The organism is Allokutzneria multivorans, from assembly GCF_039537405.1.
Classification (GTDB): Bacteria; Actinomycetota; Actinomycetes; order Mycobacteriales; family Pseudonocardiaceae; genus Allokutzneria; species Allokutzneria multivorans.
The window spans coordinates 173,015-374,534 of record NZ_BAABAL010000003.1; the positions used below are offsets into that span (position 1 = coordinate 173,015).

Below are 201,520 nucleotides of genomic sequence, written 5' to 3' on the forward strand. Positions count from 1 at the left end.
GCGCGACTGGTTCAGGACGCCGTCACCGGCCGCTACCTCCGCGCGCTCGCCGGTTAGCGGGCGTCCAGCTCAGCCGCTTCCTCCGGCGTCGGCGCGGAGCCGCCGAGGTGCGCGGGCTGCCACCACGTCTCGTCGGGAGCGGGGCTCTCCGGGTACGAGCGCTGCGCCTTGTCGAGCAGTTCGGTCATGCGCTCGCGCAGCTCGGCGGTGACCTCGTTCGGGTCCTGCTCGGGAGTCGGGTGCAGCGGCTCGCCGATCAGGATGGTGATCGGCAGGTGCCGCGTGCCGAGCGCGCGCGGACGGCCCTTGGTCCACATCCGCTGCGTGCCCCAGACGGCCATCGGCAGTAGCGGCGCGCCTGCGGCGGCTGCCATGCGGGCGGCCCCGGACTTGATGTCCTTCACGGTGAACGAGCGGCTGATCGTGGCCTCGGGGAACACCCCGATCACCTCGCCGCCGCGCAGCGCCGCCAGCGCTTCGTCGTAGGCGGCCTCCCCGGCCTTGCGGTCGACCGGGATGTGGTGCATCCCGCGCATCAGCGGCCCCGCGACGACGTTGTCGAAGACCTCCTTCTTCGCCATGAAGCGCACCAGCCGGTTCGCCGGCTGCGCGCCGAGGCCGCAGAAGATGAAGTCCAGGTAGCTCACGTGGTTGCTCGCCAGCACCGCTGCGCCCTCGTTGGGGACGTGCTCTGCGCCTTCGACCCTGATCCGCATGTCCAGAACGCGGAACATCGTCTTCGCGAGCGCGATCACCGGGGGGTAGACGATCTCAGCCATGAGTGTTCATCGACCGATCTGGGGCAGGGGAAACCGGACATCTCGAAGTTAGGGCGTGCTGAGCGGCCCGCGCTATGTCGTGGGTCACGTCGCCGCCAACCCTAGGCGGCCGACGGCGTCCACTGTTCGTGGGATCAAAGGTCCGCAAGGTGGTCGTCGTGCTCTGCGCCGTGGCGCTCGGTGCCGTGTTCGTGCTGGTGGTGGTGCGTCTGGTCGGGCTCGACGCGGGTACGCCGTTCGCGCTGCCGATCTCCGGGCTGCCCTTCGCGGCGGTCGGAACCGTGATCGTTCTTCCGGCGTTGCTGGCACTGCGTGCCAAGTGGCTCTCCGTCGCAGCGGCGGCTCTCGTGGCGTTGCAGGTGTTGTGGCTCGCGCCGCGCTTCGTCGCCGACGGAGCGGAGGTCGCCGCCGACGCGCCGAGGCTGCGGGTCGCGACCAGCAACTCCCTGCACAGCAACGTGGACCCGAGAGCACTGGTGGAGCTGGTTCGTTCGCAGCGCGTCGACGTGCTCGCGGTGCAGGAGCTGGGCCCGAACGGCGTGCGACTGCTGGACGAGGCGGGCATGCGCGAGCTGATGCCGCACCGCGAACTCCACCCGGAGATCGACACCTCGATCTACTCGCGGCTGCCGCTGAGCGCGGGCGGACTCGTGAACCAGCCGACGACCTGGCCGCAGACCACCGCGACGGTCGTGGTCGGCGGGCATCCGGTGCGCATCATCGGCGTGCACACGCTCTGGCCGGTGGAGAAGCCCGCCGCGTGGACGGCCGACCTCCGCGCACTGCGGGCCGAGGCCGGGCCGAACGTGGTGATGCTGGGCGATTTCAACGCCACCTTGGACCACACGCCCATGCGCGAGCTGCTCGCAGCGGGTCTGGCCGACGTGCACGCGGAGCTCGGGCGCGGGTGGGCGCCGACGTGGCCCGCCGACCGCCCGGTGATCCAGATCGACCACGTGCTGCACGGCCGGTCGCTGCGCGCGGTCTCGGCCTCCGAGCACACGCTGCCCGGGACCGACCACCGCGCCGTGGTCGCGGAGCTGGCCTACCAGGCCGAGGGCGCGTAGTCCTTCATGAAGCAGCCGAAGATGTCCTCGCCCGCCTCACCGCGCACGATGGGGTCGTAGACCCGCGCGGCGCCGTCCACCAGGTCCAGCGGGGCGTGGAAGCCCTCCGTGGCCAGGCGGATCTTGGTCGGGTGCGGGCGCTCGTCGGTGATCCAGCCGGTGTCCACCGCCGTCATCAGGATGCCGTCGTTGTCCAGCATCTCCTGGGCGCTGGTCCTGGTGAGCATGTTCAGCGCGGCCTTGGCCATGTTCGTGTGCGGGTGGCCCGGCCCCTTGTAGGCGCGGCTGAACTGGCCCTCCATCGCGGAGACGTTCACGACGTACTTGCGGCGCGCGGTCGAGGCGGCCATCGCCGGGCGCAGCCTGCTGACCAGGATGAACGGCGCGGTGGCGTTGCACAGCTGGACCTCCAGCATCTCCAGCGGCTCGACCTCCTCGACCTTCTGCGTCCAGCTGTTGATGTCGTGCAGGTCGGGGACGAGCCCGCCCGCGTCGATCGCGGTGTTGTCGGCGATGCGCTCCAGCGAGGCCGAGCCCGCGCGCAGCGCCAGGCTGGTCACGTCCAGGTGGTTCTTGCTGGTCAGCTCGGTCAGCGCCAGCGGGTGCGCGTCGCTGATGTGGCCGAAGGCGATCATCTCCGGCAGTTCGCCCGCGGGCAGCGGGTCGGACTCGGCGGCCACGAGCGGGGCGTAGGAGCCGGGGGAGCGGCGCACCGTCTGCGCGGCGTTGTTGATCAGGATGTCCAGCGGCCCCTGCTCGGCGACCGAGTCGGCCAGCGCCACCACCTGCGCGGGGTCGCGGAGGTCGATGCCGACGATGCGCAGCCGGTGCAGCCAGTCCGCGCTGTCCGGCATCGCGGCGAAGCGGCGGACGGCGTCGTTGGGGAAGCGCGTGGTGATCGTGGTGTGCGCGCCGTCGCGCAGCAGCCGCAGCGCGATGTACATGCCGATCTTCGCCCGCCCACCGGTGAGCAGCGCGCGGCGCCCGGTGAGGTCGGTGCGCGCGTCGCGGCGGTCGCGGTTGAGCTTCGCGCACGGCGGGCAGAGCTGGTGGTAGAAGGCGTCGACCTCGTGGTAGCGGTTCTTGCAGGTGTAGCAAGCGCGGGCGCGCAGCAGGGTGCCCGCCGTGGCTCCGGTGACGTTGGAGACCAGCGGGATGCCCTCGGTCTCGTCGTCGATGCGCGTGGGCGAGCCGGTCGCCGTCGCGGCGGTCACCGCGTTGTCGGCGGCCGTCACGGCGTCGCGCCGGATCGTGCGCTTGCGCTTCTTGACGCCCTTGTACAGCCGCGATGTCGCGCGCTGGAGCCGGACGACGTCCGGGTGCTCCGGCGGCAGCTCGTCCGCCTCCGCCAGGACCTTGAGGCATTCCTCAAGCCTCGCCGGGTCGATGCCCACCGTGTCCACGTCCGCCGTCGCCATAACCACTTACCGTCGTCTCGAACCCCGTACCTGCCGGAAAGACTGTACGGGGTCCGAGACGACACCCAGGTCAGCCGGTGTGCAACCGAAGCCCGTAGGCGTTGAGCACCTCGGTCAGCGGCTGGAACCAGGTCTCACCACCGGAGTTGCAGTCGCCCCAGCCGCCGGAGGTCATGCCCTGGGCCTGGTCGCCGGTGACGAACGAGCCGCCGGAGTCGCCGCCCTGCGCGCACGCGCTGGTCTTGATCAGCTGGTGCACGAGCTGGCCGTTGCCGTAGTTGACCGTTTCGTTCTTGGCCAGCACCTGGCCGCAACGCCAGTGCGTCGTGGAGCCGGAACGGCAGATCGAGCTGCCCACCGGCGCCTCCCACTGGCCGCGCACGAGCACGTCGGAGACCGCGCCCCAGCCCAGCACGACCGGAACCGTCCACCAACCGTTGCCCGTGCGGACGAACGCGTAGTCGTTGCCGGGGAAGGAAGATCCGGCGAACTGGCCCTGCGCCGACCAGTCCCAGCCCTGTGTGTTGGCGCCCGTGCCCGCGCAGTGGCCCGCCGTCACGAAGCCGCCGTGCACGGAGAACCCGATCGAACAGCGGACGTAGCCGCCCGACACCGGCACGTAGTACGGATCGCCGCCCACCGTGCCCGCCGCGTAGGTCTTCGGCTGCGCGGCGTTCTTGCGCACCGTGACGGGTCCGGCTTTGCGAGCTTCGGCGAGGAACGCCTCGACATCAGGCGTTTCCGCGCCCACGGTCACGACGACGCTGCCCGACTTGGGGTCCGGGTGCCAGCTGTGCACCGCGTCGGGCGCCTTCGTCGTTTTCGCGACGCCGTCGATCCGGCTCTGCGCCGCGTCCAGCTCGGCGGCGGTCCGGCTCACCCTGGCGACCTCTGCCCCGGTCGCACGCACGGCGGCGGCAGCCTTGTCGTCGGTCACGCCGACGACGAGCCTGCCCTTTTCCGGGTCGAACCAGGAACCGCCGAACGCCTTTCCCGCTGCTTGTTCGGCGGAGGTTTCGATCTTGCGGATCTCCGCTTCCTGGCGGATGCGCTGCTGCGCCTGCGATTCGGTCATGCCGAGATCGCGCTGCATCGCTGAGACGAGGCCCGGAGATAGTTCTTGGGCGGTCGCCGGGACCGTTAAGAAAGCGGTCATGGCTAACACGGACATGCTGAGGATGACGTGCCGCTTCATGGTGCTCCTCATACGTGGCAGGGAGATGAGGGGCGCATACCCGGCGCGGCGGCATCACGTCGGGGCTGGCTCGTGCACTGGGAAGATTAACTGCCGACAGTTGCCAGTGGCTACCGAACCAACGACCGAACAATCGCGAGTGCTTCGGTCACCCTGGACGGTTCGGTTCGGTGGCTCAGCACGCACATCCGCAGCAGATAGTCGCCGCGCAAACGTGTGCTGGACAGGAAAACCCTTTCCGTCGCGTTGATGCTCTCCAGTAAGCGTCTGTTCTCCGCATCGCCTGCTCCGTTCAGCCGAAAGACGTTCACCGTGAGGTCCGGCTTCAGCGGAACGTCCACTTCGGGCAGGGCGCTCAGCTCGCGGTGCACGTCCTCGGCGAGGTCCAGCTTCTGGTCGAGGGCGTGGCGGAACGCGGCGACTCCGTGCAGGTGCAGCGGCAGCCACATGCGCAGGCCCCGGAACTCCCTCGTCAACTCCGGCCCGAAGTCGCAGTAGTCCGGCGGCCACGGGTCGCGTTGGAGATCTTGGAGGTAGGTCGCGTCGACCGTGTGCGCCGTGCGCAGCGTCGCCGGGTCGCGCACGAGCAGGACTCCCGTGCCGTAGGCCAGGAACATCGTCTTGTGCGGGTCGATCGTGATCGAGTCCGCGCGCTCGACGCCGCGCAGCTTCGCCCGCCCGCGCTCCGTCAACTGGAACCCGCCGCCGTACGCGCCGTCGACGTGGAACCACAACCCGTGCCGCTCCGCGATCCCCGCGAGCGCGTCCAGCGGGTCGATCGTGCCCGTGCTCGTGCTGCCCGCCGTGCCGACGATGAGGAACGGCTCGCGTCCCGCCGCGCGGTCGGCCGTGATCAGCTCCTCGGCGACGTCCGCGTCCATGCGCTGGTCCTCCGTCACCGGCACCATCCGCAGCTGGTCCGCTCGGAGCCCCGCGATCCGCGCGGCCTTCGCGACGCTGAGGTGCGTGTGCTCCGTGACGTAGATCGTCCCGTTCTCGGGCGTTCTGCTCTCCCGGGCCGCGACCACCGCCGCGAGCGTCGCCAGCGAGCCGCCCGTGGTGATCACTCCACCCGCGCCGTCCGGCAACCCGAACTCGCGGCAGAGCCACCGGATGACGCTGTCCTCCATCGCCACCAGGTCCGGCGCCATGGACGCCACGCCCGTGAACCTGTTGACCAGCAATGACAAGAACTCGCCCAGCGCCGAGGACACCAACCCGCCCGCCGGGAAGTACGCCAGGTACCCCGGCCCCGCCGTCTCCACCGCGTTCCGCGCCGCACTCTTGAACGTCTCCAGCAGCTCCGCGAAGTCCCCTGGTGTTTCCTCCGGCCCGTCGTACTTGACAGCCGCCGTCACGCGGGACGCGGGCGCCGTCGGCAGCCCCTCCAGGAACTCCGCCGCGAAGTCCCGCGTCGCCGCCATCATGCTCGCCAGCTGGTCCCGTTCAGGATCGAAGATCATGTCTGCCAGGCTAGAAATCCCAGGTGGACCCCGTCTTGTACGTTATTGCACCCTGCATTGTGAGTTCATGCAGGCGTGAATCCGTCGATCGGGTTCCAATGGTCCGCTTGCGCAATTGTGATTCGAGTCGGGTGTTAGGTTATTCCGTATTGCGCGTCGATTCGCGCGCAAATACGTTTCACATTCTGGAGTAGTTGATGATCACGCTTTTCGCGCGTCCCCTCGCCGCAGCCGTCGTCGGTGTGGCGGTCGCTTCTCTGAGCCTCGTCGTGCCCTCCGCGCAGGCCGCCCCGACCGTGACTGCTGACTGCGCGGCGACTCACACCACCTACGGCCCGGCCAAGGCCAGCCACGACGTGAAGATCAGGCCGAACCCGGTCAAGAGCGACGCGAACAGCCTCGGAACGATCACGAAGGGCCAGACCGTCACCCTGGTGAACGGGCATTGGGACAAGCAGCTCGGCCAGTGCACGTACTTCGTTCGCGACGGCGAGAACCACCGCGCATGCTCCAACGAGGACAACACCTGGTACCAGACCGTGTGGGTTGCCGAGAAGAACAGGATCGGCTACATCCCCGCGCCCTGCCTGCGCGGCTGATTCTTTTCTGCGCTCACCGGCCGCGGAGGTAGGCGCCGGGGGCGACGCCGAGGATGCGGCGGAAGTGGCGGGAGAGGTGGGCCTGGTCGACGAAGCCGACTTCAGTGGCGGCGTCGGCCGGGCGGGTGCCGGAGTCGAGCAGGGCGCGGGTGCGGCGGACGCGTTCCTGGTTGAGGTAGGCGTGCGGGGGCAGGCCGAAGCGCTCGCGGAAGCCTCGGAGCAGGGTGAAGCGGCCCAGGCCGACTTCGGCGGCCAGTTCGTCCAGGCTCGGGGGCGCGCTCATCCGGTCGAGGAGCACGTGACGGGCGCGGTCAAGTGCTCGGTCGCCCGCCCTCCGCTGGACGGGTTCGCGAGCCTGAGTGCCGCGCGTCTGCCACAGGAGCTGAACTGCCTGGTACAGAAGCGTTTCTGAGGCCAGGTGCTCGGAGTGCTCGGCGGAGCGGTGTGCGGCGAGGACCGCTGAAGCGACGGCGCGGTCGTAGCTGGTCTCGGCGGTGAAAGCGGGAGTTCCGGTCGGACCGCCGAGTTCGCGCACGACGTCGGACACCAGCGAGACGGTCGGGTAGAGCACGCGGTAAGCCCACCCGGCGGAGTCGGCGGCGTGGCCGCTGTGCACCTCGCCGGGGTTGATGCACGCGATGCCGCCCGCACCGATCGTCCGCGCGTCGGAGCGCACGAGCAGCAGCTCCGCGCCGCTCACCACGACGCCGACCGCGTAGGTCTCGTGGCTGTGCCGGGTGAACGCGTGCCGGACGAACCGAGCCGCCAACAGGTCGAGCTCGGGCACGCTCGGATGCCGCCAGTACCGCGCGGGCTCGGCCACCGCCATGAGCCCACAGTACGTTCGGCGGCCACCGAACAGTTCCCGCTCTACCGTCTACGCATGCTCGTTCTTCGGACGTACGACCAGGTCAGCGCCGCGCTGGCGGACCCGGACCTGAGCGTTGTGCCGCCCCCGGAGCGCGATTCCGCGCTCGGCTGGCTGCGCTCAGCCGTGTGCCGCTTCAGCTCCGGTGCCGCGCACGCGCGCCGCCGCGCCCTGGTCGAGGCGCCGCTCCGCGCGCTCTCCCCGGACGCGCTGCGGCGCCGAGCGAGCGGGCGCTCGCCGGAGACCGCCGCCGTGGAGGTGCTGGCCGAAGCCCTGGGCATCGCGGTCGAACCGGCAGTGGTGCTCGCGGCGGCGCGCGCCTACCTGCCGCCGGTGGAGCCGACTCCCGCCGACGACGCGGCGGTCGACAGCCTCATCGCGGCGCTGGGCGGGACGCGTGACGAGCCCACGGCTGCGCGCGCCTGCGTGCTGCTCCAAGCCGCCGCATCGACGGCCGCGCTCATCAGGAACGCCTTGCCGTACAAAGACTTCGGGACACCCGAGGCCGTGCTGACCGAGACGCTGAGGCACTCGCCGCCGATCCCCGTGATGCGCAGGCAACACCTGGACGGCACGCTGGTCGAGCTGGATCTCGTTGCGGCGAACCGCGATCCGGCGGTGTTCACCGACCCGGAGACCTTCGACGTGAGCCGGCCGAACAACCACGTGCACCTGATCTTCGGCGCGGGGCTGCGGCCCTGCCCCGGTGACAACCACGCGCTGGCGATCGCCGCCGGTGTCCTGGAAGGGAGTCCTCGATGACCGCCTTCGCCGATCTCCACCGACCCGGAGCACCGCTGCTGCTGCCGAACGCGTGGGACCACGCGTCAGCCGCCGCGCTGTTCGACGCCGGGTTCCCGGCGGTGGGCACCACGAGCCTCGGCGTGGCTGCCGCGCACGGCCTGCCCGACGCGACCGGTGCGGCGCGCGCCGAGACGATCGCGCTGACGAAACTGATCGCGAAGCTGCCCGGCATGGTCACCGTGGACATCGAATCCGGCTTCAGCGCCGATCCCGCCGAGGTCGCCGACCTGGCCGCGCAGTTGTCCGACGCAGGCGCGGTCGGGGTCAACCTTGAGGACGCCATGATCGATCCCCAGGTCCTGTGCGGGCTGATCGAGGCCATCAAGCGCAGAGTCCCCGGGCTGTTCGTCAACGCGCGCACCGACACGTACTGGCTCGGCGACTCCTCGCTGGAGGAGACCCTTGTCCGGACTGAGGCCTATGTGGACTCCGGTGCCGACGGGGTCTTCGTACCGGGCATGGCGAAACCTGAGGAGATCGCCACCGTGGTCGAGCAGGTCAACGCGCCACTGAACCTGCTCTTCCTTCCCGGCAAGCACACCGTCACCGAGTTGGCCGGGCTCGGTGTGAGCCGGATCAGCACCGGTTCGCTGCTCTTCCGCGCCGCCGTGCACGCGACCGTCGCCACCGCGCTGGCCGTGCGCGACGAGCACCCAGTACCTCCCGGCATCCCCGGATACGACGAGACCGTGAACATGCTGGGACTATGACCGCCGTGGGACCGGAACTCGCCGCGCTGGCCGGGCTGCTCGCCGACGAGACGCGGGCGGCCATGTGCCTCGCCCTGCTCGACAAGCGTGCGTGGACCGCCGGTGAGCTGGCCACACTGTGCGGAGTCGCCCGGTCCACCGCGAGCGAGCACATCTCCAAACTCGTCCAGGGCGGGCTCCTTGACGAGCGCCGTCAAGGGCGCCACCGCTACGTCCGCCTCGCCGACGACGACGTCGCGAGCCTGATCGAGACGATGTCCGCCCACGTGCGGCCCGCCCCCGTCTCCGGGCTGCGCCAGCACCGCGCGAGCGCCGCCCTCGCCAGGGGTCGCACCTGCTACGACCACCTCGCGGGCAGGCTCGGCGTGGCCATCACCGACGCCATGACCACGCGCGGCCTGCTCCGCCGCGACACCGGCTTCGCGCTCACCGACACCGGGGTCGACTGGTTCTCCGAGCTGGAGATCTCCTTGCCCAGCAGCGAGAAGCGACCGCTGGTGAAGCCGTGCCTGGACTGGACCGAGCGCCGCGACCACCTCGCCGGACCCGCTGCGGCGCAGTTGTGCCTGCTCGTTCTGGAGCGCGGGTGGGCCGTGCGGATCGGCTCGCAGCGCGCCGTGCGCGTGACCCCGCTGGGCCTGGCCGAACTGCGCGATCACCTCGGCATCGAGCCCGCTGAGCTGAACGAGGACGCCCCAACCTGACAAAGTTCGTGAAATCCGCGGCTCTACCGTGCACGATCGGGTCATGTCACCGAGTCGGTCAGCTGAGTCCTCCCTGCGTGGTCTTGCGCTGGGCGATGCCTTCGGGCAGACGTGGTTCGCGAGGGAGGGCGACCTGAGGAGGCGGCGGGTGGCGCCGGGGCACTGGCGGTGGACCGACGACACGGCGATGGCGCTCGCGCTGTTCCGGGTGCTGAGCGCGCACGGCAAGGTCGACCAGGACGCGCTCGCGGCGGAGTTCGGCGCGACGTACACGGCGGACCCGTACCGCGACTACGGCGCGACGATGCACGAGGTCCTCGCGGCTATCCACAGTGGACAGTCGTGGCGGGACGTGGCGCGGAGGCAGTTCGACGGGCAGGGCTCGTGGGGCAACGGAGCGGCGATGCGGGTGGCTCCGCTGGGCGCGTGGTTCGCCGACGACCTTGACGAACTCCTTGTGCAGGCCGGGAAATCGGCGGGCGTGACGCACGCTCACCCGGAAGCGATCACCGGCGCGGTCGCGGTGGCACTCGCGACGGCGCTGAGCGTGCGCGGGGTCGACAACGCGGACCTGCTCGGCGAAGTGGCGCAGCGGCTGCCGGAGAGCGAGGTGCGCACGGGGGTGCTCCGAGCGACAAAGATCGCCTTCGGCACGGACTCGCGCAACGCGGGCGCAACGCTGGGCACGGGGCGCCGGATCTCAGCGGTGGACACGGTGCCGTTCGCATTGTGGTGCGCGGCGCGGCACCTCGACGACCTCGTGGAAGCCTTGTGGGCCACGGCAGCCGCGGGCGGCGACGTCGACACGACGTGCGCGATCGTCGGCGGGGTCGTGGCGGCTCGCACGGGCCTGGACGGCGTGCCGCCGGAGTGGCTGGCCGCGTGCGAGCCGATCGACTGAACCTCAGGACCCCAGCGCCTCGCGAACGGCCTCTGGCGTGCGCGCGACACGGGCGGTGCCGTCCTCGGCGGTGATGATCGGCCGCTGGATCAGCTTGGGGTTGGCGGACATCGCCTCGATCCACTGAGCGCGCGACTCGGCCGTCCTCTCCCACGACTTCAAGCCCAGCTCGGCCGCGACGGGCTCACCGAGGCGCGCGATGTCCCACGGCTCCAGGCCGAGCCGCTCCAGCACGCGCTCCAGCTCCGCCACGCTCGGCGGGTCCTGGAGGTAGTGGCGGATCGTGTAGTCCGCGCCCTCGGCGTCCAGCAGGGACAGCGCTGACCGGCACTTGGAACACGCCGGGTTGATCCAGATCTCCATGCTCACGCGGAGATACTACGAGCCAGCTCGCCGCCGAAGCGCCAGGTCCGCTCCCGCGCGGCTTCCCCGCCGAGCGCGGTCTGCGACAGCACGACCTCCGTGGCCCCGGCGTCGAAGTACCCGCGGATCGCGGCGGCCACGCTGACCTCGTCGCCGATGAGGGCCAGATCGACGGCCTTCTCCACGCCGGAGCGCTCGATCACCTTCTGGTAGGAGGGAATCCCGTCGTAGAAGGCCAAGTTCTCCGCCAACCGCGAACGGGCCTCGTCGACCTCGTCGGTGATGATCGTCGGCACGAGGGCCACGATGCGCGGTGCGGTGGACGACGCCGCGGTGATCGTCGGCACGATGTGCTCGCCCAGCGCGCGCGGCCCGGCGAGGAACGGCAACGTCCCGTCGGCCAGCTCGCCGGTGGCGCGCAACGCCTGCGGACCCATCGCGGCGACGAGGATCTGCGGAGCGGGCTGGGCTCCCGCGACCGGGGAGGGCCACGGGGTGACCGCGGTCAGCGTCTCGCCGCGAACCTCGGCGGAGCCGGTCTCCAGGGCTTGGCGCGTGGCGGTGAGGAACTCCCGCAGCTGCGCGATGGGCCGGTCGTAGCCGATCCCGAAGGTCGGCTCGACGAGCCCCTTCGCACCGAGCCCGACGCCGAGCGAGAACCGGCCGTGCGTCGCGGCCTGCGCGGTCGCCGCCTGCGAGGCCACGAGGATCGGGTGCCTGGCGAAGATCGGGACCGCCGACGTGCCCACCCGCAGGCCCGGCACCTCGCGGCCGATCAGCCCGGCGACACCGATCGCGTCCACGTCGAAGCGCTGCGCGAACCAGGCGGAGCCCAGCCCGTAGTCCTTCGCCGCCCGGCCCTGCGCGACCAGGTCGTCCACCGCGTTGGGCCCGGCCGCGTCGAGGATCACACCAATCGTCATGAGACGGGAAACCGGCGCTGGCTCAGCGCGATTCCCCGTCTCACATCGTGGACGCTCAGAACGGCCATTCGGCCCGCTCACCCCGCTCCAGCAGCGGAATCATCGCGAAGCACTGGTCGCTCAGCCCGCCGAACACGTGCCGGTTCGGCACACCCCCGCGCGCGTGGCCGAGGCGGTGACCCGCCAGGTTCCACGTGTACAGCGGCGTCGACGCAGGCAGCGCGCGCTCGACATCGCCGCTGGTCGCCTGCTCGTCGGTCAGGATGACCACGCGGTCGTGCCCTGCGAAGTGCGCGCGCACCGCGTCCTCGGTGTTCGTGCCGCCACCGATGAAGTAGCCGCCGGTCATCCACCGCTCGACGGCGCGCAGCACCGATTCGCCGCTGGACAGCCGGAACGGCAGCCACCCCTGCGGATACCGGCTCAGCGGAGCCGAGAACGACACGATGTCGGCGTCAGCGCACCGGGACGCGAGCGCGATCCCGAAGACGGCCGCCGCGTCCCAGCGCAGCAGGTCGCTGTGCTGGGAGAGACGGACGTTCATCGAGCCCGAGGTGTCGACCAGGACGAGCGTGCGTCCCGGCAGCGCGGGCACTCCGGCGAGGGAGTGCTGCAACGCCTTCTCCAACGCCCACGCCCAACGCAGCGACGGCGCCGCGCGATGGGCGGACAGGAACCGCATCGGCAGCATCCGCGACCGCGCGACCTCGTCGGGATCAGCCAGCCGCGCCGCGACGCGCTCGGCGACCTCGTCGGAAACCCCTGCGGCGTCGAAGTTCCGCAGGTTCCGCGTGAGCGCCATCAGGCCCATCGACGGGATGACGGCCTCCCAGGCGCGCGCGTCCATCGGAGCCTGCAACCACCCCGACAACGCCTCCCAGGTGATTCCGGCCGCGCGCAACGCTTCCGGGTCCTCCAACAGCGCGGCGCGCTCGGCGACGGGCAGCGCCATCAGCTCCGCGCGCTTGGCCAACACCGGCAGGGACGCCGGGATCGGCAGATCGGGCTGGTGCGGCGCCTTGACGATGTAGCCGAACAGCTCGCGCTGAGCACGGGGGTGGGTGAGGTTCAGGACGTCCGCGAAGCGGTAGCCGCGCTCCGGCGAGTCCCACTTCAGGTAGCTGCGCTCGGTGACCAGGCGCAGCATCGCGTCGCCGATCCCGCGCTTGACCGGCATCGGCAGCGACCGCCCGAAGCGGGAAACCCAGTACGCCAACAGCTCTCCGGGCTCGTCGGCCCGCTGGAGCACCGAAGCGATCACCGCGCGGTTGCTGACGCCCTCGGTCACCGCGCCGGAGTCGAGGCGAGCCTTGACGAACTCCGCCGCGCCGACGATGGCCGCCGTGCGCATGTTCGCCGCGCTCCGCAACCACGCCAGGAACCGGGCCGTCCACTGTGGATCGATGAGTCCGACGGTGCGGACCAGTTCCGCGTAACGGGAATCGCGCTCGTCGGCGCTCTCGTAGAACGTGTACTGGCCGACCATGTTGCTGACGGCCAGCAGGAACAGCTCGGTCCTCGCGTCGCGCGCGTACAGCGAGCTGCCCTCGTGGGCGCGCACGCCGGACGTGTTGAACCTGGACATGGCACCCCCTACAAAGATGGACGAACGAGGCCCGAGATCAAGTCGGTGAAGGTAGAAGTCCTGTGCTCTACCAGTTGAGCTACCAGGCCGAAGCCTGAACGGGATTCGAACCCGCAACCTCAAGATCCGAAGTAACCCTCGCCTGCGCAACGGGCCTCGTTCGCGTTCATCCTGACCGAGGAGTCGTTGGGGCGCAAATCTATTTGTGTTCCTCCGCCGCGGCCTGGATGCGCGCGACGTAGTCCTTCCACCAGTTCTCGTCGCCGAGCTCGTTCTGCCCGCCGCCGCCCCGTCCGTCGATCATCTCGCGGATCACGTCCGCGTGCCCCGCGTGCTGCGCCGTTTCCGCCACGGTCCGGATGAGCACGTGCCCGAACGTGGTCTTCCTTCGCTTCTCCGGCCACCACGACACGCTCGCCGGAGCGTCCAGCCCGAGCGTGGCGATCGACTCGTCGGAGTGCCGCCATGCCGTCCGGTACAGCTCCACCAGGTACTCGCGGCTCTCGTCGGCCTTCGCCCACATGTCGCCGTTCTGCCACACCGAATCGTCCTCGATCCACGGCAGCACAACCGGGGCGGGGCGGCCGACCGAGTCGCCGAGGTAGCCGAACTCGATGCCGATGAGGTGCTTGACCAGCCCGAGCAAGTTGGTGCCACTGGGCGTCATCGGCCGCCGGACGTCGTACTCGGAGAGCCCGTCGAGGGAGCGGAGCAGGCTCTCGCGCGATTCCTGGAAGTAGCGCCGAAGATCGGCCGCGATGGCAGTCATGTCTCGCAGGTTAGAGGGTGGTGGCTGGTTCCGTGCGCCGGTTCCAGCGTGGGTTCGGCTTGACCTGGGGCCCCTTGCGCGTGCCCCTGGGCCTTGCAGGGGCACGGGATGAAACCCCGGCCCTCGCGAGAGCGTATGGCACGCGCACCCCAGGTAAAGCCTCGGTTGTGTTGTGCGGCTTGCGGTTTGGTGGGGCTTGCGTTCCTGAGGCTGTGGTGGGTGGCAGGGGTTTGCCAGTCTTCAAGTACGCCGAACCCCCGTCGCGGATGTCGTTAACTGCCGCAAACCCTTGGGCTACTTCGGTTGCGTTCTGGCCTGCCGGTTGAGGAGTTCGGCGAACGGGGTGACGTCGGCGTAGGGGTCGGGCTTGGGGGTGGGGGCACGGTGCGCGAGCAGGTCGGCAAGTTCCTTGCCCGCCAATGCGATCCGGCTCTCCAGGCCGCTCTCCGCGCCCCAGTCCGAGGTTGCCGCGTAGACGGCGGTGGGCACGGTGACGGCCCTGAGGTAGGCGAACATGGGCCGCAACGCGTGCTCCAACGCCAGCGAGTGCCGCTCGGTGCCACCGGTCGCGCCCATCAGAACGGGTTTGCCCACAAGGGAATCCGGCTCGATCACATCGAAGAACGACTTGAACAGGCCGCTGTAGGAGGCGTTGAAGATCGGCGTGACCGCGATCAGCGCGTCCGCGTCGGCGACCGCGCGCACCAAGCCGCCGAGCGCGCCGGTCGGCACTCCGGTGAGCAGGGCGTTGGTCACGTCGTGGGCGTGCTCGCGCAGGTTGATCACCTGCGAGGAAGCTTTGTGCGGCAACGAGTCGAGCGTGGCCGAGGCGAGCTTGGCGGCGAGCAGCCGCGTTGACGACTGCTCGCTCAGCCCTGCCGAGACGACGGCGATGGTGGTCATCGGGTGGGACCCGCCGGGACGTGCGCGGGGCGCAGCGCGGCGAACTCCTTGCGCAGCACGGGAACGACCTCCTCGCCGAGGATGTCCAGCTGCTCCAGCACGGTCTTCAGGGGCAGGCCCGCGTGGTCCATCAGGAACAGCTGGCGCTGGTAGTCGCCGAAAGACTCGCGGAAGGTCAGCGTCTTGTCGATGACCTCCTGCGGGCTGCCGACCGTCAACGGCGTCTGCTCGGTGAACTCCTCCAGCGACGGCCCGTGCCCGTACACCGGCGCGTTGTCGAAGTACGGCCGGAACTCCCGCACTGCGTCCTGGGAGTTCTTGCGCATGAACACCTGCCCGCCGAGCCCGACGACGGCCTGGTCGGCGCTGCCGTGACCGTAGTGCTCGAAGCGCTGGCGGTACAGGCCGATCAGCTGCTGGAAGTGCTCCTTGGGCCAGAAGATGTTGTTGGCGAAGAAACCGTCACCGTAGTAGGCGGCCTGCTCGGCGATCTCCGGGCTGCGGATGGAGCCGTGCCACACGAACGGCGGCTTTCCGTCCAGCGGGCGCGGCGTGGAGGTGAAGGAGTGCAGCGGCGTGCGGAAGCGACCCTCCCAGTTCACCGACTCCTCGCGCCACAACCGGTGCAGCAGGTGGTAGTTCTCGATCGCGAGGTCGATGCCGTCGCGGATGTCCTTGCCGAACCAGGGGTAGACCGGGCCGGTGTTGCCGCGCCCCAGCATCAGGTCCACGCGCCCGTCCGCGAGGTGCTGGAGCATCGCGAAGTCCTCGGCGATCTTCACCGGGTCGTTGGTCGTGATCAACGTGGTCGCGGTGGAGAGCACGATCCGCTCGGTGCGCGCGGCGACGTAACCCAGCAGCGTGGTCGGCGAGGACGGCACGAACGGGGGGTTGTGGTGCTCGCCGGTGGCGAAGACGTCGAGCCCGACCTCCTCGGCCTTGAGCGCGATGGCGACCATCGACTTGATCCGCTCGGCCTCGGACGGGGTCCTGCCGGTGGTGGGGTCGGTGGTGACGTCGCCGACGGTGAAGACGCCGAACTGCATGTCAGCTCCCAGGGCTCGACCAAGTAGTAGAACTTTCAACTACCCGTGCTCAACCCTACTCCTCCGCTCGTTGTTCCCGAAGCCCGGGCTGGCTCTCGGTGTTCTAGGACTCGGCCTCTTCGGCGGCGCGGGCCTTGGCACGGCGCTTGCCCTCGTGCATGGCCTGCACGCGGGCGACGGGGATGGTGCGGCCCTCCGCGACGAGGTCGGCGGGCAGGCGTTGCGGCAGGGGGAGCTCGTCGGTCCACGGGTCCGGATCGCCGAGCGAGTCGAGCACGGTCCGCATGGTGAAGTCGGCGGGCGTGACGCGGTCGAGGTCGTTCCAGGACAAGGGGAACGACACCGTGGTGCCGGGACGCAGGCGCGGGCTGTACGCGGCGACGACGGTGGCTCCACCGGCCCTGGTGGAGTCGAGGAACACCTTGCCCTCGCGGTCCTCGCGGATGAACGCCGTGGTCGCGAGCACCGGGTCGATGCGCTCCGCCCGCGCGGCCACGGCCCTGGTCGCGGCGGCCACGTCGTCGACCGGGGAGTGGTCGTCGACCGGCACGAAGATGTGCACGCCCTTCGACCCGCTGGTCTTGACGGCGCCCGTCAAGCCCGAGTCGGCGAGCGCCTGCTTGATCAACCGCGCGGCCTCGACCACGAGCCGGAAGTCACCGCCCTCCGGCGGGTCCAGGTCGAGCACGAGGTGCGTCGGCCGGTAGATGTCGACGGAGTGGCCCAGCGTCGGGTGGTACTCGACGGCGCGTTGGTTGGCGAACCACAGCAGCGTGCGCCGGTCGTCGCACAGTGCGTAGGAGATCCGCCGCTTCGACGCTTCGGCCCACATCGAGGTGGTGCGCACCCACTCCGGCGTGTACTTCGGGACGTTCTTCTGCATGAACGGTTTCTGGCCGCGCAGCACGCGCATCACCGACAGCGGTCGATCGCTCAAGTGCGGCAGCAGGCGCTCGCGCACCCCGTCGAGGTAGTCGACGAGATCACGCTTGGTCGCATCCGCTCCGTCGAACAGCGGCTGGTCCAGATTGGTCAGCTTGACCTCGTCGCGCACCTCTTCAGCGGCCATCGGCACACCATGCCCACCGAGCCCGCTGGAGGCAACCGCAACTTCAGCGCGGCGAGCGCGCGAGCAGCACGATCAGGCCCAGCACCACGCGCACGCCCAACTCGGGATCGTGGATGTGCACGAGGTGGCAGGAGGCCTCCGGCGCGGCGTTCACGTTGGGTCCGTCGGTGAACATGCCCAGCACACTGCCCACACCGGGGCCGTCCGACATGGCTGTCGCACCGATCTCGTGCGTCCACCCAGAGCCTGGCTTGCCGGTTCCCGGGTCCGCCTCGTCGACGGGTTCGCTCTCCACCGTCAACGCGAGCGTGCCGCCGACGTGGAAGTCGTAGTCGACGAACCGTTCGTCGTACTCGACGAAGGGGATGTTGGCGAGCAGCTTGCGCCACAAGCGTTTCCCCCGTCGGCGCTCGCGGCCGACGTAGCGGCGCCCGTCCTGCTCGACGACCTGGTGATCCCGGAACGTGCGCGTCCAGTAGACGCCGAGCAGCTCGTCCGCGGGGCCGCGCGCCTCTTGCTTGGACAGCGACTTGCCGTGGGTCTCCCTGAGCCGGAACAGCAGGCCGTTCTCGTCGCTGAAGGACGTGATGGGCGTGGTCTCGTCGCTGCCGTCCGACCGGGCGACATCAGCGCCGTCCGCGCCGGACTCGTCCACCTCGACGACCTGGAAGTGCCCCTCGGCCGAGCGAACTCGCAAGCGCCGCACCGTGATCACGACGCAAGCCTAGCGAGCTTCGCGGTCGCGCACGTGGCATTCGCGACATCAGCGCGGAGAGCGCGCGAGCAGCACGATCTGGCCCAGCACGACGCGCACGTCCAGCTCGGGGTCGTGGATCCGCACGAGATGACAGGAGAAGTCGGGCACACCGTAGAAGTTCCCGCCGCCGCTGAAGGTGTCCAGCGCGATGTCCAGGCCGACGCCGTCCGACATGGCAGCCGAGCCGATGTCGTGCGTCCAGCCGGGCCTGGGACTGCCGCCCTCGTCCTCCTGCGCTTCCTCCGGCTCGGCAATCGCTTCGTGCTCCACCGTGAACGCCAGCTCGCCGCCGATGCGGAAGTCGTAGTCGAGGAACCGCGACTCGTAGGAGAAGAGCGGGAGGACGGCGAGCAGTTTGCGCCCCACCCGCCTCCACCGTCGTCGCTCGCGGCCCACGTAGCGGCGCTCACCCTGCTGGATGACGCGCAGGCCCCGGATCGCGCGCGACCAGTAGAGCGCGAGCAGCTCCTCCGCCGGGCCGCGAGCCTCGTTGCTGAACACAGCCTTGCCGAGGACGCTCTCCTTGAGCCGGAAGAGCGGGCCGTCCTCGTCGCGGAAGGACACTGCGGGCGAGATCCGATCGGGGTGTGTGACCGATCGGGCGATCTCGGCGCCGTCCGCGCCGGAGTCGTCCACGTCAACGGCGTGAACTTGTCCCTCTAACGAGCGAACTCGTAGGCGCCGCACCACGTTCACGACGGCAGCTTAGTGCGCCGCGCTCGAACGGCGTGGCACTTCGCCGATCGTCGAAGGGCTTGCACCCGCCGCTAAGTTGTGGGGCGACTCGTGGGGAGGACAAGGTGGCGGACGGCGGTGCGGCCGCGAAGCGCGCGGCGATGTACGGGGAAGTGGATCTCGGCTCGTTCGAGCTGTTCTCGGGCAACTTCATCAACTACGGCTACTGGGAGTCGGTCCCGCTCGGCCGCGAGATCACCTTGGAGGAGCGCACGCGGAGCCAGGCCGCGCTCTACCGCAAGGTGGTCAGCGGGCTGGAGGTGAAGAAGTCCGACGCGGTGCTGGAGGTCGGCTGCGGCATCGCCGTCGGCACCGAGCTGACGCTGCGCGAGTTCCGTCCGGCCTCGCTGGTCGGGCTGGACTTCTCCGACGCGCAGCTCGCCCGCGCCCGCGCGGTGCACGGCGACCTGCTGGACCTGCGCGAGGGCGACGCGCTGAAGATGCCCTTCGAGGACAACAGCTTCGACAAGCTCTACAGCGTCGAGGCGGCCCAGCACTTCGAGGACCTCGGGGCCTTCGCGGCCGAGGCGCACCGCGTGCTGCGCCCCGGGGGACGGCTCAGCCTGGCGACGTTCTTCGCCACCACCGAGGAGTCCCCGCGCGAGCTGGCGAAGCTGATCGAGACCATCGACGACGAGATCGACTTCGCGGTGCCCATCAAGCGGTTCTGCGCGGATCTCTGTGACGCGGGCTTCGCTGAGGTCAACGTGGAGAGCATCGGCGACAGCGTGTGGCTCGGCTTCGATACGTGGGTCGCGCAGACGCGGTACCACGACTCCTGGGGCCGCAATTGGCTTGAGGCGTACCGCCGCGGCCTCGCCGACTACTTCGTCGTGACCGCGAGCGCCAAGAACTGATCCAGCAACGGGTTCTCGTCGGCTGAGCGCCAGCACACCGCGACGACGGTGCGCGCGGTGCCGGGGTCGAGCTTGCGGTAGACCACGCCGCTGAGCCGCATCCGCCGCACGCACTCCGGCACGACGGCGACTCCCATGCCCGCCGCGACGAAGGCGCACGCGGTCTGCCACTCCACCGCCCGCTGGCCGATCCTGGGCTCGACACCGTTGTCGCGGAACAGGTTCACGATGCGGTCGTGCACGCCCGCACCGGCCTCGCGCGGCAGCAGCACGAGTTCTTCCTCCGCCAGCGCGGAGATCGGCACGGCGCGGAGCTCGGCCAACGGGTGGCCGGTCGGCAGCACGGCGACGAAACCCTCTGACAGCATCGGTTCGCACGCGAGGCCGGGCTCGGCGGCGACCTCGACGACCTCGCGGACGAAGCCGACGTCGATCACCCGCTCGCGCAGCGCGGTGACCTGAGGCGTCGTGGTCATCTCGTGGATCTCGGTCCGCACAAGGGGAAACCGCTCGCGATAGGCGCGGACGAGGCCGGGCAGAATGGTCAGCGCGAGCGATGCGGCGAAGCCGATGCGCAGTCGCCCCACCTCGCCCGCGCCCGCGCGTCGCGCCGCGGTCAGGCCGGATTCGGCCGCGTCGAGCGCGCGCCGTGCGGCGGGCAGCAGTTCCGCTCCGGCCGGGGTCAGCTCGATCCGCCCGGGATTCCTGGTGAACAGCGGGAAACCGACGCGTTCCTCCAGCCTGCGGATCTGCTGGCTCAGCGGTGGTTGCGCGATGCCCAGTCGCTGCGCCGCGTGGCCGAAGTGACGCAGTTCGGCGAGCACCACGAACGCGTGCAGCTGGTGCAGCGCCAGCTCGGGGCGAGTCATACTTCCAGAGATATCACGCGTGGCAAGTGATGGTATTGGACGTATAAGTGCTGCTCACCTAGCGTGCTGCGGGTGACGAACCGACGAGTGGTCCGCAGTGCATCGCGCTTCGAGGACGAGATCGGCTACGCCCGCGCCGTGGTCGTGGACGGCTGGGTGCACGTCTCCGGCACCACCGGCTTCGACTACGCGACGATGACGATCTCCGAGGACGTCGTGGAGCAGGCCGAGCAGTGCCTGCACAACATCGGGGCCGCGCTCGCCGAGGCGGGGTGTTCCTTCTCCGACGTGGTCCGCGTGCGCTACCTGCTGCCCGACCGCGCCGACTTCGAACCGTGCTGGCCCGTGCTGCGCGGCCGTTTCGCGGCGGTCCGGCCCGCGGCGACCATGCTCGTGTGCGGGCTCGCCGACCCCCGCATGAAGATCGAGATCGAGGTGGACGCGCGCGTTCCGGCCGCGTGAGGGCTACCGTCGAGGCATGAGCTGGCGTGAGATGCCGTCGCCGGCCACGCCCCAGGTGTGGTTGGCCGTGGAGGACCGGGGCGTGGTGCGCGCCGACCTGGTGATGGCCGTGCGCGTGGACAAGGAGCACCCGCCCGCCGGGACCACGGTCCTGGCCGCGCACCGGTTCGTGGTGCTGGCGCGGCTGCTCGGCGATCCCGGCGAGGAGTACGTCATCGGCCGCGCGGAGAGCCACGAGGCCGCCGAGCAGCTGATGACCGCGCTCCTGGCGGAGATCTCCTCCGCGCTCGGCGGCCCCAAGGACGGCCTGATCGAGGTCGGCCCCACCGGCCCCAAGCTCGTCCGCTTGGCCAAATCCCGCCCCTGACCCGCGCTCGCCCGAGTACCCGAATGACTCATTCAGTGCGTTGAGGTAGCTGAATGACTCATTGAGGGCGCTCAAGTACCTCAATGAGTCATTCAGGGATCAAGGGACGTTGAGCAGGCCGCGGCGGCGGTGTCGAGGGGTGCGGTGTTGGGGGCACCGCGTACCGCCGCCGCGGCGGGGTTCAGGGCTTGCTGGCGGTGATGTAGTAGGTGCCGCCCCACTCGCTGTCGTCGTTGGTGTAGCCGACGCCCATCGCGCGGTCGGTGCCCGGGACGTGGGCGACGCTGAGGACCTGGCCGTCCTTGCCCGCGAGCACGGCGGGCTGCTCGTGGCTGGTCCACGCCCTGCCGTCGAAGCTCGCGTACTGGCTGATGTTGCTGCCCTGGCTCGGCCAACCGCCCGCGACCATGGCGCTGCCGTCCGCGCTCACCGACAGGTCGTTGATCTCGGCGAGGCCGCGGTCGGTCCACTCCGTCCACGCCTTGCCGTCGTAGCGGTAGCCGGTGGTCAGCGTGCCGTCGGTGTAGAGCGAGCGGCCGGAGACGTAGACGGTGCCGCCCATCGTGGTGATCTGGTCGGCGTTCCAGCCGTTGGGGAACTCAGCGGTGACCGGCAGCTCGCTGAGCGTCCACGCCTTGCCGTCCCAGTGCGCCGCGTAGGGCGTGTCCTTCTCCGGAGCGAGGAAGGCGCCGGAGATCCACACGTCGTCGGCGTTCTTGCCGGTCACGCTGAACACCGCGCTGGGCTTGGCGGTCAGCTGCGCGGGCAGCTCCAGTCGCTGCACCTTGCCCCCGGCGTAGCGGTCCAGGAACGGCGTCTGCTCCGACGGCGCGCCGGTCTCCGGATCGGCCTTCTGCTCGAAACCCGCCGCCAGCGCGTGATCGCCGATCCGCTCCAGATCCGTGACGAGCGCGCTCTTGTCCGCGCCGGGCTCAGGCGCCGCGACCGAGGTCCACTGCTGCCCGTCCCAGTGCGTGAGCACGTACGGCGTTCCCGCAGCCACCGCCTTGCCCGCTTGGAACCGGCGCTGTTCGTCACGGTACGGCAGCGGGGAGTGCGGCCGGGGTGAGCGCGTGGCCTTGCGTGCTTCCGGCGCGGCGACGGGGACTCCGGTCGCCCACGCGTCAGTCCCGCTGACGGCGGCGACCTGGCTCAGCGACGCGCTCTTGCCCGCGAGGTCGCCGATGGCGGAATCGGCCCACTTCGCGCCGTCCCACCGCCGGATGTGCGCGGTCGTCTTGCCGCTGCCGTGGTCGGTGTGGTCGCCGACCGCCCAGCCGCTGTTCGGCGCGTCGAAGTCGACTCCGGTGAGGAACTTCCCGAACTCCTTGGACTGGTTGTCGAGTGCCACCCACGGGTCCCCGGGGGTGGCGAACACCGCCCCGGCGAGTGCGACGACGGACAGCAGTTTCGAGATGCGCGGCAGGGGCACGGCGCGGTCCTTTCACTCCGGGAACCGAGATCCGCGACGCTAAACGCCTGCCATACTCGCTTTATACAATCTGATTGGAGCCGAGCAGCATTAGGCTTGAGCCGTGGGGACATGGACTCATCCGCCGCGGTACCGGTTGCTGGGAACGCTCGAAGTGCGCGCGGAGGACGGCTGGCGGGTGTTGCGCTCCGGGCGGCAGCGCACCGTGCTGGCGCTGCTGATCGTGCACGCCAACCGATTCGTCTCGTCGAGCAGGCTCATCGACGAACTGTGGGCTCAGCGCCCGCCGAACTCCGCGGCCAACGCGTTGCAAGTCTTCGTGCACCAACTGCGTCAGTTCCTTGGGGACGGGGCACTGGCGACCAAGCCCGGCGGCTACCTGCTCAGCGTCGCCGACGGGGACGCGGACACGATGCGCTTCGAGTCACTGGTGCTCGCCGCGCGCGCCGCCGTTGATCGCGGTGAGCACCGCAAGGCGCTGGCCCTGGTGGACGACGCGGTCGCGCTGTGGCGGTCGCAGCCCTTCTCCGATGTGCCTGAGGGCGAGGAGTTGGCGGCCGAGCACGTCCGGCTCGACGAGCTGAGCTGGTCGGCTCGGCAGTACCGGGCGGATGCGTTGCTCGGCACGGGGAAGTTCGCCGAAGCTGTCGGCGAACTGCGCGCGCTGACCACGGAACAGCCGCTCAACGAAGGACATTGGGTGCGGTTGATGGCCGCGCTGTACGGGGCCGGGCGGCAGGCCGACGCGCTGGAGGCCTACCGCGCGGCGCGGGAGATCCTGGTGTCCTCGCTCGGGGTCGAGCCCGGGGAGGCGTTGCGCGAGCGGCACGCCCAGATCCTCGCTGCCGTGCCCATCGGCGAGATCGTCAGCGTTCAGTCCACTTCGGACGGTCCGGCGGAGCTGCCTGCCGGGACGACCGTGCTGACCGGTCGCGAGCGCGAGCTGGAGCGGCTCGCCGAGGTCTTCTCCGGCCCCGCGCCGCTCGCCGTCGTCTCCGGGCAGGCCGGGATCGGCAAGACCGCGCTCGCCGTCCACTTCGGACACTCCATTGCGGACAGGTTCCCGGACGGTCAGCTGTTCGTGGACCTGCGCGGCCACGGAGAACTGCCGCCGATGGCTCCCGCGGAGGCGATGGGCCGGTTCCTGCGCGCGCTCGGTGTGGAGCCGGAGTCGGTGCCCGCCGACCCCGACGAGGCGTCGGCGGCGTTGCGCAGCAGGCTCAAGGGCAGGCGCGTGCTGCTGGTGCTGGACAACGCGGGCGACGCCGAGCAGGTCCGGCCCGTGCTGCCCGGCGAGACCGGCTGCGGCGTGCTCGTGACCAGTCGCAGCAGCCTCGGCGGACTGGTCGCGCTCAACGAAGCGCGTCCGATCGCGGCCGGAGTGCTCGACGCCGAGCAGTCGGTTCTGCTCGTGCGCCGCATCGTCGGCTCCGCGCTGATCGACGCCGATCCCGTTGCGGCACGGGAACTCGCTGAGCAGTGCGCCGGCCTGCCGCTGGCGCTGCGAGTGGTCAGCGCGCACCTGCTGCTGCACCCCGGCCTCGACGTCGCGGGCATGGTGGCCAGGCTGCGCGCGGGCCGGCTCTCCGAGCTGGCCATTCCCGGGGACCCGCGAGCCGCCGTGCGATCGGCGTTCGCGCTGTCCTACTACGCGTTGCCCGAAGCGGCGCGGGTGTTGTTCCGCCGCCTCAGCGTGATCCCCGGGCCGACGTTCGGCACCGATGCCGCCGCGTGCCTCGTCGAGTCCGATGTGGACGGTGTGCTCGCGGTGCTGGTGGAGGCGCACCTCGTCGAGGAACCCCGGCCCGGCCGGTACCGGATGCACGACCTGCTCCGCGAGTTCGCCGCCGAGCTGGCCGCTCAGGTCGACGACACCGGAGCGCTCCGGGAGACGCTGTCGCTGTGGTACCTGCACGCCGTGTGCGCGGCGGTGTCGGCGGCCATGCCCGGACAGCTGGCGGCCATCGAACTGCCCTCCTTGACGGCAGCCGTCAAGGAGCCGGAGTTCGCCGACGCGGCGAGCGCCAACGCCTGGCTCGGCACGGAGGAGGAGAACGCGGTCGCGGTCGCCCTCGCCGCCGGGGCCAGCGAGCTGACGTGGAAGATCGCGCTCGCGCTCGTGCCGCACCTCGACCGCGCCAAGCACTTCAGGGCCCGGCTCGAGGTCGCCGAGGCCGGGCTCGCCGCCGCCCGCGCACTCGGGGACGCGCACGCGGAGAGCCGCATGCTGAGCAACCTGGGCCTCGCCCACCACGGCGCCAGCCGCTACGACGAAGCCACGCGCTACCAACGGGAATCGCTCGCGGTCGCCGAGGCCGCCGCCGACGAGCGCGGGCAGCTCGTCGCGCTCGGCAACCTCGCGATGGCGCTGGAGGAGACCGGGACGCTGGAGGAGGCCGAGGGGTGCTACCGGCGCTCCCTCGCCATCGCCGAGCGGCGCGACGAGCCGGGCATCACCGCGCTGGTGCTGCACAACCTGGGCATCCTGCTGAAGCTCGCCAAGCGCTACGAGGAGTCGATCGAGGTGCTGGAGCGTGCCATCGGCACCTGGCGGGAGCTGGGCAACGACTGGGCCGAGGCGATGGCGCAGAGCATCGTCGGCGACTCCCTCGACGGGCTGGAGCGGCACGAGGAGGCCATGCGCGCCTTCGCCCTCGCCGAACCCACGATCCGGGAAGCCGGTGATCCGCGCGGGGCGGCGCGCTGCGTGCGGGGCGTCGGGACCGCGCTGCGCAGGCTCGGCAGGTACGAGGAATCGCTCGAGCACCTGCTGCGCGCGCTCGCCGAGTTCGAGGAGAGCGGCGAGGAGTACGGCATCGCCTCCACGAACGTCGAGATCGGCCACACGCTCGCCGAGCTGGGCAGGCGCGCGGAAGCGATCACTCGGTGGCGTGCGGCGCTGGCGTGGCTGGAGGAACGCGGGATGCCTGAGACCGAGTCCGTCCGGGAGCTGCTCGGCGCGTGAGATCTCCTTGCCATCGCCGGTTCCTAGCTTGGCGGCATGGGGGACAACCGGACAGTTGACGAGTTCGTCAGAGCGTTGGGCGGCAGCGTGCTCAGGGCGCGTGAGCTTCCCGGCAAGGGGCGTTTCGACGTCGTGCTGCTGGCGCAGGGCATCTGCGGTGCGGCCAGCACGCAGAACCGGATCGAGGTGCTGCGCCAGGCGCGGGCCCGGCTCGCCGACGGTGGGCGCGTCGTGCTGGAGACCTTCGACCACGCCGAGCACCACGTCGCCGTGCTCGACGTGATCGCCCGCATGGCCGGGCTGCGGCTGCTCGACCGCTGGGCGGCTCCCGGTCCGAGCCTGGTGTCCGTCTACGGCCTCGCCGCACACGGTGCACGACGGCGCCGCCGGTTCTGGGGCTTCTCCGGCAAGTACCCGCAGGTGCAGCCGTTGGAGCTGCGCTGACGGATCGATGCCCAGCTCCTCCGCGAGCGCCGCCCGCAGCTCCGCGTACACCGCGAGCGCTTCCGCCTGCTCGCCGTTCGCGTGCAGCGCCGCGATGAGCCGCCCGTGCAGCCGCTCGCGGAACGGATGCGCCCGCGCCAGCTCGCGCAGCTCCGGCAGCAGGGCTTCGTCGGAGTTCTCCACCGCCACCAGCCGCATTTCTTCCAGCAGCGCCGCTTCGGCCTCGATCCGCCGCCCCGCCGCGCCCGCCAGCGCCGGTCCCGACCACAGCTCCAGCGCACGCCGCACCGCGCGCTCTCCGGTGAGGCGGCGGAACTCGTCGAGGTCCAGTTCTCCTTGCCCCACAACGATTCGGTACCCGGACGCTTCGGTGACGAGCCGTTGCGCGCCTCCTTCTTCGGCGCTCGCGAGGCTCCGCCGCAGCCGCCACGCGTAGGTCCGGACCGTCGCCACCGCCGTCGGCGGCACGTCCTCGCCCCACAGCGCTTCGATCAGCGACTCCACCCTGACCAGCCGGTTCGCCCGCAGCAGCAGTGCCGCCAGCACCGTCGCCTGCTTCGGCCCACCCAGCCCCGGCCGCCCCGCCGACCCCTCGACCCCGATCGCACCCAGAACGCGAAAACGCATGGTCAGAGCCTCGAAGAGCGGCCTTAACCGCCACTTAACCGGCTGCGTCCCACGCACGTCCGGGCGAACGTGTCGGCAAGTGCCCGTTGCCCAGGCAGAAGCGCTGTGAGTTTCGCGCTGCTCGGCGGCAGGATGTGCCGCGACGAGCTACAGGAGGATGGGATGACGGGCGAGAAGCACGTGGAGGTGGCGAAGACCGGCCCGGCGGTCTGGGCGGCGCTCAGCGGTGAGACGCGCACGGCCTTCGAGGACGAGTTCCGTGCGGCGCTGGAGAAGACTGCCGAGGACTACGACGTCGAGCGACTCTCGGCGGTCGTCATGGCGTGGTGGCCCGCCGCTTGGGGCGTCAGCAACCCGGACCCGGAGGTGGACGCCGCGATCGCGCGCTACCGCGCGGGAGACGAGTCCAGTCTGAGCCCGGCTCCGATCTACGACGAAGGTGAGCCGTCGTGACCTACGAGGTGATCATTGCCGAGGTCGCCAAGGCGACGTTGACAGCGCGCCAGCCGCTGCGAAGGCCGCCTTCGAACGGAAGCGTCGGCAGTTGGTGAACGATCCGCATAGAGCGGGGCGCTACATGCCGAAGGAAGATCTCTACTACGGCGACGTAGGAAGCCACGGAGTCGTCTGCTACACGGTTCACGACTGCGTGGTGCGAGTGGTCGTCTGGCGGGTTCAGTTCTACTGAGCCCTTGAGCCGCAAGGGAAAGGGCTCGCGGTCGACCCCTGGGGGTAGGTCGGACCGCGAGCCCTATCCGTGGAGACCGGGTGCTCACGCCCCCGGCAGGACCTGGATCTTGCGGCCCTCGCCGCGCTTGAAGGCGTCGAGGGCGGAGACGTAGTCGCCCAGCGGCAACCGGTGGCTGATGAAGATCTCCGGGTCGAGCGCGCCCGCCGCGAACAGGTCGGCGGCGCGTTCGAAGGAGTGGAGCACGGCCATCGAGCCGGTGATCGTGATCTCCTGGTTGTAGATCTTGTACGGCTCGATGGTGGCGCGCGCGGAGTAGTCGGACACGCCGAACTGGAGGAAGGTCCCGCCCTTGGCGACGCGGCCGAGGCCGTCCTGGATGGCCTTCTCGTTGCCGGTCGCGTCGATCACCACGTCCCAGCCCTCCGGCCGGTCCAGCTCGTCGGCGCTGGCGGCGGCGGCGGTGCAGCCGAGGCGCCGCGCGGTCTCCAGGCGCTCGGGGTTGACGTCGATCATCTCGATGCTGGCCGCGCCGGTGAGCTTGCCGAGCTCCAGCATCATCAGCCCCATGGTGCCGGAGCCGTAGATCACCACGCGGCTGGCCAGCTGCGAACGCAGGATGTCGTAGCCGCGCACGGCGCAGGACAGCGGCTCGATCAGCGCTGCGTCCTCGGTGCGCACGTGATCGGGGAGCTTGACGCAGTTGGCCACCGGAGCCACGGCGTACTCGGCGGCGCCGCCCGCGGTGGTGACGCCGATCGCCGCCCACCGCTCGCACAGGTTGTTGCGGCCGACGCGGCAGTAGCGGCACTCGTGGCAGTACAGCGACGGGTCCACCGCGACGCGGTCGCCGATGGCCAGCTCGGTGACCGCGCTGCCGATCTCCACGATCTCGCCCGCGAACTCGTGGCCGGGCACCACGGGCAGCGTCGGCGCGAACTCCCCTTGCAGGATGTGGAGATCGGTGCCGCACAGCCCGCAGGCCGAGACCTTCACGACGACCTGGCGCGCACCCGGAGCGGGGTCGGGCACCTCGGTGACCTCGACCTCGCCGGGCGCGGTGATGACGGCGGCTCTCACTACTTCACGGCTCCTAGCGAAAGGCCCTGGACGAGCTTGTCCTGGGCGGCGAATCCGGCGATCAGCACGGGCAGCGACACGATCGTCGCCGCCGCGCACATCTTGGCCAGGAACAGGCCCTGGCTCGTGACGAAGCCGGTGAGGAACACCGGCGCGGTCCCGGCGACGACACCGGTCAGCACGCGGGCGAACAACAGCTCGTTCCAGCTGAAGATGAAGCAGATCAACGCGGTCGCGGCGATGCCGGGGACGGCGACCGGCGCGACGACCCGGCGCAGTGTGGTGATCAGCCCGGCGCCGTCGAGCGCGGCGGCCTCCAGCATCTCCTTCGGGATCTCCGCGAGGAAGGAGCGCATCAGCCACACCGCGATCGGCAGGTTCATCGACGTGTAGAGCACCACCAGGAACGAGATGTTGTCCAGCAGGCCGCTGTACTGGGCGATCAGGTAGATCGGCAGCAGACCGGCCACCATGGGCAGCATCTTGGTGGTGAGGAAGAAGAACAGCACGTCGGAGGTCTTCTGCACGGGCCGGATCGACAGCGCGTAGGCGGCGGGAACGGCCAGCAGCAGCACGAGCACGGTGGAGCCCACGCTCGCGCTGACAGAGTTGATCAGCGGTGGCCACGGGCTCTGGCCGGTGCTGGCGCCGAAGAACTCCTCGTAGCCCTGCAACGACAGGCCCGCGAACAGCGACGGCGGGTTGGTGGCCGCGTCGGACTCGGTGTGCAGCGAGGTCAGCACCATCCACAACACCGGCAGCACGAACAGGATGCCGGAAAGCCAAGCCAGTGCGCCCCAAGGCTTCCAGGACCGCTTCATCAGCGTCGTGTTCATCACTTGGCCTCGTCTCGGAGCAGGGAGGACACCGCGCGCAGGGCGAAGCTGGCGATCAGGATGGAGCCGATCACCACGACGACACCCGCTGCGGACGCCTGGCCGTAGTCGTGCGCCTGGTAGAAGGTCTGGTAGATCGTGTACGGCAGGTTCGCCGTGCCGAGCCCGCCCGAGGTGATCGTGAAGACCGCGTCGAAGTTCTGCACGATGTAGATCGAGCCGAGCAGCCCGCCCAGCTCCAGGTACTGGCGCAGGTGCGGCAGCGTCAGGTAGCGGAAGACCTGGAAGCCGCTGGCGCCGTCGATGAAGGCCGCCTCGACCGCGTCCTGCGGGCGGCTTTGCAGTCCTGCCAACAGGATCAGCATCATGAACGGCGTCCACTGCCAGACGAGCGCGGCGATCACCGCGGTCAGCGGCATCGTGCTGATCCAGTCCGGCTGCGCGGCGCCCTCACCGAAGATCCACTTGAGCACGCCGTTGAACAGCCCGTACTCCGGGTTGTAGAGCGCGTGCTTCCACAGCAGCGCCGCGGCGACCGGGACCACCAGGAACGGCGCGATCATCATGGTGCGCACCAGGCCCCGGCCGCGGAACTTGCGGTCCAGCAGCAGCGCGATGCCGAGGCCGAGCACCAGGCTGATCAGCACGACGCTCGCGGTCAGCAGCACCGTGGTCAGCACCGAGGACCGCAGGTTCGGGTCGGTGATCACCGCGATGTAGTTGTCCAGCCCGGCGAAACCGCGGTTCTCCGGAGCCAGTGAGTTCCACTGGGTGAAGGAGATGATCAGCGTCGCCACGAACGGCAGCTGGGTCACGGCGATGGTGAAGATCAGCGCGGGCAGCAGCGGCGCGCGCCTTGCCCAGCGCGCGGCCGAGCTGAGCCCCCTCGGCGGCTTCGGGGGCGCTTTCTTCGGCGGCGTCTGCACGGAGGAGACGGTGGTGACCATGGGAACTCCTACCCCTTCCGGTATTTCGCCGCGACCTTGTCGGCCAGCCGCTGTGCCGCGCGCAGTGCGTCCTCGACGGAGCCGCGCCCGGCGATGGCGGCGCTGACCTCCTGGGAGACCTGCGTGCCGAGGTTGGTGAACTCGGGGATGCCGACGAACTGGATCCCGTTGGCGGGCCTGGGTTGCAGCCCGGGGTCGCGCGGGTTGGCCGAGGAGATCGCGATCTTGGTCTGCTCCGCGAAGGACCCGGTCTCCTTGAGGTACTCCGGCCGCTCGTAGGTGGAGGCGCGCTTGCCGTCCGGAATGCTCGACCAGCCCTTGGCCAGGCCGACGACGCGCTCGTAGTCCTTGCCGGAGGCCCAGGACAGGAACTTCCACGCCGCCTGGTGCTTCTTGCTGGCCTTCTGCACGGCGAAGGCCCACGTGTAGAGCCAGCCGGAGCTCTTGGTCTTGACCACCGGCGCCTGCGCGAAGCCGAGCTTGCCCTTGACGGGGGAGTCGGCCGCCTCCAGCAGCCCCGCCGCCGAGGTGGCGTCGTACCACATGGCGACCTTGCCCTGGGTCATGTTGTTGAGGCACTCGGCGAACCCGGCCTGCGGGGCACCGGCCTCACCGTGCTCGCGCACGAGGTCCACGTAGAACTTGGTGGCCTCGACGAACTCCGGCGAGTCGACCTTCGCCTGCCAGTCCTTGGTGAACCAGGTGCCGCCGAAGGTGTTCACCACGGTGGTCAGCGGCGCCATCAGCTGGCCCCAGCCGGGCTGGCCGCGCAGGCAGATCCCCTTCATGCCGGGCTCGGCGCCGTCGGCCCTCGCCGCGGCCTCCGCGACCTGCTGCCAGGTCGGGCGCTCCGGCATCGTGATGCCCTTCGCGGCGAAGATGTCCTTGCGGTACATGAGAAAGGAGGACTCGCCGTAGAACGGCTGCGCGTAGACCTTGCCGTCGGCGGCGGTCAGCGACTGCCGGATCGGCTCCAGCACGTCCTGCTGGTCGAAGCCGGGATCGGCGGCGATGTGGGAGTCCAGCGGCTCCAGCCAGTTGTTCTTGGCGTAGATCGGGACCTCGTAGTTGCTCAGCGTCGCCACGTCGTACTGGCCCGCCTGGCTGGTGAAGTCCTGGCTGATCTTGTCCCGGACGTCGTTCTCCGGCAGCACCGTGTAGTTCACCTTCACGCCGGTGCGCTTGGTGAAGTGCTCGGCGGTCAGCTTCTGGATGTCCAGCATCTGCGGGTTGTTGACCATGAGCACGTTGATCGACTCGGGGTCGTCCGGGTCGCCGATGCCCCCGGCCCCCGCGCAGGCCGTCGTGCTCACCGCGATGGCGAGTCCGACGGCGGCCAGCCGCGTGAATGACGTCATTGTCTTTCCTTCCGGGCAGGGCGGAGCGAGGGCCGTCCGCGCGCGGCGGCCCCGTGTGCGTGCGGTTCCTAGGTCCTGATCACCTTCGGCCCGAGCGCGGCGTAGCGGTGCGCCTCCGCCGGGGTGAGCGTGCTGTCGGTGATGATCGCCTCGAAGTCGGGGACGGCGGCGAAGCGGCTGAAGCTGGCGACGCCGAACTTGGTGTGCACGCCGACGAAGATCCGCCGCCGCGACACCTGGGCCGCCTGCGCCTTCACCGCGCTGACCACCGGGTCCGGCGTGGTCAGCCCGTGTTCCCGCGAGATGCCGTTGGCGCCGAGGTAGGCCAGGTCGATGACCATGTCGGCGAGCATCCGCAGCGCCCAGTGGTCGACCGTGGCCAGGGTGCGTCCCCTGACCCGGCCGCCGAGCAGCAGCACCGTGGTGGACGGTGAGGTGGACAGCGCCGCCGCGGTCGGCAGCGACGCGGTGATCACGGTCAGCGGCCGGGACGTCGGCAGCGCCTCCGCGATCAGCTGCGGGGTGAAGCCCTCGTCGATGAAGACCGTCTCGGCGTCGTCGAGCCGCTCGGCCGCCGCGCGGGCGATCCTGCGCTTCTCCGGGACCATCGACGCGGAGCGGAACTCCAGCCCGGTCTCGAAGCCCGCGCTCTCCACCGGGAACGCGCCGCCGTGGGTGCGGCGGACCAGGCCGTGCTCGCCGAGCGCGCGCAGGTCCCTGCGCACGGTCTCGGGGGCCACCGCCAGCTCGGAGGCGATCTCCATGACGTCGACCTTGCCGTCGGCACGGGCCTTGGCCAGGATCCGGCGCTTGCGCTCCTCGGCTTGCATCTGCACGATCCCTCCGCCCCCGTGACCGTTCGGACTTCGGCACTGCCCGTTCGGGCTGGGGATAGGTCTAACACCGGGTGCGGTGTGTGGCCAGTGCCACACCCGCTTCGGTGACGCCCGAATTCTGCCCGGTTCGTGAGAGCGCTACCAGGCTTGATCAGGCATCTGATGCCGCGGGTGGCGACCGCGCTGCCCGTACCGCGCCGGTGCTCCGCCCGTTCCGCCCGATTCCTGGTCGTTTTCGCCCCACCCAGGCAAGCCCCGGCGCCACGATCGGGCCGTCCCGGTCACCCTCCGTCCGTTCCCGCCACTCGTTCGGCGGCACCGCACAGCGTCGTGAGGTGGGAAATAACCGGTCGTCGCACCTGGGCGACCGGGCGGCGTGCTCACCCGCCCGGGTTACGCCGATCTCGCTATGGTTTGCCGACCCCGCAAGAGAGGTGTCCGTGATGCAGCAACCGCCGCCGCAGCAGCTGGCGACGACGCACCCGGCCGAGAGCCAGCCCCGGCCGTTGCACGTGCTCGTCGCCGGTGGTGGGATCGGCGGGTTGTGCCTGGCCCAGGGCCTTGCCAAGGCCGGTATCGGCGTCACCGTCTTCGAGCGCCACGCCAGCGTGCGCGACGGCGACCAGGGCTACCGGATGGTCGTCAACGCCGACGGCGAGCGCGCGCTGCGCGACTGCCTCCCCGGCGCGCTCATCGAGCTGTGCGAGCGCTCCTCGATCGCTCCGGCCACGCTGATGACCTTCCTGACCACCGATCTGGAGCCCAAGTTCGCCAAACCGCTGCCGAGGGCGGACTCCGGCTACGTGCTGAACCGGCTGACGCTGCGCGAGATCCTGCTCGCCGGGCTCGGCGACCGCGTCCAGTTCGGCCGGACGCTCACCGGCTTCGACCAGGTCAGCGGCGGTCGCGTGCGCGCGCAGTTCGCCGACGGCCTCACCATGATCGGTGACCTGCTCGTCGGCGCCGACGGCACCGACTCGATCGTGCGCCCCCAGGTGGTGCCCGACGCGGAGTTCGACGTCGTCGGCTACTCGCTGCGCGGCCGGACCGTCCTGCGCCCCGACTCCGCGTCGTGGCTGCCCGACATCCTGGTCGACACCGTCTCCAGGGTGCTCGGTCCCGACGGCGCGTCCATGTCCGTCGCCACCTGCCGCGTGCGCCGCGTCCCCGGCCTGACCGCCGTCCCGGACTACCTGTCGTGGTCGATCTCGTTGCACGGCAACCCCGGCGGGCTGTCCCCGCACTGGGCCGCGCGCGACCTCGTCGCCGACTGGCACCCCGCGCTCCAGCGGATCATCGCCGAGGGCGATCCCGCCGAGACCGTCGGCATGCCGATGCGCATGGCCCGCCCCGTCGAGCGGTGGAGCGCCACCAACGTCACCCTCCTCGGCGACGCCGTGCACACCGTCCCGCCCGGTCGCGGCGAGGGCGCCAACATCGCCCTCCGCGACGCCGCCGTCCTGCGCCACCGCCTCATCGACGTGGCCCGCCGCCGCATCCCCCTCGCGCGCGCCAAGGCCGAGTACGAGAACGAGATGCTCGCCTACGCGTTCGCCTCCGCCTCGACCACCCGCACCACCAAGCCCTACGCCCCCCGAGCCAACCCCTGACGTTCGTACCCAATGTGACACATGTTGCGTCTGACGAAACAAATGCCACATTGGGTACACGACAACTGGGCGCACGTGGTCGCGGACTGAAACGAATTCCGCCCAGCCCACGATTCGGGCTCGCCTCCTCATGTGCGGCTGAGCGATGGTTGAAGTGGGGGTTCCCCCGGCGTGCGAAAGCCACCCTCGCCCGCTCAGGAGCGCCTGGCCTGACCGGCGTTTCCGCTCGTTGAGTCCCTGTGGCGCTGAGCCTGCTGGTGAACGGACGCGGTCCGGTCACGTCGGTGGAGCGGGTGTCTTCAAGACCGGCGAACCCCGCTCTTGATCATCGCTAACCGCCACCTACTTCTGCGCCCCAGGGGTTTGCTGTAGTTGGAGACCGCCAAGGTGGGGGTTTGGGGGTCTTGAAGACTGGCGAACCCGGTTCCGTTCGCCGGGCTGTTCCGTGCGTTGAAGCATCCCCGGGGTGCGCGCGAAGGGTGCGCGATGGGAAACGCTATCGCGATTCATTTTTCGGGCCATCCCGAACGTGTGCGCACCATGTCCGGCATTCACCGAATGGTGTGGCGGAGTGTGCTGAACTGCTGAAACGGGATGTGTGAGCGTGGGCCGCGGGCCGTCTACCTGCGTCTTCCGGCTGGCTGCGATTGGTTGAGTCGAAACTCGATCGAATTGGGTGCCGTGCTGGTGTGCATTCGTGTGGCTTCATTGTGACGTCGGATCACGGGGCTATCTCGGTCCCGGCATCACAGTGAGAGGGAAGTTATGCGCATCATGAAGGTCTCCCTGGCCGTTGGCGGCCTCATCGCCTCGGCGCTCATCGTCGGTGGCACCGCCGTCGCCAGCCCCTCGAACGCGGTGACCACCGAACTCGCGGCCAAGGCCGAGTGCTCCATCAAGGTCAAGGAGGGGCACTCCGCCCCGATCGTCGACGACCACGGTTACCCCGTCGGCCACGGTGTCCACCCGAAGCTCGCCGCGGGCACGACGGTGAAGTCCTCGTGCTCGAAGCTGACGATGCTGAACGGGCCGGGCAGGTACTGCGGTGGCAGCACCGACAAGCTGATCAAGCTCGCTGCGGGCGATTACTCGGGTCGGTACGTCCCGAGCGTCTGCGTCACGCACCGCACCTGAGTCGAGACGACGAGAGCGGGGCATCGGTCGCGGACCGGTTCCCCGCTCTTGTCGCGGCGCCGAAACGCTGTTACGGTTCATTCAAAACAGCGTTATGGAGGACGGCGATGACCCTCGCACCAGTGGAGAACCCCTACCTGACCGGGAACCAGGGGCCCGCCGACGTGGAGACGACGGCGTACGACCTGGAGATCACCGGAGCGCTGCCGCACGAACTGGACGGCCGCTACCTGCGGATCGGGCCCAACGCGATCGGCGACATGGACCCGGTGCACTACCACCCCTTCATGGCCTCGGGCATGGTGCACGGGCTGCGCCTGCGCGACGGGCAGGCGCAGTGGTACCGCAACCGCTGGGTCCGCGTGCCGAGCGTCAGCGGACAGCTGGGCGAGGTCCCGGTGCTCGGCGCGACGACGGCGGCGCACGACACGGCGAACACCCACGTGATCCGGCACGCGGGCAAGCTGATGGCGGTCTCGGAGGCGGGAGCGCTGCCGGTGGTGCTCGACGAGCAGCTGGCGACGGTGTCCTACAACGACTTCGAGGGCAAGCTGCCGCACGGGTACGCCGCGCACAGCAAGCGCGACCCGAACACGGGGGAGCTGTTCGCGGTCACCTACTCGGCGGCGGAGAACGGTGGGCAGCTCGTCGTGGTCGGCGCGGACGGCGCCGTGACCGGTGTCGAACGCATCGAGATCGACGACAAGCCGATGATCCACGACACGGCGCTCACCGCGAACCACGTGGTGATCTACGACCTGCCGGTGACCTTCAACCCGGACGCGGCGAAGCTGGGGTTCTACCCGTACGTCTGGCAGCAGGGCCGCCGCTCGCGGATTGGCCTGATGCCGCGCTACGGCACGAACGCGGACATCCGCTGGTTCGAGATCGAGCCGTGCTTCGTCTACCACACGGCCAACGCCTACGAGGACGGCGATCGCGTTGTCCTGGAAGCGTTCCGGCACGAGCGCGTGTTCGACTCGGCGTGGTGGAAGCCGCTTGAGGTGGCGCCCGCGCTGTGGCGCTGGACGTTCGACCTCAAGGCCGGAACCGTCCACAGTGAACAGATCGACGATCTCGCGGGCGAGTTCCCGAGGATCGACGAGCGCAGGATCGGCGCCGAGCACCGCTACAGCTACGGGGTCGCGCTGCACCACGGCGAGGTCGGCAACCTCGCCGGGCGCGGGATCGCCAAGCACGACCGCGTCGCCAAGACCACGCAGGTGCACGACTTCGGCCCGTCGCGCTTCGCGGGTGAAGCCGTTTTCATCCCGCGCGCCAACGATTCCGCCGAGGACGACGGCTGGCTGATGAGCCTGGTGCACGACGGCGAGCGCGACCGCACGGACCTGGTCGTGCTCGACGCGGGAACGCTCAGCGCGGAGCCGGTTGCCGTTGTGCACCTTCCGGTTCGGGTGCCCGCGGGCTTTCACGGCGAGTGGTTCCCGACGCAGGACTGAAGCGCCCCAAGGCCCCCAGCAGCCGGTCGCGCTGCGAGACCTGGGTGCTGATCCGCTGCTCCAGCACGTCGAGGCGCCGCCGAACCACGTCCAGCGCGGCGGGGGACGGCGGCGCCGCCAGCAGATCGCCGTCCAGGCAGCCGACGAAGAACTCCACGTCCTCCAGGGTGAGCCCGAAGTCCACCAGCAACCGGATGTTGCGCACTCGGTCCACAGTGGACTCCGGGTAGTCCCGGTAGCCGTTGGCGAGCCTGCGCGAGCTGATCAGTCCGGCCTCCTCGTAGTGCCGCAGCGCGCGGGGCGTGACCCCGGTCGCCTCGGCCAGCTCGCCGATCCGCATCGCCCCTCCAGCACGCTCACGCCACGACGGCACCGCCGTCCACCGGCAGCACGACGCCGGTCACGAAGCTCGCGTTCGGCGAGGCCAGCCCGGCGATCGCCCACGCTACTTCCTCGGCGGTGCCGACGCGCTTCAGCGGCGTGTGCTCCATCTGCCAGGCCCGCGTCGCCGCGCGCTGCTCGGGGGACAGGCCCTGGTGCTCGGCGATCGGCGTGTCGATCGCGCCGGGCGCCACGCCGACCACGCGGATGCCCTGCGGAGCCAGCTCGACCGCCCAGCTCCGGGTGAACGTGTCCACGGCCGCTTTCGTTGCCGCGTATACAGAACTCGTCGGCCAGCCGCGCAGCGCTACTGCGGTGGACACGTTGACCACGACCCCGTTGTCGCGGCGCAGGTGCGGCACGGCGGCCTGTGTCAGCAGGACCGGGGCGACGAAGTTCGTGGCCAGCTGCGCGGCGACGGCTTCCGGCGTGATCGAGCCCATCAGTTCGTTGCGGACGATCCCCGCGTTGTTCACCAGCACGTCGAGCCCGCCGAAACGCGCAACTGCCTCCGCCACGATCCGCTCCGGCGCGCCGGGGTCGGTGATGTCGGCGGAGACGGGGTGGATCGAGCCGTTGTGCGCGGCGACCTCGGCGAGCGGTTCGGCCCGCCTGCCGACGATCACGACGTTCGCGCCGTGCTCGGCGAAGTGCAACGCGGTGGCTCGGCCGATACCCGTTCCGGCCCCGGTGACCAGGACTGTTCTGCTCATGCCGACGATCGTCCAACCCTGCCGCCAACGACAAGGTCAAGCGCGATCAAGCACGGTCGAGCCGGAATGTCGCGAGATCGAGTCCGGGCGCCGGGCTGAAGGTGCCGGTGCGCACGAAACCCTTGCGCTCGTAGAGGGTGATCGCGGGCGCGTTGGCCGCCCCGGTCGACACGACGACCGGCCCGTCCTCGCGCAGCACCTCGTCGACGAGCGCGCTGGCCAGGCCCTTGCGGAACCAGTCCGGATCGACGCACAGCCGGTCGATGTCGACTTCTCCTTCGGCCGTGCGCTGCCAGGCCAGGAACGCGATCGGCGCACCGTCGGCAGTGACTGCGCCGAGCCAGCGCAGCGGTTCGGCGCGCATCTCCTCCAGCGTTTCGTGCAGCGCGGGAATCCCGTCGAAACCGATCAGCTCCGCCTCGACGCGGTAGGCGCGCAGCCCGATCCGGTGCACGGCCTCAGCCACTCGGCCGTCCGCCAGGTCCACCGCGCGCATTGTCCAGCTCACCGGAAAGTTCTACCAGCACAGAGCATGAAATTGCCAAAGATTCACGTTTGGGAGAGCATTCTCGTCACCACTTCACGCAGGAGGTCCCATGCGCACCCGGCAGATCTTGAGCGTCCTCGTGGCCACCCTCGCGGTCGGCGCGGCAACGACCCCGGCCGCCTCCGCCGCGACGCCGGTCAAGGTCCTCCAGCTCAACCTCTGCCACGGCGGCTCCGCCTCGTGCTTCACCGGCGACCGGGTGATGGCCAAGGCGAAGGAGGTGATCGCCTCGGTCAAGCCGCAGGTGTTGTCCCTCAACGAGAGCTGCTCCGGCGACCTCGCCCCGCTGGGCGCCGCGATGGGCGCGGTGAAGTCGCTGTTCGTCGCCGCCCGCCGCGACGGCAACCCGGTGAAGTGCAAGAACGGCCAGGACTACGGCAACGCGATCCTCGTGGTGAGCGCGCTCGCGGGCTCGTCGGCCGGGCAGAGCGGAGTCTTCACCCAGCAGGACAGCCGCTCGGAGAAGCGCAGCTGGGGGTGCCTGCCAGCCGGGCGGATCAGCGCGTGCACCACGCACCTGTCGGCGTGGGACGGCCCGGTCGCGCTCGCGCAGTGCAAGGAGCTGATGGGGCGCGTCGAGGGCTACGCGCGCACCGCGCCCGCGCTGTTCTCCGGCGACATGAACTTGCGCCACAAGGGAAATCCGGACGCGCAGGCCTGCAACCGCGCAGGCTTCTACCGCAAGGGCGACGGCGGCCTGCAACACGTGTTCGCCTCGACGAAGTTCACCTTCGTCAAGAGCTCCACGATGGGGATGGGCGGCACGACCGACCACCCAGCCCTCATCGTCGAACTCAGTTTCTAGGCGCTGTCCTGCAAGTCGTCAGGTTTGCAGGTCTTCAAGACCACCCAACCCCCGCCCCAGCCGTCTTCAACGACGGCAAACCCCGCACGGCCGCAGGGTTTGCGGCGGTTAGCGATGATCAGCAGCGGGGTTTGGTGGTCTTGAAGACACCCCAACCCCTGGCGGCACCGTGACCGGAACACGCAGCGCAACCACTTACAGGACAGGCGCTAGTGGGCCCACCTCGCCGAGCCGGGGGTCTGCACGGCCGCGTGGCCCGCCGAGCCGGTGAAGGTGGCCCGGTAGCCGTCGCTGGACTGGATGCTGACGAGGGTCCGCTCGTCGGTGATCTCGGCGGAGCAGCTCGCGATGCCCGACGCGGTGGTGACGGCCTCGCAGAGCGCGCCGTTGTCCCACGTGCTGGTGAAGGTGATCTTCTCGCCCGCCACCCGCTTGGTGGTGCCCTTCTCGGCGAGCGTCGAGGTCAGCGTGACCGTTGCCGCCCACAGTGGCTGAGAGCTGTCCCTGCTGAGGAAACCCTTGGTGGACAAGGAGGTCGGGACCGCTGCTGCGGCGGCGGGGGCGAGCACGGCGGTGGCGGCGAGGGTGAGACCGGTCAGGACGGCGGCGGCGGCGGAACGCACGGGGACTCCCTGGGAAAGTGCGACAATTCGGACATCCCTCAGCAAAGCGGTCCCCGCCGCGCGCCGCACGTCAAGATCAAAAACGTCGATCCGGTCAGGACTCGCGGAAGGCCGAGGTGTTCGCGTTCAGCCAGGTCGAGAAGTCCTTGAGCCGGGGGTTCAGCGCGCGCACGGCGGCCAGGTCGCGGGCGCCGGTGAACTCGGCGTCGAAGTCGCCGTAGTACTGGAACATGTTGGCGATCTCCACTGCGCCCGGGAACTCGAAGGTGCGAAAGGTGTCGTAGGGGATCGACTGGAACCGCACCGGCTCGCCGAGCGCCTGCGCGAACTTCTCCGCGTACTGCGCGCCGGTCAGGTGCTCGCCGGCGATGCTGACCGTGCGGCCGACGAACTCCTTGCCGCGCTTGAGGATCTCCCAGGCGGTGCGCCCGATGTCCTCGGAGTCCACCCCGGCGAGCAGCTTGCCGTCCTCCAGCGGCAGGGCCAGCGTGATCACGCCGTCCTCGCCGCGCTTGGGCGGGAAGTACTCCACGAAGCCCTGGAAGTAGTAGGTGGTGTTGAGGAAGGTCGTCGGGACGCCCGCCTCGGTGAACAGCTTGTTGGCCTCGCCCTTCACGTCGAAGTGCGGCACGTTGTAGTGCTCCTGGAGCACCGGCATCCGCGCGTCGCTCACCGGCAGCAGCTCGCGCGTGTCCTCCAGCGTCGACCAGACCACGTGCTGGAGGTCGGCCGCCTTCGCCGCGCGGACCAGGACCTCGACCTCCGCGCGCTCCCTGTCGGCCGAGCCGTGCGCCCAGAAGTTCGTCACCAGGTAGGCGCCGTACGCGTCCTCGAAGGCCTCGCGCACGCTGGCCTCGTCGGTGAAGTCCGCGCGCACGACCTCGGCGCCCAGTGTGGCCAGTTCCTTGGCGGCGGCCGAATCGGGGTCCCTGGTCAGCGCCCGCACGGTGAAGCCGGACTCCGGCTCGGCCAGGATCGCCCTCGCGATGCCGCCGCCCTGCGCGCCCGTGGCGCCGGTGACCGCGATGATCTTCTGCTCGCCCATGACCCCGCTCCTTCGGATTGACGTATCAACCTGAACGTAGCTCCGCCAGGGTGACACGTCAATCTGAGGGGTAGGCTGGACGGGTGAGCGGACCCGAGTGGTTGACCGAGGAGCAGCAACGCGCGTGGCGCGCCTTCAAGGCGATGGAGACGATGCTCAACTCCCGCCTCGGCGCGAGCCTCCAGCGCGAGGCCGGGCTGTCCCCGGCCGACTACCGCATCCTCGTCGAGCTCTCCGAGTCATCGCACGGGCGGATGCGCGCCTACGAGCTGGGCGAGGCGACGCAGTGGGAGAAGAGCCGCATCTCCCACCAGCTCAGCAGAATGGCGCAGCGCGGCCTCGTCGAGCGGCAGCAGTGCTCCAAGGACACGCGTTACTCCGACGTCGTGCTCACCGAAACCGGCCGCGCCGCGATCGAGGCCGCCGCCCCGCTGCACGTCGCCAACGTCCGCGAAGCCTTCGTGGACGCCCTTACCTCCCAACAGCTCCAGGCGTTCGGCGAGGCCTGCGAAGCCATTCTCGCGCGCATCAAATCCCTCCCCACCTGACCCTCACAGGGCCGCGGCAAGGAGGGCGTGGATGTCAGGCTCGGGGACAGGGGACTGGGCGGCGACGAGCGCGGCGGCCTCGGCGAGCTTCGCAGGAGGGAAGCCGAGGGAAGCCAACGATGTGGGGGCGTCCACGCGGTGCGCCAACTCGCGCAGGCCTGACGCGGCGGTGGAAGCGTTGAGCGCGGCGGCGATCGGGGCGAGCGCGGGGCCGTCCATGTACTCGGCGACGTGCGGCAGTACGACGGAGTGCGTCGCCGCGTGCGGCAGGTCGTACGCGCCGCCGAGCACGTGGCAGATCTTGTGGTGCAGCCCCGATCCCGTCACCGCGAACACCGCGCCCGCGAGGTAGGCCCCGTACAGCAGCGACTCCGCCGAGGAATCCGCCAAGCCTGCCGCCAGAGCGCGGACGCTCTCCGCCGCCATCAGCGAACTGATCGGATTGGCCCCCGCCGCGTAGACGCCTTCGACGCTGTGCGCCATCGCGTTCATCGCACTGGTCACGGTCAGCGCGCGAGGCAGGCTCGCGGTCAGCGCGGGGTCGTAGATCACCACCGACGGCAGCACGTCCAGGCTCCGCCCGGTCTGCTTGCCCTCCGAGGACGTCATGCCCCACACGGGTGTCATCTCCGAGCCCGCGTACGTGGTCGGCACCGCGACGATGGGAAGCCGCAGCTCCAACGAGATCGCCTTCGCGGTGCCCACGGTGGACCCTCCGCCGACCGCGAGCAGGCAGTCCGCGCGCAGCTCCCGCGCCCGCGAGCGCGCGTGCAGCGCGACGGCGACCGGAACGTGCTCGCGCACCTCGGTGAACTCGCCGACCACGCGGTCTCCGAGCGGTTCGGCGATGCGGCGAGCCAGCGGGAGTCCGCGCGGCGTGGCCAGCACGAGCACGCGCTGCCCGCTGATCTCCTCCGCCACGGTCTCCGCGCTGCCCTCGCCGAACACGACACGACCGGGCAGGGACTCGTAGCGGAACGCGCGCATGAACCCACCATATTCTTCGCGTATGGAACTGCGGCACCTGCGGTACTTCGTCGTGGTCGCTGAGGAGCTGAACCTGACCAGGGCGGCGGAGCGGCTGCGCATGGCCCAACCCCCGCTCAGCGTGCAGCTGCGCAAGCTGGAGAAGGAGCTGGGCGTGCGCCTGCTCGACCGCTCCTCGCGCGGGGTCCGGCTCACCGACGCGGGCGCCCTGCTCTACGACGAGGCCCGCCGCATCCTCGGCTCGGTCGACCAGGCCGGCCAGCTCGTGCGCTCCGTCGGCACGGGCACCGTCGGCAGGCTGGCCCTGGGCTTCGTGCCCTCCGCCGCGCTGGAGGTGCTGCCGCCGATCCTGCGCGATTTCAAGGCGAGCCACCCCGAGATCACCTTGTACCTCAACGAGATGCGGCCCGACGAGGTGCTGGACTCCTTGCACGAGCACCGCATCGACATCGGCCTGTGCTACCTCGCGCGCGGCTTCGCCGATCCCGCGCTCAGCACCCGTTGCCTCGCCGAGGACCCGTTGGTGCTCGCCGTCCCGCAGGCGCACCGCCTGGCGGGGGAGTCCACTGTGGACATGAAGGAGCTGGCGGAGGAGAACTTCGTCCTGCCGACCCGCCACCGCATGCCCGGACTGCACGCGATCATCACGGAATCGTGCTCCGCCAACGGTTTCACGCCGCGAGTGGTGCAGCGCGAGGTGTGGCTGATGCAGACGGTGGTCGGCTTGGTCGCCGGTGGGATCGGTGTGGCGGTGGTCCCGGCCTCCGCGCAACGCCTGCGCTCGGAGGACGTCCGCTTCCTCGGCCTGACCGGCACCACCGCCCCGGCCCTCATGTCGGCCGCCTGGCGCCCCGACCGAGTTTCCCCGGTGCTGGAGGCCTTCCTCCGCCTGGTGACCTAGCTCACACGGGGTGGATGTCCGGTCTCGGCGCGCGGTCCCGTTCTCCCTGCGAACAGACTGGCACAGGGAGGCTGAAGATGAAGTACATGATCCTGGTCTACGGCTCGCAGCCGGACTACGACTCGATGGCTGGACCGGCCACCTCCGCCGAGGAGCTGAACGCGATCGGCGAGTTCCTGGCCGAGTTCACCGGCGAGCTGGCCGCCTCCGGCGAACTCCTCGATACGCAGGGTCTGGCCACGCCGGTGCTCGCGCGCAGGGTCCGCCTCCGCGACGGCGTGCCCGTGGTCACCGACGGTCCGTTCGCCGAGACGGAGGAGGTCATCGCCGGGTACTGGATCGTGGACTGCGTGAGCTTCGACCGCGCCACCGAGCTGGCCGTCCGGCTCAACAAGGCGCCGGGCCGGATCGCCGACGCCGGCGTGGTGATCCGCCCGGTCATGGGCGCTGACTACGACACCGACTGATCCGCGATGGGCAACGACTCGTTCGAGGACCTGGTGCGGCGGCTCGCCCCACAGGTCCTCGGCGCGCTCGTGCGGCGATACGGCCGTTTCGACGCCGCTGAGGACGCCGTCCAGGAAGCACTCCTGGTCGCGATGCGGCAGTGGCGCGAGCACGGCGTCCCGGAGCACCCGCACGCCTGGCTGCTGCGGGTCGCCTCGCGCAAGCTGATCGATCTGCTGCGCGCAGAGCAGGCCCGCCGTCGACGTGAGGACGTGGCCGCGAGCCGCGAGTTGCCCAGCGAGTGGAACAGCCCATCCGACGACGCGGACGACACGCTGATCCTGCTGACCCTGTGCTGCCACCCGTCGCTGACACCCTCATCGCAGATCGCGTTGACGCTGCGCGCGGTCGGCGGACTGACCACCGCCGAGATCGCCAGGAGCTTCCTCACCTCGGAAGCGAGCATGGTCCGGCGGATCTCCCGTGCGAAGCGCACCATCGAGGACAGCGGTGTGCCGTTCCGGATGCCGTCGGAAACCGAGCGCCCCCAACGGATCGACGCGGTGCTGCGCGTGCTGTACCTGATCTTCACCGAGGGCTACTCGGCGACATCGGGGCCGCAGCTGCACCGAGCCTGTCTGGCTGAGGAGGCGATCCGGCTCGCCGAGATCACCGCAGTGCTCCTGCCGGAGGACGGCGAGGTTGCCGGTCTGCTGGCCCTGATGCTGCTGACCGACGCCCGCGCTCCGGCCCGCCTCAACGAGCACGGCGAGCTGGTTCCCTTGCACGAGCAGGACCGCAGGCTGTGGAAGGCCGAGTCGATCCGGCGCGGCGTGGACCTGATCACCCGGGCGCTGCCCCGGGGTGAGGTCGGCCAGTACCAGTTGCAGGCCGCCATCGCCGCGATCCACGACGAGGCGCCGAGCTCCGAAGCCACCGACTGGCGGCAGATCGTCGCCCTCTACCGACTCCTGCGGAAGGTCTCGCCCAGCCCTGTCGTGGAGCTGAACCACGCCGTCGCCGTGGCCATGGCCGATGGGCCGACGGCGGGGCTGGCGCTGCTCGATGCCTTGGACGACCCGCGTCTTGCCCGAGATCGGCGACTGCACGCGGCCCGGGCCCACCTCCTGGAACTGGCTGGCGAGCCCGACACCGCGCGGGCTGCCTACCTGCGAGCCGCTGAACTCGCGACCAACATCCACCACGTGCGCTACCTGAACGCCCGCGCCCACAGCCTCGGCAAGGACACGACATGAAGCCGTACAAGATCGAGATCTCCGACGAGGCCCTGGCCGACCTGCGTTACCGACTCGACCGCGCTCGGTGGGCACCCGGGCTTGAGGACGCGAGCTACGGTGTGCCCGTCGCCAGGGTGCGCGAGCTGGTCGAGCACTGGCGGCACCACTACGACTGGCGCGCATGGGAATCCCGGTTCAACGAGCACCCGCAGTACACGACGACCATCGACGGCGCGAACGTCCACTTTCTGCACGTGCGTTCGCCGGAGCCGGACGCGCTGCTGTTGGTGCTCAGCCACGGCTGGCCCGGCTCGATCGCGGAGTACCTCGACGTGATCGGCCCGCTCAGCGACCCGCGCCGGCACGGCCTCGACCCGTCGATCGCCTTCGAGGTCGTGGTGCCGTCGCTGCCGGGCTCCGGGTTCTCCGGCCCGGCCAGCGGCTGGGGACCGAGGCGGATCGCCACGGCGTGGGCGGAGCTGATGCGGCGACTCGGCCACGAGCGCTACGGCGCGGCCGGAAACGACTGGGGCTCAGGCATTTCCGTCGAGCTGGGCCGCATCGCCCCGGAGCACGTTGTCGGCGCGCACGTGACGCAGACCTGGGACCCGCCGCCGAGCGATGACCCGAAGTGGGTGGCGGAGCTGGGGCCGAAGGACAAGGCGGCCTGGGAGGCCTTCCAGGACTACGCCAGCAACGAAGCCGCCTACGGAGTCGTTCAGGCCCAGCAGCCGCAGACCCTCGCGCACGCGCTGGCCGACTCACCCGTCGGACTGCTGGGCTGGAACGCGCAGGCCATGCACAACCACGGCTTGGACAACGACGCGATCCTCACCCACGTCATGATCCACTGGCTCACCGGCACCGCGGGCTCGGCCATCCGGATCTACGCCGACTACGCGCGCGAAACGCCGTCTCCCGGCCCCACCACCGTCCCGGTGGGAGTCGCCCAGTTCCCGGGCGACCTCCCCTCGATCCGGGTCTTCTCCGAGCACCACCACGACATCCTGTCCTGGAACGAGTACGACCGCGGCGGTCACTACGCCGCCCAGGACGCTCCGGACCTGCTGGTGCACGACATCCGCGAGTTCTTCACGGCGGCGCGGTCAGTCCCACGCGACCGGGAGTGAGCGGACGCCGTACACCAACGCGTCGTGCTTGAACTTGATCTCTTCGAACGGCACGGCGAGGCGCAGGCCGGGGATGCGCGAGTAGAGCCGGGTGAAGACCTCCTGGAGCTCGACGCGGGCCAGCTGCTGACCGAGGCACTGGTGCACGCCGTGCCCGAAAGCCAAGTGGCTGCGGGCGTTGCGGGTCAGGTCGAGGGTGTCGGAGTCGGGGAAAACTGACTCCTCGCGGTTGCCCGCCGACAGCGCCGCGACGAGCCATTCGCCCGCGCGGATGGTCTCCTCGCCGATCTCCACGTCCTCGGTCGCGTACCTGAACAGTCCGAAGTGGACGATCGACAGGTAGCGCAGCAGCTCCTCGGCCGCGCCCGGCGCGAGGTCGGGGTCCGAGCGCAGCGAGGCGAGCTGTTCCGGCCTGCGCAGCAGGGTCAGCGTGCTCAGCGCGATCATGTTCGCGGTGGTCTCGTGGCCCGCGACGAGCAGGGTGATGCCGAGCGAGACCAGCTCCTCGACGGTCAGGTTCGCCCCGGCCTCCGCGCCGCGCTGGATGAGCCTGCCGAGCAGGTCGTCCGTCGGACTCTCCATTTTGGACAGCACGAGCTGCGCCATGAACTGCTGCACCTGCATCGCGGCTCCTGCGAAGGCCTCCGGGTCGCCGTCGACGCCGACCAGCAGCGCGCTCTGCTTCTCGAAGGAATCCCGGTCCGCGTAAGGAACTCCGAGCAGTTCGCAGATCACCAGCGAGGGCACGGGAAGCGCGAAGTCGCGGTACAGGTCGACCGGCTCGGTGCTGGCAAGCATCGCGTCGATGTGCTCGTCGACCAGGCGCGCGATCGCCGGGCGCAGGGCCTCGACCCGGCGCACGGTGAACTCGGGGATCAGCAGTTTGCGCAGCCGCGAGTGCTCGGCACCGTCCAGCCGCAGCAGCACGCCGGGCGCGACCGGCTCGTTCGGGTCGGCGCCCGCGACGACGTGGTTGGACGGCGCGCCGCGCGAGCTGAGCCTGCGGTCGGCGAGCGCGGCCCTGATGTCCTCGTGCTTGGTGAGCACCCACGCGTCCACGCCGATCGGGCAGGACACCGAGGACACGCGCTCCGGCAGCTCGCGGTACCCGGGCGCCGGGTCGAGCGGACAGGCCGGGTCGCGCTCGACGGGGAAGGTTCCCCTGGTCGCGGTCATCGCCGACTCCCTTCGCAAAGTGGCAGCCACTGCCACGTGACCTACACTGCCATCGTCATCGGCGCCGTGGCAACGCTGATAGCCTTCGCGCCCCTGGAAACACCGGTGAACGCCGGAGGAGGAGGTGGCAGCCGTGGGGCTTCGCGAGACCAAGATGGAGCGCACCCGGCAGCTGCTCGCCGACACCGCCTTCGAGCTGTTCACCGCCAACGGCTTCGCCGCGACCACGATGGAGCAGATCGCCGCCGCCGCCGAGGTCGGGCCGCGCACCCTCTACCGCTACTACGCGACCAAGGAAGCGCTGCTGCTGACCTTCGTCGAGCAGCGGCTGGACGACGCGCTGGAGGTCTTCCGCGCCCAGCCCGAGGACGCGCCGGTGCCGAGGGCGCTGCACGAGCTGATCGACTACGTCCTGCGCACGGTCGCCGAATCCGGTGACCGCATTATCGCCGTCTACGAGCTGGCGTGGCGGACGCCGTCGGCCCGCGCTCGGCTCAACGACAAGACCACGCGCTGGCGCGGTGAATTGGCGACGGAAATCGCGCGGAGAATGGGCGGGCGAAGCGCGGAGCTGGCCGCGACTTTGGCATCCGCCAATACGATGACCGTGATCGAGGTGTCGGTGCGGACCTGGGTGGAGAGCGGGGGGCGTTCGAACATGCGGCGAATCACCCACCGCGCGCTGGACCTGCTCAGGGGCTCCGGGGTTCCGGTAGCCACCCCGTGACCGCTCGTCCCCCACTCGGACCAGCGGTTACCCGCTCGGCGGAGTGGGCAGGCACCCGTCGGTCCACCCGCATGTCCTAACGTCCCGGTCGCTGTCCGTGATACCCCCAGGAACGGGCGGCGGCGGGGCCAGTCGAACGAGTGGTTGTGCTCGGGACAGCCGTATTGTGACGTGCGTTCACGAGTCACTGACACGGGTGACTGTACGGATTTGAAAGTCCGATGCTAGCTTCGGACCCGTTGGTACATCGTATTTCGCACGCAATTCCTGGCGTGCCGATATCCGTTTTCTTCTGCCTTGCCGGATTTCCCGGTTTCTTAGACGTGTTCCAGTGACTGAGATTGGTGGTGTCGGTTGTGACCGAGTCGGTGCAGGCGGAGCGCGAGGTCAACGGCGCGAGCCCGCAGCAGAGCCTCGCGACGGCCGCCGCGCGCAACCTCGCGACGACGACCAAGTCGGTCCCGCAGATGCAGGGCATCTCCTCGCGCTGGCTGCTCAAGGTGCTGCCGTGGGTGCGGGCCGCCGGTGGTGCCTACCGGGTCAACCGCAGGCTCAGCTACGCCGTCGGCGACGGCCGGGTCACCTTCACCAACACCGGGGCGACCATCCGGGTCATCCCGCCGGAGCTGTGCGAGCTGCCGCTGCTGCGCGGGTTCGAGGACGAGGAGGTGCTGATCGCCCTCGCCGACCGCTTCGAACAGCGCGAGTACCAGCCCGGCGATGTGATCGTGGAGTTCGGCAACCGCTCCGACCAGGCCTTCCTGATCGCGCACGGCAAGGTGGCCAAGATCGGCGCCGGCGCCTACGGCGATGAGACCGTGCTGGACACCCTCGCCGACGGCGACCACTTCGGCGACGAGACCCTGGCCGCCGACGGTGACATCTGGGAGTACACGGTCAAGGCGAAGACCGCCTGCACCGTGCTGATGCTCCAGCAGAGCGCCTTCGACGCCATCGTCGAGCAGTCCGAGGCGTTGCAGGCCCACGTCGCGGAGTTCCGCGCCAAGCTCGGCCAGCCGCACAACGACCACGGCGAGGCGGCGATAGACCTCGCGTCGGGCCAGGACGGCGAGTACGACCTGCCCAGCACGTTCGTGGACTACGAGCTGAAGCCGCGCGAGTACGAGCTGAGCGTGGCGCAGACGGTGCTGCGCGTGCACTCGCGCGTGGCGGATCTCTACAACGAGCCGATGAACCAGACCGAGCAGCAGTTGCGGCTCACCGTCGAGGCGCTGCGCGAGCGCCAGGAGCACGAGCTGGTCAACAACCGCGACTTCGGTCTGCTGCACAACGCCGACCTCAAGCAGCGGCTGCACACGCACTCCGGTCCGCCGACGCCCGACGACATGGACGAACTGCTGTCCTCGGTGTGGAAGGACCCGAGCGCGTTCCTGGCCCACCCCAAGGCGATCGCGGCCTTCGCCAGGGAGTGCAACAGCCGCGGCATCTACCCGCACGCCGTGGACATCGGCGGCAACAAGGTGCCGTCCTGGCGCGGCATCCCGATCCTGCCGTGCAACAAGATCCCGGTCAGCCAGAACGGCACGTCCTCGATCATGCTGATGCGCACCGGTGAGGAGAACCAGGGCGTCATCGGCCTGCACCAGACCGAGATCCCCGACGAGTACGAGCCCGGCCTGTCCGTGCGGTTCATGGGCGTCAACGAGAAGGCGATCATCTCCTACCTGGTGAGCACCTACTACTCGGCGGCGGTCCTGGTGCCGGACGCGCTCGGCATCCTGGAGAACGTCGAGCTGGGTCGCTACAGCTGAGACCGCGTCCCCGTCGCTTCCCCCAGGGCGGCGGGGACGCCCCTTCCCTTGCGACAGCTCATCCGGCCCTTGCGACAGCTCATCCGGCGCGGACAGAAAACGGTGGTGTTTTTCAGTGACACAGACGGACATCGGCGGCACACCGCAGGCCAAGCAGCTCAGCCTCGGCACGGCGGCGGCGCGCAACCTCGCGACGACGACCAAGTCGGTCCCGCAGATGCAGGGCATCACGCCGAGGTGGCTGCTGCGCGTGCTGCCGTGGGTGGAGGCCGGTGGCGGCGCCTACCGCGTCAACCGCAGGCTCACCTACGCCGTCGGCGACGGCCGGTTGTCTTTCAGCAACATCGGTTCCGACATCCGCGTGGTCCCGCCGGAGTTGTGCGAACTGCCGCTGCTGCGCGGTTTCGAGGACGAGGAGGTGCTCGGCGCGATCGCCGACCGCTTCCAGCAGCGCGAGTTCGCCGCCGGGGACACGATCGTCCGCGACGGCGAGGCAGCCGACGAGATCTTCCTGGTGGCGCACGGAAAGGTGAACCAGGTCGCCTCCGGCAAGTACGGCGACCCGATCGTCATCGGCACCCTCGTCGACGGCGACCACTTCGGCGACCAGGTGCTCACCGGGGACAGCTCGCCGTGGTCCTACACGGTGAAGGCCGCGACCGCGTGCACCGTGCTCACCCTGTCCGCACAGGAGTTCCAGCGCCTGATGGCGCAGTCGGAGGCGTTGCGCGAGCAGGTCGAGCGCTACGTCACCACACCCAAGCGCTCGCAGAACAAGAAGGGCGAAGCCGCGATCGACGTCGCCGCGGGCGAGTCCGGCGAGTACGAGCTGCCCGGCACGTTCGTGGACTACGAGCTGAAGCCGCGCGAGTACGAGCTGAGCGTGGCGCAGACGGTGCTGCGCGTGCACTCGCGCGTGGCGGATCTCTACAACGAGCCGATGAACCAGACCGAGCAGCAGTTGCGGCTCACCGTCGAGGCGCTCAAGGAGCTCCAGGAACACGAGCTGATCAACAACCGCGAGTTCGGCCTGCTGCACAACGCCGATCTCAAGCAGCGCATCACCACCCACAGCGGCCCTCCGACCCCGGACGACCTCGACGAGCTGCTCTGCCGCAGGCGCAAGTCGCGCTACTTCCTGGCCCACCCCAAGACGATCGCGGCCTTCGGCAGGGAGTGCAACAAGCGCGGCCTCTACCCGGAGGGCACCGTCGTCGACGGCAAGCAGGTCATGGCGTGGCGCGGGGTTCCGCTGCTGCCGTGCGACAAGATCCCGATCACCGAGTCGCGCACGTCCTCGATCCTGGTGCTGCGCACGGGGGAGGAGGACCAGGGCGTGATCGGCCTGCGCCAGACCGGGCTGCCGGACGAGTACGAGCCCGGGTTGTCCGTGCGGTTCATGGGCGTCAACGAGAAGGCGATCATCTCCTACCTCGTCAGCGCGTACTACTCGGCGGCGGTGCTCGTCCCGGACGCCCTCGGTGTCCTGGAGAACGTCGAGATCGGCCGCTGAGGGCCGGGGCGAGGGCGACGGACATGGCCACGGTCGAGGCGATGACCGCGGGCAGGTCGGCACGTGACGTGCTTGCCTGGAGCCGCAACATGGTTGACCCCGCCCTGCGCGCGGTGGTCGAGGCGATGCCGCCGTCGATGGCGCTCATCGCGGGCTACCACTTCGGCTGGTGGGACGAGCACGGCAGGCCCACGAGCGCGGACGGCGGGAAGGCACTGCGCCCGGCGCTGGTGCTGCTGTCGGCGGCGGCGGTCACCAGCGACACCTTCGACGAGTACGACTGCGTCGAAGCGGCGCTCCCGGCGGCGGCGGCGGTGGAGCTGGTGCACAACTTCTCGCTGCTGCACGACGACGTGCTCGACGGGGACCTGACCAGGAGGCACCGGCCGACGGCGAACCGGGTTTTCGGCTCCAACGCGGCGATCCTGGCCGGGGACGCGATGCTGACGGCGGCCTTCGCCGTGCTGGCCAAGAGCGAGCACGGTGCGACGCAGCAGGCGCTCGGCGTGCTCTCCACGGCGGTCATGGACCTGGTCGACGGGCAGAGCAAGGACCTCTCCTTCGAGGACCGCGCCGACGTCGAGCTGGCGGAGTGCATGGCCATGGCGGAGCGCAAGACCGGCGCGCTGCTCGGCTGCTCCGCCCAGCTGGGCGCGCTCTTCGGCGGTGGCACACCGGAGCAGACGCGGTCGCTGCGCGGCTTCGGCGACCATCTCGGGCTGGCCTTCCAGCTCGCCGACGACCTGCTCGGCATCTGGGGAGATCCCAGGCGCACCGGCAAACCCGTGCACTCCGACCTCGCCAACGGCAAGAAGTCCTTGCCCGTGGTGGCGGCGCTGAGCTCGGGCACCCCGGCCGCGCGCGAGCTGGCCGTGCTCTACCTCAGGGAACAACCGCTCTCCGAGGTCGAACGGGCCCGCGCCGCCGAGCTGATCGAGCTGGCCGGTGGGCGGGGCTGGGCGCGGGATCAGGCCGAGCAGCTGACCAACCGCGCGTTCGCCGAACTCGCCGCGGTCACTCCTGCGGCGCGTCCCGCGGCGGAACTGCGTGCTTTGGGCACACTGGTGGTCACCCGCGACCACTGACCGAACAACGCGTTCGACGGGCAGTCCCCCGCCAGCCGGTGGGGGACTGCCCCGTTCGCTTCAGCTGTGAGGAGTTCGTGTGTCCCACCGCGGCAGGATCGGCGTCGTCCTGGCCCGGACCGGCAGGCTCACCCTGCTCGGCGATCCGCTCGACCACGTCGTGCACCGCTTCCGCGCCCGGTTCCCCTCGCTGGACTTCGTCACGGCGGACAGCCGGTCCACTGTGGAGGGAGCGCGCGCCGCGACGCGCAGGCTGATCGAGCGCGAGGGCGTCCGCCTCGTGGTGTGCCTCGGCGGGACCAGTGTTCTGCCCGCGATCACCGAGACCTGCGAGCGGTTGCGGACCCCGTGCGTGTCCACCGCCCTGCCCTGGCAGGTCTACCGCTACGGCCGCGATCGGGACTTCGACTGGACCTTCCACTTCTGCTGGGGCCTCGACGACATCGCCGCGACCTTCGCTGACCTGTGGCGTCACGCGGGCGACTCCGTCGGTCTGCTGTGGAACGACGGGCCCCAAGGACGAGCGCTGCGCGACCCTTCTTTCGGCTTCCTGCCGGTGAAATCCCACGCCGTGGTGGACGCGGGCGCCTACCGGGAGTCCGAGTCCGACTTCGCCGTTCAGGTCGAGGCGTTGCTCCGGTCCGATGTGGACGTCGTCAGCAGCGCCGCGACCACCGGCGACCTCGTGCGGTTCCTGGAACGCGCTGGCCGGGAAGGATTGCGCCCCAACCTGGTGACGTGTTCCCGTTGGCTGGCCTACCCGTTCGACATGGACAACCCGGCGCTGGACCGCGTCGCCACCGTCGTGGCCTGGGCGCCCGGCCACCGCTACGTGTCCAGTGTGGACGGTATTTCGCCGGTGGAGCTTGCTGCGGACTACAAGCGCCAGACCGGTCGCCCGTGGTTGCCGCTGCTCGGGCTCGCACACGCGCTGCTGGAGGTCGCCGTGCATGCCGTGACCGAGGGCGAGGACCGCGCGGCCGTCGCCGACGTGCTCGCGAAGTCCACTGTGGACACCATCGCTGGGCGGCTGGACTGGACGAGCGGCCCGGTGCCGTGCGTGGCAACGCTCCCGCTCGCGGCGGGTCAGTGGCAGGACGGTGTGCTTCGCTTGGTGGACAACGACAAGGTCCCCGCCGCGGTGTGCGACGGGGACCTTCTCGTCGGTGTCAGGAACTGAGCGTGATGGTGAACTTGTAGGACACCGGCGCGGTCGGGTCGAGCAGCGCGCCGCCCTGCTTCGCGGTCTTCGCCTCGCCCCTGGCGTCCTTGTAGGCGCCGGTCCCGCCGATCACCGCCATCGTCGAGTCCTTGAAGCTGCTGCTCACCCCGACGGTGTAGGTGCGCAGGCTGGACAGGTGGATCTCGCCCTTGGCCAGGCTGAAGGCGCTGGTGCAGTGGGAGGTCAGCTCCGGGAGCGCGATCCTGGCGACCGTGCAGGTGGAGTAGCCCTCGCCGACCTTCGCGCCCGCCTCGTCCAGCAGCTCGCCGCCGCCGAGGAAGGACAGGCCGACCGTGGGGACGGCGGGCAGGCTGAGGACGGACCGCTTGGCGGTCACGACGATCGTCTCGTCTGCGGGGGCGGCCGGGGCCGCGCTCGCGGTGAGCACCGGGATCATCGCGGCGGCCGCGGCGATGCCGAGCAGTCGTTTCCAGGACATGTGTGCCTTCTCCTCGAACGGTTTTCTACGGAAGGGGCAGCGGTTGCCCCATCTGCGACAGCGCGACGCGGAACGCCTCGGGTGAGACCGCGGCGGCTCCGGAGAACGGGTGGTCCATGAGGTGGGTGAACAGCAACGACGCCGAGACGAGCATGGCCAGCACGCCCACCATCAACGCGTGCGGCAGGAAGCGCTCGGTGCCGAAGAACAGCGCGAAGCCGATCAGCAGCGCCCCGCCGATGATCAGTCCCACCCAGAAGAAGCTCGGGATCGAGGGCACCGCCTCGTTGAGCCGGTCGCGCCGGGCGCTGCCGATGGTGTTGACGCGCTCGATCATGGCGCTGTAGAGGGCTTCCTGGCGGGGTTCCTCCACGTCGACCTGGACGATCGCCCTGCGCATCTTCTTGGCGACCTCCTCGACCTTCGGGCTGCCCTTGCCCTGGGCCAGCAACGGCCACTCGTCGACGATCACCGCCTTCGCGTAGGAGACCGCAATGTCCTGGAAGGCCGCTTTGTCCTTGTCGGAGAAGGCTGTCGAGGCGAAGTAGAGGCCGGGGAGCGCGTTCGCCTCCACGTAGGTGTTGGCCCGCGCGGCGCCGAGGTCCTCCCACACGGCGACCACCACGAAGGCGACCAGGATGGCGTAGAAAGCGCCGCACGCGGCGAAGAAGTGCCCGGAGACCTCGTTGTACTTGGAGCGGGACTCGAAGGGCACCAGCCTGGTGACGATGTAGGCGGCGACCACGCTCGCGATCACCGTACCGCCGACGACGAGGATGCTTTGCAGCAGCACGAATGTGCCTTTCGACGGTGCGGCAGGGGATAGCTCGAAGGTAGTTCCCGTGCCGGAGGACCGACCATTACACGAACAGGCGGAGCCCACGGGGAAAAGCAGGGGGAAGATCGCGTAGCGTCAGCGCATGGCCACTTTGGTGTCGTTTCACGCTCACCCCGACGACGAGTGCATCGGGTGCGGCGGTGTCATGCGCAAGGCTCACGAGGAGGGTCACCGCGTCGTGCTCGTCGTGGCGACCCGGGGTGAGCAGGGCGAGGTCGCTGACGGCTTCCTCGCCGAGGGGGAGCAGCTGTGGCAGCGCCGCGTCACCGAGACCCACGCTGCGGCCGAGATCCTGGGTGCTGATCGGGTAGAGTTCTTGGGCTACAAGGACTCCGGCATGATCGGCGAGCCCTCCAACGACTTCCCCGGCTCGTTCTGGACGGCGGACGTGGAGGAGGCCGCGCGCAAGCTCGCCGCCATCCTGCGCGAGGAGAGCGCCGAGGTCCTCACCATCTACGACGACAACGGTGGATACGGTCACCCCGACCACATCCAGGTCCACCGCGTCGGCAAGCGCGCCGCCGAGCTCGCCGGCACTCCGCGCGTCTACCAGAACACCATGAACCAGGACCACATGCGTCGAGGCATGGCCGCCATGGCCGCCCAAGCCGAGAACGTGGACATGCCCGACGTCGAGTCCGAGGGCCAGTTCGGCAAGCCCGAGGCGGAGATCACCGCCGCCGTCGACGTCACCAAGTACCTGGAGGCCAAGCGCGCCGCGATGCGCGCCCACGCCAGCCAGATCAGTGAGGACTCGTTCTTCCTCGCCATGCCCGACGACGGTTTCGCCTACGCCTTCGGCACCGAGTGGTTCATCCGCGAGGGCCACGGCCCCGGCATCACCGAGACCGACCTGATGGAAGGCCTCTGAGCCGCACCGCAACGATGATCTGGGTGGTCTTGGGTGGTCTCGAAGACACCCATCCCCTGCTTTGATGTGACCGGGCGCCTTCTAGAACGGCGCGGGTTCGGCGGTCTTCAAGACCTACAAACCCCTGCCCCAGCGGTCTTCAACGACGGCAAACCTCGCGAGGCTGCTGGGTTTGCGGCGGTTGGCGATGATCAACAGGGGGTTTGGTGGTCTTGAAGACACCCCGACCCCCCAGCAGCACCGTGACCGGAATACGCAGCGCAACCACTTACAGGACAGGCCCTAGAAGGGTGCGGGTTCGGCGATGGGCTCGGGCGCGGTCTCGTAGGTGTGCCCCCGAGGCGTGGTCCACGCGTGGCTGCCGTCGTCACGGTTTTCGCAGGACCAGTTGGTGTGGGTCTTCATCCGATGGTGACGCCTGCATTTGGGTCGCAGGTTCTTGATGGTGGTGTTGGTGCCGTTGTAGGGGCAGCAGTGGTCCAGGTCGCAGCGGTGTGCTGGTTGCCTGCATCCGATGGCGGTGCAGGTGGGGTATCTCGCGGCGATGAGTTCGCGTTGTTTGTCGGTGGGGCGGTAGATGTTGCTGATCTCCTCGGCCATGCCGGTCTTCGGGTCGGTGAGGATGCGTTTCCAGATGCCGCCTGCTGCGATGTCCCTCGCCAGGGGTGCGGGGAGCGGGCCGTAGCCGTTGAGCATCCCCGGCTCGTCAGTGAGACCGAGGGCTGAGGTGACGGGCATCGTCAGGTAGACCATGGTTTGGCCTTGCGGGGCGGCGGTTTCCTTGCCGTGCAGGAGGTCCTTCGCCACGTCGGAGCGCTTCTGGTCCAGGGTCCGGCGGTCCTTCGGCAGAGCCTTCGCGATGCGGTCGATGCGGTCGTAGGACAGGGCAGCGTCGTGGGCGGTCATGGTCAACCTCAGGGAGGACATGCCGTCCTCCAGGTTGAACTTCTCCACCAACCGCGCCTTGTGCTTGGCCTTATGACGACGCTCAGCGGCCTCGGGGTCGATACGGTGGATGTAGCGGACCCCGTACTGACGGGTGGCGGAGTAGGTGTTGGTCTCGGCGTGGGGGACGAGGACTTTCTCCACGACCAGGGCTTGAGCGATGGGGAGGGTGCGGAGGAGGTCGAGGATCATGAGTGACTTGCCCTCGTCGATTCGGCCTTCGGCCATCGCCTTGAACACCACACGATGCTCCACAAGCTCCGTCGCACGGTCGATCAACCGGGCACCCTTGACCGGCGACACCTTCAGGACCGGGGCGATGAAGTTCTCCGCGAACTCACGATCACGAGAATCAAGCCCCGCGAGGTAGTCGACCAGCACACCGGAGAATGTCGCGATAGCTTGAGCGATACCTGCGTAGGCTGCTTTTACGTCAGCTTCGTCCATACCTCCTATTTTACGCCGATTAAATAGTGGATCATGGCTCTAACGGATGAATCCCCAGGCGCCGACCACGCCGAAAAAGCAACCCCAGACTAAAGCGAGCCGCGAAACAAGCCGGGTCGGCTTTACCTGGGGTGCGCGTGCCATACGCTTGCCCGCGTGGGCCGGTGATCCTTCACCGTGCCCGTCCGGCCCATGACGGCACGCGCAAGGGGCCCCAGGTCAAGCCGACCCCCACGCTGGAACCGGCGCAAGCTGGAAGCCCAGCCGTCCCCGACCAAAAACCCCAACCGTCCCCAACCAAGAAAGCTAAATATCCCGAAAAATCTCAATCCGAGCCCCCAGCTGATTCAACCGAGAAGCCAACTGCTCATACCCCCGATTGATCACGTAAACATTCCGCAACACCGACGTCCCCTTCGCGGCCAGCATCGCCAACAACACCACCACCGCAGGCCGCAACGCGGGCGGGCAAATAACCTCCGCCCCCGACCAATGAGTCGGCCCCTCGACGTTCACCCGGTGCGCGTCCAGCAACGACACCCGCCCGCCCAGCTTCGTCAGCTCCGTCAGGTACAGCGCCCGGTTCTCGTACACCCAGTCGTGGATCAACGTGGTCCCCTGCGCGGTCGCCGCGATCAGAGCGAAGAACGGCAGGTTGTCGATGTTCAGCCCGGGGAACGGCATCGGGTGGATCTTGTCGTTGGGCGCGCGCAGGCTGCTCGGGCGCACCACCAGGTCCACCAGGCGGGTGCGGCCGTTCGCCGCCGGGTACTCCTCGCTGCGGTCGTAGTCGAGGCCCATCTCCTCCAGGAGCGCCAGTTCGATCTCCATGAACTCGATCGGAACGCGGCAGACGGTGATCTCCGAGCCGGTGACGATCGCGGCGGTCACCAGGCTCATCGCCTCGATGGGGTCCTCGGACGGCGAGTAGTCGACGTCGCGGTGCACGCGCGGCTGGCCGTGCACGGTGAGCGTGGTGGTGCCGACGCCTTCGATGCGCACGCCGAGTTCGGTGAGGAAGAAGCACAGGTCCTGCACCATGTAGTTCGGGCTGGCGTTGCGGATCACCGTGACGCCGTCGTGCCCGGCGGCGGCCATGAGCGCGTTCTCGGTGACGGTGTCACCGCGCTCGGTCAGCACGATCGCGCGGCTCGGCCGGCGTGACCGGTCGACCTCGACGTGGTAGCTGCCAGAAGCCGCCTTCACCTCCAAACCGAAGGGGCGCAAGGCGGTCATGTGCGGCTCGACGGTGCGCGTGCCGAGCGCGCACCCTCCGGCGTAGGGCAGTTCGAACTCGGTCTCGTGGTGCATCAGCGGCCCGAGGAACATGATGATGCTGCGAGTCCTGCGCGCCGCCGCGACGTCCATGGACGCCAGGTCGAGCTGCGCGGGCGGGACGATCTCCAGGTCGTTGTCCTCGTTGAGCCACCGCGTGCGCACGCCGATGCTGGCGAGGACTTCGAGCAGCCGGTTGACCTCCTCGATGCGCGCGACCTTGCGCAGTGTCGTCCTGCCGGAGTTCAGCAGCGCCGCGCACAGCAGCGCGACACCGGCGTTCTTGCTGGTCTTCACGGTGATGCTGCCGGAGAGCGACCGGCCGCCCTCGACGCGCAGGTGCATCGGGCCGGAGCGGCCGAGCGTGACGATCTCCGAGTCCAGCGCCGCGCCGATCCTGGTCAGCATCTCCAGGCTGAGGTTCTGGTTGCCCTGCTCGATCCGGTGCACAGCGCTCTGGCTGGTGGCGAGCGCCTCGGCCAGCTGGGCCTGGGTCCAGCCCCGGTGCTTGCGGGAGTCGCGGACCAGGCGCCCGATCTGGCGCAGGTAGGCGGAGAGCTGTTCGGAGCTGTCAGACATGCCGCCGACGCTATCTCATATCTGACGTACCCACTTCGCGTGCCCCCGGCGAAGCGCGAGAAAGCCAGCTCAAACCGCCATTTCGAATGCTTCCAGTGATGTATCGGCAGAAAAATGAGTCATCCCTGACCCAAAAAAGCTCATGCGTGGTACGTTTTGAGTATGGAGGAGCTTGAAACGGGTGTTCGAGGGCGCACAAAGCAGGCGATCCTGGCCGCCGCGGCCGCGACGCTGGGGAAGGACCGCGCGGCGACGCTGGCCGACATCGCCGCCGCGGCCGAGGTGGGGCGCAGCACCGTGCAGCGCTACTTCGCCGAGCGGGAAGACCTGATCAACGCGGTCACGCTCGACTCGCTGCGGGTGCTCGGTCTGGCCACCGAGGAGGCCGACATCGGCAGGGGCGCGCCGGGGGAGGCGATGCGCAGGCTCGTCACGGCGGCGGTCGGCGTCGCCGAACGCGTCCTCTACCTCTACGGCGACCCGGAGGTCGTGGCGAGCTTCGGCGGGACCGACGCCGAGGACGAGGGCAGCATCGCCGTGCGCGGCCTCATCACGCGCGGCCAGGCCGACGGCACCTTCGACGCCGAGGTCGACGCGTCGTGGATCGAAACCGTGCTGTGGTCGCTGGTCTACAGCGCCTCCGACTCGGTCAGCCGGGGGCACATGCCGCGCCACACCGCGACCGCGATGGTCATCCGCACGTTGGAGCAGGGAATCTCAGGGGGAAGCAGATGAAGGTCTTGGTGACCGGCGCGACCGGCAACGTCGGCAGGTTCGTGGTCGAACAGCTTGTCCGGCAAGGGGTTTCGGTGCGCGCGCTGACCAGGGACCCGGCGCGAGCGCGGTTTCCCGAAGCCGTGGAGGTCTTCGCGGGCGACCTCACCGACCCGGCCTCGCTGCCGCTCGACGGCGTGGACCGCATGTACCTCTTCCCGGTCCCCGGCACCGCGAAGGCCGTCGTCGCCCGCGCGGCCGAAGCCGGGGTGCGGCGCATTGTGACGTTGTCCTCGGGCGCGGTGACCTTCGGCCACGACACCACCCACCACCTGCCGATCGAGCAGGCCGTCGAAGCCTCCGGTCTACAGTGGACACACGTGCGGCCGGGCGAGTTCGCGATGAACAAGCTGTGGCTGTGGGGGCCGTCGATCCGCGCGGAGAGCGTGGTCCGCGACCCGAATCCGGACGCGGGCTGGTTCCCGACGCACGAGCGCGACATCGCCGAGGTGGCCGTTGCCGCGCTGACCGAGGACGGGCACGAGGGCAAGGCCTACGACGTCAACGGGCCCGAGCAGATCACCTACCGCGAGCAGGTCCGAGCGATCGCGGACGCCTTGGGTCGCGAGATCCGCTTCGAGACGGTCAGCCGTGACCGCGCCCGCGAGCTGTACATGGCTCAGGGCGGTTTCGCCGCGGAGAACGCGGATTTCCTGCTGGGCTACGCCTCCTACGACGGCGAAGACCAGGAGAAGCCCGACTTCGAGTGGGACGAGAGCTGGACCTTGCCTTCCTCGGAGCCGGTCACGGGCCGCGCGCGGACCTTCGCGGAGTGGGCGCGCGACCACGTGGACGACTTCCGCTAACCGCGCCAGGACTGGAAAGCCGTCAGTCCGAACGAGGAACCCTGTTGCGGCGTGCCGAGAACGCGTAGCGCACTCGTCGTGACCGTGGGGAACGTGATCCTCGTGAGATCGTTCCCCACGGTCGGAGTCCTGGTCTGCGCGGGAACATCCGTCCAGGAGCCGTCGGATCGCTTGTACTGCAACAGGTACCACGCGGGAACACGCACCCCGCCAGCGTCGTCGTAGAAGAACAGTCGCACGTCGGAGGTCGCGGTCGGCTTGCCGAAGTCGACCGCGAGCCAGTCGGTCGGGTTGGGGGAGCGGTAGCTCGTCCACCGCGTGTTCGGCACGTCCAAGAAGAAGTTCTGGCCGTCATTGGCCTGCGCGGGAAGATCACCATTACCGACGTTGGAGTACGACGCGCTGGCCTCCGGGAAGCCCGAACCGCTCACATTGGCCGCGTCATCCACCAAGCGCGGCAACGGTTTCACCGCACCTCGGGGCACGGACACCCGCAGCGGCTTGAGGTCTGCCTGCCGAGCGACCTCGCGGCCGTCGAGGTAGACGCGCAGCCCCTGACCGCGACCGTAGTGCTTGCCGTCCTGATCCCACACCACGCTCAGGTTTCGGCCGTGGTAGGCGAGGTTCTCCACCGCGAAGTGCGACCACGTCGCCAACGGACTGATCAGCACGCTGTCGTCGGAGCGCGGTCGGATGCCGAGCAAGCCGGACAGGACGAGGTCCGCGTAGGTCGAGTGGTTGTAGTCCTCGCTGTGGTTCCTGCCGTCGTAGAGCCAACGCGGCTCGTCGGGGTGGTGCGCCTCGGCGACGTAGGGCTTGCCGTCCTTGGTCTGCGTGAGCGCGTACCCCCGCAGCAGCGCGACGTAGTCGGCCTTGTCCACATAGGACTGAGCCGGGTAGTCGATCAGCAGGTTGGCCATCGCGGTCAGGGTCTGGCTCGTGGCGTACGGCCAGCTCGGCCCGCTCCACCGGCAGCACCCCCGCTCCGCGTCCTTCATGAACCACGGACTCCGGCGCTCCACGGTGGTCGGCCCGAACCGTGCCGCGAACCCTTGTGGGTCAACGAGTTGAGCCCATGCTTCGGCGTTGCCGGGCGGCGCGGTGTGGAACATCCACGGCACGAAGCCGATCTGCTCACGGTCGGCGATCTTCACGCGATCCGGGTTGTCGTCGCGCATGACGTGCTTGTAGAACTTCTTGTCCTTGTCCCACAACCACTTCTCCTGCGCCTTCGTCAGCGACTCCGCGCGCTCGCGGTAGGTGCGCTCCGTCGCGCGGTCCCCGGTGCGCCGCGCCAGCTCGGCGATCGCCCGGGCGTCGGCGATCTGGTAGCTGTTCAGCGTGGGCCGGAACCCGTCGCCGCCGTGGTACGGATCGGGGCTCTGGTACGAGCTGGCCGTGTACTCCATCGCGTCCCACACCGGGGTCTGCCAGTAGAGCCCGACTTCGGTGTTGTACTGCGGGGACCAGCGCTCCCAATGCCGCTTCAGCTCGGGCAGCAGGTTCGCCGCGAAGCCGACGTCACCGGTCACCTCGGCCCGCCGCAGCGCCGCGTCGGCCAGCCACGACGAGTATTGGTGCGCCCAGTCGGTGGTGTTCTTGTTGAGGAACTCCGTCGCGGGTTTCGGCCCCGCGCCGGAGCCGCGCATCCAGTAGCGCAGGTAGTCGTCGAGGTAGCGCGTGTCGCGCAGCCACCGGCCTTCGTACACGTGGTGCCCGGCCGCCGCGACGATCCCGCCGTCCGGCGCGGAGTAGCCGACCGGCCCGAGGAACTCGCTGGTGATCCACCCTTCGCGGGTGTACTTCTGCGCCTCGTAGAAGCTGCGCCAGCGGTAGTAGTAGACCGACTCGATCTGTTTGTCCGGCAGGTCGACGAACGGGATGTTGGCCTTGAACCAGCCCCGCTCGGGAAAACCGGTGAGCTTCGCGTCCTGGTCGAGCACCTGCGTGCCCGGGCCTGGCTGCGGGTAGACCGGTGCGGCGGTCACCAGGGTGATCGCGGCGACGACGGCGGTCAGGAGAGCGGACACCTGGGTGACCTCCTGGCTCGGCGGCGGCGCGGGACAGGGGTGGCAGCCCTCATCTAACCGGGAGCAGGACGCCCGAAGTCAACATTTGGGCGAAAATTGTTCGGAAATGACCGGAGTCGATCAGCCGAAGTCGATCACACCGCGGCGACGTGCACGTCCACGCCGAGCTTGCTCAGCGCGGCGACCTCCTCGGAGTCCGCCGCCGCGTCCGTGACCAGGTGCGCGATCGCCTCCGACGGCACTGTCTGCACCATCGTGTCCACGCCGAGCTTGGTGTGGTCGGCCAGCACGACCACCTCGGCGGCGGTCGCGGCCATCGCCCTGTCCATCGCGGCCACCGCCACGTTCGGCGTCGACAGGCCGCGCGCCGCCGTCAAGCCGTTGCCGGACAGGAACGCCCGCTGCATCCGGAGTCCGCCGATCGACTCCTCGGCGACCGCCCCGACGAGCGCGAAGATCGACCCGCGCAGCGTGCCGCCGGGCATCAGCACCTCGACCCCGCGCGAGCGCGCGAACGCCTGCGCCACGAGCAGCGAGTTGGTCAGCACGGTCAGCTGCGAGATCCTGGCCAGCCGCCGCGCCAGCGCCTGCGTGGTCGTCCCGGCGCCCAGCACGATCGCGTCGCCCGGCTGCACCAGCTCGGCGGCCGCGTTGGCGATCGCGGCCTTCTCCGCGCTCGCGACCTGCGTCTTCTCCGTGTAGCTGGGCTCGTAGGAGGGCGCCTCGTTGGCGACGGCCCCGCCGTGCCTGCGCGCCAGCAGGCCCTCCTCCTCCAGCCTGCGCAGGTCCCGCCGCACGGTCACCTCGCTGGCCTGGACGATCCTGGCCAGCTCGCGCAGCGACACCATCCCGTTGGCGCGGACGAGCTCCAGCACGGCCTGACGCCGTTCGGCAGCGAACATGCGATCGACAGTAAACGATCAGAAACGATCAGGCGGCCTCGAAGGATCTCTTCGAGAGACCGATCAGGTAACCGTCGATCGTCGTGCGGACCGGCGCGTCCGGCCGCTCGCCCGCGCCGAGGGTGACGAACAGCGGCGTGTAGTGCTCGACCGTGGGGTGCGCGTAGGGCATGCCGGGCGCCTTGGTCCTGAAGTCCGCCAACGTGTCCACGTCACCGCGCTCCAGCGCCTCGGCCGCCCACGCGTCGAAGTCCGACGACCAGCCCGGCACCGCGTTGGTCGCCATGATCTCCCTGGTCAGGTACGGCAGGCCGTGCGTCATGAAACCGGAGCCGATCACCAGCGTGCCCTCCGCGCGCAGCGACCTCAGCCGCCCGCCCAGCTCCAGCAGCCGCTCCGGATCGTGCGTCGGCATGCTCAGCTGGAGCACCGGCACGTCGGCGAGCGGGTACATCACCTTCAGCGGCACCCACGCGCCGTGGTCCAGGCCTCGCTTGGCGTGCCGGTGCACGGGCTCGCTGTCGGGCATGGCCGAAGTGACCCGCCGCGACAGCTCGGTGGCGTCCGGCGTCGCGTAGGTCATCTCGAAGTAGCGCCTGGCGAAGCCGCTGAAGTCGTAGACCAGCGGCGTGTTGGCGGCGGCGGAGCTGAGGCTGAGCGGGGCGGCCTCCCAGTGCGCGCTGACGATCAGGATGTTCTTCGGCTTGGGCAGGCTCTGCGCCCACGCGAAGAGCTGGTCGATCCACAGCTCGTCGTCGAAGAGCGGGGGAGCGCCGTGCCCGAGGTAGATCGAGGGCAGCGGGCCGTCGGCGGGCGTCCACTCACGCTGTGCGCGGGCCAGTGGCAGGGCTTTCGGCAGGAAGCGGTCGAACGCGGCCGCAGGCGCTGTCACCGAAGACCCGCTTGCGGGGTCGAGCATGTCACCGTGGACTCCCTCGTCGTGGTTCAACTTTCAACCTTGACGGTAGACCCGGACAGTTGAGAGTTCAAGTGTGCGGGTACGATGATCGGCATGACCGAGGACCCGCGCTGGCTCACCGACGACGAGCAGCGGGCGTGGCGCGCCTACCTCCGGGCCAACCGGATGCTCTGGGCGGCACTCGACCAGCAGCTCCAGCGCGATTCGCGGCTGCCGCACGCCTACTACCTGATCCTGGTCGCGCTGTCGGAGCGCCCGGGGCGCAGGGCCACGATGAGCGAGCTGGCCACGCTCGCCGGGACCTCGCCGAGCGCGCTCTCGCACGCCGTCGGCAAGCTGGAGGCGCAGGGCTGGGTGAGCCGCTGCCGCGACACCCTCAACGGCCGGATCGTGCTGGCCACGCTCACCGACGAGGGCTTCGCCGAGCTGGTGGCCGCCGCGCCGGGGCACGTCGGGGAGGTGCGCCGGATGATCTTCGACCGGCTGGCGCCCGACCAGGTCGCCCAGTTGGCGGAGATCTGTTCGGCCATCGCGGGCGAGGACCCGGCCTGGCCGTGATGAACGGTCGCATTTACCGGTGAGCCCGCCACCGAATTGGCCGACGGGCTATAAGTCCGGATTAGTGCCAGCGGTGCTCCGAGCGCGTTATCGTCACTCGTTCATCGCAATTGCGCGAATTCCCTGCGGAGTCAGCTCAGGTCGCCACTGGTCTTGCCGGGTTGCTGGAAGAGCATCGGGACGACGCTGGAAGCCGCCTTCGGCTGCTCCACCGGTTGCCGCGTCACGACGACCGGCTCCGCCGCCTGCTGCTCGGTGCGCGGCGCGGGAGCCTTGGCCTTGGCGGGCTTCTCCTTGGCCGGGGTGGGAGCGGCGGCGGCCTTGTCGCTGAGCGCGGTGCGCGCCGCGTTGATCCAGATCCGCTGCATGTGCTCGTCGCGGCTGCCCTTGATCGTGGTGAGCAGTCCGGAGAGGGCTCCGCGCAGCTTCGCGGCCAGCGCGGGGTCCTTGCGGATGTAGCGCCAGACGGGGTGGTCCACCGGCAGCCGGGCACTGGCGAGCCGCTGTGCCTGGATGCGGAGTTCGGCCGCGGGGAGGTCGGTCCACGCCGCGACGGTCTCGGCATCGAAAGTCATGGGCGAAGTCTTTCAGGTCCGGTGTGGCGACGGCCGACACCCCGCTTTTTGCCCGCTCGAGGTCGATACGGGTGGGAAAAGCGTATGAGTGCACTCGCCTTGGCAGGACGATCGAGAGGGAATTTGATGCATTCGTTATTGGAGCTGTACTGGATCGGAGCTGTACTGCATGGGAGCTGTACGCCAAACTCGACCGTCCCTCGGCCGCAGTGTAGCGGAAAGCTCCCGGCATTCGTCAGCGCGGCATGCGCCGCCACACCGCCCTCGGCAACAACCGCAGCAGTGCGAACAGCGGGCGCAGCGTCCCGGGTACCCAGATCTCGCCCTTGCCCTTGCGCAGCGCGCGCACCGTTGCGTCGGCGACCTGGTCCGGAGTGCTCGACAGCGGGGCCGGGGTCATGCCCTCGGTCATCCTGCCGATCACGAAACCCGGGCGGACCAGCAACATCCGCACACCGCTGCCGACCAGCGCGTCGGCCAGCCCGCTCGCGAAACCGTCCAGCCCGGCCTTCGCCGACCCGTACACGTAGTTCGCGCGCCGCACGCGCACGCCCGCGACCGAGGAGAACACCACGAGCGAGCCCCTGCCCTGCTCGCGGAGGTGCTTGGCGAGCAGCGTCAGGATGCTGACGTGCGCCGTGTAGTCGGTGTGCACGATCGAGACGGCGTGCGCGGCGTCGACCTCGGCCCGCTTCTGATCGCCGAGGATGCCGAAGGCGGTGATCGCGACGTCGATCGGGCCGTGCCGCTCGACGACCTTCCGCAGGAAGCCCTCGTGGTCGTCGACGATGTCGGCGTCGAACTCCGCGCGCTCCACCGTCGCGCCCGCGACGCGCAGCACCGACTCCTGCGAGTCCAGGTCGGCACTGCGGCGCGCGGCGAGGACGACTGTGCTGCCGGGGCTCACCAGGCGGACCGCGACGGCGAGACCGATCTCGCTGCGCCCGCCGAGGAGGAGGATCGTTCCGGCGTCTCCGCTGCCGCTCAAGGCGGTTCCTTTCGCTCGTTCACCCCGCGCCCAGACCGAGGGGATGGCAACTATAGAGGTGTCGTCCGGGGTGGCTGATTTCGGTTACAATCGGGGCCTCTAGCCCGTTTATGGGAGGTCTCGCATGACCGCTACCCGCGCGGATGCCAGGCGCAACCGCGAATTCGTGCTCGCCGCCGCTTCGACCGCCTTCGCCGAACGGGGGCTCGGCGTGTCCCTTGACGAGATCGCCGCGCTCGCAGGCGTCGGCGCGGGCACCGTGCACCGGCACTTCCCCGCGAAGGAGCAGCTGCTCGAAGAGGTCGTCGTGGCGAGGTTCGCCAGCTTCCGCGCTGACGCCGAAGGGCTCGCTGTGGACAAAAGACCTGCTGAGGCCTTCTTCGGGTTCCTCGTCGCGGCGATCACCCGCATCGCGTTGGATCGGGCGCTCGCGCAGGTGGTCGAGGACGGCTCCGGCCCGTGGGCGCGCGTCGCCGAGGAGGTCGCCAGTGTGGTCGGCGATCTCCTCGCGGCGGCTCAGCGAGCGGGCGGGGTGCGGCCGGACATCGGCGTCGCGGAGGTGATGTCGCTGCTCGTCGGCTGCGTCGCCATGCAGCGCCGGAGCCCGGACACGCGCATGACGGTTCTCGTGCTGGACGTGCTTCGTAACGAAAGTAACGAAAGCTCGGGGGTGTGTGCGGTGTGCGGGAAGCCGCTCGAAGCACCCGCGACCGGCAGGCGCCCCCGCTACTGCGGCGGTGCCTGCCGGCAGAAGGCGCACCGCGCGAGGACGACGGGCTGACCGCCGTCCCCGCGCGCCGCCGCTACGGGTAGACCAGGTCGATCCGCTCCTGGTGGATCGGGTAACCGGCCTTGGCGAAGGCCTTGGCCATCGGGATGTTGCCCTTGTCGGTGCCCGCCTTGATCTCCTGCGCACCTTCGTCGGCGAGCCGGTGCGTGGCCTCCACCAGCAGGTCGTAGGCGTAGCCGTGGCCCCGGTGCTCGGGGACGACCCCGACGTAGCCGATCACCGCCTTGGTGTGCCTGGTCGGCACGGTCAAGCCGACGATCTCGCCGTCGGGGGTGCACGCGACCAGCCACGACTCGCGCGGTCCGCGCATCCACCGCAGGAAGTCCATGTCTTCCTGCGCCGCAGCCTCCTCGCCGTGCTTGGCGATGGTCCGGAGGGCGTGGGCGTCGAGGGTGCTCTTGTTCATCCTGAGGAAGATGTCGTGGAACACCGCGTCATCGGGCTCCGGCCGGAACTCCAGCCGGCCCGGCCGTTCGGGCACGCCGCACTCCGGCGTCCACAGGTAGACGTAGCGCTCTACCAGCGGTGTCATCCCTGCTGCTGCCACGGCGTCGATCTGCGCGTTCGCCGCCGCCACGACGTCAGGGCGCTCGCGCCAGCCCGGCACGAGGTTGAGGCTGAACTCCGTTCGGTAGGGCGCGCGGCGCAGCAGCTCCACCGCGGCGTCGGCATCGGTGAAGTCGAACCAGTCCAGTGCCAGCGGGGCGTCGTCCTTCGGCCCGCCGAACCAGGCGGCCCTGGCGACCACGACCCCGTCGCGCAGGGCGACCCAGCACCAGTCGATGCGGTACTCGCCGCGCTCGTGCAGCTCGCTGAACGTGCTCTTACCTGCGGAGAAGCCGACCAGGCCGTCGGTGGGCAGTGACTCGAAGAGCTCGGCCTCGCCGGGGACCAGCGGGCGGATGACCAGATCGGTCATGGGTGAGGGGTTCCTCTCGGGAAGCGGTGCGCGCTCCCCGGACCCTCAGGTCCTCGACGCCCGAACGGCTTGGAGGGAGCGCATGATCGTCGTCGTGACCACGGCACTCACCTCCTCTTCCAGCTCAAGGGCGTCCCGCGCAGGGTAGGAGGAACCGCCGAGCACGGGCAAACGTTTTGTTTCGGGGTGCCCCCGCCGGTGCGGTGCGGGGTGCCAGGCATCATCGTGTCCTCGGCGTGCGGGGCGGGCTACCGTCACAGATCATGTCGGGATCGGTCTGACGGAGTCTTTGGGGGAGTGACGTGGGCGAACAGCGCCGCGACCTGATCGTTGGCATGGCCTGTGAGCAGGGCCCCCGGCCGTCGAACGCCGATGCGATCGCCGCCGCCGGAGCCGTGAACGGTGCGACGGCCATCGCCGTCGTCGACGGCATCGGGGGCGACGAGCACGTCGTCGCGGCGTCCCCGGCCTGTGTCGAGGAGGCCGTCGCCGTCGGCGCCGAGCACGGCGCGGTCGCCGGTCTGCTCGCTGCGGGCGAGGAGATGCGCGAGCGCCAGAACGCCGCCGCTGAGAAGGGCGCGCGCATTCCCGACGCCGTCGCCGCGGTCGCCGTGTACCTGCCTGAGCTGAACGTCGTCGAGGTCGCGTGGACCGGCGACTGTCGCGTGTGGACGCTGCACGAGGACGAGCTGCGCGTGCACACCGTCGACCACACCCAGGGCCAGCGGATGCGCGAGTACGCCGCCGAGCTGACCGAGGAGGAGCTGGCCGACTACGACGAGGACCCCGCCGATTGGGACCACGTCGTGCTCACCACCCTCGGCCGCGCTCACCCCGTCGACCCGGTGTCCTTCGGCAGCACCAGGGTTTCGGCCGAGGGCGTGCTCGCCGTCGTCGTCGGCAGCGACGGTTTCCACAAGTCGCTCAGCGACGAGGAGATCGCCGACGTCCTGCGCTCGCACGCCGATGACGCCCAGGGGGCTGCCGAGCAGCTCGTCACCTCCGCGCTCACCCGCTCCGCCGAGGTGCACGACAACGTCACGGCGGGCGTGCTGCCCCTCGTTACCGCTCCCGGTGCCGCCGAGGATCAGCCGAGCGGTTGACACACCCCTGCTCCGGCTGGAGCAACGTGGAGGTCGTCAAGCACTGCGACCTTCGGGAGGGATCGTGTCGCTCGCACGCAACTTCGTCGCCGTACTGCTCGCTGTCGGCGTCGTCGGGGGAACCGCTCCAGCCGCTTCGGCCGCTGTTCCTTCGGCTGCTGATTCGTCGGTGGTCGTCGACTGCGGTTTTTCCGGCTGCTCCTACACTTTCAGCCGTTCGTTCACCAAGAACAAGCTCCAGCCCGCCGTCCAGGGCGGTCCCGCCGGTGTGGCCGGTGTGCTCGCCGCCGCGTGTTCTCCCGGCGGTCCCATCGCCGCCGCTGCCTGTGCCGCCCTCGGCGCGGTCTGGGGCATGGTCAACCTCGGCGTGATCAACGTGGCCGCTGCGAACAACCAGTGCGCGGCGATCCACATGCCGCACATCACCCCGGTTCCGGCCGCGTTCATCGACGAATCGGGCAACTGCCACGACAACTAGCGCCTGCCCCGCAAGCGTCCGAGCCGGTTCGAGCGTCTTCAAGACCACCCAACCCCCACCCCCGCCGTCTTCAACGACAGCACACCTCGCAAGGCCGTTGGGTTTGCGGCAGTTAACGATGATCAACAGGGGGGTTTGGGGGTCTTGAAGACGCCTCAACCATGTGTGCGACAACGGTTTCCGTGTTCGGCGACTCCGTCGACATCGCCCACGCAGACGTCATGACGACCTTGAAAACGTTGTCGGTCAACCGAAAGTCGGGTCGGGCCCGCTGCGGCGGCCTCGAAGCCCGAGCCCGGGAAGCGCCCCCGCACCCACCATGGCAAGCTCTGCGCATGACTCGCACGCTCTGCCTCGCCCAGGAAACCCAGGCGGACGCCCTGCTCGCCGCCGACCCCCTGGCTCTCCTCTTCGGCATGCTGCTGGACCAGCAGATCCCCATGGAGAAGGCGTTCAAGGGGCCCAAGGTCATCGCCGACCGCATGGGCGGGCTGGACGTGCACAAGATCGCGGAGACCTCGGAGGAGGAGTTCGTCGAGCTGGCCTCCACGCCGCCGGCGATCCACCGGTTCCCGGGGTCGATGGCGAAGCGGTTGCAGACGCTCGCGCGTTTCCTGATCGAGGAGTACGACGGCGCGGTCGAGAACGTGTGGACGCGGGGCGAGCCGGACGGCAAGGACGTGCTGAAGCGGCTGAAGGCGCTGCCGGGCTTCGGGGACCAGAAGGCGCGGATCTTCCTCGCGCTGCTGGGCAAGCAGCTCGGGGTGGAGCCGAAGGGCTGGCGCGCGGCGGCCGGTGCCTACGGCGAGAAGGGCTCGCGGCGCAGCGTCGCCGACGTGGTGGACGCGAAGTCCCTCGGCGAGGTGCGCGAGTTCAAGAAGGCGGCGAAGGCCGCGGCGAAGCAGGGCTGAGCCGTCCGGGTGCGGCGGATCAGCCTCTCGGCCCCTTGTGGCTGGTGCCGCTGACGTAGGTGGCGCCCGGTGGGCAGCCGAGTGGACCATTCCGGGTCTCCGGAAATCCTCGGGCGGGCCGGGTGCTCCGGCGAGGGAGTGTTTCTCCTGGCGCCACAGGGGATTCCGTTCCGCGCAATCGTTGGGATACCCTCGGGTGCAAGAGCGCTCTCACGGGCCTCGGGCCGACTTTCGTCGGTCGGTCGAGAGGCCGAAAGAGTCCACTGTGGACATAGACCGGCGTGTCATAGTGGATCTTTGCGGCGGCGGTGGGAGGACGAAGTGTTCGAGCGCATCCTGCGGTTGGTTGACGAAGTTCCCGAGATCGACCGCTTCCTCGGAGTGGACGACCTCCTCGCCGGGATCAACGCCGTCGCCGAGCGGCACGGCGACTGCGCCTCCGTCCGGCGGATCGGCACCTCGCGGCTCGGCGAAGCGCTGTGGTCGCTGACGATCGAGGGCGGCCCGAAGCAGGCGGTGGTCTTCGCCGCGGTGCACCCCAACGAGCCGGTCGGCGGGCAGACGTCCCTGCACCTGGCGCGGACGCTCGCGGCGGATGCCTCGCTGCGCGCGGACCTCGGCCACACCTGGCACATCATCCCGTGCATCGACCCCGACGGGACGAGGCTGAACGAGGGGTGGTTCGAGCCGCCGCTGACCATGCGCCGCTACGGCAGGAACTTCTACCGCCCCGCCGGTCGTGAACAGGTGGAGTGGTCCTTTCCCTTGGCGTACAAGGGGGTCTTCTTCGACGCGGTCATTCCGGAGACCGTCGCGCTGATGCGCCTGTTCGACGAGACCGAGCCGGATTTCATGTGCTCGCTGCACAACGCCGAGTACGGCGGGGTGTACTACTACGTCGACTCGACCACTCCCGAGCTGTCCCGCGCGCTGTCGGCGATCCCGGAGCACCTCGGCCTGCCGTTGCAGACGGGGGAGAACGAGGAGCCCTACATGCGCGAGTTCTCGCCAGGGGTGTACCTCGGGCTGAGCGCGCGGCAGCACATCGACTACCTGGAGTCCATCGGCGTCGACCACAGCGACTTCGACGCCGGTGAGTCGAGCATGTCCTACGTGCGGCGTTACGGAACCCGTTACCTGATCAGCGAAGTGCCGTACTGGACCAACGAGGACTCGCGCGACATGACGCCGCTGGAGGTCTCCTACGCCGTGGTCCTGCGCGAGCGGGCGAAGGAGCTGACCGAGGCCGACCGGGTGCTCTCGGGGCTCATGTCATCAGTTCGAAACGATCTTTCGGTCTCCTCGCCCTACCGGCGTGCGCTCGACGCTTTCCTTCCCGGGCTCGCCAAGCAGTCGCGGATCGCGTCGGCCGCGGCGGACGGTTCGGCCGCCGAACGGCTCGCCGTCGTCGCCGAGCGCTTCCACTCCGAGGAGCTCCTGCAGTCGGTCCGCATGCGCCTCGGCGGCATGCTGCTGTCCACTGTGGAGGGTGAGCTGGCGATCGGCAACGGCACCCCGGCCATCCGCGCCGCGCACGCCGAGCTGACCGGGGTCTTCGAGCACTGGGCCGACCTCGCCGAGGCAGCGGTGCCCGCCACCGCCATCCCGATCCGCAAGCTGGTCGCGACGCAGTTCGGCGCGATCCTGGCCTCGGTGTCGACCCCGCGCTGACAGTTCGGGAAACGTCTAAACATGTCGGGAATCCCTCGTGAGGGCGGTTAGGGTCCTCTCGTTGACCGTTCTCCGGGGGAATCGACGAAGTGACTATCGCCCTTCTGCTGTCCTTGGCCCTGCTCGCACTGGTGGACAGCACCAGCTTCGGCACGCTCGGCATCCCGATCTACCTGTTGCTGGCCCTCAAGGACCGCGCCGTCCTGCGGATGATGGCCTACCTCGGCACGGTCGCGGTCTTCTACTTCGGTGTCGGCGTAGCGCTGATGCTCGGCCTGCGCGGGGTGTTCGACCAGTTCGGCGAGCTGCTCGCGGGCCGGACCGGCTACTGGGTCTCGGCGATCGCCGGTGTGGCGATGTTCGCCGCGAGCTTCTGGTTCGACTCGAAGCGCCGCAAGCCCAAGCCACCGCGTGAGCCCAAGGTCGGCGGCAGCCTGTTGTCGATGGTGGGCCTCGGGATCACGGCCGCGGTGATCGAGGTCGCGACGATGCTGCCCTACCTCGCCGCGGTCGGCATGCTCACCAACGCCGGTGTCGGCCCGGTGACCTGGCTTCCCGTGCTCGCGGGCTACGTGGTCGTGATGATCCTGCCCGCGCTGCTGCTGCTCGTGGTGCGCGCGCTGGCGTGGACCTGGCTCAAGCCGAAGCTGGAGCGCGTGCACGCGTGGATCCTGCGCAACAAGACCGAGGCGATCGGGTGGGCGCTGGGCATCGTGGGCTTCCTGCTTGCCAGGGACGGGATCGTGAACCTGTTCTTCAAGTAGCGTGGGCGGGTGCACGAGAACACCTCGGGGGACGTCTTCGGAAACCTCGTGCAGGCAAGGGACGTCCACGGTGACGTCCACCTGCACCAAGGATCTGCGAGTGGTGCGCGACAACGGCTTCAGCGTGCGTTGAGCGCCGCGGTCGTCACCGTCGACGGGTGTCGCGGTGTCGCCGTCGATCCGGGCGTCGCGCTGGTCTGCGGCCCCGACGGGGTGGTGTTCGTCGAGGCGGAGACACGGGCGTTTGCCTGCCTGCACCCGGAACTGCTGCCCGGGGACGAGCTGGTCCGGCTGGACGCCGACCCCGGAGCGCCCGTGCTGAACCTGCGCACCGGCGGGGTGTGCGCGCTGGCCGGGCCGAACGGCCCGCTCCCGGTGCCCGAGGTCCGCGGTGGCCACCGCGAGTGGCTGGACCTGCTGGAACCGGAGCAGCTGCGGGCGGGAGGCTGGCGGCACGTCGGCCCGGAGCTGCGCGGATACCTCGACGCCGTGCGCAAGGCCGATCGCGACCACCCGTACCCGAGCGTGCGGCACGCGGCGCCTCCGCTGTCGAAGATCTACCTCACCCGCCAGGCGACCCGGCAGACCGAGGACGGTGAGGAGGAGGTGCTGGAGCGCGTGGACGCGGACAGCCTCCTGGAACGGCACGCGGGAGTGCAGGTGCTCGGCTACCCGGGAGCTGGGAAGTCGAGCCTGGTCAGGCACATCGCGGCCACGACAGCGCAACGCTGGCTCTCCGAGGGCGACGGCGCGTTCGTTCCGGTTCCGATCACCGCCGACGTGCTAGCCCAGGATCGAACGTTGCCCGACGCGCTGGCCGACGGCGTGGTGCGCGGGCTGAGCCACAGCCTGGACCGCGACACCTTGCTGGAGCTGTTGCGCGCCGAGCCGCTGCCCGGGGTGCCGTGGCTGGTGCTGGTGGACGGCCTGGACGAGGTGCTCGAACCGGCCGCACGGCACACGGTCCTGCGCAAGGTCGCCGACCACCGCGAGAACCCGGCGTACCGCTTCCTGGTCACCAGCCGCCCGCTGGACGGTCGCGGGCTGATCACCAGCGCGGTGTTCCCGACGTACGTGATCGAGCCGTTCACCGACACCGAACTGCACGCCTTCGTCGTGGGATGGCTCTCCGCCAGGCAGTTCACCGATCCGGAGGGATCAGCCGCCGACTTCGTCGCGAGGGTGCGGCGGACGAAGCTGCACGAGCTGGCCCACGTCCCACTGATCTCCACCATGCTGTGCCTGCTGTTCGCGGAGAAGCCCGACGCGGATCTCCCGGACAACCAGTCTCAGCTGTACCGGGAGTTCGTGTCCTGGCTCGTGGTCAAACTCCGTGAGGCCGACGCTCGGCGCCAGCTCCGCGACCGCGTCGCCCCGTACGGGCCGAGCGCGGAGGCCGCCGCGGACGCGCTGCTCGAACGCATCCAGGACCTGTTCCAGGACATGGCCTTCGGCCACCAGCAACCGGGTGACGAACGCACACTGCTGGAGCACGCGCTGGCGTGGCGCGGTGTCGAGCCGCCCGCGACCGTACCGCCGCAGGAGTGGGCTGAGGTCATCGCGGACGCACTGCGGATCAGCGGCCTTCTGGTGCAGCGACGGGACTGGCGGTTCCTGCACCAGACGGTCGAGGAGTACTTCGCGGCCTGCCATCTCGCCGTGCGCCACCCCGATCCGCGAGCCTGGTTTAGCCGCAAGCTCCTCGCCCCGCGACGGCAGTGGCCGTGGCCGCAGCTGGAGGTGATGGTCTTCCTGGTGGCGCGCTGGGTGGAGGCGGGCAAGGACGTCGACCGCAAGCTCCTCCGGCTGCTCGGCTGGCGGCACCGCGAGCACAACATCGGCTTCGTCGTACAGCTCATCCGCAACGGCGTGGCCGTCGGCGACCGCGTCCGGGCGCGCGCGGTGGCGCTGCTGACCAAGGATCTGTCCAAAGAGGACACTGGGCGGAAGCGGTGGCACGACTGCGCGGGATGGCTGCGTGACATCGATCCCGAACTCGCCTCGCGCGAGGTGGAGCTGGTGGTGGGAAGCTCGGCCCCTGAGCACCGCCGCTTCGACGCGATCCGCTGGCTGCTGACCGTCGACCCTGAGCGCGGAGTCCTGTTAGGACTGCGCTTCCTGGTGAACACGAAGAACGGTGCCACGGCGAGGAAAGGCGTCGCCGACCAGCTCGCCGAGCTTGACGTGGACCTGGCCAGAAAGCTCTTTTCCCGAGCGGCGCGGCGGGAAGAGCACGACACGGTGCGGTTGAAGGCCGCGGAGCTGCTCAAGCGCGTCGACGAGCGGATGGCCGCCGAGACCTTCGCGATGCTGGCGGAGTTCCCCGACGCCGAGGTCGCGGCCCGCCTTCTCGCCGCGCGGGAGGCGTGGAAGGCGCGCAGGGACGTCGACCGCACGTTCGCCGTGCTGACGGAATTGTTGGGCACGCGTGGCCCCGAGTGGGGGAGCACGGCCGACTTCGCGATCACCGTGTCGTCGCTGCGGGCAGAGAAGCTGTTGCGCGAGTTCGCCGAATCCGATCAGCACGGTCTCAATCTCCAGCTCGAAGCCGCGTTGTTCCTCGCGGAGCGGATGGACTTCGACACGGCGCAGTTGGTGCGGCTGGCCAAGGACCGCCAGCTCGACCGTGAGCTGCGTGTGCGTGCAGCGAGGGCCAATGGGGTCGAACCGGCGGATGTCGCCGAGATCCTGAAGCGGGTGGCGGACACGTGCGAGCCAGGGGATGCCTACCTGTTCACCGTGCTGAAGAAACTGGAGAATGTCGACACTCACGCGGTCGTCGCGCGACTGACCCGCGTGGTCGAGTCGGACGAGTGGCCGGGCGCGAATCGCTTGCTCGCGTTGGACAAGCTGAGGTCGCACCTGTCCCCGGCGAAGCTGGCCAAGCTCGGCGGGAGCCTCGGGCAGCCCCGGCTCGACGCCGCGCTCGCAGCGAAGTGGATCGGTCCGCGCGAGTGCGATGACGAGTTGGAAAGCCTTGCCACGGAGAGACACGTCAGCGACGAGGTGCGGTTGAGGGCGGCGATCGCGCTGCACCGGAACCGGCCGAAGCGCGGGCGCGAGGTGCTGCGCGCGCTCGCCGCCGACGGCAGGGTGACGCCGTCGATCCGACGGCAGGCAGCTCAGCAGGCCGAGAGCTGACCTCAGAGCGGGCGCAGGTCCAGCAGCCCGGGGATCGGGGCGGAGGCCGCGTACAGCTCGTAGTGGTCCTCGCCCTCCTCCATCGCGGCGAGCAGCGAGCTGCCGTCGGGCAGGACGACAGTCCACTGGCCAGGCGGTTCGGTGTCGCCGTAGAGCACGAACGCGTCGAAGTGGGCGGCGAAGCGCCGTGCGAACTCGTGGCGGCCGACGCGTTCGGCGAGCCTGCCTTCGATGCCGACGCTGAAGCTCATCGCGAAGTGTCCGGAGACCTCGCCGTGGGTGTAGAACACCGCGCTGGCCAGCTCGTGCTCGGCGATCTCGAAGCAGCGCGACAGGAACTCGCGCAGCTCGGGTTCGGCGACGGCGCGCGAGGACAGTCCGTCGTAGCCGGTCGCCTTCACGACGCGATCCACAGTGCGGCGGCTCGGATTCCCATCAGCAGTGGCACCGATCCGTCGTCGCGGATCCTGGGCGGCAGGCTCGGCGCGGCCACCAGGTCGTGTCCGGCGAGCAGATCTGCCCCAAGAGCGGCCAGGTCCAGTTCGACCAGTACCTGGCTGGAGCTGTAGAGCCGCTCCGCTCGGACGGGCTTGCGTCCGCGGATCTCATCGCTGCTCGCCGAGAGCTTGGTGAGCCCGAAGAACTCCGGTTTCGCGCCGCGTTCCATCCAGCGGCCGAAGCCGAGAACTCGGGTGTCAAGCACCTCCGCCCGCCGGACTCCCGTTTCCTCCAGCAACTCCCGCTCCATCGCGGTGCGGATGACCACGGTCAGGTCGTCGTCCTGCGCGTCGCGGGGTTCCAGTGTGCCGCTGCCCGAGGGGGCAAGCAGCCGGGGACTCGCCGAGTTGCGCTCCGACTGCACGACCGCCAGCAGAAAACCGTCGCTGGTCATCGCGACGGTGCTCGCCCCGACGAGATCGGCCAACGTGCTGGCGGACAACGCGCGCACGTGCCCGGAGGAGTCGATCAGCTCGCGTCGCCGCAGGTCGTGCTCAACACCTGTCGCGCTTTCAGTGATGCGGAAGGCGCAGACCTCGTTGGAGCATTGGCCGTCGAAGAAGCGCGCTTGGTGCAACCGGATCACGCCGGGCTCAGATTCGTTGCCGGGCAACGGTTCCCCGTGCATGCCCAGCACGATGCCGTTGAACAGCAACCTGCCACGGGCTTGCAGTGGCAGCACGTGCGGCGCGGTTGCCCGTAGTCGTGCGGGCAGTCGGTAGCGCTCCTCGTCGATCTCGATCCTGAACCGCCTGTCCAGCAGCGCCCGATCCATCGCGGGGCTCACCAGCACGGTGCCGCGGTTCGGGATGTGGAGGTACTGGGCTTCGGGGTAGGACAGGGGCGCGGGCAGCTCAGCGGTGGGGAAGGGCGCCGCGATGGCGGAGAAGTCGTACGCCGACCATCGCGCGTTCAGCAGGCGGACATCACGGACCAGCGTGATCGTGCCCAACAACAGCGCTACCACTGACAGGACGAAACCGAAGGCGCTGGGCAGCAGCGTGACCGCGCCGAGGACGACGCCTGAGGCCGACAGGAGGACCGGCCACTCCCTGGCCAACAGGAAGGTGACGTAGTCAGTTCGTGTCCGGGTCCGGCTGAGCAGCTTCGGTGGCACAGTTGATCACCATAGGACACCGTTCGCCCGTGTGGCCGGATTGTGGTCATCCCGCCGCAAGGCCGTTGTGCGCGGAACGGGAGGATGTCGCGCATGAGCGATCTCGAAGAGTGGCTCTCGAAACCCGATCCGCGCTTATCGACCGTGCGCGACACGGCCTTCGCGGTGATCGCGGTGTGCGAACTGCTGGTCATCACGTGGCCGGCGACACCGAGGGCTTTGTCCTGGCTGGGCAGTCAGTCCGCGGTGTGGTGGGGTGCGGTCGGTACCTGGGTGGGCGCGTTCGCGACCACGGCGGCCGTTGTCGCCGCGTTGTGGATCGCGGGGCGTGACAGCCGGGTGCGGCAGGCGGAGCGCGCGGACCGCGACAAGGCGCAGGCGAGGCTCCTCGTGGCCGTGATGGCCAACCGGGGCGAGTTCGTGACAGTGCGGATCGAGAACCACAGCGCGGCTCCGCTGTTCGACGTGGCGTTGACGCACGTGGAGCCCGCGCTGGCGTGGCGGCTTGGTCCGTCGACAGTGCAACGGCCCAGTCAGGACGTCCTTAAGGCGGGCGAGCACTTCCAGCGCAACATAGAACTACTCGGTGCCAACGGAGAGCCGCAGCGCGTTCCGGACGTGGAGTACAGCTTCACCTTCGAGTTCGTCGACAGCGCGGGCCTGCGGTGGAGTCGGCGGGACAACACCGAGCCCCAGCGCGTGCTCGCTACCACTGGTTGACGTGCAGCACCTCGTCGAGCGACTGGCGCGGAGCGGGCTTGAAAGTGGTGCCCGTGTAGTGCGCGGTCGGGATGAGCACACCCTGGTGCACGTCCTCCGGGATGCCCAGGATGTCCGCGACCTCGCGCTCGTACATCAGGTGCAGCGTCGTCCACGCGGTGCCGAGGCCGCGTTCGCGCGCCGCGAGCATGTAGCTCCACGCGGCGGGCAGCACTGAGCCCCACACAGCGGACTGGTTGCCTTCGGGGAGCGTGGCCGCACCCGTGCGCGCGCACGCGATGACGTGCACGGGAACCTGGCCCATGATCTCGCCGAGGTGCGCGACGCTGTCATGCACGCGCTGCTGCACCTTGGAGCGTTCGGGGTCGTCGGCGTGCAGCACGCACGCTGGTAGATCTCGCCGATCGCGGCCCGCTTCTCGGCGTCGGTGATCACCAGGAAGTGCCAGTGCTGCGCGTTGGAACCGCTGGGCGCCTGCAACGCGATCTCCAGGCTCTCCCGGACCAGCGCGAGGTCGACGGGCCGGTCCAGGTCGAGCCTGCGCCGCACCGAACGGGTCGTCGTCAGCACCTCGTCGGCGGAAAGTCGCTGGTAGGTCATGGTTCGCCCCTCTGAGAAACGATGTTGTCAGACCCTCTGTCTACCGTGGTCGTCATCAGTTCTCATAACTTTTCTGAGGGGGACATCGATGGCGCGCAGGGTGTTGAGCGTCTTTCTCGCGGTGGTGCTCGGTCTCGGTCTGACGGCCCCACCGGCACTGGCGAACCAGGGGTTGTGGACGGCCACGTGGTCCGCCGCGATGCAGCGGCCCACGGTGGGGTTCGCGCCGAACTGGTCGGAGAAGGGTTTCGACGACCAGACCGTGCGCCAGGTCGTGCGGACCAGCGTCGGCGGCGCCTCCGCGCGCGTGCGGCTGTCCAACGTCTTCGGGGCGAAACCCTTGCGCATCAAGGGTGCGACGATCGCGCGCACCTCGGAGGGCGCTGCGGTGCGGCCGGGCTCGGTGCGCCCGTTGACGTTCCGGCTGTCCCGGTCGGTGGAGATCCCGGTAGGCGGTGAGCTGGTGAGCGATCCGGCTCCGCTGCTCGTCGCGCCTCTGGAACGGCTCACCGTGACCTTGTACCTCGCCGAGCCGACCGGTCCGGCCACGGCGCACGTGTTCGGCACGACCACGACCTACCGCGCGAGCGGTGACCACGTCGCGGACCTCGGCGCGTCGGCGTTCACCGAGAAGACCACGTCCTGGTTCTACCTCAGTGGTGTCGAGGTCGCCGGGGCGCCAAGGCGGGACGGGGTGGTCACCTTCGGCGACTCCATCACCGACGGCGCGGCGGCGACGGTCGACGGCTTCACCACCTACCCCGACGAGCTGGCCGAACGGCTCGGCGGGAAGCGACCGGTGCTGAACACGGGCATCGGCGGCAACCGGGTGCTCAACGACTCGACCTGCCTCGGCGAGCGCGCGGGGAAGCGGTTCCAGCGCGACGTGCTCGACCGTCCGGGCGTGCGCTCGGTGATCGTGCTGGAGGGGATCAACGACATCGGGATGAGCGAGGTCCCCGGCGAGGAGCCGTGCGTGCTGCCCAACCCGAGGGTGAGCGCCGCCGAGCTGATCGCCGGGCACCTGGAGCTGGTGAAGCGCGCGCACGCCAAGGGGATCCGGGTGATCGGCGCGACCATGCTGCCGTTCAAGGGCGCCGGGTACTTCACCGAGCGCGGTGAGGCCGTGCGCGATGAGGTGAACACGTGGATCCGCACCTCGGGCGTGTACGACGCGGTGCTGGACCTCGACCGCGTCGTGGCCGATCCGGCCGACCCCGACTCGCTTCGCCCCGCCTACGACAGCGGCGACCGCCTGCACCCCAACGACACCGGCTACCGCGCGATGGCGGCCGCGGTGGACCTCGCCACTTTGTAGCTACCTCAAACCTGGCGGATGAGGGCGGTGATCCGGTCCACGTCGAGTCGTTCGGCTTTCGGCAGGGGTGCTCCCGCGTCGGCGCGCAGGGCAGCCGCGGCGTCGAGGAGTTCGGCGGCGCGCTCGCGGTCACCGTTGATCGCGTGCGCGCCGGCGAGGCCTTCGGTGGCGAGGGCGACAGCGCGCGGGTCGCCGGTCTTCTCCGCTGCGGCGAGGGATTCCTGGTGCAGGCGCAGGGCTCGCGCCGCGTCGCCGCGTGCTTCGGCGATGAACCCGAGTTCGGCGAGCAGCAGCGCGTCACCCGGCGCGTGGTCGGCGTCCCGCTGCCAGTCGAGCATGCTGTGGATGTGCGCCTCGGCGACGTCGAGCTTGCCCTCGCGCCGCGCGCCCAACGCCAAGCCGAGTTCGGCGTGCACGACACCGGGCTGGTAGGAGTGCTCGGCGGACAGGCGCATCGCGCGTTCGTGCAGGTCCTGGGCGGCGGGGTAGTCGCGCGCGAGCAACCGCAGCCGACCGAGGCCGGTCAGCCGCTCGGCCACGTCGGTCCACAGGCCCAGCTCCTCCGCGAGCCGCAGGCCCTCGGTGTGCAGTCGCTCGGCGTGCTCGTAGTCGCCGGTGATCTCGGCGAGCGCGGCCATCGGCGACACGAGCTGCGACCGCCCCCAACGATCACCGAGCTCGTCGAGCAGCGCGGCGCTCCGCGAACCCGAACGCTCCACAGTGGACAGATCGCCGCGCAGCAGTGCCTGGTCGGCTCGAACGCTCAGCGCGACGGCCTCACCCCACGGGTCGTCGACGAAGCCGTCGAGCGCGCGGGAGATCAACTCCTCGCTCGCGGTCAGCTCGCCCGCGGTGAACAGGGCGTAGCCGAGGAACCAGTGCGCGCGAGGGAGCCCCTCGGGGTCGCCGGCCTCCGCGTACTCGCGCAGCGCGGCCGCGCACGTGAGCACCCGCTCGCCGCCCTGCCCGGCGAGCAGGTCCAAGCCCAGCTGCCACACCCTGGCCTGCGCGCGCAGGGCGGGCGAGCCACCCAGTGCCAGCGCGGAGTTCAGCGCGTGCGTCGACTCGCTGCGCCGCCCGCGCAGGAACCAGTAGCCGGTGAGCGCGTTGGCCAGCCGCAGCGCGGGATCCGCCGCTCCGTCGCGGACCATCCCGTCCAACGCCGCGCGCAGATTCGCCGATTCCCGGTCCAGCACAGCGATCCAGTGCCGCTGACGCGGTCCGTAGAGCTCGTCCTTCGCCTCTTCGGCCAGGTCGAGGTACCAGTTCTGGTGGCGCTGCCGGATTTCCGGCTCCTCGCCCGCCTCGGCGAGCCGTTCGGCGCTGTAGCGCGCGACGGACTCCAGCAGGCGGTAGCGCGGCTCCGGGTCGTGCGCGACCACGACGAGGCTTCGCTGCGCCAGCGCCGTGAGCTGGTCGAGGACTGCCACGCCACTCACGGCCTCGGCGGCGGCCAGCGCGCATCCGTCGACGTGGACCGAGAGCCTGCGCAGAACGGTGCGCTCAGGCTCCGAGAGCAGGCTCCAGCTCCAGTCGAGCACCGCGCGGAGCGTGCGCTGTCGAGGCGGCGCACCGCGATACCCGTCCGTGAGCAGGGTGAACCGGTCGTCGAGCCGCGCGACCAGCTCTCGCACGCCGAGCACGGGCACCCGCGCGGCGGCCAGCTCCAGCGCCAACGGGAGGCAGTCGAGCCGTTGGCAGAGCTCGATGACCGCGTGCTCCTCCGGCAGCGCGTGGCCCAGGGCACGGACGCGCTCGGCGAGCAGGCGGACCGCGTCGGGCTCGTCGAGCGGAGGCACGGGATAGCGCGTTTCTCCTTGCAGCCCAAGCGGTTCCTGGCTCGTGGCCAGCACCCGGACGCCCGGAGCCTGCCGAAGCAGCCGTGCAACGAGGTCGGCCACCGGAGCGACCATGTGTTCGCAGTTGTCCAGGACGAGAAGAACGTGCTTGTCCCGCAACGCTGTCAGCACGAGGTCTGCCGGAGCCAGCTCCTGGTACTCGCGTACGCCCAGCGCGGTGAGAACGGCCTCGGCCACGGAACTCGCCGCAGCCAGCTCGACGAGCCACACGCCGCCGGGCGGGCTGAACCGCCGGGCCGTGCCGAGAGCGAGCCGTGTCTTTCCCACACCGCCGGACCCGGTCAGCGTCACGAGCCTGTGCTCGTCGAGCAGCGCGCGCACGTCAGCGATCGCCGAGTCGCGGCCGACGAGCGGGGAGACTTCGGCGGGCAGATTGGTGCGAGCCCTGCCCAGGCCGGGTTCGTGACGCAGGATCTCTTGGTGCAGCTGGGAAATCTCCGGTCCCGGCACGACGCCGAGTTCTTCGCGGAGCACGCGGCTCAGCTCGTGGAAGCTCTCCAGCGCCGCGCTCTGCCGTCCCGCGCGGTACAGGGCGCGCATGTGGACCGCGCGCAGCCGCTCCCGCACGGGGTGGGCTGACACCAGCTCGGTCAGCTCGCCCAGGTCGTGCTCGTCCAACGCTTGGAGGCGGTCCTCGATCGCGGTGAGCCGCTGTTCGGTCAGCCGGGCGATCGCGGGCTGGGCGAACGCGGCGTCGGCGAAGTCGGCGTAGGCAGGGCCGCGCCACAGGGCCAGCGCTCGGTCCAGCAGCTCGCGAGGGTCAGCCGCTGTGCGAGCCTGCCTGGTCAGCGCGGTGAACTCCTCCGCGTCGACGTCTTCTGCGTGCAGCCGGTACCCGGCGGGGGTGGACTCGACGAGTGAGCGATCGCCGAGCGCCGACCTGAGCTGGGAGACCCGCACCTGAAGCGTCGCGACGGGATCGCGCGGCGGCTTGGCGCCCCACAAGTCCTCGATCAGCCTGTCCGCTGAGACCGGCTCCCCACGGTGCACGAGGAGGTCGGCGAGCAGGGCGCGGACTGCGGTGCGCGTGACGGTCACCGGCTCGCCGCGCGCATCGTGCACGGTGAGCGCCCCGAGCACGCCGAATCGCATGCCGCTGAGAATAGTGCGGTAAGTCCTTGGTAAGTGGTTCGGCCGAGGCTCGGCACATGGAGAAGACGATGGCCCGGGCGGGTGTCCGGGAGTGGATCGATCTCGCCGTGCTGGCGGTGCCGACCATGTTGCTCGCGATGGACGCGACCGTGCTCTACCTCGCCGTGCCGCACCTCAGCGCTGACCTGCGGCCCTCCGACGCCGAGCTGCTGTGGATCGTGGACAGCTACGGCTTCCTGGTGGCCGGGTTCCTGGTCACCATGGGCACACTGGGGGATCGGATCGGCAGGCGCAGGCTGCTCGTGATCGGCGCGAGCGCGTTCGCGGCCGCCTCCGTGCTCGCGGCTTTCGCGCCGAGCCCGCTGTTCCTGATCATCGCGCGCGGGCTGCTCGGCGTCGCGGGGGCCACGCTCGGCCCGTCGACGCTCGCGCTGATCAGCACGATGTTCCCGTCGAACCAGCGCGCGCTGGCGATCAGCCTGTGGGCGACGTGCTTCTCGGCCGGTATCGCGCTCGGCCCGATCGTCGGCGGCGTGCTGCTGGAGTGGTTCTGGTGGGGTTCGGTGTTCCTGCTCGCCGTGCCGTTCATGGCCGTGCTCGTGCTGACCGCGCCCTTCCTGCTGCCCGAGTACCGCGACCCTGCTGCGGGGAAGCTCGATCTGGCCAGCGTGTTCCTGTCGCTGGCCGCCGTGCTGCCGGTGATTTACGGCATCAAGCAGCACGGTGGTGTCGTCGGCGGTGTCTCGATCGCGGTCGGCCTGATCGCGGGCTGGCTGTTCGTGTCGCGGCAGCGTCGGCTCGCCGATCCGTTGCTGGACTTGCGGATGTTCGGCAGCCGGTCGTTCAGCGTCGCGTTGATGGCGTTGGTGTTCACGATGACCGCGATCGGCGGCGTCTACCTGTTCGTCACGCAGTACTTCCAGCTCGTGCAGCGCTTCACGCCGCTGGTCGCGGGGCTGTGGCTGATGCCCTCGGCGGTCGTGCTCGTGCTCAGTTCACTGGTGACACCTCGGCTGGCGGCCAGGTTCGCGCCCGCCCACGTCGTCGGCGTCGCCCTGGTGCTGGCCGCGCTCGGGTTCGCCGCGCTCGCCTTCGCCGGTGGGCTGCTCGGCGTGGTGGCCGGATTCAGCTTGGTGTACCTGGGAGTCGGCCCGCTCATGGCGCTCGGCACCGACCTGGTGATCGGCGCGGCCCCGCCGGAGAAGGCCGGTTCCGCCGCCGCGATGTCCGAGACCGCGATGGAGTTCGGCATCGCGCTCGGAGTCGGCGTGCTCGGCGTGGTCGGGACGGCGGTCGCCACCGACGGCGAGCCGCTGCTGCAGGCTTCGGCCGCGAGCTTCACCCATGGGCTCAACGTGGTGGCCGCCGTGGCCGCCGCGATGACCGGAGCCCTGGCCGTCCTCGTGCTGGGCTTGCTGCGTCAGCGATCGCCCGGCGACTCGTAGGTCCAGACGTTGCCGACGTTGTGGCCGCCTCGGCGCATCACCGTGCCGAGAGCGGCTGTCAGCTCGTCCTCGACCTCGGCCAGCAGCTCTGCGCCGAAGACGCACAGCGACTCCTCCCACGGGTGCCAGAAAGTACCCATGCGCAGGTCGCGGGTGAGGAGCTTGTAGTAGTCGCCCTCCCAGCACGCCGTGCCCGGCCACCCCGGCTGGCCAGGACCGCCGACGCGGGCCGGGTCGAAGCGGTAGCCCTGGCGCCACCACCTGACGGAGTGCACGTCCTCGCCTGGGCGGACGCGGGCGCGAAGGCCGCGCTCGACGATGTCCTGGACGCGCGCGTGCGCCTTGGCGACGTCCGCGACGTGCCAGGTGATCGAGTCGGCGGGTTCGTCGATCCCCGGGTAGTAGGTGTAGCTGGGTTTGAAAGCGAAGCGGGCCTCGAACTCCTCGCCCAGCGCATCGTGATCCGGGTCGTCGAGCAGCATGGACACCGGGCGCGTGCTCGCGGGAACCGCGTTGATCGGCGTCCACGAGTAGGTGCGCACGGTGGACACGGCGCGGAAGCCGACCGCGAGCAGGGCGTCCAGGACGGGGCCGGTCGGTGCCTCGGCCGTGAAGTAGCGGCGATCCGGTGCGAGGCCCGTGCCCACATGGACGCTGCGCCTGTTGCGGGCCCAGCGAACCCAAGCAGGCACGAACTCCGGGTGAGGGCCGGTCATGCCGCGAACGGCCACGAACTCCGTCGACCCGACGGCTTCTGCCCAGCCCGCACCGACGAGCTTGGCTTCCGACTCCAGGAGCTGCACGTTCAGGCTCCAGCTCAGCAGGTTCCCGTGATCCTCGCGGATTTCCGGCAGCGCGCGCGTGTGCGGGCCGGAGGTTTCGGCCACGCTGTTCAGCTCCCGAAGCCGGTGGTAGCCGTGGTCGAGCCTGCGCACGCGCATGCGCTTCGCCGGTGCGACTTCGGTTGTCAGGTCGTCGAGTTCGGCGATGAGCAGCGTCCGCGCCGGGGCGCCCTCGGTGAAACCGGCAGCGCGCAGTGCGGCGTCCAGCGGGATCGCGTCGTGGCTGTAGGCGCGCCACTCCACGGGTTCGTGCCGCGCGGCGAACGCTTCCTGTTGGCGGCTGATCAGGCCGATGAGGTCAGGCGCTGGTGAGTGCCTGACCGTGCCGTGGGTGCCGTAGTGGGTCCGGATCGCGGGACCGTCCCGTTCGATCACCGCGCCCATGGGTGCCCGTTCCGGGAGGTGCCCCCGCACTTGCTCGTCGTACGCCGCCAGCAGCGCGCTTGCCTTGTCCATCAAGCGGTCAGTATGCGGGATCGAGCGCGCGCAGGAGAGCGGTTTTCGCTAACCGGGGTCGGCGGCGGCCAGGGCGGGGGCTATGCGGGCCAGGGCCTCGTGCAGGCGCTCGGCCAGGGAGCCTTGGGGGACAACGAGAAGCGGGTTGGCGGGGGCGGGGCTGACCCAGCTCTCCAGTGCCACGCGGGCGGCGGCGGAGACGGCCGCGGCCAGGACCGTCGAGGTGAAGGCGGAGCCGGTGCGGGCCTCGATGGCGGCGGCGAGGGGCTGCTCGATCTCGGTGAGGGTCTGCACGAAAGCCTTGCGCAGCGCGGGGTTCGAGGTGATCAGGGTGAGCGCCTCGCCGCTGGGTTCCTCGGCGGAGGTGTACGGGGCGAGCACGGCGGCGATGACGGCCTCGGCCAGGGGCTCGTCGGCGGGGCGGGCGCGCAGCGCGGCGCCGACGCGGAGCGCGCGTTCGGCGGAGAGCGCGGCGACGATGGCCTGCTCCCGGCTGGAGAAGTAGTTGTTGTAGGTCCTGGGCGAGACGCCGGCGGCCTCGGCGATGTCGTCGACGCGCACGTTCTCCGGGCCGTGCTCCATGGCCAGGCGCAGCGCGGCGGCGCTCAGGGCCTCTCGGGTCGCGATCTTCTTGCGTTCGCGCAGGCCACCGGTCTCGTCAGGGCTCATGCGGCCCAGCTTAACCGACGGCGTTGCGTGCGCGCATTTTTGCGTGCACGCAACTTTGTGTACGCTGCGAACGGGTCGGCGCCGTGGTGCAACACCGTCGCGGGTGTCGGCGCCGACCCCCACCCACCGCCCCTGAGCAGCGAGGACAGAAGCAATGGCCAAGATGATCGCGTTTGACGAACAAGCCCGTCGCGGCCTTGAGCGGGGCATGAACACCCTCGCTGACGCCGTCAAGGTGACGCTCGGGCCCAAGGGCCGCAACGTCGTGCTGGAGAAGAAGTGGGGCGCTCCCACGATCACCAACGACGGTGTCTCCATCGCCAAGGAGATCGAGCTCGAGGACCCGTGGGAGAAGATCGGGGCCGAGCTCGTCAAGGAAGTTGCCAAGAAGACCGATGATGTCGCTGGTGATGGCACCACCACCGCGACCGTTCTCGCCCAGGCGCTGGTGCGTGAGGGTCTGCGCAACGTCGCCGCCGGCGCCAACCCGATCGCGTTGAAGCGCGGTATCGAGAAGGCGACCGAGGCTGTTGCCGAGCAGCTGTTGAAGAACGCCAAGGAGGTCGAGACCAAGGAGCAGATCGCTGCCACGGCCTCGATCTCGGCTGCTGACTCCACCATCGGCGAGCTGATCGCCGAGGCGATGGACAAGGTCGGCAAGGAAGGTGTCATCACCGTCGAGGAGAGCAACACCCTCGGGCTCGAGCTGGAGCTCACCGAGGGCATGCGCTTCGACAAGGGCTACCTGGCGCCGCACTTCGTCACCGACACCGACCGGCTGGAGGCGGTGCTGGAGGAGCCGCACCTGCTCTTCGTCGCGGGCCGGATCGCGACCGTGAACGACCTGCTTCCCTTGCTGGAGAAGGTGATGCAGACCGGGCGCCCGCTGGTGGTCATCGCGGAGGACGTGGAGAACGAGCCGCTGGCGACGCTGATCCTCAACAAGCTCAAGGGCACTTTCAAGTCGGTCGCGGTGAAGGCGCCGGGCTTCGGGGACCGCCGCGAGGCGATGTTGCAGGACATGGCGATCCTGACCGGTGGGCAGGTGATCTCCGAGAAAGTGGGGCTGCGCCTGGAGAACACCGACATCGCGCTGCTGGGCTCCGCCCGCAAGGTCGTCATCACCAAGGACGAGACCACGATCGTGGAGGGCTCCGGCGACGCCGAGGCGATCCAGGGCCGTGTCAACCAGATTCGCGCGGAGATCGAGAAGTCGGACTCCGACTACGACCGCGAGAAGCTGCAGGAGCGCCTGGCCAAGCTGGCCGGTGGCGTCGCCGTCATCAAGGCGGGCGCGGCCACCGAGGTCGAGCTCAAGGAGCGCAAGCACCGCATCGAGGACGCGGTGCGCAACGCCAAGGCCGCCGTCGAGGAGGGCATCGTCGCGGGCGGTGGCGTGGCGCTGGTGCAGGCCGGGGCCGTACTGGACGGGCTCGACCTGCACGGCGACGAGGCCACTGGCGCCAACATCGTCAAGGTCGCGCTGGAGGCTCCGCTGAAGCAGATCGCGGTGAACACCGGGCTGGAGCCGGGCGTGGTCGCGGAGAAGGTGCGCGGACTGCCGTCGGGCCACGGGCTGGACGCCGCGACCGAGACCTACGTGGACCTGGTCGCGGCCGGGATCATCGACCCCGCCAAGGTCACGCGCTCCGCGCTGCGCAACGCCGCGTCGATCGCCGCGCTCTTCCTCACCACCGAGGCAGTCGTGGCCGACCAGCCCGACCGCTCCGCCCCCGCCGACCCGAACACCCCCGACTTCTGAGGGGTCAGCTCGCCGGGAGCGGTTGTTGCGGGAGTTCGTCGAGGATGAGCACGGTGTGGCTGGACACCACGTCGGGCATGGTCTGGAAGCGGTTGAGCACGAGGTCGCGCAGGCTCGACGCGTCGCGTGCGCGGACGAGCAGCACCAGGTCGTGCTCGCCGGAGACCAGCGCGCCGTGCCACACCTCGGGGATCTCCAGGATGCGCTGGCGCACGGACTTCCAGGAGTGCTGGCTGACCTTCAGGTGCACGTAGGCCGCGACGCCGAAGCCGTAGCGCTCCGGGTCGACGGTCGCGCTGTAGCCGGTGATCACCCCGTCCCGTTGCAACCGCTCCACCCGGGCGTAGGCGCTGCCCCGGGAGATGTGCAGCTTCTCCGCCAGCGCGCGCATGGACATCCGGGCGTCGGAGCGCAGTTCGGCCACGATCCGCCGGTCGGTGTCGTCGAGCGGGGCGATCGGTGTGCGCTTTGCGGACACTTCACTGGACATATGGCCGACTCTAACCGTTTGCACGAGCCATCTGCCCAGAAAAACGGCCTCCATCTGGAAGAACGGCACCTGCAAATTTCACCATGAGCAGGACGACGCCGTCAGCCAGGTCACAACGGGAGGTCCCATGTCCGTCACCGGCCTTTCCGCACGGGAGCGCTCGCTGCTGCCCACCGATCTTCCGCTGGCCCTGCTCGACCGCAACGGCATACCCGTCGACGACCCGGCGCTGGAGATGCCCGCCGACGAGGTGCTGTTGGAGCTGCACCGGCGCATCGTGATCGGCCGCCGCTTCGACACCCAAGCGACCGCGCTGACCCGGCAGGGGCGCCTCGCGGTCTACCCGTCCTCGCGCGGGCAGGAGGCGTGCGAGGTCGGCGCGGTGCTGGCGCTGCGCGAGCAGGACTGGCTCTTCCCCACCTACCGCGACTCGGTCGCGCTGGTGACCAGGGGAGTCGACCCGGTGCAGACGCTCACCCTGCTCCAGGGCAGCTGGCACCTCGGCTACGACCCGTACGAGCACAAGGTCGGTCCGCAGTGCACCCCGTTGGCCACCAACACCCTGCACGCCGTGGGCCTGGCGCACGCGGCGCGGCTCAAGGGTGAGGACACCGTCGCGCTCGTGCTGCTGGGCGATGGCGCGACGAGCGAGGGCGACACGCACGAGGCCCTCAACTTCGCGGCCGTGTGGAAGGCGCCGGTGGTGTTCCTCGTGCAGAACAACGGCTACGCGATCAGCGTCCCGATGAGCAAGCAGAGCGCCGCGCCGTCCTTGGCGCACAAGGGAATCGGCTACGGCGTGCCGTCGTACCTCATCGATGGCAACGACCCGGCGGGGGTCTACGCGACCGTGCGCGAGGCGATCACCGCCGCCGCTGCCGGAGGTGGGCCCGCGCTGATCGAGGCCAAGACCTACCGCATCGAGGCGCACACCAACGCCGATGACGCCGGGCGCTACCGCGACTCCGAGGAAGTGGCGGCCTGGCTGGACCGCGACCCGCTGGACCGGATCGAGCGCTACCTGAGCACGCGGGGCCTGCTCGACGAGGAACGCCGCGCGGAGATCCAGGCCGAGGCCGAGGACTTCGCCGCGACCGTGCGCGAGGGCATGAACGCCGAGCCCGAGCTGGACCCGGCCCACCTGTTCGCCCACGTCTACGCCCAGCCGACGAAGGCGCTGCGCGAGCAGGCCGCCATGCTCGCCGAGGAGCTCGCGTCATGACAACCGCGCTGCGCAACCAGGAAATGTCCATGTCGGCGGCGCTGAACCGGGCGCTCGCGGACGCGCTCGAAGCCGATGAGCGCGTGCTCGTCTTCGGCGAGGACGTCGGCCCGCTCGGCGGCGTCTTCCGCGTCACCGACGGGCTGAACGCGCGCTTCGGCGAACAGCGCGTCTTCGACACCCCGCTGGCCGAGTCCGGCATCGTCGGCACCGCGATCGGCATGGCGATGAACGGCATGCGGCCCGTGGTGGAGATGCAGTTCGACGCCTTCGCCTACCCCGCGTTCGAGCAGATCACCAGCCACCTGGCGAAGCTGCGCAACCGCACGCGCGGCCGCGTCGAGCTGCCCGTGGTCATCCGCGTGCCCTACGGCGGCGGCATCGGCGGCGTCGAGCACCACTGCGACTCCTCCGAGGCCTACTACACGCACACGCCCGGCCTGCGCGTGGTCACGCCGGGAACGCCCGGTGACGCCTACCAGCTGCTGCGCGACGCGATCGACTCGCCGGACCCGGTGATCTTCCTGGAGCCCAAGCGCCGCTACTGGTCCAAGGGGCCCGTCGCGCTCGACCGCTCCGGGCCCGAGATGGACCGCGCGCTCGTGCGGCGGCCGGGCAAGGACGTCACGCTGATCGCCTACGGCCCGATGGTCGCCACCGCGCTGGAGACCGCGGCGGCCGCGACCGAGGAGGGCTGGGACGTCGAAGTCGTCGACCTGCGCAGCCTTTCGCCGTTCGACGACGAGACGGTCACCGAGTCGGTGCGCCGCACGGGTCGCGCCGTCGTGGTGCACGAGGCTTCCGGGTTCTCCGGCTACGGCGCGGAGGTCGTCGCGCGGGTCACCGAGCGGTGCTTCCACCACCTGCACGCGCCGATCCTGCGCGTCACCGGCTTCGACATCCCTTACCCGCCACCGAAGTTGGAGGAGCACCACCTGCCCGGCGTCGATCGCATCCTCGACGCGATCGGCCGGTTGCAGTGGGACGACGAGGTGGTGGGCTTCCATGGCTGACTTCCTGCTGCCGGACCTCGGCGAGGGCCTGACCGAGGCGGAGATCATCAGCTGGCTGGTCGAGGTCGGTGACACCATCGCGATCGACCAGCCCGTCGTCGAGGTCGAGACGGCCAAGGCGGTCGTGGAGGTGCCCTCGCCGTACTCGGGCGTCGTCACCGCGCGCCACGGTGCCGCGGGCGAAACGCTCTCCGTCGGCTCGGTGCTGCTGAGCGTTGGCGCACAAGGCTTCGCTGAGCCGGGAATCGTCGTGCCCGCGCCGTCGGAGCCGGTGGACGAGGGCAGCGGCAACGTGCTGATCGGCTACGGCACGTCCTCGTCACCGCGCCGTCGTCGACGCGGGCGGGTGAAGCAGGAGACCCCGCAGGTCGCTCCGAGCGCCGAGCCCGCGGAGACAAGGGGCGGACCCGCGAGCGGTCCTCCGGTGATCTCACCGTTGGTGCGCCGCCTGGCCAAGGACAACGGCATCGACCTGACGGCGGTGCGCGGCAGCGGTCCGGGCGGAGTGGTGCGGCGCTGCGACGTTGAGCGGGCCATGGCGAAGCCGGTGGTCTCGGTAGCGACTGGTGAGCGTCGGATTCCCTTGAAGGGACTGCGAAAGACCGTCGCCGACAAGCTCAGCGCCTCGCGCAGGGAGATCCCCGAGGCGACGGTGTGGGTGGACGTCGACGCGACCGAGTTGATGGCCGCGCGCGCCGCGCTCGACGGGGTCAGCCTCCTGGCGCTGTTCGCGCGCTTCGCGGTGCTGGGCCTGCGCCGGTTCCCCGAGCTGAACTCGCGGGTCGAGGGCGAGGAGATCGTGGTGCTGGACGACGTGCACCTGGGCTTCGCCGCGCAGACCGATCGCGGACTCGTCGTTCCTGTTGTGCGAGAAGCGAACAAGCTGACCACGGCGGGGCTGTCGGCGGCGCTCGCCGACCGCACCTCCGCCGCGCGCGAGGGCAAGCTCGGGCCCGCCGAGCTGACCGGCGGCACGTTCACGGTGAACAACTACGGCGTGTTCGGCGTGGACGGTTCGGCGGCGATCATCAACCATCCCGAGGCCGCGATCCTCGGCCTGGGGCGGATCATCGACCGGCCGTGGGTGGTCGACGGGCAACTTGCGGTTCGCAAGATCACCGAACTGACGCTCGCGTTCGACCACCGGGTCTGCGACGGCGCCACAGCAGGCGGTTTCCTGAGATACGTGGCCGACTGCGTGGAGGCTCCCGTCCGGGCGCTCGCCGACCTATAGGGTCAGGCGGCATGGACGATCTCGCCTGCCTGAGTCCGCCGGAGCGGGTGCGGCGGTGGGCGCAGTTGCTGGAACAGGTCGACACCCGGCTCCGGGACCGCGCGGACGGGCGGGTGGACTGGGTGCGGCTCAAGCTGAACCTGATCCGCAAGGGCCGCGCCATGGAGGTCTACTCGGCGGCGGAAGCGGCGGTGCGCACCGCGGCCTTCGTCGCCGAGCTGCACCGCGGTGGCATCGCCGACGAAGTGGCCGAGGTCCTGCCGTCGGCCGACGAGCTGGTGCGCGCCTGCCTCGCGGAGATCCCGATCCCGCCGGAACGGGTGCTGACCAGGGGTGTTCTCGACGACCTCGACGTGGGCGCGATCCGCACCAGCAGGCAGGCGAAGATCCTGGTCGAGGCGGCCGAGCAGCACACCGCCCGGCTGCGCGATCCCCGGCTGGCCGCCGAACTGCGCCGCTGGAGCTCGCTCAAGCCCCGGCTGGTCTGACACCGGCTGGTCTGGCACCGTCCACTGTGGACTGTACTGGGAGCTGAAAACCTGTCAGCTCCGATCTGCGTACCCTGGCGCGGTGACCGACGTACAGCCCGCGCAGCCCTCGCCGCCCGCCGAGGACGAGAAGCCCGAGACGACCGAGCGGCCCGGGAAGAAGTCCTCCTTCTGGCGCGAGCTGCCGATCCTGATCGTCACCGCGCTGGTGCTGGCGTTCCTGATCCAGACCTTCATCGCGCGGGTCTACGTGATCCCGTCCCAGTCGATGGAGACCACGCTGCACGGCTGCCCCGGCTGCACCAACGACCGCGTGCTGGTGGACAAGGTGATCCACCGCTTCACCGACATCGAGCCCGGCGAGGTCGTGGTCTTCCGCGGCCCCGAGTCCTGGACCAGCAACCACGTCGCCGAACCCGACGACGGCTGGGGCTGGCTGCGCGACTTCGGCTCGCTGTTCGGGATGCCCGCCGCCAACGAGCGCGACTTCGTCAAGCGCGTGATCGCCGTCGCCGGGCAGAAGGTCGAGTGCTGCACCCCGGACAACCGCGTGATCGTGGACGGGAAGCCGCTCACCGAGCCCTACGTCCACTACCAGGAGGGCTTCGACGACAAGCAGATCGCCTTCGGTCCCGTCGTCGTCCCGCCCGGCCACCTCTGGATGATGGGCGACAACCGTCCCAATTCACGTGACTCGCGCGCCGCGGGCCAGGGGCCGGTGCCGGTGGGCAACGTGATCGGCAAGGTCCGCGCGATCGTCCTCCCACCCAGCCGCTGGCAGGCCATCGATCACCCGAACCCGCAGGTGGTCGCGCTGAGCGCGCCCGCGTGGCAGTCCGCGATCCCGCTCGGTCTCGGCCTCGCGGGTGCGTGGCCCGCGCTGTGGGTGACTCGCCGTACCAGCCGGTTGTTGCGCTCCCGCATGATCTGAGCGGATTTGTCGTTCCCCGCGAACTGAAACGACTTCCGGAGTAGGGTCCCGGGATCTGATGTTGGGGGATTGATGCAATTCAAGGATCTGCTGGGGCGATTCGTTCCTTTCTTCGCCATGGGCGCCGTGCTGGTGTCGGGGTGCACCACGACGACGAGCGGGGAGCCCTCGCCCGGCGAAGTGCCGCCGACGACCGACGCCGCGCCGAGCACGACCAGGAACAGAAGCGGTGGTGGTGGTGGTGCTTCGGCCGCCATCGACCCGTGCACGCTCGTGCTGATCGGCGACCTGGCCGGCTACGGCACGTTCAAGGGCCCCACGACCGACACCATCGGCGGCTCCCGGGGCTGCAACTACGTGCAGACCGGGAGCGACTCCGAGCCGAAGTTCGCGCTCAGCGTCGCCATCCGGGACCGTGACGGCATCAACCTGGTCAGCGACAGGGGCTTCGGGAAGTCCGACGGCGAGCTGAGCGGCCGCAAGACCGCCAAGGTGCCGACCTCCGCCAAGAACTGCATGTTCGTGCTCGCGATCGGCGAGGGCTCCCGGGTCGACGTGGTCATCGCGAGTCAGGAGTCCGCGCGGTCCTGCCAGGTCGCCGAACAGCTCGGCGCCGTGGTCGAGCCGAGGTTGCCGAAATGAGGGCCGCAGCGGTGTTCGTGGTCGCCGCCGCGCTGTTGTCCGGGTGCGCCACGACGGTGAACGGGACGCCGTCGCCCGATGAGGTGCCGACCTTGACTTCGCCCGCGCCCACGGGCGGCGGCGGGTCGACCGCGCTGGACCCGTGCACGCTCCTCAAGATGAGTGATCTGACCAGCTACGGCACGTTCAAGGGGCCGACGCGGGAAGACATCGGTGGCTCCCGCGGGTGCAACTACACGCAGACCGGGGTGTACGCCTCGGACCCGAGCTTCGCGATCAGCGTCGGCATCCGGGACAGCCAGAGCGCCGAGTCGGTCAACGACAAGGGGCGCGGCAAGATCTCCGGGAACGTCAACGGCCGCAAGGCGTTCAAGGTGCCCCAGTCCTCCCAGGACTGCATCTTCGTGCTCGCGCTCGGGGACAGCGCCCGGGTCGACGTGGTCATCGCAGGCCAGGAGGTCGAGAGGTCGTGCACGCTCGCCGAGAAGTTCGCCGACGTGGTCGAGCCGAGGTTGCCGAAGTGAGGGCCGCGGCGGTGTTCGTCGTCTCTGCCGCGCTGCTCTCCGGCTGTGCGTCGGCGGCGAGCGGCAGTTCCGCGCCCGCCGATAGGCCGATGCCGGTCGCGTTGCTCGATCCGTGCGCGCTGATCCAGCCCAGCGACCTGGCCGGGCACGGCGCGTTTAAGGCACAGGAGCGGTACGAGGTGGACGATGCCCGCATCTGTTCCTACAGCAGGGACGGGGCCTCTGGTTTCGAGCAGCGCTTCATGGTGAGCGTGGGCATCCGGGACGACCAGAACGCCGACTCGGTTCAGGAGCGGGGACGCGGCAGGACTCTGGGGAACGTCAACGGCCGCAAGACGGTCAAGGTTCCGAGCACAGCGTTCGACTGCCTCCTCGTTGTCGCGATCGACGAGAAGTCCCGAGCTGACATCCTCATCCTCGGCACCGGCATGGACTCGTGCGCGCTCGCCGAACAGCTCGCCGACGTGGTCGAGCCGAGGCTGCCGAAGCGGTAGGTCAGCGCGTGTAGTGCGAGCCGAGCGCCTGGCCGGCGGCGGAGAGCGTGCGCTCGACGAGGTCGGTCGCCGTGCCCTTGCGCCAGCGCTCGGCCCACTCGGCGGCGTAGCCGAGGTAGTCGCCGTACTGCTCCGGCGACCACGGGCCGTCCATGCCCCAGTCCGAGCCGCGCAGCGCGTTCATCGCGATCACCACGTGCTCGTCCAGGATCAGCGGGCCCTTCTTGCCGTCGAAGGCCGCGAAGTACAGGACCTTGGTGAAGCCGGAACCAGGCAGCCGGGCGAGCGCGTGCGAACCCTTCCTGGTCAGCATCGCGAAACCGGTGATCGGACCGTCCTCGCGGGTCGCACGCACAGCGGCGGCGAGGTTGGGCCCGACCGTGTCGGGGTTGTGGCCGAAGACCATGCCGAGCTTCACCGCGCCGCGCTGCTTCGGCCCCGATGCCCAGACCGAGGCGGCGACGAGCGTGTGCACGGCGCCCAGCTCGTCGTCGGCGCGGCGGGCGATCTGGAAGACCGTGCGCCGGTCCACGGTCCCGGTCTCCAGCTCCGGCGGCCAGAACGCGGGGTCGGGCAGTTGCGGCAGCCAGTGCAGCTTGTTGAAGCCGACCTTCTGCCGCAGCAGGTACACGCTGTCGCGGACGGGCGGGGTCCCGCGGAAGACCTTGTCGAAGTCCAGGGCGCTCACCGTCGAACGGTATCGAGGCTCAACGGCAGATCGCGGTCGGCCCACTCCGCCATCGTGTCGAGCACCTTCTTCAGCCGCGCCCCGGCCTCGGTCAGCTCGTACTCGACCCTCGGCGGCACCTCGGCGTAGGCGGTTCGTGTGACCAGACCCGTCTCTTCGAGGCGTTTCAGCCGCGCGGACAGCGTCTTCGGGCTGATCCCGGGCAGTCCGGCGCGCAGCTCGGTGAACCGCTTCGGCCCGTCGAGCAGGTCGCGCACGACCAGTGTCGCCCACGGCCCCTCCAGCACGACGAGGAACCGGGCAATGGGGCATTCCGGCAAATTGTGACCCGGCTCACTCACTCCGACTCCAATAGTTCATTTGAGGTAACTGATTCCCCATCGGAACCATAGCGGCATGACCACGATTGTTCACGGAGTCACCGGCGCCCAGGGCGCACCCGTCGTGCAAGCCCTCGAAGCCGCTGGGCTGCCGGTGCGCGGACTGTCCCGCGCTCAGGGCGACCTCGACGACCGCGCCGCGCTCGCCGCCGCCTACGAGGGCGCGACCGGCGCCTTCATCCACTTCCCGATCACCCCCGATCCGGCGGCCCCGGCGCGCTGGGCGGCGAACCTGGCGGCCGTCGCCCGCCCGGAGCGCGCGGTGATCTCCACCAGTGGCGGCGTTCCCGGCGATGCCGCCTCGCCGTTCGGGGCCTCGCGGCTCAGCGCGCTGGGGGAGCTCGCCGAGCGGCTGCGCGACGCCGGAGTCGTGGTGACCGTGCTCGCGCCGCGACTGTTCCTGGAGAACCTGCTGCTCCCGCCCGTCCAGGAAAGCCTTGCGCGTGAACAGGTTCTGACCTATCCCGTGGCCGCTGAGCGACCTGTCGCGTGGTCGAGCCACCTGGACGTCGCCGATGCGGCGGTCGCCGCGCTCACCCACGCCACACCACCGTCCTTTGTGGATGTTGGCGCGGTTCCCGGGCTGAGCGGCGCCGACCTCGCCGCACAGCACGGCACCTCGGTGACCTACCGCGCGATGTCGCCCGTGGAGTTCGGCGGTGTGCTCGCACCGATCCTCGGTTCCGGTGCCGCAGCTGGGATTCAGGGGCTCTACCAGGCGGTCGCGGCCCACCCGGAGGCGCTGGCGTTCACCGCCGAGACCGGGACGGAGAAGCTGCTCGGCGTGCGGACGCGGTCCGTGCGCGCCTGGCTGGAGGGGTTGAGCGCTCACCCCGTCGGGTAGTCAGGGCCGGTGAGCAGGCCGGAGGAGTCCGAACAGCGTCAGCTCGCCCGCAACCTCAGCGAGCTGCTCCAGGAACTGCGCGTCGCCCAGGGCGGCGTGCAGATCCTGTTCGGGTTCCTGCTCTCCATCGCCTTCAGCGACCGCTACGAGGACGTCGACGGCTACATCAGGTCGCTGCACCTGATCACCGTCGTCCTCGCGGCGGTCGCCGTCGCGCTGCTGACCGCACCCGCCGCGTGGCACCGCCTGCTGTTCCGTCAGGGCATGCGCAAGGAGATCATCGAGACCGCCAACGTCTTCGCGATCACCGGCATGGTGTTCCTGGCGCTCGCGATGATCGGGACGGTGCTGCTGCTCGGGGAAGCCATCGTCGGCGGCTGGCTCGCGGTGGCGATCGGAGTGCTCGCGCTCGTCGGCTTCGGGACGCTGTGGTTCCTGCTGCCGCTGCTGCGCAGGAATCGCGGCCGCTAGTCGCGTTCGGGTTCACCAGTCTTCAAGACCCGCAAACCCCCGTCCCAGCAGTCCGCAACGACAGCAAACCCTCTCAGGGGTCCCGGGTTTGCTGCGGTTGGCGATGATCGACAGGGGGGTTCGGTGGTCTTGAAGACATGCGAACGTGGCGGTGCGAGACGAAAAGTCACCCCGGAGGGGCCGCATCGGTTGCGTGATCTGGGTCACTCGGTGAGTGCGGCGACGGTCTCGCGGTGGAGCTGCAACTCCTCCCTGGGCTCCACCACGAGCACGCGCATCGTTACGCTGAGCACGCCGAGCCGCGCTAGCACGGCCTCGCGCACTTCTGGCTGGTCCCAACCGATCTCTCCGGTGAAGACCAGCGCGTCGACGCGGTCCAGGCTCGTCGCGGCGGCGGCCAGCTCACGGCTCGTCCGATGGGCGAAGACGCGCAGCGCGAGGTCGGCGTCCACGTCGCCCCCGGCCGCCGCCCGCACGAGGTCGCGGGTGTCGGGGGAGCCACCGAGGCCGAGCAGGCCGGAGCCGGTGTGCAGCCCGTCGGCCAGCTCGTCGAGGCTGAGCTTGTTCTCCCGCAACAACCACAGCAGCATGCCGGGGTCCACGCTGCCGCTGCGCTTGGCCATGGGCAGGCCCTCCAGCGGCGTGAAGCCCATCGACGTGTCGACGCTGCGGCCCTCGCGGAACGCGCACACCGAACTCCCGCCGCCGAGGTGGGCGAGCAGCAGGCTCAGCTCGTCAACGGGCCGCTCCAGCTCGTCGGCCGCCTTGCTGACGGCCCATCCGTAGGAGAGGCCGTGAAAACCGTAGCGCCGCAACCCGTAGCGCTCGCGCCACTCCTTCGGCAGCGCGTAGGTGGCCGCCACCTCGGGCAGTCCACTGTGGAACGCCGTGTCCGGGCACAGCACGTGCGGCACCGCGAGGCGTGCTCTGAGCTTGTCGAGCAGGGCCAGGCTCGCGGGCACGTGCAGCGGTGCGAGCGAGGCGAACTCCCGAACCGAGTCGATCGCGGCGTCGGAAGCGATCAGCGGCGCGGTGACCTCGGGGCCGCCGTGCACGATCCGGTGGCCGACCGCATCGATGTCCTCGTTGCGGGACATAAGCTCTTCCAGCTCGCGTACGGCGTCATCGGACTCGGGGCGCTGCTCCACGTGCATGGAGTCGATCACACGATCGTCGGTGATCACGTGCGCCTGCAAGCTGGACGATCCCGGGTTGATCGTCAGGACGCGGCTCACGCCGACCACTCCCACTCCGTGATCTCCGGGGAGTCCTCGCCTTCGCGATAGGCGTACTCCTTGAGCGCGTCGCGTCGGCTGAGCAGTTCCTGCGCGACACCGTCGTCGCCCCGTGTGCGCCGCACCGCGTCGGCGGCCAGGTCGTAACGGCTCATCTTGTTGCTCACCAACAGGTCGAAGGGCGTCGTGGTGGTGCCCTCCTCCAAGTAGCCGTGCACGTGGAAGCGGCTCGGGTCAGGCCTGCCGTGCAGCACCTCGTGCACCGCCGAGGGGTAGCCGTGGAAGGCGAAGACCACCGGCACGTCCTCGCCGAAGCACGCGGTGAAGTCCTCCGCGCTCATCCCGTGCGGGTGTCTGTCCGGAGTGGACAGTGCGAGCAGATCCACCACGTTGACCACGCGCACCCGCATGCCGGGCGCCTGGCTGCGCAACAACCACGCCGCGGCAAGGGTTTCCACGGTCGGAACGCCTCCGGCGCAGGCGAGCACCACTTCGGGGTCCTCGTGGCTGGCCCACTCCCAGACGCCCGCGCCTGCTCGGCAGTGGCGTTCGGCCTCGGCCAGATCCAGCCACTGCGGCGCCGAGTTCTTGCCCGCCACCACCAGGTTGATGCGGTCCGTGGTGGCGAGGCAGTGCCGCATCGTCACGAGCAGCGTGTTCGCGTCCGGCGGCAGGTAGACGCGGGTCACCGAGGCCTTCTTCGTCAGCAGGTTGTTCAGGAAACCCGGCCCTTGGTGGCTGTAGCCGTTGTGCTCCTGGCGCCAACCCTCGCTGGTCAACAGGTAGTTCAGGCTCGCGACCGGGGCGCGCCACGAGACCTCGCCCGCCATCTTGAGGAACTTCGCGTACTGGTTGACCATGCTGTCCACAATGGAGGCGAACGCCTCGTAGCACGGGAACAGGCCGTGCCGCCCGGTGAGCAGGTAGCCCTGGAGCCAGCCCTGGCACAGGTGCTCCGACAACACCTCCATCACCCGCCCGTCGCGGGACATGTGCTCGGAGTGCTCGGTGAGCGGCCACGTGAACGCGCGCCCGGTCGCCGCCAGCACCGCGTCGAGCTTGTTGGACGCCAGCTCGTCCGGGCACATGATCCGGAAGTCCCGCCGCTGCTCGGTGGCGCGCATCAACTCCGCGAGCCACTCGCCGGTGGTGCCGGTCGCGCTCGCGGTGACCGAGCCCGGCTCGTCCACGTCGACAGCGAACTCCGCCAGCTCGGGCAACGGCAGCTCGCGCCGCAGCCGCCCGCCGTTGGCCTGCGGCACCCGGCCGAGCCGGAGCTCCTGCGGCGGAAGGACTTCCAGCAGGTCGTCGGCGGGCACGCCGTCCTCGTCGAAGAGTTCCTCCGGGCGGTAGGACCGCAGCCACGCCTCGATCTCGGGCAGCTGCTCCGCGCTCAGCGGCACCTGGTGGGCGTGGAAGGTCCCGCCGCCCGCGTCCTCCGGCAGGCCCCATCCCTTGGGGCTGCGCAACAGGATCATCGGCCGCTGCGCGAGTTCCGCGTGCGCCTTGTCCAGCGTCTCGGCCAGCAGCCGGTCGGGGTCGTCGGTCCGCCGCACGTCGACGATCCGGGGCGTCCAGCCCGCGCCCCGGAAGTAGTCCGTCAGCTCCTCGTCGGACATGCACGCGTATATCGTCGGCGAGGAGATCTTGGATCCGTTGAGGTGAAGCACGGGCAGGACCGAGCCGCAGGTACCCGGATCGAGGAACTTCGTGGCGTGCCAGGACCCCGCAGTGGGGCCGGTCTCGGCTTCGCCATCACCGACGATGCAGGCCACCAGGAGGTCCGGATCGTCCAGCGCCGCGCCGAACGCGGTGGCCAGCGCGTAGCCCAGCTCGCCGCCCTCGTGCACCACGCCGGGGACTTCGGGGGAGAGGTGGCTGGGGAACCCGCCCGGCCACGAGAATCCCTTGATCAGCTCGGCGAGCGTCAGATCGGGGTCGACAACCGAGTGCGTGCCCTCCAGCCAGAGGTTCGCGTGCACGGCTGGCGCTCCGTGGCCCGGGCCGGTGACCAGCAACGTCCGCTGCCCGGTACGCCGGACCAGACCGTTGAGTCCACTGTAGACGAACGTGATCCCTGGGCACGTTCCCCAGTGGCCCAGCAGCCGGGGTTTGAGGTGTTCGGGCCGCAGCGGCTCGCGCAGCAGCACGTTGCCGCGCAGGTAGATCATCGCCGCCGCGAGGTAGTCGCAGGCCCTGCGGTAACGCCGGACGGTGTCGGTACTGGGTGTCTGCACGACCGTCGGTTACCCGGTGTTCCCGTCGCCGACGCACACGGGCCGAGTGAGTCACCCCGGGTGCGTCGAGATCAGCAGGATCGCGTCGAGCAGTCGCCACCAGTCCGGTTCGGCGAGGTCCCTGCCCAGCACGGGGGCGAGCAGGCTCGCCGCGCTGAGCAGTCGCGCGGCGAACTCCTGCGGGTCCCGCCCGAGTCCTTCGGCAGCTGTCGCAACGGTGGCCCGGAATCGACGGCTCCGGCTCAGGCGTGTCAGTTCTTTGGGCACGGGCGCGGCCGGTGTCCCCTGTGGCGAGCCCAGCTCGATCCGCAGTTCGGTGCCGAGCGCCGAAGCCAGGCTGCTCAACGCTCGCAGGGTCGGGTTTCCCCGGCCGTTCTCCAGATTGGCGATGTAGGGCACCGACAGTCCGGCGTCGGCCGCGACCGAGGCCACGGTGCGTCCGCTCGCCGTGCGCAGCGCGCGCAGTTGGGTTCCGATCTGCTCGTCCCGCACCGGAGCTCCTATCTTGACAGAACACTCGTCGGTCGACGTATCTTCTCACAGGATTATTCGACGGGGGTGGGGCAGTGCTGGAAGCGGTGCGGATCCGGGATTTCCGGCTGCTCTGGGGCGCACGGCTGGTGGCGGCGCTCGGGTCGTGGCTGCTGGTGATCGCCATCCCGGCGCACGTCTTCCACATCACCGGGTCGTTGGTGGCGACCGGGTTCACGCTGGTCGCGGAGTTCCTGCCGCCCCTGGTGCTGGGCCCGGTGGCGGGCGCGCTGGCCGACCGGTGGGACCGGCGACGAGTCATGATCTGCGCCGACCTGGTCCGTGCGGCGGTGATCACGCTGATGGTGTTCGCCACCGAGGAGAGCTCGCTGTGGCTGGTCTACCTCGCGCTCCTCGCGGAGAGCGCCGCCGCCACCGTGTTCCGGCCCGCGGCGCAGGCGCACACTCCGGCGGTCGTCGGTACCGGTTCCGCGCTGAGCGGCGCCCAGTCGCTGAACGCGGTCACCGACGGGATCGTCCGGCTCGTCGGCCCACCCGCCGGAGCCGCCCTGCTCACGTTGGCGGGCTTCGAGTTCCTCGTCCTGCTCGACTGCGCGAGCTACCTGGTCTCGGCGGCCGCGATCGCGGCGACCGCACCCCGTCCGCATCCACCCGGCGAGCGCAGAGCCGTTCTCGCGGAGATCGCCGGTGGCCTGCGCGTGCTGCGTGGAGTGCCGATCGCGTTGGCTCTGCTGCCCTTCACCGCGATCTTCCTCGCGGCCAACGCCTCGCTGAGCGCACTGCTGGTGCCCTTCGGCGTGCGGCAGCTCGGTGGTAGTGAGCAGATCGGCTTCGTCAGCTCGGCTCTGGGAGTGGGGTTCCTGCTCGGCGCGGTGGTCATTCGGCACTGCGTCGACCGTTTCCCACCCGGCCGCCTCTTCGCGGCGAGCCAGTTCGCCACCGCGATCGCGTTCTTCGTCCTGTTCGACTCGATGACGATGACCGTCGCTCTGCCCGCCGCCGTGGCCGTCGGCGTCTTCGGTTCGATGACCGTCGTGACACCGCAGGTGGCCTTGCAACGCGCTGTGCCGAACGAGGTTCTTGGCCGGATCAGCGCGGTCTTCCTGTCCGCCGAGGCGCTGGCGGCGCTGCTCGGCGCGCTGGCCGGTCCGGCACTCGCCCAGGGGTTCTCGCTGCGCGCGGCGATGGTGACCGCGTGTCTGGTGACGGCGTTCAGCGCGTTGGCCAGCGCGATGTTGATCCCTGAGCCCACGGTGTTTCCGTCCTCGATGCGCGGGTATCGCCTTCAGGAGAGCGAAATCCGCGATATGACGGGAGACCACATGAGCGTGATCGAGGAACAGGTCGAAGTCCACGTGCCGGTGCGCACCGCGTACGACCAGTGGACCCAGTTCGAGTCGTTCCCGAAGTTCATGGATGGCGTCGAGCGGGTTGAACAGCGGACGAACACGCTGACCCACTGGCACGCCTCCATCGCGGGGGTGGACCGCGAGTTCGACGCGGAGATCCTGCACCAGGTGCCCGACGAAAGGGTGTCGTGGAGTGTGCTCTCCGGGCCGAAGCACAAGGGCACGGTGTCCTTCACCCCGCAGGACGCGACGCACACCAAGGTGTCGCTGCGGATCGAGTACGAGCCCGAGGGCTTCGTGGAGAACGTCGGCGACAAGCTCGGCATCGTGCAGAGCAGGGTGCGCGGAGATCTCAAGCGCTTCAAGGAGTTCATCGAGCAGCGCGGCGCGGAGACCGGCGCGTGGCGAGGTGAGGTCAAGCCCGGGGATTCGCGGCTGTGACCGAGATCTGCGGTCGCACCAAGGTCATCGCCCCGGTCGAGGTCGTGCGGTCGCACTGGCGACGCGTGGAGTCCTTCCCGGAGTTCATGCTCGGAGTGCGTTCCGTGCGGCGCGAGGCCGATGAGCTGACCACGTGGCGGCTGGACGATCACGAGATCCCCGTGCGCGTGAAGACGAGCGACCGAGGCATCTCGTGGTCCACAGTGGACGGTCCAAGGTACGAGGTGGTCGTGCTCTGGCGAGCGCTTCCCGGCGACAGGACCCGCCTGACGTGGCGGATCTGGGTTGACGAGGACAGCGAACTGGGTACACCGAGAGAGCTCGCCGCGCGTTTCAGGGGCGACCTGGAGCGCTTCGCCGATCGCATGGTCTCGATCCGGGGCCTGCGCATCGATCACGGCGAGGCTTGGCTGAAGGACCCTTACGGCGGACGCCAACCGGTTGCGCTGTAAGGATGACCGCGAGGGCGGGGTGTGGGCTGGCGCCCGTACCCCGCCCAGCCGTCTGTTCAGCTCCGGACTCGGGGGAGAGGATCGCGACGGCGAGCCCGCGTCGTCGGCCTTCGCGGCAGAGCAGCGGGGGTTTGGGGCGGTTAACGATGATCAACAGAGGGGTTCGCTGGTCTTGAAGACACCCCACCCCGAGCCAGCTCAAGGCCGGACAGGTGCTGTCGCAGCTCGCCCGGCACCTCGACGGCCACACCGCCGCGCGCTCGACAGGAGACCCCAGGGCGCTCGCGCTCGCCCTCGAAGGGCTCGCGGGCGCGCACAGCCTTTCCAGGAATTTTTCACAGGCGGCCCGGATGCTGGGAGCGGCGCACGCGTTGCGCGAATCCGCCGGTGCGCCGTTGCCACCAGCAGAAAGCGCTGACTTCGAGCGGATCTCGCACCGCATCCGCGCCGCGCTCGGCCCGTCGGCCTTTGCCGAAGCATTCCGGCTGGAAGGCGAATTCGATGCGGATGACATCCTCCGGCTGGGTCAAGGGTTGGAGTGAGTTGTTCTTTTTTGCTAGGGTTGTTTCGTACACGATATTCAGACAACTTCTCTCCTTGGGTGATGTCGCATGGCGCAGCGCACTGTTGTGCAGTTGATCGATGATCTGGACGGCACGAGCAGCGAGGACATCTCGCGTATCGAGTTCGGCCTCGACGGTCTGACCTATGAGATCGACCTCAATGAGGAGAACTCGGCGAAACTGCGCGCCGTCCTCGAACCGTTCGTGGCCAGCGGCCGCAGGCTCGGTGGCCGGGCCAAGCGCGGCACCCGCCTCGGCGCGCCCGCTTCGGGCCGCAGCAAGGACGAGACCAGGGCCATTCGCGAGTGGGCCAAGGCCAACGGGCACGAGGTCTCCGACCGGGGCCGCATCCCGAGCACGGTGATCGAGGCCTACGAGACGGCGAACCCCGCCGCGGCGTGAGCTCTTTCGACCCCCGGCGGACGCCGGAGCACTTTCGGTAAAGAAAGTCTTCCGGCCTCCGCCGGTTTTCGCTCGGCACCTCGGCGGGCGAGCGCGCGGATTGGTCTCGCGCGGGTGTCCCGTCTCACCCCGGCGCGGAGATAGTCCAGTACCGGGCGCATGATCACCTCACCAGGCAGGATCGCCGGGCGGATAGGCCGATTGTCGCGGTCCGGATACGGTCGGCCACCTTATCGGCGTGCGCGTGCTCGACGCGCTGCCGAAGAAGGCGGCAGTTCCCCATTCGCCCGGATCAGGGCGGGCCGAACCGTTTCGCGTTTCTAGCGGGAGCGCGCCGTCACCAGGCCGAGCAGCACCATCGCGACGCCGAGCCCGAAGTGCAGCCAGTCGTCGGCGGCGTTGAGCGGCACCGCGTTGGCCGGGCTCGCGTCCTCGGTGAGCAGGCCGTAGCCCCACAGCCCCAGGCACAGCGCGCCGCCACCGATCAGGTAGAGCCGCGCGGAGGCCGGTTCCTTGCCGAACACCAGGCCGCCGACGCCGAAGGCCAAGTGCACGACGTTGAGCAGCAAGGACACGGCGAAGACGCCGAACAACATCGCCGCGGAGTCCTGCCCGGCCATCCGCAACCGCTCGTAGCCGGTGGTCGCACCCGGGACGAACCCGAGGATGCCCAGCGCGAGGAAGACCCCGCCGACCCACGCCGCGACGGGCTGCACGGTCGCGCGGATCTCTTGCGTCATGCGCTCCGGCTACCCGGGGCCCACCACCACAAACGCCGCCGTCACCCGGCGAGCAGGTGGCGCGGTTGGTAGCTGTAGGCGCTCAACGGGACGGAGACGCGCAGTCCTCTGGTCCGCACCTGTTCTCGCGGTGGCGCGAGGCGCGATTCCAGCGAGGTCAGCGCGGCGAGGTGGATCGAGGTCTTGTCCCACGCCCCGCACGGCCACGCGACGTGGCGGCGCAGCACGGTGGTCCGGCACGACGGGCAGGTGTAGCCGCGACTGGGGTGGTCGACTGGCCGGTGCTCGTCCAGGATCGAGCGCCACCAGGTGATGCCGAAGCGCAGCTGCTGGCGCAGGGAGACGACTTCGGGATCGCTGAGCACGGAGCGGTCGGCGAGGGCGTTCAGCGTCGTGTAGACGGCGGCGACCAGGGTGTCGAGGTAGGGGACCGGTGGAGCGGAACCGGGGCGATCGGATGAGATCGTCATCGTGCCTCCCTCTGCGGCGGCGTGTCCCTGCCGGGACGGCCCGTCACCAGAAGACGAGGATGTCGGAGCAAGGCTGCGAAAGTGTCGCGGCTCCGTCACTGATCACTAGCCGTAACGTGTCGCCGCAACGCCGGTGAGGCCGGACAGCGTAACGACCTGCTCCACCGCGTTGCCCTTCTGGAGCACCAACTCCAGCCGCCGGTCCCGCGCCTGGGCGAAGAGCACCCGCAGCCCCGCGCTGTCCAGGTAGGTCGCGCGGTGCAGGTCGACGACGACGCGGGCCCCCGCCGCTCCGAACTCGGCCTCCAGCTCACCCGCGTTGGCGAAGTCGACCTCGCCGACCACTGTCACGGTGAGGACCCCGTCCTCGTCACGGCCGGTGAACTTCGCGGTCATGTCGAGCGCCTCCTCCACATCCGGACGGTGGTGCCGCCGTCCCCGCTGTCGATCACGACATCGTCCATCAGAGCGCGCATCATCCGCACCCCCCGGCCCCGGTCGCTCGGCGCGGGGTTGGGGGACAGCCAGCGACCCTCGTCGGCGACGACGACCTCCACGCGCGAGCCGTCCAGCCGCACCGACACCCGCACACGCCCGTCCGGATCGGCCTCGTAGCCGTGTTCCATCGCGTTGGTGGCGGCTTCGCAGGCCGCGACCACGATGGGCTCCGTCGCCTCAGCCACCACGTCCGCCCGCGCCAGCCATTCACGCAGCTCGGTGCGCATCACCGCGAGCTGGTCCGCCCGCGCGGGCAGGTCGAGTTCCAGCGGCGGCGGGGGATGGCGGTAGACCAGCACCGCGACGTCGTCGTCGTGGCCGCCCGGGGGCAGCAGTTCGACGAGCAGCCGGTCCGCCAGCTCGCTCGGCCGCAGCGTCGATGAGCCCAGCACGACCCTCTGCGCGGCGTCGATGCCTTCCAACACCGGCACGTTGCGGCGCTCGATCAGTCCGTCGGTGTAGAGCAGCAGCGTGGAACCCGCGCGCAGCTGGACCTTCGTCTCCTGCCGCGAGCGTCCCGGCAGCACCGCGAGCGGCAGCGAGTGGTCGGAGAGCAGCTCGTGCGTGCCGTCGAGCTGGGCGAGGATCGGTGGCGGGTGACCGGCGTTGCTGTAGCGCAGCGAGCCGTCGACCGGGTCGATCAGCGCGCAGAACATCGTGGTGCACAGCGCTCCGGGGATCTGCGCCGCGAAGGTGTCCAGGTCCTCCAACGCCTGCGCGGGACCGTTGGCGCGCAACAACAACGCCCGCGCTGAGCTGCGCAGCTGACCCATCACCGCAGCCGCTTCCAAGCCGCGCCCGACGCAGTCGCCCACCACGACGCCGATCCGCCCGTCCGCGAGCTGGACCACGTCGTACCAGTCGCCGCCGACCTCCAACGGCTGCACCGCGGGCTCGTAGCGCACGGCGAAGCCGGGAGGCAGGTCGGTGGGCCCGAGGATCGCGTGCTGGAGGGTCAACGCGACCTCCCGGGCCCGGTCGTAGTCGCGCGCGCGGTGCAGCGCCTGCGCGAGGTGGCTGGAGAGCAGGCCGAACAACGCCTCCTCGCCTGCGGAGAACACCCGCCGCGTCCCGAGGCCGAGCCACACAGCCGCGTCGCCGCCACCGAGCGGGGCCGCGACGCCGGGGTTCTCGCCGAGCGCGACGAGCACCGTCGACACCGGGCGCGACCTGGCCGCCGTGAGCGCCTCCAGCGCGGCCGGACCCAGCTCGCCCACCACCAGGTCCGGGGTGCCGTCAACGGAGAAGATCGCCGCCGAGGCCTCCGGGACGGCCAGTGCCGCGCGCAGTGCCGTGACGCCCTCGCCCAGCACCTCGCCGATGTCGGTGGCGGCGGCCAGCACCGACGCGAACTCGGCGATCGTGGTGTCGCGCTCCGCCGCCAGCTTTTCCTCGGTGATGTCGCGCAGCGTGCACACGAAGAGCCGTTCGCCGGTCCCGCCCGGAATGGTCGTCGCGTTCACCGCCACCCAGATCCGGTGGCCCTTGCTGTGCCGCAGGGGAACCCGGAACTGACCGCCGCCCTCGGACATGAAGCGCCCGAAGGCCTCCATCTGCACGCGGTGCTCTTCCGGCCGTTCCTCGGCGTCGAAGAACCACGGCTGCGGCCACGGCGTCGGCAGTTCGCTCGCGGGGTGGCCGGTGATCTCGGTGAACGCCGCGTTGATCTCCAGCGCGGTTCCCCGGTCGTCGGCGACCAGGAAGCCCTCCTGGAGGGATTCCACCAGCGCGTGCCGGAACCGCGACTCCTGTCCGCGCAGCCGCGTCAGCTCCATGTTGGCGCGCACCCGCGCCACGAGTTCGTTGCTGGAGAACGGCTTCGGCAGGTAGTCGTCGGCGCCCGCGGCAAGCCCCTCCACGGTGCTCGCCTCGCCGGAGCGCGCGGACAGGAACAGCACGGGGATCGGCGCGGTCGCCGGGTCGGCACGCAGTTCGCGCACCATCTCGAAGCCGTCCATCCCCGGCATCATCACGTCGCTGAGCACCAGATCGGGCCGGTGCTCGCGAGCCAGCGCCAAGCCGTTGGAGCCGTCAGCGGCCAGCAGCACGCGCCAGTGCGGCTCCAACAGGCGCAGCAGGAACCCGCGCATGTCCGCGTTGTCCTCCACCACCAGCACGACCGCCGAGTCGCCCTCGGGCAGGGTTTCCGGGTCCGGCTCGCTCCACTGCAACGCCTCGTCCAGGTAGACGTTGGTCCTCGCGAGGCCGCTCCTGCTCGGCGCGGTGGTGCTCTCGGAGAACGGCAGCAGCACGGTGAACGCGCTGCCGACCCCCTCCTCCGAGGCCGCCCCGACGCTGCCGCCGTGCAGGCCGACCAGCTCGTGCACCAGCGCCAAGCCGATCCCGGCGCCCTCGTGCGAACGGCCGCCACGGCCCTGGACGCGGTGGAATCGTTGGAACAGAAGGGGGATCTGGTCCTCGGGGACACCGATCCCGGTGTCGGAGACGGTCAGCCGCGCGTGGTCACCGGCGGCCAGCAGTTCCAGCTCGACGTGCCCGGACAGGGTGTACTTCACCGCGTTGGACAGCAGGTTCAGCACCACCTTCTCCCACATGTCCGCATCGAGCGGGACCGGCCGCGGCAGTGGGGGCGCGCTCACTCTGAACTCCAGCCCGGCCCTGCGCACGGCCGGCGCGAAGGACTCGGCGATCTCCCTGGTCAGCGCCGCGAGATCGGTGTCGACGAGCTCGGCCCGCAGCCGCCCCGCCTCGATCCGGGAGAAGTCCAGCAGGTCGTCCACGAGCCTGCCGAGCCGCCCCGCGTTGCGCCGGATGATCTCCAAGCGTTCCCGCTGCCCGCGCGCCAACGGCTCCGCGTCATCGGCCAGCGCGTCCTCGGCGGGCCCGGCGATCAGCGTCAACGGTGTGCGGAACTCGTGGCTGACGTTGCTGAAGAACTCGCTCTTGGCCCGGTTGAGCTGAGCCAGCTTCTCCGCGCGCTCGCGTTCTGCCTGGTAGTCCAGCACGTGCGCGAGCACCTGGCCGATCTGTCCAGCGACCAGATCGAAGAACAGCCGGTAGTCGATGTCCAGCGCGCGGCGCGGGCTGACCCCGAGCGCCAGCGTTCCGATCGGCGCGGGCCGCCCCGCGATCAGGGGGCGCACGATCACGTTCTCCGCGTGCTCCACCGGCGTCGCGCCCAAGTGGATCTTCGCGTGCGGGATGTCCTTCGTGAACCTGCCGAGCACCCGCATGACCTCTTCGCAGGCCCCGTCCAGGTCGTGTGCGGTGCCCCTGATCTCAGCCAGCTCGCGCAGCGCCCGCATCCTGCGCTCGCCGAGCACCTGCGGCGTGGTGTCAGTGGTGGCCACGAAGATGCCGAGCACCTCGCCCGCCGTGTCCAGCACCGGGCCGAAGGAGAAGGTCCAGTAGGTCTCTTCGACGTAGCCGTGCCGGTTGAGCAGCAGCGGTTGGTTCTCGGCGTACGTGGCGCCTTCGCCGTCGAGCACAGCGTCCGCCAGCGGTCCGAGATCGCTCCACGCCTCCGCCCAGCACTCCGCGGCGGGCTGGCCGAGGGAGCGCGGGTGCTTGTCGCCGAGCGCGGGCACGTAGGCGTCGTTGTAGATCTGCAGCAGCTCCGGGCCCCACCACAGCAGCATCGGCACGCGCGACGGCAGGCAGGTGTTGATCGCGCCGACCAGTTCCGGAGACCAGTGCTCCACCGCGCCGAGCGGTGTCCCCGACCAGTCTTCGGCGTCGATCAGCCGTCCCATCTCCCCCAGGGAGGCGAGCCGAGGTCCGTCGCGCACGCGCCTTCGGTACCCCGCCCGCCGGAAACCCAACCCTGCGGTCCACGCGGGTCGTTCAGGGCTTACGCGGTTCGGCGTGTTCGGCGGGGGTGGCTCGGGGTAGCCAGGAAGGACACGCGCGCGCAGAAGGAGGCCGACGATGGATCTTCACCCGGATGACCCCGGACCGCTTCCCGTGGTGGTCAGCGCGATCGGCCTGCTCCGCAGGGGCGCGGTCGAGGGCACCTCGGAGCAGCTCGACGTCTTGGTGGAGCACGGAACCGGCTGGGTTCGCGCGGCGGCGGGCATGCTCGCCGCCGCCGACGCGGACATGTTGTGCGGGCTCGCGGACAGCACGGAGGAGGCCGGGCTGGACTCCGGCTTCGTCGAGGTGCTGGCCGCCGACGGCGAGAACGTGTCGATCGACGACGTGACCCCACCACTGCGAGCAGCGCTGCGCACGGTGCTCGCACACGCCTACGGCGACCCGGAGGCAGCCAGCGAGCAGATCCGGCTCGCCTTCCTCGACGAGGACCCGGCCACCGGCAAGCACGTCCTCGCGCACACGGTGCTGTGGACCGCCCAGCTCATGGACGTCTGCGAGGACCGCGCCGTGCCGGTGCCGCCGTGGCTCAACTCCGGTGGGTTCGGGTGATCTTCTGCGCGTGCGCGGGCTCCAGGATGATCCGTTGCGAGCGCCGGCCGGTCGTCACCAACCACGCCCACTTGAACAGCACAGCGGCCCGGTTGCGCCAGCCCACCAGGAACGCCAAGTGCACCGCTACCCACGCGAGCTTGCCGATGAGCCCGGTCAGCTTCAGCCCGCGCACGTCCGCGACGGCATCACCGGGGGAGACGGTCGCCATGGTGCCGCGGTCGTTGTAGCGGAACGGTTCCGGCGCCGGGTTCCCGGCCAGGCGCGCGCTGATCACCTTCGCCACGTACCGGCCCTCCTGGATGGCGGGCGCGGCGACCCCGGGGATCTCGTCGAGGCTGATCATGTCACCGATCGCGAAGACCTCGGGGTGCTCGGGGATCGCGCAGTCCGGCCGCACCAGGACACGGCCCTTGCGGTCGGACTCCGCCCCGGTCGCCTTCGCCAGCTCTTCGGCCAGCGGCGAAGCCTTCACCCCGGCCGACCAGATCACCGTGCGCGCGGGCAACCGCTGCTCGCCGGGCTCGTAGACGACGCCGTCGCCGTCCACGTCGGTCACCTTCTTGCCCAGCAGCACTTCGACGCCGAGCTTCTCCAGCGTCCGCTTGGTGTGCTCGCGCAGCTTCGGTGAGAACGGCGGCAGCACGGAGTCCACCGCGTCCATCAGGACCACGCGCACCCGCGTCGGGTCGAGCAGCCCCCGGAACTGCTTGCGCAGCGTGCGCCTGGCCATCGCCGCGACCTGTCCGGCCAGCTCCACGCCGGTCGGGCCCGCGCCGACGATGGCGATGGTCATCCACCGGTCGCACTCCTCGGCGCTCTCCGCGGCGGCCGCGTTCTCGAAGGCGGACAGCAGGCGCGAGCGCAGGTCGATCGCGTCGGCGAGCGTCTTCATCGGCCTCGCCACCTCGCGCCACTCGTCATGGCCGAAGTAGCTGTCGGTCGCCCCCGCCGCCACGACGAGCGTGTCGTAGCTGAGCTCGCGGCTCGCGCCGTCCGAGAGGACGACCTCGACGTGCTTGCCCGTGGTGTCGAAACCGACCACCTCACCGAGCAGCACCTTCGCGTTGCGCTGCCCGTGCAGCACGTCGCGGATGGCGGGCGCGATGTCGCCAGGGGGCAGCAGCGCGGTCGCCACCTGGTAGAGCAGCGGCTGGAAGAGGTGGTGGTTCATCCTGTCCACGACGGTGACCTCGACGGGAGCGTCCTTGAGCGCTCGCGCGGCGGCCAGCCCTCCGAAGCCCGCTCCGACGATCACGACCCGGTGTGCGGCAGCTGTCATGCCCTTCGGCTACCCGTGCCCCCGCGTCCCTATCCCACTGTCCACAGTGGAGGGGGATTGCGCGCGGGCGCGGTGGGTACACGGGGGTCAGTGCGGCACTGGGAGGAGTACGGAGATGGCGGAGATCAGCAGGCTGCCCACCCCTGTGGTGGAGGAGTGGGACTGGCAGCGGTTCGGGGCCTGCAGGGGCAAGGAGAGTTCTGCCTTCTTCCACCCCGACAACGAACGCGGCATGGCGCGGCGGCGTCGCGACGACGAGGCGAAGAAGGTGTGCGCGGCCTGCCCGGTGGTGCAGCGCTGCCTGGAGCACGCACTGGCGGTCGAGGAACCGTACGGGGTGTGGGGCGGGCAGGATGAGGACGAGCGCCGGGCGGTGGTGCTGGCCCGCAAGGGCAGGAGCAGGACCAAGCGGCGCCACGCCGCGTGAGCGCGCCCTTGCCCTAAGGTGTGGCACCGGCTCGGTCTGGTGTCACTCCTGGAGGTCCTGTGGCTGGTCGGCGCGTTGTCGTGGTGGGCGCCGGGGTCGTCGGCGCGAGCGTGGCGCACCACCTCACCGAGCGCGGCTTCACCGACGTCCTGGTGATCGACGCCCGTTCGGAGGGCACGCTGCCCGGCTCGACCGGATTGGCCCCCGGGCTGGTCGGCCAGCTCAGCTCCGACCGCGACCTGGCCCGCCTGGCGATCGACAGCGTCGAGCTGTACTCGCGGCTGCCCGGCCACTTCCACCGGGTGGGCTGCCTGGAGGTCGCCACCTCCGAGGCGGGCATGTCCGGCTTCGCCGCCGACGTCGACAACGGCGCCCGGCTCGGCCTCGACGCGCAGGTGATCACCACTTCCGAGGCCGCCGTGCTGGCCCCCGGCCTGGTGTCCGACTCCGCTCACGGAGCACTGCTCATCCGTGACGACGGCGCCGTCGACCCGGTCGCCGTGACCGCCGCGCTGATCGCCTCCGCCCGCGAGCAGGGGGCTCAGTTCCGGTGGAACAGCCCGGTTCGCCAGCTGGAGGAGCAGAACGGCCGCGTCGTCGGAGTCCGCTTGGACAGCGGCGTCGTCCGTGCCGACACCGTGGTCCTCGCGGTCGGCGTGTGGGGCCCGACGCTCGCTTCGACCGTCGGAGTGCAGGTGCCGATGCTGCCCGTCGAGCACCCCTACGCCTTCACCGTGCCCAGCGAGGACCTCACCGCTGAGCCGATCACCATGCCGATCGTGCGTTACCCCGAGCACGCGGTGTACTGCCGCACGCACGGCACCCGCTACGGCTTCGGCACCTACGACCACGAGCCGGTGCCCGCCGCGTTCGGTGCCACGGCCGCGCGGCGCTTCCGCGACAAGGTGTTCGAGCCCGCGCTGACCAAGGCCCGCAAGCTCGTTCCCGCGCTGCGCACCGCCGACGTGGAGAAGCGGATCAACGGCGTGTTCGCGCTGACGCCCGACGAGCTGCCGCTGGTCGGTCCGGCTCCCGAGGTGCGCGGCCTGTGGCTGGCCGAGGCGAGCTGGGTGACGCACGCGGGCGGGGTCGGCAAGCTGCTCGCCGAACAGCTCCTCGGTCTGTCCAGCGGTCTCGTCGACCCCGCCCGCCTCGCCCCGTCGCGCTTCGCGGGCTGGACGGCCGAGCGCGTCGCTAAGGCCTCGCTGCCGCACTACCGGGGCATCTACCTCACGCACTAGCACTGCTCAGCGTTGTTCGACCTCGTCCACCACTGTCGCGGGCGCGTGCCGGTCGAAGAGGGCTCTGAAGCCCGCCGGTTCCGTCGTCTGTGGTGTTCTCCGCGAGAAGCCGGGTTCCTGTTCACGGCGACTGCCGGCAGAGCTGGTCCGCCAACCGTGTCGTCTCCGGCACCCGGTACTTCGGCGTCAACTTCAGCGTCAACGCGCACGCGCTGTCCAGGTCGGTGCGGTGGCCAACCGAGACGAACACCGGCTTCACACCGTCCCTCGTCCGCAACGCCGCGCCGACCTCACCCCCGTCGTCGTGCAGCAGAGGTGTGCGCGCCCCCCGCTCCGGCCCCGGCATGTCGAAGCGACCCAACGGCGTCTTCGCCACCCCGATCGCAGGCAATCCCGTGATCACCCCGAGGTGGCACGCCAACCCGAACCTGCGCGGGTGCGCCAACCCCTGCCCGTCGCAGACGAGCACGCCGGGTGCTTCGTCGAGCCCGTCCAGCGCCGCCAGCAACGTCGGCACCTCGCGGAAGGCGAAAAGCCCCGGGATGTAAGGGAAACTCGTCTCCCCTTCCGCCACGCTCGTCTGGATCACCTCCAGCGTCGCCACCTCCAGCACCACCGCCGCCGCGACGATCCGATCTCCCGTGTAGTCCACGTCCAGCCCGACCGCCGTGCGCGCCGCGCTCACGTCCGTCCCGCTCAGTTCGACGCGGTGCCTCAGCCGCTGCTGGATCTCGACGGCTTCCGCTTCGGTGCTCGGTGTGCGCATCACGCCAGTATCCCGGGTGCGCCGGTTCCTGCGCGGGTCCGGCTTGACCTGGGGCCCCTCGCGCGTGCCCTTGGGCCTCTTACGGGCACGGAAGGGATTCCGGCCCTCGCGGGGAAGCGTATGGCACGCGCACCCCAGGTAAAGCCTCCGTTCCGTTGTGCCCCTTACCTTGCAGCCTGCTGCGCGCACGTCGAATACACCTCCCCTCTCGGTTATGCGGTCAGCCGTGGGTCGACTCTGATGTTGCGCATCGGCTTCTGCTCCGCATCCACCCACGTCGGCGGAATAAAGTCCGGCCGCCCATCCTCCCCGAAGACGATCTTCCAGTCTTCTTGGTGGATCACGTGATGGTGGTGCGAGCACAACAACGTCATGTTGTTCAAGTCGGTCGGCCCACGATGCTCAACCCAGTGCAACACGTGGTGGGCTTCCGTCCACGCGGGCGGCCGATCACACCCCGGGAACGCACATCCCTTGTCCCGCACGGCTAGAGCCCTCCGCAGAGGAGCAGGCGCGGTCCGAGCGGAGCGCCCGTAGTCCAGGGGGACGCTCTCTCCGTTCAACACCACCGGGATCAGTTCAGCGTCGCAAGCGAGTTGCCGGATCAGGGATGCGGTGGCTTCGCCGTCCCAGTCGGTGTACCCCGACCGAAGCTTCTCCTCCAGATAATCCAACCTCATCGTGACGACCATCTGCGGCCGAACACCACCACTGGCCGGAAGATCATGGGTGGCCATCGCAACCGCGACCAACTCACACAACCCGTCGGCATACCGCTGCTCCACCGTCCGAGGATCTTGCTCGCCGTTGGTCGGCCGTGGTTTCGACACCGCATGCAGGGCTTCTTCGAAGATCGCGCCCTCGATCGGCGGCAAACACCCGGTGAAGAACAACGACCCGTGCTGATCCTTGCCCATCCGGAACGACCGCGCCTCCACGGCTTTCTGCTCGTCCGCGAAGGCACCCGCCTGATCGAAGTGCGACCGAACCCGCTTCCCTGCTTGTGCCAACTCGCGCGAGGTCAGCTCGGGTGCGTAGCTCAACAGGATGTCTTCGGCTTCGTCGGCCGCATCAGCGGGAATGTTCTTGATGACATCGGCGATGACCGCCGCGTGATCACCGCTGATCTCGCCTGCGTACAGGGCGTCCTTCGTGGAAGGGACGCCGGGCAGGTCTTCTACGAGCAGCGAGCGTCGCTTCGCTTCCGCCGGAGAAATCTTCAAGTGCGACCGCAACAGCGTCGCCAAATTCCGGCACCCTTGCGCGGTGTGCAGACCACGATCCTCCGCATACTCGGCGGCGTCGATCTTCGCTGCGGTCACCAGGTTGGTGAGGGTCTCCAAGTCGACCAGGAACGCGAGATGCTCTTTCTCGGAGAGCGTGTAGACGTCGTGTGATTCGAGATGATCTACCAAAAGAGACTTCACTGCCTTGATATCCAACATGATTCACCTCCCCTGTGCTGGCTACCCCTAATTTTAGCAACTCCTCCGACAGCGTCAAATCCGTTGCAGGCCAAGAGAAAACGGAACTGTCAGCCGTCAGCGAAACCGGGTCGGCTTTACCTGGGGTGCGCGTGCCATACGCTTGTCAGCGTGGCCGGGATTCATCCCGTGCCCGTCCGGCCCACTACGGCACGCGCAAGGGGCCCCAGGTCAAGCCGACCCCTGCGCTGGAACCACCACGCCCCACACGCACCCCACCGCTCCTGGCATCCGGTGCCACCTGGAACCCCAGCTGTCCCCGACCTGGAAGCGCAGCCGTACCCCGCTGGAAAGAGCTAAAAGCTCCAGCCTTTCCCCAGCTGGAAGCCCAGCCGGTGCAAGCTGGAAGTCCAGCCGTCCCCCAGCTGGAAGCCCAGCCGGTGCAAGCCGAAACCTCAGCCGTCCCCGGGCTGGAACCCCAGCCGGTGCAAGCCGGAAGTCCAGCCGTCCCCGGGCTGGAAGCCCTGTCGGTGCAAGTCGGAAGTCCAGCCGTCCCCGACCCGGAAGCCCAGCCGGTGCAAGCCGGAACCCCAGCCGTCCCCGACCTAAACGCCCGACCTAAGCACCCGACCCGAAATGCCCAACAGTCCAAAACGGACAGCCATGTCACTAACTCGGTGGACACCCCGCCGCGTCGGAGCTGCTTGAAGCGGTTTCACGACCCATCATGGTGGGCACGCAACACGTAAGAGCGCCGAAGGAGGTCCGCATGGCAGGCAAGCACGCCAAGCCGGACCCGACTCTGCTCGACGGCCGTTACCAGCTCGAAGCGCCGATCGGGCACGGCGGCGGAGCGGACGTCTTTCGCGCGACAGACACGATGCTCGATCGCCCGGTCGCGGTGAAGATCTTCCGCAGGGACGCGAAACGACGGTTCCACGCCGAGTGCGGGGTGTCCGCACGGTTGAGCCACCCCAACATCGCCACGGTGTTCGACGCAGGCACGGACCACGGGCGGGATTACCTGGTACTCCGCTTGATCGAAGGGCGCACGCTCGCGGAGAAGCTGGGGAACGGTCCGCTCTCGCCGGGGTGGGTCTGCCGCATGGGTGGCCTGATCGCGGAGACGCTGGCGCACGTGCACGCGAACGGTTTCGCGCACGGCGAGATCGAGCCGACGAACATCCTGCTCGGTCCCAAAGAGCAGCCGTACCTCGCGGGTTTTGGCAGCGCGCGCTCCACTGAGGACACCAGTGCTGACGTTCGCGCGCTCGGGCTCGTGCTGAGGAAAGCGGTCGGCTCGAAGGTGCCGGACGCGATCAGGGCCATGATCGCCGATGAGCCGCCGTCGGCCGCCGAGTGCGCGCGCAGGCTGAACGCGACCGCGCGGAGGCTCGGGGTCGCCCCTGTGCTGCCGGTGTGCTCGGTCCGCCCGCCCGCCAGCGAGCCCGAAGAAATGCCGGAGCCGGTGCGGCGGCGCGGATTCGCGGTGGTTCTGGCGGGCGCGTTCGCGGTGACGTCATTGCTCGTTTTTCCGGCCGGAGTACTCGACGCGACCACTCCGGCACCAGTGCACCGTGCCCCGACTGTCGTAGTGGACACCGTCGCGGCGCCATGAAATCGCAGCTCAGGGGCTTGTTGTCAGTGTGGTGAGCAATTCGTACCGCGTGTTTTATCATTGTTCTGATAATGCTTTGCCGGTAATTTGCCGGTAACCTACCGGCAAGTAGATTCCCTGTTCTTCTCGCCGTTGGGAGTTTTCCCGTGAACAGACGAGTGATGGCGTTCGGCGTCGTCGCCGGGTTCGGTGCCGCCCTGCTCGGCATCGGCGGTGGCGTCGCGGTCGCCGGCCCGGTCAGCACGACGCTCACCTACAGCTGCGACTTCCCGCTGATCGGCCCCTACGACGTCAGCACCAAGATCGATGTCACCCTGCCGGACTCCGGATCGGTCGGCCAGCCGATCCAGGCCACCGACCTCAAGGTCACCGTCACCGTCCCGGAGGACGTGGTGGCCGCGCTCGCGATCTTCGAAGCCGCCACGGTCGCGGGCAGCGCCACGGCGGGCGCGGTGGTCACCGACGCCGCCGGGCAGTCCCAGGACCTCGCGCTCTCCCTGACCGTGCCGAGCGCGGTGATCCCGCCGACCGGACCGCTGCCCGTGCTCGCACTCGGCGCCGTGCCGCCCGCGACCGTGACCAGCGCGGGCACCGCGAAGATCTCCGTCGCCCCCACCTACAACGCCACCCTGACCCCGAGGAAGGCCGACGGCTCCGAGACCGACCTCGGCACCTTCGAGCTGCCCTGCACGGCGAGCCCGGCGACCCAGGACCGCACGCTGGGCACGATCCCGATCGCCAGCGCCGTGCGATGAGGTTCGCGGTCCTCGCGATCGCGCTGGTCGCCGTCCTGGTGACCGCGTCGGCCTCGGCAGGCGGCGCCACCCGCCCAGTGGCGCCCGCCTGCCCCACCGATCCCTGCGAGCCGGGGGTGGACGCGCTCACCCCGATCGACTTCAAGATCGTCGGCAAGTCCACGGTGGCGAAGCTCAAGTCCGACCTGGCGATGGGGCCGGGGGAGATGCGCACCCTGCTCGACGCCAAGACCGGCGACGTCACCGGGGACCTGATCCTGCCGCCCTCCTCCGGCTACTTCGTCATGTTCGGCTTCACCCCGACAACGTCCACTGTGGACTTCACCCAGGACGGCAAGACCGTCGGCAAGATCGTCCGCGGCGTGCTGACCACGACCTCCAAGGTCAGCATCCGGCTGAGCGATGTGAAGGTCGCGGGCGTGCCGCTGGACGTCGGCCCGAACTGCCGCACGGTGACTCCCGCGGTGATCGAGCTGACCAGCGGGCCGTCACCGCCGCCGTTCGTGCCGCCGCGCCTGCTCAAACCGCTCTACGGCACCTTCACCATGCCCGCGTTCTCCGGGTGCGGAGCGAAGGAACCCCTGGACACGCTGCTGACCGGGCTGATCTCCGGGCCGGGCAACGCGGTCCGCGTCGAGCTGACCCACATCCCCCGGTGAGGACCCATGCTCCAGCGCGCACTCGGACTGGTGCTGCTGGTCGTGCTGGCCGCCGTGCCCGCGCTGACCGTGGCGATCTACCGCGACGCCTTCACGACCTCCACCACCGTGACCCTGCGCACCGACCACACCGGCAACCAGCTGTCCGTGGCCTCCGACGTGAAGGTCAACGGGCTGCTGGTCGGCGAGGTCCGCAGGGTGTCCAGCCGAGGTGACGGCGCGGAGCTGGAGTTGGCTCTGCACCGGGACAAGAGCGTTCCCCGCGACTCCACCGCGCGCCTGCTGCCGAAGACGCTGTTCGGTGAGCGGTACGTCGCGCTGCGGCCTGGAACCGGTGCGCCCCTGGTGGACGGGGACGTCATCGGCCAGGACCGCAGCAGTTCCGCCGTCGAGCTGGAGCGCGTGCTGGCCGGGGTGATGCCCACCCTCCAGGCGCTCCAGCCGCAGAAGCTCGCGGTCACGCTGAGCGCCGTTTCCCAAGCACTGCAAGGACGAGGTGCGCAGCTCGGGCGCACGCTGGTGCAGCTGGAGGACTACGTGCGCCAGCTCAACCCGCACGTCCCGCAGCTCACCGACGGGCTCGGCAAGCTCGCCGCAGCGTCCACTGTGTACTCCGACGCAACTCCTGACCTCTTAGAAGCTCTGCGGGAGTTGACGGTCACCAGCACCACGCTCGTCGAGCAGCGCACCAACAACGACGCGCTGTTTCGCAGTGTCACCACGACGTCCAACGACTTCGCGACCTTCCTCGACCGCAACGAGCGCAACCTGATCCGCCTCGCTGCCGCGAGCCGTCCGCCGCTGGAGCTCTTCGCTGAGTACTCGCCGTCGTTCCCGTGCACTTTGGAAACGCTGGTCAGCCTGAAACCGATGCTGGACAAGGCGTTCGGCAAGGGAACTGGGAAGCCGGGCCTGCGCGTGTCGGTGCGTCCCGCGCCGTCGAAGGGCGCGTACGTGCCCGGCAAGGACACTCCGCGCTACGACGCCAAGGGCGGGCCGAAGTGCTACCCGTTCGGCCAAGCTCCGAACCGGGGCGGCTTCGTGCCGATCTCCGCCGACGGTGAGCTGGGTGTGCCGAACTCGCCGCAGGAGCGCGATGTCGTCGCCGCGCTGGTCGCGCCGTCGCTCGGCGTCGCGCCCGCTGACGTGCCGAATTGGGGCAGCGTGCTGCTCGGGCCGATGCTGCGCGGAACGGAGGTGAGCGTCGGATGAAAGAGCTGATCAAGTTCGCGGTCTTCGCGGTCGTGACGATCACCATGACCGTGGTGCTCGCGGTGACGATCAACGGCGCTGGAGTCGGTGACGGCGTTGGCTACCGGGCGATGTTCGCCGATGTCACGTCGCTGAGCGAGGGCGATGACGTTCGGATGTCCGGAGTTCGCGTCGGCCAGGTCGATTCGATGTCCCTTGTGGACGATCGTGTCGTCGAGGTCAGGTTCTCCGTCAGCGCCCGTCGCAAGCTGCCCGCCACGAGCCGCGCGGTGATCAAGTACCGGAACCTGGTCGGACAGCGCTACCTCGCGCTCGAACCGGGCGACGGCGGCCCCGGCCCACTGCCTCCTGACGCGACGATCCCCTTGGAACGCACCACTCCGGCGCTCGATCTGACCCTGCTGTTCAACGGCTTCAAGCCGCTGTTCCAAGCGCTCTCGCCGGAGGACGTGAACACGCTTTCGATGCGGATCATCCAGGTGCTGCAAGGAGAAGGCGGGACCGTCAAGAGTCTGCTGGCGCACACAGCCTCCCTGACTTCGACGATCGCGGCCAAGGACAAGGTGATCGGCGAGGTCGTCGACAACCTCAACTCCGTGTTGAAGACGGTCAACGAGCGCGGTGACCGATTGTCCACTTTGGTCACAACTACGCAGCAGCTGGTCAGCGGGCTCGCTAAGGACCGCAAGCCCATCGGTGACGCGGTGAGCGCGCTCGCGGAGCTGACCGAGGCGACTTCTGGCTTGCTGGGCCAGGCACGCGAGCCGTTGCGCAAGGACATCGACGGACTGCGCAAGTTGTCGGCGAACCTGACGGAGAACTCCGATGTGCTGGACGGTTTTCTCAAGCGCCTTCCGGTGAAGTACGAGAACCTCGGCCGGATCGCCTCCTACGGCTCGTGGTTCAACTTCTTCCTGTGCTCGGCGGACGCGCCCGGAGTGCAGCCCGCGCCCGGCGGCCCACCGGTCGGCATTCCCGTGACCGCGGCGAGGTGTGGCGGATGAAGCGCCGCGATCCCGTGGTCATCGGAGCGGTCGGCATGGTCGCGATCGTCGTCGCCATGCTCGCCACGTTCTTCGCCGAGGACTTCTTCGGCGGGCCTCGGCACACCGCCGAGTTCGCGGAGTCGGCTGGGCTCAGCGAGGACGACGAGGTCCGGGTTTCCGGCCTCAGCGTGGGAAAAGTGGTCGCCGTGGACCTGGCGCGAGACCGCGTGCGCGTGACCTTCCGCACGGGCAGCGTCCGGCTCGGTGACCGGACCTCGGCGTCGATCCGGATCAAGAACCTGCTCGGCCAGAAGTACCTCGCGGTCGAGCCGCGCGGAGAGGCAGGCCTGACCGGGCCGATTCCCCGCGAGCGCACGTACTCGCCCTACGACGTGACCGAGGCGTTCTCCGGGCTGTCGAAAACGGTCGATCAACTTGATACGAAGCAGCTCGCGAACGGCTTCCGGGTCTTGTCGGAGGCCTTCAAGGACACCCCGGACGAGGTGCGCAAGGCTCTGGCAGGACTGTCCGCGCTGGCAACGACGATCTCTTCGCGGGACGCGCAGCTGGCGGCTTTGCTGGGAAACACCGAGCGGATCACGCGCACGCTCGCCGACCGGGACGGCGAGATCGAACGATTGCTCAAGGACGGCAACCTGTTGCTCGGCGAGATCGCTAAACGCAGGGAAGCGATTCGAGCGCTGCTGACCGGAGTGCGGACGATGTCGAAGGAGCTGTCCGGGCTCGTCGACGACAACACGAAGCAGCTCGGCCCGGCGTTGCAGGAGCTGGAGAAGCTCGCGGACGTCTTGCAGCGCAACCAGAACAACCTTGACAAGGGACTGTCGCTGTCGGGGCCGTTCTACCGGCTGATCGCAAACGCGACGGGCAACGGGCGATGGGTCGACAGCTATGTGTGCGGGCTCGTCGGCTCACAGAACGGTTGCATCCCGCCGAAGCCCTCGGGAGGCACGCGATGAGGCGGGTTCTGGTGCTCTCCGTCGTCGTTCTCCTCGTCGCGGCAACGGGGGCGTTGTGGGTGCTCAGGCCGCCGAGCACGCGGATCACCGCGTTCTTCAGCGCGGCAGTGGGCGTGCACGAAGGGACGGACGTGCGCGTGCTCGGCGTCAAGGTCGGCGAAGTGCTGTCAGTCCACCCAGAACCGCAGCAGGTCAAGGTGATCCTCTCGGTGGAGCACGATGTGGAGCTGCCCGCTGACGCGCACGGGGTCGTGGTGACGCCGACTGTGGTCAGCGATCGCTATGTCCAACTGGCTCCGGCGTTCACTGGTGGGCCGCGCATGGCCGACGGCGCGGTGATTCCGGTGGAGCGCACGGCGACGCCGGTCGAGCTGGACCAGCTCTACACGAGCCTGGACCGGATGACCACCGATCTCGGGCCTGGGGGAGCCAACAAGGACGGCGCGCTGTCGGAGCTGCTGAACACCGGAGCGGCCAACCTCAAGGGCAACGGGGCCGCGATGAACGAGATGATCACCAAGCTCGGGCAGGCCGCGAAGACGCTGAACGGCTCGCAGAAGGACCTGTTCGGTACCGTGAGCCACCTCCAGAAGTTCACCTCGATGCTTGCCCGCAACGACGGTCAGGTGCGCTCGGCGGAGCGCCAACTCGCTGAAGTGACAGGGTTTCTGGCTGCCGACCGAGACGATCTCGGTGCCGCGCTCGCCGAGTTGCCGCGAGCGCTGGCGAAGGTCCAGGGCTTCATCAAGGACAACCGCGCCCGCATCAAGTCCTCTGTGGACAAACTCGCCGAGATCACGAAGGTCCTGGTCGCGCAGAAGGCTTCGCTCGGTGAGGCGTTGGACGGCGCGCCGCTCGCGGTGACCAACCTGATGAACGCCTACGACCCCGCGCGCAAGGTCCTGGACGGCCGGGTGAACATCAACGAGCTGTCCCCGCTGTTCCCGTTGCCGCCGGTAGGGGAGACGCGATGAGACGAGCACTGGCGCTGCTGGCCGTCCTGCTGCTCACAGCGGGATGTGTTGGCGCGTATGACATCCCGCTTCCCGGAGGCGCGGACGTCGGTACCAAGCCGTATCGGGTCACCGCACAGTTCCGGGATGTGCTCGACCTCGTGCCACAGTCCTCGGTGAAGGTGAACGACGTCGCGGTGGGGCGGGTGGAGAGCATCGACCTCGCCGAGGACGGCCGGACCGCCGACGTGCGCCTGGTGCTGAACGGGGACGTGCGGTTGCCCGCCAATGCGGTGGCCCAGCTGCGCCAGACCAGCCTGCTCGGCGAGAAGTACGTGGAGCTGGCCCATCCGAAGCAGGAGCCGTCGACCGGCACGCTCGCTGACGGAGCCGTGGTTCCCGTCGCGCGCAGCGGCCGAAACCCGGAGGTGGAGGAGGTCTTCGGTGCGCTGGCCATGGTGCTCAACGGCGGCGGAGTGGCTCAGCTGCGTGACATCACCAGGGAGCTGAACGCCGCGCTCGGCGGGAACGAGAAGGAGATCCGCTCCCTTCTGTCCACAGTGGAGGCTTTCGCGCGCGGCCTCGACCAGAACCGTGACAAGATCACCGCCGCGCTGGAGGGCGTGCGCAAGCTCTCCGTGACGCTGGACGCGCGGCGCGAACCGATCGGGACGGTGCTGGACAAGCTGGAGCCCGGCATGAAGGTCTTCGCCGAGCAACGGGAGTCCTTCACCGCGATGCTCAAGGCGCTCGACCGGCTCTCCGGCGTCGCCTCGCGGACGATCACCGCGAGCAAGGACGACATGGTGGCCGGGTTGCGCGCGCTCGAACCGACGCTGCGCAGGCTCGCCGAGTCCGGGCAGAAGCTCCCGCAAGCCCTCGAAGTGCTGCTGACCTACCCGTTCCCGGACTCCGCGCTCGATGCGATCAAGGGCGACTACCTCAACGTGTTCCTGACCCTGGTGGTGCCGCGATGAGGACCAAGATCACGGCGTTCGTGCTGATCGCGTTGCTGGGCATCAGTTACGTGGGCGCGCGGTACGCCGGACTGTTCGGGACCGGTGGCTATGTGGTGCACGTGCGGCTGGCGGACTCCGGTGGGCTGTTCACCAACGCCGAAGTGACCTATCGCGGCGTGGCGGTCGGGCGGGTCGGGCCGATGCGGCTCATCGCCGGAGGCGTCGAAGCCGATCTGGACATCCGCCCTGACGCACCGCGGATCCCCAGTGATCTCGCGGCAGTGGTGGCCAACCGCTCGGCGGTGGGGGAGCAGTACATCGACCTGCGCCCCAAGGTTTCCGGCGGGCCGTTCCTGGCGGCGGGCTCGGTGATCACCGACACCGCAACGCCGAAACCGGTTGAGGCCTTGCTGTCCAATTTGGACAGTTTCGTGAGATCAGTTCCCAGTGATTCGCTGAGCACGGTCATCGACGAGCTGGGCACGGCGTTCCAGGGCTCCGCGACGAACTTGCAGGCGTTGTTGGACGCGGCGGGCAGCTTCACCAGTGCCGCGGCGGAGAACCTGCCGAAGACGACGCGGCTGCTGATCGACGCACCCACCGTGCTGCAAACGCAGATCGAGGAGGGCGAAGCGTTGAAGTCCTTCAGCGCCAACGCGAAGCTCTTCGCCCAGCAGCTGCGCTCCTCCGACGGCGACCTCCGCAAGCTGATCACCGCCGCGCCGCTGGTCTCCGAGCAGGTCAGCGCGGTGATCAAGGAGAGCGGTCCCGGGCTCGGCACGCTGATCGGCAACCTTATGACCACTTCGGAGCTGTTGCTGGTGCGACAGGACGGCTTGGAACAGCTGCTGGTCAAGGTGCCGCAGGCGGCGGCAGCGGGGTCCACTGTGGTCGGTGACGACGGATTCCACTTGGGACTCGCGGTGACGTTCTTCGCGCCGCTGCCCTGTGTTTCCGGCTATCAGGGAACGGAGTACCGCAACGGGCTCGACGTGACGCCGGGCAAGCCGCTCAACGCTTCGGCGAGCTGCAAGGCTCCGGCGAGCAGTGGCACCAACGTGCGCGGTGCGCAGAACGCGCCGAAGGGGGCACGATGAGGGGCCTGGCCGTAGTTCTGTTGCTACTACTGGCAAGCTGCGCTGCGCCGGACTCGCGCGGCGACGCGCTGCGAGCCGGTCAGCGTGCGCTGGCGGTGTTCAACACGCTCGACCACCGCAACCTGGACGAGGGACTGCGGCGCTGGCTGGACGAGTCCACGGACGGGCTCCACGAGGAGTTCTTGAAGATCGACAAGGAGCGCATCCGCCGGGCCGCAACCGTCACCGAGGGCCGGGCGACCGATGTGGCGCTGCTGCACGTGGACGAGCGCACCGCCAAGCTCATCGCCGCCGTGGAGGTCAAGGTCACGCCGACATCGGGTGAACCAGTCACCAAACGTGGGCGCTACCAAGCGGATCTGCGCCGCACACCCGTCGGCTGGAAGGCTTCGGCCGTCGCGCCGGTACCCATCTCGGCGGAGCAGGTGATCACCCACGAGGGCGTCGAGCACGTCGTGGAGGCCATGGCGACACTGTTCTCCTACCGCTTCGACGACACCACCGACCGAACCCGAGATCTGTTGCACGGCAAAGCGATCGAGCAACATCACCGGATGTTCGACGCGATCCGCCGACAGGGCGCCGAGCAGCGGATCGTGCTGGCCTCGAAGGTCGTCCGCGCCGGAATCCGCGTGCGCGAAGGGGATCGCGCCGTCCTGCTGGTGTTCCTGGACCAGGCGTTGGAGCGCGGCGGGCAGACGAGCGTCGCCGCCGCGCAGCTCACGGTCACCACCGAACGCGTCGACGGAAGGTGGCGCGTCACCGATCTGCAACCCCGATGAGGAGACCGCAATGCGACGAGTGATCACGGTGCTCGCCACCGTGCCCCTGCTGCTCGGACTGCTCGGCACCGCCCCGGCCGCGGCCGCCGTGAAGATCGACTACGAGGTGACCGGCACCGACACCATCAAGAAGACCGGCTCCGCGCTGCACCTCGGCCCCGGCCGGCTCAACACCGAACTGGAGGCCTCGACCGGCGCGATCACCGGCTCGCTCACCCTGCCGCCGGTGCGCACCACCTTCACCGCGCTCGGATTCCTGCCCGTGGCGGCGAAGGTCGAGTTCATCCCGGTCGGCAAGACCACCGGCAAGATCGTCGCGGGCGTGGTCACCTCGCGCTCCGAGCTGCGCGTGAAGCTCAGCGACGTCACCGTCGGCGGATTCCCCGCGCTGGTCGGGGACTCCTGCCAGAGCCGCACGCCCATGGTGGTCGATCTGACCTCCGAGCCGGGGTTCTCTCCCGTTCGCGGCGGCAAGCTCTCCGGAACCCACGAACTTCCACCGTTCGGCGGCTGCTTCCTCGCCGAAGTCCTGATAAACCTGCTCGTCCCCGGCCCGGACAACGTGCTCTCGTTGGAACTCAAGCGAATCACCGGTTAGGCGGCTGTGTCGGCGGCCCTGGTGGAAATAACCTTCCCGGGCCGCCGTCCTCGAGACTCCTTCACCGTGGAAGGCAGCCGTGACCAGGTTGATCGACGCGGGCAGCCCGTGGGCCGAGCTGCCGAGCGAACTCGCGCCGCTGATGCGCGCCCAGGTGCCCGGGGTCACCGAGCAGATCCTCAGCCGCATCCAGGAGGAGATACCCGAGTACTCCCGGCCGCTGGACGGCTCCTTCGGGCAGGCGATCACCAACGGCATCGAGCACGCGCTCAGCCAGTTCGTGCGCCGCGTCGCCGACCCCAGGGCTCCGCTGGACGCGTGCGCGGAGATGTACCGGCGGCTCGGGCGAGGGGAGTTCCGCGAGGGGCGCAGCCTCGACACGTTGCAGGCCGCCTACCGGCTCGGCGCGCGCATCGCCTGGCGCAGCATGTCCGAGTTCGGCGAGCAGGTGCAGCTGTCCACCGCGACCATGCGCGCGCTCGGCGAGGCCGTCTTCGAGCACATCGACGACCTCGCCGCGCTCGCCGTGGAGGGCTACCTCGCGGCGCAGGCGAAGGCCAGCGGCTCGCTCGAGCGCCGTCGCCGCAGGCTGCTGGAGCTGATCCTCGCGGAGCCCGCCACGCCGCGTCAGGTGATCGCCGAGCTGGCCGACGCCGTGGACTGGCCGTTGCCCGCGCGGGTGCACGCGGTCGCGCTCGATCCCGGCGCCGTGCCCGAAGCGCTGGTGGACGGCCCGATCCTCGCCGATCTGGAGGGGCCCGCGCCGCATCTGCTCGTGCCCGAGGGGATCGACTTCGACGAGCACCTCCGCGAAGTCCTGCACGGCGGGCGCGCCGCGGTCGGCCCGCTCGCCGCGCTGGAGGAGGCTGCCGAATCGCTTCGCTGGGCGCGCCGCGCCGTGCAGTTGGCCCGCGACGGCGTGCTGCCCGACGCGCCGGTGCTGCGATGTTCGGAGCACCTCGCCAGCCTGTGGTTGGTCAGCTCGGCGTTCCTGCGCGATGCCCTTATCCGCCAACGACTCGCGCCACTCGACCCGTTGACTCCGCGCCAGTGGGAGCGGCTGGCGGAGACCTTGCTCGCCTGGCTCGAAACGCGCAGCGGAGCGCCCGGCGTCGCGTCTCGGCTCGGCATCCACCCGCAGACCGTGCGCTACCGCCTGCACCAGCTCGAAGACCTCTTCGGCGAGGCGCTCAACGACCCCATCACCCGCTTCGAGCTCGAAGTGGCGTTGCGCGCAGACCGGCTCGCGCGGGGGGACCGCGACATATAGTCGTGTCAGTGGAGATCTTGAACGAAGACTCGCTTGCGGAGTCGAGCATTCTTGCTGATCAGAACCCGCTGCCCTCGACCATCGACGCACGGCTTCGCGCGCAGTTGGAGTTCGTCGTCGAGGTGGACCGGCTCAAGACCATTCTGCGCCAGTCGCCGCTCGCCGCCGTCGACCGCCGCGAGAACGACGCTGAGCACTCGTGGCACCTCGCGCTGATGGTCGTGTTGCTGGCCGAGCACTCCGACGAGCCCATCGACGTCGGGCACACCGTCAAGCTGGTGCTCGTGCACGACCTCGTGGAGATCTACGCCGGTGACACACCGCTGTACTCCGACGCCACCGATCAGCAGGAGCGCGAAGAGGCCGCCGCCGACCGGCTCTTCGGTCTGTTGCCCGACGATCAGGCTGTGGCTTTGCGGGCGTTGTGGGATGAGTTCGAGGCCCGGAGCACTCCGGAAGCACGTTTCGCGAAGGCCATGGATCGGTTGCAGCCGTTGCTGTTGAACTGGATGGCTCGCGGCGGCACGTGGAAGTCGCCGGGCGTGACGGCGGATGTCGTGCGCGCGCGGAAGGCCGTGATCGGCGAGGCGTCGTCGTCCTTGTGGGCCGCTGGGCAGGAACTGATCGACGAGGGCGAGCGCAGAGGCTGGTCAGCCCCGGGCCGCTAGCCGCATCTCCCGCTGCACCCAGGGGTTCGCCAGTCTTCAAGACCACCGAACCCCCTCGTCGATCATCGTTAACCGCCACAAACCCTGACGCTCGCCCTTCGCGGAGCCCGACAGGACAGAGCCCAGGCGGTTCACGGAACACCGCACGGTGGCCATCACGCTCCACCTCCTCAATGTCCTCAGCGCGGACTGACGGACCCAATGTGGCTTTGGTTACGTCTGACGTAACCAAAGCCACATTGGGTCGGAACTCGGCGCTCAGGTTGACTGAAAATTCAGTCAGAGTTAGCGTTGTGGGGTCGGCGAGGAGAAGAGGCGTGATGCGGCGGCGACGGTTCATGGGGCTCGGCCTGGCGGCGGGCGCGGTGCTGGCGGGGTGCGGTGGCCCTGAGGATGATGGCGCTCCGGCCGAGAAAGCTCCTGCTCAGCGGCGGTGGGTGATGCCGGAGGAGGGGGAGCCGCACAAGCGGACGTGGATGGCGTTCGGGCCGAGCGAGCGGATCTGGGGCGCGGCCCTGCTGCCGAAGGTGCGGCAGGACCTGGCCAGGATCGCCGCAACGATCGCGCGCTTCGAGCCGGTGTCGATGCTGGTCAGGCCCGGTGATCTGGAGACCGCGCGCGGCCTGGTCGGCGCGGTCGTCGAGCTGGTCCCCGCCGAGATCGACGATCTGTGGATGCGCGACACCGGGCCGGTGTTCGTGAAGAGCGGTGGCGCCAAGGCCGGGGTCGACTTCAACTTCAACGGCTGGGGCGGCAAGCAGGCGCACACCCGCGACGGCAAGGTCGCCGGATTCGTCACCGGCCGAGCCGGGGTGGAGACCGTCCGCACCGATCTGGTGCTCGAAGGCGGCGGCATCGAGGTCGACGGTGAGGGCACGGCGATCATCACCGAGTCCTGCGTGCTCAACGACAACCGCAACCGGGGCAGGACGAAGGCCGAGGTCGAGGCGAAGCTGAACGAGCTGCTGGGCATCACGAAGGTGATCTGGCTGCCCGGGATCGCCGGGCGCGACATCACCGACGGCCACACCGACTTCTACGCGCGCTTCGCCGGGCCGGGCGTGGTCGTCGCGGGCCTGGACCACGACCCGAACTCCCACGACCACGCGGTCACCCACCGCCACCTCGACATCCTGCGCGCGGCGACAGACGCTCGCGGTCGACCGCTGCGGGTGGAAACCCTTGATGCGCCAGAGGAATTGCGCGCCAAGGACCCCGAGGGCGACTTCGCGGCGGGCTACATCAACTTCTACGTGTGCAACGGCGCGGTGATCGCCCCGGAGTTCGGGGATTCGAAGACGGACGCGGCGGCCGGAGCCACGCTGCGGCGGCTGTTCCCGAACCGTGAGGTCGTGCAGATCAACATCGACGCGATCGCGGCGGGCGGCGGCGGAATCCACTGCACGACGCAGCAGGAGCCGGTGGGCTGATGGCGAAGCGCAGAACCCAGCTCCTGCAAGCGGCCGTCCGCGTCATCGCCCAGGACGGCGTGCGCGGACTCCGCGTGGAGAAGCTCGCGGCCGAGGCGGGCGTGTCCACCGCGCTCATCTACTACCACTTCAAGGACCGCGCGGGCATCCTGCACGCCGCGCTCGACCACATCAACCAGCGCGCGGAGCGCTACACCTCGGTCCCCGCCGACGGTGATTCGCTGGAACAACTCCGCCAGATGCTGCTGCTCGAACTCCAGGACACCGACGACGTCCGCGAGAACAGCATCGCCTGGGGCGAGTTACGCGCCAGTGCCGTGTTCACCGAGGACCTGCGCGAGGCCCTGCACGCCACCACCCGCGCGTGGAACGCCGACGTCGAAGCCCTGCTCCGGCAAGCCGGTGTCACCGATGCGGCGCTCGCCGCCGAACACCTGACCGCGCTCGTCGAAGGTCTCAGCGAACGCTGGCACAGCGGCTCGATCACCCTGGAGCGCGCTCGCGAAGCACTCACCCTGGCCGTGCTTGTCACATCTCGCGGAGCTGCCTCGTCGTAGAGGTGTACCCACCAGACGAACGGCAGGGAGTGCACCAATGGACGCTCGGTTGAACCTCTTCGGCAACGCGGTCGCGGGGAAGGTCCTCAAGCACATCATCGCGGCGGGCAACCCCGTGAAGGGCTCGACGCTGCCCGCCGCCACGCAGGAGCTGGTCAAGATCCGGGCCAGCCAGATCAACGGCTGCGGGTTCTGCACCGACATGCACACCAAGGAAGCCACGCACGCGGGCGAGAACTCGTTGCGCCTCAACCTGATCGCGGCCTGGCGCGAGGCCACCGTGTTCACCGGGGCGGAGCGCGCGGCGCTGGAGCTGACGGAGCAGGGCACCCGCATCGCGGACGCGGCGGGCGGCGTGACGGACGAGGCGTGGGCCAACGCCGCCAAGCACTACGACGAGGACGAACTCGCCGCCCTGGTCTCGCTGATCGCGCTCATCAACGCCTTCAACCGGGTGAACGTCCTCGTGCAGCAGCCCGCTGGCAGCTACGAGGTCGGCCAGTTCGCCTAGCACCCGTCCTGCAAGTGGTTGAGCCGTGCCTTCCGGTCGCGGTGTCGCCGGGGGTTGGGGTGTCTTCAAGACCCCCAAACCCCGCTGTTGATCATCTTTAACCGCCGCAAACCCCGGAGTGGTTGAGGGTTTGCGGCGGTTGGCGATGATCGAAGGCGGGGTTCGCAGGTCTTGAAGACTGGCGAACCACCGTTGCACCTCGCGTGCGCCTCAACGTCCGCGAGGGGGTGGGGCGCCCGGGGTAGGGTTGACCGCATGAGGTCGCCCAGTTTTCCCGCCGTCTCGGAGATCGTTCCGGAGCGGGTGTTCCACGCGCTGAGCGACCCGGTGCGGCTGGAGATCGTCAGGGATCTGGCCAGGCTCGGCGCGGCGACCTGCGCGGAGGTCACCTACGACCGGCCGAAGTCGAGCATGTCGCACCACTTCCGCGTGCTGCGCGAAGCTGGCCTGGTGCACAGCAGGGGCGAGGGCGTGCACCTGATCAACTCGCTGCGGCGCGAGGACCTCGACGAGCGCTTCCCGGGGCTGCTCGACGCGGTCCTCGGCGCCATCAGCTGAGGCAAGGCGGCACAGGCACAGCTCAGGCGCCGTCGTAGCGCGAGAGCCAGTGCGCGTACTGCACGGGCAGCGTCGTCGTGGCGGGCGCGGGAACGCCCAGCTCGCGGGCGGCGCGGAACGGCCAGTGCGGTTCGGCCAGCAACGCGGTGCCGAGCACGACGAGGTCGACCTTGCCGGTGGACACCAGCTCCTCGGCCTGCTGCGGGGTCCTGATCCGCCAGCTGGTCGACGTGGGCACCCCGGCCTCCTCGCGCACGCGCCCCGCGTACGGGCCGAGCATCGCGGGACCCCACGGGATCTGACTGTCCACAGTGGAGAAACCCATGCTGACGTCGAGGAGGTCCATGCCCTCCTGCTTCAGCTCCCGCGCGGTCTCGATGCTCTCCGTCAGCGTGCGCTCGTCGTCGCCGTCGAACTCGATCACGCCGAGCCGCACGGTGAGCGGGCGGTCCTGCGGCCACACCTCCCGCACCGCGCGCAGCGTCTCGACCAGGAACCGGGCGCGGTTCTCGCGGCTGCCACCGTAGGAGTCGGTGCGCTGGTTGGCGTGCCGGGACAGGAAGCTCTGCGCGAGGTAGCCGTGCGCGAAGTGCAGGTTCAGCCACTCGAAGCCGAGGTCGCGGGCGCGCTCGGCGGCGGAGACGAAGTCGGCGCGGACCCTGGCGATGTCCGCCAGCGTCATCTCCGTCGGCACCTTGCCGAGCCCGCCGCCCAGCGGCACCGCCGACGGCGAGATCGTCGGCCAGCCGCGTGGGTCGTCGTCGGGGATGTGGTCATCGCCCTCCCACGGGAGGTTCGCGCTGCCCTTGCGCCCGGCGTGCGCGAGCTGGATGCCCGCGACCGCGCCCGCGGACTTGATCAGGTCGACGGCCGGGGCGAGCGCCTTGGCCTGCTCGTCGTCCCACAGTCCGAGGCAGCCGGGGGAGATCCGGCCCTCCGGTGAGACCGCCGTCGCCTCCACGGTGACCAGCCCGGCGCCGCCCCTGGCCAGCCCGGCGAGGTGGGAGAGGTGCCAGTCGTTGACCACGCCGTCGGCGGCGGAGTACTGGCACATCGGCGAGACCGCGATGCGGTTGCGCAGCGTCGCGCCCTTGAGCGAGAACGGGTCGAACAGCGTCGGCACGGCGAGCTCCTTTGTTCGAAAGTTCTCGTACATTAGAACACGTCGGCGAGCAGCTCCAAGTAGCGCCGTCGAACACCCTCCAGGCCGGAGATCGCGGCGCCGTCACAGGCCAGTTCGCCGACGTAACCACCGCCCGGCGTGTCCCACAGCATCAGCCCGCAGTCCATGCCCTCGCCCAGCGGAGCGATCGGCAGCTCGGCGAGCTGAGCGTCCAGCAGATCGGGCACGAGCCGCGCGCCGAAGCCCTGCAACGCGAACTGGATGCCGAAGACGGGGTGCCGCCCGGGCGCGCGCGGCGGGTTGACGTCACTGAGCAGGACCTCGAAGGGCAGCCGCCCGTGCTCCATCGCGTTGATCCGCTCGCGATGCACCAGAGCCACTGGATCGCCGGAGTCGAGTTCCAAGCGCAGCAACAACAAGTCCCGCGCGCCGCTCACGGTCCGCTCGTCGTCGGCGTGCCACCGGTGCGCGATGGGCACGGCGACCGTCATGTCCGAAGCACCCGTCACCTTGGCCAGCACCCGGCCGAAAGCCGCGAGCAGCACGGTGAACGGCGTTGTCCCGGCGGCAGCCGCGCGAGCGCGGACAGTGCGCGCCAACGACGGCGGCACCTCGACGGGAACGCTCTCCGGCGAACCCGGAACGGCCAGCAGAGGGAGCCCGGGAGCGTCGCCGAGGCGCTGGCGCCAATAGCGTTGCGCCGCTTGGGCTTCCGGGCTGGAGAGGTAGGCGCGCTCACGCCGGACCTGGAGCTGCGCGGACGGCGGCTGGGGGAGCTGAGCGCCCGCGTAGAGCTGGCCCAGCTCCTCCATCAGCAGCGCCAACGACATGCCGTCGACCGCGACCGCGTGCACGGTCAACGTGAGCACGTGATCGTCCGAGAGCGCGGCGGTGAGCAGGGGCGGACGGCTCGCGTGCGGGCGCGGCGGCTGGGAACCCGGCACGATCGTGACCGGGCACGGCGGGTGCACCAGGCGCGCGAATCCACGCAGCCGGACGTAGGCCGTGCGCAGCACCTCGTGCCGGGCGACCAGCTCGGTCAGCGCGGCTTCGAGTGCGACGCGGTCGGGCGGCCCGCTCAACGCGAAGGACATCGTGCGAACACCAGCGGGCGCCTCGGCGGAGCTGTCGTCAACGCGGCCGCGCTCGATCAACAACGCCGGAGCGAGCCGTTTTCCGCCTTCCAGCAAGGAAAGCAGCTCCGCACGGGCGGCGCGCAGTACCGTGCGGGCGGAGTCGGTGAAGACGCCCGGCGGGGCGAGGAAGCTCAGCTCCCCGTCCTCGGCCCACAACTCCATCCCACGATCGACAAGCTCACCAGCGGCTCGCAGGTCAGACACGGCCCGCCTGCATGGTGTCGTCGTCCATCCGATCTCCGTCCGAGGTCAGGGCGTGCGCGAGGTCCTTCGCCAGGGTCGCAACGCTCGCACCGTCGAGCACCTGGCGCAATGCCAAGGACACGCCGAACCGGGTGGAGATCGCGTTCCGCAGCTGCGTCGCCATGATCGAATCCACGCCCACGGCGGTCAACGGCTCCTGCTCGCCGAGATCGTTGCTGGTCACGCCCACGACGCGGGTCACGGACGCCCACACCTCCGGCACGAGCCGCACGCGCGCGGCCTCTGAGGACAACGCTCGCAAGCCCTGGACGCCATCGAAGGTGCCACCGTCCGCGACAGGAGCCGAACGCCCGAGCACGGCGAGCACCTCGGGACGCGTGCGCCGCATCTCGACGTCCTCCGCGCGCGCCACGAGACGACCATCGGAGGCGAACACCTCGATGCGTCCGCGCAGACCGGCAGAGTCCTTGTGCGTGATCTCCGCGCGCGCCCACAGCTGCCCCGCGCCGCTCACCGCGAGGTCCAGGGAGCCCATGCGCATGAACAACATCAGCCCCTCGGAGGCGGGCACCATCGCGTTGAACAGCTGCATGCACGCATCGAGCACGCCGACCTCCAAGCCGGTCGCGGTTGCCGCGTCGGGCTCGGAGGAGAGCCGGGCGAGGACCACGCGCTCGGACACGTGCCACAGCCTGTCGATCAACGCGACGCTCGGGCCGAGGTCGAGACCGCGCTCCTCGCGCATCCCTTGGTAGAAGTCCGAACCAGGCCGCGAGGCGTCGTCGAGCTCGGCCAGGTCGAGCTGCCCGTCCAGCGCCACCGCGCCGGTCCTGGCCGAAGCGCGCGCGTGCTCGACCCACTCGCCCGAGTCGGCGTGAACACTGACCGAAGAGCCGTCGACGATCGTGTGCACGGTCTTCTCCGAATCAGCCACGACAAGGGCTTCGCTGATCGAGAGGTCCACCAACCGGGAACTGCGAGTTGCCGCAGCGGCAAGCTCCACGTAGACGCCGACGTGCACGAGCCCGGCACTGTCGGAGATGTCGCCGGGGGCGAGCACGGTCTCGTACTGGTCCTGCGGCAACGGCGAAGAAACCTTGCGCCCCAACAGTCCCTGGCCCTCGTCGCGCGCACGAGCGGCCCTGTGCAGCCCGTCGAGCCACAGAGTGCGGCGCTCGAACGGATAGGTCGGCAGCGCACACGGCCTACCGGAGCTGGGGAAGCTGACGTCCACGCCCAACGCGTACAGCGAACCGAGGCTGTCCAGCAGCTGGCGGGTGTCGTTCTCCTTGCGCTTCAACGAGGAGAGCCACGTGGCGGAGCCGGGCGCGCCGCGCTGGCCGAGGTCGGTGAGCGTGCTGTCCGCGCCGATCTCCACGAAGCACGTCACGCCGATGTCTTGCAGTGCCCGCACTCCGTCCCAGTACTGAACGGGCTCGCGCATGTGCCTGCGCCACCGGTGCGAATCGGTCAGCTCGCCAGGCGCGGCGATGGCGCCGGTGAGGTTGCTCGCGAACGGCAGCACCGGGTCGGCGATGGCGACGCGCTCGGCGACCGCCTCGAACCGGTCAAGCACGGGGTCGAGCAGCCGCGAGTGGAACGCGTGCGAGACGGGCAGCCTCCGTGAGCTGATCCCCAGACGCCCCAACGCGGAAGCCAGCTCGTCGATCGCGTCGACCGGCCCGGAGAGCACGATCTCGGCGGGGCCGTTGTGCGCGGCGATCTCCACGCGCCCGGTCAGGTGCTCGATCTCCTCGGCGGTGGCGAACACCGCGAGCATCGCGCCCTCGTCGGCGGGCAGCTCGGCCATGAGCCTGCCGCGCTCCACGCACAGCCGCAGTCCCTCGCGCCAGCTCATCGCCCCGGAGGCGCAGGCCGCCGCGTACTCGCCGAGGCTGTGCCCGGCGACGGCGGCCGGAGCGACGCCGAAGGACGTCCACAAGCGCGTCAGCGCGGCCTGCACGGCGAACAGCGCGGGCTGCGCGACGGAGGTGTCAGTGATCGCCGAGCCGTCGTTGTCGGTGCTCGACGGGTAGAGCACGGGCAGCAGCGCACCTCCGGCCGCCGCGTCGATCTCCTCGACGGCCTCGCGGTAGACCGGCTGAGTGTCGAACAGCTCGCGCCCCATGCCGACAGATGCGGTGCCTTGGCCGGAGTACAGGAAAGCCACCGACGGAGCCGCATCGCGGGGAACACGCCGCACCGATGCGATCTCCTCCAGTCGCGAAGCCATTTCCTCAGCGTCGGAGGCCACGACGGCGGTCCGCCACGCCAAGCGCGCGCGGCCGGTGTTCGCGGTGTGGCACACCTCGGCCAGCGACGCGGCACCCGAACGCAGGTGCTCCGCGTACTGCCCGGCGAGCGTGCGCAGCGCCGACTCGGTGTGCGCCGAAACGGTCAGAACATGCGCCGGAGCAACGGAAACAGAGGACGGCGATGGGGCCGGAGCTTCAAGCAACACGTGAACATTGGTGCCGCTGAAGCCGAAAGCACTGACCCCGGCGACCCGCCGACCCGTCCACTCCACAGTGGACAGTGGGATCTGCGCGCCGAGGTCTTCGAGAGCGGGGTTGAGCTGGCGGACCGGCTGACCCGGCACGATCCCGTGCTGGACGCACAGCACGGCCTTGATCAGCCCGGCGACGCCCGCAGCCGCCTCCGCGTGCCCGATGACGGCCTTGGCGGAGCCGAGCATGACGGAGCCGCCGAGGACGGAGCTGACCGCCGCGACCTCGATCGGGTCACCGACTGCGGTCCCGGTGCCGTGGCACTCGACGTAGCCGACGTCCTCCGGCGCGAGGCGCGCGTCCGCGAGCGCGGCGGTGACGACCTCGGACTGGGCCCGCCCGCTCGGCACGGTGATGCCGTTGGAGCGCCCGTCCTGGTTGACCGCGCTGCCCCGGATCACCGCGAGCACGGTGTCCCCGGCGGCCTCGGCGTCGGAGAGCCGCTTGAGCACGACCATCCCGCAGCCCTCGGCGCGGCCGTAGCCGTCGGCGTCGGCCTCGAACGTCCGGCTGCGGCCGTCGGAGGAGAGCGCGCCCATCCGGTCGAGCACGGTGGACAGCTCGGGCAGCAGCACCAGGTTCGCGCCACCGGCCAGCGCCAGGTCGGACTCGCCGCCGCGCAGCTGCCGCACGGCCTGGTGCACCGCGAGCAGCGACGAGGAGCACGCGGACTCCACGGCCAGCGCCGGGCCGCGCAGGTCGAGCAGGTAGGACAGCCGCCCCGGCGCCATGCTCAGCATGTTGCCGGTGAACGCGTACGGGCTCAGCCGCTCCGGGTCGGCCTGGAACTGGCGGTGCAGGTAGTCCGGGCTGATCAGGCCGAGGTAGACGGCGGTGTTGCTGCCCGCGAGCCGGTCGGGGGCCTGGCCCGCGCGCTCCAGGGCCTCCCAGGCGACTTCGAGGAACAGCCGGTGCTGCGGGTCCATCGCGGCGGCCTCGGTCGGGGTGAGCCCGAAGAAGGCGGCGTCGAAGCCGTCGACCCGCTCCAGCAGCAGGCCCTCGCCCGCTCGGCCGGAGCGCACGGGCTCGCCGTCGAGCAGGGCCTTCCAGTAGGACTCGGGCGTGGCGATCCCGCCGGGGAACCGGCAGGCCATGCCGACGACCGCGATCGGCTCGGGTGTGCGCGCCATGCTCATGTGTTCCGTTCTGAGCTGTGGGTGGAATGGGGTCGGGGTGCTCTGCGACCCGAATCGCAAATCTTTTTCGCGAATTCGGGTGCGGCACTCGCTCGGCTTCCGGACTGGAATGTAGCGTCCGCGTGACGGTCCGGGCAGCGCGAGTTACGAACAATGGCGCAGGTCACAGGCAAACCTCAACGGCGTGTGAAGCCCTTATTACGGTTTGCCGGACGGGGCTCTTTCGCTTGACCGATCAAGCGGAGTCGGTGTTAGCTTCAATCGGCTTCCACCGAAAGCGCGCTCGCCTCCGTCGCGCCCGCTTTCCGCCTTCTGGTCCGACCTCCCCTCAAAGGCTGAGCAGGTCGGACACCACACCTTCAGACCCATCCCGGAGCGACGCTGCTCACTCCTGCTGTGAGGAAGAGAATGTCCCTGACCGTCCCAGAGCTCACCGACATGCTTCGCGCCCGTGGGGAGGCGCAGGAGCAGCTGTTTTCCGAGGCCCGCCGCTGCCGTGCCGCCGCCCGCGGCGACGTCGCGGTGCTGCGCGGAGTCGTCGAGGTCACCAATCTCTGCCGGGTCAACTGCGACTACTGCCCGATGCGCCGCGACAACACCACGTCGAACTCGATCTATGTCCTGGACGTCGAGCAGATCGTGGCCCGCGCTCGGGAGATCCACGCTGCCGGGATCGACGTGGTGTTCCTCCAGGCGGGTGAGATCCCGAAGACCACGAAGATCGTGGGCGAGGCCATTCCGCGCATTCGTGAACTGTTTAACGACAAAGTTGAGATCTTGCTCAACCTCGGTAACAAGAAGCGCTCCGAGTACGCCTATCTCAAGGACCAGGGCGCGACCAGCTACATCCTCAAGCACGAGACCAGCGATCCCGAGCTGTACGCGAAACTCCGTCACGAGACCTTCGAGTCGCGCATGCGCTGCATGGAGGACCTGCTCGACCTCGGCTACAAGGTCGGCACCGGCGCGATGAGCGGGCTGCCCGGCCAGAGCCTGGAGAGCGTGGCCGAGGACATCCTGCTGGCCAAGCGGCTCGGCGTGCACATGTCCAGCATCGCGCCGTTCATCCCGGCGCCGGGCACCCCGATGGAGAACGACGGGTACGGCGATGTGAACGTGGCGCTCAACGCGATCGCCGCCATGCGGATCGTCGAGCCGACCTGGCTGATCCCCTCGGTCAGCGCGCTGGCCAAGACCCGCGACGACGGGCAGCTGCGTGGTTTCCAGGCGGGCGCCAACGTGATGACGGTCAACTTCTCCGACCCCGCGAGCGCCGGGAAGTACCTCATCTACGGCAAGGACCGCTTCGTGGTCCGCCGCGAGCACGCCACCCGCGCGCTCACCGGTGCCGGGATGACCGTCACGGGCTCGGTGTTCCTGCGCGAGCTGATGGGCACGGGCGCGTGATGAAGGCCGACAAGATCGCGATCGTCATGGACGACCGCACCATGACCCACGGCGAGCTGGACGAGCGGGTCGCGCGCATGGCGCACCTGCTGCGCGGCGCGCTCGGGCCGGGGGAGCGGGTCGCCGTCCTGCTCGACACCTGCCCGGAGTACCTGGTGACGTGCCTGGCCGCCGAGCTGGCCGGGGTGGACTTCATCCCGGTGAACGTGCACCTCACCCCCGAGGAAGCGGCCTACATCGTCAACGACGGTGACGCCCGCCTCGTCGTGACCTCGGTCGGCGTCGCCGGGTTGGCCAGCATGCTGGTCGACCTCACGCCGTCGGTCCGCAGGCGCCTGGTGGCCGGCGGTGCGCTGGCCGGCCACCAGGACTTCGACCACGCGCTGGAGGGGCAGCCCACCACGCCGGTCGAGGAGTCCGAGCCCGGCAAGGTCGTCGTCTACACCTCGGGAACCACGGGGCGCCCCAAGGGCATCATCGCCGAGCGGCCCACGACGGGCGGCCCTGGCGACTGGTTCGTGCCGATGATGGCCGAGCTGCTCGAAGGCGATGAGAACAGCGTCGGCCTCACGCCGGGGCCGCTGCACCACGGCGCCCCGCTGCGGTGGTCGCGCGCCACGCTGAAGCTCGGCGCCACGCTCGTGCTGCTGTCCCGGTTCGACCGCCGAGGGCTGCTGGAGGCCGTGCAGCGGCACCGCGTCACGCACCTGCAGCTCGTCCCCGCGATGATGCAGCGCGTTCTCAAGCTCTCGCCGCAGGTCCGCGCGTCCTACGACATGTCAAGCCTGCGCGCGGTCATGCACACCGCCGCGCCCTGCCCGCCGCAGGTCCGCGCCGAGTGGATCGACTGGGTCGGCGAGAAGGTCTGGGACGTCTACACCAGCTCCGAGGGCTTCGGCAGGGCGATCATCGGCGCGCGGGAGAGCGCGAGCCGGCCCGGCTCGGTCGGCCGCCCGATCGGCTGCGAGATCCACGCCTGCGACGAGTCCGGCGCCGTGCTGCCGCCCGGCCGCACCGGGGTGCTGTGGTTCTCCGGGCTCGGCGGGGCTCCGACGCCGAACCGGATCGCCTACCGCAACGCGCCGGAGAAGACCGCCGCCCTGTACAACCAGCGCGGCTGGGCCTCCGTCGGCGACATCGGCCACGTGGACGAGGACGGCTACGTCTACCTCACCGATCGCCGGTCCGACACCGTGATCATCAACGGCGTCAACGTGTTCCCGCGCGAGGCCGAGGACGCGCTGCTCGCGCACCCTGCCGTCGCCGACGTCGCGGTGATCGGGGTCCCGGACGCGATGATGGGCGAGCGGCTGCTCGCGGTCGTCGAGCCGGTCGAGTCCGCCGTGCCCGGCTCCGAGCTGGCCGCCGAACTGATCGCCTTCTGCCGCACCAGGATCGCCGGGTTCAAGTGCCCGAGGAACGTCGAGTTCGTCGACTGCCTCCCGCGCGGGGCCGAGGGCAAGCTGCGCCGCCGCCAGGTCCGCGACGCCCACCGGCAGAACGCGAAAGGCGCCCTGTCGATGGTGATAAGCCTTGGTGACGCGTGCGGCTGCGCCAAGCACAAGCGGGCGTACGCGAAGTGACCACCGGCATGTTCCTGGGGCAGCTCAAGGATTCCGTCGTCGACCTGCTCGCCGAAGGGCGCCACGCCGAGGCCCGCGAGCTTGCCCTGCGGGCTCACGGCGGCTACCCCAAGCAGCGCGCGCTGACCGAGGCGTGGGTCGCGGAGACGTTGTGCCGCACCGGAGACGACGACACCGCGATCGCCGTGCTCGGCAAGGCGCTCGACGAGGGCCTGTGGTGGTGGGAGGAGATCCTCTCCATCAACCCGCCTCTGCGCCCGCTCCAGGGACGCGCCGACTTCGCCGAGATCGTGCGCCGGTCGGAGCAACGCCGCGACCGGACCCTCCAGGACGTGCCGCCCGTGGTGTACGAGCCCGAGGGGCCTCCGCGCGGTGTGCTCGTCCCGCTGCACGCCCGCACCGACCGCCACCGCGGCTTCGCCCGCAGGTGGAGCGCGGCCTGTGACGCGGGGTTCCTCGTCGTGGTGCCGCAGAGCCGCGAACTGACCACGTCGGACGGTGACGTCGGCTGGATCGACGAGGACCTGGCCCGGTCGCAGGTCGCGCAGCTGTGCGCCTCCGTCGCCGACGGCCTTCCCGTCGTGCTCGCCGGGTACTCGCAGGGCGCCCGCTTCGCACTGGAGTGGACGATGAGCGACGCCGTTCCCGAGGCGACCGGCTTCGTCGCGCTCTGCCCGCCGGAGGACCGCATGCCGGTCGTGTCCGATCCGCCGCGCCGCCCGCGCGGCTACGTGTTCACCGGCGAGCACGACGACGACCGCCCCGCCGCCGAGCGCTTCTCCGCCGAACTGGCCCGCCACGGCTTCGACGCCGGGCTGGAGGTCATGGCGGAGACCGGGCACACCTACCCCAAGGACTTCGCCGAACGGCTCCTGCGCGCTCTGGCACACGTACTCCCGCACTGAGCGGAATACGCGAAGAACCTTTCTTTCGCAAGTGAATCCGGCACACGTACGAGTGCTATGAGAGCGCTCTCGCAGAAGTGGATCCGGTGGCGACATAAAAGAACTTGAACGCGTTCGCGCGCATTCACCATTCCGAGTGGGTTTCAGGTCATATCGGGAACCTCGGCGAACGTGGCGCCGTCGCAGCTCCGCGGCCTCGGAAGAGCGCCGGAGCCGTCACACCACAGGGTGAGCCAGTCCTGTTCGCACACGCAGAGCGCACGCCCACACACGCGTGTGTGTGGCGGTGTGCGGGTGCGGTGACCAGGATGCTTTGTTCAAGAACGAAATCTGGGGCAGGTACATATGTTGCGCATCCACTTCGAAGCGGACGATCTCTCGCGCGTGCGCGTGCTCGACGCGCCGGACCCGATGTGGGAGACGCTGCTCAGTGTTCACATGCTGCAGAAGACCGACGGGGAGATCCCGTTCGGGCAGTGGCGCTCCCGGGTTCGCGGACAGGCGACCCCTTCCGTGCGCCTGCTCACCACGCTGGCGCCCGCCCGCGGTTATTCGGCGGACTTCCTGACACCCACCGTCGGTTCCAAGGACCTCACCGGCGCGCTGGACCGGTTGCTGAACACCTCCGGCCGGTTCCTGCACGAGGACGTCGCCGAGCTGGCCGGCGAGCAGCCGCTGCCCGCGCCGGTGAAGCGCCTGGCGACCGGCGACTCCGAGGTGCTCGGCCTGCTCGACCGCACCGTGCGGCACTACTTCTCCTACGCGTTGCAGCCGTACTGGAACACCATGACCGCCCAGATCAACGCCGACCGGCAGACCCGGTTCCAGACGATGCTGGGCTCCGGCGTCGAGGGCGTGCTCAACCACCTGCACCCCAGCGTGCGCTGGCGTTCCCCGACGCTGGAGGTCGACTACCCGGTCGAGCAGGACCTGCACCTGGGCGGGCGCGGTCTGACGCTGGTGCCGTCGTTCTTCTGTTGGAAGACCCCGGTCACGCTCAAGGACGCCAACCGAGACCCCGTGCTGGTCTACCCGGTCGACCGCACCCCCGGCTGGTCCGACCCCGCGCTGCGGAAGATGTCGGGCACGCGCTCGCTCGTCGCGCTGCTCGGCAAGACCCGCGCCGTGGTGCTGGAGGCCATCGCCGCCCGGCCCGGCGTCAGCACCACCGAGCTGGCCGTGCGGCTGGCCATCTCCCCTGCGGGCGCCAGCCAGCACGCGACCGTGCTCCGCGACGCCGGGCTGATCATCACGCAGCGCCGCGGCGGCTCCGCACTGCACAGCATCACCGGCTGCGGCCTGTCCCTGTTGGAGGCCGCCTCCCGCTAGGGTCGGTGGGATGAGCGCGCGCTACGAGCGGATCGAGTCCCACGACGGCAAGGGCTTCGACGCGTACTGCGCCGTGCCCGCCACCGTCCCCGCGCCGGGAATCCTGCTCTTCCAAGAGGTCTTCGGCGTCAACGACAACATGCGAGGCCTCGCCGACCAGCTCGCCGGGCACGGCTACCTCGCGCTCGTCCCGGACATGTTCTGGCGACTGCGGCCGCGCTTCGAGAGCAAGGACGAATCGGGGCTCGCCGAGGGCATGGGGCTGTCCCAGCAGCTGGACCACGCCCTGGCGGCCGAGGACATCACCTCCACCTTCGCCCACCTCCTGGAGATGCCGGAGTGCGACGGCGCGGTCGGCGGCGTCGGGTTCTGCCTCGGCGGCACGCTCGCGTACCTGTTCGCCCGCGAGTCCCGTGTGGACGGTCGCGGCCCTGACGCCGTCGTGTCCTACTACGGCTCGGCGATCACCGACGTGGCGGCCGGCAGCGCGAAGATCGACTGCCCGGTGCTGTTCCACTACGGCGCCAACGACCCCTACATCCCCCAGTCCCAGGTGGACGAGGTCGAGGCCGCCTTCGCCGGGCGCTCCGACGTGAGCGTGCTGCGCTACGACGCGGGCCACGCCTTCTCCAACTGGGACGCGCCCTCCTTCTACGACAAGCCCTCCGCCGACCTCGCGTGGGGCCGCACCCTGGAGTTCTTCGCCCGTCACCTGACTTGTGCATGATGGGGGAGTGGACACACAGCCGACGTTCCGGTCCTGGGTCAAGCCCTCCGAGGTCTTCGAGCGGGGTCGTTCGCTGCGCGCCCAGGTGCCGTTGGAGCTGCACGACCACGACCCGCTCGGCTCCGGGCGGCCGAGCGCGGTGGAGTTCGTGCGCGCCAGCAACCAACCACGCCTGCCGGAGCTGACCCCGCTGCGCGTCGGCCGGATGCTGGCCTCGCCCTTCGCCTTCTACCGGGGCTCCGCCGGGTTGATGGCCGCCGACCTCGCGGCGACGCCGACGAGCGGGGTGACCGCGCAGATCTGCGGTGACGCGCACGCGGCGAACTTCGGCCTCTTCGGCACCAACGAGGGCCGGATCATCATGGACATCAACGACTTCGACGAGACCGTGCCCGGCCCGTGGGAGTGGGACCTCAAGCGCCTCGCCGCGAGCCTCGTCCTCGCCGGTCGCGAAGGCGGTGTCTCCGAGGACGGCTGCGCCAAGGCCGCCGAGGACTGCGTGCGCGCGTACCGCAAGACCATGGCGCGCTTGGCCGAAATGCCGTTCCTGGAGGCGTGGAACGCCCTCGCCGACGCGGCCTCCATCGGCAAGCTCAAGGCTGACGAGCTGCTCGACGACTTCGAGAAAGCGTCGAAGAAAGCGCGCAAGAACACCAGTGCCAAGGTCGCGGCCAAATGGACCGCCGACGGCGGCTTCGTCGAGGACCTCCCGGTTCTGCGGCACGTCACCAGCGAGACGGCTCGGTCGGTGACCGACGGCCTCGCCGACTACGTGGGCACACTGCGCGAGTCCCGCCGCGGGCTGATCACCCGCTACGCCGTCGCCGACGTCGCCTTCCGCGTCGTCGGGACCGGCAGCGTGGGCTTGCGCAACTACCTGGTCCTGTTGCACGGCAACGAAGACGACGCGTTGGTGCTCCAGGTGAAGCAGGCCGCGCCGTCGTGCCTTGAGCAGTACCTCGACGTGCCGCCGCACGAGCACGAGGGCAAGCGGATCGTCGACGGCGCACGCCTCGTCCAGGCCGAGACCGATCTGCTGCTCGGATGGACCACAGTGGACGGTCGGCACTACATCGTTCGCCAGTTCCGCAACATGAAGGGCGACATCGACCCGACCGCGCTGCGCAAGGACCACCTCGACGACTACGGTCGGCTCGCCGGAGCGCTGCTGGCCCGCGCGCACTGCCGCTCCGCCGACCCCCGCCTGCTCTCGGGCTACCTCGGGGATGACGAGGAGCTGGACGAGGCCGTCGGCCGGTACGCGGTCCGCTACGCCGACACCGCGGAGGCCGACCACGAGGAGCTGGTGGTCGCTGTCCGGCGCGGCGAGCTGGACGCCGAGATCGAGGACCGCGACTGATCAGCTGATCCGTGAAACTCGATCTCCGAGCATGCGCTTGCGGTTTCGGTTGTCGTTTGGGAGGGACCTGGCCGCACTGGTTCGGCCTGACCGACGCCGTCTACTGGATCGGCTGCTTCAACCCCGGCCGCGCTGGAGCCGGTTCCGCCGGACCTGGAGGAGTTCCTGGTCGCCGACTTCGACGACGCTGACCACGACGTCACCGCCGCCGTTGGTGGTGCGATCGCAGCGTGGACTTCGCTACCTGGTCCGAACCCGACCGGCCGCCGATCCGCGACCTCATCGCCGCGATGGAGGAACGGACATCGCTTCTGGAAGCCAACGGCACCTCCGTCACCGACCTTCGGCGCGACCACGCTCGGCGCGTCCGCTCGCTCGCCGAACGCGCCACCCCGCCACCGACTGGGTCGCCGTTCGCACCGGAGCGCGGAAACTGCTGCGTTGACCCGCGTTGTGCGGGCGCAATGCGCTACGCCCGCACAACGCACGACTCATCAGCCGTTGAAGTCGTAGTACTTCGTGCAGATGAAGCGCGCTCCGCCAACCGGGCTTCCCGCGCACACGCTGAAGTCACCCGACCCGCGGAACCCCGTCGTGTTGAGCGATCCGACGTTGCTCTGAGCCATCCACGTGCCCTTGATGCTGTAGTTGCGATCCATCCGCACCATCTCGCCCTTGCGGAGGTTCAGGCCTTCACCGTGCAACACCCGGGTTCTGGTGTTGAGCCACAGCTTGGCCGTGACCCCGCCCTTGCTGGCCGAGGCGAGCAGCTTCATCTCCCCGGCCGTTGAGGCACTGGACGCGCTGCCGAGCAGCATCGCCGCGGTGACGGAGGCTGCGAGCGCTCCGGCGACAGTTCTCTTGCGCATGGAACTCCTAGCTAGAACGAACAGGGTGTTCGTGGTGACGACGCCCATCCGCCCCGCTCGGTTCGCAAGATCGTCGCGATGTACCGGGAAACAGGGACAATTCGCTGGCGCGGACTGCGAGACTGGCCAGGTGAACGAGGACCTCGCCGCCGCTCTGGCGCGCGTCGACCACGCCTTCGCGTCGTACCCGCGACGCGCGGTGCTCGACGGCTGCCCGCACTGCGCGGGTGAGACCACGGTGGACGAGCACGACCTGTACTCGCTGACGATCAAGCTGGGCAACACCATCGGCGACCGCCACGACGTGAAGAGCCTGCTTCCCCTGCTGTTGCGGGAACTGACCGTCTCGGACTCGCTCGACCCGGGCATCGTCCTCGGCAAGCTCGCGCGGGAGCAGTGGCGCACCTGGGCTTCCGCCGAGCAGGCGGCGATCAACGACTACCTCGACGCGCTGTGGCACGCGCTGCTCGCCGACTTCCCGTCGCGAGTGGGCGCTTTCGTTGGTGCCGCTGACTTTCTCGCCGCCGTCGTGCACACCGATTCCGGCGTCGAACGCTACTTGGCTGCTTGGGACGCGGTGTCGAGCGGTGCGGCGGATCGCCATCTCGCCTTGCTGGTGAACGACTTCGACTTCCGCGCGCGGCGGGCGGATGCCGTCGTGGTCGCATGGCTGCGCCGCGCGAGCACCCGTGACCGCCTGCTCGCCGCGTTCGAGCGCGACCACTCCGCGCCGTGGGCCGACGAGCTCGCCGCCGCCCACGATCGCATCGTGCACGCGCGGGAAACCCTGCGGTGAAGCCGTCCCGCCGGGAATTGAACCCGGGTCCTTCCTCGTGTTGAGAAGATGCTCTGCCTGCTGAGCTACGGGACGCGTGCGGGTGGAGCGTAGCGCGTACGGGATTCGAACCCGTGTCTCCGGGCTGAGAACCCGGTGTCCGTTCCGCTGGACCAACGCGCCTTCCGGCAGTGCCGAGTCGGATGCCCGCGAGTCGAACGCGGTGACTCCTGATCCCAAATCAGGTGGGGTCGCCATGCCCCTCGCACCCGGCAGCGCTCACGACGGGATTCGAACCCGCGACCTCCGCATTGACAATGCGGTGCTCTAACCTCTGAACCACGTGAGCTCGAAAAGAACGTGCGTGACCGATCCGGGTATCGATCCCGGTCCTCCGCGGTGAAAGCGCGGTGACCTAGCCAGCAGTCGCATCGGCCTTGCGCGCACAAACGTTGGCAGCAAAGAGAAAGCCGCCCTGGTCGGTCTTCCCGACGGGCGGCTCCCTTGTCATGACGACAACAACAACGTCATGGCGGGGAGCACACGCGCTCGCGTTCGGGGAAGACCTGGGGATCGTTGATATCCGGCATTTCTCCTCCTTCGCTCAGCTCGTGTGAACACAAGATTGCCCGCCGCCGCGTGAGCGGTCAATCCCTTTTCCCGCAGACCTCCACCAGAACTTCCGCGACCGCGGCTGCCCCGGTCTGCGACATCATCAGCGTTCCGTGGTCCACAGTGGACACTCGAACCGACGGGGCGAGGCAGTCCAGCTCTGCCTCGAATCCCGCGACGGCGTCAGGTGTGTAGGCGGGCGAGCTGTCCTTGCCGACGCTCCACTCCGCGTACACCAAGCGCGTCGGTACGGTCAGCTCCCGCCACTGCGGTTCGCCGAAGAACACGTCCTTGGCGTCGCTGAGCACCGCATCGCGGTTGAGCCGAACGCGCCCGTCCGCGAGCGAGTGCGCGAAGTAGTCCCGCAGCAAGGGATCGTCGGCGGACAGCAACGAATTCGCTGCGGCGTGCACGGCGACGTACTCGTCGAGGTCCGGCCAGGTCCGCTCCATCAGCGCGAACTCGGGCGCGAAGGCGAGCGGGACCATCTCCGGAGTGAGCTTGTCGTGCCCTGCCATGGGAAAGCCGCCGTCCAGCAGCACGAGTTCGCTGACGCGGTCGGGGTGGCGGACCGCGAGATCCACGCCCAAGAAACCGCCCATCGACATGCCGCACACGATGATCTCGTTGATCTGCAAGGCATCGAGCACGCGAAGCAGGTCCTCGGTGTGCTGTCGCAGCGAGAACGGTCCGGTGATGTCGCTGCTGTCGCCGCGTCCACGAAGATCGGGCGCGATCAGGGAAAGACCGGGTTCCCGCGCGGTGACCCAGTTCCACAGGCGCCGGTGACTGGTCACGCCGTGCAGCGCGAGCACGGGCGCGGTGTCGGCGGTGCGAACGTCCATGGCCAGGGAACCGCCGTCGACAGGGAAGTGCTGGAGCATGGTGCCGCCCTTCAGAGTTCGCCGACGACCTTCGTCGGGTTGAACAGGTTCAGCGGGTCGAGCGTGCGCTTGAGCGCCCGTTGCACAGCGGTCACTTCCGGGCCGAGTTCTCGTTCCATACCAGCGCGTTTGAGCAGACCGACGCCGTGCTCGCCGGTGACCGTGCCGCCGAGTTCGAGCGCATCGGCGAGGATGTCGTCGAAGGCGGCCTGCGCGGCGAGCCTGGCAACATCGTCGCCAGGCGGAGTGAGCAGCAGCGGGTGCAGGTTCCCGTCACCGGCGTGTGCGATCGTCGCGATGCGAACCTGGTGTCGCGCAGCCGTTTCCTCGATCCGCGCGAGCATGAGGTGCACGGCCGATCTCGGTACGCAGACGTCCTCGGTGAGCACGGGGCCGAGCCGTTCCAGCGCCGGATATGCCAGCCGCCGCGCGGCGAAGAGCGCTTCGGCTTCGACGGCGTCCGTGGATCGCTCGGCCCACGCGGCACCGGCTTCGGTGAACGCCTCGGCGAGAGCGGTCGCCTCGGCGTCGCCCGGAGTGTCCACGCGCGCGAGCAGCATCGCAGCTGTTCCCGGCTCGATGCCGAGCTGTTTCCACTCCTCAACGGCCTCCATGCACGTGCGGTCGAGGAGTTCGAGCGCCGCGGGCTGGAGTCCGCGCCGGGTGCACAGCGCGACCGCGCGACCGGCGTCGACGAGCGAGTGGAACGCGCCGACGACCGTGCGAGCGGCGATTGTGGGCGCCGGTCGCAGGCGCAGGGTGATCTCGGTGATCACGCCGAAGGTTCCTTCAGCGCCAACGAAAAGCCCGGTGAGGTCGTACCCGGCGACGCCCTTCGTGGTGCGGCGGCCGAGGCTCACCTCGGTGCCGTAGTCGCCAGCAGGGCCGCCCATGACCACCCGCATGCCCAGCACGTAGTCGCGCGTGACGCCGTACTTGAGGCAGCACAAGCCGCCCGCGTTGGTCGCCACGTTGCCGCCGATGGTCGACCACGGAGCGCTGGCGGGGTCCGGCGGATACCAGAGGCCGTGCTCGGCAACGGCTTTCTTGAGATCGTCATTGACGACTCCGGGCTGCACGACGGCGAGCAGGTTCTCCGTGTCGATCTCCACGATCTCGCGCATCCGCGAGAGGTCGAGCACCAGGCAGCCGTCGGTCGCGTTGGCTCCACCGGACAGCCCGGTTCCCGCTCCCCTTGGCACGACGGGAACACGCTGCTCCGCGCACACCCGAACGGCTCGCTGGACATCCACTGTGGACTGTGCGCGCAGTGCGGCGGCCGGGCGCCCGACCGGAGCCCATTCGGCTTCGTCGTGGCTGATCCCGGCCAGCACTGCGGGATCGGTGATGAGACCGGGCAGCTCGATCATGGCTGCTCCAACGGTCCGTCGGCCGCCAGTTGCGCAACGCGTGCCAGCGCCGTGCCCCACTCCTCGGTGGTGGTCTCGGCGTGGATCGGCACGATCCCGAAGCCCGCCACGGCGAACCGGGCGAACAGCGCGGTCCGGAAGGCCAGATCGGGCGGAGCGTCCACCGGCGTCAGCAGCTCACCGATCCGCATGGCGGCCAGGTTCAGCTCCTGCGTGCCCGTCGCGATCAGATCGGGTTCTCGCAGGATCACCTTGCGGCGCCCCAGTTCCAGTTGCCAGTCCTCCTCGGTGATCGCGCGGGCCGTCGCCAGGACCGCGTCGCTGAGCGCGGTGACGGGGTCCTCGGCGGCGGTCCGCGCGTCGAGCCTCCTGATCACCCGGCTGAGGAACGGGTCGAACCAGAAGATCGCGGCCTTGGTGGGGAAGGCGCGGAAGAGCGTGCGCTCGGAGACCCCGGCCAGCTCGGCGATCGCCTTGGTGGAGGTCGCCGGGTACCCGTGCTCCAGGCACAGCTCGATCGCGGCCCGCCGCACCGCGAGCTGGGTGCGTGCGGCCTTGCCCTCAGGTGCTCCCATGTGAAGCACCTTACGCCGGAATGTCAGTATCTGCCAGAATGGATGTCAGTTACTGTCGTCTAGCGGGGCTCGTAGTAGAGGAACCACGGGCCGTCGTAGCGGCACTCGTACCAGGAGGCCCACGTGCGACGCACGAGTTCCCGCCCCTCGGCCTGGCACGCTTGGATGCTCGGGAAGTGCCCCGGGTACTTGACGAGGGCCTCCGCCGAGGCGTTCGGTGCGACCAGGGATGCGATGCCCAATGCCATGGCGGCGACCACCAGGAGTCTTGTTCTCATCACCCCAGGCTGCACCCGGACGTCGCGGCGTGGGGCGCATTTCGAGGAACGTGCGACTGTCACACGGTGACGACGACCTTGCCCGCCGTGTGTCCTTTGTGGACGTGATCGATCGCCTCGGCGGCTTGCTCCAAGGGGAAGGTTCGACCGAGTACCGGTGCGACAGCGCCACTTTCGATCAGTTCCCGGAGCTCGTCGAAGTCCTCCGCGCGCTCCGTGCTGATCAGTCCGCGCAGCCGCTGTCCGACGAACGGCGACCACAGCGCCGCGCGCAGCGTCCGGTCGATGCCGCCGACCCACTTGCCGCCGTTCTCCCCGCCGACGATCACCAACGTCCCCTTCGGTGTGAGAGCGCGGCGGAGGTGGCGCAACTTCCGGCATCCCGCCGTGTCGAGCACGAAATCGTGGTGCCCGGCAGCGGTGATGTCCTCTGCGGTGTAGTCGATGACGCGCTCAGCGCCCAGGCTCCGGACCATGTCCAGCTTCGCCGGGCCGCACACGCCGGTCACGCGCGCCCCTCGCGATGCGGCGATCTGCACCGCGAACGTGCCGACTCCGCCCCCGGCGCCGATGATCAGCACTCGCTGTCCTTTGTGGACATCGCGAAGCCCTTGCAGCGCAGTGCCTCCGGAGATCGGCACGGCCGCCGCTTCCTCGAAGCTGAGGTTCGTCGGTTTGCGGGCGAGCAATCCTTCTTCTGCGACCGCGTACTCGGCGAGCGAGCCTTCGCACGTGCCGAAGACCTCCTCGCCCGGGGCTAACCGGCTCACCCCGGGACCGACCGCCTCCACGACGCCCGCGACATCGCGACCGCGCACGGCGACCCTGGGCCTGCGAAGGCCGAAACCCATGAGCCGCAACAGGTACGGCTTGCCGGTCATCAGGTGCGACACGTCAGGGCCGATCCCGGCGGCGCGCACCCGGACGAGCACCTGGCCGCGCCCGGGAGCTGGTCGGTCGATGTCGTTGAGCGCCAACGTGTCCGTCGATCCGTAGCGGTGCTGGATGATCGCCTTCACGGTGCCTCCTCCGGGTACTGGAACACGTCTTCGAGCCCCACCCGGAACACCCGGGCGATCTGGAACGCCATCTCCAACGAGGGGGAGTAGCGCCCCTGCTCGATGGCGATGACCGTCTGGCGGGTGACCCCGATCAGCTCGGCGAGGCGTGCCTGCGTCATCTCGTCCTCGGCGAAGCGCAGCGTCCTGATCTGATTGGTGACCCTGGTCGGCTTCGGCTTCACCACGGCTGGAAACCCTCGCGGTACGCGGCGATCCTGGCCGCCGATCCGAGCACGGCGGAGAGCACGAAGCCCAAGTAGATGACGTTGGCGATCCAGAAGTGCGCCAGCCCGCCCAGTGCCATCAGCAGCGCGGCGAGCGCTCCGATCACCACGAAGGCGTTGCCGACGTGGTCGCCGAAGCGCTCGATCTCGCGGTCCCGCTGGTCGCGCAGCGTGGAGCCGGGCTCACCGGTGACCGCGACCAGGATGTTCAGCGCGATCGCCGCCACGACCGCCGCGCCGACCGTCCACAGCAGCGCGTCGGCGTAGCGCGCCTCCGCCAGCGCTCCGCCGTCCCATCTGCCCAGGACCAGCAGCAGGTAGCTCGCGTACCCCGCGACCGCGACCACCGCCATGATCCACGCGCGCTTCTCCTCGATCGCCACGACGCCCCCTCGTGTCAAGAATGTTTGACACCGTCGAAGGTAAAGACTCTTCGACACCATGTCAAACATTCTTGACTTCGGGTCGTCCGGCCGCAGACCCCGCCACCCCCAACGCCTCATTCGGTGCGTCCAGAGAGCCCTGAACGACCCCTTCAGGTACTTGAGCGCACCAAACGACCCGTTCAGGGCTCCCGACGCACCAAACGACCCGTTCAGCGCGCTCGACGCACCAAACGGGTCGTTCAGGGCGTTGAGGTACCCGAAAGGGCCGTTGGGGGAGTTGAGGTACCCGAAGGGGTCATTCGGGGAGTTGAGGTAGCTGAATGAGTCATTCAGGGCTCAACGGCGCGCGGGGCCGATTCGCTTGTACTGACCGTGGATCCAGCCGCGCATGTCCGAGTAGTACCACCGCGAGAAGCGCCGGTCGGACGGCCCGCCCGCGAGGCAGCTTTCCCAGCCTGGCACGGCGAAGTCGGCCACGACGCGCAGCGACGGCGCGAACGTGGTGAGCCGCCCGGCGGAGCGGTAGATCTGCGTCTGGTGGGGCGTCGCCCGCCCGCCGACGAGGGTGACCGGGCCGCGGTCGAACCCGGCGATGCGCGGTAGCTTGCCGCCGAAGAGCATGTGGCTCATGAGGACACCGCGCTGCTTGCCCCACGGCTCGGGCTTTCCTGTCAGCGCGGCGGAAGCGGCGGCCTCGAACAGCTCTTCGCGGGTCTTGTCGCCGAACCACGGCGAACGCTCGGAGAGCAGGACGCGGTCGAAGTTCGCGTAGAAGTCGGTCAGGATTCCGGTCTGCGCGATGATGTACGCGACCGTCTCGGTGCCGAGGACCGGGCCGAACACCAGCTCGATCAGCTTGGCGTAGAACCGTTCGAACGCCTCCGCGCCCTCGGACCGCGCGTCGTAGGAGAAGTCCCAGTCGCCGACGGCTCGCCCGGAAGCCGTGTCGGGCAGAAACGGTAGCAAGATCGAAACGAAATGCTCGGCCTGCTTCGAGTGCACGTCGTGCTGGATGCTCTTCATGTGCTCGGCGCCGAGTTTCTCCGCAGTGCCAAGCAGCTCGGCGATCCGGTCCGCGCGGTAGGAAGCCATCGGCGCGTTGATGGGGGAGACAACGCCGAGGTGGTTGAGGTCGTTGTTCGCGGTGACGATGAAGCCGCACTCCGGGTTCTTCACCCGAGGTAGCTCCGAAGCCGCGTGGAAGCCCTGCCAGTCGTTGTCGGAATCCCAGCCTGGCAAGGGGATCAGGCCGCTCCGGCTGGGGCCGCGAACAGGAATCCGGCCGGACATCTGGTAGCCGATGTCGCCCGAGGAATCAGCGAGGACGAAGTTGAACGACACCTCCAGTTCGCCGAGGTGACGCATGCCCTCCGCGACGGTCTTCGCGTTCCACAGAGCCAACATCGCCTCGATGGACCTGGCGCCACCAAAAGCGCCCGCCCACCGCGTGGCCAGCTGGTACTCGCCGTCGTCGGGGGAACCGTCGAGCACGCCGTGGTTCTCGGTGTCCCAGAACGTGACTTCGACGGGCGATTTCCCTTTGCGCCGCACCACTTCCACGCGCTGGCGCAGCGGAGCCCACTCGTCGCCGCGAAGCACGCAACCGTCCTTCACGCGCTCCACCCACGAGTCCGTGGCGTCGGCGAAGCTGTACGTGGCGCCCCACGCCAGGTCATCGGTACGAGCCAGCAAGAGCCCGCACAGCCCAGGAATCGTCGCACTCACGGCGTAGCGGTCAGGGCATTCCACCACGACCTCGTACCAGACGGCGGGCAGCCGGTTGATCTCCAAATGCGGATCGTTGGCCAGCAACGGCTGACCGGATCGCGTCCGATGACCGGCCACCACCCAGTTGTTCGAAGCCATCAGCCGCGAGTGCGACGCCAGCTCGCGCACCGCGTCCGGCACGAGCTGATCGGTGAGCCGCACCTTCTTCAGCAACGACGGATCGAGCCCGGACAGCTGCCCGGGGAACAGCGCTTCCAGGTGCTCGACGCCGACCCCGGCGCGGACGCACTCCACGATCCAGCGCTCCAGTTCGCCCTGCGACTGCGCCAGCGACACGTAGCCGACCATCCGCGAGACGAGCACGATGTCCTCGATCGTCCACGGCTCCGGTCGATGCCCGAGCACGCGCAGCTCCCACGGCACCGACCGCGACAGCACGTGGTTCACGCCGACCACATAGGCGTCGAGCCGCTCACGAGCGTCCGTGCTGAGCGCGGCCGTCTCCTGCGCGAGGTCGCTCTGCCAGTTCATCTTGCGGAAGAAGAGGTCCACGTCGACCAGACCGGGATCCAGTAACTCCGCGCCGCGCCCCCGCGCGATGATGCGCGTCATGAGCATCTGGAGTGCACGGTCGGTCGCGTGCGCGATGCCGAGCCCCCGGTAGACGCCCAACTCGGAATTCGCGCGCACGCGCATGACACCGCGCTCGCCCCTGTGCAACGAGACCAGGTTGTCCACGTGGATCTTTCGGCGCATCGAGCCAGTAGACGGAGTCCTGTCGCGGCCCGTCAACCCCGCCCTTCGACGGGCGCCAACGCGCCCCACAGCGCACCAAGGCACACCGCGCGCAGCTCTTCGCGCGAGTACGCCTGGTTGGCGAGCCAGTCCACGCACATCGTGCGCACGAACACCAGCCAGCTCGTCAGCGCTGCCGACACGAGGTCTCGCGCGCGCTCGTCGAAGCACGCGTTGTCGAGCAAACGGTGCCGCAACGTGGCCAGTTCACCCTCGATGATCGCCTGGATGACCTGGTCTCCCGCGAGCTCACGGTTGGCAGCGAGCACCGTGTGGCTGTTGGCCTCGAAGTACTCCAGGTGCGCGTCGAGCGCCGCGGCGACCTGACCGGTCACGGGCGCGTCGGGGTCGAACTCCGACTTGGCGAGCAGCTGTTCGGACGCCTGCACGTAGATCGCGGCGAAGAGGTCGCGCTTGTTCGGGAAGTACCGGTACAGCAACGCGCGCGAGATGCCCGCGCGCTCGGCGACGTCCTCCATCCGCACGTCCTCGTACGGCTTCGCCGCGAACAGCGTGGCCGCGACGTCGAGCAGCTCGGCGCGGCGCTCGGCCGGATCGAGCCTGCGGCGTGGGGGCATCCCGCCACTCTACTTGACACGCGTCTACTAGCTAAGTAGACACACATCTACTAGTGAGAGGGGTGGGGCGGATGGTCAAGCTCCTGAGGGTTCTGCTGCTGGTCACCGGCGTCGCGTGCGTGGCGATCGGCGCGTACCACATCGCACTCGGCATCGACTCCGTGCCTGGTGAGGCCGGTGCGGGCGCCACCGTGGACAGTCGGGAGCGCTTCTACAACGCGATCTTCCTCGGCTACGGGCTCGCGTGGGTCTGGGCCGCCCGGCAGACGCCGATCTCCGCGCGGGCCGTGCGCTGGCTCGCCGGGATCATGCTGCTCGGCGGCGTCGGCAGGGTCCTGTCGATGCTCGTCCACGGTCAGCCGCACTGGTTCCAGGTCCCGCTGACCGTGATCGAGTTCGTCTTGCCCGCGGTGTTCTTCTGGCTCGCTACCGCCGACGAACGCCGTGTCGCGCTCAGTGGACCTGGCTGAGCGCGGCGGTCCACGGCAGCCAACGGGGGTCCGCGCCCGACATCGGGTCCCATGCCATGTTCGTGCACGTGTAGCCCACGGCGTGGCCGCTGTCCGGATCGGCGAACGCCAGCCGTCCGCCCGCGCCCGCGTGCCCGAAGGACGTGGGGCCGAGCATCGGCTCACCTGGGCGTGACAGCTCGTAGCCCAGCCCGAACCGCTGCGGGAACGGGATGCGCATCAGGTGCAGCGGTGACGGCGCGGACAGTGAGTCCGTCTGCGGGGTCCGCGCCTGGCGCACCGACTCATCGCTGAGCAGACGCACGCCATCGACGTCGCCGAGCGTGGCCGCGTACATCCGCGCGAGCGAGTGCGCGTCACCGACCGCGTTCATCGCCGGGATTTCGGCCGCACGGCCCTCGCGGGTGTTCAGCAGCGGCAAGCACTCCGCGGCGAACGTGTAGCCCTTGACGAGCGCGCGCACGTTCTTCGTGCCGAACTTCAGCGCGGCGGGCAACTTCAACTCCGGCGTCGTGGAGAACTGCGGGACCACGCGGTGCTCCTGCTCCTCGGGCAGCCCGATCCACAGGTCGAGTTCGAGGGGCTCAGCGATCTCGGTGTGGAAGAACTCGCCGACAGACCGCCCGGCGATGCGGCGCACGACCTCGCCGACGAGGTAGCCGTAAGTCAACGCGTGGTAGGCGTAGGCCGTGCCGGGCTCCCACGTCGGAGTCGCCGCGCCCAACGCCTTGACGCACGTGTCCCAGTCCAGTGCGTCGGTCGGGATGAGTCCGGCCTCCTTGGGGAACGACGGTATGCCCGCGCTGTGCGTGAGCAGGTGCCGCACCGTGACCGACGTGGCCGTGAACTCCGGCCAGTACCGCGTCACCGGCTCGTCCACGTCGAGCAGACCGCGTTCGACGAGCATCTGCGCGCACGTCGCGACGATGCCCTTGGTGCACGACATGACGATGCCGAGCCTGTTCTCCTCGCCGGTCCACAGGTCGACGACGAGCTCACCGTGCCGGTAGACCGACAGCTGCGCGTGGCCCTCGTCGTGGGCCTGTGCGGCCGCGAACGCCTCACGCACGTTCTCGTAGCCACGGGCCACTGATCCACTGACTCGCATCGCCCTGCCTCCACCGGTGTCCGGGAACGCCGGCGACATTATCGGACCACTGGTCTGTTATCAAGAGACCGCCGGTCTGATATCCTGGGCCGGTGACCGACTTCCAACGCGCGCGACGCCCTGAGCAGGTGAGACAGCGTCGGGAAGCGATTCTGGACACGGCCGGGGAGATGCTCGCCGAACGCCCGTTGGCCGAGATCAGCCTGCGGGAGCTGAGCGACCGGGTGGGTCTGGCGAAGTCCAACGTGCTGCGCTACTTCGACAGCAGGGAAGCCGTCTTCCTGGAGCTGCTCGACCGGCGGTGGACCGCGTGGCTGGACGAGTTGGAGCCGGTGCTGACGAAGCAGGTGCCGAGTGATCCGGAGGCGGTGGCCACGGCGGTCGCGCTCTCGCTCTCCGGCCACGCGCAGTTGTGCGAGCTGATCAGCTCGATGGCGGGCGTGCTCGAACGCAACATCACCGTGGAGTACGCGCGGGTGTTCAAGGGCAACTCCTCGCGCAACGCGGACAGGCTCGCGGCCATGGTGCGCGGGCACTTTCCGGGGATCGGGGAGCACGGTGCCGGGCACTTCGCGGGCTCGGTGTTCGTGATCGTCGCCGGGCTGTGGCCCTACGCGCGCCCCACCGAGGCGGTTGCGCAAGTGATGGCCGAGATGGGCTCGCCGACCTCACCGGAGCTGTTCGTGATCGGTCTGCGCGAGGGCCTGTGCAATCAGCTCGTCGGCCTTATCGCGCGATCTGGTGGTCGTTGACCAGCGACTGGAGCGCGGGCGCGTAGAGGTCCGCGATCCGCTCAATGGCGGCGGTCGCCGCAGGGCCTTCGCGGTCGACAGCGAGCGCCGCGCCGAGCCCGATCAGCTGCGCCACGAACAGTTCCGCGCGCAGCGGCACGTCCTCGCCGGTGAGTCGCGCGGCGACCTGGTGCACAACCTGGCGACGGAAGCGCTCGCGCAGCATGGCCCGCTCCGCGCCCACGCCGAGCGCGAAGACCACGCGCAGCAACAGGTCCGCGTTGTTGTCGCGGCGGAACTGGACGAGCGCGCGCACCGCGCAGCGCCCTAGCTCCTCGTTCGGCGCGTTCAACAACGCGGTCGCCGCGTCCTCGAAGTCGGCGACCTTGTCGAACAGGGACTCTTTGCCGCCGAAGTGCTTCACGATCAGTGAAGCGCTCACACCCGCATCAGCCGCGATGCCGCGCAACGTGACGTCCGCGTAGGGATTGCGTGCGAACGCACGGCGCGCGGCGAGCAGGATCGCGTGGCGACTGCTGTCGGTCATGCAGCTGTCCCCGCGAGCACGCGAGCTTCGACCTGTGCCGGACGCGGGGCCGGGATCAGCAACGTGAGCCCGAGCGCCGCCAACGCGCACGCGCCCGCGATGACGAACACCACGAGGTACGCGCCGAGCGTCGGCCCGTGCACCGTGACCAGCGACGAGAGCACAGTGGCCACGATCGCGCTGCACACGGCTTGGCCGATGGAACGCATCAATGTGTTGAGCCCGTTGGCGGCGGCGGTTTCCGTCACGGGCACAGCATGCATGATCAGCGCGGGCAGGGCGGAGTACGCCACGGCTGTTCCTGCGGCGACCACCGTCGCGCCGATGACGATCGCGACCAAGCTCTCGCTGGTGAACAGTCGCACCGCATAGCCCACGGCCATCACTCCGGTGGCCACCGCGAGCGTGAAGCGCGGACCGCGCGCCGCTGACAGCCGTGCGGACACCGGCGACAACAGCACCATCGCGATGCCGCCCGGCAACAAGCACAGTCCGCTCACCACGATCGACGCGCCGAGACCGTAGCCGGTCGCGACAGGCTCCTGCACGAGCTGCGCCGTGGCCAAAGAGTTGGCGTAGAAGGAAAATCCGACAAGCAGTGCCGCGAGGTTGGTGAACAACACCGCGGGGCGCGCGGAGACCCTGAGGTCCACCATGGGCGCGTGCACGCGCAGCTGGTGGAACGCCCACAGCGGCAGAATGAGTACAGCCGCCGCGAAGAAGCCGAGCGTCGCGGGCGAACTCCAGCCCCACGCGCTGCCCTTGGACACCGGGACCAACAAGCACACCAGGAACGCGCTCAGCCCCAACGCTCCGACGACGTCGAAACGACCGTGCGTGCGCAACGGCGACTCGGGGACGATAAGCACGACAGCGGTCAGCGCGACCACCCCGAGTGCCGCGCAGAGCCAGAACAGCGTGTGCCAGTCCGCGTGTTCTACGACCAAGGTGGCCAACGGAATCCCCAGTGCCGCACCCATGCCGAGCGTCGCGCTCATCATGGCGATCGCCGGAACCACGCGCTCGCGCGGGAGTTCGTCGCGCAGGATGCTGATCCCCAGCGGCACGACCGCGAGCGCGGCGCCTTGTAAGCCCCGGCCGACCATGAGCACGCCGAGACTGGAGCTGACCGCGCACAGCAGCGAGCCGGTGATCATCGACGAGAGCGCGAGCAGCAGCACGCGGCGCTTGCCGTACATGTCCCCGGCCCGGCCGAGGAGCGGCGTGAAGACCGCGCCCGTCAGCAGCGTGATCGTGAGCAGCCAGCTCACGTCGGTCGGCGTGCCGCCGGTGAGCGCGGGCAGTCGGGGGAGCAGCGGGACCACGATCGTCTGCATCACCGCCGTGAGCACCCCGCAGGAGGCGAGCGCGGCGAGGATCAGGCGCGGACGACGTGCGCTGGGCATGGGTCTCCTCCGAAAGGGGTGAACGTATGTTCACCCAGTAAACGCTTGTTCACCTCAGAACTCAAGTCCGGGCCTGACCTGGCCGAACCGTGACTGTCAGGGGTCCGTGCTTCAGTCGAGCCATGGCAGAGAGGAAGCAGGAACCCACCGTTGTGCTCGGCGCGACCGGCTCCACCGGACGGAGGGTCGCGGCACTCCTGCGCGAGGCTGGGCGACCGGTGCGGGCGGCCTCGCGCTCCGGCGACGTCCGGTTCGACTGGGCCGACCGCGCCACCTGGGAGCCGACCGTGGCGGGCGCGGGCGCGATGTACCTGATGGCCCCGCACGAACTGCCCGTCGACCCCGAGTTCGTGCGCTGCGCCGTCGAGAGCGGAGTGCGCCGGCTGGTGCTGTTGTCCAGCATGGCGATCGAGTTGATGGGCGACGACCGGCTGATGGCGGCCGAGCGCACCGTGCGCGAGTCCGGCGCGGAGTGGACCATCGTGCGGCCCAACTGGTTCAACCAGAACTTCGACGAGGGCGTGTTCGCGGCCGCGATCGGCGCGGGCGAGCTGGCCGTCCCGGTCGGCGACCTCCGTCAGGCGTTCGTCGACGCCGACGACATCGCGGCCGTGGCCGCCACGGCGTTGCTGGAGGACGGCCACGCCGGGCGCAGCTACGAGGTGACCGGACCGGAGTCGCTGTCCTTCGCCGACGCGCTCGCCCTGATCGGCGCGAAGACCGGCCGGGAGATTCGCTTCCACGGCGAGAGCGCGGACTACGTCGCCGCGATGACCGGCTTCGGCGTGCCGCGCGAGCAGGTGCTGTCGGAGCTACCCGGTTTCGAGGCTCTGCGCGCCGCCGGGGATGGCGCTCCGACCGACGTCGTCCGCACCGTCACTGGTCGTTCCCCCAAGCCGTTCGCTGCTTACGTTGCGCAGGCTGATTTTTCGGCTGCGGGTTAGGGGTCGTCGGTACCAGCGTGCGGTCGGCTTGATTTGCAGGGGTTTGCCAGTCTTCAAGTACACCGAACCCTCAGCCGAGGGGTCGCTAACCGCCGCAAACCCTTGGCCTTGCGGGGGTTTGCGTGGGTTAGCGATGATCGACAGGGGGGTTTGTGGGTCTTGAAGACCGGCGAACCGTGGTCGCGGGTGCGGGAGTGTCAGGGGGTGAGGGCCTCGCTGAGGGCGCGCCACTGGGGGAGGGCGGTCCGGCCGGGCTCGACGCCGATCACCTGGACGGCGACGTGGTCGGCTCCGGCGTCGAGGTGTGCGTGCAGCTTCTCGGTGATGGAGTCCAGGTCGCCCCAGTACACGAAGTCGTCGATGAGCCGATCGCCGCCGCCGTTGCCGATCTCCTCCTCTGAGTAGCCGAGGCGGCGGAACTTCGCGATGTTGTACGGGCTCGTCAGGTAGGCGTGCATGTGCGCGCGGGCGATCTCGCGAGCCTTGGTGCGGTCGGTTTCCAGCAGCACGGCGTGCTCGACGCCGAGAAACGCTTGTGGCCCAAGGATGTCGCGGGACTGTGCGGTGTGCTCGACGTTGACGTGGTAGCTCTGCGAACCGGCGGCGCGGTCGCGGGCCAGCTCCAGCATCTTCGGTCCATAAGCGGCGAGGATGCGCCGGACCGGGCTCCGCGGAGCGGGGTTGGGCGAATCCATCGCGTCCAGCTCGTCGAGGTAGGCGGCCATCGCGTCCAGCGGCTTGACACCGGCGTGGGGAGTGCCGCCGAAGCCGAGGCCGAGCACGTGCCGGTCGGGGAACGCGTCGGCGAGCAGGGTGCTGGCGCCGTGGGTCCAGCGCGCCTCGCGCGACCAGATGCGCGCGATGCCGTTGACGACGTTCAGCCGCTCGGACGCGGAGAGCAGGACGGCCGCGTGCGTGAAGGCGTCGCGCCCCAACAGTTCGGGAATCCACACCGTTGGCCAGCCCAGCTCCTCGATCTCGCGGACGGACTCGCGCACGAGCGCCGCCGACTGGAACTCGAAGTCGAAGGTGTAGATCCCGAACCGCCCCAGATCCAGACCGTCCAAGCTGCCCATCGCGCCACTCCTCGCCCGTACCGGCACCGACGGATCGAAGTATCGCGTATTTTCGATTTGAGAAGCAAGTGCGTGCGGTCAGAGCTGGGTGCCGGACGCGAGCAGGGCCGCTTGGTACGGCGGCAGTTCCTCACCCTCGATCACCACGTCGACGGGCGCGCCGCGGCTGTGAACGAGCCCTGCCCACCAGGGGCCGATGGAGATTCCCGGGGCGAACTCGACGGCGTAGACGACGTGCTCGGGGCAGGGCGCGTTCTTCGAGACGGGGACGCGAAGAGCCTTGACCACCCGCCGCGCTTCGGTGGCCAGCTCCACCAGCGGACCGTCCTCTGCGGACGCTGCGGCGGGCTCGAAGCGGTAGACGGGGAGGTAGACGTTCTTGGGCGCTCTGGTGGCCAGGACGGCGAACTCGGCTTCGCGCATCAGTCGCACGTCGGCCGCACTGAGCTGGACGCCGCTGTCGGCCAGGATTCCGCCGAGCGAAAGTTCGAGATCGCCGAGTTCGCCCGCGGTGAAGTGGCTCCACAGCGCGCCGATGTCGTCATCGGTGACCCGTCCCGTGAAGTGTCTGATGAGGTCGACGACGGGGTTGTTCGGCACGCCCCGACGGTACAACCGTCAGAGGTGGGGAAGGCCCCACCCCCAGTGGGCGGCCAGCACCAGAGATCATCGGCGACCGGGTTCCTACCGTTGCCGACAACGACTTCTGGTGGGAGAAAACGATGTTCCGACGGCCCTGGATGGCTCCGCTCGCCCTGGTGGTGCTGGCGTTCCTGGCGCTCTCGCTGCCCGGCTACCTCAGCCTCGACCCCTCGCGGTCCCGGTTGCCGTCACCGCCCGGTTTCCCGGAGTACTACTGGATTCTCGTCTCGCACATCATCTTCGGCTCCATCGCCATGGTGACGTGCTGCCTGCAGATCTGGCCGTGGCTGCGCCAGCGCAACCTCGCGCTGCACCGCCGGCTGGGACGCGTCTACGTCTTCGCCGGAGTGCTGCCCGCCGGGCTGCTCGGGTTCGTCGTCGGCGTGAACACGCCCTTCGGCCCGGTCGCCATGGCCAGCCACGTGATCCTCTCCACGCTGTGGCTCGGCACCACCGCGATGGGCATCATCACCGCGCGCAAGCGCCGCATGGCCGAGCACCGACGCTGGATGATCCGCAGCTTCGCGCTGACCATGTCGATCATCACCAACCGCCTGTGGTCGGCACTGGCCGCGGCCGCGCTGGAGCCCCAGATCGCCACCACCTTCGGCGGCAGCGAGATCGCGTTCATGCACGCCATCGGATCGCTGTCCTCCTGGCTGGGCTGGACGATCCCGCTGCTGGTCGCGCAGTGGTGGCTCGACCGCCGCCCGGCTCGCCGCCGCACTCCCAGGATCGCCCAACCCGCCTAGGGCCTGTCCTGTAAGTGGTTGAGCTGCGTATTCCGGTCACGGTGTCGCCTGGGGGTTGGGGTGTCTTCAAGACCCGCAAACCCCGCTGTTGATCATCGCCAACCGCCGCAAACCCAGCAGCCTCGCGAGGTTTGCCGTCGTTGAAGACCGCTGGGGCAGGGGTTTGTAGGTCTTGAAGACCGCCGAACCCGGCGACTTGCAGGACAGGCCCTACTGGTTAGAGGGTCTGGCCGAGGGTGTGCACGAGCTGGGCGATGCGGGCCTCGTCCCGCTTGTAGTGGGTCCACTTGCCCACGCGCGTGGACTTCACCAGCCCGGCACGTTCCAGTTCGGCCATGTACGCGGACACCGTGGACTGCGCCAGGTTCGCCTTCTCGCGGATGTGCGTCACGCAGATCCCCACCTCGACCGGATCAGCGATGGCGCGTTCGGCGGAGAAGTGGCGCGTGGGCTCGCGCAGCCACAGCAGCAGCTGCAACCGCACCGGGTTCGACAGCGCCCGCAGCGCGAGGAGCACGTCGGGATCCGGTGAGCTCGCGTTCTCCGCCACACCGCGAGTCTAGGGGCAGGCGACCACCTGGCCGGCCCACGACAGCCCGCCGCCGAAGGAGAACAGCAGGACCGGAGCGCCGGGCTCGACCTCGCCCAGTTCCGCGAGTTTCGACAGGGCCAGCGGGATCGAGGCGGCCGAGGTGTTGCCGGAGTCGACGACATCGCGTGCGATCACCGCGTTGGTGGCGCCGAGCTTGCCGACGAGCGCGTCGATGATCCGCAGGTTCGCCTGGTGGGTGACCACGGCACCCAACTCGGCGGGCGTGACTCCGGCGCGCTCGCAGGTCAGCCGCGCGAGCCCGACCAGCTCGGTCGTCGCCCAGCGGTACACCTCGCGGCCCTCCTGGCGGAAGAGCGGGTGCCAGTCGCCGGAGAGCCGCACCGCGTGCCCGCGCGTCGGGTCCGAGCCCCACACGACCGGGCCGATGCCGTCGAGGCCACCGGAGCCGGTGATCACCGCCGCGCCCGCGCCGTCCCCGAGCAGCACGCAGGTCGACCTGTCGGTCCAGTCGGTGAGGTCGGACATCTTCTCCGCGCCGATCACCAGCGCGGCCCCGGCCGCTCCGGCTCGCACCGCGTGGTCGGCGGTGGCCAACGCCGTGGTGAACCCGGCGCAGCCGTTGTTGAGGTCGAAGGCGACGGCGGCCGGGATGCCCAGCCGCCCGGCCACCTGCGCGGCGATCGACGGGCAGCGGTCGATCGCCGAACACGTCGCCACGACGACCATGCCGACGTCTTCGGGGGCGAGCCCGGAGGAGGCCAGCGCCTTCGCGGCGGCCTGCGCCGCGAGGTCGGTGACGGACTCGGCGTGCGCGATGTGCCGGGTGGCGATCCCGGTCCGCTGGCGGATCCACTCGTCGGTGGTGTCGACCAGGACGCTCAGGTCGTCGTTGGTCATGACGTGTTTCGGCTGGTGGTGGCCGAGCGCGGCGATCCTCGCTAAGGGCATGCCGGACAGTTTAGCGTCCGATCGTTCGGACGCTAAACGCGGCGCTTCCGGGTAGGCTGACCCCGTGAGTCCGCGCAGATCGGCGACCGAGGCCCGCAACACCCGCTCGGTGATCCTCGACAGGGGCGTGCACGTCGCCTCCGTGGAGGGTCTGGAGGGCCTGACCATCGGCAGGCTCGCCACCGACCTGGGCATGAGCAAGTCCGGTCTGCTCGGCCACTTCGGCTCCAAGGAAGTCCTGCAGCTCGCGGTCGTCGACACCGCCGCCGGGGTTTTCGTCCACGAGGTGTCCGACCGGGCCACCGGCGTCGAACCCGGCCTGCCCCGGCTGCGTGCGCTCTGCGAGGCGTGGATCTCCTACATGGAGCGCGGTGTGTTCCCCGGCGGCTGCTTCTTCACCGCCGCCGTCGCGGAGTTCGACGACCGCGAAGGCCCCGTGCGCGAGGCCGTCGCCAGGATGATCGGCTTGTGGCGCCGCGACCTCACGTTCCAGATCAGGCTCGCCGCGAACGCCGGGCAACTGCCTGGCGGCATCACTACAGACACCGATGCCGACCAGCTGATGTTCGAGCTGTACGGCGTGATGCTCAGCCTCAACCACTCGCTCCGCCTCGACCGCGACCGCGCGGCCGTTGACCGCGCGCGCAGGGCCGTTGCCCGTCTTCTCGGTGCGTGATCACCCCTCCGGGAGCGGGAGCAGCGCGGGCTGCTCCGGGTCGTGCTCGCGCGGGTCGTCCGGCAACGCGAGCTGTTCCGGCGCCGGTGCCGTGCGGCGCAGTTCCTCCAGCGGTGGCAGGTCGACAGCCTCCCCGCGACTGGTGATCTCCGCGGCGGCGCGGGCGACCTGGGTCGCGGTGAGCCCTTCGCCGAGCCCACCCCGCTCCGCGCTGCGCAACACCAGCCGCATCAGGTCGATCGCGGAGATCCGCCGCAGCCCCGAGCGCTCGTAGAACACGTGCGGCCCAACGACATCCGGTCGTTCCGCGCGCCACGCTGCGAGGTAGCCGACCACGGACGCCGGTAAGGGCAGCCACATGTCGCCGTCGTGCACTCCGCGCCGTGAGAGATCGGCGAGCGTGCGCGTGGTGACGCGTTCCGGCCGCCACTGGGTGACCACGAGCAGGCCGACCATCGCGGCCCCGAGGCTGCCGCCGAGCCACGGGTCCCGGTGCACCTCGATGACCAGTGCCCGCAACGCCTCCGCGTCCGCGCCGCGCGCCGGATTTCTCGGATGGGGTGGGTAGGCCGACGCCGGGTCGAGCGCGCGGGCCTGCTGCACGGGGTTCGCCTCGATCAGCCCCGCGCGCACGCAGTAGGTGAAGAAGGAGCTCCACGCGGTCGCCTTGGTGGCGATGGTGTTGTGCCGCCGCAACGGGTGCGCGCGGTGGTCGAGGTCGTGGCGGTTGCCGGTCAGGGTGTGCGAGTACGCGATCACGTCCTCGGCGCGGGTGGAGAGCAGGCCGCGGCCGCGGTGGCCGAGCAGCCAGCCCGCGAGGCGACCGAGGTCCCGGCGGTAGCGGGCCCGCGTGTGCTCCGAGGGAATGGTCGCCAGCCAGGCGCTCACCAGCCGCGACACAGCCGCGCTGGTCATGATCGGTGTCGTCCTTGCCTTGTCCATGTCGCGATGGTGACACCACCCCCTGACAGTCACACCAGCGCGCGCGGGCGCGAACAACCCGAAGATCATCAGGTGGTGAGCGTGCCGGGCGGCTGAGGCGGCGGCGTGTTCGGTGCGCGGAGGCGCCCGGCTGGCTAGCGTGTGCGGCAACGGACACGAGGAGGACCGGTGGCGGCGAGCAAGCAGCTGAAGCGCGTGCTGATCATGTTGCTGGGCGGGGCGTTGGTGCTGGTCGGCGTGGTTCTGCTGGTCCTGCCGGGGCCCGGGTTGCTGCTGGTGCTGGCCGGTCTGGTCACCCTCGCCGCCGAGTTCCCGTCCCTGGAGAAGTACGTGGACCCGGTGCGGGACCGCGCGATGAAGGGGATGGAAGCTGCGGTGTCCTCGCCGCTGAACGTGGCCGGGTCGGTGCTGGCCGGGCTCGGGCTGATCGGCTTGGGCGTGGTCTGGGGCCTGCGGCTGTTCCCCTGGCTGCCGCTTCCCGGCTGGGCGACCGGGTCGAGCCTGATCATCTCCGGTGTCATCCTGTTCGGCCTGTTGGGGTACAGCTACCACCGCGTGAGCCAGCGCCGACGCTCGGCGGCGGGCCAGGAGCCGTAGGCTGGACCATCGCGCTCCGCGTTCGCAGGGAGGCCCAGTGTCACAGTTGCCACTGAGAGTCAGCACGCAGACCGCTGCTGTGCTGCACGAGGCCCACAACACGATCACAGCGCGCTTCGCCTACGACCGGTACGGCCTCTACGAGTACGTGCGCGTCGTCGCGGGACGGATCGCACGGGTGGACGCCTTCCACGTCGGCCTGCTGCACGGGTCCAACCGCGTCCGCTTCGTCTACGGCCACGACGACCCGGTCTCCCGCGCGTACCCGCCGAACGGCCAGGTGGCGTGGGTCGTCCGGCACAAGCAGACCTACCGCGTCTCCTACGACGCCGGTGCCGCGTTGCGCGCGGAGAGTGCCGCCGCCGACGTGGTCACCGTGCCGCTGTTCCGCCGCGACCGCACCGGTGGGCGCCGGATCTTCGGGATGCTGTCGATGTACTGCTCGGTGCCCGATGTCTACGACGACAACGCCGTGCACGCCTTCGAGTGGCTGGCCGGGCTCGTCGCGCGAGTGCTCGCCCGGCACCAGGAAGACCTCGACGCGCTGCGATTACTCCCCGCCGACCTGCCGGGCCTCGCGTCGTCCTCCACCCGCGATCCCGTCGTCGAGTACCTGGCCTCGCGCGTGGCCTCGCTGCGCCGCACCGCCGAGGACGTGCTCGTCGGCGGCGAACTCACCCTCGCGGCCGCGCACCTCCAGCAGGTCGTCACCTCGTGCGTGGAGATTCAGTCGGAGCTCGCCGAGATGTCCCTGCGCGCCGACGACGGCCCCGAGCAGCGGTTCCTCGCGCTCACCCCGGCCGAACAGCGCGTCGCCCTGCTCGTCGCCGACGGCCACACCAACCAGCGCCTGGCTCAGGAGCTGGGCATCAGCGCCAACACCGTGAAGACGCACCTCAAGAACATCCTCCGCAAGTACGCCATGGACCGCGCCCAGGTCGCCGAGGACGTCCAACGCCACCTCGTCCGCTGACCCTTCGCCGCCGCCGTGCGCGCTGAATGACTCATTGAGGTACTTGAGCGTCCCGAATGAGTCATTCAGGACGCTCAACGCACCACAGGAGACATTCGCTCGGAGTGCGGAGTGCGGGGTGCGGGGTCAGAGGGCGGCGGGGTGGCGCAGGAGGGCCTGGACGCGGTGGACCTCGCGTTCGCGGTGCTGGGCGGCGAAGGACTCGACGGCGCGCTCCCACGCCTCCCTGGCCCGAGCGTGCAGGCCGAGCCCGGTGCAGGCCTCGCCGATGTGCTCCAGCAGCTCGGCCTCGATGTACAGGTTGCCCAAGCGCACCGACAGCGTCCGAGCCTGCTCGTAGCACGCCAGCGCCTCCTCGAAGCGGCCGGCCTCGTGCGCGAGCAGGCCGAGCCCTTCGAGCGCGCCGGCCTCACCGCTGCGGTCGCCCTGCGCCCTGTACAGCGCGAGCGCCTGCTCGCAGTGCCACCGCGCGTCGGCGTGCCTGCCACCGATCTTGAGCAGGCACCAGCCGACGGCCATGTGCCCCTGCGCGTGCAGGGCGGGGTTGCCGAGCTCCTGGTAGATGCGCAGGGTCGCCTCGGCGTGCACGAGTCCGCGCCGGTGGTCACCGCGCCGGTCGCACGCGGCCACCAGGCTGTAGTTGATGTGCGCCACCACTTCCGGGCTCTCGGCCAGCTCAAGGGCGCGCTCGACGAACAGCAGCGCCTTGTCGTGCTGGTCCATCCGCGCGTGCGCGTCGGAGAGCGAGCGCAGGCACAGCACGCGCGCGTCCACGTCGCCGAGCGCCTCGGCGGAGCGCAGGCCGGTCGCCCACAGCGCGACGCGCTCGGAGAGCAGGCCGCGACGCCAGTAGTAGGTGTCCATGGCGCGGGCGATCTGCCACACCCTGTTGTGCCACAACGACTCCGCCGCGAGGATCTGGGCGGCGGCGACGTTCTCCTGCTCGGCGTCCATCCACTCCATCGCCGACTCGATGTCGTCGAAGGTGGCGGGGACACAGCCGGGTGCGGGCGGCTCCAAGTCGATCTGGGCCCGGCGGGGGAACAGCGCGCGCTCGACGGCGTAGGCGGAGTGCGTGTGGAAGTCGACCCACCGGCGCAGTGCTTCCGTGGTCGAAGCGCCCGCGGTTTCCTTGGCGTACAAGCGGATCAGGTCATGCATCCGGCATCTGTCCGAAGTGGACAGTGTGATCAGGTTGGCGCTCTCCAGCTCCGCCAACGCCGAGGCGTCAGTTCCGGTGAGCGCGGCGACGGCGCAGCGGTCGATCTCCACTCCCGGCACGACGCCCAGCAGCCCGAACAGCTCCGCGGCCGCGGGGGACAGCGCGCGCAGCGACCAGGAGAACACCGCGCGCAGGTCGACCCTGCCGTCGCCGATGCCGAGCCCGTCCAACCGCGAGCGGTCATCGCGCAGGCTCCTGGCCAGCTCGGCGAGCCCGAGCCACGGCGAGGTGGCCACCCGCGCGGCGACCACGCCCAGCGCCAGCGGAAGGCCCGCGCACAACGCCTGCAATTCCTCGGCGGCGGCGGGCTCCTCGGCCAGCCGGTCCTCGCCGAGCCGAGCGGCGAGCAGGTCCCTGGCGTCCTCGGGGGCAAGCGGGTCGAGGGTGAGCAGGCGAGCGCCGGTCAGCCCCGCCATGCGGTCGCGGCTGGTCACCACCACCGTGCACTCGCCCTCGCCGGGCAGCAGCGGCGCGATCTGCTCGACGTCGTGCGCGTTGTCCAGCACCACCAGCGCGTTGCGGTCGGCGAGCAGGCCGCGGTAGAGCGCCACGCGCTCGTCGAGGCTCTCCGGCAGCGTCTCCAGCGGTGCGCCGAGCGCGTCGAGGAACCCGCGCAGCGCGACCTCGGGCGGGACCGGCTCCCACTCGGGGTCGAATCCGCGCAGGTCGGCGTAGAGCTGGCCGTCGGGGAAGCGGTTCGGGTCGAGGTGCGCCCAGTGCAGGGCGAGCGAGGTCTTGCCGGAGCCGCCGATCCCGCTGATCACCGTGAGCGTGCCGCGGTCGAGCGTGGCCAGCTCGGCGCGGCGCCCGGCGAACACCCCCGGCGCGGACGGCAGCTGGCGGGGGATCGCGGCCCGGGCCTTGGGCGCGGCGGAGCCCTGGGCGTGCGCGGCCAGATCGGGTGCCGAGGCGAGGACGCGCGTGTGCAGCTCGCGCAGCCGCACGCCCGGATCGGTGCCCAGTTGTTCGGCGAGGCCGCGGTGGACGCGCTCGTACTCCTGGAGCGCGTCCGCGCGCCGGTCGTTGCGGTAGTAGGCGAGCATCAGCTGCTCGCACAGGCGCTCGTCGAGCGGGTGCTCCACGACCAGCTCGGTCAGTTCGGCGATCAGCTCGGCGTGCCGCCCGCAGGTCAGCAGCGCGTCGATCCGCTCGACCTGCGCGGCCAGGCGCTCCTTGTGCAGCGTGACCCGGACCGCGGCGGCCCACTCGGTGTCGAACCCGGCCAGCGCGTCGCCCCGCCACAGCTCCAGCGCGTGTCGGAGCAGGACGGCGCGACCCGCCGGATCGGACTTCCTGCGCGCCTTGGCCGCGCGGGCGCGGAAGGCGTGCAGGTCGATGTTGGCCAGGTCGGTGCTCAACGTGTAGCCGCCGGCCTGGCGGGTCAGCGTCGCCTCGCCGGTCGGCGTGAGCACCCCGCGCAGCCGGGAGACGTAGGTGTGCAGCGTGGAGCGCACCCCCGCGGGCGGGTTGGCCCCCCACACGCGCGTGACCAGCTGGTCCTGCGGGATGAGCCGGTTGGCGTCGACCAGGAGCGCGGCGAGCACGCGGCGCTGCCGGGGGGAGCCGGTGGCGACCGGCTCCCCTCCGACGCGCACGTCGAGATCCCCGAGAATCCCCAGCTCCAGGGTCACATCGCTCCCAAATGACCTAGTCCCGGTTCTGGATAACTCCTTTATGGGATCATTTCAAGGCGGCTATCAGGAACCCGGACCACCGGTGTAGGAGCGCAGGTGCGTCGCGGTGAGCGTGCCCCCGGTGGCGACCAGCTCGGCGGGCGTGCCGGTGAACACCACCTGGCCACCGTCCTGACCTGCTCCGGGGCCCATGTCGATGATCCAGTCCGCGTGCGCCATCACGGCCTGGTGGTGCTCGATGACGACCACCGTGTTGCCGTCGTCGACGAGCTGGTCGAGCAGCCCGAGCAGCTGGTCCACGTCGGCCAGGTGCAGCCCGGTCGTCGGCTCGTCCAGCACGTAGGTCGCTGCCTTCTCCGCCATCCGGATCGCCAGCTTCAGCCGCTGCCGCTCACCGCCGGAGAGCGTGGTCAGCGGCTGGCCGAGCCCCAGGTAGCCCAGCCCGACGTCGGAGAGCCGGTCCAGGATCGCCCTCGGCGCCTTGGTGGTGAAGAACTCCCTGGCCTCCGAAACGCGCATGGCCAGGACCTCGCTGATGTCCTTGCCGTGCAGCTTGTGCGTGAGCACCTCGGGGGTGAACCGCTTGCCCTCGCACTTCTCGCACACCGTGGCGACCCCGGCCATCATCGCCAGGTCGGTGTACACCAGCCCGATGCCCTTGCAGTTCTGGCACGCGCCCTCGGAGTTCGCGCTGAACAGGGCGGCCTTCACCCCGTTGGCCTTGGCGAAGGCGGCGCGGATCGGATCGAGCAGCCCGGTGTAGGTGGCCGGGTTGCTGCGCCGCGAGCCCCTGATCGCGGACTGGTCGACCACCACCACGTCGTCCCTTCCGGACAGCGAGCCGTGGATGAGCGAGCTCTTCCCGGAGCCCGCGACGCCGGTGACCACGGTCAGCACGCCGAGCGGGATGTCGACGCTGACGTCCTTGAGGTTGTGCAGCGAGGCTCCGGTGATCGACAGCTGGCCGGTCGGCCTGCGCACGGGCTCGCGCAGCCGCGCGCGGTGGTCGAGGTGCCGCCCGGTCAGCGTGCCCGAGGCGCGCAGCCCCGCCACGTCGCCGGTGTAGCAGATCCGTCCGCCGTTGGTCCCCGCGCCGGGACCGAGGTCGACCACGTGGTCGGCGATCTCGACGACCTCGGGCTTGTGCTCCACCACGAGAACCGTGTTTCCCTTGTCCCGCAACAACAAGAGCAGCTTGTTCATCCGCTGGATGTCGTGCGGGTGCAGGCCGACGGTCGGTTCGTCGAAGACGTAGGTGACGTCGGAGAGGCTGGAACCCAGGTGCCGCACCATCTTCACGCGCTGCGCTTCACCGCCGGACAGCGTTCCGGACTCGCGGTCCAGGCTGAGGTAGCCGAGCCCGATCTCCACCAAGGAGTCCAGCGTGTGCCGCAGGTTCTCCGTCAAGGGGCCGATGCCGTCGAACTTGCTCACGACCTCGGCCAGGTCGCTGATCTGCATGGAGGCGCAGTCGGCGATGTTCAGGCCGTCGATGCGTGAGGCCAGCGCCGCCGCGTTGAGCCGGGCTCCGTCGCACGCGCCGCAGGTGGTGAAGGTGACCGCGCGGTCGACGAAGGCCCGGATGTGCGGCTGCATCGCCTCGCGGTCCTTGGACAGCAGCAGCCGCTGCACCTTCACGACCAGGCCTTCGTAGGTGACGTTGGTGCTGCCGAGCTTCACCTTGAAAGAGGTCTTGTGCAGGAAGTCCTCCCACTCGGCGGGGGAGTAGTCGCGCAGCTTCTTGTCCGGGTCGAGCAGGCCGGACTGCACGTAGGTCTGCACGTACCAGTTGTCGACGGTGAAGCCGGGCACGGTGATCGCGCCCTCGTTCAGCGACAGCTCGCGGTCGACGAGCTGGTCGACGTCGATCGTGGAGACCTTGCCGATGCCCTCGCACTCCGGGCACATGCCCTCGGGGTTGTTGAAGCTGAACGCGTGCGCACTACCGGCGTTCGGGGTGCCGAGGCGGCTGAAAGCGATGCGCAGCAACGTGTACGCGTCGGTGGCGGTGCCCACGGTCGAGCGCGAGTTGGCGCCCATCCGCTCCTGGTCCACCACGATCGCCGCGCTCAGGTTGTGCAGCGCGTCCACGTCCGGGCGGCCGTTGCTGGGCATGAAGGACTGGATGAACGCCGTGTAGGTCTCGTTGATCAGGCGCCGGGACTCGGCCGCGATCGTGCCGAAGACCAGTGAGGACTTGCCAGAGCCGGACACGCCGGTGAAGACGGTGAGACGACGCTTGGGGATGTCGAGCGAGACATCGGCCAGGTTGTTCTCCCTGGCCCCGCGAACCTGGATGACGTCGTGGCTGTCGGCTGCCGTGCGCAGGACGGGCTCCTCTCGAGAGCTGATTCCTTAGGGTGTAAACTGAGAGTAGTTTACAATGTAAGGAGTTGCAAATGGTGGTCTACGCGGCCCAGGGCGACGCCCGCCGCTCGATGGGCCTGCTGTGGCGCGAAGGCTCCGCCGACAGTGCGCGCCCGGGCCCTCGACCAGCGCTTTCGGTGGAGATGATCATCGAGGCCGCGATCGGGATCGCCGACGCCGACGGCATGTCCGGCCTGTCGATGCGCGCGGTCGGCGAGCGGCTCGGCCGGACCGCCATGGCGCTCTACACCTACGTCGCGAACAAGAACGAGCTGCTCGACCTGATGTACGACCACGCGCTCGCGGAGCTGCCCGCCGACTACTCCGGCCACGCGGAGTGGCGCGACGCGCTGACCGCGTGGGCCCGGGACAACTGGGACTTCTTCCTCCGGCACCCGTGGTTGTTGCAGGTCTCGGACGCGCGCTCGGTGCTCGGGCCGAACGAGTTCCAGACCGTGGAGACGCTGGTCGTCATCCTCGACCGGCTGGAGCTGCCCGCGAAGGACGTGCGGCGCCTGGTCGGCACCCTGACCACCTACGTGCGGGGCGCCGCGCGGCGGGCCGTGGAGGCGCGCGCGGCGCAGGCCGAGACCGGGATGTCCGACGACGAGTGGTGGCTGACGCGCTCGTCGCTGCTCGCCGAGGTCGCGCCCGACTTCAGCCAGCGCTACCCGGCGCTGACCAGGCTGGAGTCCGGCCGGGCCTTCCAGATGGAGGACGAGAGCGTGCCGTACCTGGAGCAGGAGGCGCGGGAGACGTTCCGGGCCGGGCTGGCGACCGTGCTCGACGGCATCGAGGTCGCCCTTCGCCGAGCCCGGATCGCCTGACCCGCCGGAACGCTCAGCAGGCGCTCAGGGGGTGCCGAAGACGAGGTTGCCGGGGGCGTCGGCGTCGTCCCCGGCCCAGAACTCGAACCACAGCGCGGAGAACTCCTCGCGGGAGAGCCGTCCGTCGCCGTTGGTGTCGAGCTGGGCGAAGATCTCCGAGACGTCCTCGGCGGAGCCGGTCCAGCCCTCGATCATCTCGCCGTACTCCGCGACCGAGACCTCACCGTCGCCGTCGCGGTCGACGGCGTCGAACATCGCGTGCGCGGTGCCCACGACCGCCTCGCTCATCCCGGACAACCGCTCGGCAACGGCCAGCACGTCCGCGAGGACCACGGTCTCGCCGTCCGGGTCGGCCGCCGCGAGCAGCGTCGCCCACCAGCCCATCATCACGGCGGTGAGCAGCGCGTGCGCGTCGCTGCCGGGGTCGGCGCCGCGCAGCGCAGTCCAGCGGTCGGTGAGCGCGCGGAAGTCGGACTCGGTGAGCTTCCCGTCGGAGTCGGCGTCCATGGCGGAGAACACCTTGGCGATCTTGCGGCGTTGCAGGTCGCTGGCCATGCTGCGTCCTTTCGGCTTGGCGAGGTTCGAGCGTGCGGGGCAGCGCGGGTGCGGGCAATTGGCCGGACGGGTGGCCCTCGCGGTCACTCTCGGTGCCCGCCCACGACCCGGGGTTGTGGCGCGCGTGAGGCCGCCGCGAGACCGAACTGGAACACAGACGATCACCGCACGGCGGCTCGTCTAGGCTGGCCGCCATGACGGCGCCGCTGGCCATGGCGGGCATCGACCCCGCCGACGTGGCCTCCCAGGAACTGCTGACCGACGGCTTCTACAACACGCTCTACCGGCTGGAGATGGTCGACGGGGCGCGCCAGGTGCTGAAGGTCGAGCCGTCGCTGAACGAGCCCCGGCTCAACTACGAGCTGGCCATGCTCGCGGCCGAGGAGATGTTCCTGCGCGTCGCCGAGGCCGGCGGGGTGCCGGTGCCGCAGGTGGTCAGGGGCGGCGAGGGCTACCTGCTCATGGAGGAGGTGCCTGGCGTGAACTGGCACAGCCTCGGCGCCTCGCTCGACGCCGCCGAGCAGGAGCGGCTGCGCTCCGAGCTGGGCCGGATCGTCGCGGACCTGCACCGGCTGACCGGGAAGCGCTTCGGCTACGCGCAGCGCGGCCTTGCCACCACCTGGCGCGAAGCCTTCCTGGGCATGGTCGACGCGCTGATCGCCGACGCCGCGCGCTTCGAGGTGGCGCTGCCCGAGCTGCGCAAGCGCTTCGCCGGCCTCGCGGACCTGCTCGACGACGTGGCGACGCCGGTGCTGGTCCACTTCGACCTGTGGGCGGGCAACATCCTCATCGACGAGCCCAGGGGCACCCGGCACATCAGCGCGCTGCTCGACGGCGAGCGCTCGTTCTGGGGCGACCCGCTCGCCGACATGGCCTCGCTGGCGCTCTTCGGCGACATCGAGCAGGACGAGGCGTTCCTGACCGGCTACCGCCAGGCCGGTGGCGTGCTGGTCTTCGACGACTCCACGCGCAAGCGGATCGCGCTCTACCAGGCCTACCTCTACGCGATCATGCTCGTGGAGGCCTCGCCGAGGAAGCGCCCGGCCGCCCCGCAGACCGCCGAGGCGCTGGAGCGCGCGCTGGCCGTCCTCGGCTGAGCGAGGCCGCTGAGGGGGTCGAGGCTGGGCGGACCCCACGAAACCCGCCCAGCCCCAACGGTTTCAGGGCTTGGGGCCCTTGTAGCCCTCCATCGAGGACTTGTCGGTGCCCTCACCCTCGTTGCCTCGCATGGGGTGTTCTCCTCAGACGGCGGTGGTGGTGCCGCGAAAGGTAGAGCGAGGCCCCGGGAGGGCTCCCGAGATGCAGTACGGTGCCTCGCACACGGCGCGTGGTGGGGAGACACGGGGTGCGTTCGGGGACTCTGATCGCTGGTCGGTACCGGCTCGTCGAGCCGATCGGCGCTGGTGGCATGGGCATGGTCTGGCTCGCCACCGACGAGCTGGAGGACCGCCGGGTCGCGCTGAAGCAGGCGACGGGCGACGACAGGTCCCGCACCCTGCTGCGCCGCGAGGCGACCGTGGTCGCGCGACTGCGCCACCCCAACGTCGCGGAGTTCTTCGGCGAGGTCCAGGACGGCGACGAGTGGTGGCTCGTCATGGAGCACGTGCCGTCGAGCAGCCTCGCCACCCTCGTGCACAACGACGGGGCCATGCCGCCGCAGCGGGTCGCGCGGCTCGGCGCGCAGCTCGCTGACGCGCTGGCCGCCGTGCACGCCAACAACGTGCTGCACCGCGACGTCAAGCCCAGCAACGTGCTGGTCGACTCGGCCGACGTGGCCAAGCTGACCGATTTCGGCATCGCCAGGGTGCTCGGCACCGAAGCCACCCGCACGCACACCGGCCTCGTCGGCGGCACACCCGCCTTCCTCTCGCCCGAGGTCGCCAACGGCGAGGAGCCCACGGCCGCCTCCGACGTGTTCTCGCTGGGCGCGACCCTGTTCGCCGCGGTGGAGGGAACGCCGCCCTTCGGCGAGACGGAGAACCCGCTCGCGCTGCTGCGCCGGGTGGCGACTGCCCCCGTCCCCGTCGCAACCAAGGCCGGGCCGCTCGCGCCCGTGCTCGCCGAGCTGATGCGCCGCGAACCGCAGGACCGGCCCAGCGCCAGGACCGCTCGCCGCCTGCTCCAGGACGTCGTCGACGGCGGCGACTCCCGGCCGCGCCCGTGGAAACGCGGGGCGGCGATCGCGGGCGCGGTGCTCGCGCTGGTGGCGGCGATGATCATCTGGTGGCCGGAGAAACCCGCGCTCGGCGTGGGTGACCCGCGCACCGCCGACCCGTGCGCGCTGTTCGACCTCGACGCGATCGGCGCGTTCGGCACGACCGAGCTGGACGCGGCCTACTCCGGGATCGCGCGCTGCGACGTGATCGTCCAGGGGGCCGGTGACAGCGTCGTGGACCTCCAGGTGGAGTTCAAGCCGTACCCGGCCGTGCCGGAGGGGCTCTCGGAGAAGCTCGGGCCGATCACCGTGGTCCGAGGACGCAGCGCGAGCGACTTCTGCCAGCGGATCGTGATGCTGCCGGGCAACGTCGGCGTGCGAGTGACCGCCGACCACGACGCGGGCTCGCCGATGCCGAGGCTGTGCGAGCTGGCCGACTCGGTCACCCAGCGCGTGGCGACGATGTCCGCCGAGGCCCAGCTGCCGCGCAGGAAAGCCCAGTTCCCGCCGGAATCGTTGGCCCGGCGCGAGGCCTGCGAGCTGGTTCCGGCCGAGGCGCTGGCCAAGGTGCCCGGCGTGGTCCCGGTCTCTGGCCGACCCGGGTTCGGCGACTGGGCCTGCTTCTGGCCGAACCCCGCGACGGGGCAGGGGATCGACCTGTACTTCGATCGCGGCAACGCTTCGTTCAACGAGCGCCGTGACGGGCGGCGCAGCCGGATCGACGGCCGCGAGGTCTACACCGAGCCCGAGGGCGCGGGCGACGAGGCGGAGTGCTCGGTCAAGATCGTCCACCGCACCTACCCCGACGCGGGCGGCGGGACCAAGTCCGAGCTGGTCGTGGTGAAGCTCGGCGGCCGGAGCGCGACCGCCGAGGGCCACTGCGCCGTGGCGACCGCGCTGATCACGGCGCTGGCGCCCCGCCTGTAGCGAGATGACCCTGGAGGGATCTGTGCACGACGAGCCGGAGAAGGACCCCGACCTGCGCAAGCTGTCGTCCGGCCACGACAGCCTCGCCTTCGGGGTGAGCTCCGCCGCGTCCCCGGACACGCTCTACGCGCTGGCCACGCTCGGCGGCGTGTCCGTCCGGCCGAGCGACGGCCGCACGATCCTCTTCGGCCGCAACCGCGACGACGTGCACGTGTGCGTCGGCGGGGACGACACCAAGGTCAGCCGCGTGCACGGCGAGCTGGTGTACCGGGGGCGGCAGTGGGAGGTCGCGACCACCGGCAAGCTGCCGCTGCGGCTGCCCGGCTCGCGGATGCTGTTCCGCGGCGAGGAACCGATCCCGCTCGGCGAGGGCTACACGCCGCTGTTCGTGCGCGGCTCCAGCGGCCGCGAGCACCTGCTGGAGATCTACGTGGTCGGCCCGGACGGGCAGCGCCCGGTCTCCCGCCACCGCGACGTCACCCAGCCGCCGAAGACCTGGCGGCTCAGCCCGGCGGAGCGGCTCGCGCTGGTCGTGCTCGGCCAGCGCTACCTGCTGCACGAGGCGCGCCCGCAGCCGCTGGCCTGGCGCCAGGCCGCCGATCAGCTCGCCGAGCTCGCGCCGGCCGACGGCTGGACCGCCAAGCGGGTGGAGCACCTCGTCGTCGCGGTGCGCACCCGCCTGTCCAGGGGCGGCGTCCCCGGCCTCACCCGCGAGGAGGTCGGCGAGCCCGTCGGCAACTCGCTCAACGACAACCTGCTCCGCGAGCTGATGCTCTCCACCACCCTCGTGCCCCCGGACCTCGCGCTGCTGGAGGACTTCTAGCCGAAGTCCACCGGCAGCTCGGCGAGGCGGCTGCCCTGGATGCCGCCGAAGCTGACCTGCCGGAGTTCGGCGAACGGCACGGCGAGGCGGGCGTGCGGGAAGTCCTCGCGCAGCACGGTGAGCACCGCCCGGAGTTCGAGCTGCGCCAGCTGCGCGCCGATGCAGAAGTGCGGCCCCAAGCCGAAGGACAGGTCGGTTCCCGTCTCGTTGACGCCTTGGATGTCGATCAGCACCGGAGCGCCCTTCGGCAGCCGTGTTCCGGCCAGCTCCAGCTCGGCGGTTGTGAAGCGCCACAACGAGAACGGCGCGGGCGGGTGTCGGCGAAGGCTGTCCCGGATCGGGTCCGTTCCGCGGTCGTTCAGCGCGTGGGCGATCATGAAGCCCAGTGCCGCGTCCGTGGTGATCTGCCCGGCGAACACCAGCGCGAACAGCTGGTAGGGATCACCTTGCGGCGCTTCGGCTTTGCCCGTCGTGGCGAGCTGGATGAGCCTGCCGATGCCCTCGCCCTGCCGCTCCGGGACGAGCACCGCCTTGCACGCGTCGGCGGCTTCGTCGAGGTGCTCCAACGGGATGTCGAGCAGGTCCATCACTGCGGTCAGCGGGTAGCGAACGGTGAAGTCCGCCATCAGATCCACCACGCCCGTGCACCCGCCGAGCAGCTCGCGGGCGAGTTCGTGCAGGTATTCCTCGCGTTCGCGGACGCGCCGCGCGTTGATCACCGGAGCGTGCGCGCGCCGCAGCGCCGTGTGCTCCGGGCCGTCGAGCGTGGTCAGCGCCGGGTGCTCGGCTGCGGTCGGCTCCAACCCGGTCCACCACTCGGGCGCGAGCGCGGTGTCCTTGGCGATGCCGGGATGTGTGAAGACCTCCCTCGCGAGCTGCTCCTCGGTGACGATCCACGCCGAACCGCCGTCGGGCGCTGTGACCTCGACGATCGGTCCGGCCGCGCGCAGGGCTGGGCGCACGGGGTCGGGTTCGGTGATGCCTCTGGTGGTGCGGGCGAACGGGTCCGGCCCGATGTACATGTAGACTCCTAGCTTCAGGAAGAAGTAGCTTCAGCGCGAAGTAGTTTCACTGTGAAGCTTTATGGGGCGGGTTGTCAACGCCCTCGTGGGAGGCGGACATGGAGCGGACCGAGGCGATCCTCGACGGGCTCAGGACCTTCGGCGCGTTCTACACCGAGTTCACCGGCCGCTTCGCTGTGTCGCTCGGCCTGCACTCCACCGATGCGCGAGCGCTCGAAGAGATCCTGTACGCGGAGGACAAGGGAGTGCCGCTCTCGCCGACCGAGCTGAGTCGTCGCCTGTCGCTGACGACGGGTGCGACGACGAATCTGCTGAACCGGCTGGAGAAGCTCGGGCACATCGTGCGGACGCGGGAGGAGAGCGATCGGCGCAAGGTGACCCTGCGGAGTTCTGCGGCTATCGAGGGGCCTGCTCGGGAGTTTTTCGGGCGGTTCGCTGATGGCTTTTCTGCGGTGACTTCGGAGTTCTCCGAGGGGGAGTTGGAGAGGTTCGGGGAGTTCTTGGCTCTGTTGCGGGGAAACATGGCTGAGCTGCTCGACACGCCTGCTGCCACCCCGCGTACAGCATTTCGCGCCGGTCCACCGACATCGCCGGAGTGAATCGCCGATCTTCTTGCCACAGCTCGGCGAGCTGGTCCAGGCCGCTCCACACGCCTGCGCCGAGCCCGGCCAGGTGCGCGACGCCGACGGCGGTCATTTCCACGGTGCGCGGGCGCAGAACGGGGCGGCCGAGAATGTCGGCGAGGAACTGGCACAACGTGTCGTAGCGCGCCGCGCCGCCGTCGACGCGCACTTCGGCAGCGATCGGATCTAGCGCGTCGATGCTGTCCCGGACTTGATAGGCCAAGCTTTCCAGGGCTGCACGGGCGATGTGCGAGGGCTGAGTTTCCAGGCTCAGGCCAAGAATCGCGCCGCGCGCGCTCGCATCCCACGACGGCGCGCCGAGGCCGGTGAATGCTGGCACGAAGTACACGCCGCCGTTGTCGGAGTGACTGTCGAGCGAGCCCAAGTCGTCGATGAGACCCAGCCGTTCGTGCAGCCACTGGAGCGCGTGGCCGGAGTGCGGGACCGCGCCCTCCACTTCGAAACTGACGTCATCGACGCTCAGCCCCCAGGCGACTCCGGTCGTGAAACCCTTGCGTAGAGCGGGTTTCTCGCCGCTGTTGAGGGTGAGCACGCCCGATGTGCCGAACGTGTACTTGGCCGAGCCTGGGGTGAAGCATGCTTGCCCGAAAAGGCTCGCTTGCTGATCGCCGAGGACTGCGAGCACGGGAATTCCTTCGACAGAGCCGAAGTTGTGTGCGGACGGCCGCACTGTCGGTAACAGCCCGGGTGGGATTCCGAACCATTCGCACAGCTCCGCGTCCCATTCGCGCGTGTGCAGATTGAACAACATCGTGCCGCAGGCGTTGGTGTAGTCCGTTTGGTGCGTCGCGCCGGTCAGGTGCGAGAGCAGCCAGCTGTCCACTGTGCCCACCGCGAGTTCACCGCGCTCAGCGCGCTTTCGTGCTCCGGGAACGTGGTCCAGCAACCAGGCGATCTTGGAGGCGGAGAATCGTGGCTGAATCGGCAAGCCCGTGCGCTGATGTACTTCCGGCTCCAATCCCTCGGCGAGCCAGGTGTTCGTGTACGCCTCGGTTTGCCTTGACATCCACAGGATCGCGTCGTGCAGCGGAGCGCCGGTGGCCCGGTCCCACAGGATTGTGCTGTCGCGCATTGTGGTCAGGCCGATCGCTTCGGGTCGGCCCCAGCTCATTGCCTCGCGCACCACGTCCACTGTCGCGGTGAGGATCTCGGTGGGGTCCATTTCCGCCCAGCCCGGATGCGGTGTGCGCAGCTTGAGCGGTCGCTGATCGGAGTGCCGCACTGCGCCGTTCGGGGCGACCGCGACCGCGCGGGCCGCGTGTGTGCCGACGTCAATGCCGAGAATCACGAGCTCCTCCTGCACATATGTGACGGTGCTGCTCAGGGCATTGCCGCTGGCTGGGCGCTGGTGCGTGAATTCCCCGACACCGCAACGCATCCGCACCGGAGGCAGGCAAATGAGCACAACGGGCCAGATCCACGCCAACGGCATCGACTTCGACTACCTGGAGGACGGACCGTCCGACGGGCCGCTGGCGCTGTGCCTGCACGGATTCCCCGACCACGCGCCGACCTTCGACCGGTTGCTGCCCGCGCTGGCCGCCGCTGGCTACCACGCCGTGGCGCCGTGGATGCGCGGCTTCCACCCGACCGGCCTCGCCGCGGACGGGCGCTACCAGTCCGCGACGATCGCGCTCGACGCCGTCGCCCTCGTCGAGGCGCTCGGCCGCCCCGGCGCCGACTCCGTCGTGATCGGCCACGACTGGGGTGCCGTCGCCGCTTCCGGGGCCGCAGTCCTTGCGCCGCAACGGCTTCGGGGCATCGTGAGCATGGCGCTCCCGCACCCGGCGGTCGCGCTGGGCAAGCTCGGCGGCGGAGACTTCAAGCAGATGAAGCGCGCCTGGTACATGTGGCTGTTCCAGATGGACGACGCGCCGGAGGCCTTGCTCAGCGCGCCCGGCGGCGACCTCGTGGACTTCCTGTGGAAGCAGTGGTCGCCCGGCTTCCGCCCGCCCGCCGAGGACATGGCGCCGATCAAGGACCTGTTCACCCGGCCCGAGGTCGTGCGCGCGACGCTGGCCTACTACCGGCACACCCTCAACCCCAAGCTCCAGGCGCCCGACCTCGCCGAGGTCCAGCAGCAGGTGATGGGTGGCACGAACCCGTTGCGCGCGCTGTACATCGGCGGTGCCGACGACGGCTGCTTCTCCTCCGACTACCTGGCCGAGAGCGCCGCGTTCTGCACCGTCGCGCCCCGCATCAAGGTCGTCGACGACTGCGGTCACTTCCTGCACCGCGAGCGCCCCAACGCGGTGAACCGGGCGATCCTGAACTTCCTCGACGACCTGCACTAGCCGGTGCTCATGACGGCGCGGGCCAGCTGCCGGTCGCACACCAACGTGGTGACCATGCGACCGCGCAGCGCCCCCGCGACCGCCGTGGCCTTGTGCGCACCGGCCGCGATGATCACCGTGTTCGCGATCGACTCCGTGCGCCCTCCGATGATCCGCTCATCGACCGGAAGTTCCACGCTCCGCCCGGCCCTGTCGTAGAAGCGGCCGCAGATCTCGCCCACCACTCCGCGCGCACGGGCTCGCTCTCGCTCCGTCCAGCTCATCCTCGCGCGGTCCAACAAAATTCGGTTCGAGCCCCGGTCGAAGGCCCCCACGCCGACGATCGCCACATCCGCTTCGCACGCGCGGTCCAGCTGGTAGGCCACGCGCGCGTCCGCGCAGAGTTCTCGTGCTTCCGCCGCCGAGCCCACGACCGCCGGGACGTTCGCGTACGAGTACGTTCCGCCCAACTTCGCCGCGAGTTCGCGCACCACGTCGTGGTTGCTGCGCGTCGGCAGCACGTCGATGTCGCCGCCCAGCTGGCTCACGTCCACCCCGTACCCGCGCCGCGCGCACACCCTCTCCACCGCCGCGCGCACCGAAGTCCCCCACGCGATCGACACCCGCTGCCCGTCGTCCAGGTGCTCCACCAACCACTCCGCCGCCGCTTCACTGGCCACGTCCAGCGGATCGATCCTCGCTTCCGGCGGCGGTTCTGCCACCACCACCGCGGCTTTGAGGCTCTTGTGCGCCCTCAGTAATTTCCGCTCCCACAACGCATCCCGCTCCGCCGGGTAGCTCAACTGGAACCTGATCACTCCCTGCTCGCGCGCGTCCCTGAGCATCCGCGAGACATTGGACCGGCTCACGTGCAGCCTGTCGGCTATCTCGCTCTGCCGCGCCCCCTCCACGTAGTACAACCGTGCCGCTTCGAACAGATCCGCCCCGCTGCGCCGAGCCGTCATGCGCCGATTGACCCACCGCCGTTCTTCGCTTACAAGGCATGCGCGCCGCTTCGTTTTGATCTTGTTGTCTTGTTTGGCGGCAAGGCAAATTCCGCTCGCGTCAGTGCGCACGGACCCCCGCTGGCGCGGGGAAGTTCCAGCTCGACGACCGTGCGCTTCTCGCCTTCTGGACCACCCCCGCTGATGGCGGGGAAGGACACATCGAACACCTTGCCTGCCTGGTCCTTGTCTGGACCACCCCCGCTCGCGCGGGGAAGACCTGGTCCACCGCCGCGACACGGCCCTACACCTGGGACCACCCCCGCTCGCGCGGGGAAGACTCGCTTGCACCACTTGCCGACCGGGGGTCCCATGGACCACCCCCGCTCGCGCGGGGAAGACCGCCCCGCCATCGCCGACGCCCAGATGGCCATCGGACCAGCCCCGCTCGCGCGGGGAAGACACTTCTTGACCTGGGTGTTTGCGTGGAGATGTTCCCGTTTTACATGGGTTTTGTTGGTGACTTCGGGACGTGCTGACGGGTCGAGTTTGCCATCTGGAAGGACTGGGTGGCGGTTTAGCTGGATGGGTATTCCCATTGCGGTCCGGTGGGGTCGTCCAACCGGATGTGCTGCTTACCGGAGGTGGCGGCAAGACCGAACCAGTCCGTGTTCGGTCCACTGTTGGTGTGCGTGTTCGACGTGCTGCCATGGGTCGTGGCGGCCGAGGACACGGACCTTGTCGAGGTCGTTCTCAGTTCAGCGCAGGTTGAGGATGTCCAGCCATGCCGGGAGGCGTCCTTGATCACCAAGGACACGTGGCCGGTGGAGCGTTAGCCCATTGCCTGTCGATCAGATCAGCCGTGCAGGTTGCCAGTTCACGCACATGGGGAGCTTGCCTGTGGAGGCGAATTCGGTGACTGCTTTGCGGACGAGTTCGAGTGGGATGGTGGCGCTGCGGTCGAACTCGGTGCCGTGGCCTGGGTCGAAGTATGAGGTTGGCGTTTCTGCGGGTGTATCAGGGTTGAAGGTGTCCCAGGCGGATTCTTCGTCGGCGAAGTTGATGGCTCCCCAACCGTCCTCTGGCAAGGTGTAGACGCGCATCTGGTGGCGAGGGAACTCGTTCTCCTCAACGTCGTGCGCGCGCACGCTCCGGCAAGGGCGGTCCCAGAGGTAGAGCAGGCTGGCCCACTGCGGGTGCTCGACGTCGATCACCCGAGCGAGGACTTCTGCCTTCTCTTCCTCGGTGCGCGCGTAGACGAAGCGGTTGTCGATGATCGCGGTGAGGATCAGTTCGGCGCTGCTGGTCATGGCTGGGCCTTCCCGGGAAGCTGTAGCGGTCTCGTGGCGCCTGGCTCCCAGACGACCAGGGTGGAACCGCGCGGCAGGATCGCTCGGACGGCGTATATGCAGCCGTACACACAGTCGCAGACCTCACCGCGATCAAGCACACCAGCTTCGACTGGGTCACCGCCGCCGACTACCGAGACTTCTGCAACCGCTACGGACACGACGTCACCGATTGGGCAGGCTTCGACCTCCTGCGCGACATCCGCGAACTGCGCATAACCTGCTACATGGCACAGCACGCAGGCGAAAACCCCGATGCGGCCGCAGAAGCCCGCCACCGAGTCGACTGCTTGCGTAGACGCACCGGCCCGCGTCCATGGCGGTGGGTTCCCGCGCCCTGACGCGCTGACGTCTGCGGGGTCTGGGCCGGACCACCCCCGCTGGCGCGGGGAAGACGGGAAAGACAGCGGCCGGAGACGCCTGTACCGCGGACCACCCCCGCTCGCGCGGGGAAGACCGGTGGTACACGGTGTCGCGGTGCTCTTCCCACGGACCACCCCCGCTCGCGCGGGGAAGACTCCCAGAACAGCGCGGACTCGGTGACGGGCTGGGGACCACCCCCGCTCGCGCGGGGAAGACATGCTGGGCCTAGACGTCCACCACGTCACCGCCGGACCACCCCCGCTCGCGCGGGGAAGACGTTGTGGCCGTACACCTTTTCACCCCCTTTCCGGGACCACCCCCGCTCGCGCGGGGAAGACACTTCTTGAACTGGGGCTTTCCGACGTGGATCGGCGATTCAGCATGGGTTTGTGTCATGAACGCCTGTCGAGCTGGGCAACACGCTCACGGCAGATGCCCAGCGCGCCACATCGGCAGACGTGGCCTAGGCATTGTCCAGCACGTCGTTGAGTTCGCCGGTCTTCAAGACCGCCAGACCCCCACTCCAGCGGTCTTCAACCACGACAAACCTTCGGCCGCCTTGGGGTATGGGGTCGTTAACGATGATCAACAGGGGGTTTTGGTGGTCTTGAAGACTGACAAACCCCGCGCTGCCGGAGATGTTCGGGGTGATGACTTGCAGGAATCCGTTGGTGGTCAGGCCTGGCGGGGAGGTTGTTGGCTCGCGAAGTCGTGCCAGTACTCGGCGGTTGAGCTGGCCTGCTTGACGACGATGTCCGGTGTGGGTGGGGCGGGCCAGAACTGCAAGAGGTAGTGGTCGATCAGGGGCTCGTCGTCGAGCGTGGTGTCTTCCTCCTGCGCGGCTTCCATGTCCTTGCCGCTGTAGCGGACGCGGTAGTCGGTTTCGGTCAGGCCGAGGTCCCAGGATTGCTCGCCCGCCCACTGGGTGAGCATCGCTTTCGCGCGAGGGTGGAACGACGCTTCGACAATGTCCTCCCAAGTTTCGTCCAGTGGTGGGGGCTGTTCGTGCAACTCCACCGTGAGGCCGACGTCGCCCGTGTGCAGGCCGGTGACGAAGAACAGGTGGCCGGGCACCGCAGCGCCGCACAATCCGTTGCGCTGTCCGGCGAAGCACTCCTCCATGCCCGGCGTTCCGCCGCCTGCCTCCACGTAGAACTGCCCGTAGTGGACAGGCATCTTTCCCTCGAACACCGTCCGCACGCCTTACCTCCTGATCCGAAGACTTCCGCCAGTCGACCGGTGGTAATGATGGACGAGAGGTCTGACGCTCTCTGCGGAGTGGGTCCCCGCACGCGCGGGGAAGACAGCGTGCACACACTGCACGCCTGGACGGTCGTGGGATCACCCCCGCTCGTGCGGGGAAGACTGGGACGGGTTCGCCGTCCACACCGAGCAGGGCGGACCACCCCCGCTCGCGCGGGGAAGACACCGCGCCACCGGCCACCGTGCAACTCACGGGTGGACCACCCCCGCTCGTGCGGGGAAGACACTTCTTGAACTGGGACTTTCCGGCGTGGTGTGGCGTTTCAGCATGGTTTGCGTTGGTGCTGGCAATGCTTGGCGTCGTGCTTGAGCGTAGAGGCCGGGGTGGTGAACCGGGCGGGGTGGCGGGACGTATGTCTTTGCATGGCGATGGGGGAGGTTGACCGATCGGGAACGGCTCAGGGGGCGCGCGGGTGGCTGTGGCAGGTGCCGGGAAGTCGGGATCGGGAGGGGCCGGTGCCTGCGTAGGGCTGTCCATAGTGGACGGACACCCGGACGGACACCCGGACGGGCGCGGGCGGCGCGACGGACAACGCGTTCACGGGTGGGTGGCTGAACTTGACTCATTCCAGAAAAGGCGTGAGACTGCGGTGGTGATGGCGACGCCCCCGGACTACGAGCGCATGCTGCGCGGGGCGGACCTGCGCGTGACGAAGCCGAGGTTGGCGGTGTTGGCGGCGGTGCACGAGCACCCGCACGCGGACACGGATTCGATCATCGGGGTCGTGCGCGAAGGCCTTGGCGCGGTGTCGCACCAGGCGGTCTACGACGTGCTGCGGGCGCTGACGACGGCGCGGCTGGTGCGGCGGATCGAGCCGCCGGGGTCGGTGTCGCGCTACGAGGCGAGGGTGGGCGACAACCACCACCACGTGGTCTGCCGGAGGTGCGGCGTGATCGCGGACGTGGACTGCGCGGTGGGCGCGGCACCGTGCCTGCACGCCTCGAACCACCACGGTTTCGTCATCGACGAGGCCGAGGTCATCTACTGGGGCCTGTGCCCCGACTGCTCCACAACTACCACCACAACCGGTTCTCGGAAGGATTCGCGTGGCTGACAGCCCAGACGCCGTTGTTGGCGAGATGAACGTGGAAGGCGCGGGCGGGTGCCCGGTCTCGGCGGGTCGCATCAGTCACCCGACCGAGGGCGGCGGCAACCGCGACTGGTGGCCGAACCAGCTCAACCTCAAGATCCTCCGCAAGCACTCGGCCGTCGCCAACCCGATGGGCGAGGACTTCGACTACGCGGAGGCCTTCCTCGGGGTCGACCTGGACGCGCTCGCGGCGGACGTGGACGCGGTGCTGACCACGTCGAAGGACTGGTGGCCCGCCGACTTCGGCCACTACGGGCCGTTCATGATCCGCATGGCGTGGCACAGTGCGGGCACCTACCGCATCCAGGACGGGCGCGGCGGCGCGGGCGCGGGCATGCAGCGCTTCGCCCCGCTGAACAGCTGGCCGGACAACGGGAACCTGGACAAGGCCCGCCGTCTGCTGTGGCCGGTCAAGAAGAAGTACGGCCGCTCGGTGTCCTGGGCCGACCTGATGATCTTCACGGGCAACCGCGCGCTGGAGACGATGGGGCTCAAGACCTTCGGCTTCGCCGGTGGCCGCGCGGACGTGTGGGAGCCGGACGAGGACGTCTACTGGGGCCCGGAGCGCACCTGGCTGGGCGATGAGCGCTACAGCGGCCAGCGCGACCTGGAGAACCCGCTGGCAGCGGTCCAGATGGGCCTCATCTACGTCAACCCGGAGGGCCCCAACGGCAACCCGGACCCGCTGGCCTCGGCGCGCGACATCCGCGACACCTTCGGCCGGATGGCGATGAACGACGAGGAGACCGTCGCGCTGATCGCGGGCGGGCACACCTTCGGCAAGGCGCACGGCGCCGCAGACCCCGACAAGTACGTCGGCGCGGAGCCCGAGGGCGCGCCGCTGGAGGAGCAGGGCCTGGGCTGGCGCAACAGCTTCGGCTCCGGCAAGGGCCGCGACACCATCACCAGCGGCCTGGAGACCACCTGGACCTCCACGCCGACCCAGTGGGGCAACGGGTTCTTCGACAACCTCTTCGGCTACGAGTGGGAGCTGACCAAGAGCCCCGCCGGTGCCCACCAGTGGCAGCCGAAGGACGGCGGCGGCGCGAACACCGTCCCGGACCCGGAGACCGGTGAGCTCAACCGCCCGCCGACCATGCTGACCACGGACCTGGCGCTGCGCTTCGACCCGATCTACGAGCCGATCTCGCGGCGCTTCCACCAGAACCCGGCGGAGTTCGCGGACGCCTTCGCCCGCGCCTGGTTCAAGCTGACCCACCGCGACATGGGGCCGATCCAGCGCTACCTCGGCCCGCTGGTGCCGCAGGAGAAGCTGCTGTGGCAGGACATCATCCCCGAGGTCACCCACGAGCTGGTCGACGACGCGGACGTGACCGCGCTCAAGGCCAAGGTGCTGGACTCCGAGCTCTCCACCGCCGAGCTGGTCTCGGTCGCGTGGGCCTCGGCGTCGACCTTCCGCAGCAGCGACAAGCGCGGTGGCGCGAACGGTGCGCGCATCCGCCTGGAGCCGCAGCGCTCCTGGGAGGTCAACGAGCCCGACACGCTGGCGCGCGTTCTCCGTGTCCTTGAAGGCATCCAGGTCGAGTTCAACGCCTCCTCGGGCAAGCAGATCTCGCTGGCCGACCTGATCGTGCTGGCCGGTTCCGCCGCCGTCGAGCAAGCCGCCAAGCGCGGTGGCGTCGACGTCACGGTGCCGTTCACCGCGGGCCGCGCGGACGCCACCCAGGAGCAGACGGACATCGAGTCCTTCGCCGCGCTGGAGCCGACCGCTGACGGCTTCCGCAACTACCGGGGCAAGGGACACCGCCTGCCCGCCGAGTTCCTGCTGGTGGACCGAGCGAACCTGCTGTCGCTCAGCGCGCCCGAGCTGACCGTGCTCGTCGGCGGTCTGCGCGTGCTCGGCGCGAACTTCCAGCAGTCCGAGCTGGGTGTGTTCACCGCCGACAAGGGGTCGTTGACCAACGACTTCTTCGTGAACCTGCTCGACCTGGAGACCGAGTGGAAGCCGGTTGACGGCAGCGGCTCGGACGCCGAGACCTTCGAGGGCCGCGACCGCTCCACCGGCCAGGTGAAGTGGACCGGCAGCCGCGTCGACCTGGTGTTCGGCTCGAACTCCGAGCTGCGCGCCGTCGCCGAGGTCTACGCCAGCGACGACGCGAAGGAGAAGTTCGTCCGCGACTTCGCCGCCGCGTGGACGAAGGTCATGGACCTCGACCGCTACGACCTCTCCTGATCTGAGGCTGGACTGACGGCCCCCGGGTTCACGCCCGGGGGCCGTTGTCACGCAAGGGGTTGCAGTCGCGAGGTGAAGTGCCGCAGCATCGCGGGCTGCTCGACGATCCGCATCCCGGGAATGGACGCGGCGCGCGCGGCGACGGCGGCCGCTGTCTCTGCGACGTACTCCAGGTGGTTGCGGGTGTAGACGCGGCGCGGCAGAGCGAAGCGCAGCAACTCGCGCGGCGCGGGCACATCAGGCCCACCGGCCGGGTCGACGCGGCCGAAGCACAGGGTGCCCAGGTCGCTCGTGCGCACCCCGCCCTCGGCGTAGAGAGCGCACGCGAGCGCGTTCGCGGGCAACTCCTGCAAAGTCAAGTGCGGCAACAGTTCCGCCGCGTCCACGTACACCGCGTGGCAGCCGGTCGGGCGCAGCACGGGCAACCCCGCCTTGGCCAGCTCGTCGGCGAACCACCGCGCGGACTCCGCCCGGTACCGCAGGTAATCCACATCGGTGACCTCCAGCAGCCCCTGCGCGAGCGCGTCAAGATCGCGCCCGGCGAGGCCGCCGTAGGTGCTGTAACCCTCGGAGATGATCAGCTGGTCCCGGCACCGCGCCGCGAGTTCCTTGTCGTGCAAGGCGATCATCCCGCCGATGTTGGCGATGCCGTCCTTCTTCAAGCTCGCGCAGCACCCGTCGGCGAGCTCGAACATCTCCCGAGCCACCTCGCGCGGACTGATCCCGTGGTAGGCCGGGTCGCGCTCGACGATCAAGTACGCGTTCTCCGCGAACCGCGCCGCGTCAAGCAAGAGCGGGACACCGTGGGCATCGCAGACCTCCCGCACGGCGCGCGCGTTGGCGATCGACACCGGCTGCCCGCCACCGGCGTTGTTGGTCACCGTCAGCACGACGCAGCCCACTGCGGCGCCTGCTTCCAAGAGCGCGCTCAGCGCCGCCACGTCGAGGTCACCGCCGAACTCCGAGGTGAGGTCGGGCAGGTCGACCACGCGCGCGCCGAGCGCTTCGACGTTGGCGCGCGTGGTGTCGAAGTGGGTGTTGCTGACGCTGATCCGGCCCGGCCCGAGCAGGCAGGAGAACAGGATGCGCTCCGCGGCCCGGCCCTGGTGCACCGGGATCACCTCGGGGTAGCCCGTCAGCTCGGTGACGACCCGCTCGAAGCGACGGAAGGACCGCGCGCCCGCGTAGGACTCGTCACCGCTCAGCAACGCCGACCACTGCGCGGCCGACATCGCCCCGGTACCGGAGTCGGTCAGCAGGTCCACCGTGACCTGGTCGGCGTCGATCCGGAACAGGTTGTAGCCCGACGCGCGCAGCGCAGCCTCCCGTTCAGCCCGGCTGAGGAACGGGATCGGTTCGACCGATTTGATCCGGAACGGCTCGATGAAACTAGGCATGCGCGCAGCATTTGCCTAGTCATGCCGTGGGGCAAGCTCGCTTCGGAGGCGGGCGAAAGGCTTGAATGTCGTTGTCCCACATGAGAAGCGCTTCAAGTTACTTGAAGTGCTTTCAAGTGAGCGTGCTCAGTTGAACCATCCGGCTCCGGCGAACGCCTCGGTTCCCTGCGGCAGGTCGACGTCTTCACCACCGGCCAAGCGCCGGCACAGCTCCATCATCGCCCCGAGGTCCACGCCACCACCGGCGCTGCCGCCGCCCGGGTGCCACTGCGCGTGCCAGTCCTTGCCGCGCAACACCACGAACGGCCCGCCGACGACCATCGCGATCTTGTCGTCGACCGCCGCGAGGAGGTCATCGCAGCCCCAGTCGCACGCGTCGCAGCCGCAGTCCGGCAGCAACGCGATCTCCAGCTCCGGTTCGGCGACCGCGACCCGCAGCACCGCGTGCTCGGCGTCCTGTTCCAACAGCAGCAACGGCAACGTGCCCGCGCGCGTCGAGGTGATCTTCGTGCCCCGGTCGAAGTTCTCGCCAGGGGCGATCGGCTCGACGCGCACTCCCGGCTGCTGTCCCAGGTGCTCCGTCCAAGCACGGGCGCGCGCGTGGACGATGTCGTAGCGCGAAGGCTCGGTGACCCGCGAGTACTCCTCATCGCGAGGTTGCGCGCCATCGGGATGCGGGTTCGCCCACGACGGCATGCCCAGCCCGTCGAAGCTCTCCGCCACCCGCGCCCGCAGTTCGGTCGAAGTCACCATGCCCCCACCATAAGCACACGGGGTTTGGTGGTCTTGAAGACTGCGTGACGCCTCAGCCTCGGACGCCCACTAGCCTGGGGCGTTGGGAGAGCGGAGTGCCGATGACGGGTCTGGAGCACGCTGACGCGGTGTTCGCCGGAGTGCGGCCGAGGCTGTTCGGCATCGCCTACCGGATGTCGGGCAGCGTGGCCGACGCGGAGGACCTGGTGCAGGAGGTCTGGCTGCGCTGGCGTGCGGCGGACCGGGACGCGGTGCTCAACCCGGAGGCCTACCTCGCGAAGGCGATCACCAGGCTGGCGATCAACGAGAGCAAGACCGCGCGGGCGCGCCGCGAGACCTACGTGGGGCCGTGGTTGCCGGAGCCGGTGGACACCTCGGCCGACCCGCAGATCGGCGCCGAGCGTAGCGCGGTCCTGGAGCTGGCCCTGTTGGCACTGCTGGAAAAGCTCACTCCGACTGAGCGCGCGGCGTACGTGCTGCGTGAGGCGTTCGACTACCCATATGAGCAGATCGCGGAGATCGTGCGCAGCACGGAGGTCGCGGCACGGCAGCTGGTGAGTCGCGCGCGCAAGCGGTTGACGGGGGAGCGGCGGGCCCGGGTGGAGCTCGCGCAGCAGCGGCGGTTGTTGGCGGCCTTCGTGGCGGCGGCGCGCGCGGGGGACCTGGCGGAGCTGGAGCGGTTGTTCAGCGACGACGTGGTGAGCTACTCCGACAGCGACGGCAAGGCCCGCGCGGCGCGGTCGCCAGTGGTTGGCGCGAGCACCTTGGCGAAGGTCGTCAGCGCGTGGGCGCCGGGATTCTGGCGCGCTGCGGAGACCTCGTTCGTCGAGGTCAACGGGCTGGCGGCGGTTGCTCTGCGCCGTGACGGCGTGACCTTCGCCGTGGTGACGGTGAGCGCGTCGGCGGAAGGCATCGACCAGGTGATGTGGATGGTGAACCCGGACAAGATCACGGCCTTCTGAACCGAGCTGAGCAGACCTGTCACAGCGAGGAGGGCTGTCTTGTCCTAGCTCGTGAACGCCCGCACCACGGCGGGCTCACGAAGGGACCCAGCATGAGGATCGTTGTCATCGGCGGGACCGGGCTCATCGGCTCGCAGGTCGTCGCGCGGTTGGGCGAGCACGGCCACGACGCCGTTCCAGCCTCCCCGTCCAGCGGCGTCGACACGCTCACCGGCGACGGCGTGAAAGAGGTGCTCGACGGCGCGGACGTGCTGGTGGACGTGTCGAACTCGCCGTCCTTCGCCGACGCGGACGTCCTGCACTTCTTCCGCACCGCGACCGCGAACCTGGTCGATGCCGCCCGCAGTGCCGGGGTCGGCCACTACGTCGCGCTGTCGGTGGTCGGCGCCGACCGCCTGCCGGACTCCGGCTACCTCCGCGCGAAGGTGGCGCAGGAGGAGTTGATCACCGCGTCCGGGCTGAAGCACACGATCGTGCGCGCGACGCAGTTCTTCGAGTTCGCGGGTGCGATCGCTGACACCGCAACGGAGAACGGCGTGGTGCGGCTCTCCGGCGGAGGTGTCCAGCCGATCGCGGCGGCGGATGTCGCGGCGGTCGTGGCGCGGACGGCGGCGAGCGCACCCGTCGACGGGGTGCTGGAGATCGGCGGGCCGGAGGCGTTCGGGCTCGACGAGTGGGTCCGCACCGTGCTCGCCGCGCGATCCGACCCGCGCGAGGTCGTCACCGACCCGGGAGCGCGCTACTTCGGCACGCTCCTCGGCCGCGACTCGCTGCGCCCTGGCGCGGGTGCCGAGCTGGCGCCGACGGACCTCGACACCTGGCTCGCGCGCTGATGCAGGTCAGAGCTGGTCGAGCACCCACGCTCGGTGCTCGGCCAGATCGGTGTAGATCCCGGTCCCCTGCCCGCACCGCTCGCGCTGGCGCATGCCCGGACGGGACGTGGCGCCGACCAGCTCCCATCGCCCGTTCGCGCGCACCAGCGCGGGGCCGCCCGAGTCACCGCCGCACGGCCCGGACACGCCGTCGGGGTTGCTGACGCACAGTTCCTTGGACGTGGTCATCGCGCTGTCGGCGTTGGGAACGAGCTTGACGTCCAGCCGCCGCAACTCCGGCGACATCGAGCACGGCGCGTTCAGGTCGACGCAGGTGCGGCCCCAACCGATGAGCCGGAGCCCGGTGCCGACAGCGGGCGAGACCGCCGAGATGGTGATCGGCTCCGCGCATCTCCTCCACCTTGAGCACCGCGATGTCGGCGTACTTCTGGCCGGGACCGACGAGGGTGTGCTCGGGGTGGACGCGGATCTCGGTGATCTGACGGTGGTGCCGCCGGTGTCGCTGCGCGCGCTGCGGTGACCAGGGTCGTGCTGTCCACAATGGACGCTCCGCGCAGGTGGCCGAAGTCGGCGTCGTGCAGCGAGGCGATGAACGGGTACGGCTCGGCGGCGACCGTGCCGTTCGACGATGGCGTCCGCGGGAGCCGTGCTCAAGGTGAGCAGCGCGGTGGCGACGAAGATCAACTGATTTTTTACGCGGATGGACGCTAGTGCACGCGGCCGATCATCCTTATAGGCCAATAGCAAACACGAAGCGTGCGCAAAATTAGTGAGCAAGAGGCTAAAGGAGCAGTTGAAACCAAAGAGATTTAGTCGAACATCAGCACGTTGTCACGAAGCGCTGTTAGCTTCGGGCAAGTCGGACACCTTGGAGGTCGGGGAGGCGGTTCGGCCACGACGAAACGACTGGGGGTCGTGGGCTCATGGGATCGAACGGGTCACCTCGACCCGGCCAGTCCCGGTTCCGGTTGCTGGTGTCCTTCGCGAGGCCGCACTCCGGCGCGCTCGCGCTGGGACTGCTGCTGTCGCTGATGACCACGGCGGCCGGGCTGGCGACGCCGATGATCACCAAGTGGGTGCTCGACTCGGTCGGCTCCAACTCCTCGTTGGTGCGACCGATCGGCGCGCTGCTCGGTGTGCTCGTGATCAGCACCGGTATCCGGTACTGGCAGTGGGTGCTGCTGGGCTCGCTCGCCGAGCGCGTCGTGCTGGAGGCGCGGCGCTCGATGATCCGCAAGCTGCTGAGCGTCACCGTCGGCGGACTGGGCAAGTGGCCGACCGGTGAGCTGGTCACCCGCGTCACCTCGGACACGCTGCTGCTGCGCGAAGCCGCCTCCAGCAGTGTGATCGGCCTGGTGAACGGCTCGATCATGCTGGTGGGAACGCTGGTCATGATGGCGTTGCTGGACATGGTGCTGCTCGCGTCGACCCTGGCGGCGGTGCTGGTGATCATCGCGTTGTTCAGCACCGTGATGCCCGCGATCGCCAAGGCGCAGGAACGCGCGCAGAACTCCGTCGGCCACCTCGGCGGCGTGCTGGAGGGGACCCTGCGGGCGATCCGCACCGTCAAGGCCAGCCGCGCCGAGCGCAGGCAGGCCGACCGGGTGCTCGCCGACGCCGAGGAGTCCACCGAGCACGGCATTCGCGCCGTGCGCAAGGAAGCCACCGCGTCGGGCATCTCCAACTCCGGTCTCCAGTTCGCCATCATCCTGGTGCTCGGGGTGGGCGGGTGGCGGGTGAACCTCGGGCTGCTGGAGACCTCCAGCCTGATCGCGTTCCTGCTCTACGCCTTCCAGCTGATCGACCCGCTCACCGAGCTGACCCACAACGTCAGCACCCTCCAGGCCGGCATGGTCGCCGCCTCGCGCATCCAGGAGCTGGACGCGCTGGAGGTGGAGGTCGACACCTCGCGGCCGAGGGAGTCCGCCACCGAGTCCACAGTGGACCTGAGCCGCCCGATCCTGCGGTTGAGCCAGATCACCGCCGCCTACGGGCCGGGGCAGGAACCGGTGCTGCGCGGGGTCGACATCGACATCCCGCGCTACGGCCACACCGCGATCGTCGGGCCCTCCGGCGCGGGCAAGAGCACGCTGTTCGGCCTGGTGCTGCGGTTCCTGGAGCCGCAGTCGGGGCACATCCTGCTCGACGGCCTTCCGTACTCCGCCTACAGCCACGAGGAGATCCGCCGCCGCTTGGCCTACGTCGAGCAGGAGACGCCGGTGGTCCCGGGCACGATCCGGGAGAACCTGCTGTTCACCCACCCCGAGGCGACCGATGCCGAGCTGCGCCGCGCACTGCGCCGGGTGCGTCTCGAAGACGTGGTCGACGCGCTGCCGGAGGGGCTGGACACCCCGCTCTCGTCGAACTCGGTCTCCGGCGGGCAGCGGCAGCGGATCGCGTTGGCACGGGCGATCCTGCGGCCCTGCGACGTGCTCCTGCTGGACGAGGCCACCGCCCAGGTCGACGGGCTGACCGAGTCGGCCATCCACGACTTCATCACCCGGCGCGCGCGGCACGGCGCGGTGGTGACCATCGCCCACCGACTGTCCACCGTGGTGGATGCGAACACGATTCTGGTTCTGGAGAACGGAAAGGTGCGGGCCCGGGGTACGCACGGGGAGCTGCTGCGCACCGACGCGCTCTACTCGGAGCTGGTGAAGGCGTTGCACATCCCCGCCGACGTCGAGGGAGGAGCTGGCCGTGCGCGTGTTGGTGCAGAGCTACGGTAGCCGCGGCGACGTCGAGCCCTACCTGGCGCTCGCGTGCGCGCTGAACGCCGCTGGGCACGAGGCGGTGCTGTGCGCGCCGGAGAAGTTCGGCGCGTGGATCACCGGTCTGGGCGTGGAGTTCGCCCCGAGCACCAACGCGCAGACGGACATGCTCGCCCACCCGGTCATCCGCGAGGTCATCGAGGACGACGGCAAGGTCAAGGGAACGCGCGCCGACCGGCAGCGCAAACGCCGTGGTCTCAAGGAGATCAAGGCCGAGCTGCTCGACGTCGTCCTGCCGACGATGATGAACGACGTCAAGAACGCCGCAGGCGAGCGCGTCGATCTGGTGGTGTACCGGGATCTGCACGCGCACTACGTGGCCGAGTGGCTCGGGGTGCCCGCCGTGCTCACCTCGCTCGACGGCACCGACGTGCCCTCCAGGCACTACGGCAGCGGTCTCGTTCCGCCCGGCGTGAAGCTGCCCAAGCTGCTGAACCTGTTGTCGCACAAGGTCTCTGACGCGCTCGTGCGCTCCAGTGTCGTGACGAGGCGGACATCGCGGTGGCGGGCCGCCGAGCTCGGCCTGCCCCGCAGGCGCGGCCAGGCCGACATGCTCACCGCGCCCGGTGGCGGGCCGGTCACCGTGCTCAACGCGCTCAGTCCGCGCCTGGCGCCGCCCGCGCCGGACTGGCCGGAGTGGGTGCACACCACGGGTTACTGGACGCTGCCCGCCGACCCGGCGTGGACGCCGCCGCGCGAGCTGGAGCGCTTCCTCGCCGAGGGGGAGCCGCCGATCTTCGTCGGTTTCGGCAGCATCACCGGCGCCGACCCGCGCGAGAAGGGGCGCGTCGTGCGCGAAGCCGTTGCCGCCTCGGGCGTGCGCGCCGTGCTGGTCTCGGCGGACGGCGGTGTCGTTCTGGACGAGCCGACGCCGGACATCATTGCGGTGCGAACGATTCCTTACGGCTGGCTGCTCCAGCGAGTGCGCGCCGCGGTGCACGCGGGGGGCACCGGGACCACGCACGTCGTGATGGCGGCGGGGATTCCCCAGCTGGTGGTGCCGTTCTACGCCGAGCAGCGGGAGTGGGCGCGTCGGCTGCGTCATCTCGGGGTCGCGCCGGAGCCGATCTGGCAGCGCGACCTCAGCGTGGACGGGCTCGCCTCGGCGATTCGAGAGATCACGCGGAACGAGCGAATGGCTTCAGCCGCAAGGGAACTGGGCGAACGGGTCCGCGCGGAGGACGGCACCGGCACCGCTGTCGCGTTGCTGGAACGCGTGCACCGCAGGGCGAAGGAGGCAGCGTGAGGATCGTGATCGCCGCGGTGGGCTCGACGGGCGACGTCGCGCCGTACACCGGACTGGCCGCCCACCTGATCGGGCAAGGCCATGAGGTCGCCATCGCGACGCAGGAGCTGTTCGCGGACGTGGTGCGCGCGTGCGGTGCCGAGTTCCGGCTGATCCCGGGTGACATCCAGGCCGCGATGGCCTCCGAGGACGGCGAGCAGCTGCAACGCGGCGGCGGTGGCCTGCGCGGCGCCCTCGCCACCATGCGCCTGGCCCGCCAGCTCGTCGAGACCGTCGGCGAAGGCATGATCACCGCCACCGAAGGCGCCGAGGCGCTGCTGGTCAACCGCGGCGCCGTGTTCCACGGCTACCTGCTCGCCAAGGCCAGGGGCATCCCCGGCTACGGCCTCGAACTGTTCCCGATGCTGCCCACCACGGAGTTCTCCTTCGGTGACGAGCCGAACAGCTTGGCGGGCAAGGCTTTCCACTGGCTCGTCGACCAGGCGGTCTCGCGCGTGCGCACTCCGCCGGACTCCGCGCTGCGGGCCTTCCAGAAGCGGATCGGGCTCAAGCCGACCGGTCTCGCGGCCGTCGACGACGCCGCGGCCGCCGACCTCGACTGGACCGTCCTGCACGGGTTCAGCCCGACCCTGGTGCCCAGACCCGGTGACTGGCGGGAGAACTCCGACGTCGTCGGCTACTGGTGGCCGCACCGCTCTCCGGACTGGCAGCCGCCCGCGCGGCTCGTCGACTTCCTCGACGCCGGGCCGCCGCCGGTGTTCGTCGGCTTCGGCAGCATGAGCCCCGGCAAGGCCGAGCCGCTGTCCCAGCTCGTGCTCGACGCGCTGCCGCCGGGCACGCGCGCGGTGTTCCAGCGCGGGTGGGCCGGGCTCTCCGCGCAGAGCGATGACGTGATCACCATCGACGAGGTCCCGCACGACTGGCTCTTCCCGCGCATGGCGGCTGTCGTGCACCACGGCGGTGCCGGTACGACCGGCGCCGGGCTGCGCGCGGGCGTGCCGACGGTCTCCGTTCCCGTTCTCGGTGACCAGCCGTTCTGGTCCCGGCGCCTGGAAAAGCTCGGCACCAGTCCAGGGTGGATTCCGGCGGGCGAATTGACCGCGAGCGGCCTTCGCGCACTCATCACCCGAGCCGTTGACGAGCCGTACTACCGCAAGAAAGCGGCTCGTGTCGCTGAGAGCGTGAATTCCGAGGACGGTTTCGGACACGTGGCCAAAGCACTGGAGAACGGGTGACCGACATGGACATTCGTGAGGACAACGCGCACGCCGTCGCCGCCGCGACGGACATCTTCGCCGCGCTGCACGACCCCGCCGTGCGGGCCGAGCCGTACCCGCTGCTCAGCTCGTTGCGCGAGCGCTCGCCCTACACCATGACCGACAGCGGGACCGTGCTCGTCGGCCGCTACGACGACGCCGAGGCGATCCTGCGCGACGGCGGCCTGACCCCGTTCCAGGGCTTGGACGCCGTTGACCACCAGCGGCTGCGCCGGCTGGTCAGCAAGGCGTTCACCCCGCGCGCGATCGCGGTGCTGGCGCCGAGGATCAGCGAGATCATCGACGTCGCGCTGACCGAGGCCGAGCGGCGCGGCTCCATCGACATCGCCGAGGACCTGGCCTACCCGCTGCCGGTGACGATCATCAGCGAGTGGCTGGGCGTTCCCGCCGCCGACAGCGCGCTGCTTCGCGACTGGTCCAGCCTGCTGACCAGGACCTTCGACTTCGACGTCGCGGCCAAGGAGCGCGGGCGGATCGAGCGGGCGAGCGCGGAGTTCGACGGCTACTTCCGCGAGCTGATCGACTACCGGCGGCGGCACCCCGGCGAGGACCTGCTGTCCCGGCTGGTCAGGGCCGAGGAGGACGGCGAGGCGCTGACCTCGCAGGAGCTGCTCTCCACCGTCGGCACGCTGCTGGTCGCCGGGCACGAGACCACCACCAACCTGATCTCCAACGGGGTGCTCGCCCTGCTGCGCAACCCCGACCAGCTCGCGCTGCTGCACGCCGATCCCCGGCTCAGCTCCGCGGTGGTCGAGGAGACCCTGCGCTACGACCCGCCGGTGCAGTTGGTGTGGCGGACCGCGCGGGAGGCCACGACCGTCGGCGGGGTGCCGGTCGGCGCGGGCGAATGGGTGCTGGTCCTGGTCGGGGCCGCCAACCGCGACCCGGCGCGCTACGCCGACGCGGACGCCTTCCGGCTGGACCGGCGCAAGCCCGACCACCTGGGGTTCTCGCTCGGCCCGCACTACTGCATCGGGGCCAGCCTGGCCCGCCTGGAAGGAAGCCTGGTCTTCGACGCGGTCGCCAGGCGGCTGGTGGGCGCCGAGCTGGACGAGGACTCCTTGCGCTATCGGCGTCACGTGACTTTCCGAGGTCCGGAAAGGCTCGTGGTCTCGATGAGGTGAAGCCGCCGGTTCGTCGGCGGTGAGCAAGTACGCGCTTTTCCGCACTGGGGTGGAAAGGCTTGTTTGGCCTGCGTTCTTACTGGGGAGAACGACGAATGCGATCAACCGAGCTTTCGGTGTCGAACGCGCAGCACGAGCTGTGGCTGATCCACCACCTGAACGCGGACCGATCCCTTTTCCGCATCGGTGAGTACGTGCTGATCCACGGCGCGGTCGACCCCGTGCTGTTCGAGTCCGCCATGCGGCGCACCGTCGCCGAGTTCGAGCCCCTGCACGCCCGCTTCACCGAGCACGACGGCGTCGTCCGCCAGGTCATCGAGCCGCGCGAGGACTGGGAGTTCCTGACCGCCGACCTCAGCGCCGAGGCCGACCCCGTCGCCGCCGCCGAGGCGTGGATGTGGGCCGAGCTGTCGCGGCCCGTCGACCTGGCGACCGACCGGCTCTTCGCCTACGGGCTGGTCAAGCTCGGTCCTGAGCTGTTCGCCTGGTACCAGGCCGTGCACCACATCGTCATGGACGCCGCCAGTGGCGCGCTCGTCGCGCGGCGCGTGGCGGAGATCTACTCCGCCCTGGTCGCGGGGGAGGAGCCCGCGGAGTCCTCCGTCGGAGCGTTGCGGCAGCTCGTGGAGCGCGAGGCGCAGTACGTGGACTCCGAGACCGCCGTGCGCGACCGCGAGTACTGGGCGAAGCAGCTCACCGGCCTGTCCGAGGCGACCAGACTCGGTGTGCCGCAACGGGTTCCCGCGCCAGAGCGGTTCCTGCGGCGTTCGGTGCTGATCCCGGAGGAGCGCGCGGTCGAGCTGCGCGCCGCCGCCCGCGCCGAGCGCACCCGGCTCTCCGGCCTGCTGATCGCCACCATGGCCGCCTACGTGCACCGCCTGACCGGCGAGGAGCGCGTGGTGCTGGGCTTCCCGGTGAGCGCGCGCACCGACGCGGAGCTGCGCGGACTGCCCGGCATGGTGTCGAACATGCTGCCGCTCGTCGTCGACGTGCGTCCCGGCACGCGTGTCAGCGATCTCGTGCGCCAGGTGACGCTCGACGTGCGGATGGCGTTGCGCCACCAGCGTTATCGCGGCGCTGACCTGGTGCGCGAGCTGGGCGTGGCCGACACGCTGCGCTCACTCGTCGGCCCGAAGATCAACATCATGGCCTTCGACTACGACCTGCGCTTCGCCGGGCACCGGGCCAGCACGCACAACCTCGTCGCCGACGTGGTGGACGACCTGTCCGTCTCCGCGTACGAGCGCTCCGACGGCACCGGTGTGCGCATCGACTTCGACGTGAACCCGCGCTACCACTCGCACGCCGACCTTGAGGCTCACGAACGGCGTTTCCTTCGTGTGCTGGAAGGAATCGCGTCCGGTCAGGACCTCGTCGTCGGCGAGCTCGACCTGCTGGACGCCGCTGAGCGCACACGAATTCTCGTTGACTGGAATGACACTTCGCGCACGCTGCCCGCCGTTACCTTGCCCGCGCTGTTCGAGGCGCAGGTTCTTCGTGTGCCCTCGGCTGTCGCTGTTGTCGCCGGTGGTTCTTCGTTGACTTATGCGTCGTTGAATGAGCGGGCGAATCGTGTTGCT

Annotated in this window: 193 protein-coding genes, 3 tRNA genes, 4 pseudogenes and 1 CRISPR repeat array (1 of these 201 only partly in view); of the genes and pseudogenes, 107 read left to right on the forward strand and 93 right to left on the reverse strand. The window is 69.7% G+C overall.

Annotated elements, in window-relative coordinates; genetic code table 11:
• Nucleotides 1–57: the 3' portion of a DUF1990 domain-containing protein gene (locus ABD798_RS01015; RefSeq protein WP_344870501.1), read on the forward strand. Its footprint begins 453 nt before the window's first position; the window shows 57 of its 510 coding nt (coding positions 454–510); the start codon falls outside the window, past its left edge; it ends in the stop codon at nt 55–57.
• On the opposite strand, the gene ABD798_RS01020 is transcribed toward ABD798_RS01015, so the two are convergent.
• Nucleotides 54–779 carry a lysophospholipid acyltransferase family protein gene (locus ABD798_RS01020; RefSeq protein ID WP_344870502.1) on the reverse strand — a complete coding sequence of 242 codons (726 nt, stop codon included), beginning with the start codon at nt 777–779 and terminating at the stop codon, nt 54–56. The genes ABD798_RS01015 and ABD798_RS01020 overlap by 4 nt on opposite strands.
• A 149-nt stretch (nt 780–928) precedes the next feature.
• On the opposite strand from ABD798_RS01020, the gene ABD798_RS01025 reads away from it, so the two are divergent.
• Nucleotides 929–1,846, forward strand: a complete 918-nt coding sequence (locus ABD798_RS01025) for an endonuclease/exonuclease/phosphatase family protein (protein WP_344870503.1) — start codon at nt 929–931, stop codon at nt 1,844–1,846.
• Here the strand turns inward: ABD798_RS01025 and ABD798_RS01030 are convergent.
• The 3 genes from ABD798_RS01030 to ABD798_RS01040 all read right to left on the reverse strand — a co-directional run bounded on the left by ABD798_RS01030 (nt 1,825) and on the right by ABD798_RS01040 (nt 5,922).
• Nucleotides 1,825–3,264, reverse strand: a complete 1,440-nt coding sequence (locus ABD798_RS01030; protein ID WP_344870504.1) for an SDR family NAD(P)-dependent oxidoreductase — start codon at nt 3,262–3,264, stop codon at nt 1,825–1,827. The two genes, ABD798_RS01025 and ABD798_RS01030, sit on opposite strands and share 22 nt — an antisense overlap.
• A gap of 70 nt (nt 3,265–3,334) precedes the next feature.
• Nucleotides 3,335–4,459 (reverse strand): S1 family peptidase, encoded by a 1,125-nt coding sequence (locus tag ABD798_RS01035; RefSeq protein WP_344870505.1) that lies wholly within the window; start codon nt 4,457–4,459, stop codon nt 3,335–3,337.
• A gap of 110 nt (nt 4,460–4,569) precedes the next feature.
• Nucleotides 4,570–5,922, reverse strand: coding sequence for a pyridoxal phosphate-dependent decarboxylase family protein (locus ABD798_RS01040; protein WP_344870506.1), 1,353 nt, complete (start codon nt 5,920–5,922; stop codon nt 4,570–4,572).
• Between the two features lie 197 nt (nt 5,923–6,119).
• Between ABD798_RS01040 and ABD798_RS01045 the strand changes: the two genes are divergently transcribed.
• A complete protein-coding gene (locus ABD798_RS01045) occupies nt 6,120–6,521 on the forward strand; it encodes a hypothetical protein (protein ID WP_344870507.1) in 402 nt (133 codons plus the stop codon).
• Nucleotides 6,522–6,534: 13 nt separating this feature from the next.
• On the opposite strand, the gene ABD798_RS01050 is transcribed toward ABD798_RS01045, so the two are convergent.
• The gene (locus tag ABD798_RS01050; RefSeq protein WP_344870508.1) at nt 6,535–7,350 is read right to left on the reverse strand and encodes an AraC family transcriptional regulator; all 816 of its coding nucleotides are present in this window, start codon (nt 7,348–7,350) and stop codon (nt 6,535–6,537) included.
• 54 nt (nt 7,351–7,404) lie between these two features.
• Between ABD798_RS01050 and ABD798_RS01055 the strand changes: the two genes are divergently transcribed.
• The 4 genes from ABD798_RS01055 to ABD798_RS01070 are packed head-to-tail and all read left to right on the forward strand — an operon-like array spanning nt 7,405 to nt 10,508.
• The gene (locus ABD798_RS01055; RefSeq protein ID WP_344870509.1) at nt 7,405–8,151 is read left to right on the forward strand and encodes a cytochrome P450; all 747 of its coding nucleotides are present in this window, start codon (nt 7,405–7,407) and stop codon (nt 8,149–8,151) included.
• Nucleotides 8,148–8,903, forward strand: coding sequence for an isocitrate lyase/PEP mutase family protein (locus ABD798_RS01060; protein WP_344870510.1), 756 nt, complete (start codon nt 8,148–8,150; stop codon nt 8,901–8,903). Before ABD798_RS01055 ends, ABD798_RS01060 begins: the two co-directional genes overlap by 4 nt.
• Nucleotides 8,900–9,607: an ArsR/SmtB family transcription factor gene (locus tag ABD798_RS01065; RefSeq protein ID WP_344870511.1), complete on the forward strand. Its 708-nt coding sequence runs from the start codon at nt 8,900–8,902 to the stop codon at nt 9,605–9,607. The genes ABD798_RS01060 and ABD798_RS01065 overlap by 4 nt, the downstream gene beginning before the upstream one ends.
• Nucleotides 9,608–9,650: 43 nt before the next feature.
• Nucleotides 9,651–10,508, forward strand: coding sequence for an ADP-ribosylglycohydrolase family protein (locus ABD798_RS01070; protein ID WP_344870512.1), 858 nt, complete (start codon nt 9,651–9,653; stop codon nt 10,506–10,508).
• A gap of 3 nt (nt 10,509–10,511) precedes the next feature.
• Here the strand turns inward: ABD798_RS01070 and ABD798_RS01075 are convergent, their stop codons facing one another.
• The 9 genes from ABD798_RS01075 to ABD798_RS01115 all read right to left on the reverse strand — a co-directional run bounded on the left by ABD798_RS01075 (nt 10,512) and on the right by ABD798_RS01115 (nt 18,559).
• Nucleotides 10,512–10,871: an arsenate reductase family protein gene (locus tag ABD798_RS01075; RefSeq protein WP_344870710.1), complete on the reverse strand. Its 360-nt coding sequence runs from the start codon at nt 10,869–10,871 to the stop codon at nt 10,512–10,514.
• A gap of 2 nt (nt 10,872–10,873) precedes the next feature.
• On the reverse strand, nt 10,874–11,794 hold the full coding sequence (locus ABD798_RS01080) for a TIGR03564 family F420-dependent LLM class oxidoreductase (protein ID WP_344870513.1): 921 nt from the start codon (nt 11,792–11,794) through the stop codon (nt 10,874–10,876).
• A gap of 55 nt (nt 11,795–11,849) precedes the next feature.
• Nucleotides 11,850–13,379 carry a TROVE domain-containing protein gene (locus ABD798_RS01085; protein ID WP_344870514.1) on the reverse strand — a complete coding sequence of 510 codons (1,530 nt, stop codon included), beginning with the start codon at nt 13,377–13,379 and terminating at the stop codon, nt 11,850–11,852.
• 199 nt (nt 13,380–13,578) lie between these two features.
• Nucleotides 13,579–14,148, reverse strand: a complete 570-nt coding sequence (locus ABD798_RS01090) for a DinB family protein (RefSeq protein ID WP_344870515.1) — start codon at nt 14,146–14,148, stop codon at nt 13,579–13,581.
• Nucleotides 14,149–14,442: 294 nt separating this feature from the next.
• Entirely contained in the window at nt 14,443–15,051 is a 609-nt protein-coding gene (locus ABD798_RS01095; RefSeq protein WP_344870516.1) for an FMN reductase, read from the reverse strand.
• Nucleotides 15,048–16,097, reverse strand: a complete 1,050-nt coding sequence (locus ABD798_RS01100; RefSeq protein WP_344870517.1) for an LLM class flavin-dependent oxidoreductase — start codon at nt 16,095–16,097, stop codon at nt 15,048–15,050. Before ABD798_RS01100 ends, ABD798_RS01095 begins: the two co-directional genes overlap by 4 nt.
• Before the next feature lie 103 nt (nt 16,098–16,200).
• Complete coding sequence (gene ligD / locus ABD798_RS01105) at nt 16,201–17,166, reverse strand: non-homologous end-joining DNA ligase (protein ID WP_344870518.1); 966 nt, start codon at nt 17,164–17,166, stop codon at nt 16,201–16,203.
• 43 nt (nt 17,167–17,209) lie between these two features.
• Entirely contained in the window at nt 17,210–17,881 is a 672-nt protein-coding gene (locus tag ABD798_RS01110) for a hypothetical protein (protein ID WP_344870519.1), read from the reverse strand.
• Nucleotides 17,882–17,929: 48 nt separating this feature from the next.
• Nucleotides 17,930–18,559 carry a hypothetical protein gene (locus tag ABD798_RS01115; protein ID WP_344870521.1) on the reverse strand — a complete coding sequence of 210 codons (630 nt, stop codon included), beginning with the start codon at nt 18,557–18,559 and terminating at the stop codon, nt 17,930–17,932.
• A 164-nt stretch (nt 18,560–18,723) separates the two neighbouring features.
• Between ABD798_RS01115 and ABD798_RS01120 the strand changes: the two genes are divergently transcribed.
• Nucleotides 18,724–19,515, forward strand: a complete 792-nt coding sequence (locus ABD798_RS01120; protein WP_344870522.1) for a class I SAM-dependent methyltransferase — start codon at nt 18,724–18,726, stop codon at nt 19,513–19,515.
• Here the strand turns inward: ABD798_RS01120 and ABD798_RS01125 are convergent.
• The gene (locus ABD798_RS01125) at nt 19,482–20,384 is read right to left on the reverse strand and encodes a LysR family transcriptional regulator (RefSeq protein WP_344870523.1); all 903 of its coding nucleotides are present in this window, start codon (nt 20,382–20,384) and stop codon (nt 19,482–19,484) included. The two genes, ABD798_RS01120 and ABD798_RS01125, sit on opposite strands and share 34 nt — an antisense overlap.
• Nucleotides 20,385–20,456: 72 nt before the next feature.
• Between ABD798_RS01125 and ABD798_RS01130 the strand changes: the two genes are divergently transcribed.
• Entirely contained in the window at nt 20,457–20,846 is a 390-nt protein-coding gene (locus ABD798_RS01130; RefSeq protein WP_344870524.1) for a RidA family protein, read from the forward strand.
• 16 nt (nt 20,847–20,862) lie between these two features.
• Complete coding sequence (locus ABD798_RS01135; RefSeq protein ID WP_344870526.1) at nt 20,863–21,213, forward strand: hypothetical protein; 351 nt, start codon at nt 20,863–20,865, stop codon at nt 21,211–21,213.
• Between the two features lie 181 nt (nt 21,214–21,394).
• Here ABD798_RS01135 and ABD798_RS01140 read toward each other — a convergent pair whose 3' ends face one another.
• Nucleotides 21,395–22,645 (reverse strand): hypothetical protein, encoded by a 1,251-nt coding sequence (locus tag ABD798_RS01140; protein WP_344870527.1) that lies wholly within the window; start codon nt 22,643–22,645, stop codon nt 21,395–21,397.
• A 103-nt stretch (nt 22,646–22,748) separates the two neighbouring features.
• Between ABD798_RS01140 and ABD798_RS01145 the strand changes: the two genes are divergently transcribed.
• Both ABD798_RS01145 and ABD798_RS01150 read left to right on the forward strand, forming a co-directional pair.
• Entirely contained in the window at nt 22,749–25,610 is a 2,862-nt protein-coding gene (locus ABD798_RS01145; protein WP_344870528.1) for an AfsR/SARP family transcriptional regulator, read from the forward strand.
• Nucleotides 25,611–25,646: 36 nt separating this feature from the next.
• Complete coding sequence (locus tag ABD798_RS01150) at nt 25,647–26,054, forward strand: class I SAM-dependent methyltransferase (RefSeq protein WP_344870529.1); 408 nt, start codon at nt 25,647–25,649, stop codon at nt 26,052–26,054.
• 24 nt (nt 26,055–26,078) lie between these two features.
• On the opposite strand, the pseudogene ABD798_RS37165 reads toward ABD798_RS01150, so the two are convergent.
• Nucleotides 26,079–26,681 (reverse strand): annotated as a pseudogene (locus ABD798_RS37165) (AfsR/SARP family transcriptional regulator); the annotation flags it as partial.
• Nucleotides 26,682–26,786: 105 nt separating this feature from the next.
• Here ABD798_RS37165 and ABD798_RS01160 point away from each other — a divergent pair.
• Complete coding sequence (locus ABD798_RS01160; RefSeq protein ID WP_344870531.1) at nt 26,787–27,134, forward strand: DUF6247 family protein; 348 nt, start codon at nt 26,787–26,789, stop codon at nt 27,132–27,134.
• A 319-nt stretch (nt 27,135–27,453) separates the two neighbouring features.
• Here ABD798_RS01160 and ABD798_RS01165 read toward each other — a convergent pair whose 3' ends face one another.
• The 5 genes from ABD798_RS01165 to ABD798_RS01185 all read right to left on the reverse strand — a co-directional run bounded on the left by ABD798_RS01165 (nt 27,454) and on the right by ABD798_RS01185 (nt 32,420).
• Nucleotides 27,454–28,449, reverse strand: coding sequence for a zinc-dependent alcohol dehydrogenase family protein (locus tag ABD798_RS01165; RefSeq protein ID WP_344870532.1), 996 nt, complete (start codon nt 28,447–28,449; stop codon nt 27,454–27,456).
• Complete coding sequence (locus tag ABD798_RS01170; protein ID WP_344870533.1) at nt 28,449–29,285, reverse strand: carbohydrate ABC transporter permease; 837 nt, start codon at nt 29,283–29,285, stop codon at nt 28,449–28,451. Before ABD798_RS01170 ends, ABD798_RS01165 begins: the two co-directional genes overlap by 1 nt.
• A complete protein-coding gene (locus tag ABD798_RS01175; RefSeq protein ID WP_344870534.1) occupies nt 29,285–30,232 on the reverse strand; it encodes a carbohydrate ABC transporter permease in 948 nt (315 codons plus the stop codon). Before ABD798_RS01175 ends, ABD798_RS01170 begins: the two co-directional genes overlap by 1 nt.
• Before the next feature lie 8 nt (nt 30,233–30,240).
• Complete coding sequence (locus tag ABD798_RS01180) at nt 30,241–31,590, reverse strand: ABC transporter substrate-binding protein (RefSeq protein ID WP_344870535.1); 1,350 nt, start codon at nt 31,588–31,590, stop codon at nt 30,241–30,243.
• A gap of 68 nt (nt 31,591–31,658) precedes the next feature.
• Nucleotides 31,659–32,420, reverse strand: a complete 762-nt coding sequence (locus tag ABD798_RS01185; RefSeq protein WP_344870711.1) for a DeoR/GlpR family DNA-binding transcription regulator — start codon at nt 32,418–32,420, stop codon at nt 31,659–31,661.
• A gap of 449 nt (nt 32,421–32,869) precedes the next feature.
• Between ABD798_RS01185 and ABD798_RS01190 the strand changes: the two genes are divergently transcribed.
• The 3 genes from ABD798_RS01190 (at nt 32,870) to ABD798_RS01200 (ending at nt 36,630) form a co-directional block, all read left to right on the forward strand.
• The gene (locus ABD798_RS01190) at nt 32,870–34,036 is read left to right on the forward strand and encodes an FAD-dependent oxidoreductase (protein ID WP_344870536.1); all 1,167 of its coding nucleotides are present in this window, start codon (nt 32,870–32,872) and stop codon (nt 34,034–34,036) included.
• Nucleotides 34,037–34,810: 774 nt separating this feature from the next.
• The gene (locus ABD798_RS01195; protein WP_344870537.1) at nt 34,811–35,170 is read left to right on the forward strand and encodes a hypothetical protein; all 360 of its coding nucleotides are present in this window, start codon (nt 34,811–34,813) and stop codon (nt 35,168–35,170) included.
• A 107-nt stretch (nt 35,171–35,277) separates the two neighbouring features.
• A complete protein-coding gene (locus ABD798_RS01200; protein WP_344870538.1) occupies nt 35,278–36,630 on the forward strand; it encodes a carotenoid oxygenase family protein in 1,353 nt (450 codons plus the stop codon).
• Here the strand turns inward: ABD798_RS01200 and ABD798_RS01205 are convergent.
• Genes ABD798_RS01205 through ABD798_RS01215 form a run of 3 tightly spaced genes read right to left on the reverse strand, consistent with a single transcriptional unit; the run spans nt 36,545 to nt 38,232 of the window.
• Nucleotides 36,545–36,970 (reverse strand): MerR family transcriptional regulator, encoded by a 426-nt coding sequence (locus ABD798_RS01205; protein WP_344870539.1) that lies wholly within the window; start codon nt 36,968–36,970, stop codon nt 36,545–36,547. The two genes, ABD798_RS01200 and ABD798_RS01205, sit on opposite strands and share 86 nt — an antisense overlap.
• Before the next feature lie 16 nt (nt 36,971–36,986).
• Nucleotides 36,987–37,724 (reverse strand): SDR family NAD(P)-dependent oxidoreductase, encoded by a 738-nt coding sequence (locus ABD798_RS01210; RefSeq protein ID WP_344870540.1) that lies wholly within the window; start codon nt 37,722–37,724, stop codon nt 36,987–36,989.
• A 46-nt stretch (nt 37,725–37,770) separates the two neighbouring features.
• On the reverse strand, nt 37,771–38,232 hold the full coding sequence (locus ABD798_RS01215; RefSeq protein WP_344870541.1) for a GNAT family N-acetyltransferase: 462 nt from the start codon (nt 38,230–38,232) through the stop codon (nt 37,771–37,773).
• A gap of 88 nt (nt 38,233–38,320) precedes the next feature.
• On the opposite strand from ABD798_RS01215, the gene ABD798_RS01220 reads away from it, so the two are divergent.
• The gene (locus ABD798_RS01220; RefSeq protein WP_344870543.1) at nt 38,321–39,076 is read left to right on the forward strand and encodes an endonuclease/exonuclease/phosphatase family protein; all 756 of its coding nucleotides are present in this window, start codon (nt 38,321–38,323) and stop codon (nt 39,074–39,076) included.
• A 209-nt stretch (nt 39,077–39,285) separates the two neighbouring features.
• Here ABD798_RS01220 and ABD798_RS01225 read toward each other — a convergent pair whose 3' ends face one another.
• Both ABD798_RS01225 and ABD798_RS01230 read right to left on the reverse strand, forming a co-directional pair.
• The gene (locus ABD798_RS01225; RefSeq protein ID WP_344870544.1) at nt 39,286–39,699 is read right to left on the reverse strand and encodes a hypothetical protein; all 414 of its coding nucleotides are present in this window, start codon (nt 39,697–39,699) and stop codon (nt 39,286–39,288) included.
• 94 nt (nt 39,700–39,793) lie between these two features.
• On the reverse strand, nt 39,794–40,744 hold the full coding sequence (locus tag ABD798_RS01230; protein ID WP_344870546.1) for an NmrA/HSCARG family protein: 951 nt from the start codon (nt 40,742–40,744) through the stop codon (nt 39,794–39,796).
• Nucleotides 40,745–40,827: 83 nt separating this feature from the next.
• Between ABD798_RS01230 and ABD798_RS01235 the strand changes: the two genes are divergently transcribed.
• Complete coding sequence (locus ABD798_RS01235) at nt 40,828–41,292, forward strand: MarR family winged helix-turn-helix transcriptional regulator (RefSeq protein ID WP_344870547.1); 465 nt, start codon at nt 40,828–40,830, stop codon at nt 41,290–41,292.
• Nucleotides 41,293–41,295: 3 nt separating this feature from the next.
• Here the strand turns inward: ABD798_RS01235 and ABD798_RS01240 are convergent, their stop codons facing one another.
• On the reverse strand, nt 41,296–42,279 hold the full coding sequence (locus ABD798_RS01240; protein WP_344870548.1) for a maleylacetate reductase: 984 nt from the start codon (nt 42,277–42,279) through the stop codon (nt 41,296–41,298).
• 22 nt (nt 42,280–42,301) lie between these two features.
• Here ABD798_RS01240 and ABD798_RS01245 point away from each other — a divergent pair, with 22 nt between their 5' ends.
• The 4 genes from ABD798_RS01245 (at nt 42,302) to ABD798_RS01260 (ending at nt 45,995) form a co-directional block, all read left to right on the forward strand.
• Nucleotides 42,302–43,180: a LysR substrate-binding domain-containing protein gene (locus tag ABD798_RS01245; RefSeq protein ID WP_344870549.1), complete on the forward strand. Its 879-nt coding sequence runs from the start codon at nt 42,302–42,304 to the stop codon at nt 43,178–43,180.
• Between the two features lie 77 nt (nt 43,181–43,257).
• Nucleotides 43,258–43,647, forward strand: a complete 390-nt coding sequence (locus ABD798_RS01250) for a YciI family protein (RefSeq protein ID WP_344870550.1) — start codon at nt 43,258–43,260, stop codon at nt 43,645–43,647.
• Nucleotides 43,648–43,653: 6 nt separating this feature from the next.
• A complete protein-coding gene (locus ABD798_RS01255; RefSeq protein WP_344870552.1) occupies nt 43,654–44,883 on the forward strand; it encodes an RNA polymerase sigma factor in 1,230 nt (409 codons plus the stop codon).
• On the forward strand, nt 44,880–45,995 hold the full coding sequence (locus ABD798_RS01260; protein WP_344870553.1) for an epoxide hydrolase family protein: 1,116 nt from the start codon (nt 44,880–44,882) through the stop codon (nt 45,993–45,995). The genes ABD798_RS01255 and ABD798_RS01260 overlap by 4 nt, the downstream gene beginning before the upstream one ends.
• On the opposite strand, the gene ABD798_RS01265 is transcribed toward ABD798_RS01260, so the two are convergent.
• Nucleotides 45,972–47,171: a cytochrome P450 gene (locus ABD798_RS01265; RefSeq protein WP_344870554.1), complete on the reverse strand. Its 1,200-nt coding sequence runs from the start codon at nt 47,169–47,171 to the stop codon at nt 45,972–45,974. The two genes, ABD798_RS01260 and ABD798_RS01265, sit on opposite strands and share 24 nt — an antisense overlap.
• A 133-nt stretch (nt 47,172–47,304) precedes the next feature.
• Here ABD798_RS01265 and ABD798_RS01270 point away from each other — a divergent pair, with 133 nt between their 5' ends.
• The 5 genes from ABD798_RS01270 (at nt 47,305) to ABD798_RS01290 (ending at nt 53,448) form a co-directional block, all read left to right on the forward strand.
• Nucleotides 47,305–47,898, forward strand: a complete 594-nt coding sequence (locus ABD798_RS01270; protein WP_344870555.1) for a TetR/AcrR family transcriptional regulator — start codon at nt 47,305–47,307, stop codon at nt 47,896–47,898.
• 356 nt (nt 47,899–48,254) lie between these two features.
• Complete coding sequence (locus ABD798_RS01275; RefSeq protein ID WP_344870556.1) at nt 48,255–49,670, forward strand: family 2B encapsulin nanocompartment shell protein; 1,416 nt, start codon at nt 48,255–48,257, stop codon at nt 49,668–49,670.
• A gap of 115 nt (nt 49,671–49,785) precedes the next feature.
• Nucleotides 49,786–51,183 carry a family 2B encapsulin nanocompartment shell protein gene (locus ABD798_RS01280; protein WP_344870557.1) on the forward strand — a complete coding sequence of 466 codons (1,398 nt, stop codon included), beginning with the start codon at nt 49,786–49,788 and terminating at the stop codon, nt 51,181–51,183.
• Between the two features lie 23 nt (nt 51,184–51,206).
• Nucleotides 51,207–52,268: a family 2 encapsulin nanocompartment cargo protein polyprenyl transferase gene (locus ABD798_RS01285; protein ID WP_344870558.1), complete on the forward strand. Its 1,062-nt coding sequence runs from the start codon at nt 51,207–51,209 to the stop codon at nt 52,266–52,268.
• A 79-nt stretch (nt 52,269–52,347) separates the two neighbouring features.
• Nucleotides 52,348–53,448: an ABC transporter substrate-binding protein gene (locus ABD798_RS01290; RefSeq protein WP_344870560.1), complete on the forward strand. Its 1,101-nt coding sequence runs from the start codon at nt 52,348–52,350 to the stop codon at nt 53,446–53,448.
• On the opposite strand, the gene ABD798_RS01295 is transcribed toward ABD798_RS01290, so the two are convergent.
• On the reverse strand, nt 53,438–53,929 hold the full coding sequence (locus tag ABD798_RS01295; protein ID WP_344870561.1) for an allene oxide cyclase barrel-like domain-containing protein: 492 nt from the start codon (nt 53,927–53,929) through the stop codon (nt 53,438–53,440). The two genes, ABD798_RS01290 and ABD798_RS01295, sit on opposite strands and share 11 nt — an antisense overlap.
• Nucleotides 53,930–53,954: 25 nt before the next feature.
• On the reverse strand, nt 53,955–54,722 hold the full coding sequence (locus ABD798_RS01300) for a bestrophin-like domain (RefSeq protein WP_344870562.1): 768 nt from the start codon (nt 54,720–54,722) through the stop codon (nt 53,955–53,957).
• Nucleotides 54,723–54,849: 127 nt separating this feature from the next.
• On the opposite strand from ABD798_RS01300, the gene ABD798_RS01305 reads away from it, so the two are divergent.
• Nucleotides 54,850–55,638 carry a PIG-L family deacetylase gene (locus ABD798_RS01305; RefSeq protein WP_344870563.1) on the forward strand — a complete coding sequence of 263 codons (789 nt, stop codon included), beginning with the start codon at nt 54,850–54,852 and terminating at the stop codon, nt 55,636–55,638.
• Nucleotides 55,639–55,920: 282 nt separating this feature from the next.
• On the opposite strand, the gene ABD798_RS01310 is transcribed toward ABD798_RS01305, so the two are convergent.
• Together ABD798_RS01310 and ABD798_RS01315 are read right to left on the reverse strand one after the other, a co-directional pair.
• Nucleotides 55,921–56,964: an HNH endonuclease signature motif containing protein gene (locus ABD798_RS01310; protein WP_344870564.1), complete on the reverse strand. Its 1,044-nt coding sequence runs from the start codon at nt 56,962–56,964 to the stop codon at nt 55,921–55,923.
• 372 nt (nt 56,965–57,336) lie between these two features.
• On the reverse strand, nt 57,337–58,884 hold the full coding sequence (locus tag ABD798_RS01315; protein ID WP_344870565.1) for a helix-turn-helix domain-containing protein: 1,548 nt from the start codon (nt 58,882–58,884) through the stop codon (nt 57,337–57,339).
• Nucleotides 58,885–59,046: 162 nt separating this feature from the next.
• On the opposite strand from ABD798_RS01315, the gene ABD798_RS01320 reads away from it, so the two are divergent.
• Both ABD798_RS01320 and ABD798_RS01325 read left to right on the forward strand, forming a co-directional pair.
• Entirely contained in the window at nt 59,047–59,619 is a 573-nt protein-coding gene (locus ABD798_RS01320; protein ID WP_344870568.1) for a TetR family transcriptional regulator, read from the forward strand.
• Nucleotides 59,616–60,464 (forward strand): SDR family oxidoreductase, encoded by an 849-nt coding sequence (locus ABD798_RS01325; RefSeq protein ID WP_344870569.1) that lies wholly within the window; start codon nt 59,616–59,618, stop codon nt 60,462–60,464. Before ABD798_RS01320 ends, ABD798_RS01325 begins: the two co-directional genes overlap by 4 nt.
• Here ABD798_RS01325 and ABD798_RS01330 read toward each other — a convergent pair.
• The 3 genes from ABD798_RS01330 to ABD798_RS01340 all read right to left on the reverse strand — a co-directional run bounded on the left by ABD798_RS01330 (nt 60,461) and on the right by ABD798_RS01340 (nt 64,315).
• A complete protein-coding gene (locus ABD798_RS01330; RefSeq protein ID WP_344870570.1) occupies nt 60,461–62,494 on the reverse strand; it encodes an MGH1-like glycoside hydrolase domain-containing protein in 2,034 nt (677 codons plus the stop codon). The genes ABD798_RS01325 and ABD798_RS01330 overlap by 4 nt on opposite strands.
• Before the next feature lie 134 nt (nt 62,495–62,628).
• Nucleotides 62,629–63,396, reverse strand: a complete 768-nt coding sequence (locus ABD798_RS01335; protein WP_344870573.1) for a DeoR/GlpR family DNA-binding transcription regulator — start codon at nt 63,394–63,396, stop codon at nt 62,629–62,631.
• A 28-nt stretch (nt 63,397–63,424) separates the two neighbouring features.
• A complete protein-coding gene (locus ABD798_RS01340) occupies nt 63,425–64,315 on the reverse strand; it encodes a dioxygenase family protein (RefSeq protein ID WP_344870574.1) in 891 nt (296 codons plus the stop codon).
• Nucleotides 64,316–64,408: 93 nt separating this feature from the next.
• On the opposite strand from ABD798_RS01340, the gene ABD798_RS01345 reads away from it, so the two are divergent.
• Nucleotides 64,409–64,873, forward strand: coding sequence for a MarR family winged helix-turn-helix transcriptional regulator (locus ABD798_RS01345; protein ID WP_344870575.1), 465 nt, complete (start codon nt 64,409–64,411; stop codon nt 64,871–64,873).
• A 131-nt stretch (nt 64,874–65,004) separates the two neighbouring features.
• Here ABD798_RS01345 and ABD798_RS01350 read toward each other — a convergent pair whose 3' ends face one another.
• Complete coding sequence (locus tag ABD798_RS01350; protein WP_344870576.1) at nt 65,005–65,448, reverse strand: hypothetical protein; 444 nt, start codon at nt 65,446–65,448, stop codon at nt 65,005–65,007.
• A gap of 235 nt (nt 65,449–65,683) precedes the next feature.
• Nucleotides 65,684–66,436: a decaprenylphospho-beta-D-erythro-pentofuranosid-2-ulose 2-reductase gene (gene dprE2, locus ABD798_RS01355; RefSeq protein WP_344870577.1), complete on the reverse strand. Its 753-nt coding sequence runs from the start codon at nt 66,434–66,436 to the stop codon at nt 65,684–65,686.
• 124 nt (nt 66,437–66,560) lie between these two features.
• Here dprE2 and ABD798_RS01360 point away from each other — a divergent pair, with 124 nt between their 5' ends.
• Nucleotides 66,561–67,217: a TetR/AcrR family transcriptional regulator gene (locus tag ABD798_RS01360; RefSeq protein WP_344870578.1), complete on the forward strand. Its 657-nt coding sequence runs from the start codon at nt 66,561–66,563 to the stop codon at nt 67,215–67,217.
• 22 nt (nt 67,218–67,239) lie between these two features.
• Here ABD798_RS01360 and ABD798_RS01365 read toward each other — a convergent pair whose 3' ends face one another.
• A complete protein-coding gene (locus ABD798_RS01365; RefSeq protein WP_344870579.1) occupies nt 67,240–68,145 on the reverse strand; it encodes a GNAT family N-acetyltransferase in 906 nt (301 codons plus the stop codon).
• A 302-nt stretch (nt 68,146–68,447) separates the two neighbouring features.
• On the opposite strand from ABD798_RS01365, the gene ABD798_RS01370 reads away from it, so the two are divergent.
• The 6 genes from ABD798_RS01370 to ABD798_RS01395 all read left to right on the forward strand — a co-directional run bounded on the left by ABD798_RS01370 (nt 68,448) and on the right by ABD798_RS01395 (nt 76,213).
• Entirely contained in the window at nt 68,448–69,248 is an 801-nt protein-coding gene (locus tag ABD798_RS01370) for a PP2C family protein-serine/threonine phosphatase (RefSeq protein WP_344870580.1), read from the forward strand.
• A gap of 64 nt (nt 69,249–69,312) precedes the next feature.
• Complete coding sequence (locus tag ABD798_RS01375; RefSeq protein ID WP_344870581.1) at nt 69,313–69,726, forward strand: hypothetical protein; 414 nt, start codon at nt 69,313–69,315, stop codon at nt 69,724–69,726.
• 335 nt (nt 69,727–70,061) lie between these two features.
• A complete protein-coding gene (locus tag ABD798_RS01380; RefSeq protein ID WP_344870582.1) occupies nt 70,062–70,637 on the forward strand; it encodes an HhH-GPD-type base excision DNA repair protein in 576 nt (191 codons plus the stop codon).
• A 321-nt stretch (nt 70,638–70,958) separates the two neighbouring features.
• The gene (locus ABD798_RS01385) at nt 70,959–72,308 is read left to right on the forward strand and encodes a M14 family zinc carboxypeptidase (RefSeq protein WP_344870583.1); all 1,350 of its coding nucleotides are present in this window, start codon (nt 70,959–70,961) and stop codon (nt 72,306–72,308) included.
• 89 nt (nt 72,309–72,397) lie between these two features.
• Nucleotides 72,398–73,072 carry a GAP family protein gene (locus tag ABD798_RS01390; RefSeq protein WP_344870584.1) on the forward strand — a complete coding sequence of 225 codons (675 nt, stop codon included), beginning with the start codon at nt 72,398–72,400 and terminating at the stop codon, nt 73,070–73,072.
• A gap of 9 nt (nt 73,073–73,081) precedes the next feature.
• Nucleotides 73,082–76,213, forward strand: coding sequence for an NACHT domain-containing protein (locus ABD798_RS01395; protein WP_344870585.1), 3,132 nt, complete (start codon nt 73,082–73,084; stop codon nt 76,211–76,213).
• A gap of 2 nt (nt 76,214–76,215) precedes the next feature.
• Here ABD798_RS01395 and ABD798_RS01400 read toward each other — a convergent pair whose 3' ends face one another.
• Entirely contained in the window at nt 76,216–76,614 is a 399-nt protein-coding gene (locus tag ABD798_RS01400; protein WP_344870586.1) for a hypothetical protein, read from the reverse strand.
• Nucleotides 76,611–77,828, reverse strand: coding sequence for a hypothetical protein (locus ABD798_RS01405; RefSeq protein WP_344870587.1), 1,218 nt, complete (start codon nt 77,826–77,828; stop codon nt 76,611–76,613). Before ABD798_RS01405 ends, ABD798_RS01400 begins: the two co-directional genes overlap by 4 nt.
• Before the next feature lie 93 nt (nt 77,829–77,921).
• Between ABD798_RS01405 and ABD798_RS01410 the strand changes: the two genes are divergently transcribed.
• Nucleotides 77,922–78,548: a hypothetical protein gene (locus ABD798_RS01410; RefSeq protein ID WP_344870588.1), complete on the forward strand. Its 627-nt coding sequence runs from the start codon at nt 77,922–77,924 to the stop codon at nt 78,546–78,548.
• Here the strand turns inward: ABD798_RS01410 and ABD798_RS01415 are convergent.
• Nucleotides 78,535–79,148 (reverse strand): annotated as a pseudogene (locus tag ABD798_RS01415) (nitroreductase family protein). The gene ABD798_RS01410 and the pseudogene ABD798_RS01415 sit on opposite strands and share 14 nt — an antisense overlap.
• Before the next feature lie 88 nt (nt 79,149–79,236).
• On the opposite strand from ABD798_RS01415, the gene ABD798_RS01420 reads away from it, so the two are divergent.
• On the forward strand, nt 79,237–80,466 hold the full coding sequence (locus tag ABD798_RS01420) for an SGNH/GDSL hydrolase family protein (RefSeq protein WP_344870589.1): 1,230 nt from the start codon (nt 79,237–79,239) through the stop codon (nt 80,464–80,466).
• Nucleotides 80,467–80,471: 5 nt separating this feature from the next.
• Here the strand turns inward: ABD798_RS01420 and ABD798_RS01425 are convergent, their stop codons facing one another.
• Nucleotides 80,472–83,417 (reverse strand): AfsR/SARP family transcriptional regulator, encoded by a 2,946-nt coding sequence (locus ABD798_RS01425; protein WP_344870591.1) that lies wholly within the window; start codon nt 83,415–83,417, stop codon nt 80,472–80,474.
• A gap of 56 nt (nt 83,418–83,473) precedes the next feature.
• Here ABD798_RS01425 and ABD798_RS01430 point away from each other — a divergent pair, with 56 nt between their 5' ends.
• Nucleotides 83,474–84,862 (forward strand): MFS transporter, encoded by a 1,389-nt coding sequence (locus ABD798_RS01430; protein WP_344870593.1) that lies wholly within the window; start codon nt 83,474–83,476, stop codon nt 84,860–84,862.
• Here ABD798_RS01430 and ABD798_RS01435 read toward each other — a convergent pair.
• Entirely contained in the window at nt 84,838–86,160 is a 1,323-nt protein-coding gene (locus ABD798_RS01435; RefSeq protein ID WP_344870594.1) for a DUF2716 domain-containing protein, read from the reverse strand. The two genes, ABD798_RS01430 and ABD798_RS01435, sit on opposite strands and share 25 nt — an antisense overlap.
• Before the next feature lie 48 nt (nt 86,161–86,208).
• Nucleotides 86,209–86,829 (reverse strand): TetR/AcrR family transcriptional regulator, encoded by a 621-nt coding sequence (locus tag ABD798_RS01440; protein ID WP_344870595.1) that lies wholly within the window; start codon nt 86,827–86,829, stop codon nt 86,209–86,211.
• Nucleotides 86,830–86,983: 154 nt separating this feature from the next.
• Here ABD798_RS01440 and groL point away from each other — a divergent pair, with 154 nt between their 5' ends.
• The gene (gene groL, locus ABD798_RS01445; RefSeq protein ID WP_344870596.1) at nt 86,984–88,591 is read left to right on the forward strand and encodes a chaperonin GroEL; all 1,608 of its coding nucleotides are present in this window, start codon (nt 86,984–86,986) and stop codon (nt 88,589–88,591) included.
• Nucleotides 88,592–88,595: 4 nt separating this feature from the next.
• Here groL and ABD798_RS01450 read toward each other — a convergent pair whose 3' ends face one another.
• Nucleotides 88,596–89,081, reverse strand: a complete 486-nt coding sequence (locus ABD798_RS01450; RefSeq protein WP_344870597.1) for an Lrp/AsnC family transcriptional regulator — start codon at nt 89,079–89,081, stop codon at nt 88,596–88,598.
• A 127-nt stretch (nt 89,082–89,208) separates the two neighbouring features.
• On the opposite strand from ABD798_RS01450, the gene pdhA reads away from it, so the two are divergent.
• From pdhA to ABD798_RS01490, 8 genes are all read left to right on the forward strand, one after another.
• Nucleotides 89,209–90,303 (forward strand): pyruvate dehydrogenase (acetyl-transferring) E1 component subunit alpha, encoded by a 1,095-nt coding sequence (pdhA, locus tag ABD798_RS01455; RefSeq protein ID WP_344870598.1) that lies wholly within the window; start codon nt 89,209–89,211, stop codon nt 90,301–90,303.
• Nucleotides 90,300–91,316: an alpha-ketoacid dehydrogenase subunit beta gene (locus tag ABD798_RS01460; protein ID WP_344870599.1), complete on the forward strand. Its 1,017-nt coding sequence runs from the start codon at nt 90,300–90,302 to the stop codon at nt 91,314–91,316. Before pdhA ends, ABD798_RS01460 begins: the two co-directional genes overlap by 4 nt.
• Complete coding sequence (locus ABD798_RS01465; protein WP_344870600.1) at nt 91,309–92,550, forward strand: dihydrolipoamide acetyltransferase family protein; 1,242 nt, start codon at nt 91,309–91,311, stop codon at nt 92,548–92,550. Before ABD798_RS01460 ends, ABD798_RS01465 begins: the two co-directional genes overlap by 8 nt.
• Nucleotides 92,551–92,561: 11 nt before the next feature.
• A complete protein-coding gene (locus ABD798_RS01470) occupies nt 92,562–93,038 on the forward strand; it encodes a hypothetical protein (RefSeq protein WP_344870601.1) in 477 nt (158 codons plus the stop codon).
• An 82-nt stretch (nt 93,039–93,120) separates the two neighbouring features.
• On the forward strand, nt 93,121–93,969 hold the full coding sequence (gene lepB, locus ABD798_RS01475; RefSeq protein ID WP_344870602.1) for a signal peptidase I: 849 nt from the start codon (nt 93,121–93,123) through the stop codon (nt 93,967–93,969).
• A gap of 72 nt (nt 93,970–94,041) precedes the next feature.
• On the forward strand, nt 94,042–94,611 hold the full coding sequence (locus ABD798_RS01480) for a DUF3558 family protein (protein ID WP_344870603.1): 570 nt from the start codon (nt 94,042–94,044) through the stop codon (nt 94,609–94,611).
• Entirely contained in the window at nt 94,608–95,135 is a 528-nt protein-coding gene (locus ABD798_RS01485) for a DUF3558 family protein (protein ID WP_344870604.1), read from the forward strand. The genes ABD798_RS01480 and ABD798_RS01485 overlap by 4 nt, the downstream gene beginning before the upstream one ends.
• On the forward strand, nt 95,132–95,629 hold the full coding sequence (locus tag ABD798_RS01490) for a DUF3558 family protein (protein WP_344870605.1): 498 nt from the start codon (nt 95,132–95,134) through the stop codon (nt 95,627–95,629). Before ABD798_RS01485 ends, ABD798_RS01490 begins: the two co-directional genes overlap by 4 nt.
• A gap of 1 nt (nt 95,630) precedes the next feature.
• On the opposite strand, the gene ABD798_RS01495 is transcribed toward ABD798_RS01490, so the two are convergent.
• On the reverse strand, nt 95,631–96,317 hold the full coding sequence (locus ABD798_RS01495) for an 8-oxoguanine DNA glycosylase OGG fold protein (protein ID WP_344870607.1): 687 nt from the start codon (nt 96,315–96,317) through the stop codon (nt 95,631–95,633).
• Nucleotides 96,314–96,658 carry a winged helix-turn-helix transcriptional regulator gene (locus ABD798_RS01500; protein ID WP_344870608.1) on the reverse strand — a complete coding sequence of 115 codons (345 nt, stop codon included), beginning with the start codon at nt 96,656–96,658 and terminating at the stop codon, nt 96,314–96,316. The genes ABD798_RS01495 and ABD798_RS01500 overlap by 4 nt, the downstream gene beginning before the upstream one ends.
• 55 nt (nt 96,659–96,713) lie before the next feature.
• On the opposite strand from ABD798_RS01500, the gene ABD798_RS01505 reads away from it, so the two are divergent.
• Together ABD798_RS01505 and ABD798_RS01510 are read left to right on the forward strand one after the other, a co-directional pair.
• On the forward strand, nt 96,714–97,541 hold the full coding sequence (locus ABD798_RS01505; RefSeq protein WP_344870609.1) for an SDR family oxidoreductase: 828 nt from the start codon (nt 96,714–96,716) through the stop codon (nt 97,539–97,541).
• Nucleotides 97,542–97,550: 9 nt separating this feature from the next.
• Nucleotides 97,551–98,012, forward strand: coding sequence for a DUF6328 family protein (locus ABD798_RS01510; RefSeq protein ID WP_344870610.1), 462 nt, complete (start codon nt 97,551–97,553; stop codon nt 98,010–98,012).
• A gap of 203 nt (nt 98,013–98,215) precedes the next feature.
• On the opposite strand, the gene ABD798_RS01515 is transcribed toward ABD798_RS01510, so the two are convergent.
• The 3 genes from ABD798_RS01515 to ABD798_RS01525 are packed head-to-tail and all read right to left on the reverse strand — an operon-like array spanning nt 98,216 to nt 101,976.
• Complete coding sequence (locus tag ABD798_RS01515; RefSeq protein WP_344870611.1) at nt 98,216–99,247, reverse strand: acetate/propionate family kinase; 1,032 nt, start codon at nt 99,245–99,247, stop codon at nt 98,216–98,218.
• The gene (locus ABD798_RS01520; protein ID WP_344870612.1) at nt 99,244–101,484 is read right to left on the reverse strand and encodes a phosphoketolase family protein; all 2,241 of its coding nucleotides are present in this window, start codon (nt 101,482–101,484) and stop codon (nt 99,244–99,246) included. The genes ABD798_RS01515 and ABD798_RS01520 overlap by 4 nt, the downstream gene beginning before the upstream one ends.
• A gap of 51 nt (nt 101,485–101,535) precedes the next feature.
• On the reverse strand, nt 101,536–101,976 hold the full coding sequence (locus ABD798_RS01525) for a helix-turn-helix domain-containing protein (protein ID WP_344870613.1): 441 nt from the start codon (nt 101,974–101,976) through the stop codon (nt 101,536–101,538).
• Nucleotides 101,977–102,062: 86 nt separating this feature from the next.
• On the opposite strand from ABD798_RS01525, the pseudogene ABD798_RS01530 reads away from it, so the two are divergent.
• The 5 genes and pseudogenes from ABD798_RS01530 to ABD798_RS01550 form a co-directional block, all read left to right on the forward strand.
• Nucleotides 102,063–103,226: pseudogene (locus tag ABD798_RS01530) on the forward strand (MFS transporter); the annotation flags it as partial.
• A gap of 72 nt (nt 103,227–103,298) precedes the next feature.
• Nucleotides 103,299–103,766 carry an SRPBCC family protein gene (locus tag ABD798_RS01535; RefSeq protein ID WP_344870712.1) on the forward strand — a complete coding sequence of 156 codons (468 nt, stop codon included), beginning with the start codon at nt 103,299–103,301 and terminating at the stop codon, nt 103,764–103,766.
• Complete coding sequence (locus ABD798_RS01540; RefSeq protein WP_344870614.1) at nt 103,763–104,218, forward strand: SRPBCC family protein; 456 nt, start codon at nt 103,763–103,765, stop codon at nt 104,216–104,218. Before ABD798_RS01535 ends, ABD798_RS01540 begins: the two co-directional genes overlap by 4 nt.
• Before the next feature lie 212 nt (nt 104,219–104,430).
• Entirely contained in the window at nt 104,431–104,760 is a 330-nt protein-coding gene (locus tag ABD798_RS01545; RefSeq protein WP_344870615.1) for a hypothetical protein, read from the forward strand.
• 69 nt (nt 104,761–104,829) lie between these two features.
• Nucleotides 104,830–105,183, forward strand: coding sequence for a histone-like nucleoid-structuring protein Lsr2 (locus tag ABD798_RS01550; protein ID WP_344870616.1), 354 nt, complete (start codon nt 104,830–104,832; stop codon nt 105,181–105,183).
• Nucleotides 105,184–105,503: 320 nt separating this feature from the next.
• On the opposite strand, the gene ABD798_RS01555 is transcribed toward ABD798_RS01550, so the two are convergent.
• The 4 genes from ABD798_RS01555 to ABD798_RS01570 form a co-directional block, all read right to left on the reverse strand.
• Nucleotides 105,504–105,923: a DUF4383 domain-containing protein gene (locus ABD798_RS01555; RefSeq protein WP_344870617.1), complete on the reverse strand. Its 420-nt coding sequence runs from the start codon at nt 105,921–105,923 to the stop codon at nt 105,504–105,506.
• A gap of 41 nt (nt 105,924–105,964) precedes the next feature.
• Nucleotides 105,965–106,393, reverse strand: a complete 429-nt coding sequence (locus ABD798_RS01560) for a hypothetical protein (RefSeq protein ID WP_344870618.1) — start codon at nt 106,391–106,393, stop codon at nt 105,965–105,967.
• 105 nt (nt 106,394–106,498) lie between these two features.
• Complete coding sequence (locus tag ABD798_RS01565; RefSeq protein ID WP_344870619.1) at nt 106,499–106,807, reverse strand: STAS domain-containing protein; 309 nt, start codon at nt 106,805–106,807, stop codon at nt 106,499–106,501.
• Nucleotides 106,786–110,640: a SpoIIE family protein phosphatase gene (locus tag ABD798_RS01570; protein ID WP_344870620.1), complete on the reverse strand. Its 3,855-nt coding sequence runs from the start codon at nt 110,638–110,640 to the stop codon at nt 106,786–106,788. Before ABD798_RS01570 ends, ABD798_RS01565 begins: the two co-directional genes overlap by 22 nt.
• Nucleotides 110,641–110,779: 139 nt before the next feature.
• Between ABD798_RS01570 and ABD798_RS01575 the strand changes: the two genes are divergently transcribed.
• Nucleotides 110,780–111,274, forward strand: a complete 495-nt coding sequence (locus ABD798_RS01575; protein WP_344870621.1) for a hypothetical protein — start codon at nt 110,780–110,782, stop codon at nt 111,272–111,274.
• On the opposite strand, the gene ABD798_RS01580 is transcribed toward ABD798_RS01575, so the two are convergent.
• Nucleotides 111,252–112,556, reverse strand: a complete 1,305-nt coding sequence (locus tag ABD798_RS01580; protein ID WP_344870622.1) for an NAD(P)/FAD-dependent oxidoreductase — start codon at nt 112,554–112,556, stop codon at nt 111,252–111,254. The two genes, ABD798_RS01575 and ABD798_RS01580, sit on opposite strands and share 23 nt — an antisense overlap.
• A 115-nt stretch (nt 112,557–112,671) precedes the next feature.
• Here ABD798_RS01580 and ABD798_RS01585 point away from each other — a divergent pair, with 115 nt between their 5' ends.
• Both ABD798_RS01585 and ABD798_RS01590 read left to right on the forward strand, forming a co-directional pair.
• Nucleotides 112,672–112,983 carry a WhiB family transcriptional regulator gene (locus ABD798_RS01585; protein ID WP_344870623.1) on the forward strand — a complete coding sequence of 104 codons (312 nt, stop codon included), beginning with the start codon at nt 112,672–112,674 and terminating at the stop codon, nt 112,981–112,983.
• Between the two features lie 59 nt (nt 112,984–113,042).
• Nucleotides 113,043–114,224 carry an NAD(P)/FAD-dependent oxidoreductase gene (locus tag ABD798_RS01590; RefSeq protein ID WP_344870624.1) on the forward strand — a complete coding sequence of 394 codons (1,182 nt, stop codon included), beginning with the start codon at nt 113,043–113,045 and terminating at the stop codon, nt 114,222–114,224.
• 121 nt (nt 114,225–114,345) lie between these two features.
• Here ABD798_RS01590 and ABD798_RS01595 read toward each other — a convergent pair whose 3' ends face one another.
• Both ABD798_RS01595 and ABD798_RS01600 read right to left on the reverse strand, forming a co-directional pair.
• Nucleotides 114,346–114,990 (reverse strand): endonuclease V, encoded by a 645-nt coding sequence (locus ABD798_RS01595; protein WP_344870625.1) that lies wholly within the window; start codon nt 114,988–114,990, stop codon nt 114,346–114,348.
• Nucleotides 114,991–115,202: 212 nt separating this feature from the next.
• The gene (locus ABD798_RS01600) at nt 115,203–116,435 is read right to left on the reverse strand and encodes an HNH endonuclease signature motif containing protein (protein ID WP_344870626.1); all 1,233 of its coding nucleotides are present in this window, start codon (nt 116,433–116,435) and stop codon (nt 115,203–115,205) included.
• A gap of 748 nt (nt 116,436–117,183) precedes the next feature.
• On the opposite strand from ABD798_RS01600, the gene ABD798_RS01605 reads away from it, so the two are divergent.
• The 17 genes from ABD798_RS01605 (at nt 117,184) to ABD798_RS01685 (ending at nt 132,007) form a co-directional block, all read left to right on the forward strand.
• The gene (locus tag ABD798_RS01605; protein ID WP_344870627.1) at nt 117,184–118,032 is read left to right on the forward strand and encodes a serine/threonine-protein kinase; all 849 of its coding nucleotides are present in this window, start codon (nt 117,184–117,186) and stop codon (nt 118,030–118,032) included.
• Nucleotides 118,033–118,178: 146 nt separating this feature from the next.
• Nucleotides 118,179–118,787 (forward strand): DUF6801 domain-containing protein, encoded by a 609-nt coding sequence (locus ABD798_RS01610; protein WP_344870628.1) that lies wholly within the window; start codon nt 118,179–118,181, stop codon nt 118,785–118,787.
• A complete protein-coding gene (locus ABD798_RS01615; protein WP_344870629.1) occupies nt 118,784–119,446 on the forward strand; it encodes a hypothetical protein in 663 nt (220 codons plus the stop codon). Before ABD798_RS01610 ends, ABD798_RS01615 begins: the two co-directional genes overlap by 4 nt.
• A 6-nt stretch (nt 119,447–119,452) precedes the next feature.
• Complete coding sequence (locus ABD798_RS01620; RefSeq protein WP_344870630.1) at nt 119,453–120,658, forward strand: MCE family protein; 1,206 nt, start codon at nt 119,453–119,455, stop codon at nt 120,656–120,658.
• A complete protein-coding gene (locus ABD798_RS01625; RefSeq protein ID WP_344870631.1) occupies nt 120,655–121,662 on the forward strand; it encodes an MCE family protein in 1,008 nt (335 codons plus the stop codon). The genes ABD798_RS01620 and ABD798_RS01625 overlap by 4 nt, the downstream gene beginning before the upstream one ends.
• A complete protein-coding gene (locus ABD798_RS01630; RefSeq protein WP_344870632.1) occupies nt 121,659–122,624 on the forward strand; it encodes an MCE family protein in 966 nt (321 codons plus the stop codon). Before ABD798_RS01625 ends, ABD798_RS01630 begins: the two co-directional genes overlap by 4 nt.
• Entirely contained in the window at nt 122,621–123,598 is a 978-nt protein-coding gene (locus tag ABD798_RS01635) for an MCE family protein (protein WP_344870634.1), read from the forward strand. Before ABD798_RS01630 ends, ABD798_RS01635 begins: the two co-directional genes overlap by 4 nt.
• Nucleotides 123,595–124,554 (forward strand): MCE family protein, encoded by a 960-nt coding sequence (locus tag ABD798_RS01640; protein WP_344870635.1) that lies wholly within the window; start codon nt 123,595–123,597, stop codon nt 124,552–124,554. The genes ABD798_RS01635 and ABD798_RS01640 overlap by 4 nt, the downstream gene beginning before the upstream one ends.
• Complete coding sequence (locus ABD798_RS01645) at nt 124,551–125,633, forward strand: MCE family protein (RefSeq protein ID WP_344870636.1); 1,083 nt, start codon at nt 124,551–124,553, stop codon at nt 125,631–125,633. Before ABD798_RS01640 ends, ABD798_RS01645 begins: the two co-directional genes overlap by 4 nt.
• Complete coding sequence (locus ABD798_RS01650; protein WP_344870638.1) at nt 125,630–126,415, forward strand: hypothetical protein; 786 nt, start codon at nt 125,630–125,632, stop codon at nt 126,413–126,415. The genes ABD798_RS01645 and ABD798_RS01650 overlap by 4 nt, the downstream gene beginning before the upstream one ends.
• 10 nt (nt 126,416–126,425) lie before the next feature.
• Entirely contained in the window at nt 126,426–127,013 is a 588-nt protein-coding gene (locus ABD798_RS01655; protein ID WP_344870639.1) for a hypothetical protein, read from the forward strand.
• Between the two features lie 79 nt (nt 127,014–127,092).
• Nucleotides 127,093–128,283 (forward strand): PucR-like N-terminal domain-containing protein, encoded by a 1,191-nt coding sequence (locus ABD798_RS01660; protein ID WP_344870640.1) that lies wholly within the window; start codon nt 127,093–127,095, stop codon nt 128,281–128,283.
• A gap of 8 nt (nt 128,284–128,291) precedes the next feature.
• Nucleotides 128,292–128,951, forward strand: a complete 660-nt coding sequence (locus ABD798_RS01665; RefSeq protein ID WP_344870641.1) for an HD domain-containing protein — start codon at nt 128,292–128,294, stop codon at nt 128,949–128,951.
• Nucleotides 128,952–129,271: 320 nt separating this feature from the next.
• Complete coding sequence (locus ABD798_RS01670; protein ID WP_344870643.1) at nt 129,272–130,381, forward strand: agmatine deiminase family protein; 1,110 nt, start codon at nt 129,272–129,274, stop codon at nt 130,379–130,381.
• A complete protein-coding gene (locus ABD798_RS01675) occupies nt 130,381–130,938 on the forward strand; it encodes a TetR/AcrR family transcriptional regulator (RefSeq protein WP_344870644.1) in 558 nt (185 codons plus the stop codon). The genes ABD798_RS01670 and ABD798_RS01675 overlap by 1 nt, the downstream gene beginning before the upstream one ends.
• Before the next feature lie 37 nt (nt 130,939–130,975).
• A complete protein-coding gene (locus ABD798_RS01680; RefSeq protein ID WP_344870645.1) occupies nt 130,976–131,449 on the forward strand; it encodes a carboxymuconolactone decarboxylase family protein in 474 nt (157 codons plus the stop codon).
• A gap of 255 nt (nt 131,450–131,704) precedes the next feature.
• Nucleotides 131,705–132,007, forward strand: a complete 303-nt coding sequence (locus tag ABD798_RS01685) for an ArsR/SmtB family transcription factor (protein ID WP_344870647.1) — start codon at nt 131,705–131,707, stop codon at nt 132,005–132,007.
• A gap of 22 nt (nt 132,008–132,029) precedes the next feature.
• Here ABD798_RS01685 and ABD798_RS01690 read toward each other — a convergent pair whose 3' ends face one another.
• From ABD798_RS01690 to ABD798_RS01700, 3 genes are read right to left on the reverse strand one after another with little or no spacing between them, the layout of a single operon-like run.
• Nucleotides 132,030–133,130 (reverse strand): NADH:flavin oxidoreductase/NADH oxidase, encoded by a 1,101-nt coding sequence (locus tag ABD798_RS01690; RefSeq protein ID WP_344870648.1) that lies wholly within the window; start codon nt 133,128–133,130, stop codon nt 132,030–132,032.
• Nucleotides 133,131–133,162: 32 nt separating this feature from the next.
• On the reverse strand, nt 133,163–134,470 hold the full coding sequence (locus ABD798_RS01695) for a condensation domain-containing protein (protein ID WP_344870649.1): 1,308 nt from the start codon (nt 134,468–134,470) through the stop codon (nt 133,163–133,165).
• Complete coding sequence (locus ABD798_RS01700) at nt 134,463–138,107, reverse strand: type I polyketide synthase (protein ID WP_344870650.1); 3,645 nt, start codon at nt 138,105–138,107, stop codon at nt 134,463–134,465. The genes ABD798_RS01695 and ABD798_RS01700 overlap by 8 nt, the downstream gene beginning before the upstream one ends.
• Nucleotides 138,108–138,521: 414 nt before the next feature.
• Between ABD798_RS01700 and ABD798_RS01705 the strand changes: the two genes are divergently transcribed.
• The 6 genes from ABD798_RS01705 (at nt 138,522) to ABD798_RS01730 (ending at nt 145,424) form a co-directional block, all read left to right on the forward strand.
• Nucleotides 138,522–139,520 carry a biotin synthase BioB gene (locus tag ABD798_RS01705; protein ID WP_344870651.1) on the forward strand — a complete coding sequence of 333 codons (999 nt, stop codon included), beginning with the start codon at nt 138,522–138,524 and terminating at the stop codon, nt 139,518–139,520.
• Complete coding sequence (locus ABD798_RS01710; RefSeq protein ID WP_344870652.1) at nt 139,520–141,103, forward strand: AMP-binding protein; 1,584 nt, start codon at nt 139,520–139,522, stop codon at nt 141,101–141,103. Before ABD798_RS01705 ends, ABD798_RS01710 begins: the two co-directional genes overlap by 1 nt.
• Nucleotides 141,100–142,008: an alpha/beta hydrolase gene (locus ABD798_RS01715; RefSeq protein ID WP_344870653.1), complete on the forward strand. Its 909-nt coding sequence runs from the start codon at nt 141,100–141,102 to the stop codon at nt 142,006–142,008. Before ABD798_RS01710 ends, ABD798_RS01715 begins: the two co-directional genes overlap by 4 nt.
• 345 nt (nt 142,009–142,353) lie before the next feature.
• Nucleotides 142,354–143,337, forward strand: a complete 984-nt coding sequence (locus ABD798_RS01720; RefSeq protein ID WP_344870654.1) for an ArsR/SmtB family transcription factor — start codon at nt 142,354–142,356, stop codon at nt 143,335–143,337.
• A 10-nt stretch (nt 143,338–143,347) separates the two neighbouring features.
• Entirely contained in the window at nt 143,348–144,064 is a 717-nt protein-coding gene (locus ABD798_RS01725; RefSeq protein WP_344870655.1) for a dienelactone hydrolase family protein, read from the forward strand.
• 7 nt (nt 144,065–144,071) lie between these two features.
• Nucleotides 144,072–145,424 carry a DUF2252 domain-containing protein gene (locus tag ABD798_RS01730; protein WP_344870656.1) on the forward strand — a complete coding sequence of 451 codons (1,353 nt, stop codon included), beginning with the start codon at nt 144,072–144,074 and terminating at the stop codon, nt 145,422–145,424.
• A gap of 494 nt (nt 145,425–145,918) precedes the next feature.
• On the opposite strand, the gene ABD798_RS01735 is transcribed toward ABD798_RS01730, so the two are convergent.
• Nucleotides 145,919–146,293 carry a hypothetical protein gene (locus tag ABD798_RS01735; protein ID WP_344870657.1) on the reverse strand — a complete coding sequence of 125 codons (375 nt, stop codon included), beginning with the start codon at nt 146,291–146,293 and terminating at the stop codon, nt 145,919–145,921.
• 130 nt (nt 146,294–146,423) lie between these two features.
• Between ABD798_RS01735 and ABD798_RS01740 the strand changes: the two genes are divergently transcribed.
• Entirely contained in the window at nt 146,424–147,089 is a 666-nt protein-coding gene (locus tag ABD798_RS01740; protein WP_344870658.1) for a hypothetical protein, read from the forward strand.
• 2 nt (nt 147,090–147,091) lie between these two features.
• Here the strand turns inward: ABD798_RS01740 and ABD798_RS01745 are convergent.
• From ABD798_RS01745 to ABD798_RS01800, 12 genes are all read right to left on the reverse strand, one after another.
• Nucleotides 147,092–147,164, reverse strand: a tRNA-OTHER gene (locus ABD798_RS01745).
• A 15-nt stretch (nt 147,165–147,179) separates the two neighbouring features.
• Nucleotides 147,180–147,251, reverse strand: a tRNA-Glu gene (locus ABD798_RS01750).
• Nucleotides 147,252–147,344: 93 nt separating this feature from the next.
• A tRNA-Asp gene (locus tag ABD798_RS01755) sits at nt 147,345–147,417 on the reverse strand.
• A gap of 298 nt (nt 147,418–147,715) precedes the next feature.
• Complete coding sequence (locus ABD798_RS01760; protein WP_344870659.1) at nt 147,716–148,564, reverse strand: alpha/beta fold hydrolase; 849 nt, start codon at nt 148,562–148,564, stop codon at nt 147,716–147,718.
• A gap of 11 nt (nt 148,565–148,575) precedes the next feature.
• Nucleotides 148,576–149,934, reverse strand: coding sequence for an FAD-binding oxidoreductase (locus ABD798_RS01765; protein WP_344870661.1), 1,359 nt, complete (start codon nt 149,932–149,934; stop codon nt 148,576–148,578).
• A complete protein-coding gene (locus tag ABD798_RS01770) occupies nt 149,931–150,509 on the reverse strand; it encodes a TetR/AcrR family transcriptional regulator (RefSeq protein ID WP_344870662.1) in 579 nt (192 codons plus the stop codon). The genes ABD798_RS01765 and ABD798_RS01770 overlap by 4 nt, the downstream gene beginning before the upstream one ends.
• Nucleotides 150,510–150,568: 59 nt before the next feature.
• Nucleotides 150,569–150,787 carry a hypothetical protein gene (locus tag ABD798_RS01775; protein WP_344870663.1) on the reverse strand — a complete coding sequence of 73 codons (219 nt, stop codon included), beginning with the start codon at nt 150,785–150,787 and terminating at the stop codon, nt 150,569–150,571.
• Between the two features lie 59 nt (nt 150,788–150,846).
• Nucleotides 150,847–151,806 (reverse strand): NAD(P)-dependent alcohol dehydrogenase, encoded by a 960-nt coding sequence (locus ABD798_RS01780; RefSeq protein WP_344870664.1) that lies wholly within the window; start codon nt 151,804–151,806, stop codon nt 150,847–150,849.
• Entirely contained in the window at nt 151,803–152,075 is a 273-nt protein-coding gene (locus ABD798_RS01785; protein ID WP_344870714.1) for a helix-turn-helix transcriptional regulator, read from the reverse strand. The genes ABD798_RS01780 and ABD798_RS01785 overlap by 4 nt, the downstream gene beginning before the upstream one ends.
• Nucleotides 152,027–152,455, reverse strand: a complete 429-nt coding sequence (locus ABD798_RS01790) for a hypothetical protein (protein WP_344870665.1) — start codon at nt 152,453–152,455, stop codon at nt 152,027–152,029. Before ABD798_RS01790 ends, ABD798_RS01785 begins: the two co-directional genes overlap by 49 nt.
• A gap of 339 nt (nt 152,456–152,794) precedes the next feature.
• Nucleotides 152,795–154,942, reverse strand: coding sequence for a penicillin acylase family protein (locus ABD798_RS01795; RefSeq protein WP_344870666.1), 2,148 nt, complete (start codon nt 154,940–154,942; stop codon nt 152,795–152,797).
• 32 nt (nt 154,943–154,974) lie between these two features.
• A complete protein-coding gene (locus ABD798_RS01800; RefSeq protein WP_344870667.1) occupies nt 154,975–155,559 on the reverse strand; it encodes a TetR/AcrR family transcriptional regulator in 585 nt (194 codons plus the stop codon).
• A gap of 71 nt (nt 155,560–155,630) precedes the next feature.
• Between ABD798_RS01800 and ABD798_RS01805 the strand changes: the two genes are divergently transcribed.
• Nucleotides 155,631–156,029, forward strand: coding sequence for a DUF4345 domain-containing protein (locus ABD798_RS01805; RefSeq protein WP_344870668.1), 399 nt, complete (start codon nt 155,631–155,633; stop codon nt 156,027–156,029).
• On the opposite strand, the gene ABD798_RS01810 is transcribed toward ABD798_RS01805, so the two are convergent.
• A complete protein-coding gene (locus ABD798_RS01810) occupies nt 156,013–157,137 on the reverse strand; it encodes a serine hydrolase domain-containing protein (RefSeq protein WP_344870669.1) in 1,125 nt (374 codons plus the stop codon). The genes ABD798_RS01805 and ABD798_RS01810 overlap by 17 nt on opposite strands.
• A gap of 92 nt (nt 157,138–157,229) precedes the next feature.
• Between ABD798_RS01810 and ABD798_RS01815 the strand changes: the two genes are divergently transcribed.
• Complete coding sequence (locus ABD798_RS01815; RefSeq protein WP_344870670.1) at nt 157,230–157,889, forward strand: TetR/AcrR family transcriptional regulator; 660 nt, start codon at nt 157,230–157,232, stop codon at nt 157,887–157,889.
• Here the strand turns inward: ABD798_RS01815 and ABD798_RS01820 are convergent.
• Complete coding sequence (locus ABD798_RS01820) at nt 157,864–158,415, reverse strand: TetR/AcrR family transcriptional regulator (RefSeq protein ID WP_344870672.1); 552 nt, start codon at nt 158,413–158,415, stop codon at nt 157,864–157,866. The genes ABD798_RS01815 and ABD798_RS01820 overlap by 26 nt on opposite strands.
• Nucleotides 158,412–159,821 carry an MFS transporter gene (locus tag ABD798_RS01825; RefSeq protein ID WP_344870673.1) on the reverse strand — a complete coding sequence of 470 codons (1,410 nt, stop codon included), beginning with the start codon at nt 159,819–159,821 and terminating at the stop codon, nt 158,412–158,414. The genes ABD798_RS01820 and ABD798_RS01825 overlap by 4 nt, the downstream gene beginning before the upstream one ends.
• A 122-nt stretch (nt 159,822–159,943) precedes the next feature.
• Between ABD798_RS01825 and ABD798_RS01830 the strand changes: the two genes are divergently transcribed.
• Nucleotides 159,944–160,765, forward strand: a complete 822-nt coding sequence (locus tag ABD798_RS01830; protein ID WP_344870674.1) for an SDR family oxidoreductase — start codon at nt 159,944–159,946, stop codon at nt 160,763–160,765.
• Nucleotides 160,766–160,962: 197 nt separating this feature from the next.
• On the opposite strand, the gene ABD798_RS01835 is transcribed toward ABD798_RS01830, so the two are convergent.
• Both ABD798_RS01835 and ABD798_RS01840 read right to left on the reverse strand, forming a co-directional pair.
• Entirely contained in the window at nt 160,963–161,841 is an 879-nt protein-coding gene (locus ABD798_RS01835) for a TIGR03620 family F420-dependent LLM class oxidoreductase (RefSeq protein WP_344870675.1), read from the reverse strand.
• 78 nt (nt 161,842–161,919) lie between these two features.
• On the reverse strand, nt 161,920–162,441 hold the full coding sequence (locus ABD798_RS01840; protein WP_344870676.1) for a hypothetical protein: 522 nt from the start codon (nt 162,439–162,441) through the stop codon (nt 161,920–161,922).
• A gap of 122 nt (nt 162,442–162,563) precedes the next feature.
• Between ABD798_RS01840 and ABD798_RS01845 the strand changes: the two genes are divergently transcribed.
• Nucleotides 162,564–163,235: a DUF2306 domain-containing protein gene (locus ABD798_RS01845; protein ID WP_344870677.1), complete on the forward strand. Its 672-nt coding sequence runs from the start codon at nt 162,564–162,566 to the stop codon at nt 163,233–163,235.
• Nucleotides 163,236–163,452: 217 nt separating this feature from the next.
• On the opposite strand, the gene ABD798_RS01850 is transcribed toward ABD798_RS01845, so the two are convergent.
• Together ABD798_RS01850 and ABD798_RS01855 are read right to left on the reverse strand one after the other, a co-directional pair.
• A complete protein-coding gene (locus ABD798_RS01850; protein WP_344870678.1) occupies nt 163,453–163,785 on the reverse strand; it encodes an ArsR/SmtB family transcription factor in 333 nt (110 codons plus the stop codon).
• Between the two features lie 9 nt (nt 163,786–163,794).
• Nucleotides 163,795–164,736 carry a beta-ketoacyl-ACP synthase 3 gene (locus tag ABD798_RS01855; RefSeq protein WP_344870679.1) on the reverse strand — a complete coding sequence of 314 codons (942 nt, stop codon included), beginning with the start codon at nt 164,734–164,736 and terminating at the stop codon, nt 163,795–163,797.
• Between the two features lie 64 nt (nt 164,737–164,800).
• Here ABD798_RS01855 and ABD798_RS01860 point away from each other — a divergent pair, with 64 nt between their 5' ends.
• A complete protein-coding gene (locus ABD798_RS01860; RefSeq protein WP_344870680.1) occupies nt 164,801–165,412 on the forward strand; it encodes a TetR/AcrR family transcriptional regulator in 612 nt (203 codons plus the stop codon).
• On the opposite strand, the gene ABD798_RS01865 is transcribed toward ABD798_RS01860, so the two are convergent.
• A complete protein-coding gene (locus ABD798_RS01865; protein WP_344870681.1) occupies nt 165,413–166,354 on the reverse strand; it encodes a tyrosine-type recombinase/integrase in 942 nt (313 codons plus the stop codon).
• Nucleotides 166,355–166,522: 168 nt separating this feature from the next.
• Between ABD798_RS01865 and ABD798_RS01870 the strand changes: the two genes are divergently transcribed.
• Both ABD798_RS01870 and ABD798_RS01875 read left to right on the forward strand, forming a co-directional pair.
• Nucleotides 166,523–166,951: a PGPGW domain-containing protein gene (locus ABD798_RS01870; protein ID WP_344870682.1), complete on the forward strand. Its 429-nt coding sequence runs from the start codon at nt 166,523–166,525 to the stop codon at nt 166,949–166,951.
• Between the two features lie 37 nt (nt 166,952–166,988).
• A complete protein-coding gene (locus tag ABD798_RS01875; RefSeq protein WP_344870683.1) occupies nt 166,989–167,924 on the forward strand; it encodes a LuxR C-terminal-related transcriptional regulator in 936 nt (311 codons plus the stop codon).
• 126 nt (nt 167,925–168,050) lie between these two features.
• On the opposite strand, the gene ABD798_RS01880 is transcribed toward ABD798_RS01875, so the two are convergent.
• Both ABD798_RS01880 and ABD798_RS01885 read right to left on the reverse strand, forming a co-directional pair.
• Nucleotides 168,051–170,777 (reverse strand): AfsR/SARP family transcriptional regulator, encoded by a 2,727-nt coding sequence (locus tag ABD798_RS01880; RefSeq protein WP_344870684.1) that lies wholly within the window; start codon nt 170,775–170,777, stop codon nt 168,051–168,053.
• A 66-nt stretch (nt 170,778–170,843) separates the two neighbouring features.
• Nucleotides 170,844–173,108 carry an ATP-binding cassette domain-containing protein gene (locus ABD798_RS01885; protein ID WP_344870715.1) on the reverse strand — a complete coding sequence of 755 codons (2,265 nt, stop codon included), beginning with the start codon at nt 173,106–173,108 and terminating at the stop codon, nt 170,844–170,846.
• Nucleotides 173,109–173,179: 71 nt separating this feature from the next.
• Between ABD798_RS01885 and ABD798_RS01890 the strand changes: the two genes are divergently transcribed.
• Complete coding sequence (locus ABD798_RS01890; RefSeq protein ID WP_344870685.1) at nt 173,180–173,974, forward strand: TetR/AcrR family transcriptional regulator; 795 nt, start codon at nt 173,180–173,182, stop codon at nt 173,972–173,974.
• A 24-nt stretch (nt 173,975–173,998) separates the two neighbouring features.
• Here ABD798_RS01890 and ABD798_RS01895 read toward each other — a convergent pair whose 3' ends face one another.
• Entirely contained in the window at nt 173,999–174,529 is a 531-nt protein-coding gene (locus ABD798_RS01895; RefSeq protein WP_344870686.1) for an EF-hand domain-containing protein, read from the reverse strand.
• Nucleotides 174,530–174,723: 194 nt separating this feature from the next.
• Here ABD798_RS01895 and ABD798_RS01900 point away from each other — a divergent pair, with 194 nt between their 5' ends.
• The 3 genes from ABD798_RS01900 to ABD798_RS01910 all read left to right on the forward strand — a co-directional run bounded on the left by ABD798_RS01900 (nt 174,724) and on the right by ABD798_RS01910 (nt 178,434).
• The gene (locus ABD798_RS01900; protein ID WP_344870687.1) at nt 174,724–175,626 is read left to right on the forward strand and encodes a phosphotransferase family protein; all 903 of its coding nucleotides are present in this window, start codon (nt 174,724–174,726) and stop codon (nt 175,624–175,626) included.
• Between the two features lie 248 nt (nt 175,627–175,874).
• Nucleotides 175,875–177,611: a serine/threonine-protein kinase gene (locus tag ABD798_RS01905; protein WP_344870688.1), complete on the forward strand. Its 1,737-nt coding sequence runs from the start codon at nt 175,875–175,877 to the stop codon at nt 177,609–177,611.
• A gap of 4 nt (nt 177,612–177,615) precedes the next feature.
• Nucleotides 177,616–178,434 (forward strand): FHA domain-containing protein, encoded by an 819-nt coding sequence (locus ABD798_RS01910; RefSeq protein WP_344870689.1) that lies wholly within the window; start codon nt 177,616–177,618, stop codon nt 178,432–178,434.
• On the opposite strand, the gene ABD798_RS01915 is transcribed toward ABD798_RS01910, so the two are convergent.
• Nucleotides 178,431–179,456 (reverse strand): cytochrome P450 family protein, encoded by a 1,026-nt coding sequence (locus tag ABD798_RS01915; protein ID WP_344870690.1) that lies wholly within the window; start codon nt 179,454–179,456, stop codon nt 178,431–178,433. The two genes, ABD798_RS01910 and ABD798_RS01915, sit on opposite strands and share 4 nt — an antisense overlap.
• A gap of 98 nt (nt 179,457–179,554) precedes the next feature.
• Between ABD798_RS01915 and ABD798_RS01920 the strand changes: the two are divergent.
• A pseudogene (locus ABD798_RS01920) lies at nt 179,555–179,773 on the forward strand (MarR family transcriptional regulator); the annotation flags it as partial.
• Between the two features lie 79 nt (nt 179,774–179,852).
• Here ABD798_RS01920 and ABD798_RS01925 read toward each other — a convergent pair.
• Nucleotides 179,853–181,403 carry an FGGY family carbohydrate kinase gene (locus tag ABD798_RS01925; protein ID WP_344870691.1) on the reverse strand — a complete coding sequence of 517 codons (1,551 nt, stop codon included), beginning with the start codon at nt 181,401–181,403 and terminating at the stop codon, nt 179,853–179,855.
• A 94-nt stretch (nt 181,404–181,497) separates the two neighbouring features.
• On the opposite strand from ABD798_RS01925, the gene ABD798_RS01930 reads away from it, so the two are divergent.
• Nucleotides 181,498–182,394: an alpha/beta fold hydrolase gene (locus ABD798_RS01930; RefSeq protein ID WP_344870692.1), complete on the forward strand. Its 897-nt coding sequence runs from the start codon at nt 181,498–181,500 to the stop codon at nt 182,392–182,394.
• Here ABD798_RS01930 and ABD798_RS01935 read toward each other — a convergent pair.
• The 3 genes from ABD798_RS01935 to ABD798_RS01945 form a co-directional block, all read right to left on the reverse strand.
• Nucleotides 182,391–183,338: a sugar-binding transcriptional regulator gene (locus ABD798_RS01935; RefSeq protein WP_344870693.1), complete on the reverse strand. Its 948-nt coding sequence runs from the start codon at nt 183,336–183,338 to the stop codon at nt 182,391–182,393. The genes ABD798_RS01930 and ABD798_RS01935 overlap by 4 nt on opposite strands.
• A gap of 830 nt (nt 183,339–184,168) precedes the next feature.
• Complete coding sequence (locus ABD798_RS01940; RefSeq protein WP_344870694.1) at nt 184,169–184,627, reverse strand: Imm1 family immunity protein; 459 nt, start codon at nt 184,625–184,627, stop codon at nt 184,169–184,171.
• A gap of 407 nt (nt 184,628–185,034) precedes the next feature.
• A CRISPR array of direct repeats spans nt 185,035–185,367; the repeat unit is 28 nt; unit sequence GGACCACCCCCGCTCGCGCGGGGAAGAC.
• A gap of 337 nt (nt 185,368–185,704) precedes the next feature.
• Nucleotides 185,705–186,229: a hypothetical protein gene (locus tag ABD798_RS01945; protein WP_344870695.1), complete on the reverse strand. Its 525-nt coding sequence runs from the start codon at nt 186,227–186,229 to the stop codon at nt 185,705–185,707.
• Nucleotides 186,230–186,888: 659 nt separating this feature from the next.
• Between ABD798_RS01945 and ABD798_RS01950 the strand changes: the two genes are divergently transcribed.
• Both ABD798_RS01950 and katG read left to right on the forward strand, forming a co-directional pair.
• Nucleotides 186,889–187,347, forward strand: coding sequence for a Fur family transcriptional regulator (locus ABD798_RS01950; protein ID WP_344870697.1), 459 nt, complete (start codon nt 186,889–186,891; stop codon nt 187,345–187,347).
• Nucleotides 187,340–189,577 carry a catalase/peroxidase HPI gene (katG, locus tag ABD798_RS01955; protein ID WP_344870698.1) on the forward strand — a complete coding sequence of 746 codons (2,238 nt, stop codon included), beginning with the start codon at nt 187,340–187,342 and terminating at the stop codon, nt 189,575–189,577. The genes ABD798_RS01950 and katG overlap by 8 nt, the downstream gene beginning before the upstream one ends.
• Before the next feature lie 47 nt (nt 189,578–189,624).
• Here katG and ABD798_RS01960 read toward each other — a convergent pair whose 3' ends face one another.
• Nucleotides 189,625–190,974 (reverse strand): tryptophanase, encoded by a 1,350-nt coding sequence (locus ABD798_RS01960; protein WP_344870699.1) that lies wholly within the window; start codon nt 190,972–190,974, stop codon nt 189,625–189,627.
• A gap of 126 nt (nt 190,975–191,100) precedes the next feature.
• Nucleotides 191,101–191,727 (reverse strand): DUF6226 family protein, encoded by a 627-nt coding sequence (locus tag ABD798_RS01965; RefSeq protein ID WP_344870700.1) that lies wholly within the window; start codon nt 191,725–191,727, stop codon nt 191,101–191,103.
• Between the two features lie 101 nt (nt 191,728–191,828).
• Between ABD798_RS01965 and ABD798_RS01970 the strand changes: the two genes are divergently transcribed.
• Both ABD798_RS01970 and ABD798_RS01975 read left to right on the forward strand, forming a co-directional pair.
• Nucleotides 191,829–192,689: a sigma-70 family RNA polymerase sigma factor gene (locus ABD798_RS01970; protein ID WP_344870701.1), complete on the forward strand. Its 861-nt coding sequence runs from the start codon at nt 191,829–191,831 to the stop codon at nt 192,687–192,689.
• 92 nt (nt 192,690–192,781) lie between these two features.
• Complete coding sequence (locus ABD798_RS01975; RefSeq protein ID WP_344870702.1) at nt 192,782–193,522, forward strand: SDR family oxidoreductase; 741 nt, start codon at nt 192,782–192,784, stop codon at nt 193,520–193,522.
• Between the two features lie 6 nt (nt 193,523–193,528).
• Here the strand turns inward: ABD798_RS01975 and ABD798_RS01980 are convergent, their stop codons facing one another.
• Nucleotides 193,529–193,852: a trypsin-like serine protease gene (locus ABD798_RS01980; protein ID WP_344870716.1), complete on the reverse strand. Its 324-nt coding sequence runs from the start codon at nt 193,850–193,852 to the stop codon at nt 193,529–193,531.
• Here ABD798_RS01980 and ABD798_RS01985 point away from each other — a divergent pair.
• The 6 genes from ABD798_RS01985 to ABD798_RS02010 form a co-directional block, all read left to right on the forward strand.
• Nucleotides 193,743–194,042, forward strand: a complete 300-nt coding sequence (locus ABD798_RS01985; RefSeq protein WP_344870717.1) for a hypothetical protein — start codon at nt 193,743–193,745, stop codon at nt 194,040–194,042. The genes ABD798_RS01980 and ABD798_RS01985 overlap by 110 nt on opposite strands.
• Before the next feature lie 403 nt (nt 194,043–194,445).
• A complete protein-coding gene (locus ABD798_RS01990; RefSeq protein ID WP_344870703.1) occupies nt 194,446–196,251 on the forward strand; it encodes an ABC transporter ATP-binding protein in 1,806 nt (601 codons plus the stop codon).
• Entirely contained in the window at nt 196,223–197,539 is a 1,317-nt protein-coding gene (locus ABD798_RS01995) for a glycosyltransferase (protein ID WP_344870704.1), read from the forward strand. The genes ABD798_RS01990 and ABD798_RS01995 overlap by 29 nt, the downstream gene beginning before the upstream one ends.
• The gene (locus tag ABD798_RS02000; RefSeq protein WP_344870705.1) at nt 197,536–198,774 is read left to right on the forward strand and encodes a glycosyltransferase; all 1,239 of its coding nucleotides are present in this window, start codon (nt 197,536–197,538) and stop codon (nt 198,772–198,774) included. Before ABD798_RS01995 ends, ABD798_RS02000 begins: the two co-directional genes overlap by 4 nt.
• 5 nt (nt 198,775–198,779) lie before the next feature.
• On the forward strand, nt 198,780–199,940 hold the full coding sequence (locus ABD798_RS02005; protein WP_344870706.1) for a cytochrome P450: 1,161 nt from the start codon (nt 198,780–198,782) through the stop codon (nt 199,938–199,940).
• A gap of 95 nt (nt 199,941–200,035) precedes the next feature.
• A partial coding sequence (locus tag ABD798_RS02010) for a condensation domain-containing protein (protein ID WP_344870708.1) occupies nt 200,036–201,520 on the forward strand: 1,485 nt, incomplete at its 3' end.

Excerpts from the sequence above, each read along its gene's own strand:
- ABD798_RS01095 (WP_344870516.1), bottom strand. The coding sequence starts at position 15,051 with ATGACCACCATCGCCGTCGTCTCGGCAGGGCTGAGCGAGCAGTCGTCA.
- ABD798_RS01040 (WP_344870506.1), bottom strand. The coding sequence starts at position 5,922 with ATGATCTTCGATCCTGAACGGGACCAGCTGGCGAGCATGATGGCGGCG.
- ABD798_RS01900 (WP_344870687.1), top strand. The coding sequence starts at position 174,724 with ATGACGGCGCCGCTGGCCATGGCGGGCATCGACCCCGCCGACGTGGCC.
- ABD798_RS01685 (WP_344870647.1), top strand. The coding sequence starts at position 131,705 with ATGAGGTCGCCCAGTTTTCCCGCCGTCTCGGAGATCGTTCCGGAGCGG.
- ABD798_RS01670 (WP_344870643.1), top strand. The coding sequence starts at position 129,272 with ATGCGGCGGCGACGGTTCATGGGGCTCGGCCTGGCGGCGGGCGCGGTG.
- ABD798_RS01340 (WP_344870574.1), bottom strand. The coding sequence starts at position 64,315 with ATGCTCGACCCCGCAAGCGGGTCTTCGGTGACAGCGCCTGCGGCCGCG.
- ABD798_RS01020 (WP_344870502.1), bottom strand. The coding sequence starts at position 779 with ATGGCTGAGATCGTCTACCCCCCGGTGATCGCGCTCGCGAAGACGATG.
- ABD798_RS01680 (WP_344870645.1), top strand. The coding sequence starts at position 130,976 with ATGGACGCTCGGTTGAACCTCTTCGGCAACGCGGTCGCGGGGAAGGTC.
- ABD798_RS01585 (WP_344870623.1), top strand. The coding sequence starts at position 112,672 with ATGGCGGAGATCAGCAGGCTGCCCACCCCTGTGGTGGAGGAGTGGGAC.
- ABD798_RS01080 (WP_344870513.1), bottom strand. The coding sequence starts at position 11,794 with ATGACGATTGGTGTGATCCTCGACGCGGCCGGGCCCAACGCGGTGGAC.
- ABD798_RS01090 (WP_344870515.1), bottom strand. The coding sequence starts at position 14,148 with ATGACTGCCATCGCGGCCGATCTTCGGCGCTACTTCCAGGAATCGCGC.
- ABD798_RS01930 (WP_344870692.1), top strand. The coding sequence starts at position 181,498 with ATGAGCACAACGGGCCAGATCCACGCCAACGGCATCGACTTCGACTAC.
- ABD798_RS01185 (WP_344870711.1), bottom strand. The coding sequence starts at position 32,420 with ATGCAAGCCGAGGAGCGCAAGCGCCGGATCCTGGCCAAGGCCCGTGCC.
- ABD798_RS01895 (WP_344870686.1), bottom strand. The coding sequence starts at position 174,529 with ATGGCCAGCGACCTGCAACGCCGCAAGATCGCCAAGGTGTTCTCCGCC.
- ABD798_RS01845 (WP_344870677.1), top strand. The coding sequence starts at position 162,564 with ATGTTCCGACGGCCCTGGATGGCTCCGCTCGCCCTGGTGGTGCTGGCG.
- ABD798_RS01440 (WP_344870595.1), bottom strand. The coding sequence starts at position 86,829 with ATGAGCCCTGACGAGACCGGTGGCCTGCGCGAACGCAAGAAGATCGCG.
- ABD798_RS01325 (WP_344870569.1), top strand. The coding sequence starts at position 59,616 with ATGAAGGTCTTGGTGACCGGCGCGACCGGCAACGTCGGCAGGTTCGTG.
- ABD798_RS01465 (WP_344870600.1), top strand. The coding sequence starts at position 91,309 with ATGGCTGACTTCCTGCTGCCGGACCTCGGCGAGGGCCTGACCGAGGCG.
- ABD798_RS01770 (WP_344870662.1), bottom strand. The coding sequence starts at position 150,509 with ATGGGAGCACCTGAGGGCAAGGCCGCACGCACCCAGCTCGCGGTGCGG.
- ABD798_RS01835 (WP_344870675.1), bottom strand. The coding sequence starts at position 161,841 with ATGGGCAGCTTGGACGGTCTGGATCTGGGGCGGTTCGGGATCTACACC.
- ABD798_RS01210 (WP_344870540.1), bottom strand. The coding sequence starts at position 37,724 with ATGAGCAGAACAGTCCTGGTCACCGGGGCCGGAACGGGTATCGGCCGA.
- ABD798_RS01200 (WP_344870538.1), top strand. The coding sequence starts at position 35,278 with ATGACCCTCGCACCAGTGGAGAACCCCTACCTGACCGGGAACCAGGGG.
- ABD798_RS01360 (WP_344870578.1), top strand. The coding sequence starts at position 66,561 with ATGACCGCTACCCGCGCGGATGCCAGGCGCAACCGCGAATTCGTGCTC.
- ABD798_RS01460 (WP_344870599.1), top strand. The coding sequence starts at position 90,300 with ATGACAACCGCGCTGCGCAACCAGGAAATGTCCATGTCGGCGGCGCTG.
- ABD798_RS01675 (WP_344870644.1), top strand. The coding sequence starts at position 130,381 with ATGGCGAAGCGCAGAACCCAGCTCCTGCAAGCGGCCGTCCGCGTCATC.
- ABD798_RS01700 (WP_344870650.1), bottom strand. The coding sequence starts at position 138,107 with ATGGCGCGCACACCCGAGCCGATCGCGGTCGTCGGCATGGCCTGCCGG.
- ABD798_RS01435 (WP_344870594.1), bottom strand. The coding sequence starts at position 86,160 with ATGGACAAGGCAAGCGCGCTGCTGGCGGCGTACGACGAGCAAGTGCGG.
- ABD798_RS01150 (WP_344870529.1), top strand. The coding sequence starts at position 25,647 with ATGGGGGACAACCGGACAGTTGACGAGTTCGTCAGAGCGTTGGGCGGC.
- ABD798_RS01615 (WP_344870629.1), top strand. The coding sequence starts at position 118,784 with ATGAGGTTCGCGGTCCTCGCGATCGCGCTGGTCGCCGTCCTGGTGACC.
- ABD798_RS01810 (WP_344870669.1), bottom strand. The coding sequence starts at position 157,137 with ATGCGAGTCAGTGGATCAGTGGCCCGTGGCTACGAGAACGTGCGTGAG.
- ABD798_RS01100 (WP_344870517.1), bottom strand. The coding sequence starts at position 16,097 with ATGCAGTTCGGCGTCTTCACCGTCGGCGACGTCACCACCGACCCCACC.
- ABD798_RS01550 (WP_344870616.1), top strand. The coding sequence starts at position 104,830 with ATGGCGCAGCGCACTGTTGTGCAGTTGATCGATGATCTGGACGGCACG.
- ABD798_RS01485 (WP_344870604.1), top strand. The coding sequence starts at position 94,608 with ATGAGGGCCGCAGCGGTGTTCGTGGTCGCCGCCGCGCTGTTGTCCGGG.
- ABD798_RS01425 (WP_344870591.1), bottom strand. The coding sequence starts at position 83,417 with ATGCGATTCGGCGTGCTCGGGGCGCTCACCGTGCACGATGCGCGCGGC.
- ABD798_RS01030 (WP_344870504.1), bottom strand. The coding sequence starts at position 3,264 with ATGGCGACGGCGGACGTGGACACGGTGGGCATCGACCCGGCGAGGCTT.
- ABD798_RS01065 (WP_344870511.1), top strand. The coding sequence starts at position 8,900 with ATGACCGCCGTGGGACCGGAACTCGCCGCGCTGGCCGGGCTGCTCGCC.
- ABD798_RS01560 (WP_344870618.1), bottom strand. The coding sequence starts at position 106,393 with ATGACGATCTCATCCGATCGCCCCGGTTCCGCTCCACCGGTCCCCTAC.
- ABD798_RS01410 (WP_344870588.1), top strand. The coding sequence starts at position 77,922 with ATGAGCGATCTCGAAGAGTGGCTCTCGAAACCCGATCCGCGCTTATCG.
- ABD798_RS01535 (WP_344870712.1), top strand. The coding sequence starts at position 103,299 with ATGAGCGTGATCGAGGAACAGGTCGAAGTCCACGTGCCGGTGCGCACC.
- ABD798_RS01035 (WP_344870505.1), bottom strand. The coding sequence starts at position 4,459 with ATGAAGCGGCACGTCATCCTCAGCATGTCCGTGTTAGCCATGACCGCT.
- ABD798_RS01935 (WP_344870693.1), bottom strand. The coding sequence starts at position 183,338 with ATGACGGCTCGGCGCAGCGGGGCGGATCTGTTCGAAGCGGCACGGTTG.
- ABD798_RS01480 (WP_344870603.1), top strand. The coding sequence starts at position 94,042 with ATGCAATTCAAGGATCTGCTGGGGCGATTCGTTCCTTTCTTCGCCATG.
- ABD798_RS01430 (WP_344870593.1), top strand. The coding sequence starts at position 83,474 with ATGGAGAAGACGATGGCCCGGGCGGGTGTCCGGGAGTGGATCGATCTC.
- ABD798_RS01910 (WP_344870689.1), top strand. The coding sequence starts at position 177,616 with ATGACCCTGGAGGGATCTGTGCACGACGAGCCGGAGAAGGACCCCGAC.
- ABD798_RS01625 (WP_344870631.1), top strand. The coding sequence starts at position 120,655 with ATGAAAGAGCTGATCAAGTTCGCGGTCTTCGCGGTCGTGACGATCACC.
- ABD798_RS01805 (WP_344870668.1), top strand. The coding sequence starts at position 155,631 with ATGGTCAAGCTCCTGAGGGTTCTGCTGCTGGTCACCGGCGTCGCGTGC.
- ABD798_RS01580 (WP_344870622.1), bottom strand. The coding sequence starts at position 112,556 with ATGACAGCTGCCGCACACCGGGTCGTGATCGTCGGAGCGGGCTTCGGA.
- ABD798_RS01575 (WP_344870621.1), top strand. The coding sequence starts at position 110,780 with ATGGATCTTCACCCGGATGACCCCGGACCGCTTCCCGTGGTGGTCAGC.
- ABD798_RS01865 (WP_344870681.1), bottom strand. The coding sequence starts at position 166,354 with ATGGACAAGGCAAGGACGACACCGATCATGACCAGCGCGGCTGTGTCG.
- ABD798_RS01380 (WP_344870582.1), top strand. The coding sequence starts at position 70,062 with ATGACTCGCACGCTCTGCCTCGCCCAGGAAACCCAGGCGGACGCCCTG.
- pdhA (WP_344870598.1), top strand. The coding sequence starts at position 89,209 with ATGTCCGTCACCGGCCTTTCCGCACGGGAGCGCTCGCTGCTGCCCACC.
- ABD798_RS01645 (WP_344870636.1), top strand. The coding sequence starts at position 124,551 with ATGAGGACCAAGATCACGGCGTTCGTGCTGATCGCGTTGCTGGGCATC.
- ABD798_RS01470 (WP_344870601.1), top strand. The coding sequence starts at position 92,562 with ATGGACGATCTCGCCTGCCTGAGTCCGCCGGAGCGGGTGCGGCGGTGG.
- ABD798_RS01055 (WP_344870509.1), top strand. The coding sequence starts at position 7,405 with ATGCTCGTTCTTCGGACGTACGACCAGGTCAGCGCCGCGCTGGCGGAC.
- ABD798_RS01245 (WP_344870549.1), top strand. The coding sequence starts at position 42,302 with ATGGAACTGCGGCACCTGCGGTACTTCGTCGTGGTCGCTGAGGAGCTG.
- ABD798_RS01830 (WP_344870674.1), top strand. The coding sequence starts at position 159,944 with ATGGCAGAGAGGAAGCAGGAACCCACCGTTGTGCTCGGCGCGACCGGC.
- ABD798_RS01365 (WP_344870579.1), bottom strand. The coding sequence starts at position 68,145 with ATGACCGATCTGGTCATCCGCCCGCTGGTCCCCGGCGAGGCCGAGCTC.
- ABD798_RS01775 (WP_344870663.1), bottom strand. The coding sequence starts at position 150,787 with ATGAGAACAAGACTCCTGGTGGTCGCCGCCATGGCATTGGGCATCGCA.
- ABD798_RS01205 (WP_344870539.1), bottom strand. The coding sequence starts at position 36,970 with ATGCGGATCGGCGAGCTGGCCGAGGCGACCGGGGTCACGCCCCGCGCG.
- ABD798_RS01450 (WP_344870597.1), bottom strand. The coding sequence starts at position 89,081 with ATGTCCAGTGAAGTGTCCGCAAAGCGCACACCGATCGCCCCGCTCGAC.
- ABD798_RS01315 (WP_344870565.1), bottom strand. The coding sequence starts at position 58,884 with ATGTCTGACAGCTCCGAACAGCTCTCCGCCTACCTGCGCCAGATCGGG.
- ABD798_RS01060 (WP_344870510.1), top strand. The coding sequence starts at position 8,148 with ATGACCGCCTTCGCCGATCTCCACCGACCCGGAGCACCGCTGCTGCTG.
- ABD798_RS01345 (WP_344870575.1), top strand. The coding sequence starts at position 64,409 with ATGACCGAGGACCCGCGCTGGCTCACCGACGACGAGCAGCGGGCGTGG.
- ABD798_RS01855 (WP_344870679.1), bottom strand. The coding sequence starts at position 164,736 with ATGCCCTTAGCGAGGATCGCCGCGCTCGGCCACCACCAGCCGAAACAC.
- ABD798_RS01650 (WP_344870638.1), top strand. The coding sequence starts at position 125,630 with ATGAGGGGCCTGGCCGTAGTTCTGTTGCTACTACTGGCAAGCTGCGCT.
- ABD798_RS01555 (WP_344870617.1), bottom strand. The coding sequence starts at position 105,923 with ATGACGCAAGAGATCCGCGCGACCGTGCAGCCCGTCGCGGCGTGGGTC.
- ABD798_RS01230 (WP_344870546.1), bottom strand. The coding sequence starts at position 40,744 with ATGGGCGAGCAGAAGATCATCGCGGTCACCGGCGCCACGGGCGCGCAG.
- ABD798_RS01085 (WP_344870514.1), bottom strand. The coding sequence starts at position 13,379 with ATGTCCAGGTTCAACACGTCCGGCGTGCGCGCCCACGAGGGCAGCTCG.
- groL (WP_344870596.1), top strand. The coding sequence starts at position 86,984 with ATGGCCAAGATGATCGCGTTTGACGAACAAGCCCGTCGCGGCCTTGAG.
- ABD798_RS01195 (WP_344870537.1), top strand. The coding sequence starts at position 34,811 with ATGAAGGTCTCCCTGGCCGTTGGCGGCCTCATCGCCTCGGCGCTCATC.
- ABD798_RS01975 (WP_344870702.1), top strand. The coding sequence starts at position 192,782 with ATGAGGATCGTTGTCATCGGCGGGACCGGGCTCATCGGCTCGCAGGTC.
- ABD798_RS01595 (WP_344870625.1), bottom strand. The coding sequence starts at position 114,990 with ATGCGCACACCGAGCACCGAAGCGGAAGCCGTCGAGATCCAGCAGCGG.
- ABD798_RS01170 (WP_344870533.1), bottom strand. The coding sequence starts at position 29,285 with ATGAACACGACGCTGATGAAGCGGTCCTGGAAGCCTTGGGGCGCACTG.
- ABD798_RS01255 (WP_344870552.1), top strand. The coding sequence starts at position 43,654 with ATGGGCAACGACTCGTTCGAGGACCTGGTGCGGCGGCTCGCCCCACAG.
- ABD798_RS01635 (WP_344870634.1), top strand. The coding sequence starts at position 122,621 with ATGAGGCGGGTTCTGGTGCTCTCCGTCGTCGTTCTCCTCGTCGCGGCA.
- ABD798_RS01320 (WP_344870568.1), top strand. The coding sequence starts at position 59,047 with ATGGAGGAGCTTGAAACGGGTGTTCGAGGGCGCACAAAGCAGGCGATC.
- ABD798_RS01710 (WP_344870652.1), top strand. The coding sequence starts at position 139,520 with ATGAAGGCCGACAAGATCGCGATCGTCATGGACGACCGCACCATGACC.
- ABD798_RS01335 (WP_344870573.1), bottom strand. The coding sequence starts at position 63,396 with ATGTTCGCTGCCGAACGGCGTCAGGCCGTGCTGGAGCTCGTCCGCGCC.
- ABD798_RS01260 (WP_344870553.1), top strand. The coding sequence starts at position 44,880 with ATGAAGCCGTACAAGATCGAGATCTCCGACGAGGCCCTGGCCGACCTG.
- ABD798_RS01605 (WP_344870627.1), top strand. The coding sequence starts at position 117,184 with ATGGCAGGCAAGCACGCCAAGCCGGACCCGACTCTGCTCGACGGCCGT.
- ligD (WP_344870518.1), bottom strand. The coding sequence starts at position 17,166 with ATGGCCGCTGAAGAGGTGCGCGACGAGGTCAAGCTGACCAATCTGGAC.
- ABD798_RS01125 (WP_344870523.1), bottom strand. The coding sequence starts at position 20,384 with ATGACTCGCCCCGAGCTGGCGCTGCACCAGCTGCACGCGTTCGTGGTG.
- ABD798_RS01305 (WP_344870563.1), top strand. The coding sequence starts at position 54,850 with ATGGCCACTTTGGTGTCGTTTCACGCTCACCCCGACGACGAGTGCATC.
- ABD798_RS01970 (WP_344870701.1), top strand. The coding sequence starts at position 191,829 with ATGACGGGTCTGGAGCACGCTGACGCGGTGTTCGCCGGAGTGCGGCCG.
- ABD798_RS01600 (WP_344870626.1), bottom strand. The coding sequence starts at position 116,435 with ATGTTGGATATCAAGGCAGTGAAGTCTCTTTTGGTAGATCATCTCGAA.
- ABD798_RS01295 (WP_344870561.1), bottom strand. The coding sequence starts at position 53,929 with ATGTCCTGGAAACGACTGCTCGGCATCGCCGCGGCCGCCGCGATGATC.
- ABD798_RS02005 (WP_344870706.1), top strand. The coding sequence starts at position 198,780 with ATGGACATTCGTGAGGACAACGCGCACGCCGTCGCCGCCGCGACGGAC.
- ABD798_RS01045 (WP_344870507.1), top strand. The coding sequence starts at position 6,120 with ATGATCACGCTTTTCGCGCGTCCCCTCGCCGCAGCCGTCGTCGGTGTG.
- ABD798_RS01240 (WP_344870548.1), bottom strand. The coding sequence starts at position 42,279 with ATGCGCGCGTTCCGCTACGAGTCCCTGCCCGGTCGTGTCGTGTTCGGC.
- ABD798_RS01705 (WP_344870651.1), top strand. The coding sequence starts at position 138,522 with ATGTCCCTGACCGTCCCAGAGCTCACCGACATGCTTCGCGCCCGTGGG.
- ABD798_RS01825 (WP_344870673.1), bottom strand. The coding sequence starts at position 159,821 with ATGCCCAGCGCACGTCGTCCGCGCCTGATCCTCGCCGCGCTCGCCTCC.
- ABD798_RS01265 (WP_344870554.1), bottom strand. The coding sequence starts at position 47,171 with ATGACCGCGACCAGGGGAACCTTCCCCGTCGAGCGCGACCCGGCCTGT.
- ABD798_RS01180 (WP_344870535.1), bottom strand. The coding sequence starts at position 31,590 with ATGACGTCATTCACGCGGCTGGCCGCCGTCGGACTCGCCATCGCGGTG.
- ABD798_RS01190 (WP_344870536.1), top strand. The coding sequence starts at position 32,870 with ATGCAGCAACCGCCGCCGCAGCAGCTGGCGACGACGCACCCGGCCGAG.
- ABD798_RS01940 (WP_344870694.1), bottom strand. The coding sequence starts at position 184,627 with ATGACCAGCAGCGCCGAACTGATCCTCACCGCGATCATCGACAACCGC.
- ABD798_RS01640 (WP_344870635.1), top strand. The coding sequence starts at position 123,595 with ATGAGACGAGCACTGGCGCTGCTGGCCGTCCTGCTGCTCACAGCGGGA.
- ABD798_RS01620 (WP_344870630.1), top strand. The coding sequence starts at position 119,453 with ATGCTCCAGCGCGCACTCGGACTGGTGCTGCTGGTCGTGCTGGCCGCC.
- ABD798_RS01285 (WP_344870558.1), top strand. The coding sequence starts at position 51,207 with ATGGCCACGGTCGAGGCGATGACCGCGGGCAGGTCGGCACGTGACGTG.
- ABD798_RS01820 (WP_344870672.1), bottom strand. The coding sequence starts at position 158,415 with ATGACCGACAGCAGTCGCCACGCGATCCTGCTCGCCGCGCGCCGTGCG.
- ABD798_RS01135 (WP_344870526.1), top strand. The coding sequence starts at position 20,863 with ATGAGCTGGCGTGAGATGCCGTCGCCGGCCACGCCCCAGGTGTGGTTG.
- ABD798_RS01890 (WP_344870685.1), top strand. The coding sequence starts at position 173,180 with ATGGTGGTCTACGCGGCCCAGGGCGACGCCCGCCGCTCGATGGGCCTG.
- ABD798_RS01175 (WP_344870534.1), bottom strand. The coding sequence starts at position 30,232 with ATGGTCACCACCGTCTCCTCCGTGCAGACGCCGCCGAAGAAAGCGCCC.
- ABD798_RS01800 (WP_344870667.1), bottom strand. The coding sequence starts at position 155,559 with ATGCCCCCACGCCGCAGGCTCGATCCGGCCGAGCGCCGCGCCGAGCTG.
- ABD798_RS01765 (WP_344870661.1), bottom strand. The coding sequence starts at position 149,934 with ATGATCGAGCTGCCCGGTCTCATCACCGATCCCGCAGTGCTGGCCGGG.
- ABD798_RS01070 (WP_344870512.1), top strand. The coding sequence starts at position 9,651 with ATGTCACCGAGTCGGTCAGCTGAGTCCTCCCTGCGTGGTCTTGCGCTG.
- ABD798_RS01795 (WP_344870666.1), bottom strand. The coding sequence starts at position 154,942 with ATGCGCCGAAAGATCCACGTGGACAACCTGGTCTCGTTGCACAGGGGC.
- ABD798_RS01760 (WP_344870659.1), bottom strand. The coding sequence starts at position 148,564 with ATGCTCCAGCACTTCCCTGTCGACGGCGGTTCCCTGGCCATGGACGTT.
- ABD798_RS01725 (WP_344870655.1), top strand. The coding sequence starts at position 143,348 with ATGAGCGCGCGCTACGAGCGGATCGAGTCCCACGACGGCAAGGGCTTC.
- ABD798_RS01950 (WP_344870697.1), top strand. The coding sequence starts at position 186,889 with ATGGCGACGCCCCCGGACTACGAGCGCATGCTGCGCGGGGCGGACCTG.
- ABD798_RS01220 (WP_344870543.1), top strand. The coding sequence starts at position 38,321 with ATGCGCACCCGGCAGATCTTGAGCGTCCTCGTGGCCACCCTCGCGGTC.
- ABD798_RS01350 (WP_344870576.1), bottom strand. The coding sequence starts at position 65,448 with ATGACTTTCGATGCCGAGACCGTCGCGGCGTGGACCGACCTCCCCGCG.
- ABD798_RS01960 (WP_344870699.1), bottom strand. The coding sequence starts at position 190,974 with ATGCCTAGTTTCATCGAGCCGTTCCGGATCAAATCGGTCGAACCGATC.
- ABD798_RS01720 (WP_344870654.1), top strand. The coding sequence starts at position 142,354 with ATGTTGCGCATCCACTTCGAAGCGGACGATCTCTCGCGCGTGCGCGTG.
- ABD798_RS01915 (WP_344870690.1), bottom strand. The coding sequence starts at position 179,456 with ATGTACATCGGGCCGGACCCGTTCGCCCGCACCACCAGAGGCATCACC.
- ABD798_RS01505 (WP_344870609.1), top strand. The coding sequence starts at position 96,714 with ATGACCACGATTGTTCACGGAGTCACCGGCGCCCAGGGCGCACCCGTC.
- ABD798_RS01075 (WP_344870710.1), bottom strand. The coding sequence starts at position 10,871 with ATGGAGATCTGGATCAACCCGGCGTGTTCCAAGTGCCGGTCAGCGCTG.
- ABD798_RS01735 (WP_344870657.1), bottom strand. The coding sequence starts at position 146,293 with ATGCGCAAGAGAACTGTCGCCGGAGCGCTCGCAGCCTCCGTCACCGCG.
- ABD798_RS01420 (WP_344870589.1), top strand. The coding sequence starts at position 79,237 with ATGGCGCGCAGGGTGTTGAGCGTCTTTCTCGCGGTGGTGCTCGGTCTC.
- ABD798_RS01655 (WP_344870639.1), top strand. The coding sequence starts at position 126,426 with ATGCGACGAGTGATCACGGTGCTCGCCACCGTGCCCCTGCTGCTCGGA.
- ABD798_RS01965 (WP_344870700.1), bottom strand. The coding sequence starts at position 191,727 with ATGGTGACTTCGACCGAACTGCGGGCGCGGGTGGCGGAGAGCTTCGAC.
- ABD798_RS01050 (WP_344870508.1), bottom strand. The coding sequence starts at position 7,350 with ATGGCGGTGGCCGAGCCCGCGCGGTACTGGCGGCATCCGAGCGTGCCC.
- ABD798_RS01990 (WP_344870703.1), top strand. The coding sequence starts at position 194,446 with ATGGGATCGAACGGGTCACCTCGACCCGGCCAGTCCCGGTTCCGGTTG.
- ABD798_RS01250 (WP_344870550.1), top strand. The coding sequence starts at position 43,258 with ATGAAGTACATGATCCTGGTCTACGGCTCGCAGCCGGACTACGACTCG.
- ABD798_RS01630 (WP_344870632.1), top strand. The coding sequence starts at position 121,659 with ATGAAGCGCCGCGATCCCGTGGTCATCGGAGCGGTCGGCATGGTCGCG.